Source organism: Natranaerofaba carboxydovora (assembly GCF_022539405.1).
In the GTDB taxonomy this organism is placed as follows: domain Bacteria; phylum Bacillota; class Natranaerobiia; order Natranaerobiales; family Natranaerofabaceae; genus Natranaerofaba; species Natranaerofaba carboxydovora.
On record NZ_CP054394.1, the window covers coordinates 2,605,243 to 2,835,928 of the forward strand.

At 36.6% G+C, this 230,686-nt stretch carries 221 protein-coding genes, 2 pseudogenes and 1 riboswitch (2 of these 224 running past the window's edge); of the genes and pseudogenes, 54 read left to right on the top strand and 169 right to left on the bottom strand.

Translation table 11 applies throughout. From position 1 onward, the window contains the following. From murC to tsaE, 5 genes are all read right to left on the bottom strand, one after another. Positions 1–349 carry the 5' end (the start) of a UDP-N-acetylmuramate--L-alanine ligase gene (gene murC, locus ACONDI_RS12305; RefSeq protein ID WP_241078846.1) on the bottom strand. The gene continues 1,085 nt to the left of window position 1, outside the view, so the window shows 349 of its 1,434 coding nt (coding positions 1–349); the start codon lies at positions 347–349; the stop codon falls past the left edge of the window. Between the two features lie 492 nt (positions 350–841). After that, a complete protein-coding gene (tsaD, locus tag ACONDI_RS12310) occupies positions 842–1,885 on the bottom strand; it encodes a tRNA (adenosine(37)-N6)-threonylcarbamoyltransferase complex transferase subunit TsaD (RefSeq protein ID WP_241078847.1) in 1,044 nt (347 codons plus the stop codon). Position 1,886: 1 nt separating this feature from the next. Beyond that, on the bottom strand, positions 1,887–2,366 hold the full coding sequence (rimI, locus tag ACONDI_RS12315) for a ribosomal protein S18-alanine N-acetyltransferase (protein ID WP_241078848.1): 480 nt from the start codon (positions 2,364–2,366) through the stop codon (positions 1,887–1,889). A gap of 4 nt (positions 2,367–2,370) precedes the next feature. Beyond that, positions 2,371–3,099: a tRNA (adenosine(37)-N6)-threonylcarbamoyltransferase complex dimerization subunit type 1 TsaB gene (gene tsaB / locus ACONDI_RS12320; RefSeq protein ID WP_241078849.1), complete on the bottom strand. Its 729-nt coding sequence runs from the start codon at positions 3,097–3,099 to the stop codon at positions 2,371–2,373. After that, positions 3,096–3,572 carry a tRNA (adenosine(37)-N6)-threonylcarbamoyltransferase complex ATPase subunit type 1 TsaE gene (gene tsaE / locus ACONDI_RS12325; RefSeq protein WP_241078850.1) on the bottom strand — a complete coding sequence of 159 codons (477 nt, stop codon included), beginning with the start codon at positions 3,570–3,572 and terminating at the stop codon, positions 3,096–3,098. Before tsaE ends, tsaB begins: the two co-directional genes overlap by 4 nt. A 261-nt stretch (positions 3,573–3,833) precedes the next feature. Between tsaE and ACONDI_RS12330 the strand changes: the two genes are divergently transcribed. The 4 genes from ACONDI_RS12330 (at position 3,834) to ACONDI_RS12345 (ending at position 8,231) form a co-directional block, all read left to right on the top strand. Further along, positions 3,834–5,075: a PRC-barrel domain-containing protein gene (locus ACONDI_RS12330; RefSeq protein ID WP_241078851.1), complete on the top strand. Its 1,242-nt coding sequence runs from the start codon at positions 3,834–3,836 to the stop codon at positions 5,073–5,075. An 87-nt stretch (positions 5,076–5,162) separates the two neighbouring features. Next, entirely contained in the window at positions 5,163–6,539 is a 1,377-nt protein-coding gene (locus ACONDI_RS12335) for a TldD/PmbA family protein (RefSeq protein ID WP_241078852.1), read from the top strand. Continuing rightward, positions 6,539–7,840 (top strand): TldD/PmbA family protein, encoded by a 1,302-nt coding sequence (locus tag ACONDI_RS12340; RefSeq protein ID WP_241078853.1) that lies wholly within the window; start codon positions 6,539–6,541, stop codon positions 7,838–7,840. Before ACONDI_RS12335 ends, ACONDI_RS12340 begins: the two co-directional genes overlap by 1 nt. A 172-nt stretch (positions 7,841–8,012) precedes the next feature. Then, a complete protein-coding gene (locus ACONDI_RS12345) occupies positions 8,013–8,231 on the top strand; it encodes a hypothetical protein (protein ID WP_241078854.1) in 219 nt (72 codons plus the stop codon). Between the two features lie 91 nt (positions 8,232–8,322). Here the strand turns inward: ACONDI_RS12345 and ACONDI_RS12350 are convergent, their stop codons facing one another. The 3 genes from ACONDI_RS12350 to ACONDI_RS12360 form a co-directional block, all read right to left on the bottom strand. Further along, the gene (locus ACONDI_RS12350) at positions 8,323–8,985 is read right to left on the bottom strand and encodes a class I SAM-dependent methyltransferase (RefSeq protein ID WP_241078855.1); all 663 of its coding nucleotides are present in this window, start codon (positions 8,983–8,985) and stop codon (positions 8,323–8,325) included. A 46-nt stretch (positions 8,986–9,031) separates the two neighbouring features. Next, a complete protein-coding gene (locus tag ACONDI_RS12355) occupies positions 9,032–9,700 on the bottom strand; it encodes a class E sortase (RefSeq protein ID WP_241078856.1) in 669 nt (222 codons plus the stop codon). Positions 9,701–9,761: 61 nt separating this feature from the next. Then, positions 9,762–10,079 (bottom strand): CC/Se motif family (seleno)protein, encoded by a 318-nt coding sequence (locus ACONDI_RS12360; RefSeq protein WP_241078857.1) that lies wholly within the window; start codon positions 10,077–10,079, stop codon positions 9,762–9,764. 421 nt (positions 10,080–10,500) lie between these two features. Here ACONDI_RS12360 and ACONDI_RS12365 point away from each other — a divergent pair, with 421 nt between their 5' ends. Continuing rightward, positions 10,501–11,352, top strand: a complete 852-nt coding sequence (locus ACONDI_RS12365) for a stalk domain-containing protein (protein ID WP_241078858.1) — start codon at positions 10,501–10,503, stop codon at positions 11,350–11,352. A 165-nt stretch (positions 11,353–11,517) separates the two neighbouring features. On the opposite strand, the gene ACONDI_RS12370 is transcribed toward ACONDI_RS12365, so the two are convergent. The 3 genes from ACONDI_RS12370 to ACONDI_RS12380 form a co-directional block, all read right to left on the bottom strand. After that, entirely contained in the window at positions 11,518–13,116 is a 1,599-nt protein-coding gene (locus ACONDI_RS12370) for a recombinase family protein (protein ID WP_241078859.1), read from the bottom strand. 389 nt (positions 13,117–13,505) lie between these two features. Further along, a complete protein-coding gene (locus tag ACONDI_RS12375) occupies positions 13,506–13,790 on the bottom strand; it encodes a hypothetical protein (protein ID WP_241078860.1) in 285 nt (94 codons plus the stop codon). 171 nt (positions 13,791–13,961) lie between these two features. Further along, the gene (locus ACONDI_RS12380) at positions 13,962–15,392 is read right to left on the bottom strand and encodes a CBS domain-containing protein (RefSeq protein ID WP_241078861.1); all 1,431 of its coding nucleotides are present in this window, start codon (positions 15,390–15,392) and stop codon (positions 13,962–13,964) included. Between the two features lie 143 nt (positions 15,393–15,535). Between ACONDI_RS12380 and ACONDI_RS12385 the strand changes: the two are divergent. Next, a pseudogene (locus ACONDI_RS12385) lies at positions 15,536–16,096 on the top strand (polysaccharide deacetylase family protein); the annotation flags it as partial. Positions 16,097–16,136: 40 nt separating this feature from the next. On the opposite strand, the gene ACONDI_RS12390 reads toward ACONDI_RS12385, so the two are convergent. The 3 genes from ACONDI_RS12390 to ACONDI_RS12400 all read right to left on the bottom strand — a co-directional run bounded on the left by ACONDI_RS12390 (position 16,137) and on the right by ACONDI_RS12400 (position 20,133). Further along, a complete protein-coding gene (locus ACONDI_RS12390) occupies positions 16,137–17,207 on the bottom strand; it encodes an HD-GYP domain-containing protein (protein ID WP_241078862.1) in 1,071 nt (356 codons plus the stop codon). Between the two features lie 160 nt (positions 17,208–17,367). Continuing rightward, positions 17,368–18,018 carry an FtsK/SpoIIIE domain-containing protein gene (locus ACONDI_RS12395; protein WP_241078863.1) on the bottom strand — a complete coding sequence of 217 codons (651 nt, stop codon included), beginning with the start codon at positions 18,016–18,018 and terminating at the stop codon, positions 17,368–17,370. Positions 18,019–18,192: 174 nt separating this feature from the next. Beyond that, positions 18,193–20,133 (bottom strand): bifunctional metallophosphatase/5'-nucleotidase, encoded by a 1,941-nt coding sequence (locus ACONDI_RS12400; protein WP_241080957.1) that lies wholly within the window; start codon positions 20,131–20,133, stop codon positions 18,193–18,195. Positions 20,134–20,296: 163 nt separating this feature from the next. Between ACONDI_RS12400 and ACONDI_RS12405 the strand changes: the two genes are divergently transcribed. Further along, complete coding sequence (locus ACONDI_RS12405) at positions 20,297–21,457, top strand: amidohydrolase family protein (protein ID WP_241078864.1); 1,161 nt, start codon at positions 20,297–20,299, stop codon at positions 21,455–21,457. A 158-nt stretch (positions 21,458–21,615) separates the two neighbouring features. Then, a complete protein-coding gene (locus ACONDI_RS12410) occupies positions 21,616–22,176 on the top strand; it encodes a DUF2284 domain-containing protein (RefSeq protein ID WP_241078865.1) in 561 nt (186 codons plus the stop codon). Between the two features lie 14 nt (positions 22,177–22,190). On the opposite strand, the gene ACONDI_RS12415 is transcribed toward ACONDI_RS12410, so the two are convergent. The 3 genes from ACONDI_RS12415 to serA form a co-directional block, all read right to left on the bottom strand. Continuing rightward, on the bottom strand, positions 22,191–22,892 hold the full coding sequence (locus ACONDI_RS12415; RefSeq protein ID WP_241078866.1) for a DUF421 domain-containing protein: 702 nt from the start codon (positions 22,890–22,892) through the stop codon (positions 22,191–22,193). A 63-nt stretch (positions 22,893–22,955) separates the two neighbouring features. Then, positions 22,956–23,720 (bottom strand): fumarylacetoacetate hydrolase family protein, encoded by a 765-nt coding sequence (locus ACONDI_RS12420; RefSeq protein WP_241078867.1) that lies wholly within the window; start codon positions 23,718–23,720, stop codon positions 22,956–22,958. 29 nt (positions 23,721–23,749) lie between these two features. Beyond that, the gene (gene serA / locus ACONDI_RS12425; protein ID WP_241078868.1) at positions 23,750–25,336 is read right to left on the bottom strand and encodes a phosphoglycerate dehydrogenase; all 1,587 of its coding nucleotides are present in this window, start codon (positions 25,334–25,336) and stop codon (positions 23,750–23,752) included. A gap of 323 nt (positions 25,337–25,659) precedes the next feature. Between serA and ACONDI_RS12430 the strand changes: the two genes are divergently transcribed. Next, positions 25,660–26,307, top strand: coding sequence for a DUF6391 domain-containing protein (locus ACONDI_RS12430; protein WP_241078869.1), 648 nt, complete (start codon positions 25,660–25,662; stop codon positions 26,305–26,307). 168 nt (positions 26,308–26,475) lie between these two features. Continuing rightward, positions 26,476–27,117, top strand: a complete 642-nt coding sequence (locus ACONDI_RS12435; protein ID WP_241078870.1) for a protein-L-isoaspartate(D-aspartate) O-methyltransferase — start codon at positions 26,476–26,478, stop codon at positions 27,115–27,117. A gap of 91 nt (positions 27,118–27,208) precedes the next feature. Here the strand turns inward: ACONDI_RS12435 and ACONDI_RS12440 are convergent, their stop codons facing one another. The 23 genes from ACONDI_RS12440 to ACONDI_RS12550 all read right to left on the bottom strand — a co-directional run bounded on the left by ACONDI_RS12440 (position 27,209) and on the right by ACONDI_RS12550 (position 52,007). Then, positions 27,209–28,258, bottom strand: coding sequence for a M42 family metallopeptidase (locus tag ACONDI_RS12440; RefSeq protein WP_241078871.1), 1,050 nt, complete (start codon positions 28,256–28,258; stop codon positions 27,209–27,211). A gap of 103 nt (positions 28,259–28,361) precedes the next feature. Then, the gene (locus ACONDI_RS12445) at positions 28,362–31,346 is read right to left on the bottom strand and encodes a UPF0182 family membrane protein (protein WP_241078872.1); all 2,985 of its coding nucleotides are present in this window, start codon (positions 31,344–31,346) and stop codon (positions 28,362–28,364) included. A 61-nt stretch (positions 31,347–31,407) separates the two neighbouring features. Next, on the bottom strand, positions 31,408–32,232 hold the full coding sequence (locus ACONDI_RS12450) for a M55 family metallopeptidase (RefSeq protein WP_241078873.1): 825 nt from the start codon (positions 32,230–32,232) through the stop codon (positions 31,408–31,410). 72 nt (positions 32,233–32,304) lie between these two features. After that, entirely contained in the window at positions 32,305–32,655 is a 351-nt protein-coding gene (locus tag ACONDI_RS12455; protein WP_241078874.1) for a type II toxin-antitoxin system PemK/MazF family toxin, read from the bottom strand. Positions 32,656–32,660: 5 nt separating this feature from the next. Next, positions 32,661–32,933 carry a CopG family ribbon-helix-helix protein gene (locus ACONDI_RS12460; RefSeq protein ID WP_241078875.1) on the bottom strand — a complete coding sequence of 91 codons (273 nt, stop codon included), beginning with the start codon at positions 32,931–32,933 and terminating at the stop codon, positions 32,661–32,663. 331 nt (positions 32,934–33,264) lie between these two features. Then, on the bottom strand, positions 33,265–34,440 hold the full coding sequence (alr, locus tag ACONDI_RS12465) for an alanine racemase (RefSeq protein WP_241078876.1): 1,176 nt from the start codon (positions 34,438–34,440) through the stop codon (positions 33,265–33,267). A 9-nt stretch (positions 34,441–34,449) separates the two neighbouring features. Then, entirely contained in the window at positions 34,450–35,709 is a 1,260-nt protein-coding gene (locus tag ACONDI_RS12470) for an aspartate kinase (protein ID WP_241078877.1), read from the bottom strand. Further along, complete coding sequence (gene thrB / locus ACONDI_RS12475) at positions 35,697–36,620, bottom strand: homoserine kinase (RefSeq protein ID WP_241078878.1); 924 nt, start codon at positions 36,618–36,620, stop codon at positions 35,697–35,699. The genes ACONDI_RS12470 and thrB overlap by 13 nt, the downstream gene beginning before the upstream one ends. Next, a complete protein-coding gene (gene thrC / locus ACONDI_RS12480; protein ID WP_241078879.1) occupies positions 36,613–37,689 on the bottom strand; it encodes a threonine synthase in 1,077 nt (358 codons plus the stop codon). The genes thrB and thrC overlap by 8 nt, the downstream gene beginning before the upstream one ends. A gap of 306 nt (positions 37,690–37,995) precedes the next feature. Further along, positions 37,996–39,285 (bottom strand): homoserine dehydrogenase, encoded by a 1,290-nt coding sequence (locus ACONDI_RS12485; RefSeq protein WP_241078880.1) that lies wholly within the window; start codon positions 39,283–39,285, stop codon positions 37,996–37,998. After that, the gene (locus ACONDI_RS12490; protein ID WP_241078881.1) at positions 39,272–39,772 is read right to left on the bottom strand and encodes an ACT domain-containing protein; all 501 of its coding nucleotides are present in this window, start codon (positions 39,770–39,772) and stop codon (positions 39,272–39,274) included. The genes ACONDI_RS12485 and ACONDI_RS12490 overlap by 14 nt, the downstream gene beginning before the upstream one ends. 147 nt (positions 39,773–39,919) lie before the next feature. Next, a complete protein-coding gene (locus ACONDI_RS12495; RefSeq protein ID WP_241078882.1) occupies positions 39,920–40,975 on the bottom strand; it encodes an outer membrane lipoprotein-sorting protein in 1,056 nt (351 codons plus the stop codon). A gap of 36 nt (positions 40,976–41,011) precedes the next feature. After that, positions 41,012–41,467, bottom strand: coding sequence for a CBS domain-containing protein (locus tag ACONDI_RS12500; protein ID WP_241078883.1), 456 nt, complete (start codon positions 41,465–41,467; stop codon positions 41,012–41,014). Continuing rightward, positions 41,446–43,110, bottom strand: a complete 1,665-nt coding sequence (locus tag ACONDI_RS12505; RefSeq protein WP_241078884.1) for an NAD(P)H-hydrate dehydratase — start codon at positions 43,108–43,110, stop codon at positions 41,446–41,448. The genes ACONDI_RS12500 and ACONDI_RS12505 overlap by 22 nt, the downstream gene beginning before the upstream one ends. Positions 43,111–43,619: 509 nt before the next feature. Then, the gene (nifU, locus tag ACONDI_RS12510; RefSeq protein ID WP_241078885.1) at positions 43,620–44,039 is read right to left on the bottom strand and encodes a Fe-S cluster assembly scaffold protein NifU; all 420 of its coding nucleotides are present in this window, start codon (positions 44,037–44,039) and stop codon (positions 43,620–43,622) included. A 27-nt stretch (positions 44,040–44,066) separates the two neighbouring features. Next, positions 44,067–45,248, bottom strand: coding sequence for a cysteine desulfurase NifS (gene nifS, locus ACONDI_RS12515; RefSeq protein WP_241078886.1), 1,182 nt, complete (start codon positions 45,246–45,248; stop codon positions 44,067–44,069). Positions 45,249–45,278: 30 nt separating this feature from the next. Continuing rightward, positions 45,279–45,692, bottom strand: a complete 414-nt coding sequence (locus ACONDI_RS12520) for an RrF2 family transcriptional regulator (RefSeq protein WP_241078887.1) — start codon at positions 45,690–45,692, stop codon at positions 45,279–45,281. 482 nt (positions 45,693–46,174) lie between these two features. Then, positions 46,175–46,546, bottom strand: a complete 372-nt coding sequence (acpS, locus tag ACONDI_RS12525) for a holo-ACP synthase (RefSeq protein ID WP_241078888.1) — start codon at positions 46,544–46,546, stop codon at positions 46,175–46,177. Positions 46,547–46,588: 42 nt separating this feature from the next. Beyond that, positions 46,589–47,851 (bottom strand): NAD(P)/FAD-dependent oxidoreductase, encoded by a 1,263-nt coding sequence (locus ACONDI_RS12530; protein WP_241078889.1) that lies wholly within the window; start codon positions 47,849–47,851, stop codon positions 46,589–46,591. Between the two features lie 110 nt (positions 47,852–47,961). Beyond that, the gene (locus ACONDI_RS12535) at positions 47,962–49,821 is read right to left on the bottom strand and encodes an FAD-dependent oxidoreductase (protein WP_241078890.1); all 1,860 of its coding nucleotides are present in this window, start codon (positions 49,819–49,821) and stop codon (positions 47,962–47,964) included. Next, on the bottom strand, positions 49,818–50,165 hold the full coding sequence (locus ACONDI_RS12540) for a (2Fe-2S)-binding protein (protein WP_241078891.1): 348 nt from the start codon (positions 50,163–50,165) through the stop codon (positions 49,818–49,820). Before ACONDI_RS12540 ends, ACONDI_RS12535 begins: the two co-directional genes overlap by 4 nt. A gap of 32 nt (positions 50,166–50,197) precedes the next feature. Continuing rightward, positions 50,198–50,536, bottom strand: a complete 339-nt coding sequence (yedF, locus tag ACONDI_RS12545) for a sulfurtransferase-like selenium metabolism protein YedF (protein WP_241078892.1) — start codon at positions 50,534–50,536, stop codon at positions 50,198–50,200. A 55-nt stretch (positions 50,537–50,591) separates the two neighbouring features. Further along, positions 50,592–52,007 (bottom strand): stalk domain-containing protein, encoded by a 1,416-nt coding sequence (locus ACONDI_RS12550; protein WP_241078893.1) that lies wholly within the window; start codon positions 52,005–52,007, stop codon positions 50,592–50,594. Between the two features lie 302 nt (positions 52,008–52,309). Between ACONDI_RS12550 and ACONDI_RS12555 the strand changes: the two genes are divergently transcribed. Continuing rightward, positions 52,310–53,920, top strand: a complete 1,611-nt coding sequence (locus tag ACONDI_RS12555) for a stalk domain-containing protein (RefSeq protein ID WP_241078894.1) — start codon at positions 52,310–52,312, stop codon at positions 53,918–53,920. A 46-nt stretch (positions 53,921–53,966) separates the two neighbouring features. After that, positions 53,967–54,800, top strand: coding sequence for a hypothetical protein (locus ACONDI_RS12560; protein WP_241078895.1), 834 nt, complete (start codon positions 53,967–53,969; stop codon positions 54,798–54,800). 2 nt (positions 54,801–54,802) lie between these two features. Here ACONDI_RS12560 and ACONDI_RS12565 read toward each other — a convergent pair whose 3' ends face one another. After that, positions 54,803–56,914 (bottom strand): CCHC-type zinc finger protein, encoded by a 2,112-nt coding sequence (locus ACONDI_RS12565; RefSeq protein WP_241078896.1) that lies wholly within the window; start codon positions 56,912–56,914, stop codon positions 54,803–54,805. Between the two features lie 184 nt (positions 56,915–57,098). Between ACONDI_RS12565 and ACONDI_RS12570 the strand changes: the two genes are divergently transcribed. Continuing rightward, the gene (locus ACONDI_RS12570; RefSeq protein WP_241078897.1) at positions 57,099–58,010 is read left to right on the top strand and encodes a BON domain-containing protein; all 912 of its coding nucleotides are present in this window, start codon (positions 57,099–57,101) and stop codon (positions 58,008–58,010) included. 71 nt (positions 58,011–58,081) lie between these two features. On the opposite strand, the gene ACONDI_RS12575 is transcribed toward ACONDI_RS12570, so the two are convergent. Beyond that, positions 58,082–58,831 carry a SurA N-terminal domain-containing protein gene (locus ACONDI_RS12575; protein WP_241078898.1) on the bottom strand — a complete coding sequence of 250 codons (750 nt, stop codon included), beginning with the start codon at positions 58,829–58,831 and terminating at the stop codon, positions 58,082–58,084. A 311-nt stretch (positions 58,832–59,142) separates the two neighbouring features. Between ACONDI_RS12575 and ACONDI_RS12580 the strand changes: the two genes are divergently transcribed. Next, a complete protein-coding gene (locus tag ACONDI_RS12580; RefSeq protein WP_241078899.1) occupies positions 59,143–61,140 on the top strand; it encodes a SpoIIE family protein phosphatase in 1,998 nt (665 codons plus the stop codon). 100 nt (positions 61,141–61,240) lie between these two features. On the opposite strand, the gene ACONDI_RS12585 is transcribed toward ACONDI_RS12580, so the two are convergent. The 9 genes from ACONDI_RS12585 to ACONDI_RS12625 all read right to left on the bottom strand — a co-directional run bounded on the left by ACONDI_RS12585 (position 61,241) and on the right by ACONDI_RS12625 (position 68,736). Then, a complete protein-coding gene (locus ACONDI_RS12585; protein WP_241078900.1) occupies positions 61,241–61,702 on the bottom strand; it encodes a chemotaxis protein CheX in 462 nt (153 codons plus the stop codon). Next, positions 61,702–62,118 carry a bacteriohemerythrin gene (locus ACONDI_RS12590; protein WP_420848205.1) on the bottom strand — a complete coding sequence of 139 codons (417 nt, stop codon included), beginning with the start codon at positions 62,116–62,118 and terminating at the stop codon, positions 61,702–61,704. The genes ACONDI_RS12585 and ACONDI_RS12590 overlap by 1 nt, the downstream gene beginning before the upstream one ends. 97 nt (positions 62,119–62,215) lie before the next feature. Next, positions 62,216–62,662 (bottom strand): PAS domain-containing protein, encoded by a 447-nt coding sequence (locus ACONDI_RS12595; protein ID WP_241078902.1) that lies wholly within the window; start codon positions 62,660–62,662, stop codon positions 62,216–62,218. After that, positions 62,662–64,248 carry a hypothetical protein gene (locus ACONDI_RS12600; protein ID WP_241078903.1) on the bottom strand — a complete coding sequence of 529 codons (1,587 nt, stop codon included), beginning with the start codon at positions 64,246–64,248 and terminating at the stop codon, positions 62,662–62,664. Before ACONDI_RS12600 ends, ACONDI_RS12595 begins: the two co-directional genes overlap by 1 nt. A gap of 2 nt (positions 64,249–64,250) precedes the next feature. Beyond that, positions 64,251–65,051 (bottom strand): ABC transporter ATP-binding protein, encoded by an 801-nt coding sequence (locus tag ACONDI_RS12605; RefSeq protein ID WP_241078904.1) that lies wholly within the window; start codon positions 65,049–65,051, stop codon positions 64,251–64,253. Positions 65,052–65,211: 160 nt separating this feature from the next. Continuing rightward, a complete protein-coding gene (locus ACONDI_RS12610; protein WP_241078905.1) occupies positions 65,212–65,436 on the bottom strand; it encodes a hypothetical protein in 225 nt (74 codons plus the stop codon). A gap of 19 nt (positions 65,437–65,455) precedes the next feature. Further along, complete coding sequence (locus ACONDI_RS12615; protein WP_241078906.1) at positions 65,456–66,841, bottom strand: dipeptidase; 1,386 nt, start codon at positions 66,839–66,841, stop codon at positions 65,456–65,458. 31 nt (positions 66,842–66,872) lie between these two features. Further along, the gene (locus ACONDI_RS12620) at positions 66,873–67,265 is read right to left on the bottom strand and encodes an ATP-binding protein (RefSeq protein ID WP_241078907.1); all 393 of its coding nucleotides are present in this window, start codon (positions 67,263–67,265) and stop codon (positions 66,873–66,875) included. Between the two features lie 238 nt (positions 67,266–67,503). Further along, entirely contained in the window at positions 67,504–68,736 is a 1,233-nt protein-coding gene (locus ACONDI_RS12625) for an aminotransferase-like domain-containing protein (protein WP_241078908.1), read from the bottom strand. A gap of 234 nt (positions 68,737–68,970) precedes the next feature. On the opposite strand from ACONDI_RS12625, the gene glnA reads away from it, so the two are divergent. Further along, complete coding sequence (gene glnA / locus ACONDI_RS12630; RefSeq protein WP_241078909.1) at positions 68,971–70,293, top strand: type I glutamate--ammonia ligase; 1,323 nt, start codon at positions 68,971–68,973, stop codon at positions 70,291–70,293. Between the two features lie 137 nt (positions 70,294–70,430). Here glnA and folK read toward each other — a convergent pair whose 3' ends face one another. The 8 genes from folK to ACONDI_RS12670 all read right to left on the bottom strand — a co-directional run bounded on the left by folK (position 70,431) and on the right by ACONDI_RS12670 (position 76,369). Next, on the bottom strand, positions 70,431–70,970 hold the full coding sequence (gene folK, locus ACONDI_RS12635; protein ID WP_241080958.1) for a 2-amino-4-hydroxy-6-hydroxymethyldihydropteridine diphosphokinase: 540 nt from the start codon (positions 70,968–70,970) through the stop codon (positions 70,431–70,433). Further along, entirely contained in the window at positions 70,954–71,388 is a 435-nt protein-coding gene (folB, locus tag ACONDI_RS12640; RefSeq protein ID WP_241078910.1) for a dihydroneopterin aldolase, read from the bottom strand. The genes folK and folB overlap by 17 nt, the downstream gene beginning before the upstream one ends. A 14-nt stretch (positions 71,389–71,402) precedes the next feature. Next, positions 71,403–72,164: a dihydropteroate synthase gene (folP, locus tag ACONDI_RS12645; protein WP_420848206.1), complete on the bottom strand. Its 762-nt coding sequence runs from the start codon at positions 72,162–72,164 to the stop codon at positions 71,403–71,405. A gap of 75 nt (positions 72,165–72,239) precedes the next feature. Further along, positions 72,240–72,854, bottom strand: coding sequence for a GTP cyclohydrolase I FolE (folE, locus tag ACONDI_RS12650; protein WP_241078912.1), 615 nt, complete (start codon positions 72,852–72,854; stop codon positions 72,240–72,242). A 16-nt stretch (positions 72,855–72,870) separates the two neighbouring features. Next, positions 72,871–73,674, bottom strand: coding sequence for a hypothetical protein (locus tag ACONDI_RS12655; RefSeq protein ID WP_241078913.1), 804 nt, complete (start codon positions 73,672–73,674; stop codon positions 72,871–72,873). Continuing rightward, positions 73,664–74,437, bottom strand: a complete 774-nt coding sequence (locus ACONDI_RS12660) for an aminotransferase class IV (RefSeq protein ID WP_241078914.1) — start codon at positions 74,435–74,437, stop codon at positions 73,664–73,666. The genes ACONDI_RS12655 and ACONDI_RS12660 overlap by 11 nt, the downstream gene beginning before the upstream one ends. Continuing rightward, a complete protein-coding gene (gene pabB, locus ACONDI_RS12665) occupies positions 74,406–75,785 on the bottom strand; it encodes an aminodeoxychorismate synthase component I (protein ID WP_241078915.1) in 1,380 nt (459 codons plus the stop codon). Before pabB ends, ACONDI_RS12660 begins: the two co-directional genes overlap by 32 nt. Next, complete coding sequence (locus tag ACONDI_RS12670) at positions 75,782–76,369, bottom strand: anthranilate synthase component II (RefSeq protein WP_420848146.1); 588 nt, start codon at positions 76,367–76,369, stop codon at positions 75,782–75,784. Before ACONDI_RS12670 ends, pabB begins: the two co-directional genes overlap by 4 nt. Before the next feature lie 450 nt (positions 76,370–76,819). Between ACONDI_RS12670 and hisH the strand changes: the two genes are divergently transcribed. Together hisH and hisF are read left to right on the top strand one after the other, a co-directional pair. Further along, positions 76,820–77,512 carry an imidazole glycerol phosphate synthase subunit HisH gene (gene hisH, locus ACONDI_RS12675; RefSeq protein WP_241078916.1) on the top strand — a complete coding sequence of 231 codons (693 nt, stop codon included), beginning with the start codon at positions 76,820–76,822 and terminating at the stop codon, positions 77,510–77,512. 10 nt (positions 77,513–77,522) lie between these two features. Next, positions 77,523–78,284: an imidazole glycerol phosphate synthase subunit HisF gene (gene hisF / locus ACONDI_RS12680; protein ID WP_241078917.1), complete on the top strand. Its 762-nt coding sequence runs from the start codon at positions 77,523–77,525 to the stop codon at positions 78,282–78,284. 16 nt (positions 78,285–78,300) lie between these two features. On the opposite strand, the gene ACONDI_RS12685 is transcribed toward hisF, so the two are convergent. Continuing rightward, entirely contained in the window at positions 78,301–79,041 is a 741-nt protein-coding gene (locus tag ACONDI_RS12685) for an N-acetylmuramoyl-L-alanine amidase (protein WP_241078918.1), read from the bottom strand. 240 nt (positions 79,042–79,281) lie between these two features. On the opposite strand from ACONDI_RS12685, the gene ACONDI_RS12690 reads away from it, so the two are divergent. Beyond that, the gene (locus ACONDI_RS12690; protein WP_241078919.1) at positions 79,282–79,980 is read left to right on the top strand and encodes a GNAT family N-acetyltransferase; all 699 of its coding nucleotides are present in this window, start codon (positions 79,282–79,284) and stop codon (positions 79,978–79,980) included. A 146-nt stretch (positions 79,981–80,126) separates the two neighbouring features. Here the strand turns inward: ACONDI_RS12690 and ACONDI_RS12695 are convergent. From ACONDI_RS12695 to ACONDI_RS12750, 12 genes and pseudogenes are all read right to left on the bottom strand, one after another. Next, positions 80,127–80,480: pseudogene (locus ACONDI_RS12695) on the bottom strand (prepilin-type N-terminal cleavage/methylation domain-containing protein); the annotation flags it as partial. Positions 80,481–80,624: 144 nt separating this feature from the next. Then, positions 80,625–81,326, bottom strand: coding sequence for an FAD-binding protein (locus ACONDI_RS12700; RefSeq protein WP_420848147.1), 702 nt, complete (start codon positions 81,324–81,326; stop codon positions 80,625–80,627). Further along, positions 81,220–82,278, bottom strand: a complete 1,059-nt coding sequence (locus ACONDI_RS12705; protein ID WP_277397775.1) for an FAD-dependent oxidoreductase — start codon at positions 82,276–82,278, stop codon at positions 81,220–81,222. Before ACONDI_RS12705 ends, ACONDI_RS12700 begins: the two co-directional genes overlap by 107 nt. A gap of 24 nt (positions 82,279–82,302) precedes the next feature. After that, positions 82,303–83,691: a hypothetical protein gene (locus tag ACONDI_RS12710; RefSeq protein WP_241078921.1), complete on the bottom strand. Its 1,389-nt coding sequence runs from the start codon at positions 83,689–83,691 to the stop codon at positions 82,303–82,305. 5 nt (positions 83,692–83,696) lie between these two features. Beyond that, entirely contained in the window at positions 83,697–84,596 is a 900-nt protein-coding gene (locus tag ACONDI_RS12715; protein ID WP_241078922.1) for an MBL fold metallo-hydrolase, read from the bottom strand. A gap of 16 nt (positions 84,597–84,612) precedes the next feature. Next, on the bottom strand, positions 84,613–85,932 hold the full coding sequence (locus tag ACONDI_RS12720; protein ID WP_241078923.1) for a PDZ domain-containing protein: 1,320 nt from the start codon (positions 85,930–85,932) through the stop codon (positions 84,613–84,615). Further along, positions 85,933–87,363: a S41 family peptidase gene (locus ACONDI_RS12725; RefSeq protein WP_241078924.1), complete on the bottom strand. Its 1,431-nt coding sequence runs from the start codon at positions 87,361–87,363 to the stop codon at positions 85,933–85,935. A gap of 113 nt (positions 87,364–87,476) precedes the next feature. Next, on the bottom strand, positions 87,477–88,643 hold the full coding sequence (locus tag ACONDI_RS12730) for a murein hydrolase activator EnvC family protein (RefSeq protein WP_241080961.1): 1,167 nt from the start codon (positions 88,641–88,643) through the stop codon (positions 87,477–87,479). A gap of 56 nt (positions 88,644–88,699) precedes the next feature. Further along, positions 88,700–89,590: a permease-like cell division protein FtsX gene (gene ftsX / locus ACONDI_RS12735; protein WP_241078925.1), complete on the bottom strand. Its 891-nt coding sequence runs from the start codon at positions 89,588–89,590 to the stop codon at positions 88,700–88,702. Continuing rightward, positions 89,580–90,266 carry a cell division ATP-binding protein FtsE gene (ftsE, locus tag ACONDI_RS12740; protein ID WP_420848148.1) on the bottom strand — a complete coding sequence of 229 codons (687 nt, stop codon included), beginning with the start codon at positions 90,264–90,266 and terminating at the stop codon, positions 89,580–89,582. The genes ftsX and ftsE overlap by 11 nt, the downstream gene beginning before the upstream one ends. A 616-nt stretch (positions 90,267–90,882) precedes the next feature. Then, positions 90,883–92,025: an N-acetylglucosamine-6-phosphate deacetylase gene (nagA, locus tag ACONDI_RS12745; RefSeq protein WP_241078926.1), complete on the bottom strand. Its 1,143-nt coding sequence runs from the start codon at positions 92,023–92,025 to the stop codon at positions 90,883–90,885. A 25-nt stretch (positions 92,026–92,050) separates the two neighbouring features. Next, positions 92,051–92,995, bottom strand: coding sequence for an ROK family protein (locus ACONDI_RS12750; RefSeq protein ID WP_241078927.1), 945 nt, complete (start codon positions 92,993–92,995; stop codon positions 92,051–92,053). A 314-nt stretch (positions 92,996–93,309) separates the two neighbouring features. Between ACONDI_RS12750 and ACONDI_RS12755 the strand changes: the two genes are divergently transcribed. Both ACONDI_RS12755 and ACONDI_RS12760 read left to right on the top strand, forming a co-directional pair. Continuing rightward, positions 93,310–93,669 (top strand): DUF2512 family protein, encoded by a 360-nt coding sequence (locus ACONDI_RS12755; protein ID WP_241078928.1) that lies wholly within the window; start codon positions 93,310–93,312, stop codon positions 93,667–93,669. Between the two features lie 71 nt (positions 93,670–93,740). Beyond that, positions 93,741–94,802 (top strand): NAD(P)-binding protein, encoded by a 1,062-nt coding sequence (locus ACONDI_RS12760; RefSeq protein ID WP_241078929.1) that lies wholly within the window; start codon positions 93,741–93,743, stop codon positions 94,800–94,802. Positions 94,803–94,865: 63 nt separating this feature from the next. Here ACONDI_RS12760 and ACONDI_RS15695 read toward each other — a convergent pair whose 3' ends face one another. From ACONDI_RS15695 to secA, 6 genes are all read right to left on the bottom strand, one after another. Further along, complete coding sequence (locus tag ACONDI_RS15695; RefSeq protein ID WP_277397776.1) at positions 94,866–94,997, bottom strand: hypothetical protein; 132 nt, start codon at positions 94,995–94,997, stop codon at positions 94,866–94,868. 160 nt (positions 94,998–95,157) lie between these two features. Then, complete coding sequence (locus ACONDI_RS12765) at positions 95,158–96,102, bottom strand: transketolase family protein (RefSeq protein WP_241078930.1); 945 nt, start codon at positions 96,100–96,102, stop codon at positions 95,158–95,160. A gap of 3 nt (positions 96,103–96,105) precedes the next feature. Further along, a complete protein-coding gene (locus ACONDI_RS12770; RefSeq protein WP_241078931.1) occupies positions 96,106–96,960 on the bottom strand; it encodes a transketolase in 855 nt (284 codons plus the stop codon). Between the two features lie 72 nt (positions 96,961–97,032). After that, positions 97,033–97,902 carry a YitT family protein gene (locus ACONDI_RS12775; protein ID WP_241078932.1) on the bottom strand — a complete coding sequence of 290 codons (870 nt, stop codon included), beginning with the start codon at positions 97,900–97,902 and terminating at the stop codon, positions 97,033–97,035. 90 nt (positions 97,903–97,992) lie between these two features. Next, a protein-coding gene (prfB, locus tag ACONDI_RS12780; RefSeq protein WP_420848207.1) for a peptide chain release factor 2 occupies positions 97,993–99,100 on the bottom strand; the annotation gives its coding sequence in 2 pieces (ribosomal slippage) (positions 97,993–99,018 and positions 99,020–99,100; 1,107 coding nt in all). Between the two features lie 19 nt (positions 99,101–99,119). Next, positions 99,120–101,753, bottom strand: coding sequence for a preprotein translocase subunit SecA (gene secA / locus ACONDI_RS12785; protein ID WP_241078933.1), 2,634 nt, complete (start codon positions 101,751–101,753; stop codon positions 99,120–99,122). A 309-nt stretch (positions 101,754–102,062) separates the two neighbouring features. Between secA and ACONDI_RS12790 the strand changes: the two genes are divergently transcribed. After that, on the top strand, positions 102,063–102,911 hold the full coding sequence (locus ACONDI_RS12790; RefSeq protein ID WP_241078934.1) for an MBL fold metallo-hydrolase: 849 nt from the start codon (positions 102,063–102,065) through the stop codon (positions 102,909–102,911). A gap of 144 nt (positions 102,912–103,055) precedes the next feature. On the opposite strand, the gene ACONDI_RS12795 is transcribed toward ACONDI_RS12790, so the two are convergent. The 5 genes from ACONDI_RS12795 to ACONDI_RS12815 all read right to left on the bottom strand — a co-directional run bounded on the left by ACONDI_RS12795 (position 103,056) and on the right by ACONDI_RS12815 (position 106,556). Beyond that, a complete protein-coding gene (locus tag ACONDI_RS12795) occupies positions 103,056–103,874 on the bottom strand; it encodes a hypothetical protein (RefSeq protein WP_241078935.1) in 819 nt (272 codons plus the stop codon). A gap of 31 nt (positions 103,875–103,905) precedes the next feature. Continuing rightward, complete coding sequence (locus tag ACONDI_RS12800; RefSeq protein ID WP_241078936.1) at positions 103,906–105,117, bottom strand: hypothetical protein; 1,212 nt, start codon at positions 105,115–105,117, stop codon at positions 103,906–103,908. Between the two features lie 79 nt (positions 105,118–105,196). After that, complete coding sequence (hpf, locus tag ACONDI_RS12805) at positions 105,197–105,730, bottom strand: ribosome hibernation-promoting factor, HPF/YfiA family (protein WP_241078937.1); 534 nt, start codon at positions 105,728–105,730, stop codon at positions 105,197–105,199. A 184-nt stretch (positions 105,731–105,914) separates the two neighbouring features. Next, the gene (locus tag ACONDI_RS12810) at positions 105,915–106,112 is read right to left on the bottom strand and encodes a cold shock domain-containing protein (RefSeq protein WP_241078938.1); all 198 of its coding nucleotides are present in this window, start codon (positions 106,110–106,112) and stop codon (positions 105,915–105,917) included. A 243-nt stretch (positions 106,113–106,355) separates the two neighbouring features. Continuing rightward, positions 106,356–106,556, bottom strand: coding sequence for a cold-shock protein (locus tag ACONDI_RS12815; protein ID WP_241078939.1), 201 nt, complete (start codon positions 106,554–106,556; stop codon positions 106,356–106,358). Positions 106,557–106,893: 337 nt separating this feature from the next. Further along, positions 106,894–107,078: riboswitch (M-box (ykoK) riboswitch) on the top strand. 240 nt (positions 107,079–107,318) lie between these two features. On the opposite strand from ACONDI_RS12815, the gene mgtE reads away from it, so the two are divergent. Continuing rightward, a complete protein-coding gene (gene mgtE / locus ACONDI_RS12820; RefSeq protein ID WP_241078940.1) occupies positions 107,319–108,683 on the top strand; it encodes a magnesium transporter in 1,365 nt (454 codons plus the stop codon). A 59-nt stretch (positions 108,684–108,742) separates the two neighbouring features. On the opposite strand, the gene fliD (ACONDI_RS12825) is transcribed toward mgtE, so the two are convergent. Both fliD (ACONDI_RS12825) and ACONDI_RS12830 read right to left on the bottom strand, forming a co-directional pair. Continuing rightward, positions 108,743–110,173, bottom strand: a complete 1,431-nt coding sequence (fliD, locus tag ACONDI_RS12825) for a flagellar filament capping protein FliD (RefSeq protein WP_241078941.1) — start codon at positions 110,171–110,173, stop codon at positions 108,743–108,745. Positions 110,174–110,290: 117 nt separating this feature from the next. Next, positions 110,291–111,022, bottom strand: coding sequence for a copper amine oxidase N-terminal domain-containing protein (locus ACONDI_RS12830; protein WP_241078942.1), 732 nt, complete (start codon positions 111,020–111,022; stop codon positions 110,291–110,293). A 207-nt stretch (positions 111,023–111,229) separates the two neighbouring features. Between ACONDI_RS12830 and ACONDI_RS12835 the strand changes: the two genes are divergently transcribed. Next, positions 111,230–111,382, top strand: a complete 153-nt coding sequence (locus ACONDI_RS12835; RefSeq protein WP_241078943.1) for a hypothetical protein — start codon at positions 111,230–111,232, stop codon at positions 111,380–111,382. 17 nt (positions 111,383–111,399) lie between these two features. Here ACONDI_RS12835 and ACONDI_RS12840 read toward each other — a convergent pair whose 3' ends face one another. The 4 genes from ACONDI_RS12840 to ACONDI_RS12855 all read right to left on the bottom strand — a co-directional run bounded on the left by ACONDI_RS12840 (position 111,400) and on the right by ACONDI_RS12855 (position 119,622). Then, positions 111,400–111,561, bottom strand: coding sequence for an aspartyl-phosphate phosphatase Spo0E family protein (locus tag ACONDI_RS12840; RefSeq protein ID WP_241078944.1), 162 nt, complete (start codon positions 111,559–111,561; stop codon positions 111,400–111,402). A gap of 621 nt (positions 111,562–112,182) precedes the next feature. Then, complete coding sequence (locus tag ACONDI_RS12845; RefSeq protein WP_241080964.1) at positions 112,183–116,199, bottom strand: X2-like carbohydrate binding domain-containing protein; 4,017 nt, start codon at positions 116,197–116,199, stop codon at positions 112,183–112,185. A 25-nt stretch (positions 116,200–116,224) separates the two neighbouring features. Then, positions 116,225–118,000, bottom strand: coding sequence for a CHASE2 domain-containing protein (locus ACONDI_RS12850; protein WP_241078945.1), 1,776 nt, complete (start codon positions 117,998–118,000; stop codon positions 116,225–116,227). Positions 118,001–118,068: 68 nt separating this feature from the next. Beyond that, entirely contained in the window at positions 118,069–119,622 is a 1,554-nt protein-coding gene (locus tag ACONDI_RS12855) for an NHL repeat-containing protein (RefSeq protein ID WP_241078946.1), read from the bottom strand. Positions 119,623–119,830: 208 nt separating this feature from the next. Here ACONDI_RS12855 and ACONDI_RS12860 point away from each other — a divergent pair, with 208 nt between their 5' ends. The 6 genes from ACONDI_RS12860 to ACONDI_RS12885 all read left to right on the top strand — a co-directional run bounded on the left by ACONDI_RS12860 (position 119,831) and on the right by ACONDI_RS12885 (position 129,559). Beyond that, a complete protein-coding gene (locus tag ACONDI_RS12860) occupies positions 119,831–120,163 on the top strand; it encodes a DUF3307 domain-containing protein (RefSeq protein ID WP_241078947.1) in 333 nt (110 codons plus the stop codon). Positions 120,164–120,260: 97 nt separating this feature from the next. Beyond that, the gene (locus ACONDI_RS12865; protein WP_241078948.1) at positions 120,261–121,799 is read left to right on the top strand and encodes an HD family phosphohydrolase; all 1,539 of its coding nucleotides are present in this window, start codon (positions 120,261–120,263) and stop codon (positions 121,797–121,799) included. Positions 121,800–121,969: 170 nt separating this feature from the next. Then, positions 121,970–123,514, top strand: coding sequence for a Wadjet anti-phage system protein JetA family protein (locus tag ACONDI_RS12870; RefSeq protein WP_241078949.1), 1,545 nt, complete (start codon positions 121,970–121,972; stop codon positions 123,512–123,514). 58 nt (positions 123,515–123,572) lie between these two features. After that, positions 123,573–124,241 (top strand): DUF4194 domain-containing protein, encoded by a 669-nt coding sequence (locus ACONDI_RS12875; protein ID WP_241078950.1) that lies wholly within the window; start codon positions 123,573–123,575, stop codon positions 124,239–124,241. A gap of 88 nt (positions 124,242–124,329) precedes the next feature. Then, complete coding sequence (locus tag ACONDI_RS12880) at positions 124,330–128,013, top strand: ATP-binding protein (protein ID WP_241078951.1); 3,684 nt, start codon at positions 124,330–124,332, stop codon at positions 128,011–128,013. Continuing rightward, on the top strand, positions 127,973–129,559 hold the full coding sequence (locus ACONDI_RS12885) for a Wadjet anti-phage system protein JetD domain-containing protein (RefSeq protein WP_241078952.1): 1,587 nt from the start codon (positions 127,973–127,975) through the stop codon (positions 129,557–129,559). Before ACONDI_RS12880 ends, ACONDI_RS12885 begins: the two co-directional genes overlap by 41 nt. On the opposite strand, the gene ACONDI_RS15870 is transcribed toward ACONDI_RS12885, so the two are convergent. The 4 genes from ACONDI_RS15870 to ACONDI_RS12900 form a co-directional block, all read right to left on the bottom strand. Further along, positions 129,546–129,731, bottom strand: a complete 186-nt coding sequence (locus ACONDI_RS15870; protein WP_420848208.1) for a DUF86 domain-containing protein — start codon at positions 129,729–129,731, stop codon at positions 129,546–129,548. The genes ACONDI_RS12885 and ACONDI_RS15870 overlap by 14 nt on opposite strands. A 30-nt stretch (positions 129,732–129,761) precedes the next feature. Then, positions 129,762–131,273, bottom strand: a complete 1,512-nt coding sequence (locus tag ACONDI_RS12890) for a stalk domain-containing protein (protein ID WP_241078953.1) — start codon at positions 131,271–131,273, stop codon at positions 129,762–129,764. Positions 131,274–131,468: 195 nt separating this feature from the next. Further along, complete coding sequence (locus ACONDI_RS12895) at positions 131,469–133,094, bottom strand: stalk domain-containing protein (RefSeq protein WP_241078954.1); 1,626 nt, start codon at positions 133,092–133,094, stop codon at positions 131,469–131,471. A 32-nt stretch (positions 133,095–133,126) separates the two neighbouring features. After that, positions 133,127–134,533: a flagellar filament capping protein FliD gene (locus ACONDI_RS12900; RefSeq protein WP_241078955.1), complete on the bottom strand. Its 1,407-nt coding sequence runs from the start codon at positions 134,531–134,533 to the stop codon at positions 133,127–133,129. 448 nt (positions 134,534–134,981) lie between these two features. Between ACONDI_RS12900 and ACONDI_RS12905 the strand changes: the two genes are divergently transcribed. Then, positions 134,982–135,959 (top strand): YbgA family protein, encoded by a 978-nt coding sequence (locus tag ACONDI_RS12905; protein ID WP_241078956.1) that lies wholly within the window; start codon positions 134,982–134,984, stop codon positions 135,957–135,959. Between the two features lie 24 nt (positions 135,960–135,983). Here the strand turns inward: ACONDI_RS12905 and hepT (ACONDI_RS12910) are convergent, their stop codons facing one another. Together hepT (ACONDI_RS12910) and mntA (ACONDI_RS12915) are read right to left on the bottom strand one after the other, a co-directional pair. Next, positions 135,984–136,262, bottom strand: a complete 279-nt coding sequence (hepT, locus tag ACONDI_RS12910; protein ID WP_241078957.1) for a type VII toxin-antitoxin system HepT family RNase toxin — start codon at positions 136,260–136,262, stop codon at positions 135,984–135,986. A 14-nt stretch (positions 136,263–136,276) separates the two neighbouring features. After that, positions 136,277–136,774 carry a type VII toxin-antitoxin system MntA family adenylyltransferase antitoxin gene (gene mntA, locus ACONDI_RS12915; protein WP_241078958.1) on the bottom strand — a complete coding sequence of 166 codons (498 nt, stop codon included), beginning with the start codon at positions 136,772–136,774 and terminating at the stop codon, positions 136,277–136,279. A gap of 244 nt (positions 136,775–137,018) precedes the next feature. On the opposite strand from mntA (ACONDI_RS12915), the gene mntA (ACONDI_RS12920) reads away from it, so the two are divergent. The 3 genes from mntA (ACONDI_RS12920) to ACONDI_RS12930 all read left to right on the top strand — a co-directional run bounded on the left by mntA (ACONDI_RS12920) (position 137,019) and on the right by ACONDI_RS12930 (position 138,621). After that, positions 137,019–137,462, top strand: coding sequence for a type VII toxin-antitoxin system MntA family adenylyltransferase antitoxin (mntA, locus tag ACONDI_RS12920; protein ID WP_241078959.1), 444 nt, complete (start codon positions 137,019–137,021; stop codon positions 137,460–137,462). After that, positions 137,452–137,877 carry a type VII toxin-antitoxin system HepT family RNase toxin gene (hepT, locus tag ACONDI_RS12925; protein WP_241078960.1) on the top strand — a complete coding sequence of 142 codons (426 nt, stop codon included), beginning with the start codon at positions 137,452–137,454 and terminating at the stop codon, positions 137,875–137,877. Before mntA (ACONDI_RS12920) ends, hepT (ACONDI_RS12925) begins: the two co-directional genes overlap by 11 nt. Positions 137,878–138,348: 471 nt before the next feature. Continuing rightward, positions 138,349–138,621, top strand: a complete 273-nt coding sequence (locus tag ACONDI_RS12930; protein WP_241078961.1) for a hypothetical protein — start codon at positions 138,349–138,351, stop codon at positions 138,619–138,621. Positions 138,622–138,972: 351 nt separating this feature from the next. Here the strand turns inward: ACONDI_RS12930 and ACONDI_RS12935 are convergent, their stop codons facing one another. From ACONDI_RS12935 to ACONDI_RS12945, 3 genes are all read right to left on the bottom strand, one after another. Next, positions 138,973–140,424, bottom strand: coding sequence for a class I SAM-dependent methyltransferase (locus ACONDI_RS12935; RefSeq protein WP_241078962.1), 1,452 nt, complete (start codon positions 140,422–140,424; stop codon positions 138,973–138,975). A gap of 140 nt (positions 140,425–140,564) precedes the next feature. Then, positions 140,565–141,944, bottom strand: a complete 1,380-nt coding sequence (locus ACONDI_RS12940; RefSeq protein WP_241078963.1) for a hypothetical protein — start codon at positions 141,942–141,944, stop codon at positions 140,565–140,567. A gap of 4 nt (positions 141,945–141,948) precedes the next feature. Next, positions 141,949–142,539, bottom strand: coding sequence for a DUF8042 domain-containing protein (locus ACONDI_RS12945; protein ID WP_241078964.1), 591 nt, complete (start codon positions 142,537–142,539; stop codon positions 141,949–141,951). Between the two features lie 554 nt (positions 142,540–143,093). Between ACONDI_RS12945 and ACONDI_RS12950 the strand changes: the two genes are divergently transcribed. From ACONDI_RS12950 to ACONDI_RS12970, 4 genes are all read left to right on the top strand, one after another. Continuing rightward, positions 143,094–143,291 (top strand): carbon storage regulator, encoded by a 198-nt coding sequence (locus ACONDI_RS12950; RefSeq protein WP_241078965.1) that lies wholly within the window; start codon positions 143,094–143,096, stop codon positions 143,289–143,291. 327 nt (positions 143,292–143,618) lie between these two features. After that, a complete protein-coding gene (locus ACONDI_RS15700; RefSeq protein WP_420848209.1) occupies positions 143,619–145,175 on the top strand; it encodes a flagellin N-terminal helical domain-containing protein in 1,557 nt (518 codons plus the stop codon). A gap of 109 nt (positions 145,176–145,284) precedes the next feature. Continuing rightward, positions 145,285–146,700 (top strand): flagellar filament capping protein FliD, encoded by a 1,416-nt coding sequence (gene fliD / locus ACONDI_RS12965; RefSeq protein ID WP_241078966.1) that lies wholly within the window; start codon positions 145,285–145,287, stop codon positions 146,698–146,700. Between the two features lie 26 nt (positions 146,701–146,726). Then, positions 146,727–147,107, top strand: a complete 381-nt coding sequence (locus ACONDI_RS12970) for a flagellar protein FlaG (protein WP_241078967.1) — start codon at positions 146,727–146,729, stop codon at positions 147,105–147,107. A gap of 202 nt (positions 147,108–147,309) precedes the next feature. On the opposite strand, the gene ACONDI_RS12975 is transcribed toward ACONDI_RS12970, so the two are convergent. After that, positions 147,310–147,552 (bottom strand): hypothetical protein, encoded by a 243-nt coding sequence (locus ACONDI_RS12975; protein WP_241078968.1) that lies wholly within the window; start codon positions 147,550–147,552, stop codon positions 147,310–147,312. A 271-nt stretch (positions 147,553–147,823) separates the two neighbouring features. On the opposite strand from ACONDI_RS12975, the gene ACONDI_RS12980 reads away from it, so the two are divergent. Next, positions 147,824–148,099, top strand: coding sequence for a hypothetical protein (locus ACONDI_RS12980; RefSeq protein ID WP_241078969.1), 276 nt, complete (start codon positions 147,824–147,826; stop codon positions 148,097–148,099). Between the two features lie 145 nt (positions 148,100–148,244). Here ACONDI_RS12980 and ACONDI_RS12985 read toward each other — a convergent pair whose 3' ends face one another. The 16 genes from ACONDI_RS12985 to ACONDI_RS13060 all read right to left on the bottom strand — a co-directional run bounded on the left by ACONDI_RS12985 (position 148,245) and on the right by ACONDI_RS13060 (position 161,082). Beyond that, positions 148,245–148,709, bottom strand: a complete 465-nt coding sequence (locus ACONDI_RS12985) for a hypothetical protein (RefSeq protein WP_241078970.1) — start codon at positions 148,707–148,709, stop codon at positions 148,245–148,247. Then, the gene (gene fliS, locus ACONDI_RS12990) at positions 148,696–149,121 is read right to left on the bottom strand and encodes a flagellar export chaperone FliS (protein WP_241078971.1); all 426 of its coding nucleotides are present in this window, start codon (positions 149,119–149,121) and stop codon (positions 148,696–148,698) included. The genes ACONDI_RS12985 and fliS overlap by 14 nt, the downstream gene beginning before the upstream one ends. Before the next feature lie 148 nt (positions 149,122–149,269). Then, positions 149,270–149,665: a flagellar protein FlaG gene (locus ACONDI_RS12995; RefSeq protein WP_241078972.1), complete on the bottom strand. Its 396-nt coding sequence runs from the start codon at positions 149,663–149,665 to the stop codon at positions 149,270–149,272. 22 nt (positions 149,666–149,687) lie between these two features. Next, positions 149,688–150,134 carry a flagellar export chaperone FlgN gene (locus tag ACONDI_RS13000; protein ID WP_241078973.1) on the bottom strand — a complete coding sequence of 149 codons (447 nt, stop codon included), beginning with the start codon at positions 150,132–150,134 and terminating at the stop codon, positions 149,688–149,690. Positions 150,135–150,177: 43 nt separating this feature from the next. After that, the gene (fliD, locus tag ACONDI_RS13005; RefSeq protein ID WP_241078974.1) at positions 150,178–151,734 is read right to left on the bottom strand and encodes a flagellar filament capping protein FliD; all 1,557 of its coding nucleotides are present in this window, start codon (positions 151,732–151,734) and stop codon (positions 150,178–150,180) included. Positions 151,735–151,761: 27 nt separating this feature from the next. After that, on the bottom strand, positions 151,762–152,127 hold the full coding sequence (locus tag ACONDI_RS13010; protein WP_241078975.1) for a flagellar protein FlaG: 366 nt from the start codon (positions 152,125–152,127) through the stop codon (positions 151,762–151,764). Between the two features lie 72 nt (positions 152,128–152,199). Next, a complete protein-coding gene (locus tag ACONDI_RS13015) occupies positions 152,200–153,666 on the bottom strand; it encodes a flagellin N-terminal helical domain-containing protein (RefSeq protein WP_241078976.1) in 1,467 nt (488 codons plus the stop codon). Between the two features lie 239 nt (positions 153,667–153,905). Then, positions 153,906–154,151 (bottom strand): carbon storage regulator CsrA, encoded by a 246-nt coding sequence (gene csrA / locus ACONDI_RS13020; protein ID WP_241078977.1) that lies wholly within the window; start codon positions 154,149–154,151, stop codon positions 153,906–153,908. After that, a complete protein-coding gene (gene fliW / locus ACONDI_RS13025) occupies positions 154,152–154,607 on the bottom strand; it encodes a flagellar assembly protein FliW (protein WP_241078978.1) in 456 nt (151 codons plus the stop codon). A gap of 25 nt (positions 154,608–154,632) precedes the next feature. Then, entirely contained in the window at positions 154,633–155,187 is a 555-nt protein-coding gene (locus tag ACONDI_RS13030; protein WP_241078979.1) for a DUF6470 family protein, read from the bottom strand. Positions 155,188–155,204: 17 nt separating this feature from the next. Then, a complete protein-coding gene (gene flgL / locus ACONDI_RS13035) occupies positions 155,205–156,884 on the bottom strand; it encodes a flagellar hook-associated protein FlgL (protein WP_241078980.1) in 1,680 nt (559 codons plus the stop codon). Positions 156,885–156,971: 87 nt separating this feature from the next. Then, entirely contained in the window at positions 156,972–158,507 is a 1,536-nt protein-coding gene (flgK, locus tag ACONDI_RS13040) for a flagellar hook-associated protein FlgK (protein ID WP_241078981.1), read from the bottom strand. A gap of 87 nt (positions 158,508–158,594) precedes the next feature. Next, positions 158,595–159,119, bottom strand: coding sequence for a flagellar export chaperone FlgN (flgN, locus tag ACONDI_RS13045; protein WP_241080965.1), 525 nt, complete (start codon positions 159,117–159,119; stop codon positions 158,595–158,597). 131 nt (positions 159,120–159,250) lie between these two features. Beyond that, on the bottom strand, positions 159,251–159,559 hold the full coding sequence (gene flgM, locus ACONDI_RS13050; RefSeq protein ID WP_241078982.1) for a flagellar biosynthesis anti-sigma factor FlgM: 309 nt from the start codon (positions 159,557–159,559) through the stop codon (positions 159,251–159,253). 259 nt (positions 159,560–159,818) lie between these two features. Next, on the bottom strand, positions 159,819–160,238 hold the full coding sequence (locus ACONDI_RS13055; protein WP_241078983.1) for a TIGR03826 family flagellar region protein: 420 nt from the start codon (positions 160,236–160,238) through the stop codon (positions 159,819–159,821). Between the two features lie 145 nt (positions 160,239–160,383). Then, a complete protein-coding gene (locus ACONDI_RS13060; RefSeq protein ID WP_241078984.1) occupies positions 160,384–161,082 on the bottom strand; it encodes a ComF family protein in 699 nt (232 codons plus the stop codon). A 510-nt stretch (positions 161,083–161,592) separates the two neighbouring features. Between ACONDI_RS13060 and ACONDI_RS13065 the strand changes: the two genes are divergently transcribed. Continuing rightward, a complete protein-coding gene (locus ACONDI_RS13065) occupies positions 161,593–163,158 on the top strand; it encodes a methyl-accepting chemotaxis protein (protein ID WP_241078985.1) in 1,566 nt (521 codons plus the stop codon). A 92-nt stretch (positions 163,159–163,250) separates the two neighbouring features. Here ACONDI_RS13065 and ACONDI_RS13070 read toward each other — a convergent pair whose 3' ends face one another. Together ACONDI_RS13070 and ACONDI_RS13075 are read right to left on the bottom strand one after the other, a co-directional pair. Beyond that, a complete protein-coding gene (locus ACONDI_RS13070) occupies positions 163,251–163,538 on the bottom strand; it encodes a hypothetical protein (protein ID WP_241078986.1) in 288 nt (95 codons plus the stop codon). Positions 163,539–163,625: 87 nt separating this feature from the next. Beyond that, a complete protein-coding gene (locus tag ACONDI_RS13075; RefSeq protein ID WP_241078987.1) occupies positions 163,626–165,437 on the bottom strand; it encodes a DEAD/DEAH box helicase family protein in 1,812 nt (603 codons plus the stop codon). A 363-nt stretch (positions 165,438–165,800) separates the two neighbouring features. On the opposite strand from ACONDI_RS13075, the gene ACONDI_RS13080 reads away from it, so the two are divergent. After that, positions 165,801–166,934 carry a GGDEF domain-containing protein gene (locus tag ACONDI_RS13080; RefSeq protein ID WP_241078988.1) on the top strand — a complete coding sequence of 378 codons (1,134 nt, stop codon included), beginning with the start codon at positions 165,801–165,803 and terminating at the stop codon, positions 166,932–166,934. A gap of 79 nt (positions 166,935–167,013) precedes the next feature. On the opposite strand, the gene ACONDI_RS13085 is transcribed toward ACONDI_RS13080, so the two are convergent. The 3 genes from ACONDI_RS13085 to ACONDI_RS13095 all read right to left on the bottom strand — a co-directional run bounded on the left by ACONDI_RS13085 (position 167,014) and on the right by ACONDI_RS13095 (position 169,616). Further along, positions 167,014–167,730 carry a gamma-glutamyl-gamma-aminobutyrate hydrolase family protein gene (locus ACONDI_RS13085; protein ID WP_241078989.1) on the bottom strand — a complete coding sequence of 239 codons (717 nt, stop codon included), beginning with the start codon at positions 167,728–167,730 and terminating at the stop codon, positions 167,014–167,016. Between the two features lie 209 nt (positions 167,731–167,939). Continuing rightward, on the bottom strand, positions 167,940–169,196 hold the full coding sequence (gene hflX, locus ACONDI_RS13090; RefSeq protein WP_241078990.1) for a GTPase HflX: 1,257 nt from the start codon (positions 169,194–169,196) through the stop codon (positions 167,940–167,942). A 168-nt stretch (positions 169,197–169,364) separates the two neighbouring features. Then, on the bottom strand, positions 169,365–169,616 hold the full coding sequence (locus ACONDI_RS13095; RefSeq protein ID WP_241078991.1) for a hypothetical protein: 252 nt from the start codon (positions 169,614–169,616) through the stop codon (positions 169,365–169,367). 440 nt (positions 169,617–170,056) lie between these two features. On the opposite strand from ACONDI_RS13095, the gene ACONDI_RS13100 reads away from it, so the two are divergent. After that, entirely contained in the window at positions 170,057–170,482 is a 426-nt protein-coding gene (locus ACONDI_RS13100) for an Asp23/Gls24 family envelope stress response protein (RefSeq protein WP_241078992.1), read from the top strand. A gap of 116 nt (positions 170,483–170,598) precedes the next feature. On the opposite strand, the gene ACONDI_RS13105 is transcribed toward ACONDI_RS13100, so the two are convergent. After that, positions 170,599–171,261, bottom strand: coding sequence for a 4Fe-4S binding protein (locus tag ACONDI_RS13105; RefSeq protein ID WP_241078993.1), 663 nt, complete (start codon positions 171,259–171,261; stop codon positions 170,599–170,601). 424 nt (positions 171,262–171,685) lie between these two features. On the opposite strand from ACONDI_RS13105, the gene ACONDI_RS13110 reads away from it, so the two are divergent. Beyond that, positions 171,686–172,345, top strand: coding sequence for a coenzyme F420-0:L-glutamate ligase (locus tag ACONDI_RS13110; RefSeq protein WP_241078994.1), 660 nt, complete (start codon positions 171,686–171,688; stop codon positions 172,343–172,345). Positions 172,346–172,395: 50 nt separating this feature from the next. Further along, positions 172,396–172,554 carry a DUF1540 domain-containing protein gene (locus ACONDI_RS13115; protein ID WP_241078995.1) on the top strand — a complete coding sequence of 53 codons (159 nt, stop codon included), beginning with the start codon at positions 172,396–172,398 and terminating at the stop codon, positions 172,552–172,554. A gap of 122 nt (positions 172,555–172,676) precedes the next feature. On the opposite strand, the gene ACONDI_RS13120 is transcribed toward ACONDI_RS13115, so the two are convergent. After that, on the bottom strand, positions 172,677–172,907 hold the full coding sequence (locus ACONDI_RS13120; RefSeq protein WP_241078996.1) for an NYN domain-containing protein: 231 nt from the start codon (positions 172,905–172,907) through the stop codon (positions 172,677–172,679). Between the two features lie 8 nt (positions 172,908–172,915). Then, on the bottom strand, positions 172,916–173,248 hold the full coding sequence (locus tag ACONDI_RS13125) for a hypothetical protein (RefSeq protein ID WP_241078997.1): 333 nt from the start codon (positions 173,246–173,248) through the stop codon (positions 172,916–172,918). A 347-nt stretch (positions 173,249–173,595) separates the two neighbouring features. On the opposite strand from ACONDI_RS13125, the gene ACONDI_RS13130 reads away from it, so the two are divergent. Next, positions 173,596–174,792 carry an amidohydrolase gene (locus tag ACONDI_RS13130; protein WP_241078998.1) on the top strand — a complete coding sequence of 399 codons (1,197 nt, stop codon included), beginning with the start codon at positions 173,596–173,598 and terminating at the stop codon, positions 174,790–174,792. Between the two features lie 5 nt (positions 174,793–174,797). Here the strand turns inward: ACONDI_RS13130 and ACONDI_RS13135 are convergent, their stop codons facing one another. Further along, positions 174,798–175,565 carry a class I SAM-dependent methyltransferase gene (locus tag ACONDI_RS13135; RefSeq protein WP_241078999.1) on the bottom strand — a complete coding sequence of 256 codons (768 nt, stop codon included), beginning with the start codon at positions 175,563–175,565 and terminating at the stop codon, positions 174,798–174,800. Positions 175,566–175,745: 180 nt separating this feature from the next. Between ACONDI_RS13135 and ACONDI_RS13140 the strand changes: the two genes are divergently transcribed. Then, the gene (locus ACONDI_RS13140) at positions 175,746–176,366 is read left to right on the top strand and encodes a phosphatase PAP2 family protein (RefSeq protein ID WP_241079000.1); all 621 of its coding nucleotides are present in this window, start codon (positions 175,746–175,748) and stop codon (positions 176,364–176,366) included. Between the two features lie 120 nt (positions 176,367–176,486). Here ACONDI_RS13140 and ACONDI_RS13145 read toward each other — a convergent pair whose 3' ends face one another. The 4 genes from ACONDI_RS13145 to ACONDI_RS13160 all read right to left on the bottom strand — a co-directional run bounded on the left by ACONDI_RS13145 (position 176,487) and on the right by ACONDI_RS13160 (position 180,160). After that, positions 176,487–177,635, bottom strand: coding sequence for a hypothetical protein (locus ACONDI_RS13145; RefSeq protein WP_241079001.1), 1,149 nt, complete (start codon positions 177,633–177,635; stop codon positions 176,487–176,489). A gap of 29 nt (positions 177,636–177,664) precedes the next feature. Beyond that, on the bottom strand, positions 177,665–178,909 hold the full coding sequence (locus tag ACONDI_RS13150; protein ID WP_241079002.1) for a type IV secretory system conjugative DNA transfer family protein: 1,245 nt from the start codon (positions 178,907–178,909) through the stop codon (positions 177,665–177,667). Between the two features lie 98 nt (positions 178,910–179,007). Then, complete coding sequence (locus ACONDI_RS13155; RefSeq protein WP_241079003.1) at positions 179,008–179,844, bottom strand: lytic transglycosylase domain-containing protein; 837 nt, start codon at positions 179,842–179,844, stop codon at positions 179,008–179,010. A 145-nt stretch (positions 179,845–179,989) separates the two neighbouring features. Further along, on the bottom strand, positions 179,990–180,160 hold the full coding sequence (locus tag ACONDI_RS13160; protein WP_241079004.1) for a hypothetical protein: 171 nt from the start codon (positions 180,158–180,160) through the stop codon (positions 179,990–179,992). Between the two features lie 287 nt (positions 180,161–180,447). Between ACONDI_RS13160 and thiL the strand changes: the two genes are divergently transcribed. Continuing rightward, positions 180,448–181,536 carry a thiamine-phosphate kinase gene (gene thiL / locus ACONDI_RS13165; protein WP_241079005.1) on the top strand — a complete coding sequence of 363 codons (1,089 nt, stop codon included), beginning with the start codon at positions 180,448–180,450 and terminating at the stop codon, positions 181,534–181,536. Here the strand turns inward: thiL and ACONDI_RS13170 are convergent. Further along, the gene (locus tag ACONDI_RS13170; protein WP_241079006.1) at positions 181,533–182,228 is read right to left on the bottom strand and encodes a hypothetical protein; all 696 of its coding nucleotides are present in this window, start codon (positions 182,226–182,228) and stop codon (positions 181,533–181,535) included. The two genes, thiL and ACONDI_RS13170, sit on opposite strands and share 4 nt — an antisense overlap. Positions 182,229–182,333: 105 nt before the next feature. Between ACONDI_RS13170 and ACONDI_RS13175 the strand changes: the two genes are divergently transcribed. The 6 genes from ACONDI_RS13175 (at position 182,334) to ACONDI_RS13195 (ending at position 185,251) form a co-directional block, all read left to right on the top strand. After that, positions 182,334–182,672 carry a hypothetical protein gene (locus ACONDI_RS13175; RefSeq protein ID WP_241079007.1) on the top strand — a complete coding sequence of 113 codons (339 nt, stop codon included), beginning with the start codon at positions 182,334–182,336 and terminating at the stop codon, positions 182,670–182,672. Between the two features lie 129 nt (positions 182,673–182,801). Further along, complete coding sequence (locus ACONDI_RS13180; RefSeq protein ID WP_241079008.1) at positions 182,802–183,179, top strand: hypothetical protein; 378 nt, start codon at positions 182,802–182,804, stop codon at positions 183,177–183,179. A gap of 26 nt (positions 183,180–183,205) precedes the next feature. After that, complete coding sequence (locus ACONDI_RS13185; protein WP_241079009.1) at positions 183,206–183,568, top strand: P-II family nitrogen regulator; 363 nt, start codon at positions 183,206–183,208, stop codon at positions 183,566–183,568. A gap of 64 nt (positions 183,569–183,632) precedes the next feature. After that, positions 183,633–184,085, top strand: coding sequence for a cation:proton antiporter (locus ACONDI_RS15705; protein WP_277397778.1), 453 nt, complete (start codon positions 183,633–183,635; stop codon positions 184,083–184,085). 98 nt (positions 184,086–184,183) lie between these two features. Then, positions 184,184–184,837 carry a cation:proton antiporter gene (locus ACONDI_RS15710; RefSeq protein WP_338086453.1) on the top strand — a complete coding sequence of 218 codons (654 nt, stop codon included), beginning with the start codon at positions 184,184–184,186 and terminating at the stop codon, positions 184,835–184,837. 48 nt (positions 184,838–184,885) lie between these two features. Next, positions 184,886–185,251, top strand: a complete 366-nt coding sequence (locus ACONDI_RS13195; protein ID WP_241079010.1) for a hypothetical protein — start codon at positions 184,886–184,888, stop codon at positions 185,249–185,251. 156 nt (positions 185,252–185,407) lie between these two features. Here the strand turns inward: ACONDI_RS13195 and ACONDI_RS13200 are convergent, their stop codons facing one another. Next, positions 185,408–187,849: a Lon protease family protein gene (locus tag ACONDI_RS13200; RefSeq protein WP_241079011.1), complete on the bottom strand. Its 2,442-nt coding sequence runs from the start codon at positions 187,847–187,849 to the stop codon at positions 185,408–185,410. 357 nt (positions 187,850–188,206) lie between these two features. Here ACONDI_RS13200 and ACONDI_RS13205 point away from each other — a divergent pair, with 357 nt between their 5' ends. Beyond that, positions 188,207–189,139 carry a DUF4438 domain-containing protein gene (locus ACONDI_RS13205; RefSeq protein ID WP_241079012.1) on the top strand — a complete coding sequence of 311 codons (933 nt, stop codon included), beginning with the start codon at positions 188,207–188,209 and terminating at the stop codon, positions 189,137–189,139. Positions 189,140–189,178: 39 nt separating this feature from the next. On the opposite strand, the gene ACONDI_RS13210 is transcribed toward ACONDI_RS13205, so the two are convergent. The 18 genes from ACONDI_RS13210 to ACONDI_RS13295 all read right to left on the bottom strand — a co-directional run bounded on the left by ACONDI_RS13210 (position 189,179) and on the right by ACONDI_RS13295 (position 207,101). Beyond that, complete coding sequence (locus ACONDI_RS13210) at positions 189,179–190,771, bottom strand: M28 family peptidase (RefSeq protein ID WP_241079013.1); 1,593 nt, start codon at positions 190,769–190,771, stop codon at positions 189,179–189,181. Positions 190,772–190,848: 77 nt separating this feature from the next. After that, positions 190,849–193,134 (bottom strand): SF1B family DNA helicase RecD2, encoded by a 2,286-nt coding sequence (gene recD2 / locus ACONDI_RS13215; protein WP_241079014.1) that lies wholly within the window; start codon positions 193,132–193,134, stop codon positions 190,849–190,851. Between the two features lie 384 nt (positions 193,135–193,518). Beyond that, on the bottom strand, positions 193,519–193,908 hold the full coding sequence (locus ACONDI_RS13220; RefSeq protein WP_241079015.1) for a DUF192 domain-containing protein: 390 nt from the start codon (positions 193,906–193,908) through the stop codon (positions 193,519–193,521). A 57-nt stretch (positions 193,909–193,965) separates the two neighbouring features. Beyond that, positions 193,966–194,907, bottom strand: coding sequence for a type II secretion system F family protein (locus ACONDI_RS13225; RefSeq protein ID WP_241079016.1), 942 nt, complete (start codon positions 194,905–194,907; stop codon positions 193,966–193,968). A 16-nt stretch (positions 194,908–194,923) separates the two neighbouring features. Next, positions 194,924–195,895: a type II secretion system F family protein gene (locus ACONDI_RS13230; protein WP_241079017.1), complete on the bottom strand. Its 972-nt coding sequence runs from the start codon at positions 195,893–195,895 to the stop codon at positions 194,924–194,926. A 20-nt stretch (positions 195,896–195,915) separates the two neighbouring features. After that, positions 195,916–197,259, bottom strand: a complete 1,344-nt coding sequence (locus ACONDI_RS13235) for a TadA family conjugal transfer-associated ATPase (protein WP_420848210.1) — start codon at positions 197,257–197,259, stop codon at positions 195,916–195,918. Between the two features lie 650 nt (positions 197,260–197,909). Beyond that, positions 197,910–199,091 carry a CpaE/TadZ family protein gene (locus ACONDI_RS13240; RefSeq protein WP_241079019.1) on the bottom strand — a complete coding sequence of 394 codons (1,182 nt, stop codon included), beginning with the start codon at positions 199,089–199,091 and terminating at the stop codon, positions 197,910–197,912. A 24-nt stretch (positions 199,092–199,115) separates the two neighbouring features. Continuing rightward, positions 199,116–199,808, bottom strand: a complete 693-nt coding sequence (cpaB, locus tag ACONDI_RS13245; RefSeq protein WP_241079020.1) for a Flp pilus assembly protein CpaB — start codon at positions 199,806–199,808, stop codon at positions 199,116–199,118. Positions 199,809–199,838: 30 nt separating this feature from the next. Beyond that, positions 199,839–200,756 carry a TadE/TadG family type IV pilus assembly protein gene (locus ACONDI_RS13250; RefSeq protein ID WP_241079021.1) on the bottom strand — a complete coding sequence of 306 codons (918 nt, stop codon included), beginning with the start codon at positions 200,754–200,756 and terminating at the stop codon, positions 199,839–199,841. 42 nt (positions 200,757–200,798) lie between these two features. Next, positions 200,799–201,233, bottom strand: a complete 435-nt coding sequence (locus ACONDI_RS13255) for a TadE/TadG family type IV pilus assembly protein (RefSeq protein WP_241079022.1) — start codon at positions 201,231–201,233, stop codon at positions 200,799–200,801. A 79-nt stretch (positions 201,234–201,312) separates the two neighbouring features. Then, complete coding sequence (locus ACONDI_RS13260) at positions 201,313–201,747, bottom strand: A24 family peptidase (protein WP_241079023.1); 435 nt, start codon at positions 201,745–201,747, stop codon at positions 201,313–201,315. A gap of 63 nt (positions 201,748–201,810) precedes the next feature. Continuing rightward, positions 201,811–202,017, bottom strand: coding sequence for a Flp family type IVb pilin (locus ACONDI_RS13265; RefSeq protein ID WP_241079024.1), 207 nt, complete (start codon positions 202,015–202,017; stop codon positions 201,811–201,813). Between the two features lie 73 nt (positions 202,018–202,090). Next, positions 202,091–202,264, bottom strand: a complete 174-nt coding sequence (locus ACONDI_RS13270) for a Flp family type IVb pilin (RefSeq protein ID WP_241079025.1) — start codon at positions 202,262–202,264, stop codon at positions 202,091–202,093. Positions 202,265–202,611: 347 nt separating this feature from the next. Continuing rightward, a complete protein-coding gene (locus tag ACONDI_RS13275) occupies positions 202,612–203,301 on the bottom strand; it encodes a response regulator (RefSeq protein WP_241079026.1) in 690 nt (229 codons plus the stop codon). Further along, complete coding sequence (locus tag ACONDI_RS13280; RefSeq protein WP_241079027.1) at positions 203,294–204,505, bottom strand: sensor histidine kinase; 1,212 nt, start codon at positions 204,503–204,505, stop codon at positions 203,294–203,296. Before ACONDI_RS13280 ends, ACONDI_RS13275 begins: the two co-directional genes overlap by 8 nt. Positions 204,506–204,756: 251 nt before the next feature. Then, a complete protein-coding gene (locus ACONDI_RS13285; RefSeq protein WP_241079028.1) occupies positions 204,757–205,110 on the bottom strand; it encodes a hypothetical protein in 354 nt (117 codons plus the stop codon). 85 nt (positions 205,111–205,195) lie between these two features. After that, entirely contained in the window at positions 205,196–205,873 is a 678-nt protein-coding gene (locus ACONDI_RS13290) for a response regulator (protein ID WP_241079029.1), read from the bottom strand. Between the two features lie 16 nt (positions 205,874–205,889). Beyond that, the gene (locus ACONDI_RS13295) at positions 205,890–207,101 is read right to left on the bottom strand and encodes a sensor histidine kinase (protein WP_241079030.1); all 1,212 of its coding nucleotides are present in this window, start codon (positions 207,099–207,101) and stop codon (positions 205,890–205,892) included. Between the two features lie 278 nt (positions 207,102–207,379). Here ACONDI_RS13295 and ACONDI_RS13300 point away from each other — a divergent pair, with 278 nt between their 5' ends. Then, a complete protein-coding gene (locus ACONDI_RS13300) occupies positions 207,380–208,315 on the top strand; it encodes an N-acetylmuramoyl-L-alanine amidase family protein (RefSeq protein ID WP_241079031.1) in 936 nt (311 codons plus the stop codon). Here ACONDI_RS13300 and ACONDI_RS13305 read toward each other — a convergent pair. The 21 genes from ACONDI_RS13305 to ACONDI_RS13405 form a co-directional block, all read right to left on the bottom strand. Beyond that, entirely contained in the window at positions 208,301–209,905 is a 1,605-nt protein-coding gene (locus tag ACONDI_RS13305; RefSeq protein ID WP_241079032.1) for a putative polysaccharide biosynthesis protein, read from the bottom strand. The genes ACONDI_RS13300 and ACONDI_RS13305 overlap by 15 nt on opposite strands. A gap of 8 nt (positions 209,906–209,913) precedes the next feature. Next, positions 209,914–210,507, bottom strand: coding sequence for a cyclodeaminase/cyclohydrolase family protein (locus tag ACONDI_RS13310; RefSeq protein ID WP_241079033.1), 594 nt, complete (start codon positions 210,505–210,507; stop codon positions 209,914–209,916). 225 nt (positions 210,508–210,732) lie between these two features. After that, positions 210,733–211,917 (bottom strand): methionine adenosyltransferase, encoded by a 1,185-nt coding sequence (metK, locus tag ACONDI_RS13315; RefSeq protein ID WP_241079034.1) that lies wholly within the window; start codon positions 211,915–211,917, stop codon positions 210,733–210,735. A 58-nt stretch (positions 211,918–211,975) separates the two neighbouring features. Next, positions 211,976–212,401, bottom strand: coding sequence for a 3-hydroxyacyl-ACP dehydratase FabZ (gene fabZ, locus ACONDI_RS13320; protein ID WP_241079035.1), 426 nt, complete (start codon positions 212,399–212,401; stop codon positions 211,976–211,978). A 158-nt stretch (positions 212,402–212,559) separates the two neighbouring features. After that, a complete protein-coding gene (locus ACONDI_RS15715) occupies positions 212,560–212,853 on the bottom strand; it encodes a CC/Se motif family (seleno)protein (RefSeq protein ID WP_264175393.1) in 294 nt (97 codons plus the stop codon). A 186-nt stretch (positions 212,854–213,039) separates the two neighbouring features. Continuing rightward, the gene (gene sfsA, locus ACONDI_RS13330; protein WP_241079037.1) at positions 213,040–213,780 is read right to left on the bottom strand and encodes a DNA/RNA nuclease SfsA; all 741 of its coding nucleotides are present in this window, start codon (positions 213,778–213,780) and stop codon (positions 213,040–213,042) included. A 42-nt stretch (positions 213,781–213,822) separates the two neighbouring features. Further along, positions 213,823–215,190, bottom strand: a complete 1,368-nt coding sequence (locus ACONDI_RS13335; RefSeq protein ID WP_241079038.1) for a vWA domain-containing protein — start codon at positions 215,188–215,190, stop codon at positions 213,823–213,825. 20 nt (positions 215,191–215,210) lie between these two features. Next, positions 215,211–216,092 (bottom strand): AAA family ATPase, encoded by an 882-nt coding sequence (locus ACONDI_RS13340; RefSeq protein ID WP_241079039.1) that lies wholly within the window; start codon positions 216,090–216,092, stop codon positions 215,211–215,213. Between the two features lie 251 nt (positions 216,093–216,343). Continuing rightward, on the bottom strand, positions 216,344–216,550 hold the full coding sequence (locus tag ACONDI_RS13345; RefSeq protein ID WP_241079040.1) for a hypothetical protein: 207 nt from the start codon (positions 216,548–216,550) through the stop codon (positions 216,344–216,346). 308 nt (positions 216,551–216,858) lie between these two features. After that, positions 216,859–217,413, bottom strand: coding sequence for a chemotaxis protein CheW (locus tag ACONDI_RS13350; protein WP_241079041.1), 555 nt, complete (start codon positions 217,411–217,413; stop codon positions 216,859–216,861). A gap of 18 nt (positions 217,414–217,431) precedes the next feature. Further along, entirely contained in the window at positions 217,432–219,189 is a 1,758-nt protein-coding gene (locus tag ACONDI_RS13355; RefSeq protein ID WP_241079042.1) for a methyl-accepting chemotaxis protein, read from the bottom strand. 38 nt (positions 219,190–219,227) lie between these two features. Next, positions 219,228–220,292, bottom strand: coding sequence for a protein-glutamate methylesterase/protein-glutamine glutaminase (locus ACONDI_RS13360; RefSeq protein WP_241079043.1), 1,065 nt, complete (start codon positions 220,290–220,292; stop codon positions 219,228–219,230). Positions 220,293–220,348: 56 nt separating this feature from the next. Beyond that, complete coding sequence (locus tag ACONDI_RS13365; RefSeq protein ID WP_241079044.1) at positions 220,349–220,945, bottom strand: chemotaxis protein CheD; 597 nt, start codon at positions 220,943–220,945, stop codon at positions 220,349–220,351. 26 nt (positions 220,946–220,971) lie between these two features. Further along, positions 220,972–221,853: a CheR family methyltransferase gene (locus tag ACONDI_RS13370; protein ID WP_241079045.1), complete on the bottom strand. Its 882-nt coding sequence runs from the start codon at positions 221,851–221,853 to the stop codon at positions 220,972–220,974. 45 nt (positions 221,854–221,898) lie between these two features. Continuing rightward, positions 221,899–224,154: a chemotaxis protein CheA gene (locus ACONDI_RS13375; protein ID WP_241079046.1), complete on the bottom strand. Its 2,256-nt coding sequence runs from the start codon at positions 224,152–224,154 to the stop codon at positions 221,899–221,901. A gap of 42 nt (positions 224,155–224,196) precedes the next feature. Beyond that, positions 224,197–224,580: a response regulator gene (locus ACONDI_RS13380; protein ID WP_241079047.1), complete on the bottom strand. Its 384-nt coding sequence runs from the start codon at positions 224,578–224,580 to the stop codon at positions 224,197–224,199. 4 nt (positions 224,581–224,584) lie between these two features. After that, positions 224,585–224,866 (bottom strand): STAS domain-containing protein, encoded by a 282-nt coding sequence (locus ACONDI_RS13385; protein ID WP_241079048.1) that lies wholly within the window; start codon positions 224,864–224,866, stop codon positions 224,585–224,587. Between the two features lie 53 nt (positions 224,867–224,919). After that, a complete protein-coding gene (locus tag ACONDI_RS13390; RefSeq protein ID WP_241079049.1) occupies positions 224,920–226,770 on the bottom strand; it encodes a coiled-coil domain-containing protein in 1,851 nt (616 codons plus the stop codon). Positions 226,771–227,205: 435 nt separating this feature from the next. Then, positions 227,206–228,219 (bottom strand): spore photoproduct lyase, encoded by a 1,014-nt coding sequence (splB, locus tag ACONDI_RS13395; RefSeq protein ID WP_241079050.1) that lies wholly within the window; start codon positions 228,217–228,219, stop codon positions 227,206–227,208. A gap of 34 nt (positions 228,220–228,253) precedes the next feature. Next, entirely contained in the window at positions 228,254–229,312 is a 1,059-nt protein-coding gene (gap, locus tag ACONDI_RS13400) for a type I glyceraldehyde-3-phosphate dehydrogenase (RefSeq protein ID WP_241079051.1), read from the bottom strand. 170 nt (positions 229,313–229,482) lie between these two features. Further along, positions 229,483–230,686, bottom strand: partial view of a HEAT repeat domain-containing protein gene (locus ACONDI_RS13405; protein WP_241079052.1) — the 3' portion only. The gene runs 401 nt beyond the window's last position; the window shows 1,204 of its 1,605 coding nt (coding positions 402–1,605); its start codon lies beyond the right edge, outside the window; the stop codon is at positions 229,483–229,485.

Here is a 230,686-nt window from a genome sequence, read left to right on the forward strand (position 1 = left end):
TTTTACCATGAGCTCCCGCAACACCTATGCCATCCTTTTCGTTAAATAAATGTGCAAGAAGCTCAGAGCGATGCCATAAAGGTATATTTTTTTCTTTGGCAGCTTTTATTTCTTCGTTATCTGCATATATTGCAGTAGAATACACTACCAGGTCAGTGTTATCCACATTGTCTTTTGAGTGAAATAAATTTATTTTTGCTCCCATATTTTCAAGAGAAGAAATAAGTGAAGAAGGAGTAATATCTGAACCTGTTATTTCATATCCATTTTGTAAGAACACTTTAGCAAGAGCACTCATCCCATATCCACCTATACCTATGAAGTGAATTTTATTTACATTATTAAACATAATTATTCCTCTCTTTCGATGAAGAATGGTTATAAATAATATGATAAAAAGAAACTAGTCGTGATATATTATAACACATATAAAAAAAGGTTAAACGCATAATAATATAATATCTTAATCTAATTATTAATCCGATATCAAAATTTTATACACAAAGATAATTCTGGTACAAAAAGTCATATGCAAAAATAAAAGATTAATATAATTTTTATGTTTATTATATTATGTATCCTAAAAACTATTTTAGATTTTAGAGATTATACGTGTTTATACCCCTTTTTAGTAATTGCTAAAAAAAGTAATCCACAAATTCCACAGGTTTATCCACACAACCACCCCGGATTTTAAGCAATCCACAAAGTTATCCACTTTATCCACAGGTTATTTACATAAAAATGTGGACATACTTCTCACAAAGTTATTCACATTTCTCTGTGGATAACCCGCTATTTATCCACACAAAAAAACTACCCTATTCTTAAATAAGGTAGTTCACATCTCAAGGTTTGGAACAGCATTTAGATCAAGGGCTGTCGATATTTTGTTTTCTTTGTATGAATGATATGCAGAGGCTCCAACCATAGCCGCGTTATCAGTACACAGTATCAAGGGTGGAGAATGGACTTTTATCCCGAGATCTTTTGCTTTTTCTTTGAATTCATCTCTCAAAGCAGAGTTTGCTGATACACCCCCGGCTAGCACTACATCATTCACATTCTTATCCCTGGCTGCTTCTAAGGTATTACTAACAAGCACATCAATAACTGACTTTTGAAAACCAGCGGCTACGTCTTTTTTATCCACAGTCTCTGATTTCATCTCACAGCGGTTCAAATAATTTAACACAGCACTTTTTAATCCACTAAAGCTAAAATCATATGGTGATGTTGGATCTTTTAATTTGGCCTTTGGAAATTCAATTCTTCCTTCCAGGCCTTTTTTTGCTAATTTGTCTATCTTTGGGCCTCCTGGATAACCAAGATCAAGGGCTCTAGCTATCTTGTCAAAAGCTTCTCCTGCTGCATCATCCACAGTCCTTCCAATTATCTCAAATTCATTGTGGTTCTTCATATATATTATATCAGTATGCCCTCCAGAGACCACCAGGGCTATCAAAGGAAATTCAGGCGGCACTCCATAATTTTCATCTATACTCTTGTCCAAAAAATTTGCGTATATATGGCTTTTGATATGATGTTGTGGGACGAGGGGGATGTTTTTGGCATAAGAAAGAGATTTGGCATAAGATAGCCCCACAAGCAGAGGACCAACAAGTCCCGGTCCGTGGGTAACTCCGATAGCATTTAATTCTTCTAAACTAACATTTGCTTCTTCTAGTGATTTTTTTACAACTGGTATCAAAAGCTTCAAGTGTTCTCTTGAAGCAATCTCCGGGACAACTCCTCCATAAAGGCTGTGAGTTTCTCTTTGGGAGCTTATTACATTACTTAATATTTTGTGGCCATCCTTTATTACCGCTGCTGTTGTATCATCACAAGAAGTCTCTATAGCAAGTATTTTTATCCCTTCCTGCATATCAATACACTCCTCTAGATATCTTCTTTTGCATTAATATAGCATCTTCACCATTATCCTGATAATAGGAGGGCCTGACACCTATTGTACTAAATCCCATACTCTCATAAAGCCTTCTTGCTGTATCATTTGACCTTCTTACTTCAAGGGTAATATACTTAAAACCTTTAGTCTTAGCAAATAGGGTGATAAAACGAAGCAGCTTGGTGCCAAATCCTTTTTTTCTGTAATCAGGAGCTACGGCAAAGTTGGTAATATGAATTTCATTGTGGATAAACCACATCCCCATATAGGCTACAATATCATCTTCATGCTCTAGTACAATATATCTTGCAAGACTATTTTGAAATAGCTCATAGATAAAAGAATCCTTTGACCAGGGGCTATTAAAAGAATTAATCTCAATCTCTCTAATTTTATCTAAATCTTTTTCTTTCATTTCTCTTATTTCTATTTTTTCTTCTAATATTTTATCTTTCACTTTTCTAATCGACCCTTTCTTCACGTTTTTTCTCAGCTTCAGATTTTCTAATATATATAGGTGTTAATTCATGAGGTGAAAGGATATTACCTTTTTTTATTTCGTTTAGTCCAAGTCTTGCTGTAACAGAAGCTCTATTTATCTCTATTTCTTTATAAGTATGCACAGACAAAAAAGGAGTATTCTCTATCAATTCTTCCCTAAAAACATCCACTCCATCACCTGTAAATAAAATTTCAGTTTTATATTTGTCACGTTCCTTACTTACCTTTTCCTTATTTAGATCCAAAAAAAGCTGTTCCAAAGAAATCACCCTGTATTCCCATAACCTCTCTACTCCGTTTTCTGTACCTTCATATAAGCAGGTATAAACCTCATTTTTCCTAGCATCCAACACAGGACAGATCAACCCAATAATTGGCCTCTGGTTAGCAAGTACATCAAGGCTTGAAACACCGACAAGAGGGATATCATAACCTGTACTTAGCCCAAATGCAGTGGCTATACCTATTCTAAGTCCAGTAAAAGAACCAGGGCCATTAACAACACTGATCCCAGAAAGCTCTTCTAGTACTGTTTTGCTATCAGTCAAAACTTTATCAACAAGGGGCATTAATTTTTCAGAATGAGTCCTTTTATCCCTTAAAGTATATTCTGCTATTAGCCCGTCATATTCACATATAACAGATACAGAAGTCGCTTTTGTAGAAGTATCTAAACCAAGAACTTTCATAGCGTTAAGTTTGCCCCCTCTTCTTTTATTATCTTTAAAAGATTATCATACCTCTCACCCTGAGAAGAAAGAACAAGGCGGCGTCTACTGTTATCTTCGACAAAGATTTTTATTTTCAAATACTCCTCTAGAGATTCAAAGTCTTCCATCTTTTCAAACCATTCAATCACCGTCACACCATCATCATACATATAATCAAATAACCCAACCTCTATCAACTCTTCAGGATCTTCAATTCTATATAGATCAAAATGATACAACGTTAATCTACCATGATACTCCTGCATCAAAGTAAATGTTGGGCTCGTTATGGGGTTATCTATATCTAGACCACTGCCAAGACCTTTAGTAAACAAAGTCTTACCTGCACCAAGATCTCCTGACAAAAGTATTATATCACCTTTATCTAAGTATTTTGCAAGATTACGGGCAATATTTTTAGTTTCCTCCGGAGAATTTGTATATATTTCCATCTTTAAAACCCCTCATCATTGTAATAATTAAATCTTGATTCTGGTGCAAAAGTCATATGAAATAAAAACATTATATTTTTTATGTGAACAAACTTTTCTCAGTAGAATATAATTTTGCTAAATATATATACATTATATCATTCCCTTTACACAAACTAAAATAGGCTGAGACATATTTAGCTTTGTTTGCGCCAGAATTAGATTAATAATAAAAGTAATAATTAGGAAAAATATTAAAAAACAGTAAGGAGGCGATCAAATTTGAATAGAAGCGAACTAATCAATTTGCCGGTAATCACTTTGGATGATGGAAGTTTTGTAGGTCAAATAAAGGATTTGATAATCGAACCTAACGAAAAGATGATTATAGGTTTTGAGATTGGAAGTAAAAGACTCTTTCAGGCAAAACATAAGTATATATACTTAGGAGATATTGAGACTATCGGCAGCTATGCAGTTACGATAGCTACAAAGAATGTAATATTCACAGAGGAACAAAAGGCTACGCGGCAGTTTAAAAATTATAATTCCCCTTTGGGCAAAAGAATTATTACAAGGTCTGGAAGCTTTGCCGGAAGAGTAGTAGATTTTTCATTTGATCTACATTCTGGAATATTAGACAAACTCTATATCAAAAACGAAGAATACGATATTGAAAGCCTATCCCTATCTTCAAACAGCATATTAACCCTGGGCAAAGATGTAATAGTTACAGATATCGAGCCACCACTTAAAAGCACAACAAATGAAACAAATGATAAATATTCAGATGAGACACATGATAGTCACTCAGATAACACAAAAACAGGACAGGGGCAATTTTCAAAGAAATTTGGCAGTTCAAAGTTTAGCAGCACCCTTGAGGAAAAAGCCGTTGATTTTGCCATTGGAAGGCAAGTCTTTAGGACAGTTAAAGATAGTCATGGTGGAGTAATTATTAACCGGGGAGAAATAATAAAGCCCGAAGTAATTGACCTTGCCAGAGAAAAAAATAGGCTTGCACACCTTCTAGTAGCAGCAGGAGTAAGCGAAATAATTGAAGGTTTAGATTACACCTGGGAAAAAATTGATGAAGGAAGTAGAAAACTAATTGAAAATTTGAATCAAATTAAAAAGGAGTTAAAGACTCAGGATAAGCCACAAGACTTCTTTACCCATATAATAGACCTTGATGATACTTTGTATAAACTTTGGAACGAAAGACTAAAGAGAACCTTTGCTAATATGGATTTTGATTACAATACTGCAGCTAGTATCAAGCAATTTCTGTTAAATAAGACTCCAGCTTTTAGAGTTACAAATGAAAAAGGAGAGGTTTTAAAAGAAAAAAATGATGCCATCACTAAGGATAATTTAGAGGTGTTATATAGACCCGAAGATCTTATCGCACTTCTTGCAGCCGTTAGCGCCAAAGAGGTTACAGACTTTATCCAGAATATAGAATCAAATATTATGGACCAAATCAAAAGAGAAAAGCCGGAAAAAAATGAGATCATGAATTAAATTTAGGTTAAGCTTTTAGAGGAAAAATATACCGGAGTCAAGAATAAATAAGACTAGCAACAGATGTTTGAAAGGAGGACAACTTTTTTGGAAGATACATTAAAGAGCGTCTTATCAGGTAAAAAAGCTGATTATATCGAAATAAGGGTAGAAGAGTCAAAAACAGATTCAATCGAATTTCAAGGACCAGAACTAGAACAGGCGGGGGGATCAATTAAGTTTGGTGGAAGTGTTCGCGCTTTTGTCAAAGGTGGAGTAGGTTTTGTTTCCTTTAACCGGCTTAAGGATTTGGAGGAAAAAGTAGACCTTGCCATCAAACAGGCTGAACTTATAGGTAGTAGGAGCAGTGAATCTACAAACCTAAGTCCTGTTAAAGTTATTAATGACAAAGTGACCATAGAAACAATCGAAGACCCCAGGGAGATCCCGCTAGACAAAAAGATCAACCTGTTTAAAAACTATAACGATATAATTCTATCTTATGGTGAGCCCATCTCTAGCTCAAGAATAAACTATTTTGATAAGTACACCAAGCTATATTTCGCTAATTCTGAGGGAAGCTACATAGAACAGGAAAAACTAGACCTTGGAGGTAACATCACAGCAGTGGCTAGTAAAGGCGAAAACACCCAAATGTCCCGTGTAGGATTTGGAAGTTCTAAAGATTTCGGCGAGGCTAGAAATCTTGAAGACAATATCAAAACTTCGTGCAAAAGAGCTTCTGATATGCTTGAAGCACCACCGATAAAAGGTGGTGAATACACTGTAGTTCTAGATCCTACTTTGGCAGGAATATTTGTGCATGAGGCATTTGGCCATTTGAGTGAAAGTGATTTTGTTTTTGAAAATCCTGAACTACAAAAACTGATGAAGCTTGGAACCCAATTTGGACCAAAAGAGCTAAATATATATGATACTGGAGATAGTGTTGGAAGTAGAGGGTATTTGAAGTACGATGATGAAGGTGTACAAACAGAAAAGACCGACCTGATCAAAGAAGGCCAACTGGTTGGTAGACTCCATACCAGAGAAACAGCCGATAAAATGGATGAAAAACCCACAGGTAGTGCAAGAGCTATCAACTATAATCATCCTCCAATCTGCAGAATGAGAACTACCTGCATTGCCCCTGGTGATGCAAGTTTTGACGATATGATCAAGGATATCAAAGAAGGTGTCTATGCAGTTGATGCATACGGAGGGCAAACTAATGGTGAGATGTTTACCTTTAAAGCCGGCGAAGCTTATATGATTAGAAACGGTGAAATTGCTGAAATGGTCAGAGATGTTAATTTGACCGGAAATGTATTTACTACTCTCTCTAACATCGAAGCTATAGGGAATGATTTTATGATTAGAGATTCTGGAGGCGGCTGTGGCAAGGGCGGACAGGGACCTCTTCCTACAAGCCAGGGAGCTCCTTCCCTTAAAATTCAAAAGGTAGTCATAGGGGGGAAAAGTTAATGGACGATATCATAAAAAAAGCAAAAGAAAAAGGCGAAGAGGCTGAGCTTTTTCAGGTAACCCATAAAACCACACCGGTCGAATTTGAAAACAATCGTCTAAAAAATATAAAGACTCAGGAACTAAACAGTTATGCCCTTAGATTAATTAAAGATGGACGTCTTGGATTTTCTACTTCAACAAAAGAAGATAACCCGGAAGAACTTCTAGAAAAAGCAAGACAATCAAGTACCTTTGGCAGAAATTTTGAACCTAATCTACCGGAAAACGATCCTGTAGAGCTAAAGGACATGTATGATCCTAAAGTACAGGAAGTACCTTTAGAGAAATTAATAGAGCTTGGCACAGAGCTAGTAGATACAATGAAAAACAAAAACAGCGACGTTCTTGCCCAGGCCGAGGTAGAAAAAGCAGAAACAAAGATTACAATAAAAAATACCAGAGGATTTGATAACAGTTATACGAAGAGTTCTTTTACCATTATGGGTGGAGCTATGCTGATGGTAGGAAAAAGTTTTTTAACCTTTGGAAGCTTTAAAAGCTTACCAAATTATGATCCTGATACAGCGGAGATAAAAGAAGAGCTTTTGCAGGACCTTGAGTTTGGCCCCAAAGAAGTAGACATAACAAGCGGAAATTACGATGTTATCATTTCTCCATCAGCCATGGGAGATGTCTTTAGACCTATCATTGCAAGTATAGACGGGCAGGCTGTCGAAAAGAAAATGTCGCCTTTTAGAGACAAACTAGAACAAAAACTCTTTGATGATAGAGTTAGCTTAATTGATATGCCCCATAAGCCATGGACGCCGGGTATGTGTCCTTTTGATGATGAAGGGACCTTGACTAAAGAAACACCTTTCATAAAAGAAGGGACTTTGTTAAACTTTCCCCTTGATCTTTTGACTGCTAACTCTCTTAAAATGGAGCCAACAGGGCATGCCGTACGCTCTGCCTTAAGTCTTCCGTCTCCTGGTCTTCATAATGCCGTCTTAGAACCTGGCGAAACTGAACTAAAAGATATGATAAAAAGCATAGATAAAGGTGTCTATGTCAAAGACCTGATGGGAGCATGGGCCGGAAACCCTTACGGCGGTGAAGTAAACGGAAACATTTCTCTTGGTTATCTGATTGAAAACGGGGAAATTGTCGGACGGATAAAAGACTGCATGTTTAGCTGTAATACCTTTGAAGTATTAAAGGACCAGTTGGTTGACTTTAGCAAGGAGTCAAAATGGATGGGAAGTATATCTTATCCATATGCGCAATTGGAAGGGGTAAGTATAACGGCAAAAGGATAACCACCCTTAGTTATTGCATACCAACGCTCGCTCGGAATTTGCAGGCACAGTCCAAATTAAAGGCTCGCTTATGGTATGCAATAACTAACACTTACTGATTTTCTTTTAATCAGTATTTTTTTTGCTGCAAATGAATAAATTTTTAAAAAGAATTAATTCAGGGGGGATTTTATTGTTTCATTCTTTAAATGTTAGGAATAAGAAGAAAAAAGCACTTGTACTTTCGCTAATTGTGTTTTTGGCAGCAGGAGTCTATTTAACTCTTCCCGGAAGAGATACGGGAGCTGTGATACCTGTATTTCAGGAGGAAGAGAAAAAGACACCGATCTATTATGTGGATACCGAAGAGAACAAAGTTGCAATTTCATTTGATGCAGCCTGGGGAGCGTAATTTTTATTACAGTATTTTTATTGAAGAAAACTATTCCCTAGAAAATACTTGCCAATTTCAAGGTGGAAATAAGAGTTATAAAATTGTATTATTAAGTTTCATTTCTTAAGACTACATTATAAATTCTCCTGGGCAAATCACCCTCTTCAAGTTCTTCTACCTGAAGAATTTGAAAACTTTCAGAAAATCTTTCTATAGTTTTTCTATCAAAAAAATGAATAATAAAATCGCTTATATTATATATGTTTCCTTCAAGATGAGTTCCGGTACCAAAATGGGGATCTTTTTTGTTCCTTACGGTATAGATGTTTATACCCCCGTTTTTAAGTATTCTTTTAATCTCCTTGAACAAAAAATCAAGTTCTTCTGTTTTAAAATTCATACAGCATAATAAATGAGAAAAACATCCATCAAATGAATCATCAGCAAAAGTCAAAGGTTCTTTTACGTTATGTTGAATTGCCGTAACTCTATTAGACAAATTATGATCCACTGCTTTTTGTTTGATATCTTTAATTCCCTTAGCAGCATAGTCCAAAACATAAACTTGAAATCCTTCCCGGGCAAAATATAGAGTGTCTCTCCCCTGTCCTCCACCTAATTCTAAAATACTTGTCACCTGGTTATCTTTGAACACTTTAGCAGCCTTAACTGCAGCTTCGCTTGGTGATTTACCAAAAAAATCTTCAACTGTATTATAACTGTTTTCCCATTTTAATTGATTATCTATATATTTTTCATTGTTCGATGCCATAACTATTCCTCCATAATATTATTTTAGCCGCTACTGTAACCTGAAATTAATCTTCAAGATAAGCACGTACTATTAATCTTTTTTCCGATGATCCAGGGGGCTCACAGGTAGTTAAAGTTAAAGCAGGGTCAGAAGTATCTTCAATTACACTCCAATCATATTTATCCGTTGCAAATACATCATCTACTTTGTAAATGTATACATTATCTTCAAAATATAATTTTATATTGTCCTCTTCTTCAAGTTTATTTAGCTCACCAAAAGGTGCTCCATAAGTGGTTCTATGGCCAGCTACCGATACATTACCATGTTCTGGCAGATTACTATGTGGATAAAATCCAGGGCCACTTTCAAGCTCGGGTAATTCTACGCCATAGCCAACCTTAAATTGCAAATTAAGAGCAGGTATTTCCAGAACCCCTTCAGTTTCTTCTAATTTGTAAGCATAGTTTCCCTCTCTTTCATCAGTGTCATTTTCCTCTTTTGGAGGAGGTTTTTCAGATGTAAAGTATTCTACTTGAGGAGAAGTGGTTTCACTTTCTTCTTTTTCCTGTACATCCTGTCGTTGTAGCTGCTCAAGTGTTTCTTCTACCTGCCTTGCCTGTATTCTTTGGTAATACAAATTATGAAAATAAGGGAAAGCGGTAATAAGGATCCCTGCCAACAATAGTATTATTCCACATAAAGTGCTTATTGCAATCTTGTTCTTTTTCATTACTCTCACCTCTATTTAATTCCCGCTCCAGAGGGGCAGGATGCAATTCCCCTGTTAAATTTTAAACTTTTTGATTATCATTATTTGGGGGGTAATAGTCAATAGCAATATCTTTCAAGAATAAAAACTTTGATAATTCAATTTTAGCTACACCCACCATTTTTTTTGGATAAAATACTTTTACACCATCAATATCTTGTTTTGTATATTGATCTTCTTCAGGTAAGAAATTCGCTATATTAATGCTGATATTGGAAATTTTAGTACTCCCGCCACAACAGCCACCACTCGATGTTTCATTAATAACTGCTGCATTTTTCTTAGATTTGCTTAAAATATAATCCCTAGCTTCGCTGCTAATCTCCAATTCAAGTGACATAAGCAAGTACACCCCCTTGGTTTTCTATTTTAACCGCTGCTTTTAAAGTGAGTTGATGATTGGCCAACACTAACCCTCCAAGGGTCTGAGTTCTATTATTATCCCCGCCCTGTTGGGTAGGGTGGTTTTTATTATTTGAATAGTAACACATCTCTATATTTCTGTCAAACTACTATTGCTCATCTACTATTGCTCATCCTTTATGTAATTTCTAAGGATTTTAATTGATTATTCTAATCGTTCTATCAATATAATTATATTTGACTAAGTATTCCTGATGTGATAACTTAGCAACAAGCCCCCCTTGCGGGGGGTGTAGCAAAATTAATATTTCTATTAATAAACATGTTTTTTATATGGTAATTAAAGACAACCTTTTAAATCTAAAAGTGCAGATACATACCAAGGGAGGAATCATTTTATGTTCAATCAAAATAAACTACTGCATTATCTTTATGTACCCTTAATTTTTGTCTTATTGATTTTTGTTTTTACAAATGGTTTAGCTGCAAGTTCAAAGTCAATTGAAATGGAGAGAACTACAGAAATAAGTACACGCCAGCAGATTATTGAAACTGCATTAGAAAATCAAGGAGTTCCATATGTTTGGGGTGGTGCATCACCTTCAGGCTTTGATTCATCCGGAATTATCTACTATGTGTTTAACAATAACAGTATTGAGATTCCACGTGTTCATTTTGATATTTATGATAAAGGACAAGCTATCTCTAAAAATGAGCTTTTACCTGGCGATATTATATTTTTTGAAACCACTAGACAAGGACCTTCCCATGGTGGAATATACATAGGTAGTGGTGAATTTGTCCATTCTTCTTCACCAGGGAACGTAGTATCTACAAGTCAGCTTGATGATCCATATTACAATGAGAGATTCTATGGTGCAGTACGCTATCTTAATGCAGTCAACGTGACAGTTTTTGTTAACGGAAAAAATGTTGAATTTAACGAACGAAATCCTTTTATTGATGACGTTAATAGAACTATTGTTCCGCTTAGATTTGTTTCTGAGGAACTAGGTGCCAAAGTAGAATGGGTAAGTGAAGAAGAACTTGTGAAGATAAAAAACGATGAGGTTTTTATGGAACTATCCATAGGTAGTCAAACTTACAAACTTAATGGAGAAACAAAGGAAATGGACACAATTGCAAATAATTTTAATGGGCGAACAATGGTACCATTAAGGGTTATATCAGAAGGATTAGGATCAGAAGTTAATTGGAACAGTAGCGAAGGAGCTGTGTTTATAAATTAAATTAGATAATAACCTCATTCGATAATGAAATATTTTTATGAGATACAATGTAATATTTTATTTAATGGTTTAACGGTCAGAGTCTCTCGATTTTCTCGAGACTTTCTGACGTTTTCATTGTGTTCTGATAAAGCTTCAGAAAATTAATGCAAGTTAATAGCAGTTTCAATAGAAGGGTGAACTGGTGTTGAATTTTATCTCTATTAAAGTTTCATTTTCCCCTATAATGATTTGATCCACAAGCTTTATCACAAGTTCTCTATCCAGGCTAGTTATCATAAAATAATCTCTATAGATTTTTTCGTAGTTTTCGCTCTTTTGTTCTAAGTTAATAAGAGACTTACCCTTTTCCTGGGAAATATCTGCTCGTGTTTGTAGTAGTTTCTCATCTAAGTCTTCTTTTTCCTTCTGATAATCCTGACGGGTACTTCTATAATCTTCAGCTGATATTTCACCTGCTGCATATTCTTCTCTAATTACTTTTAAGGTCTTATTAATATTATTAAGCCTATCTTCTAATTGTTTTCTTTTAGTAGATTGATGATTTTGTTGATTACAATTTCTTTTTGCAATATTACTTATTAGTCTTTCAATATTTATTGTGAGTTTATTAAGTATATTTAGCTGCGTCAAAATTACTTCATTAATCTTCTTAGTCTTAATATTATGATTTGTGCAGTATTTTTTGCCATACTTCGCGTAAGTTCCACACATATAAAGATCCCTATCGCTTCTATAGACCATTTTGGAACTGCAATCATTACAATACAAAAGACCCGAATATATATTAGTACAATTCTTCTCATTAATTCCCTTTGGTTTATTACTGTTGTCTACTGTTTTACTCCGAGATTTTATTCTTTTTTGAATTAGTTTCCACGTTTCATCATCTATAATTTTTTCTACAGCATTGTCAATTCTAATAACTTTTTCTTCATTGGTTCTTTTTTTATTTTTTAATTTGAAGTTAATTTTTTGGTACTTTTTTTGAACCAGAGTACCGTTATATATTGGGTCTGTTAGAATATTCCTTATTGTGGAAGGACTCCATAGATTTTTACTTGCTTTATTATTTTTATAGTTAATCCCCCGGATTTTTTTGTACTCTGTGGGAGTAAAAGGAGGGTTTTTGTCATTATTAAGGATCTTAGCCACACTAGAAAAGCCGTTTCCCTGCAAATAAAGTTTTGCAATCCTCAAAATAACTGGCTTAACTTTTTCGTCTACTAGTAGTTTATGCTTATCTTCAGGAGCTCTTACAAATCCATAAGGTTCACTTGAGCCAATAAACTTACCTTCTGCCATCAAAGCATAAAAAGAACTCTTTACTTTATTAGATATATCCCTGCAGTAGTTCTCATTCATAACACTTCTTATCTGTCTCTCTAAGATATTTCCATCATCACCACTATTTATACCGTCTGTAACACCAATAAACTTTGTCCCGTATTTGGGAAATATTTCTGAAAAGTATACTTCAGTTGCTATATTTCTGCCAAATCTTGAAATATCTTTTGATAATACAACATCTATCTCCCCGGCCTGTATATCTTCTTTCATCTTCAAAAAACCGGGCCTGTTAAAATTTGCTCCAGAGCAATCTATATCGATATAAACTTCATACAGGATCCAATCTTCTCCCTCTTTTATTTTTTGGCTTACAAACTCATCTATAATCTTTTCTTGATTATTTATACTGTCAGGTTCTGTATCCCCGTGTGCCCTTGAGTACCTAAGGTATTTAACATATTTTATGGTACTCACTAAATACCTGCCTCCCCCCATTCAGTTTTACAAGGAGCCAATATAACAAATATTCATATAATGCTGTTTTTCAACTGGTTGATACATTTAAAATTAATCATCTGTATACTTCTCCAATAAATAATCATACAAAATTGAGTTTATAGGGATAGAACCATTAAAACTTATCTTTATCTCTTCTTCATTTAATTTGATTTTGTTAGGGTCATTTATCTCCTTTAAGTACTCGTTTATCCTTTCAACTGTAGGTAAGTTTAAATTAATTTTGTCAGGTCTAATAGCAATACCCCCTTTTTATCTAATTATTAATGAGGGGAGTTGTCTTATTACATAAAAAAACGCGCTTTATTACACAAAAAAACGCCCTATCAGGGCGCAAAACCATGAAACTAACCATATAACATAATGCCATCTTTAAGTATTTGCTTAACAAAAGAACAAGAATTTTCTTTTTTTGCTTCCCATTCCAGCGGGGTGAAAAAAATAAAATCTATCTCGGGGAGATCAAAATATTTACTTATATTATTTTTTTCTAAATCTGCTACAACACATATTTTTATGTTCGCTTCATTAGGTTTTTCATTTTTATCTCTTTTAAACAAAAATATTTTCTCGGGTTTTAACATTTCTTTTAAATCTTTTACTAAACTCTCTAAATTAATCTTCACAGTCATCTAATTCCCCCTGTTGCCTGAAATCACTCTATCCTATAGTATTTTATTTTTAATTTTTTAAAATATGACATCTTCTATGTTATTTGTGGTTGGTTTTTTAATTTGGGTTAAGGCAAAATAAAATAACTCCCGGGTCCTAAAATATCTCCGGGAGTCATTCACTCATTCAATTTAATCTTTATTTTTTAGGGCCTGGCTCCACCAGCTTCCAGAAAACAGATCTATGGTTTTTGTTAAGTTAAACATTGGATGAGTATTTTGTTCGTGAATAGTTACCTTGGTTCCTTGTACATCAAACGATACTACTGCATCTCTCCTAGTAATTCCAGCAGAACAACCATCAATTATCTTAAATAACCGAAATGAAGGAAGCAAATGCCCGGGGAAAGACGCGGGGAGTTCTTCTTCTTTATGGTGGTGATAATATATTAAACTAACGAGGTCTTCTTCTTGATCATAGAAGTTCTTAGCAAATTCGGCACTTCTTGCTGCATGATTTTTGCCATCTTCAAATATCTTACAAGGGTTAACCACAGTCCCTTTTTCTAAATTAGGCTGGGTTTTTCCAATATCATGAAATATTATTGCTCTAACCAAAACATCTTTATCAATCCCCACAAGATTCATCACACCTTTTTCGTGCAAATCTGCAGCGACTTTTAAGGCATTAATCACATGCCTATAACCACCATCAGCAATCTTATCTGTTATAGTTATATTACCTGTCTTTGAGTCAAAAACATCTTTATATTCAGGGGTACTTCTTAGCTTATTTTCTACTTTATAGTTAGGTAGAGTAAGGGCAAAAGCTTTATCTAGCTCATTATTCGCTTTAGTTAATTCGATCTGAAGCTTTTTAAGCTGGGTAACATCAGAAAAAGTCTGCAGCACACCTTGAATTTCGCCATCATCTTCTTTTAATGGCACACAGTTACTCACATAGTTTTTCCCGTTTATCTCAGGGACTTCAATCATTTTCTTAGTTTCCCCTAATGCTAAAACCTCTTCTACAATCGGTTTTAGTCTTGGTACACTATCTAGCAAATTATTAATATTTCCAAGCTTGTCATCATCTTTTAAGTTTAATTCTCTAGCAGCTTTATTTACCATACGTAAATTCTTATCTTTATCGAAAACTATCAAAGCTTCATGAAGGTTATCTATTATATCGGCGAATTCTTCTAGCTCTTCTACTCTTAACCTTGCTTTTTTTTCTTTTTTTTGATAATAATCAAGGGTAGGACGTATGTTCAAAAGCCCTACAGGATATTCGTCTTTAACCACAGGGATCTGATTAATTCTATTTTCCGAAAAAAGTTCAACAGCTTCTGTTATATAACTTTCCGGATTTAAGGTTAAGAGTTTTTCACGAGGAGTCATAATATCAGCAGCTGTTGTTTCCTGGTCTTTTTCTGTTTCTTCTTTTGCTATTTCTTTTCTTAAGTCATAACCCGAAATAATTCCTGTTAGTTTATTTTTTTCGTCTATTATTAAAACAGAAGAAAATCCTGTCCTTAGCATCTCTTCTGCAACCTCGTTCATACCTGCCTTATATATAATAGTACCAAAATTTTCATCGTCCATTATATCCTTAACCTGCAATGTTATCTCCCCTTTTTAGTAGTTAATATATATTCATAATCATTCCTATATATTTATAGTTCGGTGCAAAAATAAAAAAGATTTGAAATTTTGACCAGGCAAGTAGTAATAAAGTTTTTGCAGCCTGGGGTGCCAAAAACACTGATGAGCTTTTAGAAATCCTAGACGAATTTGAGATTAAAACCACATTCTTCTTAACAGGGTTTTGGATCGAAAATTATCCTGAAAAAGTTGAAGAAATTGCTGATAAAGGACACGAAGTTGAAAATCACAGTTATAATCACTCCCACATGAGTAAACTAAATGAAAATCAAATTAAAGATGATGTTGAAAAGGTACACCACCAAATTCATGATTTAACGGATAGAGAACCAATACTATTTCGCCCACCCTTTGGTGATTACAATAATAGACTGGTAGAAACTTTAGAAGAAATTGATTACTATCCTGTACAGTGGAGCATTGACTCCCTTGACTGGCAGGCTCCAGATCATAACTACATCGTCGACAAAGTTACAGACGAAATCCATCCAGGTGCTATAGTCCTTTTTCACAACAACGGTACCCACACACCTGAAGCCTTAAGAGATATTCTAGCCTGGTTAGAAGAAAATGAATATGAAGTTGTTCCAGTGTCAGAGCTAATCTACAAAGATAATTACTCAGTAGATCCAAATACAGGTGCCCAGATCAAAGAAAATTAAATGCACCAGTATATTAAGTCAGGGTGATTTATAACATGTACTATAGCATGCTGTCAGTAATAGTTATAGTATTATATTCTTCTTCACGAAGATCTATATCATATGGCTCTACTTCTTCGCCATTTTCCTCAATAACTCTTATTTTGGGGCGAAGACTAAACTTTTCAAAATTCTTAATTACAAAAGCAATCCTTCCATCACTTAACTTTACTTTTGTCCCTACAGGATAAGTAGCAACTTTTCTAAAGAAATGACCTACAACCTGCCTGTCAAATAATGATCCTGCCCCACCTAGTATGTATTCCATCGCTTCTGAGGGGGAATAGGACTTTCTATACGGCCTATCCGATATTAATGCATCAAAAACATCTGCTACTGCAGTAATCCTGCTAAACAAATGTATCCCATCATGAGTTTTACCCTCAGGGTAGCCTTCGCCGTTGCACCTTTCATGATGATGAAGAGCTACAGTTGTAGAAGTAGAAGAAAGTTCATTATTCTCCCTTAATATTTCATACCCTTTTCTGCTGTGCTGCTTAACTTTTTCGTATTCTTCTTCTGTCAGATCCCCTTCTTTTTCTAAAATAGAATTTGGCACAGCAGTTTTACCTATATCGTGCAAAAGAGCACCTAAACCAAGCTTGTACAACTGCATCTGATCAAGTTCCATCGATATCCCAACAATAACAGAAATTATTGCTACATTAACACTGTGTTGAAAGGTATAATTGTTGTACATCTTTAGGTCTACCATGTTTACCATTAAGTCTTTATTTTTAATTATCTCTTCAATTAAATTGCTTGTAGTAACTTTAATATACTTTGTATCGTTAGGTGATATGGTTGTTTTTTTCTCAACTTCAGAGAATGTTTCTTTGATATTGTTCACTGATTCTCTTCTAAGTTCTTCATTAACTATATCATTAACTTCTAAGTCCTTTAACGTCTCATCCTGTATATAAACATTACTATATCCTAGCTCTTCTATTTTAGGTATGTATTGTTGTTTTAAAGTAGCTCCTTCTTGTAAAAGTATTGTGCCTTTTTCACTGTATACTGGTTTGGCAAGCATCATTCCTTCTTCAATTTCTTCTATATTTACAAGCCTCATAACGGTCCTCCCTCTACGGGTATTAGACAATGTTCAACAATATAATAATTTCAATATTTTTCTTCAATTTCCTCTAAAATTCGACATAAAAAGATTATTAATTTGCTTAATTGGCAAATTAATAATCCCATACACCTACACTACCTACTATTAAGTTGATTTAAACTTCTACAACAGGATTTTCTACTTCTATATACCTGCTTTTGTCAGTTATTACTAATCTCTCTAGAGTATAAAGTTCTTTTACATCATTAGCATCAATCGAGAATCTGGTTAAATCTCCTTTACTAAGTTTAGTTAAAACAAAAGTCGTTGCCTCGTCAAATAACTTATCGGTGATATAAGCAGGAGTCGGTCTTTGTGCTGTCAAAACAGGTATCATTTTGTAATTACTAAGGTCAGGTAATAGTTCATCTAGTTCCTCTCTAACTTCTTCATTAACCTTCGAGACTACCAGGTCATCAATCAATACAACAATCCAAGGAAGATCTTCATATTCCTTTTGTTCTTTAATTGCTTTTCTCTCTTCTTTTTTTTCTTTTAAATAATCAATTAAACCTAAATCCTGATAAAATATTTTGTCTAAATGCTCTGCTTTTTCAAGTCTCATAAAATCTAGGTTGTTTTTAAACGCACTCCCAATTATCTGAAGTTCTTCAGGGGTATTTTCGATCATCAGCTGCGAGATTAATTCAAGCAAGTAAGTAGTCTTTCCGCTGCCGGCAACTCCACAAACCGTTAATATCTTATCTTTAGTAAGATCTTTTATAATTGGCTTTTCACCTTTGTACCCCAAAACAACGTTTAACATACTCCTCCCCCCTTAAAACTTTAAAATTATATAGATATTATTGAAGAATATTAATTAAAAATAAAAGTACTATAATACGTTTATATCTTTTTTAGCTGAATTTGTCAACACTACAGGGTTAAATTTTTTTAATTTTTAGAATATTGTGAAATGCCTCTCTTTTTCAGCATTCTTTTACTTGGAAAACTTTCGTTTGACATATACTCCAAGGCCTACAATAATTCCAATTATAGCTCCAGCAACCGCCCAAATTAGTATCATCAGGTTAAAAGAAGAAGCAGTACTAATCCTCTCTGTTGTTGTATCGTACTCACTAATATCACCTCTAGCCCTAGAATAGTCTAAAAGCCCTTCCCAGACAGTATAAGCTTTATCACCTGACATAACTTTAGCATCTTCAATATTTTGAATCTTTTCACCTCTAGCATTTTTGGGCTCTATAGAAAGATGGGATAACCTTTCCCCTAGTTCAGGCAAGAATTGCATCACATAAGTATCAGCCGCCACACTATAAAGTCTTGAATCATCTCGTTTTATTTGTTCATAAGCATCTTTATTATACCCACCAATTTGGGGTCCACTTCCAGTATACTTCTCAGCAGTCTGAACCGCTCTAAAAGTGGGCACAGGTATATCCAAAAATGGTATATAAAATAGAACTGCTCTGTCAGGATCATAGCTATATCTAAGCCCAGATGTCTGCATAAACAATGCCTCTCCCATGTATTCATTCAAAAATGGAGTAAGCTCTAACAGAGTATGAATCTCTTTGCCTGTAAGATGAATTAAAACCATCGGATATCCAGGGTTTCTTTCAGGCGTTTTCCCAAGACCAGCTAATCTTGCCATATCATAAATTGAAACCTTATTTTTTGCTTCGCCTGTGTCTCCCGGAATTACATCTCCTCTAATTTGACCATTAGCCTGAAATGCAAAATCCACATCTTCACCAGTCATATCCTTAACAGAAAATCTCATAGCATCGGTAATCAAGTTCCCCATAGGAGTTTCTCTATCTCTTGGTCTACTTCTTATTATATTTTCGCTTCTTGCAACATGCTCAAGGATATCAGTGAATCTTCCATCGGTAATTTCCTCAATCATCTCATTTAATTTTTCTGTATATCTATTAACTTCATTTTTAATCTCTTCATCTTCTTCAACTTCATGATTAACCCGTGTCAGATGACTAACCTCGTATTCTTCATTTCTAATCGTTACTTCATCATTTTCTTTGTTATATCCAAGCATTAACTTCCCTAAAAATTCTCCATGACTGCCTGGTTCAAAAATATAGGTATCATTAACTTTGTCTGGTTGGTGCATAGGTATATGAGTATGACCACCAATGATAATATCTATCCCATCGACTTCTTCGGCAAGCCTATTGTTATATTCACGGCCTGAATGATTAACAGCTACAATAACATCTGCCCCTTCTTTCTTAAGCTTATCTATGTTATCTCTTGCAGCATCATTTACGGGGGTAAATTCTACTGGTTCTGAATCCAAAATAAAGTACTGACCGTCATCACCTAATAAACCTATAAAACCAACTTTGAGCCCATTTGGGAGTTCTTTTAGATAATTCTTTTTTATACCTCTCTCAGACAACGAATGATCTGATGGAATATATGAATTTGTAGCAAGCAATTTGGTCTCATCTTTTTTTTCAGGGTAGCCAGCATTTTTCAGATATTCTGAGATAAACTCCGCTCCAAAATCATATTCATGGTTTCCAAGGGTCACAATATCATAGCCCATCTTCTGCATTAAGTCTAATTCAGGGGCCATATCGCTAAAAGCAAGCCAGCTATATAGGTTTCCGCTGTGAAAATCTCCCGACGAAACCAATAGGACAGGTTCATCTTCGTTTTCTCTTTCTTCTCTAAATTCAGAAATAAGTGTTTTCAGCCTCGCAAAACCTCCTCTGGTGAAATCGTCAATGTCCGGATCATAATTCACAGCAGGAGAGTGTGGTATTAAGGCCGAGTGCTCATCACCAGTATAAAGTATTGAAAAAGTATAATCTTCTTTAGCATAAGATGGCTGCTCTAAAGATAATCCGAATAATAAAGATACTATAAGTGCCAATACTACAGCGGTACTTTTCATAGTCAAATTTTATCCCTCCAATTTAATTACTGTGCATAATGATCAAAGGATTATTATCATCAAAAAATACAATATAAGCTGATAATACGCTATTATTAGACAGGCTGTAGTCGATATTATACAATATATTATGCAATAGATTAAAGGAGGAACCTAAAAACAAATGAAAATAATCAATGCCGGCTTTTATATTGATTTATACAAAGAAAAACTTATAGAAAATGCTGAAATACTCATCGATAAATCAAGTTACAAAGTATTAACTAACAATACACAAAATAATACAAATACAAACTGTTATGAAGCTATTAATCTTTCAAAACTTTACGTTCTCCCGGCCCTAATAGATAGTCATGTTCATTTTGCTTTAAATGGATTACATTTTGAAAATTCCATCTCTCTATGGGACCATCCTGACGAATTAGAAAAAGCTTTGTCAAACCGTTTATATAACACTTTTTCTAGTGGAATAGGTGCAGTAAGAGACGGCGGAGATCTTAAAAATATAGGGCTAAAAGCAAAAAAGTTATCCTCATCATTTAATAGTTCTCCTTATGTTATTGCCTGTGGTGAAGGGTTAAGGCGCAGCGGTTGTTATGGCTCTTTTTTGGGTAGTGGTTTATCAGAAGAATTAGATGACGAAAAATTTCATCTAGACAAAAAATTAAAAGCAATGAAAAAAAGTGGTATAGATCAATTAAAAATTATTCTAAGTGGAGTCGTTAGCTTCAAAGAATATGGCAAAGTTGGAAAAAAACAATTTAATAAAACAGAGCTAACTAAGATAATAAATTCAGCAAATACGTTTGATCTGCCTGTCATGGCTCATGTTAACTCAAAAGAACATATAAATACTGCATTATCAGTTGGAGTCCATACTATAGAACATGGATACTTCATCTGTGAAAAACTCTTAGATAAAATGGCTGAAAACAAAGTTTATTGGGTACCTACTGTTGTCCCTGTCGCAAACCAGCTAATCAAAAGAAAAGATAATTATACAAAGGAGCAAAGAGATATAATAACTAAAACCTATAAGAACCAATTAAAAATGTTAAAAAAAGCAGTAGAGCTTGGGGTAAAGGTTGGAGTTGGCACTGATGCAGGAGCTGTTGGCGTTGAACACGGCAAAGATTATTTCGGGGAAATTATGCTGTACAAAGAAGCTGGACTTGATAATATGACAATTTTGAAGGCCGCCTGCAAGTGGAACCGTGAAATACTTAATATAAACTATGACAAAAATATTGGGTTCATTGGAGTAAAAGAAAATCCGTTAGAGAACCTGGAAGTATTGAGAAATCCTGAAATTATTATAAAGTAATTATTTTCTATCCACCTTTCATATGAATATTCATATGAAAATGTTTTGTTGTTGACTGCAAGACACTATGTTTTATGTGAATAGACTTTTTGCAGTAGAATCAATTCTGTTTTAACCATATAGTCATGTTTTTATAAAAAAGAAGGGAGTAGGTAGTAATGGATTTTTGGGAGCAAATCAAAAAAAGTGGAGAGATTATGAGTATATTCGAAGAGGGGGGAGTATACAGGCAAAAATTAATTAAAACTAGAAAAATCACTGTGGATGAAAGAGTAAGATTTCAATGTTCTCATCTTGGGTGTGGCTCCTATGGCAAACCAATGTGTCCTCCAAACCTACCCTCAATCGATGAGTTTAAGCGGTTTTTGGCAGGCTATAGTTTTGGCATAATTGTACAGTTAGCCAAAGATATCCCTGATACAACACCAGCTGATGAAGCTAAAGAGATTTATAATGATTTAGCAGTTGACCTACACAGGCTTATCCTAAAAGGGGAAAGAAAAGCCTTTTCTGAAGGGTTCCCTTTTGCAGGTGGCTTCATCGGGGGAGCTTGCAAACTCTGCAAAGCATGCAAAACCCCCTGTATTAACAAAGATGATGCCAGGCCATCTATGGAAGGAATGGGTATAGATGTACTTGAAACATGTCGTCAGTTTGGCCTTGATGTGACTTTTGACAAAAGCCGAATTATTTGGACAGGGCTACTACTTTTAGATTAAAGTTTTTTGTAAATCTAACTATGTTGGTAATCATAAAGATAAGATTCTTTTGGACTAATGTACAAACTCCCATCAGAATCTAAACTAGCATAAAAAATCTCTCTTGGAGAGCTGTAGCCCTTTTTTTGCAACTCACTTTGGAGCCATTTTTCTGTTAGGTTAAACTTATCAAGATGTTCATATTCTATTTTGCCATCCATTATGATGGGCACCGGCAGTGCATCCCGAGGAGGCGTTATATTCATATCTTCTTTGGTGACTGTTCTTTTATCTGCTTTTTTTATCACACTTAACTGACCTGAGGGTTCTAATACTGCATACTCTACTTCACTAATGTTTTGAACATTTTTCTGTCTTAACTGGGATGTTAAGTCATTCAAATTAATTCTCACTGACTTTAATTCATATTCTTTTATTCTCCCTCTATCAATAAGTATAGTTGGCTTTCCCTCAACGATAGCTCTTATTTTTCTGTTTTTAATCGTTATTCTAGAGACCAAGATTTCAAGGGCAAAGAGTGTTACAAGAGGGATAGCTCCTACGTATATAGGCATTGTGTCATCTTCAATAGTCAATACAGAAACTTCTGCCATCATAATGGCTACAACAAGATCAAAAGATGATAACTGGGCAACTTCTCTTTTCCCCATAATCCTTAAGAGGGTAAATATAATAATATATACTATAACAGTCCTATAAAGCATGGTTAAAGCCATAAAAAAACTCCCTCCAAATACTTTTCACTAAAAGTATTCCTTGTTTGGAGAGAGTTATACAGATCATAATACATCGTTCTTTAAGACACCTATGTTCTGAATTTTTACCTCAACTTGGTCCCCCCTGCTAAGGGGACCAACCCCAGGTGGAGTACCAGTTATTATTACATCACCTGGCTCAAGGGTCATAATGCTTGAAATAAAACTCACAAGCTCATAAACATTAAAAACCATTTCCGAAGTATTAGAGTTTTGTTTCTCTTCACCATTAACGTAGGTTTGTACCTGCAAATTAGCCGGGTCAACTTCTGTCTCAATACATGGTCCAACGGGTAAAAATGTATCAAAACTTTTTGCCCTAGACCATTGACCATCTTTTTTTTGTAAATCTCTAGCAGTTATATCATTAGCACATGTATAACCAAAAATATATTTCGACGCCTCATCTACATCACAGCCTTTTACCTGGCTTCCAATTATTATTGCAAGCTCTCCCTCAAAATCCACTCTCTTAGAGCCCTCCGGGTATATAATAGAGGATCCCGGATCAATAACAGTAGTAGAAGGCTTCAAAAATAACATTGGTTCATCAGGCAGGCTAAGCCCAAATTCCTTGGCATGGTCTCTATAGTTAAGACCTACTCCTACAATCTTACCCGGGTGAACAGGAGACAGAAGGTTAACTTCTTCTAAAGCTAGTGTATTACCTGTCCTGGCAAAACTATCAAAGTAGCTTCCTTCTAATTCGTGTATCATCCCCGATTTATCATCTAACGTACCGTAATTTATATTATCCTTTATATTATTACAATATCTTATTAATTTCATTGTACTGGCCCCTTAAACATTTTTATCTCTTAATCCTTTAAAAAGCATGCTTTAGCATCTATTATCTGGGGTATATCTTTTATCTCATCTAAAGTTTCTTTGTCAATCCGTGAGTCAACCTGCATTACCATTAGAGCATCTCCGCCTACGGACTGTCTTCCTACCTGCATTCCTGCTATATTAATACTATTTGCACCAAGTATTTTACTAACAGCTGCTATCATACCAGGTGTATCAATGTAGTCAATAAGTAGAAGATGCTTAGAAGGCAGAACATCTACCTTGTATTCACCAATCCTTACAAACCTTGGGTCGTGCTTTCCAAATAATGTGCCTGATATTACCCTTTCACCTTCATCAGTTTTTACTCTAGCCTGAATTAAGTTTTGGAAATCTTTTTTCTTACTAGATTTTTTCTCAACAACATTAACACCACGTTCTTCAGCTATAATAGGCGCATTTACATAGTTAATCTGATCCTTGACTATTTCACTAAAAATTCCTTTTAAGAAAGTATTAGTTAAAGGCCTTAAAGGATAAGTGGTGATATCACCATAATATTCCATTTGTATTTCCTGAATCTTACCACCAAAATATTGAGCAAAGAAACTTCCCATGTTTCTAGCCAGTGGAATATACGGTTTGACATCTGTAGCTACATTTTCTGGCACTGAAGGAACGTTAACAGCAGTATTAACAGGTTCTCCTTTTAGGGCTTGAATCACCTGTTCTACGATGTCTTCTGCAACCATAGCCTGAGCTTCCCTTGTTGAAGCTCCAAGATGTGGCGTGGCCACTACATTGTCTAACTCTACAAGTCTGTAATCAGTTATCGGTTCTTCATCAAACACATCTAGAGCTGCTCCTGCAAGTTTTCCTTCCTTCAGAGCATTATATAATGCATCTTCATCAATAAGTCCACCACGAGCACAGTTAATAATGAAAGCTCCATCTTTCATTGTCTCAATAGAATCTTTGTTGATTAAATTTGCAGTTTCTTCAGTCTTAGGCAAATGTAAACTTATAAAATCCGCTTGTTCTAAGACTTCTTCTAACTCACGAATGTCAATTTGTAACTTTGATGTCTTCATTTCTGTAATATACGGGTCGTATGCTATAACATCCATTTCAAGCCCTTTAGCTCTTTTGGCAACTTCACTTCCTATTCTACCAAGACCTAAGATTCCAAGCTTCTTTTGATAAAGCTCAACGCCCATGAAGGGCTTCTTCTCCCACTTACCATCTTTAAGACGCATATTTGCCTGTGGAATCTTTCTTGCTGTAGCAAACATCATGGCAATAGCATGTTCTGCGGCAGCTATAGTATTACCACCGGGCGCATTAAGAACAAGAATCCCTTCTTTAGTAGCAGCATCAACAGCAATATTATCGGTACCTACTCCAGCTCTTCCTACTACTTTCAGATTTTTTCCTGCTTTTAGAACTTCCTCCGTCACTTGAGTACCACTTCTTACAAGTAAAGCCTCATACTCCCCAATAACCTCCACTAATTCTTCTTGAGACAAATTCGTCTTGTAATCCACCTGATACTCATCGGTGAATTTTTTAAGACCTTCTTCATTAAGTGAATCGCTTACAAGAATTTTGTACGTCATCTTGTCACCTCCAGGATTTGCTAGCAAAAGACTCGTCCCTCAGCCATTTTTTAAAAATTTAAAAGGGACGAGTCCATATTAATCACATTTACTAATTCTTGCATAATTATCGAAAATGCCAGTCAAAAACGCTTTAAAAAAATAATAACACAATTATAATAAGGTGGTCAACTCTTCTTAGATACCCTCACATAGCGCCTTTTTCTCTCTGTATCCCAAATATTAAAAAATTCCAAGCAAGATAATATATATCCACTCATAGTACTACCTAAGACAGGTTTAGATATGCTAAAATAGAGATAAATAAAGGAGATGTTTTATCTGTGTGGTTAATATTCCTGCTGATTTTATCGCCTATACTTTTCTTTTTACTATTAAGTTTAATACTTCTGCCTTTTCATTTTACCTTTTATTCACTTATAAATATCATCACAACCCCCTTTCAGTTAGCCAAAATCGCCTTAAACAAGAGGCTTAGAAATAATCATGCTCTTGAACATGCCACCATTAATATTTTAGAAAAAAGATACGGTTACAATAGGCTTTCTGGTTTTGCCAGGGAAAATGGTTTTGTAATCCAGGGCAGAATTAACCCTGAACACTTACAGGAAGCTGCAATGTTAGGGCTTTACCAGCTTCAAGGTGGTAACAAAGAGCTAGCTATTCATCAAAATTGCGGCACAAGTATTTTAGCAGCTAACTTTTCTAGTGCTGTAATTTTTCTTTTATTGCTATGGTTTACAGGCACTTTTAACATTTTGAATGTACTACTTGCTATCATTTTATCACAATTTGTTGGCCCCAGAGCGGGTAAAATCTTTCAAAAATATATCACCACTTCTACAGATGTCAAAGATATTGCTATTACCGGTGTACTTTACAATCAGCCGCGCGGGGCGGGGGTTATGAATTTTCCTTTTTTGGGGGGTAACGAGCCTGGTCAGTATTTTGTCAAAACTCAAAGATATTAAAGTTATTGATGAACCCTTATTTCTCCTGCTTTCTCATCAAGATGTATTGCAATTAAAAACAAAACTTTGTTCATATAACTTTTTGCACCAGAATCAATTATAGATTTATAATTACTGTCTGGTTATTTAAAACTAATAATGATTCTAGTACAAAAAGAGGTGATAATAATGTCAGTCTTTGAAAAAGAAAGAAAATCAATGGTTAAAAAACAAATCTATAAAAGAGGCATTAGAGAAGAGAAAGTATTAAAAGCCTTTGAAAGTGTTCCAAGGGAAAAGTTTGTGCCAGAAGATCAAAAGCATATGGCTTACGGAGATCATCCTCTGCCAATAGGCGATAATCAAACAATATCACAACCTTATATCGTGGCACTAATGACCGATGCTTTAGAACTTCAAAAGGAAGACAAAGTGCTTGAACTTGGAACCGGCTCTGGATATCAAGCTGCAATTTTGGGGGAAATAGCAAGTGAAATATTTAGTATAGAAAGGATCGAAAACCTGGCTAGTAACGCGAAAAAAATTTTACGGGAACTTGGATACAATAATATACATATTAAAGTTGATGATGGGACCCTTGGATGGGAAGACAAATCTCCTTTTGATGCAATTATGGTCACTGCTGCAAGTCCAAATATACCCGACAGCTTAACAGAGCAGTTAAAAACCGGAGGTAGGATGGTTATACCCGTAGGTGATCTACATTCACAGGATCTATTAAAAGTCACAAAAACCAAATCCGGGATAGAAAAAGTAAATCTTGGTGGTTGTAGATTTGTTCCTCTAAAAGGAGAAAAAGGATGGAGTTAAGTTGGTGCAAAAAGTCTATTCACATAAGGATAGTGTTCATATGACTTTTTGCACCAGAATCAAACTTGGATTTTGGTTCTGGCAGACTACTCTATAGGCTGAAGTCTTTTTCGTGACAGGTTTTTAGAAATTCGCTTAATAGTTTTACAGCAGAATTAACATCATCTTTATCTACCATTTCATTAACCGTATGGACATATCTCGTAGGAATAGATATCCCTGCCGTTGGTATGCCGGCTCTTGACTGCTGCATTGCTCCTGCATCTGTCCCACCTTTTGCCATAAGTTCCATCTGATACGATAATTCTTTGTCTTCGGCAATTTCTTTTAATGTATCTATTACTTTGTAATTTGATATAGACGCGGCATCCATAATTTTGATAGCAGCACCTTCGCCTAGAGATGCTACCATTTCATCTTCTTTACTTCCCGGTATGTCATTAGCAATTGTAACATCAAGGGCAATCCCCACATCAGGGTCAATCCCGAATGCAGAAGTTTTGCCACCCCTTAAGCCAACTTCTTCCTGAACAGTAGCTACCAAATAAATATCCGCTTCATGGTAATCTAACTCTTTGGCAGCCTCAAGCATTACATACACACCTATCCTATCGTCCATTGCCTTTGCGCTGTAAGAATTACCTAACTCCACAAAATCCTGCTTCAGTGTTACAGGGTCACCAATGTTAACTAGTTCTTTAACTTTGTCACCATCAAGCCCTAGATCAACAAAAAAATCTTTTACCTCTAACTTTTTCTTGGCTTCCTCAGCTGACAGCATGTGAGGTGGTTTCGTGGATGGTGCTAGATTACCTAAAAGCTCTTCTTTACCATGAACTATGACTCTTTGTGATACAAGGGCTCTAGCATCAAATCCCCCTAGAGGCTCTAGCCTCAAAAATCCTTTTTTATCAATATGCTTAACCAAAAAGCCTATCTCATCCATATGTGCAGCAACCATAACTTTCTTTGCTTCATTCTTAGAGGAACTTTTTCCCTTTTTGATCCCTATTACATTTCCCATACCATCTACTTTTACTTCATCTGCTATTTTGTTTAATTCATCTTTTATTAATTCACGAATTTTTTCTTCTCTCCCGGGGATACCGGGGGTAGTAACTAGTTTTTCAAGCAGCTGCATATTATACCTCCTTCATAATGTGAATATACTTTTTACAGCCTAAATTAAACTTGATACTGGTGCTAAAAGTCATATAAGAAAGTTTTTGCACCAGTATCAATGTTTAGTTTTCTTCTAGATCAGTTTCTGCTACATCCTCTGATTTTTCATTTAACTTCTCAAGCACCTCTTTTAGTTCTTCTTGAATACTTCCATATTCATTCCAATCACCATCTCTAAGGGCATCCTCAGCATCAATATAGAGTTCGAGAGCTCTTCTAGATAGCTCGTAGACATCTTCTAATTCATCCTCTGGTATCATCTCATCAGGTATCTCTAGCTCTTCTTCTAAGTCGGGATCTTCTGGATCTTCTATATCTGGATCTTCAATATCAATCTGATCAATGTCTTTTCCAAAGTGCTCTAAAGCTTCTTCTAAGCTTGGAGCCATAATCAAATCATCTTCCCAGGCAACTATAACCCTGCGCATTTCAGGAAAACTAGCGCCTTCTGCTTCAAGATAAACAGGCTCCACATATAGTATTCCATTCTCAAGAGGTATTACCAGCAAATTTCCTCTAATAACACTTGAACCACCTCTATCCCACAGCGAAAATAGTCTCGAAATCTCCGGGTCCTGGTCAATTCTTGAGTCAATCTGTCTTGGACCATAGGCCAACGTTCCCCTGGGAAAACGATAAAGGACTAATTCGCCATAATTTTCTCCATCATTCCTAGCTCCTAGCCAGGATATCATATTATTTCTCTGTACTGGAGTAAAAGGAAGCATCAAAACAAATTCAGAGTCATCCTCTCCTGGTAAGTTAAGAGTTGCATAATATGGTTCCATCCTTATAGTATCGCCATAATATTTTTCAGTAGCTATATCCCAGGCATCTTCACGGTTATAAAAAACTACCGGTGTTGTCATGTGATAATTCCTTAACATATCAGCTTGAATGTCAAAGAGATCAACAGGATAACGAATCTGGTCTTGTAGTTCTTCTGGCATTTCATCTAAATCCCTAAATAGATCTGGAAAAGCATTTGACAGGGCAGTAGTTACAGGCTCATCTTCTACCAGGTAATAAGAAACCTCCCCACTATAGGCATCAACTATAACTTTTACAGGATTTCTAATATAATTCTTTCCTCTATAGTCATAAGGATTACTGTAAGGGTAATTATCACTATCTACATAAGCATCAATTATCCAAAATAATCTTCCGTCAGCGACAGCCATGTAAGGATCATCATCATAAGTTAAAAAAGGAGCAATTGTATTAATCCTTTCCTGGATATTTCTGTTTATCAAAATTTCACTGTCATCAGTAAATTGTCTTGATAAAAATATAAAAGAATTTCTCTCTCTTAATGCATATAATGCTCTGTTGATTATATTATCAATTGGTATACCTGTTTCTCCTTGGTAGTCTATATCGACTTCTTCTCCTCCACCAGGATAGTTAAACTCTTTTTCCTCAGTATTTACTATTACAAAATCATTTTTTAGCTCTCCAAAGTAAATTTCCGGCCGTTCTAACCCAATCCCTATATTATCTACAACAGGCATATCCTGTAGGAAAAAGCGAGGATGTCCTCTAGCAGTAAACTCACCTACAGGACTCATGGCAAGACCATATCCATGAGTATATTTCAAGTGCCTATTAATATTAGTCTGCGCTTCATCAGGCAGTCTATTAACATCCAACTCCCTCGCTGATAACATAACCTGATGGTATTGGTCATCTATAGTATAACGAGCAATATCAACATCATCAAATTGATAATACTGCCTGAATTCTTGTGATTCACGATAAACTTCTCGAAGCGGCCTATAATCAAGTAGCCTTACATTTCTCAGTAACTCGTCATCAATTTCCGGTACTTCGCTTACTTCTCCTACTTCTCCCACTATATCCTCTTCTTCTAACATCTCTTCATCAATGCCTTCATCTATATCATTTATATTAATATCCTCATCAATATCCTCATCAATATCCTCATTAAAATCTTCTGGGTTTTCCTCCACATTTTCTACATTTTCATCAATTTCTTGTTCTAGTTCATCTTCATCCACATCCGGCAAAGCGTCTGTTCCTTCCCACATCTTTTCATCTATATCATGTAAGTTATAAGCTTTCCTGGTCATTTCAAGATGATTCTCTAGATAAGGTCGCTCCATTGAAAGTTCATTAGGCGAAACTATAAAGTTTTGTAAAATAGAAGCGTAAATATTTCCAGCTATAAAGATAAATACAAATATACCAGCAACCAAAGCCGTATATTTAAATTTTCCAATTTTGAAATTAATCATAGTAATTATAAATCCAATAATCCCAATAATGGTTAATATCAAATAAAGAGGAGCACTTGCATTTAGATCCGTATAACCAGCACCAAACATTGCTCCACGGTCTGAAAATAAAAGATTAAACCTGGCCAAATAAGACTGAAGGGCAAAGATTAACAACAACATACCAACGAACAAATTAATATGTTTTAAAGCACTATAACCCTTAGTTAGACCACCTTTTTTAATTAACCCCCAGGTGACAATGCCTCTGAAAACATACACCACCATAACAAACAAAAAAGTAAAGATAACTAGTGATAAAACATTGCCAAGTATAGTTCTATATAAAGGTAACTCAAAAAAGTAAAAAGATATATCCCTGCCAAAAACAGGATCAACATCTCCAATAGGTTCGTTATAGATAAAATAAATTAGATTAAGCCAAAAATCTCTAAAAAACCCTGCCCAAAGCACCCCTATGACAGCGCTAATAGCAATTTTAGCAACTTTTCCTATCTGCTTTAGTTTATTTATGTAAGGTGCCAAAGGACTTTCGACAAAATAAACCTGAGCCTGAGGTGTCAATAATATACCAGTTAGATAATTTAGGTTTAAATAAAAAAACACAGTACCAAACAAAAATGCAATAATATATGTTAGCCACTGAAACAAGAAAGGCCTTACAAAAAGGGCCTGATAATCTACAGCTCTAAACCACTGCCAATTTGTTATTGTGTTAGCAATAGTGTCAAGAGATAAAACCAAAAAAATTAAAATACCTAAAGCGATTATTTGTTTATGCTTTCTATGCATTTACGAGTGCCTCCTTCAAGTGCCTCCTTAGAGGTCACTATCATCTTCTAAAATTATATCTTTAACCGGTATTTGCAAGAACCAGCATGGTTCTAAATGCCTTATAAAACTCTATTACATCATGGGCTTCATAAGTCACAATAGGTGAAGATAAATTAGGCCGAAAAGTTCGGGGGAGCATTAAAGCCTGGTCTGCATAACTTATGTCAGCAAATCTAACCTCTAGCTTAATAGGCGACGATACTTTAAACGGCTTAAATCTATCTATATGTTCTATTACCTCTTTAGATTTGCTTCTTAATTGATCATAAACATTATTTAACGGGTGATGCCAGGCTGAGTATTTTGTTAGGGCTTTTTTTGTTTCGACAAACTTTACTTCTTCACCGAGAATCTCTCTAGTTTCATTATGAAGGATATCGTCTCCACTTACAAGTCCTACCGGGACATCGTAATAACCAGCTATCATGGCATTAATCCCCGTCTCACCAAGAGAGACTTCATTTATCTTAACATCTAGGACAAGTGAGCTACTATAAGTATGAGATATTACACCTCTTTTGGACCTCATCGAATGATACCCCAAAAAAAAGCAAACATCGAAACCAGACCATATCCCTTCCATCATACTAAATTTTTTGGGGTTTCCTGATATAAGCTCAATATTATCTTGTAGGTTTTCAATTAATATATTATCCATTTTGTCATGGGCATCATTAACCACAACAACAGATGCACCAGCTTCAAAGGCACCTCCTGCTGCAGCATTAACTTCTTTGGTCATTATCTTTCTTGCTCTTTCATAACCTTCCCCGCCAGCCTGAAGTTGACTTTCTTTAACTACTCCCGTTATTCCTTCTAGGTCACAAGATATGTATACCCTCATGGGCCTTCTCTCCTCCCATAACTCTTTTGCCTATAAAAAATTAAAAACGTAGCTTCAAGCACTACGTTTAGTTCAAAATTCTATTAATCCAAAACTTATCCTTAACGCCTCATCCACTTTTTCCATCATGGAAGTTGAAAAAGAGGTAACTTTTTCTTTAAGGCGTTGTTTATCTATAGTTCTTATCTGTTCTAATAATACGACAGAGTCTCTATTTAGGTTATATTCTTTAGCATTCACCTCTACATGAGTAGGCAGTTTTCCTTTTTGAATTTGGGAAGTTATAGCTGCAACTATAACAGTAGGACTGTATCTATTACCAATATCATTTTGGACTATCAGAACGGGGCGTACTCCTCCCTGTTCGGAGCCTACTACAGGACTAAGGTCTGCGTAATATACATCTCCGCGCTTTATCTGCACTTTTTTCACGCTCCACTAACCATTTCTTCTGCTAACCTGCTTGCTTCATTTTCTGCTTCTATGGCTTCATTTGCAAGGTCTAAATTAATCTTTCCCATTTCCTTGTATCCTTTTTGCATCATTTGTCTTATTTCGTCCTTTTTTCTTTCTCTAATATACAAGCGCATAGCTTCTCTTATAAGTTCACTTCTATTTCTTTTTTCAGATGAAACTATCCCATCAACTTCCTGTAAAAGGTTATTTGGTACACTAATCATTACTCTCTTTGTTTTTGGCATTTTATTAGCACCCCCATATAGCTTATTGACTTATGTATATAATACTTATAGTGTTTCAAAAAACTAAGTACTTATGTAAATGCCTCTTACAATATGGATGCTAATACGTCACATTATACATGTTTCATTATCATTATGCAACAAAATCATTATAATTATACTAATGTTAAAGCCATAAATATATACAATATTAATGATAAAACTTATAAGCTTATTACACCTAATCTTATATGTCTAAATATGTCTAAAAATAAATATTTATTTAGCATTTAAAGTTCCACAATAAGCTAATAAAATCCTTCTATTAAATCAATTTCTACAATTTTCTAATTTAAACTTGATTCAATAACGTATTTGTTTTTTTCAGTTGTCCATTTCTATAATATAACCTGGGTACTCTTTTATCAACCATACAATATACTTCATAGCTTATAGTACCAATTTTTTCAGCTATTTCATCCGCTGTAATCATTTCATCCCCTTCATTACCCATCAATGTAACTTCGTCACCTATTTTGACATCAGGTACATCATCTGCCAAAAACATGCTCTGGTCCATGCACACAGAGCCAACTACAGGTAACTTTTTCCCATGAGCTAGCACTTCACCTTTATTTGAAAGAAGTCTACTGTAACCATCTGCATATCCGACAGGAATCGTAGCAATTATTGAATCTTTTTCGGTTATAAACTTTCTGCCATAGCTAATAGAAGTACCCGGAGGTACTTTTTTTACATATGATACTTTGGTTTTTAGCGACATCAAAGGCTTAATCTTAACACTTCTATCAACATAGGAAGATGTATAAGACCCGTACATACTTATGCCGATTCTAACAAGATCCAAATGCATCTCTTTGATATCGATTGCAGCGGCACTGTTACAGGCATGTTTATATGGGATTTTGATGCCCTCATTCTCTATTTCGCGGATAATATTTTTGTATGTTTTATATTGCTGCCATGTATATGATTTGTCCTTTTCGTCAGCTACCGAAAAGTGAGTATAAATTCCCTCTATCTCCAAGTTTGGCATATTATTAACATATTTTGCAAAATTCGCACTATCTTCTGGCCTAACACCAACTCTACCCATTCCAGTGTCTAGTTTTATATGAACATTTACCTTTTTACCTTTTATCTCTGCAGCTTTTTGACAGGCCTCTGCAGTTTCTTTTGTAAAAATCGTAGGGGTCAAGTCATAAGATAAACAGGTCTCAATATGCCCTGGGGGAATATAGCCAAGGATTAATATTGGAGCTTTTAACCCCTGATAACGAAGCAAAATTCCTTCTTCCAAGAGAGCAACACCAAGCCAGCTAGCACCGCTTTCTAATGCAGTTTCTGCTATTTCAAAAGCCCCATGACCATATCCATCTGCCTTTACTACTGCCATTAGTTCGGTGTTATCCTTAGTATGCCGCCTGAACTCTTTAATATTATGGGTTAGATTGTCCAAGTTGATTTCTGCCCAGGTATTTCTTACAGGAAAACTTGGATACGTCATTTATCAAAATCATCCTCCCAGAGAAACAGAAGTATCTTCACCTCTATCTTCGTTTCCTAGTTCAAATTTGTCATGTATCGCTTCTATAGCTTTTTCTAATCTTTTTTCATCAATAAGACACGAGATTCTTGTTTCGCTTGTACTTATTATCTCTATATTTATATCTTCTTTGCCAAGAGCACCAAACATAGCAGGATAAACTTCAGGATTTTGGGAAATCCCTGCACCAACTATAGATACCTTGGCAACATCTTCTTTTATCATAATATCTTCAACTTCAAATTCGTCAATACTTTCAAGAACTTCTTTTGCTTTTGTAACATCTTCTAACTTTACAGTAAATAAAATATCGTTAATCCCTTTTTCTTTTTGGATACTTTGTACTATCATGTCCACGTGGATATTAACCCTGGCTAACTCTGAAAAGATTTTATAAGATACCCCTGGTTTATCGGGTACACCTTTTACTGCAACTTTAGCAATATCTTTGTCAGAGCAAACCCCACGTATCAAAGGATTTTTGATCTCCATATTTTCTCGCCCCTCCTGCACGTAGGTCCCTTCTTTATCATTAAAGCTTGACCTTACATGTATAGTAATATTATGAAGCCTTGCACACTCCACACTTCTTGCCTGAAGTACCTTAGAACCAAGACTAGACAGCTCTAACATTTCATCATAAGTTATACTAGTTAATTTCCTGGCATCTTTTACTATCCTTGGATCTGCCGTGTACACACCATCAACATCAGTATATATTTCACAAAGATCCGCTTCCAAAGCTTTTGCAAGGGCAACAGCGCTTGTATCAGAACCACCCCTGCCAAGGGTAGTTATGTCAAATCCGCCATTAACACCTTGAAACCCGGTTACTATAACAACATTCCCTTCCTTAAGCTCTTTATTCAATCTCTTGTCATCAATGGACAAAATTCTTGCTTTTTTGTGAACATCGTCTGTTTTGATGCCTACCTGAGCTGCGTTAAGGGAAATGGCAGGTACACCATAAGTGTTAATCGCCATTGTCAAAAGGGCACTAGAAACCTGTTCGCCCGTGGAAAGGAGCATATCCCACTCTCTATCAGGTGGGTTTGGGTTAATATCTTGTGCAAGTTCTATCAGTTCATCTGTAGAATCTCCCATTGCAGAAACAACAACAACTACATCATCACCGGATTTTTTCCTCTTGACGATTTTCTCTGCAACATTCATGATTCTATCTTTATCTTTTACACTAGAACCTCCAAATTTCATCACTACCACTGACATAACTCCACTCCCTCCTCATTTGTCAGGAGAGCACCTCTTTTTGAAAGCTGAAGCTCCAAAACTCGAGATTTGATCTCCTTTTCATCATAGCTTTCTTTTAGGACTTTTTTGATCCTTGGCATGGGCTTGTCTGTCAGGGCAAGGATACTAGGGCCGGCACCGCTCAAGAAAACCCCAAGGGCACCGTTATCTTTTGCTTTTTTGACACATTCTACAAACCCTGGCAGTTGTTCTTGCCTGTATATTTGATGTATCTTGTCCTCGGTTGCCCATTCCAAAAGTTCGTACTTTTCTGCCATAATAGCAGCTACCAGTAGTGAAGAGCGCCCGATATTAAAAGTCGCATCTTTAAAATCAACATTTTCCGGCAAAAGCCCTCTTGAACGCCCTGTTGCAAAACGGTACTCAGGTACAACCAGATAAAAATACAAATCTTTCTTTGGGAGATGACGCACGTATTTGATCCCTTTTTCTGTGGTACTTGTTACAATAAAGCCGCCTAAAAGGGCAGGAACTACATTGTCAGGATGTCCTTCCATCTCTTTGGCTAACTCAAGAATCATATCCGTTGATAGAAGCTCCCCGGAAAAAAAGTTTCCTACCAAAAGACCTCCCACTGTCGAGGCAGCACTTGAACCAAGTCCACTACACAAAGGGACTTTGTTGATTAGCTTTATCCTTAAACCCGGCACAGACTTTCCTACCTGGTCATATACCCTCTTTATGGCTCTGTACACAAGATTTTGTTCGTCTAGTTCTATATCTTCTTTTCCCTCGCCATATACTTCTATCTCAAGGCCTTCGTCAATTATCTCCGCTGTTATCTCGTTATATAAGGTCAGGGCAATGCCAAGGCAGTCAAATCCAGGACCAAGATTGGCCGAAGTAGCCGGAACACTTACCTTAATCAAATAAGTCACCCCCAAGCACTGCCTTTTCAATCTCATTTATATCAGGAGATATCCGTATAGGAGCATCTGCATAGTTTATAGCTGTTTCAGGGTCTTTTAGGCCATGTCCTGTCAATATACAGACGAGTTTTTTGCCTTTGCCATCTTCTATTTTATTATTTTCAATGGCTTTTAATAGACCTGCAACGGAAGCTGCAGAAGCAGGTTCAAGGAAAATACCTTCTAACTTTCCAACTTTTTTGTATGCTTTTATTATTTCATCATCAGTAACTATTTCAAAATGTCCCCCTGAACTAGATACAGCTTCAAGGGCTTTATCTTTGCTAGCCGGATTACCGATCCTAATTGCAGTAGCAATAGTTTCAGGGTTTTCGACAGTCTTTCCTGTCGCCAAAGGAGCAGCACCTTCTGCCTGACAGCCAATCATCACAGGAAGATCATGGGTGACTCCATCATCCTTGTAATCGTTAAAACCCATCCAATATGCTGATATATTACCTGCGTTGCCTACAGGAATAAAAAAGTAATCTGGAGAGGTCTCAAGGCTGTCACATATTTCAAAAGCACCTGTCTTTTGCCCTTCTAGTCTATATGGGTTAACTGAGTTAACAAGGGAGATGGGATGTTTTTCAGTCATCTCCCTTACCAATTCTAAACATCTATCAAAATTCCCCTCTACACTCAAAACTTTGGCACCGTAGAAAAGAGCCTGGGACAGTTTGCCCTGGGCTATCTTACCCTCAGGGACAAGGACAACACTTTTTAGCCCAGCCCTTGCTGCATAAGCACTGGCACTTGCAGAAGTATTGCCAGTAGAAGCACAGATTACAGCTTTGCTACCCTCTTCCACCGCCTTGGTAAGAGCCATAGTCATTCCTCTATCTTTAAAAGAACCCGTTGGGTTATCTCCCTCAACCTTTAAATAAATTTCCATATCAATACCCAGGTCAGCCTGTAATCTTTTTGCCGGCAAAAGAGCCGTATTTCCCTCATACAAAGTAACCGCCATCTCTGCATCATCTACGGGCAAGTATTTGTTGTATCTATCAATAATCCCCTTATAATACATTTTGCCTGCTCCTTTCAAGTTTATCTACGCATCCAAAAACTCACCTTTGGTTAGTATAAAATCGATTCAATTGCAAAAAGTCTATTCACAAAGCTATAGTGTTTTTAATTGATACATCTAATATTCGTCAGCAGTCGAAATAAGGTTTCCAAATCAATGAACTCATCCTGAGTTCGATTAGCTAATGACATCCTGTCATTAGACCTTATTCCTCCTGCTTTCTCATCAAGATGTATTGCAATTAAACACAAAACTTTGTTCATATAACTTTTTGCAAAAGATTCAGCATTTAATTTTAAGCTTAACTTAGCTTTTTTCTACCTGGATAACATTGGATAGTTCATAGACATTTTCTCGTTTTTCTAAGTCGGCTATTGCATCATCTAGGTTTTTGATCTTTGTTTTGTGTGTTAACAATACAATCTCAGCGTATTCGTCTTCTTTTTTCTCCTGGATAATAGATTCTAAGCTTACACCGTAACTGCCGAAAACTCCGGCTATCTCTGAGAATACACCGGGTTTATCCTTTACTACAAGTCTTAAATAAAATGAAGCTTCAAATTCTTCTCTTGGAGCAATTTTATATTTATTGTTTTCAGATCCTGCAGAAAGTTCTTTGACAGGTTCTTTGAACATTTCTTTTCCGGCTTTAATTATATCTGAGAGCACAGCACTTCCTGTGGGTAGTGACCCCGCTCCCGGACCATAAAACATTACTTCATCTACAAGATTTCCTTTAACAAAAAGTGCATTATTTTCACCTTTTACCGAAGCTATTGGATGTTCTTTTGAGATCATACAGGGAACTACTGCCAAAAATATCCCATCCCCTTCTTTTTCTCCAACAGCAAGTAGCTTTATTTCCATGCCTAATTTTTTGGCGTACTGAATATCTCTCTGACTTACATTCTCAATCCCACTGCAATAAACCTCTTTCATATCTGGCAAAGTTTCAAAACCAAGATAGGATAATATTGCAAGCTTATATGCAGCGTCCAAACCAGAGATATCATTGGTTGGGTCTGCTTCGCAAAAGCCATAGGTCTGTGCTTCTTCTAGGGCCCTATCAAAGCTATATCCAACATCAGACATCTTTGTCAGTATATAGTTGGTAGTTCCATTCAAAATCCCTATAACCTTTTCTATTTTATCTGCTGCAAGGGACTCTTGTAAAGGCTTAATTAATGGAATCCCTCCAGCAACAGAGCCTTCAAAGTATATATTCCTTTTATTTTCTTTAGCTTTTTCAAATATTTCCTTACCATGAGTTGCAATTAAGTCTTTATTTGCAGTTACAACGTCTTTACCAGAATCAAGAGCTTTTAGGACAGAGTCCTTTGCCAAATCGCACCCACCAATAAGTTCTACCACCAGGTTTATATCAGGATCATTTATTATCTCTTCTGGCTCTGTCACAAGCTTTTTCTCATCTATCTCTACCATACGTTTTTTTTGTTTATCTTTTACCATAACCTTCGAAACGTCAAACTCAATACCTGATCTCTCACTGATTTCTTTTTGATTTTTCTTAAGTCCTTCAATTACACCACTTCCTACAGTTCCAAGTCCCATTAGTCCTATTTTAATTGTTTCCATTTATATCCTTCCCCCTTTGAAGATTATCTGTTTCTCCTAAAATCTCTACTTTTTGTACTCCTTCAGTTTCTCTCAAATTGTCTAATAAATTCTCTACTCCGTCAACCATATCTCCCGTTTCAAAAGTAACTGATGCATTCGCTATGCCCTGAAGCGGCAAACCCTGGTTGATGGTGAGGACATTCCCTTTTGCCCTTGCAAGTTTATTTAGGACCTCTGACAAAACCCCTGCCCGGTGGACCAAAGATAGAGAAATTGTAAGTATTTTTTCACTTTCAGCCTTGTAAAATGGAAAAATATGATCCTTGTACTTGTAGTATGCACTCCTGCTCATACCTACCTTTTCTACCGCATCATTAATTGTATCGCTGTCACCACGCTTTAGTATTTCTTTTACCTTTACAGTTTTCTTTAAAACCTCAGGAAGAACCTTATTTCTTACTAAAAAAAATTCTTCGTTCTTCTGGATGTTATTTTCTTTTTCCATAAACCAGGCCCCTTTTTGTTTTCTGCACACGAACATAATTCTACATACGGTGAACATTATAGCATAGTTATAACCCTTGACAAAGCAAAAATCGAGCTTTTAAGCCCGATTAATACAAAATAACTTTTATTTTTTCCATTTTATTTTCTATATCTCTAAATCGCTAGTTTTTTCAGCTAGCTTAACCAGTTCTTTCTCGCTGTAATCTCCAACAAGGGTGTATTTAACCCCATCACTCTCCCAGATAAGTATATTCTCGTAATCAGAGTTTATATATATAGGATCATCAGTTATATTTTCATTTGCCAGATCATTTTCATTAATGTCTTCTTGACTTTCTTGACTTTTTTGGCTTTTTTGGGTAAAAGACAAATTCCCATTTGGACTTGTGTACTTAATACTTATCTGACCTCTTTTTTCACACATTCCAAGGTGAAATATATCATACGAAGGGTCTTCTATAGAAACTGGATCAAAGGAAAGTTCTTCAATCTTACTTTCTTCAATATTACAGGAAATCTCATCACCCACTTCTTCTATTTCATCTGCTTCTTCGACCTCAAAAGCTTCTTCATCTACTTCAGGGTTCCAGGTAATGTTATCAACGTGATATGTCATATAAGGTTCTGAGGTATTATTATCCCTATACATATTAATCTTTTCTATGGATATTTCACTCCCGAGAATCCCATCTCTGTCTTTATAGACAATCATTTCATGAGTTAAAGGCTTTTTGTAAGTAGTTATTATATATTTATCTCCTTCTTTTTCAAACTCAAATTCACCTGCGGCCATGAGATTTAATTTATCATACAATATAAAGGAAAACTTATTACCCATATCCCTGTCAAAAGACATGGGATACGAAACCCTTTCTTCAATAAGTGGATTATAAATCTGCAGTCTATCATCTTTTGATACAAAAACCTGCCCCAGATCCTGTTCTTTATCTGTAAATACTTCAAGCTTGATGTTATCAGGTGCAAGATACCATTCCTCAATGTTATAGCTTCTAGATGGCTCATCCTTTAGGTCATTAATAACTATACTTCCCTGGACTTTGTAAGAATCTAGCTTATCTAACTTTTTTTCCATTCTGGCTTTTATCTCATCAGAATCCAGGCTGCCACAGCTATTAAATACTAATACCAGTAACAACAAAAAGATTAATAAGCCAAGTCTCAAAACCCTCTTTGAAATCAAAAAGGAAAAGCCCCCATTCTAAAAGCTTCCACATTTTTAGTAATCGTTCGCCATACCTTTTAGGATATCTGATCTACTAACTATACCTATAAGTTCATTTTTGCTATTTAATACCGGAAGCCTTTTAATGTTATTTTCACTCATAATGGTAGCAATCTCATCTATTGTGGTTTCTTCTCCTATGGTCTTAACATCTTTAGACATTAGATCCACAACTTCAGTAGAAACATACTTTTGTATTTCAGACAAAAATCTTTTTGTACTTTCTAATAAAATTATACCGCCTAAGATCTCAAAATATGCCGGAGGATTTATTTTTTTGTGCTTTCCTAGAAGATCTCCTTCGGTTACAATTCCAACCAAATTTCCCTTATCATCAACTACAGGAAGACCACTTATATTGTTTTTCGTCATAAGTTCTGCAGCTTTTTCTACTTTTTCCTCCACATTTATGGTAATTGGACTTACTGTCATAATATCTTTGGCCTGCAACTTTTTTCTCTCCTTTCATTTGCTTTAATATTTTTTAAATCTTTTATACCTATTGGCAAATACTTACACAAATCTCCTGCTATTAACCCTTCCATCCCCATATCCTTCGCTGCAAGATCACCTGCTAACCCGTGTAGATAAACACTTAATAACACCCCTTCTAGCGTATTATTTTTTTGGGCTATCAGGGAGGCAATAATCCCCGTGAGTACATCTCCGCTTCCACCACTAGCCATACCCGGGTTTCCTGTAATATTAATATAAACTTCATTATCAGGTGTTGCTATATATGTTGGTGATCCTTTTAATACTATATACACCTTCCATTTTACCGCATAATCACTTAAGATAGCTACAGGATTTGCCAAAATTTCTTCTTTTGACTTACCAGTTAATCTTTCGAATTCACCAACATGGGGAGTTAATACCGCCGGGACTTTTCGCTGAGGGAGGATGACCTCAAGAATCTCTCTGTCCCTAGCCAGTACATTCAGCCCATCTGCGTCTATAACAACAGAACCTCCAAAGTTGCCAACCACTCTTTTTACAAGCTGATATGTATATGATGTGTCTCTTATGCCAGGACCAAGGGCCACACTATCAAAGTCAGATAAGAGCTCACTAGCCCTTTTGACAGCTTTTTCTCCGAAAACTCCTTCTTCAGAAGGCAAGGGAATAGTCATGGCTTCAGTTAATTTTGTTTGCAAAGATCTTTGTTCACTCTCCGGGACCGCTGCGCTGACAAGGCCTCCTCCACTTCTAAGGGCTCCTTCAGTTGTTAGATAACTTGCTCCAAGCATGCCTCTAGAGCCTGCTATTATAAGTATACGACCATAGTGCCCTTTGTGAGCATCACCCTTTCTTTTGGGGACAAAAGAAGAAACATCTTCTTTTTCGATATACTTTACCCTTGGCTTATTGCCATAAGAAAAATATCTTTCGATTATATCATCTGAGATACCGATATGGGCAAGATTTAATTCACCTGTATACTCCCTGCCCGGATAGATAAAATGCCCATACTTTGGCATTGCAAAAGTTACTGTCTTATCAGCTCTAACAGCTTCACCGGCAATTTTCCCGTTTTCACCAATTATGCCTGATGGAATATCTACCCCTATCACAGGTTTATTTTTTTTATCTTTTTCGCTGTTTATCTCCTTTATCACAGATAAAATAGGTTCTCTTACCTCACCTTTGATTCCGGTTCCAAGCAGTGCATCAACTATTATTGAAGATTTTTGTAGATCCTCCTCTATGGCTGTAAGGTTTTCTTCTAACATAGGACTTTCTTTTGCATCTATTATTTTTATTTTTATATCATTTCTCTCTTTTATAATTTGCCAGTTTGTAAGGGCATCTCCTTTTAGTTTTTCTTCTTTTCCTATTAAATAAACCAAAGATTTGACACCCTGCATAGCAAGCTGTTTTGCCACACAAAAACCATCCCCACCGTTATTTCCTATTCCAGCCAAAATAAGTACCAGGGGTGAGTCATCTTTTAACTCTTCAAGAATTTCAAAAACAACCTGGCTAACACCGAAAGCTGCATTCTCCATTAAAATAATCCCAGGTACTTTGCCTTTATTTATCGCAAGGCTGTCTAGCTCTGCCATTTCCTCTGGAGTTACAATATGCTTCATATCTTCACTCCTTCCATAAAGCTATCTATCTTTACACTCAAAGGTATTTCATACAAATAAAAAATTATGCTCATATACTTTGAGCGTAAAGTAACAGTAAATTTTCTTACTAACTTTTGCAGCTGCCTGTGACACTTTTAGTTTTTATTATGATTTCGAAGCAAAAAGTAATATGAAATATAGCTTTGATTCAACTGCAAAAAGTCTATGAACAAAGTTTTGTTTTTAATTGCAATACACCTTGATGAGAAAGCAGGAGAAATAAGGTCTAATGACAGGAGGTCATTAGCTAATTGGACTCAGGATGAGTTCTTGAATTAGGAAACCTTATTTCGACTGCTGCCGAATCCTAGATGTATCAATTAAAAACACTATACTTATGTGAATAGACTTTTCGCAGTAGAATCATGTTTATTTTCTTACTAGTATTATACAGTATTTTGGCTATGTAACAAAACTAAAAAGCCCCTATCATTACAATATTGATAAGGGCTTATGGCTTCTAGCTTCTAGTGTTCGTGGTCGTGTTCATGTTCGTGATCATTCTCATCTGGTTTTCCATCATCTAGACCTCTATAATTATTTATCGCCTTGTGTATTGCATCTGCTGCAAGGTTTGAACAGTGAAGCTTTTCTTTTGGAAGGCCTCCAAGTTCATCTGCCACGTCCTTATTTGATACTTGAAGAGCTTCATCAATGGTTTTACCTTTAACAAGCTCAGTAACCATGCTAGTAGTAGCTATTGCAGCAGCACAACCAAAGGTCTTAAATTTTATATCTTCAATTACTTCGTTCTCATCAATCTTAAGAGTAATTCTCATAATGTCACCACAAGACATATTTCCAACTTCTCCTATCCCATCTGGCTCTTCTATTTCTCCTACATTTCTAGGGTTTTGAAAATGCTCCATCACTTTTTCGTTATACATACCTAGTATCCCCTCCGTTCAAAAATATTAATTTTTCTTTTCTGCAGCCTCTTTACCCTTCCAAACAGAAGACATTTCTCTTAACCTTGATACAATCTCAGGTAATACTTCTAAGACATAATCTATATCTTCTTCATTATTTCCTCTACCAATTGTAAATCTTAATGAACCATGTGCCGATTGATGATCAAGTCCCATAGCTTTTAGAACATGTGATGGTTCAAGCGACCCTGAAGTACAGGCAGAACCGCTAGAACCAGCTATACCTTTCATATCCAGGTTAAGTAGTAAAGACTCTCCCTCTACATAATCTATACTGACATTAACATTACCAGGAAGCCTTTTGGTAGGATGTCCATTTAATTTTACATCTTCTATTTTGAGAATACCATCAATGAGTTTGTCTCTTAAACAAGCATATTTTTCTACTTTTTCATTTACTTCTTTAACAGCTAGTTCTATAGCAACTCCAAGACCTATTATTGCAGGCACATTTTCTGTACCGGGGCGAAGTTTTTTCTCCTGTGAACCACCATGAGTTATTCTCTTAACCTTGGTTCCTTTCTTTACATATAAAGCACCTATCCCTTTAGGGCCATTTAACTTGTGCCCTGACAGGCTTAATAGATCTACACCCAAATCATTCACATCTAATGGATAGTTTCCAACGGTTTGTACAGCATCAGTATGAAAGGTGATATCTTTTTCTTTTGCTATTTCACTTAACTCTTTAATCGGTTGAATTGTGCCTACTTCGTTATTAGCATGCATTATAGTAACAAGTATTGTCTGATCAGTTATAGCATCTTTTAGGTCAGATGGACTTACCATACCGTTTTCGTCTACTGGCAGATAAGTGACTTCAAAACCTTCATCTTCAAGGGCCTTACAGGCATCAAGAGCTGCGTGGTGCTCTATTTGGGAAGTAATTATATGATTTCCTTTGTTTTTTAGCCTACGGGCGACACCCTGTATTGCAATATTATCTGATTCAGTTCCTCCAGAGGTAAATACAATTTCCTCAGGCTTTGCTCCAAGGGCTACTGCCACTTTTTCCCTTGCGTCATCAACATGTTTTTTCATCTCCCTGCCAAATGAATGCAAACTAGATGGATTGCCAAAATTGTCTTTCAAAAAAGGCTTCATAGCCTCAAAAACTTCATCTCTCATTGGGGTTGTCGCACCGTGATCTAAATATACCTTTCTCATTTTATAACCTCCAATCATATTGGAAATATCTCACTCGTAAGTTTCAGTCAGATCTTTCAGAGTAAATTCGTCCAAGACTTCTGTCATCCTATCCCTTAGTTTTTTCCAAACATTTCGAGATACACATATAGATGATCTCTCACAACTTTTACTGTCTTCTTCTTTGACACAATCGACAGGTCCGATAGGACCTTCTAATGATCTAATAATATCTCCTACAGTTATCTCCTTTGGGTCTTTCGCTAAACTATATCCCCCCCTGGCTCCTCTAACGCTTCTTACCAGTTCATCTTTTTTTAAATCCAAAAATATCTGTTCTAGATATTGATACGATATATTTTCATTCTTGCTAATTTCTCTTAGCGGCATAGGGCCTTTATCATAGTTTGCAGCAAGCTGAACGAGTGCTCTTACTCCGTATTGTCCTCTGGTGGAAAGTCGCAAAATTACCAACTCCTAGACATAAATACATGAGCAAATTAGTAGGGTTTTTCTTCAAAAATAAATCGGGATAAATTAAATCCCTACCATTTGACTAATGTTTTCTTTTATTATTGTATTTTTCATAATTAAATATGTCAAGAAAAATATAATATTTGTATCTCATACCAACGCCTCGCCGGGAATTTGCAGGGACAGTCCAAATTAAAGGCTTGCTTTTGATAATTCTGGTGCAAAAAGTCTATTCACATAAGTAAAGTGTTTTTAATTGATACATCTAAAACTCGTCAGCGGTCGAAATAAGGTTTCCAAATCAATGAACTCATCCTGAGTTCGATTAGCTAATGACATCCTGTCATTAGACCTTATTTCTCCGTTCCTCGTCAAGATGTATTATAATTAAAAACAAAACTTTGCTCATATGACTTTTTGCACCAGAATCAAAGTTTTGTTTATAAATTTCCTTAAAAGCTTAACTGGGTTGTTTAGGTTATTATAACGTAGGCTATAGCAAGTTCTTTTGTATGAGACAGAGAAATGTGGACACTATTTCCACCTAGCTCCTGCAAAATTTCATTTGCTTTGCCTGTTATTATTGCTTCAGGTTTGCCCTTCGAATCGTTAACAACCTGAAACTCTGGCAGTGACATCTTGCCAATCCCTGTACCAAGGGCTTTTGAAAAAGCTTCTTTGGCACAAAACCTTGCTGCCATATGAGGATAGGGATTTTTTTTAGATAAAATATACTCTTTTTCTAATTCACCAAATATTTTTTCCAATGTTCTCCCGGGCCTTTTTTCATACATTTTTTTGATCCTAGTAATCTCTAGCATGTCTACACCCGTTCCTATAATCAATTAAATCCACCTCACCAACCAATATAAAGCCATAATAGAAAGCTAGTCTATAGAAAAATCATCAAGGCTAAATTCTGGCTTTTCTCCACTTATTAGTTCAGACATAATTTTGCCTGTAATAGGAGCCATAGAGATACCATCACCTTCATGACCTGCAGCAATATAAAAACCGCTGATACTAGTAGGGCCAAGATAGGGCGTTCCCTTTTCACTATAGGGTCTTAGTCCACTAAACATCCTTATAATATTTACATCCTTCAAAAAAGGAAAAATATTACAGGCATTTTGCAAAATATTTTTGGCACCTTTTCTTGACACTGAGGTGTCAAGGTCGCCAAACTCTCTAGTTGCGCCAATCAAGATGTTACCCTTTGCTGTTTGGCTTAAAGATAGTCCTACACCTAAATCATCACTAGCTTCTACATTGCCATTCTTATTGTCACTTTTATTATCATTGTCATTCTCATTACCATCTAAATCCGTTATCTTTTGTCTATGTTTTGAAGCAATATACTTAGTTGACAGCATTCCACCCTGAACCAAAGGCGGCAGTTCTTCGGTAACTATTATCTGTCCTTTTCTAGGCTTTATCGAAATATTTTTAGAGAAACTAGTATCTAACATCTTTGAAATCTCAGGGGCATCGACACCAGATGCATTAACCAAATTTGGAGCATAAAATTCCCCGCATGGTGTGATAACACCTTTTATCCGGCCATTTTCTTGTATTATATCCATAACCGGTGTATATAAATATACACCTCCGCCATTATTTTTTATCTCATCAGTTAAACCTTTAAGAAGTTTAAAGGAGTTCACATGAGCATCGTCAGAGCAGTAAGCCGCACCTATTACATGAGAAGAAACGGAAGGAAGTTTAGAAAATGTTTTTAGAATTTCTTCTCTGCCAATAATCTTCACATCAAGGCCTGATTCTTGTTGCCTTTCTACTCTTTCTTTCATATATTTAAGCTCTGCTTCGTTTTCAATTAAGATCATACCACCGTTACTTTCAAGTTCAATATCTTGATTTAGCTCATCAGAAAGCTCTTCATATAACTGTCTGCTTTTTTTGGCCATTTGAAGGTAAAGACCTTCTATCTTTGACTGAAGGAAAATATTTTGATCGCATGCTCCTGATGCACCAAATCCTAAGTCATATTTTTCTAAAAGGATCACTTTTTTGTTTTTTTTAGAAAGATAATAACCAATTGAGGCCCCAATCACCCCTGCCCCAATTATTATCACATCAGCTTCATCCAAAGGTTTGTGAAATGATTTTTGTAACGTACTAATTTTAGTCATATTACCTAATCACCTACTTATATCCATATATCCATGATATCCATATATCTATATATTCATATCTATTTATGATCCTATGCAAAAAGTCTATTCCTCATCCACTGCTATCATCATTCATTTAGGAAGTTATTTATTTTCACAGGTCTAATGGGCATTCTTTTTTTGTCTGGCAAGATTTCTTTTGAATCTTTTAAGTCTAAATATTTATTTAGTTTTTTGGTAATCAGATTACTGCATGTCCTTCCCTGGCATAAACCCATCCCGGCACTTGTCCTGTTCTTTATTCCTTTGATCGACCTTGCACCATCTAAGATTGCATCTTCTACTTCTTTCTCTGTAATCTCTTCACAGCGACATAAAAACACATCGTCTTCTAAAACAACTTCTTTACTGCATGAATTTTCACTTTCACTACATGACTTATCCATATATGAATCGTTTTCCCAGCCATCATATTTGCTAGCAATATTTCTTACCTCATATACATATTTTTTTGGAATTATCACGGTTATCACAGCAGTCTTATTGTACTCGGGTTTTAATTGGACTTTTTTGACCTGGCCATCAGTAATACAATTGCCTTCTCTATCAAGACATGCTACCTGCTGTCCTTTTCTTGGGAGGGGCAGATATTCATACGGCATAGTCACAAGAGCCCCGTCATCACTGTAGTTCTCATCAACCACAAATATTGCAAGCCCAGGACAGGCGTGAACACAGCTTGCACATCCTGTACATTTTTCTACTTTTAGCTCTGGTAGATCTATTATAGAAGGTTCTATGCTTATAGCTCCAAAAGGACATGCACTAACACAGGGGTTACAAGGTATCTTCTCATAGCATTCGATGCAGGCCCTTGGCCCTTCTCGCTTAAATTTATCTTGGAAGTGGTTAGTATGTTGCTCATCAATAATTATCATATTATCAGTTTTACTATCAGAAGGCACTTTTCTCAATTCATCAAGACTCATTTGAATATTCTTTTTGCTTTTTTGGTAATCCTCATTTGAAATCATCTTTAAGCTTTTTAGTATATTAATCCCTGCAAGCCTTCCCTCTTCCATGGCAGTGCTTGCCTCTTCTACACCAGAACCGTCCCCGGCTACGAATATCCCCTGCTTTGTTGTTTCCAAATTTTCATTACCAAATTCACACCCCACAAGGCGACATAAATCCACTTGAGGAGATAATCCAACAGCAAGACACAGAGTATCAGCTTTAATTCTTTTAGTCTTATTAGAATTAGCTACTGGTTCTATACATACTTCTTCTACTCTGTCTCTGCCCGTTGCTTTTACAACAGTATGAGAGGTATAGATAGGCACACCCGCTCTTTTTAACTTATCAAGGTGCACCCTGTATCCACCTATGTCACTTGATGCTTCTACAACGGCTTCTATATTCGCACCAGCCTGCATTAGTTGGTATGAAACAATCAAACCTACATTTCCAGAACCCACCATTACTATTCTTTTTCCTGGCAAAACACGATCAATATTTGCCATTGTCTGAGCCGCTCCAGCACTCATAACTCCAGGCAGAGTACTTCCCGGGAAATAAAGACTATTTTCTGATGCTCCAGTAGCGATAAGGATTTTCTTAGCTTCTAATATTTTCTCGCTGCCTTCTTTGTTATCTATATATCCTATTTGATACCCCACACCCTCATCTTCTGGGTTTAGCGAAGCTAAAGAATCAAAAATCCCATATACAGGGCAGTCAAGCTTTATTTCGCCGCCATATCTATTAACCTCATCCAAAAGCCTTTCACCTATCTCAAAACCTCTTACACCTGCCTGATGTTTGGTACTACCAAAAAATTTGTGAATCTGTTTGAACAGTTGACCTCCGGGTCTAGGGTTTTCGTCAAGTATTACTACATCCAGGCCTCTTTTCAAAATTTCAGCCGCACAGGAAAGCCCTGCAGGGCCAGCACCTATAACTGCCACCGAAGTCTTTTTAATTTTCATCTCTCTTCATCTCCCCATCTGCCAGAGCCCACCTGGGTAAAAATCTTCATACCTTCCTTTACAGCTGTCACACATGTCCTAACACCCGGAATTCCATCAACTATCATCACACAGTCCGTGCACCTACCTATACCACAAAAAATACCTCTTGGCTTTTTGAACCTAGAAGTAGTCCTAAACTTATATATTCCATTAGCACTTAATGAAGCGGCTATAGTTTCGCCTTTTTTGGCCTTTAGCTTTATACCATCAAAAAAAATATTCACCCAAGTTTCTCTATCATCTTTACCGAGAATAGGGTGATCATCAATTCTTAGATTTTGAGGTTGATTTTTTAGCGACATAAAAGATATTCACCTTCTTTAAATTAATTAGTTTAGATAGTTATGACTTTATTTGCCTCTGCTAGAAGATCTCTTGTCTTGTACATATTTCCTACTTCTCCTACAGCAACTTTATCTTTTAGCTCATAATAGTCCAAGCATGTACCACAGGCTGATATTTTCACTCCTCTTTCTTCAAGCTGGCGCAAATTATCTAAAACGTCGGAGCCACCTATGACAAGCTTTACCCCGGCATTTATAAAAATAATATTAGAAGGGAGGCTATCACCTTCTGTGAGAGTATAAAAATAACTTTCCATAAGTTTTCTTCCTAGATTTTCATCTCCTCTACCAAAAGAATCAGAAGTAATTAATAGTATATAGCTATCCATAGGCAGTCTCATCCCTTTCTAGCAGCATAAAATATAAATACGTGTTTTATTAGTTTTAATTCACATTTGGATTCAAAGCAAAGGGTTGAGTGTAAGTTCTTCCCCATCTATTTACCACAACTCCTCTTACAAATACGGTGTCTAGATCAGATACATTGATACTTTTTCCTTCACCGAATTTACTTGTTCCCTCACCTATCCATTTTATTTTATCATAATCTTCTGCTTTTATTTTTATCTCTTTCTCATCAACTTTTACTTTATTAATCTGAGGCACTTTCTCATTCCCACTACCATGTTTCTCATAACTAAAGAAAAAGGCCCCATTCTTCATACTTTCTCGTAAATTTTCTTCAGTTAATTCAGGCATCAGCATGTATTGGTAATTGTTAGAAAGCTGATACTCTTTGTGCATATCATCATTGCTGTAACCAAAGACTGTCCTTTTTGGCATCATTACGCTGTTAATATTATCCCAGATTTCTCTTTCTTCAGGATGTCTATCAAGCATATTATAAACTTCAATTCCTACTAAAGGCTCCATATAAAAATCATTAAATAGCTCTACATACCACTTGGCTTTTTTGTCATATCTACCCGGATGAAACATAATTGCTAACCCATCTTTATTATTAATTTCCTTCAAAGCATTTTTCTCGCTAGTTTCTGTAGCATCGCCATAGCTGTTGAAAAAACTTCCAATATGATTGGGCTTACTTATTTCGTTACCTTCTACTGCTAACATCCCTAACTCATCAGGGTCTTTGCCGTAATCCGTCCAGGGCCAGGTTGTCTCTTCTGTCTGCAGGGTATCATGACTTGTTATAGATAGGATATCATATCCTGCCTTGTGATATCTAGAAATAGTCTCAACAAAGGATAGCTTTCCATGGCATTCTTCAGTATGGGTATGAAAATTAGCCTTATACTGATTGATGGTTTCCCAATTAATATTCTTGTATGGGTTATTAATAATAAATTTGTCTTCAGGGTACTGTGAATGTGAATTAGAGGTGAGTGGATTTTCATTTTGAGGCTCTGCTAAAATTTTTGTTTTTATAACTTTTTCTTCGCCGTTAATTTTGCCAAATTCCTCTTCATCATTCCAAAAAACTTCACTGCCAAGAGATTCTCCGATAAATCTAAAGGGCACAAAAACCCTCCCTTCATGTATAGCTGGCGTAACATCAAGTTCAGATTTGTTGCCGTTAATGTAGGCTTTGTTTGAATCCACCTCAAGCTTTACAGTTACATCGCTATTTTTACCCTTTACAGTTCTTTTGCTATCATTCCAGGAAACTTCCGTGTCTAGCTTTTCAAATATTTTTCTCATAGGAACTAAGAATCTGCCGTTGGTTAGTTTTCCTTCAACAATTGTTTCAGCTTTCACAATGGTGCCGGAGAAGCCAAATAACAAATAAAAGATTAAAACAATACTAAAAAACCATACAAATCTTTTAGTGTTAGTCATTTATTAATCACCTTTTTCTAGAAACCAAAAAACTTTGTTTTGCTAAGCTTGAACATAATTTATCAAAGATAACTTCTACAAATTACTCTTATACCCTCCAAACTCATGAATTTTAATTATTTAAAATTATGTTTGAGAACCAACTAAAAATACTATAACTTATGTGAATAGCTGTTTGCCCCAATTTATTTTAACAAAAATCATGTTATGTTAATAAAGGGCAGATTCAAGTGGTGGGAGATTAAATAAAAATATGTTAAAATCTAAGTTAAGCTAGTAAAAAAGAGCGGGGTGTTCTCCTTATGGCAAAAAGTACCAAAATATATTTGCTATTTTTACCTTTTTTGATATTTATGTTAACCGCTAGTATTAGCGCTTCACATGCAAGTAGTCCATCAGCGGATATTGATAATGATCAAATTCTATCAAATGTATCGAGTAGGCTTCAAGATAAAAAAACCCTACAAGACAACCCCCATCTTGCTGATGCAAGAAAACAAGAACCTTTAGAAGATAGAATTTTTGTAAGAGGTCAGAGCTTAACTTACGATGTTCCACCTTTTATAGAAAATGGCAGAACTTTGATACCTGTTAGAACTATTTCTGAAGAATTAGGAGCCGAGATATATTTTAGTGAAGAAGACAGTAAAGTAACAATTGAAAGAAATGACAAGGAGATAGAGCTAGAATTAGATAGTCAGGTAGCAAGTGTAAACGACGAAAGTGTAGTTCTAGATAGCTCACCAAGAGTTGAAGATGGCAGAATTTTTGTTCCTTTGAGGTTTATCGGCAAAACTTTGGGTGACAGTGTAACTTATTTAGAAGAAACAGGTGAAATAGATATAGGGTTAAACGAATATAAAGATAAAGCAGAAAATAATATTTCAAACGATCAAAACAAAGACATAACCAGCGTTCGTGAAGATATCGGCAGAAAGTTAACTTCTGAAGTTCTGACTGATGAAGATATAAGTGAATTTTATCGTCAAGCAGTTGATATAGGAGATGATATAAGTAAGGCAAGGCAAACAAGAGATGAATTAGGTGAATTAATTGATAAGAGAAGAGCACAGCTAGGACTTGGAGATTTAGATGATGTAGATGACATAGACGACTTAGATGAACTAGATGATGAAGGTTTAGATGACGAACTAAATGACGAAGATGACATAGATGACACAGATGAAGATACTGATGACAGTGATGTCGAAGAAGAAGAGGAAACTGAAGATGATGCACCATTTTATGAGGTAGAATCCTGGGAAGAAGAAGATTATGAAGATCACAATATAGATAATTTTAAAGAAAATGATTTGTTCCAAGAAAGAATTGATTTAGAAAATATTGATTATCCAAGACTTAATGCAGCTATCTTTTATCATACTAATTTTGCAAGAGACAACGAAGGCTTAGAATCTTTGGATTATAACAAAAATCTTGAAGTGGCCTCTTTTAATCATTCAGTCAAAATGGAGGAAAATAACTTTGTAGATCATACAAATATGTACGATGGCACGCGCCGAAATCCTAATGACAGGGCAGAGTTAGCAGGGATCCAAAACCCAATGATAGCAGAAAATATCGCTAAAACCCCGGTACAAAAAATACTAGATGATGATGAAATCGAAAGCGGCGGAGGCACAATGGAAATTGAAGTCGAGATAACTGAATTAGAAGAAGCAGATAAACATACCTATAATTCTTTTGCAAAAGAAGTGGTAAGGGGCTGGATGCACTCAGAAGGACATAGGGCAAACATTTTGCATGAAGAGGCCCTAGAACTTGGCGCAGGAACATATCTTTCTGACGGGGATATACCTAGCATACTATCTACTCAGAAGTTTCAGCTACACGATGAAGTAACAGAAGATGATGAAGGTTATGAAGATGAGCTTGATCCGTACGAAAAGTAAACTGTCTAATTAAATGTTAAGCTGATCACCAAGGAGAATCAATATCATGTTTAGCTTTATATACAGAAAACTTGAAGGAGTGTACGTTGTCTACTTTTCAGTTTGTATATTGGTCTTGTCATTTTTGATGGTATATTTTTTTGACCTTCAAAATGCATTTGGGGTCAGGGATTTTTTTGTAGAACAATACGATACCTGGCCTTTCTTTTGGTATCACTGGTTCAAAAACGGCGGACCGATTGAAATTATTCAGTATTTGTTTCTTGGGTTAGCATCGCTTGTATCTATAAGAAATGCTAGTATTGATGCTAGCATTAACAATAATAACACCCGGCACCTGAAAAACTTTTGGTATTTGATGGGGTTTGCCCTTTTACTGATGCTAATAGAAGACGCTGGTGACCCTAGACATACAATAAGAATTTATGTTCAAGCTATTGTAGGAGAAGAGGAACAGGGCTTCTTTGGTACTATGACAGAATTAATATACTTTTGTGCCCTTGCTTTCTTTCCGATATATGCCTTTTTAAGATACGGGGGTAGAACTCTTTATCAATCAACAAAGACAAAAATTTATTTTCTTATAGGTTTTCTTTTTTATGCTATGGCCACCGGAGCTTCTTTTGCGGGAAGTGCTTTTCACAGCCTTATCGACAAAAACTTTTATATGATAACCGGAAGGTATTTGTTAGATATTTTGGTAACTCTCGGGGACCAAAAAACAGCCGAACTCTATTCAGTTAATAAAGACTGGATTAGTTTTTATCTTATGGATTCACCTGTAGAAGAAAGCCTAGAACTTTTGGGCGCTTCATTACTCCTTGCAGCATGTATTTCATACGGAAAAGGCTTTATACTTTACAATTATAAGAAAGAGTAGACTTAAAATTTTTCTTTTAAGTCTCTCTCATTAAATACAACAATCCTATCACCATCAGTTAATTCGATAATGTCATATTTTACGGGTAATATATCAATAACCTCCATTACTACACCAGGTTCATCCGTTTTATTTTTTTCGACAAAACTGTTCAACTCCAAAAAACTGCAATTAAGGTCATTTAGTCCCTCCGAAAAGACCACCCTAATAAGATCTGTGCTTCCTCGGTACTTTCCATCAATATGCCGAGGAGATATTCCTGCCATTTCATCAAAAATTTCAGAATTATCATCTAAAAAGATAAAATCAAATTGCCCTGATGTCTTTTCACTTAGCAGATATTCAAAATTTGCACAGTTTGTCTCATACATTTTGCCAGTACCTTCACAGTATGAACAGCTAACCCTGCCAAAACCTCCGCAGGTTTTGCAATTTTCCTTTTTAGTACCTTTACAGATAACACATCTAGTAACTCCTGATCCAGAACAAATTTCACACTGTTTGTTTTCTATTCCTGCACCATTACAGTTATCACATCTAATCTCACCGTTTTGACATCGACATGTCCCAATCTTACCTGTTTCATCACATTTATTGCAAGACATTTCTGTAGTTTTTTCTCCAGGCCTTTGACCTCTATTATGACATTCGTTGCATATTGCACCATCCCCGCTGCATAGCGGGCATATATAACCTTTCTGCCTACCCTCACCTTCGCATTCAGGACATTTTGTCATCCATTCTGTTTTGCAGGGGCATTTTTCCATTATTTCAACCACTATACTGCCTCTGCCTTCACAGTTATCACACCCCAAAAATCCTTTGCCATCACATAGGCCACACTTTTTGTAGCCCCCACTGCAGTAAAGACAGCTACGCTGGATCCTACCTATACCATTACATTCAAAACATTTCATATACCCATCTTCACATTCTAAGTTACTACAATCGACTTTGCCCACATCACAACCAGAGGGACAGTTTTTTAACCCTCTACCATCACACTTGTTACACAATAACTCTTCTATTTCAAAAGGAAAGGTATAACTGCCATTTTTGACCGGGAAAAAACTATTTTGAAGGGTATCTTCAAGCTCGTCCTTAACTCTCAAAAGTCCTACCGGCATTGAGACAAGTTCTTCTTTTTCTCTAGATATTTTTTTCTCTTTAGTTATATTTCTTATATACTGATGTTTTGATACTACAAATAGATAACCAGCTTTTTTTGAAGATATTTTGATATTTTGATTAAAAAGCTTATGCAGCTTGTCTAGCCAAAAGTCTAAATCTTTTTGTAGTAATAACATATAATCTTCAAAAGGATCCAATGGGGAGACTATATTATTAAAATTCTCTAGTCCTGAAACTTTTTCAAAACTTTCTCTTTCTTTTTTTAGTTCATCATAAAAAACAACTTTTAACATGGGGGCAGAAGATTCTTTTCTTTTACTATCACGGGACAATTCAAAGTCTCCACTGATAATTTTCTCTAAAAGATCTCTGTCTTTTTTGATAATAGCTTTTTTTACCAAGTTTTCGTTATCAAACTCTTCTAGAGGATCTGCTCCCATTTTCAAGAAAATCTCTATTAATTCATTATCTTCTTTTTGTACTGCTTGACCTAAAAAATTATTAATATCAACAAACCCTGATGCAATAACTCTCGTTATTAACTCTATATCTCTTTTTTTCACCATATTATTTATATCAAATATTTCTTTCGAATCAACCTGTCTATTAAAAAGCTCAAATCGGGACAAACTGGTAGATAGTGGTGTTTTGTCTTTGGGTATATACCACAAAAGAAAAAGCCTGAATATAACAAGCAATGAGATAAATAAAATTAATATATTTTCATACTGAAAAAAGCTAAGTATTATAATCCCGGCAAATAAACCCTTGCCTATAATAGAAGCGCACAATATAGCCCAAGTTATTCCAAGCAGCACAAATATTAACAGCAAAACATAATGAAGCATCAAAGGCTTTGAAAGACCAGTTAAGTATAGGCTGTAAAAACCAAATAACAAACCAAAAAAAACAAAGCTAAGGCTTTCTGTTAATATATATTTTCTGTTGTAAAAATCCTTTAGCTTAACAAAAATCGAAAACAACAAAGATAGCCCCCAATCCTCTTAATCACTATTATAACAAAAATAGTATTTTGCACCATTAACATAGAGTAAGTTAACTCTTAAATTTCTAAAAATTTTTCAACCATCTTAAATTTTTTTGCAAATTTCTAGCCTCCTTGCAAAATACTAAGTAATAGAAGCATTGCGCAAGGAGGTAATTTTTATGTCAAAAAACAGCAATAATCAAAAGCAAAAAGACGAAAAACTTAAAGCTAAAATAGAGAAAGCCATAAATAACGAGAAAGATTTCTCCGGCTATGATATTAATGTCAGGGTAGTTGATGGACGTGTAACTATTTATGGTGTAGTTGATGTCTTAGCAGAAAAAAATCATGCCAAAAACGTAGTAGAATCTATCGATGGTGTTAAGGAAGTGGAAAATAACCTTACAATCTCTACAGATGGCCAGATTTATGATGGACATATAAATATGGAGGTCCGTCAGGAAATAGACGGTGATCCCAGGATAGATGATGCCTCAATAAAAATTTCCTTAAGAAAAGGCAAGGCCATCCTAGAAGGAGAAGCAAAAACCTTGGCAGAGAAGCAAGCCGCTGAAAAAGCTGCAAGTAAAGCAAAAGGAGTAACAAGTGTTATTAATAAAATATCTGTAAACAATGAAGAAGACTTGGATGATGCTTCTATAGTTAATGAAATCAGGCGATATTTCTCCAAAGAAGGTATTGGAGATAGATTAGAAGTTACCTGTCATGATGGAAAGGTAAAAATTACAGGCATAGCAGACAAAGAGGAAAAAAAGAAGTCTAAGGAACTTGCTTCACAAGTCCCTGGAGTAAAAAATGTTAGTGTAAGTAAAATTAACACCAGACTTGGTGAGCTAGATCACGGCGCAGCAGCTGCAGAAAAAGTAAAAAATGCTTTTTTGGAGGATGAAACTTTAGAAAAACTTCCTATACAAATATATGAAGAAGAAGGTCATCTTATTTTAGACGGTATTGTTGATGATACCTCACAAAAAAGAAAAATCGACCAAACTCTTCATTCTTTAATGGAAGAATATGGCCAAGACCTGATCGCAGTTGAAAATAAAATCCGCCTCAGACAAGACAACTAGCTAAAAAAGTTTTCGGGGAGCTTTTTGCCATCCACGGCAGAAAGCTCCCCGTTATTTGTTTAAATATTGTTTTAAATATGCTTTTCTATTTCAGCATCCTCTTTTAGCTCTTCTATAATAGGACCAATATTTTCCTGAATAATCTGGTCCCCTGCCATGTCTTCTAAATCACCTTTCATATCTTCATAGTCATCTAATTCTTTCTCTGACGGCATTCCTTTTTCTTCTGCCATTTCCATCTGCGCCTCTTGTTGTTCGTACATTTCTTTTAGTTCTTCTTCGGAAAATTCAAATTCTTCTTCTCCAATTTCTTCTCTTACAAGTTCTTCTATTAAAAGATACCTTTCAATATCTTCTTCTACTTCACCCATAGTTGCACCCTGCTTCTCTAACTGCTGTTCTAGCATTTCTTCATCCATACCTTCCGCAGCCATTATCTGTTCAAGTTCCTCTTCAATATCTCCTTCATCTACGGTAAGTCCTTTTTCTTCAGCCTTTTGTAAAAGTAAAGTATCTTCAATGAGCTGATCTAAAGCGTCAGGTTCTATCTCCTCTCTCATTTCTTCTTTTTCTGCTTCGTCTATTTCTTTGTCCGGCATTTGTCCTCCCATCATCTCGATGTTTTGCTCAACAACTTCATCTAGTTCTGCTCTTGTAACTTCTTCATCATTTACAACTGCTACTACATCATTTTGGGCTTCTTCTTCACCATTTTCTTCTCCTTTTTGGCCTTCCATCTCTTCGCCACAACCGGCAAAGAATATTATAGAAATTACAAGCATTGTTGTAATAGCCAAAAATGTTGACTTTTTGAAAAACAATACAATACCTCCTAACAAGTTTTTATTCTGTGCCTGTCTGGCTAATTTAGTATATAATATAAATCTACATATAAATTAAAATTAAACATTTTGTAAACTAGATAATATGTTAAGCTTTTACAAATACATTGTCCATAATGTGCCAAAATATACTACATATGAACATCTAATTTCACAAACTCAGCCTTTAAACGCTAATTTTCAAGCTTCAACCCAATTAAGAAGGAAAATTATATAGCTTACTAGAAATATTATTTAAGTAATACTTTTAGCAAACAAAATTATTACATTTGCAGGGGAGTATACCCAACATGGAACATATTATTAACGAAAATAGTAAAAACTTCAGTCAGGCCGTTTTGGATTCTATACCTGCTAATATTGCCGTGCTTGATTGTGATGCAAATATAATTGCAGTTAATAAAGCCTGGCATAAATTTTCTGCGAATGCTGACTCTAAAAATCAAAATAGGTCTGTAGGAGTAAATTATATAGAAGTTTGTCAAAAAGCAAAAGAAGCTGGCGAAGATGTATCAGAAGTCATCTCAGGCATTAAAGGCATATTGAATGGGAAGAAAAGCCTTTTTGTCCATGAATATCCATGCCCGGCTCCAGGCGGCAAAGAATATTGGTTTTTGCTTAGAGCTGCACCACTTGTTTATGAAAATAGCCTAAATGGAGCTGTTGTTTTTCACTTTGACATCACAGACAAAAAGAAATCAGAAAGGTCTCTCAAAAAAAGCGAAGAAAAATTTAGAAGTTTCGTTGAAAATGCACATGACATCATATTTACAGTTACAAGCAATGGAATTTTCACATATATGTCCCCTAACTGTAAGAACATTCTAGGATATAAAGCCGAAGAAGTGATTGGCAAGAGTTTTATGCGTTTTGTACACCATGACGATATTATCAAATTAACCAGAAAATTAAATGAAAAAGCTAAAGAACATTCAGGAGCAAAAACAAAATTATTAGGTACAGAAAGTATTGAGTACAGAGCCTGGGACAAGTTTGGCAATTATAGGTGGTTATCTGTAAAGACTTCTCTATTAAGCTATGATAATAACAAATTTGAAATCATGGGGATAGCAAGAGACATCACAGACCAAAAACAAATGGAAGAAGAGCTCGATAAACACTATGAAGAACTTGAACACCTATATGAAGAACTAGACAAAGAAATAAATAAAGCAAAAGAAATACACGAAAAAACCCTGCCATCAAAATTTCCTGAACTAACCAAAGCTTCTATATCTGCATTTTATCAACCAGCAGAATTCATTGGCGGGGATTTTTATAATGTAATCAAAAATAACAACCAGTTAATCATTTACCTCTCGGATGTCACAGGTCACGGGTTAGATAGCGCCATGATGAGTGCCTTCATTAAGAATACTATTAATACTTATATTTCACTTACTGAGGAAAATATCTATCCAGAAAAATTAATGGAATTCTTGGCTAAGCAGTTCATTAAAGAAGGATATCCAGAAGATTTATTTATATGTATCAGCATAGCAGTGCTTGACCTTGACAAAAACACTCTTCAATTCAGTAATGCCGGCATCCATGAACTACCGCTTATTAGTTATCCAAAGAGGGATAACACCGAAATAAAAATCTGTGGACTTCCAATAAGTTCTGCCATTGCGTGGAAACACTATAATTTTGAAAATAAAGAAATTAATCTAGAACCGGGTACTACGATTTTATTTGCCACCGACGGACTAGCCGAACAGATTTCTAGCAACAAACCTTACAAAGAAAAACTAGCCAAAACTTTCTATGAACACAGCCACTTACCTCCAGAAGTCATAGCGGAAGTAATAAAGAACGATTTTGCCAATTTTAACAATGGGTTTTTGCAGGGTGATGACGATATCACTTTTCTCATCCTGCAGCTAGATAAAGAAGATAAAATAACATATAGATTTGAAATTGATAGTGATTTTGATGACGTTGACTGGGTTATCCAAAAAATAACCCCAAAACTACCTAATATAGAAAAAAGCCAGCAGATGTTAATTGCTATTCATGAATTAGCAGCTAATGCTATTGAACATGGCAACAATTATGACCGTAACAAACAAGTTACCATAGAATTTAATCTTGTTGAAAATGAATACATGATGGTATCAATCGAGGATGAAGGCGAAGGCTTTCACTGGGAGCAAAAACTTAAAACCTCTCTGGAGCTAGAAGGAGAAGAAGAGAGAGGAAGAGGAATCTCAATCTCAAGGGTAGTAAGCGATGAAATATGCTACAACCATAAAGGAAACAAAGTCTACCTAATTATTAATCTCTAAAATGATTCTGGTGCAAAAAGTCAGCTATATTATGTAAATAGACTTTTGCACCAGAATCAAAATTATATATAATGGAGCTTAGTTCTTACTTTTTTTATATTTACTTTTCTTTTATGGAAATATTTATATCAAAATCTCCTATACTAGTTTTAAGGGGGAGTACAAGAGCTTTTTCTGCAGCCATTGATATTGACTTATTCTCTCCTATAATTATCTGAGGAGGTACAATATCACAGTTATAATTTTCCTGGTTTAGATAGGTAATAGCGTTACCGCTAATAATATTTGCAACTTCTCCAAGGGCCGAGGTAACAAAACTATCTAGCTTGTCCATCTCCATTCCTGACATTATTTTTACAATCTCTAATGTCATATCTTCCGGAAAGCTATACATAATAGTTCCAGATAGACTTCCTGTCACCCCTATCATTACATTTGCCATCCCGCCGGAGACTATATCTTCAACAACCCCTAAATCTCCCCTCTCAGTTTCTATGTCTAACATGTTCCCAAAAACATCATTGGTCGCTTTATAAAACGGGTTTACAAATTCAGCTTTCATTATTCTTCACCCCCCTGGCTTTCTACAAACTCTCCAAGTTTTTGATCATCTCCGGCTACATGGTATATCAACCAGGTCATAAGCTTGCCGCTAAACTCCTGCAGTAACTCCTCATCATAACCCTCTTTTTCAAACTTATCAGCGAATTTTCCAATTTCACCTTTAAACCTTTCATGAACCTGTTTGTGTTCTTCTTGATAAGGGTAATTAATCTTCTTTTGGAATTCTTCTTCTGAGTCAAAATGTGTAACTACATAATCTTTCATGAAATCCAAAGTTTCTTTAACCTTTTCAAGCTTGTCCTCCCATTCCCCTTCGCTTCTCACTGTCTTGATAAAATCTGACACTCTGTTAAAGAGCTCTTGATGCTGATTGTCAATCTCCTCAACACCAATTCTATACTTTTCTTTCCACATGGTCATTTTGCTCCCCTCCTATACATTAATAACCTTTCTTAAATGCCATTAACTAATAAAAGTTTTTATTATTCTTTTCATTTAGTCTTTTAATTCTTTAAATCTTCTTTTTTTCCTTCTCTAACAGCAATATTTTATCTTTTTTGTCTCTTTCCTCGTTAGTTCCATGAAAAGTAAATACGCGAACTTTAAATTTGTTTACTGCCCCATCAATAACCGCTTCAAAGTTTAATTCCTCTTCTAAGTCATTGTTAAAAATTAAATCTTTAAGCTTAGAAACAATAGCCTCCGATTTTTCTTCATCATCTATATCCTGCTCCATGAAAATTTCGCCAAAGAGGATCGTTACGTCCTCACCATAAAAATCAGATTTAGTAAGTCCAGTATATTTTTCAAAAAACTCTTTCCATGCCTCATTGACAAAGTACACCTTCCCTTTACTATCTATCGTTGCAAGAGGCATTGGCAGGGAATCAATAATATCTTTATAGAAAAAGGTATCATGAACAAAAAACATTATATTTTTTTCAAATTGCTCATCCATCAAAAAGCCCTCCTCTCCTTATCAATCTCTAAGTCATCCCACTTTGTTTCACTAAAATGCATTGATAGTACAAATACAACCATACTAGTTATATTCAACGCCCACACTGACACTTCATATCCATATTGACTCAGAAAAAAACCTAGAGTAATTACAATAATATAATATGAATAATAAACCATGGATGAAAACTTGTTGCTATACTCCATTATATTTAAGAGAAAAAGCAAAGATTCTATAGATGCAAATAATAAAGTCATAAAAACAAATAAATTAACAAATATCATAGGCCCTAGATCTAGGTTAACCCACAGTAAAAATACTACAATTCCTCCTATTAAAAATTGTAATATAAATCTTGAAATCCACAAGTTCCAAATTATAAACGAGTTTTTCAGGGGCGATAATATAAAATATCCAAAGTAATTAACAGCAGGTTTAAAAAAAGCCCTTACCCCAAGGTTAACTAATAGCACTAAGAAAATCACACTAAATATCAGATAACTCTTTTCTCTTATCTCCAAAACTAACAAAACAAGTAAAAAAAGCAGAACAAGACTAAAGTAAACCATTGAATGTAAAATATTAATTTGGTTTCTCATAACAAGCTTGTATTGAGTAATCATTAGGAGCAAAAACCTTCTAAATGGCGATATTTTTCTTTTAAAGAGCCTAAGCCAGCTTATTTTAACAGTTGGCAGGGCTTTCTTTTTGGCTGATAATCTGACCTTTTCATAGCTAACCTGGTAAGCAGATTTTACTATCAAAGATCCTGTAAGAAGGGTTACAAGAAGCATAGGGAAAAACAAAACTGTAAGCCTGAAGGTATCTATAGGATCTTGAAGCACCAAATCTCTTATAATATCACCAGTTATAGCCAAAAAGAAAATCAAATCTATATAACCCTCGTAATTAGCAATCCAATGCACAAGCTCGGAAAGAATAACTTCCTGTCCCATTGACATGAAAAAAAGCCATAATACTATCAATAGAAAATTAAGTAACATAGCAGCATGAAAAATCCATTTTATTGATACTATTCTTACAATCAGCATTACAGTAACTATACCAATAGCCACTGGAACAATCATATAAAGATAGCTAACTATTATAATAGCTAAATAATTATACCAGGGTGTAGAGTACAAAATACCAAGCCCAATTAAAGGACCTATACCAAAAAAAAGCAAAAGAAAATTGTTAGCCATCGATAAGTACGACGATTTCAACAGCCTAAGCAAAAATAAAAACCAGGGTCTAATTGGGGTGGATAACAAAAAATTAAACTCTTCATTAAAAAACTTATCCTTGCTATCTTGAACGCTAGAAAAAAAGATAATTATCGTTACCCAAATTAATAATATCCTGGTCACTAAATGAGCCGATTCATTTTCATCCACCGGGGAAATCTCTGTCAAGTATATATTAAACAAACTATAAAAAGTAAGTATAAGGCCAGCCATTCCAAGAGCCATCAAGAGAAACAACCCTAAAGCATATTTGTAATTGCTGGTCAGCGAAGGAAATTTCCCCTTAAACATTTTTATTTCTTTTCTGAAGAGGTTCTTATAAAAATTATAATTCATTTTCAGTCAACCTCTTTATTTGAAAGTTTTTCAAGTAATTTTTTAATCCTGTTGGTCTTTTCTGTGCCTGACTCTTTGCCTGTAAGCTCTATAAATAAATCTTCTAGGTTTCTAGCTTTTCTTGATAACCTAAGCAAATTATCCGGACTTCCAAAAGCTAATAGTTTCCCGTTATGAATGATAGCTATCCTATCACAAAAACTCTGGGCACTTTCTACCATGTGAGTTGACATAAACACTGCCTTGCCTCTTTTTTTATAACCCTCAAATATTTCCTTAACAACTTTTGTACTGTGAGGATCTAAGTTTGAGGTCGGCTCATCACAAAGAAGCAAATTAGGATTATGTATAAAAGCAGATATAAGCGCAGTCTTTTGTTTCATTCCTTTTGAATACCCTTTAATAAACTCGTCCATTATATGTTCCATATCAAACAAATAAAAAAATTCTTCTATCCTGCTTTCAATATTTTCGGGAAGTTTAGTATATAAGCCGGCTATAAAGCGGACAAATTCTCTTCCTGTCAGATTATCATATAAAAAGGGATCGTCTGGTACATACCCAAGCTGTGACTTAGCATCAGAAGGACGACTTATCAAATCATAACCATCAATGTAGACTCTCCCTGATGTAGGCTTTAAAACTCCTGCAGATATCTTCAAAGTAGTTGTCTTACCCGCTCCATTAAGCCCCAAAAAACCTACTACTTCTCCCCTACCCACATCCAGGCTAAGATTTTTCACCGCTTCATTTTTGCCATATCTTTTAGTCAAACCTTTGATGGACAAAATACTATCAGTCACCTTTGTGTACACTCCATTCTATAACATCAAATATTCCTTTTTACCGGGCTTTATTTAATATTATTCTTTTCTCACTAATAATTTTCCTTTTTGTAAATCAGCAAAAACTTTGCAAATTAAAAACTAATAAAAAAGCCATCGGAAACCGACAGCTTTTTTATTAGAAAATAAAGTTAGTCACAATATTAATTAGTACATAAAAGAAACCGAAAAGCAGAGCGGTCTTAACGCTATCTGCTAACACACGATATTTAACCCTTGATCTCTCAAAGATACTTGCCCTTTTCTTAGCGGGAAAATAGTTAAACAAAAACCACAAAACAGCAAACACTGCCATCCCAGCAGCTAACCCTATCACATCACCAACCTCAACCGATATATCCAAAAATAATCTACTCCTTTAATCAGCGTGTAATATAAAAGATCCCTGTTTTTCTTAATTCTTTCCCTCCTGTAGTTTTTCCTGCAAAAGTTATTATATGAAAACCTCCCGTTTGAATTTGAGGAGTAAGATAGACTACCTTTGATGTCTTTTTTGAAACCGGATGTGACCAGGAATCAATATTATCTGGCTCATATACACAGCCATCTAATATAGCTTTTATACTGCTTTCATTTATCTTTTGATCATATTGGTTTATAGTCACCCCAAGAAGTGGGGTTTTATCTTCAAATACTGTACCCATTTCAAAATGAGGCACCATTTCTATACCCACATGCTCACTGTTGTTACTATCATTGTTACTATCTTTATTCACATTTGATTTTTCTTCAACCTCTCTAATTATTCTTAAAGTATTTTTGCCAAGGATTTTTTCTATTTCATCTTCTTTAAAACCTCTATTTATCATTTCCTGTGTTATTTTAGGATATTTCGATGCATCATCTATATCAAGAGGCATACAAGCACCATCAAAATCAGAACCAAGTCCCACATGTTCTGCTCCGATAAGTTTAACAGCATATTCTATATGATCAACAACCTTACAAGCAGTGGCATTAGATTTGTTTTCACAGAGAAAATCCCGGGCAAAATTAATCTGAATAACCCCACCATTATCAGCAAGACCGTACAGTTCATCATCAGAAAAATTTCGCCTGTGTTTGTAAACTCCACAGGCACCTGAATGACTTGCAAGCACAGGGGCATTACTAACCTTCAATACATCCCAGTAAGAGTTTTTGTGTAAATGGCTGACATCAATCACAATCCCTAGCTTATTCATCTCCTGAATGATTTTTTTACCCAAAGAGGTAAGGCCAGGCTCTACTTCTCTACCATCCAAAAGCACAGAGTTCAACCCTTCTGCAACTTGATTTGAATCATTCCAAGTAAGGCTCATCACCTTTATCGAAAGATCATTAAACTGTCTTAGAAGTTCTATCCCCTTAGTTTCATCAAGCATATCAAGGCCTTCAAAAGTAGGAACAATAGCAATCTTATCTTCTTTCGGTTTAATCTCTTCTAGCTCCTTTGCTCCATCCACTACAAGTTTTAATTTGTCAGGATTGGTTGTTACATTAAAATATATTGCATTTATCAAAGCAAGAACCCTATCTAGAACTCTACCCTGTTGATACCTTTCAGGAGCACATATTGAAAAAAAAGCAACATTAATGCCGCCTTTTGTGATTTTATCTATATCAACATGGCCATATTTTGTTTTGTTCCCCAAACCTTCACCCAGGTTAAGGTTACAAAGCCATGTATCTTGGTCTACCAGGTGAGTTATTGCATCATTATGAGTATCAACTACCAACACATTATGATGAAACTCCAAATAATCCATCCAAAAAACTCCTCCAAAAATCTTTACATAATTACCTCAATTTTATTAAAACAGCTCTTTTGCCACCTTTTACATAATACACAAAGTCAAAACATTTTTTCGCTATTAAAACTCCTTTACCTCTATCATTCAAATTTTCTATATTAAGATCTCTTTCTAAAATACTTTCCCAGTCAAAACCTTCACCTTCATCTTCAACGGTAAACTTAACAAACTTTTTGGTGATGGCAGTCGTTATAATAACATTTTTGTTCGGGTCAAATTTGTTCCCGTGTTCTCCGGCATTTACCATAACTTCATAAAGCCCAATCAATATTAACTGTATGAATTCCTCTTCTTCATATAGATGGGTTATAAGAAAACTCTCAATCTCGTCTCTTACTTCGCTTAATTCTTCTCTTATACTCTTAATCTCAAACTTCAACTTAGGCGCCCCCTCAAACATTTAACAAAATAAAACATAATCCGAGTATATCTCATCCAAAAAACAAACTATTAAGATCAATATACCAGAATTACCAAAGATTATCAATTAAAAAGTCGAAAAATTAAAAAGAAGACAATCTCCAATTAAGAATTCAAGTTGGAAACTGCCTTCTAATTTTACTTCTTTAAACACTATACTTATGTTAATAGACTTTTTGCAGTCTGAGTTAATATTACTATGAAGTTATCTTAACCTTTCCTTCCATTACATCAACCAAGAATTCTTTAAGTTTTGGCATCCCTTCTCTAATCTCACTAAGAAGAGGTTCAGAAAAACACAGCCGCAAGTTATTCTTGCCCTCTCCCCCCAAAAAGAATGTTGAACCTGCTACGTATGCCACTTTAGCCTGATCAACGCAAAGGGGTAGAGCCTTCTCACTGTCAAATTCCTCTGGTAGTATCAACCAGGTAAAAAAGCCCCCTTCAGGTTTTGTCCAAGTCGCTATATCTTTGAAGTTTTCTTCTAATAGCTCCATCGTGAGACTTGACTTGTCTTTAAGTATATCAACTGTTCTTTCAATTTGTCTTTCTATGAGGCCTCTCTTACCAAACTCCAGGATCAGATACTGACCAGGTGAGTTAGAGCACTGATCAAGAGACTGCTTAATCAAAATGATTTTATCTACTACCTTCTCATCTGCCTGAATAAACCCAATCCTAGCCCCCGGAGACAAAATCTTAGAAAAAGACCCTAGAAATATTACCCTACCTTCCTGGTCTAGCTCTTTCAGGGTTGGAAGGGTCTCACCTTTGAAACGAAGTTCCCCGTATGCATAATCTTCAAAAATAATAAAGTTATATTTAGATGCAAGATTTAAAAGAGTTTTTCGCCTCTCGAGACTTAATGTTCTGCCTGATGGGTTTTGAAAAGTTGGGATAGTATATAAAGCTTTTGGTAGATTATTTTCTTTTTCCCACTGCTTTAGTTTTTCTTCAAGCTCATCTGTGTTAAGTCCTTCTTCATCCATAGATATTGGTTCTATCTTTGCTTCATGATTTGAAAGTGTTGATATAGTCCCAAGAAATGTTGGAGCTTCTACCATAACTCTTTCGCCTCTATCAATAAACGCCTGACATACTAGATCCACTCCCTGGGACGAACCACTTGTAACAACGATATTATTCATACTAGCTTTCATATTTAGCCCTGTCTGTCGCCCTGCTATATATTCTCTAAGCTCTGAAAAACCTGGAGTAGGACTATACCCCAGGGCATCTGTCTGTTTTCTTGCCATAATATCTTCCATTATTTCTCTAGCCTCGTCAACTAAGTACATATCTTCTGCTGGAAAACCACCTGCAAAAGAAATTATATCCGGTCTTTCTGTAAGTTTAAATATCTCTGCCAGAGCCCCGCTGCTCTTTCTACCTGCAAGACTAGAATAAAAATCTTCCCAATTAACACTCACTTTAGGTCCCCCTCAATTTAATCATTTATCATGTCACTAACAACTGTATCATCAAAAGTATCATCTTTTTAAACAGAATTAATTTTTGTTATAATTTGAGCATATCGTCATTTGTAATTATTTTATACTATAATACAATAGCATTATTTTATTTTCTTGACAATAGGTATCCTTGACACCTGTTAATTTAAGTGCTATATTTTTTTAAGCTTGGTAATGTGAGGAGTGGTATTTTTGGATGCAGAAGAAATTAAAAAATTAGTAAAAGAAAAAGGGGTAGAGTTCATAAGGCTGCAGTTCACAGACATTACAGGAGTACTTAAAAACGTAGCAATAACCGCCAACCAGTTAGACAAAGCATTAGAGGGAGAGTTAATGTTTGATGGTTCTTCTATAGAAGGATTTGCCAGGATAGAAGAATCAGATATGTACCTTCGACCTGACACCAGTACTTTTATAACTTTCCCGTGGAGATCAAACGGTGTTGCTGTAGCTAGAATGATCTGTGACATTTATGGCCCTGACGAAAAACCTTTCATTGGATGTCCTAGGCACGCACTCCAAAGGGTAATAAATGAAGCAAAAGAAATGGGATATACGATGAATGTGGGACCTGAAGCAGAATTTTTCTTATTTCACACTACAGAAGACGGTGAACCTACACTGCAGACTCATGACAAGGCAGGTTATTTTGACCTGGCCCCTGTGGACCACGGCGAGGATGCAAGAAGAGACATGATTTTGAACCTGCAGCAAATGGGTTTTGAAATCGAAGCAAGTCACCATGAAGTAGCCCCGGGACAGCATGAGATCGACTTCAAATACGACACGGCTCTTTATACAGCAGATAAGATTGCAACATTCAGGTACGCTGTTAGGACTATTGCCAAAAAACACGGTCTTCATGCTACTTTTATGCCAAAACCTATATACGGAATCAATGGTTCAGGCATGCACGCAAATATGAGCCTGTTCAAAAATGGAGAAAATGCTTTTTATGATCCAAATGGTGAAGATGAGCTTAGCAATGAATGTTATTACTTCATTGGTGGACTTATCAAGCACGCCAGGGGAATGGCTGCTATCACAAACCCAACGATCAATTCTTACAAAAGGCTTGTCCCTGGCTATGAGGCTCCTGTTTATATTGCCTGGAGCGGCAAAAACAGAAGTCCGCTTATTAGAATCCCTGCCAAACGAGAAACATCAACCAGGGTAGAGCTAAGAAATCCTGATCCTGCTTGCAACCCATATCTAGCTACGGCAGTTATGTTAAAGGCAGGGCTTGATGGTATCAAAAATAAAATTGAACCTCCACCACCAACAAATTCAAATATATACGATATGACACTTGAAGAAAGAGAGAAAAATCAAATTGAAAAACTACCGGGAGATTTAAACGAAGCGCTTTTCTGTCTATCTCAGGATGAAGTTATTAAAGAAGCTCTTGGACCTCATATTTATGAGAGGTTCATACACGCGAAATCAATGGAATGGTATGACTATTCTACTAAAGTCCACCCCTGGGAAACAGATAATTACCTGACAAAGTTTTAAAAACAGTTCATTGTTGTCCTTCTTAAAACACCTGTCTGCTACCAACGTGTCGGGGGAACTTATTTGCTAAAAATCACGCAAATTAAAAGCTTATGGTAGTAGACAGGTGTTTTTAATTGCTTGGTTATGTATTTATATCATGCATTTAATTTTTCACTAAAAAGGGTTATACTTTCCTTTTCTTCATCATCAAGAAGCTCACACCATTCTTCTATCGTCTTATCTTTAACAATCAAATCTTTATCTATATCCATTAATGGGTAAAGGACAAAAGCCCTTTCGTGCATATGCTTGTGGGGTATTGTCAAAGTTTCATCTTCATTTGTGAGGTCCCCGTATAATAATATATCCACATCCATCGTCCTTGGTCCCCATTTAAAATCTCTTTTGCGATCTAGCTCTTTTTCTACCTGCTGACATTTATTTAGTAGCTCATACGGAGGAAGTTCTGTCTGCATACATATGCACAAATTATAAAAATCATCCTGCTCAGTATATCCCCATGGCTTTGTTTCATAAACACCTGATACTTTTATTATTTCACAGCTCTCAAACTCAGATATTAATGACACAGCCTGTCTCAAGTTATCCAGCCTATCTCCAACATTAGTTCCAAGGGAGAGATAAACTTCTACTAATTCTATAATATTCTTAGTATTCTTATCCTTTTTGGTCATCACCCCTAAACCTCCTTATCCTCACCCCAACGTTTGCAAACTGTGCTGGTAGAGGAGCTTCTGGCTTTTTGACATATACCATAACCCCTTTTATTTTATCGTATTTATCCAAGATATCCCCCGCTATCTTTTCAGCAAGAGCTTCTATCAAATCGTATTTTTCTTTTTCCACTATATCTCTCACGAGAAAATACACATCAGCATAGTCAATAGATTCTGTTAGTTCGTCTTCTTTTCCAGCCTTTTGTAATGAACAATAAAGCTCAAGATCTATGTAGAATTTTTGTCCTAGAGCTTTTTCCTCATCCATAACCCCGTGATAGCCATAAAAGAAAAGACCTTCAAGGACAATTTTATCCACATCTAACAAATCTACATCCGTATAACTAAATTCTTTGTTTGATCTATTATCCTCCATGTTTATATATCACCCTACTCTCTGTAAATACAATCTATTACCCTTGCCGCTCTATAATTCTCTTTCACGTCATGTACCCTGACTATATCCACCCCTTTAAATATGCCTGCCACGGTAGTTGCTACAGTTCCTTCGACCCGCTCTTTTGGCGGTAGATCAAGAATATTACCTATCATCCTTTTTCTAGAAGTCCCAAGAAGCATAGGATAGCCAAGCTCTTTTAACTCATCCAGTCTTTTCATAACTTCTACGCTGTGCTCATACTCCTTACCAAAACCTATACCCGGATCTACTATTATCTTGTCCTCACTTACTCCGCCTTCTTTTGCAATATTAATACTTTTCTTCAAAAAATCCTTGATCTCTTCCATTATATCCCCTTCATAGTAAGCCTTTTTCTTATTATGCATTAATACAACAGGAACATCATATTCTGCAGCGACACCTGCCATATCAGGATCTTTTTGCATACCCCAGACATCATTTATTATACTTGCACCCATGTCCAAAACCTCTTTGGCAACGCTTGCCTTATATGTATCCACAGAAACTGGCGTTTTTATCTCCTTAACAAGCATCTTCAAAGGTGCTTCAATCCTTCTCATCTCTTCTTTAGCATCTATTTCCACAGAACCAGGCCTGGTGGATTCACCGCCAATATCTATTATATCTGCCCCTTCTTTTTCCATTTCCTTTGCATGTCTAAGAGCTTTTTTAGAATCTATAAAATCACCCCCGTCAGAAAAACTGTCAGGAGTGACGTTTAATACGCCCATTATATATGTCTTTTTACCTAGATCAGAAAATATACCCACACTATCTCCCCCTCATCTAGCGTCTTCTAACATCTTCTAACGTCTTTTGCCGTTTATAATTAGATCCATAACCTCTTCTCTTGCTGCAACATCTTTTCTAAAGGCTCCTCTAATAGCTGAAGTTACAGTCTTTGAGCCTGCCTTTTTGACACCTCTCATAGTCATGCACATGTGCTCAGCTTCTACTATCACAACCACTCCAAAAGGGCTTAAAACCTCCATAATGGTATCTGCCACATCGGTAGTAAGCCTCTCTTGAAGCTGAGGCCTTCTAGATACTGTTTCTACAACCCTTGCAAGCTTAGATAGCCCTGTCAGCTTTCCGCCCTTTGGCAGATATGCGATATGCGCCTCACCAAAAAAAGGGACCAGGTGATGCTCACACATCGAATAAAAAGGAATATCTTTAACAAGTACCAGCTCTTCATGCTGTTCATCCTGAAAATATATCTCTAGATGTTTTTTGGCGTTTTGATTAATCCCTCTAAATATCTCCTCATACATATTGGCAATTCGTTTCGGGGTATCTCTAAGCCCTTCTCTAGTTGGATCTTCACCTATAGCCTCCAAAATATCCGTTACTGCACGGGTTATCTTTTCTTTGTCAATGCTATACTCCCCGTTATACTCTCCGTTACTATTTTTCTCCATAAAAAGTTCCCCTTTGTTAAAATTTGAATTTAAATCTCATCTCATCTCCAAGCTTCACACCATCTTCATAAAAGACATAACGAGCAATGTCTTTTAAAGTTTCCGTATCTTTTTTCTCATAAAAGTCTTTAACCTTGTCGCATAATACCTGATCCTGTTCTCTTAAAACTTTTAATATCTCTTTATCTTTTGGAATCCATACTCCTTTGGTTTTAAAATAATAGACCAGTAAATTTTTCAGCCACTGTCCTGCTAAAAATAAAAATTCAAATTCTAAGTCATCATCTTCTACCTTGCGACTGACAATACTGTCTAATTTGGATTTCAAATTATATTTAAGATAAGTCAAATTTCCCTTGCTTGCTTCCGGTGGGCCTTGATCATATATTTGACGCCCATGCTCAATATAATCTCTTGCTTTTCCTTCCGGGTCATATACCACCCTACCAGCTGAGACTTCTTCCAAAAAAAACTGTACCTTTTTCTCCAGCATAGCTTTGGCCACTTTTTCAGGAAAATAGTTTAAGTCAAATTCAATCCCTTCAGTATTTTTTACCTGCCTTAACTGTTTTCTCTCATCTTCATTAGTTACGATAAAAAGGTCTACATCCCTTATATCTTTATCTTTTTCCCTACTAGCAAAATCTATAACATTCTCCTTTTCTTTTTGCTGCCTCTTTTCCTCTTCATCTTCAATTTTTAGTCCCTGTGCTTTTAATATTATTTCCTTAGATGAACCAACAGCTATAATTGCAATAACATCCACTTCTTTTTTTATCCTTGAAACTTCCCTATTTATCACATGCAGTTTATCCTTCATACAAAAGCTCCTTTATCTTTCGATTTAATGCAGCAAAAACTTCATTTTCATCTTCAAATCTAAAATCCTGAATCATATTAACCTTCATTAATTCCATCAGGCTATTTGTAATAAATGAAAAATTATAATTACAAATTTCACTATACTTAATCTCTTTATATTTCACTTCTATTCCAAGGTCTTTAGAGGAATCTATAACCTTTTGTCGCATAATTCCAGGCAAAATTCCAAGGCTTAAAGGCGGGGTGAAAATTTTATCTTCTCCAACAAAAAAAATATTGCTTATGGTGCCCTCAAGAACCATATCCTCAAAATTCAAAAATAAAGCTTCATCAAAGCCTCTTTTTTTTGCTTTTTGAAGGGAATATATGTTTTCTAAATAATTAGATGTTTTGTGAGAGTACAATGGACTAAAACCTCTTTTAACAGGCGATACACAAAGATTAAACCCCCGTTCATAATCTTTTGGCCCATAGGTTATATCTCTAAAAGATAGATTATATCCTTCATCACAAACAGTAAGCCGCAAAGCTTTGTCCTTCTTATCGTTCAAGGCTTCACACTGACTTACTATATCTTCCTTAATCTTCTTTTTTGTGATGTCAAAGGGGAAGTCAAGCTCATTCAAAGAGTTAAAAATCCTGTCGAGATGTTCATCTATGAGCATGGCTTTTCCTTTATGAACTTTGATGGTTTCAAAAAGCCCTTTACCAAATTTGCTAAGCGTGCTATCAAAGGTTAGATTTTCTATTCTCTTTTTCATATTCGTAGTGTCCCCTTAGAGCTTTTTTAATAGAAGCTGCTTTTTTGAATGTTTCTTCATACTCTTCTTTTACATCACTATCCCAGACAATTCCTCCACCTACTTGAAAATATACTTTGTCACCTTTTTTTACCATGGTTCTAATGGCAATATTAAGATCAAGGGAACCGTCAAAACCAAGATATCCTATAGAACCAGTATAAACATTCCTCTGAGTTGGCTCAACCTCGTCAATTATCTCCATGGCCCTGATTTTGGGGGCTCCTGTTATAGATCCTCCGGGAAAAGTAGCTTTGATAAGATCTATGACGTCCTTATCTTCACGAAGCCTTCCTACCACAGTAGCTACTAAGTGATGCACATTGGAATACTCTTCTAGCTTAAATAGCTCTGGCACTCTCACAGTGCCTGTCTCAGAAACTCTGCCAATGTCGTTTCTCTCTAAGTCCACAATCATCAAAAGCTCTGCTTTATCTTTTTCGCTTCTTACAAGCTCTTCTCTATACATCCTATCTTCCTCAGGTGTTCTCCCTCTAGGTCTTGTCCCCTTTATTGGCCTGGTTTCAATCTGGTCACCTCTTAGCTGTATAAACCTTTCTGGTGAATTTGATAGAATATCAACCTCTCCAAAATTCAAAAAGGCCCCAAAAGGTGCTGGACTAACACGCCTCAGATCCCTATAAAGTTCATAGCTTGACATGGGAACATTTCCTTCAAAACGCTGTGTCAAATTAGCCTGATATATGTCACCTGCTTCAATATAATCCTTAATCTTCTGAAGTGTAGAATAATATTCTTCCTTTTTGAAATTTGATTTTAACTCCACCGGCGGGAAATCTTTTTCTTCATAATATATAGGGTCAATTCCTTCTCTTTCTGCTCTTTCAATTCTTTCGCATAATCTATCTATTTTTTCTTCTTCTTTAGAAGGGTTTAGACCGGGTGAAGCAACATAGGTCTTTTGTTCAAGGTTATCTACAATAATAACCGCATCATACAACCCAAAATATAAATCCGGAACATTAATATCATCTATAGCCGTTCTTGGAAGCTTTTTTTCGATATAGTGACAGGCATCATAAGAAATATACCCAACAGCACCCCCCACAAAAGGAAGATCTGAATCATTTTCAACATTATACTCTTTAATTTTTTGTCTTAAAACCTCAAACAAGTCTTCATCTGAATCTTTTCCCTTTATTATCTCGAAGGGCTCTGTACCTATGAAGCTGTACCGTCCAAGCCTCTCAGGATTAAGATAGCTATCCAAAATAAAACTGTGATCTTCATCTCTAAATATTGTAAAAATTTGAAATGGATCCAAACTTGTCTTAATTTCTCGTATCATTTGTTAATTCTCCTTACTCCCTTATATTTTAGGAAATTTTCCAAAAGTTCATGACCTTCATCAGTCAGTACCGCTTCAGGATGAAACTGCACACCTTCTAGGGGGTACTCTTGATGCTTTATTCCCATTATTTCACCTGATTCAGTTTCGGCTGTAATCAAAAATTCCTCGGGCAAGCTCTCTTTTTCTACAACAAGGGAGTGATAACGAGTAACGTTAAGTGGATTTTTTAGCCCTTCAAAAACTCCCTTTTGGTCATGCCAGACGGGATGAACTTTGCCGTGCACAGGTTCTAAGCCTTTTATCACGCTGCCACCAAAAACATGAGCAATTGTCTGATGGCCAAGACATATCCCCAGTATCGGCTTTTTGTCCTTGAAGTGTGAAACCACCTCCGTAGAAACCCCAGACTCAAGGGGAGTACAGGGGCCTGGAGAAATTACGATAATCTCCGGGTCTAATCTTTCAATTTCGTCAATTATTATCTCATCGTTTCTTTTTACCAGGACATTTTCACCTAGCTCTTCCAAGTACTGAACTAGATTATAGGTAAAAGAATCGTAATTATCTATCATTAAAAGCAATTTATTCACCCTCTATCATTTTCATTCTATATTGTCTATTGTTTGTATTTATTGTTCTCCTAATGTTAATATACTTTATTAAATCTAAATTTACCTTCCATCATTATAAATTAATAAAAAATTATTGACAACATAAGAAAATTTAAAGGAAAGAGTAAAAAAATATAGAACGTAACATAGGCGTACTAGTTTGGCACAAAAAGTCTATTCACATAAGTATAAAGTTTTTAATTGATACATCTAAGATTCGACAATAGTCGAGATAAGGCTTCCAAATCAATGAACTCATCCTGAGTTCGATTAGCTAATGACATCCTGTCATTAGGCCTTATCTCTCCTACTTCTCATCAAGATGTATTTCAATTAAAAACAAAACTTTGTTCATACGACTTTTTGCACCAGAATCAACATCTAATTCTTCCTATTAATAGTAATTTCGGAGGTTTCAAAATGAAAGCAAATAAAAAAGAAACCAGGGATATAAATATAGGTATAATTGATTACGGTATGGGTAATCTGAGAAATGTACAAAATGCTTTAAAATATATTGGTGTTAATTCTTTTATCTCAAATAATAAAAATGAGCTAGATCAAGCCTGTGGGCTTATTCTCCCCGGTGTAGGAGCCTTCTATGATGCCATGTTAAACCTAAAAAAACTAAAAATGGACGAATTCATTAAGAAAAAAGCAGAAGAAAAAAAGCCTCTTCTTGGAATTTGTCTTGGAATGCAGGTTCTTTTTAGTGATGGCTATGAAGTTCAACACTGTCCGGGTCTAAACATCATTAATGGCAAAGTCATTAAATTTCCCCCAGGCCTAAAAGTTCCTCACATGGGTTGGAATCAATTAGACATTGTAGACTTTGGGAACGTTTCCTCTAATATTAGCAGTTCTGATATTGAGTTGGGGTCTAAACTTTTAAAAAATATCCCTCAAAAGACTTACGTTTATTTCGTACACTCATATTACGTAAAAGATACTGATTCAAGTGTAATCAAAGCATCAGCAAATTATGGGGAATACTTCCCTGCACTTGTAGAAACAGAAAATAACGTTTTTGGGGCACAGTTTCACCCTGAAAAAAGCGGTGAATACGGCCTTAAAATTCTAGATAATTTTATAGAAGTAGTAAATGAAAAATGAGGTGCTAAATATGCTTACTAAAAGAATTATACCCTGCTTAGATGTTAAAGACGGCAGGGTAGTCAAAGGTGTTAATTTTGTAAACTTAACTGATGCAGGTGACCCCGTTGATATTGCAAAAGCATATAACAAAATAGGTGCAGATGAGCTTTGTTTTTTGGATATAACCGCATCTTATGAAAAAAGGGATTTAATTCTTGATATTGTCGAAAAAACAGCAGAACAGGTTTTTATCCCTTTGACAGTTGGTGGAGGAATTAGAGATATAGAGGATTTTAGAAATGCTCTCTTGGCAGGTGCAGACAAAGTCTCTATTAACTCTGCCGCTCTTACCAATCCTTCGTTAATAACAGAATGCGCCCGCCTTTTTGGGTCTCAGGCAGTGGTAGTAGCAATAGATGCAAAAAAAACCAGCAGTTCTAAATATGAAGTATTTGTAAAAGGCGGTAGAGAAAATACAGGTATTGAAGCAGTTAGCTGGGCAAAAAAGGCCGAAAGTCTTGGTGCCGGCGAAATTCTTCTTACCAGCATGGACAAGGATGGCACCAAAGACGGTTATGATCTAGATATCACCAGAAAAATTAGTGGAGAGTTAAGCATCCCTGTAATTGCTTCTGGAGGCGCTGGTTCTATGAAAGATTTTTTTGATGCATTTTATTACGGTAAGGCTGACGCAGCTCTTGCAGCCTCCCTCTTTCATTACCAGGAAGTCGATTTAAAGGATCTAAAAAGATATCTCTATGATAATAATATTGCTGTAAGATTAGAATAAACCTTTTGCACCAGAATCAAGTTTTAACATGAAACTTACCTTCTTCTTCGTCCCACTCAACCTGAACACCCGGGAACCATTTTTCTAGTAGTCTTACAGGAATATAAGTGCGGTCATTTATCAAGAAAGCTTGTTCTTCTATTTTCTCTCCATCAAAAGTACCTTCAACCACTCTATGAATTTTATTATTGCCGTCATTATCTTTATTATCATTGTTGTCATCGTTATCTTCGTTACCGTTGTTATCGTTGTTATTACCCTCATTGTTATCATTGTTACTATTTATAGTTATATCATCTAAGAGTCTGTCTTTTGGAAAGTTATTTCCCGGGCAGCTGGTGCTGGCAAAATCATCATGAAATTTTACACTAGCATCAGGATATTTATTTTTTAGCCATTTCAGCAGCTCTACAAGAGCTTCGTACTGCTCTTTTCTGTTTTCTATTAAACTTTCCTTACTAAAGTCTCCAGCAAGAGCAACACCTATAGAACGATCATTGTAGCCTTTTGTATGAGCTCCTCTTTTTGTTATCGGTCTTCCTTTATATATATCTCCATTAAACCTTATATAAAAATGATAACCTATTCCAGCCCATCCTCTATCTTTTTTGTGGTAATTGTGAATTGTTTCTACAGCTTGATCTATATTCACACCAGTATGATGAACTATAATTAGTACAGTTTGATCTTTTTTAAGTTCTTTAAGCCTTCCAGAATCGATATCCAGGCTTTTGTTAATAATTTTTGGTTTTTCCATTTCATCCACCTCACCTTTTTTAATTATATTAAATTTTTTTTAAGTTTTTTAACCATATTTTTTATATCTATATTCATTTGAAACCCCATAAGTTAACGATTCTTTAAATTGTTTGAAAATTTTTTATAGTGATAATTTTATTTCTTTTTTGTGAAAGGTTGAACAATATATAATTTCCTAGTATAATAGTAATTGAAAGTGAGAAGATAATATTAAGCCATACTAAAGAAGGTGATTGTTATGACTAGGAAAGACTTTGTGGATATGATTGGTCAGGAACTTCCTGAAAAATTTAATACAAAGGTATACGATGCAGTAGATACTCTGCAAACTTCCAAAGGTACAGTTCACTTTTATGGCCCTTTAGAAAGAGAAGACTTAGAAAATTTAACCATAGATGATGGCATGAATAATTTTAGATCAGCGAAGGCTCAGTATGAGGCTTTGCTAGATATTGCAAATTTGCCCCATGCATTAATCTTTACTGCCTGCCATGAAGACACTATCATTGGTTATATTGCTTTTCATAAACCAGAGTTCCCTAGATGGTGTAAGGCAGCCGAAGGTGAACTGCCAGAGCTAATTGAGCTAGGTGGCATTGAAGTTTCTGACAACTGGTGGGGACATGGTGTAGCAAAGAAAATGCTAGAGTGGACATTTAGTAATTATGATTTCGAAAACAAAATTGTAATAAGTATGGAAACATGCTACAACTGGAGAAGTAGAGATCCAAGCGTTTCCGTTTGGGAGTACAGGGAAATGCTAAAAAATGTTCTTGGTCACGTAGGGTTAGTGCCAAAAGCTACTGATGATCCAGAGATTCTAGAACATCCTGCCAATATGCTTACAGCAAGAATAGGCAGCGAGGTTTCTGAAGATGCTAAAGATAAGTTCGAGAAGCTACTAAAGCTTAGCAAGTATCAAAAGAATTATCACTAAAAGATTCATTAACAAGCTAAACCCAACAAGTTAACCCCTTGTTATATAATAACAACCCCTTTCTCCCCTTAGGGAATACTAAGAGCAGCTGTATAGCTGCTCTTAGTATATTTTTAGACTATTTTATTCTACTTACCTATAGTTATTTACTTACGACCAAAAGATTCTAGAATATAATCCATACCTTCATCTGTCAAAATATCATCTAAACTTCTATCATCACCAAAGCCATCCAAATAAGGCTGCAATTCTGGAAAAAGTCCCTTTCTGAATTCATTATTGATAGTAAATACATTATCATCTAAAAAATCTTCGAGTGAGGTTGCACCGCTTTGATCAAGATAATAACTAAGGATGGCGTTTTTAACACTTTCTGCTTGTACTTTAACTACTTCATCTTCTGCCCTTGTAATAACACTAACTACATTTGGTACAATAATAGCAATTAAGATCCCTATAATCGCAATTACAGCAAGCATTTCCAGGAGGGTAAAACCGCCCCTGCTGCTTCTAAACCTTTCTCTTCATTCGAAATTGTTCACCGCCAGGTTCTCCAGCTCCTTCCACAAGCCATATTGTACAAACAAAAGTAAGAAAATTATACCAGTTATCTACAAAAGGGTCAAACCTGTACTTTGATTAAATCAGCTAGAATCTCTGAAAAAAACCTTCCCCTGCTGCCAGAATATATTCTTATTATAATTATCATCCTTTTTCACGAAATCCTTCCTAAAGTGCCCTCCTCTTGTTTCTTTTCTTAAATCTGCAGATTTAAGACACAGTTCTAATAGGCTAGAGGACATTTCAAGAGTTATAATTTCCTTGATTTCATCAATTTTACCATCATTAAATGTAAATTCTTCATTGTCTGATTCAGGGGGAAGAATTTTCTTTCTAAATTGCTCTAACTCATTTAGCGCATTAGCAAGACTTTTTTCGCTCCTAATAGGATTTAATCCGTTCCAGTATAGATTTCTTAACTCATCCCTTAGTTCATAAATATCCTTTTCCTTCAAAGTAGGAGGTAGATAAAATTTATCGTTTTTGAACATGGATAATACCGGGTTTTTAAAAGTAATCTCTGCATCTTCAGATACTGCACACTCCTTACCAGTAGCAAAATCTGCCATTTGTCTCCCCGCTTCAATACCAAAAAGCGCAGCTTCAGTCAGGGCATTACCACCCATTCTGTCAGCACCGTGCAGTCCTCCTGTCACTTCCCCCGCAGCAAACAACCCTTCAATTCCGGTATTTAGGCAAACGTCCGTTGATATACCACCCGGCGTAAAATGAGCTGTAGGGCCATCTAAATGGGTTCTCAGAAAAGTCAAAGTTATATCTATCATAAAGTGGTTTCGAGTTAACCCCTTTCCAGTCCGTGTCTACACACTTAGTTAAGTCCATCCATACCTGCTCTTTTTGCCATTCAGTCTCAAGGGCAATAGATAGTGCTCCTCTTTTTCCTATAGTCGCACTATTTATATCCCAGTCTTCACCTAAATACTTCTTGATAATATCTTCACCAGAGTCATTATAAAGTAAAGCAGTAGGAGGATATCTTGGTGGTGCAATAAAACTGGGTAGTTTTTCTTCTTTAAAACCAAGAGGATAAAACTGAACAAATTCCAGATCTCTTAAAGCGCATCCAGCCCTATATCCAAGAATCAATCCCTCACCCATCATTGTAGGCGGGTTATCTGTATTTGCAAAAGCTCCTGCATATCCGCCGCTAGAGATTAATAACGCTTCACTTCTAAATGCAGTAAGTTTTCCTTCGCTGTCCACAGCAAGCACTCCACCGCATATACCATCTTTTTCGATAAGCTCTAAAGGCAAACAATTTGAATAAAAGTCAATGTTTTCTTGTTCCATAGCCTTATAAACTAATTTTTCCATCAAGTTAGCGCCAGGTAAAGGTTTTTCACCATCGGCCACTATATAACCCATATCGTGGCTAGAAAAAGTCAGGTTCAACTCTTCACGTAAGCATTCAAAAGTTTGTGGCGCCTCTTCTGTCATTTTCTCCAGTAGCTCTTTGTCATTAAGGTACTCACCTATCATTAAACTTTTTTCTAAGTGTTCTTCTTTTGTCATCTTAGTTCCGGCTACAGAGAACCTTCCCATAGAGTAAGCGGTACTAGATGCCTTCCCTGGTTTCTTTTTGGTGATCACTGCTACATTCCGGCCTTCTCGTGCAGCTATTATCGAAGCCAATATCCCAGCAAGTCCACCTCCAATTACAACAATCGCATAGGAAAAAGTTTCGATACCTTTCAAATTAATAGTTGTACTTTTCATTTCGTTACCTCCTTAAAAAAAGGATTAGATTAGTAAATCCCAAACATACAACAGTAAAAACCCTGCCAGCATAATATATAATCCAAAAAGCCCATTCCATAAAACCCCAACCCTAAATGGAGTTTTGTGAACAAGCTCTGCTGTAACAAGGGTAGCTGCAGAAAAAGGCGAAACAAGCAAAGCTACTGCTCCTCCAAGCAAAAAGGAAAATGCAACCCAGTTATCAGGCATCCCATGGGAAACTGCAGCCAAACTCTCTCCAAAAACAGCTATAGAAATTATAGGGTGAACTCCAATTATAGCAAATATCACTACAAAAGAAGATAATATCATTAAGAAAAGTAATTCTCCAGTAAAGTTGATTATACCTCCTAAATAAGAAGCAACTTCATCACCGGCGTATCCGGTAGCACTTGCAAAATAACCTGCACTTATAAATAAAGTAAACTGCTGCTTAAATCCAGGGATTGTATTTTTTATATAGCCCATAACAGCTTCTGTATAAAATTTCCCCCTGCCTATCACAAAGCTCCAAAGCGGAGCAAAAAATATCGAGGTTAATATAACAATGTATATCATTGTATAATCTTCTAAAATACTATCCACGGTAACTAATAATACGATCAAAAAAATCAAAATTATTACAAGATTTCTTATCGAGCTGAAGTCTTTTTTTCTTTCTTCTTTTGTTTCTTCTCCTGGACTCATAAGCTTAACTTCTTCTTTATCCCAGTAAGTCGGAAGATCAATTAACAAGTCAAGCCCAAAACCAAAAAAGCTAAGTAAAATCGCTACAGGAAACACACTAAACCAGCTAGCCTGACTCACTTCAAGGCTCATTGCCATCAAAGGAGAACTAGGTGTCCACAAAAGAGCCAAAAAAAGCCCTCTCTTTATAGAAATAGATAAAAATTTCTCAGGATTATCTGTCAGCTTTTCAACAGCTTTCTCTATAGTGTAATAGACTACAGGTACACAGGCTACAACAATTGACATACCAATCAAATACGCAATAAGGGTTGTAGTTATATAAAGAATCCCCTCACCTTTTACTTCCCGGTGCACGACTCTTTTTACCGCTTCTGAATAGCCTCCAAGTTCCATCGGAAATCCAAGAAACCTTATAACAGATACCAGTGTAAAAATGTATACCATCCCTCGGATAGATTCCAGATACTCTACCGATGCTACTCCCTGGTTATAAAGTATTAATGACCCAAACACAAGGAAAAAAATCGAGAGTCCAAGGGAAACCCCTCTGACATAAAAAATAGACAACAAAAGCGAAATAACAACTAGCCAGGAAGTGAAGATAAGTATGTCTTCTATTAAGAATATACCCACAAGGTAGCTAACCATGACTCCTACGTATAAAATCATAAATAGCCAGTTTTTCATTTTTACTAGATCCATAAGCTTTAACCCTTTCTATTGGTGTTTCTTTGCCAGTAAAGTTTCCTATCATAGGCGTTAGTAGTTATGTCACCTTTTCTTTCTAAATGACTTAAGTAAGATAGTATAGTATTTTGCAGTAAAAAATACAAACTTCCATTTGGTGGATGCATATTTCTTTTTTCAAAGATATAATCATATATCTGAAATAACTCTCTAGGCCTGTCCAAGAACTCCAAAATTTCCACTTCTATTTCCTGAATAATTTTTCGGTTAAGATCAATCATCTTATCAAGTTCGTATTTTGTCATTGGATCACCATGAGAGGGAACATAAAGGCGATAGTTTGTCTTCTCCAAAAAATCTAATGTATCAAGTTCTCTTTCAATGCATTTGTGAAAAGGTACTTTGTGACTTGCCATTCTCTTCGGACAAAAGAGGCTATCTGCAATAAAAAAAGCATCCTTAAACAGGACCCCTATCTGACCCAGGGTATGACCCGGCAAGTCAAATAACTCAAACCTAATCCCAAATAACTCATGCTCACCCTGCTCTAAGACTCTATCAACAGGAACCGGCTTGTCTGCCAAAAAATGTTCATTCTGTAAAAAGCTTAAAGGGTAAACCCCATGGGACATCCCCATTGTGCCCAATATTGGATATTTAACTACAGCCTCCTCAATCGGGGAGGAAATTATCTCTACACCTTTTTCAAATAGAAAGTCATGTCCACCAAAGTGATCTACATGTGCGTGGGTAGTAATTACACCTTTTATTTCAATTCCATTATTAAAAGCAAACTTAATAACATCTCTTGCAGATTTTTCTCTGTAACTGTCGATCATAAGACCATATCCATCTTTTGTTATCAGTCCTATATTTGTATCTCCCGGTAGAATAAATACACCCTTCATCAGTTCCTTCATGTTTACCACCTACCAATTATCTCCACTTTAACAGTCTTTTAATAGGCCTTATTTTCCCAAGAAAAGAAGATAAACCCTTTTCTTTTACTAGTTCCATATAACGCTGTCTGCTTCTATTAATCCCGGGAGCAAGAATCAAACCTAATCTTTTATCTTTTTTATATAAAGGGGCTTTTAGCGCCACTCTTTCACCATCTTGTCTAATTATATCAAAACGAAGATGAGGACTACTAGCATAAATCATAGTGCGAAAATCTTCTTCACTAGACACTGGAAAATGATTAACAAGTTTGATTGTATCTCCAGGTTTTACACCCATTTTGTAAGCTAAGCCATCAGAATAAACATCTAACACTTTAACCCCTTCACCTTGGTTAAAATAAATTGGCTCTTTTTCAAACTCTTCATTTTTCCCTTTTATAATCAAAAGCTCATGACCAATAGGAGAAAACAAAACCCCAAGAAGGGTAATTGGTGAAAAAAATACTGAAGCTATACCTAAACCTAATAAGATCAAGCTGTACAATGCCAGATACTTCCCTGCCCATCTGGTTTTCTCTTTAGGTGTTGTCGATACAGATAAATCACCGTATCCAAGTATTGCAGCCACAGGAAGTAAAAAAAACATCCCCGATGCCTCTTCTACTCCGGTACCAAATAAAGGCCACCATTCTGGCATATTTATCACTGCTTCAGATGCTCTTGCCACATCATCAGGTGCACGAGATATAAGCCCCACAAAAGGCAAAGGCCAAAATTTTTGTAGACTAAAACCTCCTACAACACCTTTTTGTTCATGTTTAACATAAAGAGGGCTAGGTCCTATAGAGCCGCTCAATAAAATAAGAACTGCTTCCGTAAGGTGCAGCAGCGCTATCAATGAAATTAAACCTGGAATATCAATCGATATAAGTGCATTAATAATATTTACTTCTGCCAAAACAGGCCAAAACTCGGTAAGTAAAGAAAAGAAAAGACTCAAAATGCCAACCACACCCCCGCCATAGGCAAAACACATATAGCGGGGATGAATTAACATCATTAAAATCACAATAGGCAGTACAAAAACTATTCCTATAGACATCAAATTAATGCCAAGGCTAACCATAATTAGACTGACTAGCAGTCCTGCTCCTATACCAAAAAAAGCAGAAATTAAAGTTTGTCGCAGCGGACTATTTTTTGAAGTACCAAATAGTTCCCTCTCTCTGCCAGCCATCTTTTTATACTGGCTAAATACCAGGATCATAATGACCCAAAATAAAATATGAATAAGATAAAAGGGATAAGTTTGTAATATCGTTCTAGCGATTAATGCCAGCGGAAAATCTGCCATTTAATCAACCTTTCCTGTTAAAATCTCCATAGCTTTTTCCATGAATTCGTCATCTTCATCTCTCAAATCATCTAACTTGTTTTGTAGCTCTATCATAACCCGGTTATTAGCTACTCCATCCTCAATTATACCCGAATCCCTTTGGAAGCTCTTTAGAGCATCTTCAGTCTCTGTATCAAAGTTCCCGTCTACTTCACCCTCATAATAATCCAAAAACTCCAATATACTCTGAAGCGTCTTAACCATTTCTCCTTCATCACCATAGGACAAGTCTTCTGTTATAGGTTCTTCTCCTAGTTGAAAAGATTTTGGACTGTCCATTTTCACGTCGGGTGTAAGTCCTTTTTCGTGAATATCTGTACCATCAGGGGTTTGATATCTCCCCATAGTATATCTTAATCCTCCACCATGTTTCAGATGCATTACATTTTGCACAGACGCTTTACCAAAGGTTTCTGTTCCCACAATAGTTGCAGCTCCAGTATCCTGAAGGGCTCCTGCCAAAATCTCCGAGGCACTAGCACTTACCTCATTAACCAAAACGACAATTGGCTTATCAAAAATGCCACCATCTGATTCATAAGATTTAAGTTTTTCATCACGTCCCATAACATGGACTATTGGGCCCTCGGGAACTAACAATTCGCCCACTTCAATAGCGGCATCTAATAGACCTCCAGGGTTATTTCTTAAATCTAAGACCATTCCTTCTACTTCATTATCTAATAGCTCATCTAGAGTAGTTTCAAGCTCACCAGCAGTAGTGCCAGTAAAGTTTTTAATCTGTACATAACCATACCTATCTTCAAGGTAATCATGTTCCACAGAACTCATCTCTATCTCTTTTCTTTCAATGACAAAGGAATGCTCTTCTACTTCATCATAGGCCACCTGTCTTTCTGCTTTCACTTCTACTTCTGATCCTTCGGGACCCCTGATCATATTCACTACTTCATCAAGATCTTTACCCACGACGTCTTCATCATCAACTTTTACTATTCTATCACCTGATTCTAACCCTACATCATCTCCAGGTGTTCCGGCTATTGGAGCAAGGACCTTGACATAATCCCCATCTTGATATACTTCAATTCCAATACCGCTGTAACTTCCCTCTGTTTGTATCATCATACTTTCTAAGTCAGAGGGAGTCATGTATCCTGTTTGTGGATCATCTAGCTTTTCAAATAATCCATCAAGAGCACCTTCTATTAGTTCTTCCCTATTGACCTCTTCATAATAATCACTTTCCAATACTCCCAATATTTCTTTGAACAACTCCACATCATCAGCAGAATTATCAGGTGCACTCATAAAACCAGACATTCCACCGGCTGCTATATTGCCAAAGATGAGTTTTGTCGCACCAAAGGTGAACAGATTAGTAACTATTAGGAGCACTAAGACTAGAATAATCTTTTTTGCTCTCATAAATTTTCACCACCTATAATAATATATATGAAATACTGCTGAAATAAAACCGGCTTTTTTTAAAAGCCGGTTTTTTCTCTAAATATAACTATATTGTAACATATTATTTTGATTTATTGTAAATATTCCATCGGATTAGTGTGTTCTCCATTAACCAAAACTTCAAAATGAAGATGCGGACCAGTCGCAGTTCCAGTAGCCCCTATTCTGGCTATTGTCTCCCCCCTGGAAACTTCTTCACCTTCTGAAACCAGGTTTTCACTGTTGTGTGCATACAAAGTAGAATACCCATCACCGTGGTCAATTATCACTATTCTACCATATCCACTTTGTAAAGAACCGCTGATCCCTGATTGTACCACAGTACCACTTTCTGCAGCAAGTACAGACGTCCCTTCCGGAGCACCTATATCCACACCGGTATGAAATCTCTCCACATTATATACCGGATGAGTTCTATTACCATAAGGTGAAGTTATATTACTTGTGTTAGTATTAGCCACAGGCCATTCAACCGGGGGTGATAATCCATCTCCATCCGTTTGTAGGCTTGCAAGCATCTCTTCTATCTCTTTTGCTTCTTGTTCTTTTTGGGCAAGCCTTTGTTCGTATTCCCTGACCTCATCTTCTAGCTCACTTAACAACCTTCTTTGTTCTATTTCTCTTGCTTCTATTGTTTCCTTTTGCGACTCTGCATCAGCGAGGAGGGTTTGAAGTTCATTTTCTTGCTCTTCAAGCTCATCTTTTTGTGCCTGAACTATATCTCTTTGTTCTTCAACTTCTTCAATTAGCTCTACATCTTTATCGACAATCTTGTTTATGTAATTAAGTCTTGACAGCAAATCGATAAAACTGTCGGCTTCAAAAAGTACTTCTAGATAACTGACATTCCCGTTTTGGTAGCTAGCCTTTAATCTTTCTGCCAAAAACGTTTCTTTTTCGTCTAATTCTTCTTCTGTTTCCTTTAGTTTTTCAGTTATTATCTCTATCTCTTCTTCAGTTGCGTCTATATCATTTTCAATGGATCTAAGCTCTGCTTCTGCAGTTTCTAGCTCCTGCTGGGTCTGCATAAGCCTGTCCCTGGTAGTATTCTTTTCCTGTTCTGCTTCATCAAGTTCGTGCTCAAGGCCACCTTTTCGATCTTCTAAACTATCAAGTTCTTCTCTTATCTTCTCGATTTCGTCATTGTTATTTTCAGCGCTTATTGGCAATGCCAAAAGAAAAGTCAAAGACAATATAAGAATCCAAAAAACCAAATTCCTGTCATAGCGTATCCGCACCCTCAATGTTTACTCCTCCTCTTAAATCAAAGTTTTATAATATTAGACTTTTATAATCAGACTTTAAGGTATTTCCTGATAGAAATGATGCTTCCTACCGCTCCCAAAAAAGTACCTAGCAAAATCAAGAATAGATCAACTTGTCCAAGCGCTGCTTCAGGGCTTGCCAGGGCAAAAAATCCTGACTGCGAAAATGTTAGACCAGTCAGATATGAATATCCATAACGAAGTAAAATAACAGGTATAACAGAACCTAAAAAACCAAGTATCAAACCTTCTAATAAAAACGGCCAGCGAATAAACCAGTTCTTCGCCCCTACCATTTTCATGATACCAATTTCCTCTCTACGGGCATAAACAGTTAGCTTAATAGTGTTTCCTATCAAAAAAGTAGCAGTCAAAGCCAAAGCTCCCATAAAAGCATAGACTCCAACACGGATCAATCCAGTTACTTCAAATAAAGTATCCACAACTTCTTGACCATAATCAACCATCTCAACTCCTGAGAGAGATTTAATCTCCTCGGCAACTTCTGGTACATCCTCAGGTTCGTGTGTACTCACTTCAAAAAGGTGAGGCAGAGGATTCATCTCAGGATCTTCTCTGTAGCCTGCTACAGCGCTTTCGCCAAGCTGTGCTTCCATCCGCTCTAGTCCTTCTTCTTTAGACACAAATCTTACTTCTTCAACCTGGGGTTGTCTAATAATTCCCCTTCTTAATTCATCTACATCGTTTTCTGATGCATCTTCTTCAACCCATACTGCTATTTCGACCTGGGATCTAATCTCTTCTGTAATATGGTTAACATTATAATTAACGAGCATGAATGCTCCAAGTATAAATAAAGTTATTGTAACAACACTTACAGAAGCTATACTCATCCAACCGTTTCTATAGATACTTTTAAAAGCTTCACTAAAATAGTAACTCCAGTTCCTAAGCTTCATTGCTATAACCACCTTTTGCATCATCTCTAATAATTGCTCCGTCTTTTAGTTCAACAACACGCCTTCTTGCAAAGTTAACCAATTCTTTATCGTGGGTGGCCATTATCATGGTTGTCCCTTGAATATTGACCTCAATAAGTATGTCCATAATCTCTCTAGATGTTCTTGGGTCTAAGTTACCCGTAGGCTCGTCCGCAATAACTATTGATGGCTGGTTTATAATTGCCCTTGCAATTCCGACCCTTTGCTTTTCACCACCTGAGAGTTCAGAGACAAGACGATTTTTTTTCCCTTCTAGCTCTACCATTTTAAGTATTCTTGGAACCCTTTCTCTTATTGTTTTCTTTGGAGATTCAACAGCTCTCATTGCAAAGGCTATATTTTCAAATACAGTCCTATTATCTAGAAGGCGATAATCCTGGAATACAATCCCAAGATTTCTCCTCAGACTAGGGATATGCCTTCTTTTCATTTTTTTTAGATTTTTGCCATTCACAATTAATTTGCCGCTGGTGGGAAGTTCTTCCCTATATACGAGTTTCATAAAAGTGGACTTGCCTGCACCGCTCTCTCCCACCAAAAAAGTAAACTCCCCCTTGCCGATAAATAAATTTATGTTATCGAGTGCTTTGACCCGGTTTTTATACACTTTACTCACTGCCTGCATCTCAATCAATCATGCCACTCTCCTTAACAATAATTTAATCAGATAAATCTAATGGTAGCTAAAATTAAATTGAAAAACAAAACTTTGTTCATATTACTTTTTGCACTAGAATCAAGTTTTATATAGCCCCTGGCAATATTTGGATCCCCCAGGGGGCTCGTCTTCTACCTTCTCTTAACATATCCACAGAAGGATTTCGACAAGCTTTTCAAAAATCCTCTTCTAATTAACAAAAAATATAAAATAAAAACCCCCCGAACAGACTTTACTCTGCCCGGGGGCTATCCGGTAAAGTATGACGGACAGGAATTGAACCTGTACGGTGTTGTTTCGAGTGACCTGCCGGGCTCCAACACATTGTAGTTTGAGATACCGATATCAGTGACTACCAACCGCTACACCCGGTCCTAAGGCCAACACCTCACGCGTAGCGTCTTACCTTTCCGCCACCGCCATACTTTAAATTTTCAATATAATTATAACATATAAAAATCTGTCTTCCAATAGTAAATTGTCCAATTTTCCGGCCAATATTCAATAATTGGACCTGCCTCCTAGTTGAACCACAACTTGCGACCTATATAGCAATCTGAAAATAACAACCAATTATCCCATACTAATCGGGTTAAAAGCTTATATATTCACCGTTGTTTATAACTCCTCGTACATCTAATGAATTATTAAAAATCACTAAATCTGCCAGATACCCATCTTTCACCCTTCCCAAATCTTTGTCTTTGCCAATTATTTTAGCAGGATATGTCGAAGCCATCCTTAGCGCTTCTTCTAGTGAGATGCCTATATTGTTCACACAGTTTTTAACAGCCCCTGACATATCCAAAGCTGAACCAGCCAATCTTCCATTTTTGTCAGTGCATCTATAACCTTCACAGTTTATTTTTTGGTCTTCAAGGTAAAATTCATTAATATCACTGCCTACAGGAGGCATCGAGTCTGTGACTATTATAATTTTGTCCTTTTTCATTTGATAAGCAATTTTTAACGAGTTAAAATCTACATGGTATCCGTCAGGTATTATACTGCTCCATACTTTGTTATCAAGCAAAGAAGCACCAACCAAACCCGGCTCTCTAGAATGTAATTGCGACATAGCATTGAACAAATGACTCACCTTAGAAACTCCCATTTCAAAAGCTCTTTTTGCCTCTTTGAATGAACAGTTACTGTGACCTGCAGAAACTATTATGTCACTTTTCACCATCTCTTTTAATTGCTCTTCTTCAAAGATTTCAGGAGCTAAAGTGATTATTTTGATAACGTCTTGATTAAATTTAATAAGCTCTAACAGTTCTTCTGTCTTCGCCTTTTTAATATGACTGGCCAAATGAATACCCTTTTTTTCTTCATTTATATACGGTCCTTCAAGGTGCAGTCCAACTACACCAAGTTCTCCTGTCTTCATAGCCTCTCTTACAGTCTCTATCCCTCTTAGAATGTTATCTTTAGATGTACTTATAATGGTGGGAAGAAAGCTGGTCGTCCCATATCTCATATGAGCATCAAAAATCACTTTAAGGGATTTAACACTCAGATAATCATTAAATAATAATCCTCCTCCCCCATTTACCTGTAGATCAATAAAACCAGGCGAGACATTACAATGATTCAAATCAATCACTTTTAGGTCTTCTGGAATATTAGACTCATCAACTATAGAATGTATTATCTCGCCTGATATAATAATAGCTTTATTTTTTAAGACCTCATCACCAGTATATATCACTGCATTAACCAAAGCATAATCCATTTAGATCACTCAATTCTAATTCTATTTAGGAGCTTGCAAGAACAAGCGCTCCTCTAAGTCCCGTTTCTTCATAATAAGGAGATGGCTTTATTTGTATAGAACTATCGATATCAAAAGAAACATTCTCCCTAATTATATGCCGATATAATTCAAACATTTTATCCCCAGCTCTTGATAACCCGCCGCCTATAAATACTGTATTTATCCCGGTGCTAATAATCAGGTTATAGATAGCAGTGGCTATATAAGTACACGCTTCAGTCATAATCATATTTGCTAGACCATCGTCCATATACCATGCTTTTATGACTTCTTTAGCAGTAATTCTATAGGTCTCGTTATTTGCTAACTCCATAATAACTGATTTACTTCCCTTTTTAATATGGTATATGGCCTTATTTTTGATAGCTCCCCCAGAGGCAACGGCTTCTAGACATCCTCTAGCACCACAAGAGCATTTTGGCCCATTATGTATCACCTTCGTATGCCCTATCTCCCCTGAAAAATAATTGTCACCATAAAAAATATCATGGTTAATAACTATTCCCGCACCTATGCCGGTTCCAAGACTTATATACAAAAAATTTGGATATTTCTCCTCCGTATATTTTTTAATTGCCAAAGCTGCAGCATTTACATCATTGTCCATTATAACGCTACAGTCTAGATTTCTTTCTATATTGTTGACAAAATCCATTTTGGGGATATTAATATTTGGTGCTGTTACAGACCCTTTATTTTTAGGATTATAAATTCCAGGCAACCCTATCCCAACAGTAGCCAGGTCGTTTTTAGAGATATTACACTCTTTGGCAAACCAAACTAATTTATCAGGCAGATTATCGATAAAAGCTTCTAGCCGTGAATCAAACTTTGCCTGCCTTAGAATTTCTCCTTTATTATCTGCTATACACACTGCAGTTTTTGTTGCACCTATATCAACACCCATTACATATTCATTTCTGGTCATATTTAACCCTCTATTCTAATTCTATTCTAAAAATTGCAATTTTCTCTATACCATATATTATTCTTTCCAATCCCTAATTAACTAATTGGAATAAGATTTTTCATATATTTCAACCGCTGTAAAATTTACTTAACCACAGTTAATAGCTTCTAAATTATGTCATCAATTTCTCTCTTCTTAGTTTAGCAATGAAAATCCTCCGTTAAAGTGGCAAAAGCACCCTGCAGTAATCGGGAGTGATAAAATTTCAAATTCTCGGGAAAGATAATTCTAAGGAGTCCAAAAAATTCTAATTTAAACAGGAGGTGTTAATCATGGAAGCCACATTCAAATCGGTAGTAATCAAATTTATTATGACCCTTGCCATCTCCGGAATAGCCTTCGTTCTTTTGGAGGGCAACACCTGGGGATGGGTTTTCCTTCTAGGTGTAATAGCTACCATCGTTAACTACGTTGTTGGCGACTTAACAGTCCTGCCAAAGTACGGCAAGTTACCGTCAGCAATAGGTGACGGTATTTTGGCACTCATAGTTGCAGCTATCATTGGTGTTTTGACGCCAGAGTTTGCAATAAGTGCCGTATCCCTTATTCTTTATGCCATACTTATAGCAGCAGGTGAATACTTCTATCACCAGCACTTAATGGTTTCTGACAAAGTAGCACCCGGAGAATAACAATCAGTTAAGATCATCACAATTAAGATCATTAAATGTATCTATCTAATTAAGACGGGGAGGAATACATTATGAAAGTTGCAATTTTAGGGGCAGGCCTTTCAGGGCTTTCAGCAGCATTTATTTTAGAAAAGTACGGCATTAACCCAATTATTTTCGAAAAAAGAAACCAGGTTGGCGACAAAACTCCCAATGCTGAAATTCATTTATCGATTTTGACAAAGCCTATCAATGATTGCTTTGAATATTTTTACTACAAATTTGGCATAGAACTAAAACCGTTAAATAAGATAAAAAAACACACCTTTGTTTCAGAAAACAATCAAACAACAATCAAAGGAAACCTGGGCTGTACATTTCTTAAAGGAGACGAACCAGTTTCATTAGAAAATCAGCTAAAAAGAAAACTAAAAAGCCAAATAATTTATAATTCCTCCCCGTCATATAATGAGCTTTTAGATAATTTTAGCCATATAGTTTTAGCAACAGGCGAATCAGGTGTACCTGCCAAAATGTTTGGCTACTATGATAGTTTGTTCAGTTTAAATATGATAGGAGCAAATGTCCGGGGTAATTTCACAAAAGATAATATAATCGCCTGGCGTGACAAAAATATTTTCTCTAAAGGTTATGGCTTATTAACTCCTATCTCTAATACAAAAGCTTCATTAATGGCTTTTGTACCAGATTATTTAGAAAATGATCCAAGAACAATCCTTGAAATGTTTTATTATAAAGTTTGTAACACTTTGGGCCAGAGCATAGAAATAGAAGAAAAGTTTGATGAAATAAGAGAGCTAACCAACTTAAGCCCTTTTTCAAAAGTAGATAATACTTACCTGGTAGGTAACTGCCTTGGAACTACCCTACCTATACCTGGTTTTGACATATTCAAAGCAATACTTACAGGTGCATTTTCGGCTTATGACATAGCTAATAAAGCAGATTATGAAAAATCATTACAGCCCCTTAGAAAAAAAGTAATCAATCTAAATAACATGAAAAAAACTATGGAAAATATTAGAGACGACCAATTTGATATGCTAGTTAGCGCACTAAAGCTAGCTCCTGTAAGGTCAATATTTCACACAAAAAAAGATATTCTAAGCATTGCAGGCCAATTAATGGACTAATTTATTAATTAACGTTAATGGACCAAAGGCCAAAAAGCCAAAAGCCTATTGGCCGGCTTTTGGCTACTTATCTCCCTCATCTGCCTCATTTTCTTCTAACTCTTTTTTGTATGTTTTGTCCTTAATATAATCAAAAACAAAAAATAGGGCAAAAAGTATTACTGCGAGCCAAATCCAGGCTCGGTCAATTGGCATCGGTCATACCCCCGAAGGTGTCCTCATAAAATCCAAAAAATACCTTGCAAAGTTTCCAATAAAAATCGCAAATGCTAGAACTAAGCTGATATTGCTCAGATATTTCCATATTTTCGAATTCATCTAACACCACTCTCCAAAATTGCACCAGAATCTTAATTTAATCTGCTTTTAAGCCAATGGCTTCTTTAACCTTTTTTTCAATGTCCTGTGAAGTAAGGCCATACTTTTTAAGCAGTTCTTCTCCTGTGCCAGATTCCCCAAAGGTATCGTTAACTCCTACTTTTTTGATAGGCACAGGGTGATTTTCGCTAAGACATTCTGCAACAGCACCACCAAGACCTCCAATTATACTGTGTTCTTCACAGGTAACAACAGCCCCCGTCTTTTTAGCTGATTCTAATATTAGTTTTTCATCAACAGGTTTAATTGTATGTAGATCTATAACATCACAGGATACTCCTTCACCAGATAATTTTTCTGAAGCTTCTAAAGCTGGAGCTACCTGATGTCCACAGGCAATTATGGTTATATCATTTCCTTCTTTAAGAAGTTTAGCTTTTCCGATCTGAATATCGTCATTGTCATCATATATTACAGGCACCCCTGGTCTTCCAAGCCTTATATAATATGGGCCGTGTTCTTTTGCAGCCAATTTGATAAGCTTTTTCGTGGATATGGCATCTGATGGACAAATAACTGTCATATTAGGAAGAGCTCTCATTAGAGCTATGTCTTCAAGCATTTGGTGGGATGCTCCGTCTTCTCCTACTGTAATACCTGAATGGGTCGCTGCTATCTTGACGTTTTGACGGGGATAGCATATCGAATTTCGTATCTGATCATACGCTCTTCCTGCTGCAAAAACAGCAAAAGTACTTGCAAAGGCGGTTTTGCCGCTGGCTGCAAGCCCCGCAGCAGTACCCATCATATCAGCTTCACTTACACCCATATTAAAAAATCTACCCGGATATGTCTTAGCAAAGTCTGCTGTTTTGGTTGATTTTGAAAGATCTGCATCCAACACCACTATATCTTCATGTTTTTCACCTAGCTCTAATAATACCTCACCGTATGCTTTTCTAGTAGCGATTTTTTCTGTCATCTTTTATCTTCCCTCCTTCAAAACATCAAAAGCAGCATCTATTTCCTTTAATGCTTTTTCTAACTCTTCATCAGAAGGTCCTTTGCCGTGCCAGTCAGCGTTATTCTCCATGAAAGAGACACCTTTACCTTTAACAGTCCTTGCTACGATCATAGTTGGTCTCTTTTCTTCTCTATCCGCCATATTTAGAGCTGAATCAATTTCAGAGACATCATGCCCGTCTATTTCCATAGCATGCCAGCCAAAGGCCCGCCATTTTTCAGCCAAAGGAGCAGGATCTTTTACATCTTCGACTTTGCCATCAATTTGAAGCCCATTATAATCAACAATACCAACAAGATTATCTAACTTGTAATGCGAAGCAGTCATAGCCGCTTCCCATATCTGTCCTTCCTGAACTTCACCGTCACCAAGGATTGCTACAACCTTTAGATCCCTGTCATCTAGCTTCGCCGATATAGCCATACCATTTGCAGCAGATAGGCCCTGACCAAGTGACCCTGTTGTCATCTCAACACCAGGAGTCTTTGTCATATCAGGATGACCCTGAAGGATTGAATCAATTTTTCTCAAGGTATCTAGCTCTTTTTTGTCAAAAAAACCTTTTAGGCCAAGGGCTGCATAAATTGCTGGCGCTGCATGGCCTTTACTTAAGACCAGCCTATCTCTGTCAGGATTTTCTGGATTACTAGGGTTTACTCGCAGATATTTAAAATACAGCACAGCCATTAACTCAGCAAGGGAAAGAGACCCCCCAGTATGGCCTGACCCCGCTTTATTCAGCATTTTAAGTATCTCTTTTCTGATTTCAAGCGCTTTTTCTTTAAGCATAGGGACTTTCTCTTCAATGCCTTCCATTTAGTTAGCACCTCCTGATTTTTAGCGAAAATTTTCATTTTTTAAGATTGTGTTTTTCTCAGGTTGTGTTTTCTAGATATCTTCGTAAGAGAACTTCCTAAATCCTTCTCCGAGTACCTCATTAGCTTCGGAAACTATCACAAAAGCATCAGGATCGATATTATGAACCAGGTATTTAAGCTTTGATAGCTCCAATTTGTTAAAGACTACCAGGATAACTTCCCTTGTCTCTCCGGTGTAGGCTCCTCTGCCGTCAAGGGCAGTTACACCTCTAGACATTTGTCGCATTATTTCCCGGGAAATTTGTTTAGATTTATCGGAAATAATAAAAGCAGCTTTTGCCTGTGAAATACCCTGTTGCACAAGGTCTATAAACCATGATATCACAAAAAGGCCTATAAGAGCATACAGGGCTGTCTCAAAATCAAATAAATACGCTGCTGCTGCAATTATAAAAAAGTCAACTCCCATCATGCCCTGACCGGTTGTAAGACCTGTAAATTTGTTTAATAGCTGGGCAGCTATTGCAGTCCCTCCTGAAGTACCTCTAAAGCGAAATACTATTCCTAGCCCTGTACCAACTATTATACCACCATACAGCGCTGCCAAAAAATTGTCTCCAGTTGGCTGAGGTGCAATAGAAGTTATTTCGACAAAAAAAGAAAGGGACAGAGTCCCCACAAGCGTCCTAAGCCCAAATTTTGCACCTAAAAACTTCACTCCGGCAATAAAAAGCGGTACATTCACCAGTATTATTCCCAAACTAACAGGTATCGAAAACAAGTACAACAAAATTATTGCCACTCCGGTTGCTCCTCCGGCAGCAAGCTGATTGGGGATCAAAAACATGTTTAACCCGAAGGAGACAATTAAACTGCCTGTTATTACTCCTATTAAATCTATTATAAGTCTTTTTAATTCTTTGACATCTGTCCTTATCATTTCCCTTTTTCCTCTCCCTTATATCTCTTTCTTACTTGTATTAACTATTGATTTTGGTGCAAAAAGTCATATGAACAAAGTTTTGTTCGATCACGTTTTCATTTCCTGTTTAAGGTATGACTCGATGAAAGGCTCTAGATCACCATCCATAACCTTGTCTACATTTGGTTCTTCATATCCTGTTCTATGGTCTTTTATCAGCTTAAAAGGATGAAAAGTGTAAGATCTTATCTGACTTCCCCAGGCGATTTCCTTTTTTTCGCCCCTTAGCTGTTCTCTTTCTTTTTCTTTCTCTTCAAGCTGCTTTGCCGCGAGCTTACTTCTTAGGATTTTAAATGCCTGCTCTTTATTTTTGTGCTGAGACCTTTGATTTTGACACTGAACCACAGTCCCTGTAGGAAGGTGAGTAAGCCTCACAGCAGAGTCTGTAGTGTTAACATGCTGTCCACCTGCACCACTTGCCCTGTAGGTATCCATCTTAACTTCATCTGGTTTTACCTCTACTTCGATATCATCATCTATTTCGGGAACCACATCCACAGAAGCAAAAGAAGTATGCCTTCTCCCTGAAGAATCAAAAGGCGATACCCTAACAAGCCTGTGAACACCTCTCTCAGCCTTTAGATAACCATATGCGTACTGCCCTTTTAGTAGGATTGTCGCACTCTTAATCCCTGCATCATCCCCCGGCAAAATATCCATTGTTTCAATTTCATAACCTTTATGCTCTGCAAAGCGGGTATACATACGAAGAAGCATCTCCACCCAGTCCTGACTCTCCGTACCACCCGCTCCTGCATGAAGTGTCAAGAAAGCATTTTTTGTATCATGCTTTTCTGAGAGCATATTTTTAATGGTTAGTTTTTCTAGATCTTTTTCAAAACTTTTTAGAGAGTTAATAACTTCATCAAAATCTGCTTCACCTTCGTCTATCAGTTCTAATAAAACTAGAATTTCATCCTTTTGTTCATCTAGATTTTCTAACTCTTTAACTTTTTCCTTAAGCCTGTTTCTTTCTTCCATTGCGTTTTTGGCCCTTTGCTGATCATCCCAAAATCCCTCTTCAGTCATCTCTTTTTCAAGTTCTTCTATTCTTTTGTTCATACTGTCAGGGTCAAAGATAGACCCTCATTTCATCAAGTTCCTCACACAGTCCGTTTAGCTTAGTTTTCACTTCGCCAATATTTTCAACATCCATTAATTTTCCCCGCCTTTCTTTAAGCCGGTTTTCCACAGCATTTTTTGTATTTTTTGTTGCTGCCACATGGGCAGGGCTCATTTCGCCCAACTTTTTTGCCCCTTCTTATTGGTTGTGTTTTCGTCTGCTGCTGATTCTGTGCTTGTGCTGTGCCAGATCCTCCCGTGGCTCCAGAAGCACCTGAAGCCGCTGCGCCACTTGCAGACACACCGTGCTGGGCTTCTCCCGCTGAAGATGTTCCTTCAACGCTTGCAACTTTTCTACGTTCTGGTTTTTCTTTAAGCTGTACTCTTTGCAGCAGTCGTACAACTTCTTCTCGAATAGAAGCGACCATATTTTGAAAGGCTTCATAACCTTCATATTTGTATTCCATAAGAGGATCTTTTTGGCCATATGCTCTAAGGCCTATACCTTCACGAAGATCATCCATAGCATCTAGGTGATCCATCCACTTGGAGTCAACTGTACGAAGAATTACAAGCTTCTCAAGGTCTCTCATGGTATCTTCGCCAAGTTCCTCTTCTCTTTGACTATAGTGCTCTAAGGCTAGCTTCATAAAATAATCTTTTAGAGCTTTTTGGGCTTCTCCTGGCTCTAACTCTTCTGTTATTTCTTTTATCTCGTCAAAGCTTCCCTGCTCTTTGACCAAAAAGCTCTGTCTTGCAAAATTAAGAAGAGACTCAAGATCCCACTCTTCGGGATAAACTTCTTCTGAAGCATAGCGCTCTATTACATCATCAATTACATCACTAAACATGTCTGTTACTATTTCTTTAAGACCCTCTCCTCTAAGCACCTTGCGGCGCTGTTCGTAGATTACTTTTCTTTGCTTATCCATAACGTCATCGAATTGAAGGAGCTGTTTTCTAATATTGAAGTTTCTACCTTCGACTTTTTTCTGAGCATTTTCTATAGCTCTAGAGATCATAGGATGATCTATTACATAATCATCGTCCATCCCAACTTTTTCCATTATGTCTCCGATATTTTCTGAACCAAATAATCTCATTAGATCGTCTTCAAAGGAAACATAAAATCTGCTAGAACCCGGATCTCCCTGACGGCCTGAACGACCTCTAAGCTGATTATCAACCCTTCTGCTTTCATGGCGCTCAGTACCGATAACATGAAGGCCACCAAGATCTGCCACGCCTTCTTCTAAGACGATATCAGTACCCCTGCCTGCCATATTAGTAGCTATGGTTACTGCACCTTTCTCACCAGCTTTTTTGATAATGTCCGCTTCTTTGTCGTGGTGCTTAGCATTAAGAACCTGATGAGGCACCCCTCGTTTATTTAGCATCTTAGATAGGCGCTCAGATTTTTCGATAGATACAGTACCGACAAGAACAGGCTGACCTACTTCGTAGCACTCTACTATATCCTCAACAACTTCAGTAAATTTAGCTTCTTCAGTTTTGAACACCTTATCCGGCAACGCTTCCCTAACCAGGGGCTTATTTGTTGGTACAACCACTACATCCATACTATAAATTTCTCTAAATTCATCTTCTTCAGTAGCTGCAGTGCCTGTCATACCGGATATTTTATTATACATCCTAAAAAAGTTCTGGAAAGTTATACTGGCAAGGGTTTGGCTTTCTTTATCTATAGGAACGTTTTCCTTCGCCTCAATAGCCTGATGAAGACCATCGCTATAACGCCTACCATGCATCATCCTACCGGTGAACTGATCAACTATTACAACCTGTCCGTCCTGCACTACATAATCCTCATCTTTTTTCATCAGGACTTGGGCTTTTAGGGCCTGGTTCAGATGATGAGATAGCTCCATGTTTGAGTTATCAAATAGGTTTTCCACTCCAAGGAATTTTTCCGCCTTTTCTACTCCCTGCTCTGTTAACATAACACTGTGGGCTTTTTCATCAACTGTATAGTCTTCTTCGTTTTTTAACGAAGGTACAAAGCGCGCCATCTTGGTGTAGAGTTCTTTTGGTTTTTCTGATGAACCAGAAATGATAAGGGGTGTTCTTGCTTCATCAATTAGGATACTGTCGACCTCATCGATTATTGCAAAGTTTAGATCTCTTTGGACTAAATTTTTCTCATATAGAGCCATGTTATCTCTTAAATAATCAAATCCAAATTCGTTGTTTGTTCCATAAGTTATATCACAGTTGTAAGCTTCTTTTCTCTCGGCTGAACTCAACTCATTGGTTATAACACCAACTTCAAGACCAAGATACTCGTATACTTCTCCCATCCAATCAGCGTCCCTAGAAGCAAGGTAATCATTAACTGTAATGACATGGACACCTTTTTCTTCTAGAGCATTTAGGTAAGCTGGCAAAGTTGCAACAAGGGTTTTACCTTCACCTGTTTTCATCTCTGCAATTCTACCCTGGTGAAGGACAACTCCACCCATAAGCTGTACGTCAAAATGACGCATACCAAGGGTACGTCTACTTGCTTCTCTTACCACTGCAAAAGCTTCGCACAAAATATCATCCAGGGTTTCTCCATTTTTAAGCCTGTTTTTAAATTCTGGTGTTTTAGCTTTTAATTTATCATCTGAAAGTTTTTCTATTTCTGGCTCTAGTGAATTTATTTGATCAACGTATTTGCTAAGCTTTTTTACCTCTTTTTCGTTAGGGTCACCAATAATTTTATAAATAAAATCTTTTAGGGCCATTTGACCACATTCCTCCTTATATAAAAAACTTGTATATCTAGCCCTTTATAACTGTCTTTAACTCAATAATTATACATCCAATCAACTGTATAATCAATGCTAATTGTAACACTTTGATGAAAGCAAAACAAGGTTCATTACAAACGCTTCGCTTGTTGATGTAACAAGTAAAAATTTGCGCTAATTCGACTGATTGTTTGCAATTGTCTAAATTTTTAAAATTATTTTGCCCTGTTAGGCAGGAAAGATACTGATAATTAAAGAATAGATCAACAGATACATTAATCCAGGGAGGAGGACATTTTAATTATGGAAGAGCTTCATGTAGGCAATATTAGGTTTTATTGGTTAAAAGAAGGCCTAACCCGTATAGATGGCGGTGCTATGTTTGGAGTAGTACCAAAGGCTATCTGGAGTTCAAGATATCCATTCGATGGCAAAAACCGCATCCCCCTTCGCTGCGATCCCATCCTGGTCCAAAACCGGGGCAAAAACATACTTATCGAAGCTGGGGTAGGCACGGGTAATTTTAACGAAAAACAACAAAAAATATTTGGCCTCATAGAAGACGACCGCATTGATAATTCTTTATATGCCCTTGGCCTAGATAGAGAAGATATAGATATGGTCGCAGTAACCCACATGCATTTTGATCATATATCAGGTATAAGCCGCTATGACGGTGAAGAAATTATACCTTCTTTCCCTAATGCCGAGGTTTATGTGTCAGAACTAGAATGGGAAGAGGTAAAAAATCCAGGCAAACGCTCAAGAAATATTTACTGGAAAAAGACCTGGGAACCAATTCAAGATCAGGTAAAAACTTTTAAAGATGAAATAGAGCTCACTCCAGATATGAAGATGATTCACACAGGAGGTCACTGTCAGGGCCATTCGATAATAACTTTTGAAAGCCAGGGAGAAAAAGCAATACATTTTGGCGACTTAATGCCAACCCATGCTCACAAAAACCCACTATGGGTGCTTGCTTTTGATGATTATCCGATGGATTCTATCACAGCAAAAGAAAAGTGGGGAAAACTAGCCATGGAAGAAAACTGGTGGGTGATATTCTATCATGACACCATCTTGAGAGCTGCAAGATTTGACACTGATGGAGAGTTGATGGAAAAGATTGAAATGATAGAAGAAGAGTAACTAAGGTTAAAAACATAAGTATGGTTATAAGCGGATGCCTGCTACCATAAGCGAGCTTTTAATTTGCAAGATTTTTAGCAAATTCTTGCGAGACGTTGGTAACAGGCATCCGCTTTCCAATGAACTATAACATAAGCCTAAATTCTATAAATCTTTAATCAAGTAACATGGACTATCACAATCAGAACATGAAATCTTTTTTACTTCTAAAGAAGGTTCTTTTTTAATTTCTTTAATCAAAGATATGCTTTTTTCTACCTGATTTCTTTCACCTTCAAGTAAGAAGCCACAAGCACCTTCACTTCCTTCAACCCCACCAGAAGAAACATGATAAGCATTAACACCTGTTAGCACGCCAAAAGCTTCTATCTCTGATACAACAGTGCTAGATGGTATACAAATCATACCGCATTTTTTCCCAATATTATAGTCTAGTTCTCTTGTACCAACTTTGTCTGCAACCAAGGGGACTGATGGGATAAGTTTTTCCATACCTACTGGGTTTATCATATTAATTCCCCTGGCAGCAAGAAAAGGATAGACACTTATAGTTCCTCCTGTATCTTCATTTGCCATGTAAATGCCTATGTTATTTTCATTATCAACAGCATTTGCACCCTTAATAAACACATCGTCTTTGCCAAACTCTTTTATCGTTTCAAACATATCCATAACATGAGCAGCCTGTCCATTTTTGTCGATTAACACCGGAGTTAGTCTATTTTCTTTTGCATTAATGCACTGAACTCCTTCAGTAATCATACCTGCTATAAACTTTTCTCTCTCTTTTAGGGGGGCTCCTGTAATCTCTTCTAATACATAGATATTAGTTGTTCCAAGGGAAATTAATACTTTATTGTTTTCAAGAACATTTCTATCTTCCAAGATCTTTTTTACACCTTTTGCAATAAGCCTTTTTGATTCATGAGGTAAAAGGGTTAATAACGCCTTTTTGTAATCCATGTTCTACCATCTCCTTTCCTTTCTTTCCTTATTACTGTTTTAAATTTGAATTGGTGCAAAAAGTTAATTCTTCAACAAGGCAGTATATCCCCCCTGATATCAAAGAATGTCCTCCCAATATAACAGGGACTTTTGCCTCTATTGCCCTTTTGGTAAATTCCCTGACAAAATCGTTTTTAATTTTGTCCGGCATAAATAAATCAGAGTAAAACCTATCAGATGTTCTCTCCCCTGCGTCAAAATGATGGAAAATCACCCTAGAATCAATAATCGCTGCCTTGCCAAGAGATTCCAAGTAAGAAAAAAACCTATCAATCCCTACATCTTTTATAAAATATCCAAGAAGAGAGCTAACTTCTTTTCTACCCACTCGTCCCATGGCCTTCATACCTCTTTCTTCAGAGAAAACCCTAAGCCTAACCTTGATGTTTTCGTTAATATTATTGACAGTAACACCCGATATGCGACCTATCAGCACCACATCTTCATAGTAGCCAGCAAGTACTTCTTTTATCTTTTTGAACCGCTCCATACCTTCGTTTATCATCTCTTTTTCATATGGTTCGAGATTAGCAATTATATTTTTTATTTTATCACCAGTTCTAGGATTATCCAAAAGAAAAAATAACTCAGTAGGAGTATCTATATCAAATAAAATCCCAGCAGAAAAAGGCATCAGTTCAAAGTTTAAGCCTACATCATATCGAAGCCCCATAACCAGGGCGTTATCTGAATCTGGGGGTTCTAACTCATTAATCGAAGATGCGGGGGTAAATCCTACTATATCTCCCGATTGTGGGTTATTTGAATACAGCAGGGAGCTTTCTTTATTTTTTGCAGACACCAACTTTTTTGCAATATTAGAGATCTCATATTTACCTAAAAAAGGGGTTGAGCCTCCACCTAATATCAAAACATTTTCTAGTTCTTTTTCATTAATAATATGTTTTAAAGTTTCTCCATAGTGAAATGAACTCTTTAGCGAGCCGCTTGAAGAACCTTCTGGTGAAATTTTTGTATTAACTAAAAAAAGGCCCTTATTGTACTCTTCTTTTTTATGTACAAAATCAATTAATTCATCATAATCTGTTATCAGGGTAACACTATTAATCTCTTTTATATCCAAAAGTAGCTGAACCTGGCTTTTTGCTGTTTCAAGTCTTATCTTTAGCATTAACTCTTCAGGCCAAGAGCCCGGTCTTTCTCCACCCTCAAAAACAAGTGCATCTACAGGACAGTTCAATCAAAGTCACCCCCACCATCTTTTTCATTATCTTATTTAATCTTATTTAAAAAGCAGGCCCAAAACAGGCCTGCTTTTGTTAAAATTCCGGTTCTATTTGACCGTAATTTCCGTCTTTTCTTTTGTAAACTACATTAACTTCTTCAGTCTCAGCATTCATAAAAACAAAAAAGTCATGACCCAACAGATCCATCTGCATCACAGCTTCCTCAGCATCCATAGGTTTCATAGCAAAGCGCTTTGTCCTAACAATCTTTGGATATTCGTCTTCTTCTAGTTCCTCAGGAATACCTTCAGCTAATGCTTTGTGCCCACCCTGACGAAGCTTTCTATTTATCCTGGTCTTATACTTTTTCACTTGACGCTCAAGTTTATCTAATACACTGTCTATCGAGGCGTACATATCTCCTGTACCGTCTTCTGCCCTAAGTATTATCCCGCCGTTAAGAAAAACTGTCACTTCAACAATGTGGGTGTCTTTCACCACACTCATAGTTACCTGTGCTTCCACAGACTTGTTAAAATACCTGTCTAACTTACTAAGTCTTTTGTCAGCGTGCTCTTTCAAAGCATTTGTTACGTCAATGTTTTTGCCAACAATATTTAGTTCCATGTAATCACTCCTCTCTGGAGTCTTCTTTATACTGTATTATATTCACTATTAAGAAAAAAAATCCTGCAATACCAAACAAGATTAGATAAAATAAAATAAGATAAGATAAAAACATAAAAAACCCCCAAAACCGTTCGCCGTTTTGGGGGAGGTTTCGTTGTTAATATTATCTTAGAAAAAAGTTTTAAGCTTTAACAACGTTAGCCGCTTGAGGACCTTTTTCGCCCTCTACAATCTCAAACTCAACTTCCTGACCTTCCTCAAGAGTCTTAAACCCATCTTCCTGAATAGCACTGAAATGTACAAAAACATCGTCGCCGTCTTCTCTCTCAATAAAACCGTAGCCTTTTTCGGGGCTAAACCACTTAACCTTTCCTTTCATCTTACACATTACCTCCTAAAATTATGTTCCAAGCTCTCTATATATAGCTTGCCTTATTATTATACCTCATTATAGAAATATTATCAAATTAATTTTACACTAACTTACACTAACCTACACTAACTTACACTAACTTAATTTAAATATATAAAAACCCCAGAACTTCTCAAAAGTCCTGGGGTAAATTTCATACTTTGATTTTCATGTTGTGCTATATAAAACCGTTGTCGGTTTATGACCGGCTTATAGCTTTACAACATTAGAAGCCTGTGGGCCACGCTCAGCCTCTACAACTTCAAACTCTACCTTTTGACCATCTTCTAATGTCTTGAATCCTTCTTCCTCGATGGCACTAAAATGTACGAATACATCTCCTCCTGCTTCTCTTTCGATAAAACCGTAACCTTTTTGTGGGCTGAACCACTTAACTGTACCTTGTTCCATTTAACTTAATACCTCCTAAATTCATATGTTCTTTTGCATGATTTTTAACATGCTATGATTATGTTATCAGGGAAAAATAACCCTGTCAAGAATTACAAACGTTATTTTACCCCAATTTCAGGGTAAATATTCATTTAGAGAGCTTATCCTCTTTTTTTTTATCATATATAGCTTGTTATTATCAAAACATGATAATAGCTAAGATAATTAATGATTAAAAAGCAGATATATTGCAATTATAAAACCAAAACTTTGTTTATATAATACTGATGCATTTTACCGATCATTATTGACACTTAATTTGTTTTAGTGATAGAATTAAACTCAGTGAAAAGATAATAATACTCGTTAGGTGAGGCTCCTAGATGAACATAGGCTGCTGCCCAAAAACGTCGAGAGACGCCAATGGGTAAAACAGGCACGGCCGGCTTAAGGCCTGTCTAAAGCAGCTGACCCTTAACTACTCTTACTGTCAATTGGTCTACGTCATCTAGTGCCAAAGCTTATACGAGGGGTATAACTGCTTTAATTAATGTCAAATTGATAGTTAAATTAGTTAATTAATTGATATGATTATCAATTAATTGTTAGCGCTTTGATTAGCGTTTTGATGTTTTTTAAAAAGTAGCAGCTCCTCGTGAGCTGTTTTTTTGTTGTCTTTTTTAAAGGAGGTGGTTTATATATGGATGTTCCCTGGCACCCCCAGATTAATTACAAATATATATCAAGCAAGAATAAAACTATAGTACAGGAGGGGTTATTATGCCGCTTTACCAAAATGTTCAAGATTATATTGAAAACAAGCAAATGGATGATCTAAAAAAACTTGTTAACGAAAGTGATCTCCAGGATCTACTTAGCTTAATAAAGGATCTACCAAAAGAACAAAGGGTTATGGTCTTTAGGTTATTAAATAAAGACCTTGCTATAGAAATTTTTGAGCTTTTAGATATCAGTTTTCAGCAGGATCTTCTTTCATCTTTCAAAGAACAAAGAGCACAGGAAATCTTTGGCGAACTTGATCCTGATGACAAAGCAAGGTTGATGGATGAACTTCCTGCCAAAGTAGCCAAAAGACTTATTCAAAATCTGCCCAAGGAAGAAAGAGAAGACGTCTCAGAACTACTAGGATATGACAGAGAAACTGCCGGCAGGATAATGACACCTGAATATATAAGCATTAAAAAAGAAATGACTGCAAGTGAAGCTCTAAAAAGAATTAAAGAAAGAGGCGGAGAAAAAGAAACTGTATACATTCTCTATGTAACAGATAACAAAAGAAAGCTAGAAGGAGTCGTCTCCTTAAGAGAACTAGTAATGGCTGAAGATGAACAAAAAGTTGAAGGCATCATGAGCACTGATATAACTCATGTGGTAACAGACACTCACCAGGAAAGAGCAGCAAGGGTACTTAAAGAACACGACCTTCTTGCTGTACCTGTTGTAGACCATGAAGATCGCCTTGTTGGAATTATAACTATTGATGATGCCATGGATATCTTAGAAGAAGAGACCACCGAAGAGATCTTTGACAAAGCAGGACTAAGTATTTTTGCGGATACAGAAACAAGCAGAAGTTATAAGTTGATTGAGGGAAGTATATTCGAAAGGTGGAAAGTACGCCTCCCTTTTCTTGTTATTACTCTAATCGGCGGTATGCTTGCAGGCTTGGTGATTGAAGGATTCGAAGAATCTTTGGAAGCCATCGCAGCTCTGGCGGTATTCATCCCTGTTGTCATGGATACAGGAGGAAACGTAGGCACTCAGTCATCCACTATTTTTACAAGGGCACTGGTATTAGGTCATATTAATATGAAAAGGTTTTATAAGCACTGGTTCAAAGAAATTGCTACAGGTTTTACCATGGGGGTAATCCTTGGTACAGCGGCGGGAATAATAGCACATCTATGGCAGGGGATCAACGGCCTTGGTCTTGCAATCGGAGTATCTATGACCCTCACAATGACCATAGCTACAAGCCTAGGATTTTTGATACCATTCATCCTTGTAAAACTAAATTTTGATGCGGCAGCAGGGGCTGATCCTTTTATCACCACTATAAAGGACATTACAGGACTTTTCATATATTTCACATCAGTAAGCATATTTTTAGGTCATTTGCTTTAATAGACAGGGCGTTTTTTGCCGGTAAAAATACTACCGTCAAAAAACGCCCTGTTTTGTAATTAAAAGTAGAAGTCAAACAATAACCCAGACCCAGCTGATGTAGGAAACTGATTTCTACCAAAAACATCATACATAGCATAATTATCAAGCTCCATTAGTTCTTCTATACCTTCTGTATCATCATTTTCTTCAAATATATCTTCAACATATCTTGACGGTGGTGTCCGTAACGTCTCTTCAGCCACCCTTTCAAGCCTTGAAGCAACTCCTCTGTTGCCACCAATTGTATCCTCTACAGTTTCTATCCTATCCTCTATACTCTGTTCAAGAGCTTCGTCATCTATTTCCATCCTACCATCAGTATAAACATCAACTCCGATAGCACTAAGCTCACTACCAGCAGACACAGCTATATTTACAAGTCTATCTCTTAAAGTCCCAAGCTCGCCTCCCTGTTCTCTCTCCTCAAGGAAATCAAGAGCCCTGTCATAAACACCTACTAGATTCTCTATTCTATCCCTTATTTCTTGTGTATCGCCTGTTACTTCTACACTAGTTTCCCCTACTTCTCTTAGTTCTAACTGGATTCTTCCATCATCAAGATAAAGATTATCTCCTCTAGTATGAACATCCTCTTCAGAAACACCATCCGCCACAACCTCAGCGTCCTGTGCTTCTGTTACGGTTTCTAACCCTAACTGCTCCATCAATCCTTCTTCGTCTTCGCTTTCTGTGATGTCATATACTTCAAATTCTTCTCTAGCCCCGGTTTCTCTTGAAGCTATTTCAAGCCTTATTTCACCTTCATTCAATTCTTCATCCTCTACATTACTAATAACATCAGCTTCTACACCCAAACCTCTAGAGTTAATCTCTTCGGCCACCCTGTCTAATAAGTCCCTTACTGTTCCTTCTTCATCTATTTCAATTTCGAATAATTCTTCTACTGTGTTCTCATCAACATCATCTGTTAATTCGATAGCAAAGGTATAATCTTCATCTGTGGAAACATCGATTGCTTCATCTACGGGAGCGTCCCCTTCTAGAACTTCAGTTCTATCAAGCTGTCCTTCTGCTAGCTCTCTAACCTCAATTTGATATTCTCCACGTTCTGCTCTGGATTCAATATATTCTTCCACCAAAACTTCGGCATCTGATATCTGAACACTTCTTCTATCAAAGGCAGATTCACCAATAGGTCTATCTCTCATATTTAGCTCGCCGGCCGCGTCATCTAATCCCTGGAAAGTTTGTCTTAATTCTGAAGCAAATTCAGCAATCTCACTAGCCCTTTCTCTCCCCGGCGATTCAAAAGATTCTAAATTTAGTCTAGTATTATCATCTATACTATCATCTAATTGTATATCACCTGTACTGCTATTGCTTATTTGGTCTATAATATCTCTATGATCCATTTGGCCATATATTTGCTGATGTGACTGAAGGGTGGAAGGTAGGATATTTCCCTGATAGCCGGTTCTTTCAATCATAGGCCTTCCCTCCCATTATTTTACATTTAACTGTTAAGGGCTGACTGTTATGAAATAACTTTTAATTCTTTTCAAGCTATTTCAGCCTATAGCCTATATCGTACTGTAAATACTTCTTTAGTCGATATTGATTTCTCCTGTTTCTTCATCGTAATCAACTTTGTCACCAAGAATTTCACTTACAAACCTTAAGGGCACAAGGGTTCTTCCATTCTCAATAGAAGCAGGTACGTCAATTTCTCTTTCTTCACCATTTACAATAACTACATTATTACCTATCTCCAATTCGATTAATATATCATCTCGTTCTACAGTAACAACCCTATTTTCCCCGTCCCAATCTACCTTAGCACCTAGTGCTTCAGAAGTAGCTCTTAGAGGCAAAAGCACCCTACCATCTCTAATAACAGGTAGTACGTCACCAAACTCTAATTGCTCTCCTCTTACAAAAATCCTCTCTTCTAAACCTTTATCTTTTAGCTCTCCTAGGTCAATGTCACTCTCATCTAAAATATCTTCGATAAGCTTAAATATTTCATCTAAATTTTCTTCTTTTAGTAATTCTTCTAGTTCTGCTAATCCTTCCAATTCTTCAAACTTTTCAAGCTCAATATTTTCAAATTTTGAAAAATCAATTTTATCAAGGTCAATATCATTTATATCAAAGTCTAATTCCCCTAAATCAACATCCTCTAGCAGCTTATCTAATTGAGTTTTCATTAATGTTTCTTTTAGCTCTTGATTGTTTTGTTCTAATAAGCTTTCATAGAAATTCCCGGCAAAAACAGCCCCGCTATTAAAAATCATTAAACTAACCACAATTAAACCTATCAGAATTTTTTTCTTCAATTTTCCATCATCTCCTTTGTTTACATTATACTAAAATTATATCGATAAAAGCAATTTTTAGACAAAAAATTTTATTTTTCGATAAAGGAGATTTAATTATCAAAATAGAATAAATTGTCTGAAAGTTTATGTTGTGCGAAATTGTATGAGGAAATCATATGAACAATAAGTGAATTTATGCAACGAATATGAAGGAGGTTTTTAATAATGAAAACTTTAAGTCTGGTTTCAGTCAACAACTTTTTAAGCAAAGAAAAAGATAGGTTAGAAAAAGGTGAGCATAATTTGGACGAAGTTAAACTTGAATTAAAAAAAGCACAGCAGGAGCTAAGAAATTTAATAGAAGGTTCTAATCAGTAAGTTCTAATTAGTAAATTCTAGTTAGTAATTAGTCTGTTATATTCATTTAGTTTTTCATCAAGCTCCTGGCTTTTCTTGATAATCTCTGGATCTGTAAAATCTCTAGTTTCGTATAAAGTTTCTATCTCATCTCTCAACCCTTCGATTTCTTGTAATAAATCTTTTAAAGAATTACTCATAAATAATCCCCTTTCATTAAAATTTAATACCTTTATTGATCTTAGCTTTACTAAGTTATAGGATTTTTTATGAATGTTGGTTGTCAATATAGTTTCCCGTTAGTCCATTACAAATTTTATCACAATTAGTTATTTTTATAAATAATTCTACAACATTCGAGAAAACCCTTCTAAACTTGTAAATCTTTACAAAATTTTTAAATTGATCCACTGAAATTAATAGCAGTTCGATCAATATACATAGCTTAGTATGGCTTCATATTGGAAATACATAATCCTTGGAGAGGGTTTTGCTTTCTCTTACCAAGATTATGTTTTTCCCAAAAAATTAGCCCATCCTCTTTATATTTTGTCCTCGGCATATATATAAATTTATCAGGGCCCATTTTAGGAACCCTGTTAGTTAGGTTACTACTAATCTAATTTTACAAAAAAACAGGAAGGTAAATTTTCATTTTTATAATATCTATTTCAAATTGGAATTGATTCGCTAAGGTCAAAAAGCACATAAAAAATAGAGAGCAAACCCTAAGTTCGGGCTCGCCCTCTGCTTTAAACTTCCCTTGGTTCACTGGCTAGATGTAGGTTAGCTTATGAATGTGCGGTTTAGTTCTTAGCAAATTAATCATTATCTACTTCAGTGCTGTCGCTATCTAGTTCTTCACCATTTTTCTCTTTAAACAGTGTAGCTGTTACATCTTCGTCCTCTTCAAGGGAAAGATTGCTTACTTCATCATCTAGGTCTACTATGATCTCTTCCTCTTCTTCAACTTTGGTGTACTCAACATCGTTACCATCATGGTCTTCTAATACTACAAAGCCTTCACTAAGCCCCGTGTAGTCACTGGTTTTAAATGTGAACTCCATATCATCATCTTCTATTTCATCATCAAGATTTATATTACCATCGACATCAACCGTAAGTCTTGCAGTATCACTGTCATCCTCACTTTCTACTTTTACATCTTCATCATCATGGTCTGCTTCTGCTTCAAAATTAAGGTTTATAGTTTCGGTAGTATCAACATCAAGGGCCTCTACTTTTTGGGAAGCTACTTCGTCTCCGTCAATCTCTGCTTTGATTGTCTGAGTGCCTTCTGCATCTCCTGTGTTCTCTACATCTACCTGGACGTCAAAGTCAGAACCTTGCTCTTGCTCAAAAGTACTTTCACCTTCATCTATCTCCACTTCAAAGTTCTCTATTCCGGGAACTACATCTATTTCAATCTCATTATCATCTTCTGTAATATTTCTTTCTTCACTAATATCAATTTGAGCAAGTTTATCGCCTTCTTGTTCTACGGTAATTTCTTCTCCTTCCTCATTAATGTCAATGTCGTCATTATTAATATCCTTAAAGATAATTTTGCTATCCCCTTTAAATTCTACATTGTGCATTTCAAATATGCCTTCGATATCCTCCACCAAATTATATATAATTATTTTGCTACCTTCATATAAAGAAACATTAGTAATATCAAAGTTTCTGCTTACTTTAGCGTTATAAACTAGTTCCCCCTCTATTTCCATGTTAACTAATTTTAAACTGTCCGCTTTATCATCACTAGTAATTTCCATTTCCTCATTCTTTTCTATTCTCATATTAGAAAAAGTAACATTCTCATTTTCTTCTAGCTCTTTCTGCTCTCTATAAAGAGTTATTTCCTTATCCTCGTCTTCTTCTAGTTCAATCTCAAACTCACTATTTTTATCTTCATCTTCAAATTTTAATTCAACAGTATACTCATTCGGTGGCAATGGAAAACTAACTTTACTGCTTTCATCATCGATATTTTTTGCCTTATCATTTACGATGATTTTATCTAATACCAGTTCACTTTCCCCATTAGAGAATTTTTCAATATTTATAGTTAATTTGACCTTCTCATCTTTCGTTTCTGTTGTAAAGCTAAACTCTTCAGCTTCATCAAGCTTAATATCGTTATTATCCGCATGGCCTATTGCATCTATGCCAACCTCTACCGTGTAATCTTCTTCATAGGCCAAGCCATCATCTGGCGAAATGGTTAGTGCCTCGTCTGTTTCTGAAGCATTGAAATCTATAGCATCTTCAGCTTCATCTTCTAATGTAATCTCATCTTCATCTAGCAACTCGATACTCTCGTCAAAGGTAACTTCTAAATCTGTGTCTACTTCTACATCTGTAGCGTTATCCTCTGGGCTGGTTTCAGTTACCTCGATATTTTCGTCTGCTTCTGGTGTCATTTCAAAGCCTACCGTCTTATCCTGATTAATTACTTCAAAGTCACCATCATAATCCTCATGGTCTTCCTCAGTAGCGGTAAACCAATAATCTCCATCTTCTAAGTCTTTCTCTACATTGCCGTTATCTATGGTTACAGGATCGCCTACCTGCTCTGTGCGGTCTTTATCTTCATATACAATAATCTCAGCATTTACATCGTTTTCTTCTTCAAAGGTTACTGTGTAAGTTTCGGGAACTACTTCAGCAAATTCAGCTCCGATATCATAGTCTTCTTCTATGGTTACATCAAAAGAGCCTTCTGTCTTTTCGCTTGCATTCTCACTCCATTTGTTAAATTCATAGCCATCGTCTGCTACTGCTTCGATTGTTACCTCGGTACCTTCTTCTATCTCTATACTGTCGGTTTCACTATCTAATGTGTCCCCGTCTACTGTTACTTCCCCTTCACCCTCTAAACTGGTCAAGGATATGTCATAATTTTCTACGATATATAAAACTTCTATCTCCAGAGTAGCGTCTTCGCCTTTGTCAAACTCGAAATTAAATTCTAGTTCTTCGCCTTGGCCAAAGGTTTCCAAGAAGCCGAATTTGATGCTTAAGGTATCAGCATCTACATCCCAGTCACCATCTTCTATACCTTCACCAGTTACTTCTTCCACTTCGCTGGCTTCGTTATAGGTAATTGTAGTCTCTACATCCTCTGGATCGTTAAGATCAAAGTCTGCTTCTGTCGGATCGATTGTGGCGTCTACTACCTCGGTATCTATTACATTGATTACAAAGCTGTCTTCGCCTACATCAAAAGTTACGTCTACATCTAGTTCATCGTCTTCTTCAAGACCATTGGTTATAGTATCCTCGTGGATTGTAAGCTCATCATCTTGCTCATCCACTACATAGTCTTCCTGGTCGCCTTCACTCAGAACATCTCCTTTCAACTCTACTTCAGTTACCTCGGTAGCATCGTTCCACTCTATACTTACTTCTACATCAGCTGGAGCGTCTAAGTCGTATTTTACATTTTCTTCTGTGATTTCTCCTAGAGTTTCGGGAACTACTTCTTCTATAGTAACTTCTTCAGTTGCTTCTTCATCGTTACTGGCTACAGTTATATCATCAGTACCAACATCGTCTTCTTCAGTGTTCCATTCTAGAGCAAACGACTCATCCTGTCCGCCTTCAAGTTCTAGACCTTCGTTCTCATCAACTACATCTCCATCAAAGTCTAAAAGTTCTATCGTCTGTGTATCAGTTTCTTCACCTTCATTTTCAACCTCTACCTCAATTTCCATCGTCTCATTGGCTTCTACTTCTTCTGTTTCTATAATTTCTACCGCAAAATAAGCAGGCTCCGGGTCTGGATCTGGCGATGGGCTTGGCGAAGGCGAGGGATCTGTGTCTTCCTCATCTTCGTCCTCGTCAGGATCATCTTCTGGGTCTTCATCCGGGTCATCTTCAGGCTCTGGCTCTTCCTCTTCATCAGCCACTTCCTCTGAGGGTTCTACCTGAGGCTCTTCTTCGACTGCTTCTTCTGCTTCTTCTTGCCTTGCTTCTCTTTGTTGCCTTCTTTCTTCAATAGCATCATCTAGCCCTTCCTGAAGTTCTTCTGGCACCCTGTCGGGATCTTCTTCACCCATTTCCTGAAGTCTCTCAAGGGCTTCTAAATCTAAATCCTCATGAGTTGTTTCAGTTGTTTCAGTGTCTACCCTTCCATCGGGAGTTTCTTCCAAACTTGCTGTCTCACCGGCTTCAAGCTCGAATTCTTCTCCTGGATCCAGAGTTTCTTCTGGAGTTTCTGGATCTGCTGGATCTTCTGCAGGATCGAGATCTTCAGCGACTTCTTCCCTTGGCTCTACGCTTATGGAACCTGAGATAACGCTTACACTTGTTTCGTCGTTATCCTTGCTTACATAATAATCAGTTCCTCGTACACCCATAACTGCAGTATCAGTTTCCACTTCAAATCTTGAACCCGTGGTCAATGTATCTTTAACATCTCCGAAAAATCCACCGGAAAACAAACTAAAAGATGACTCTTCTGCTTCTTCTTCTGCGTACTCTATAAGCTCATTTATATAAACCTTGGAGTTTTCACTAAGTCTAACCTCTGCAGTATCATCTACTTCGATCTCTGCCCAGGAATCTCTTCCAGTAATGATCTGATCTCCTTTGGTAAAGGTCATACCCTCAAATGCCGAGATCTCTTTCTCTCCACCATCCCTTTTAAAAACCACATCGCCGCTGAATTCAAGTAGGGTAGCCTCTCTATCCAAGCCTTCCTGTGCTGTGGCCACATTCCCGCTGATACCAGAATAAGCCCCGGCCAGAAGGATTACCATGAGCCCTACTGCAAAAAATCCAAAGCCAAATTTTCTCTGCCAAAAACCTTTCCGACTACAACTCGTACCCATCACCTTCAATCCTCCTTAAAAACACTTACTCTTCCTCCAAAATCCTTGTAACTTCATAGACAGACACTTCTTGTGATTTTCCCTTAACCTTTATTGAACCCAGGTTGCGGGTTTCTACCTTGTCCTTTACCTGCTGGTAGGTAAAATCGCTTATCAAGATCTGGCTTGGGGCTGCATCACTCTCTAAGCGGGCAGCAGTGTTTACCGTATCCCCTATGGCTGTATAATCCATCCGAAAATCAGCCCCGATGTTTCCCACTACTGCAAAACCTGTGTTGATACCAACTCCTAGTTCCACACTTTTTCCATGCTTTTTTTCCAGCTCCTTCTGCAGCTCCTTGCTGCCTTGCACCATCTCCCTGGCTGCTTTCACAGCCTTTAAGGCATGATCTTCTACCTCTAGAGGAGCACTAAAAATAGCCATAACAGCATCTCCCATAAATTTGTCCAAGGTTCCCCCATGATTAAAGACAGCTTCAGCGCAAAGGCCTAAATAATCATTCAAAATATCCACTACTTCCTCGGGTTCTGCGCTCTCCGATAAGGGAGTAAATCCTCTTATATCCACAAACAAAAGGGTCACTTCCCTGCGCACTCCACCTAACTTTAGACCTTCTTCACCTTCTGCAAGAATCTCATCCACCACCTCAGGGGAGACATAACGACCAAATGCTCCTGTAACTCTTCTTCTCTCCAAAATCTCATCTAAATAACCGTGGGCAAGGGTTCCCACATACATCACAACCAAAAACAATACAGGATAAAACAAAAAGACTATCAGGCCGCTATCATAAACATACCTGGCCCCGGCTATATATCCACCGACAAGGACCACCAGAGCCCCCAAAGCTTTGTAGGGCGAGAGCTTACTAAAAGCCACATATCCCAAAGCCCCCACAAGAGCAAGGGCAACAAGCTCCACTCCATAGGACGCTTCCTCTTTGAAGTCCTGCCTTAACATCTGCTGAAGTATATTCGCATGGACCTCCACTCCAAACATGGGAGAATTCCTGGCCATGGGGGTGAAATAATAATCATCTATCCCCACGGTATAAGGTCCTATAAGAACTATTTTGTCCTCGAAGTACTCAGGGGGTATCTCCCCTTCAAGGACTCTGTTGTAAGAGAGCATCTCAAAGGAACCTGGCGGACCGGCATAATCTATGTACATCCTTCCCCATCCATCCAAAGGAAGCTCCTCTGGCAGAGAAGGCTCTTCGTTCTCTAAAAACTTCTCATAAATCCTCCAGGCGAAACTATATACTTTATCCCTGTCTTCTCCAACAGCTTCAAAATTTATCAAAGCCCTTCTAACAATTCCATCATCATCTGGAAAAGTATTTATGTGACCAAGCAAAGCATTTTCCGAAAGCCCGGGGACAGGATCTATAACTTCCTCCGCCCTAACTTCACCTTCTGCAGCAGCCCCTTCAAATATTCCGTAATTTGGAAGAATCACATTGTCAGTTTCAGAAAGAACTTCTTCTAGGATCTCATCCTCTTCTTCATCCCTAGAAGGCTCAGCAAAAAGAATATCCACTCCTATTGCAGCGGGCTCTCCTTCATCAAGCCTCTCTAAAAGCTCTGCATGATAGTCCCTGGGCCAGGGCCACTGCCCTAGCTCTTCTAAGCTTGGATCATCTATCCCAACTATAACGATTCGTGCATCTATCCCATCTTCACCTTGATAAAAAACATCCTGAAAAAATCCCTCTACAGATCCAAACACCCTAAAATAGGAAACAAACCCTACCAAAAGGAAGAGAACTAAAACCCCTATGAGGCGAGCCTTATTACTCACTTATATAACCCCCAGGCCGAATATCTTTTTAAGAAACCCGAATATCTTTTTCAAAAGTTAAACTCTAACTAATCTATTTCAAACTCAAATTGCTCAAAAGCCTCCTGCCAAATTCCTTTATCAGTAATCCATCTTTTGAGCCAGGTCCTACTCTTATATGGATCTGTTATCTGAAAATGCTCTATAATTTCCGGTTCATCCTTATCAAAAGTTTCAAAGTCATGATCCAGCTTCTCTTCTAATAATTTTTCATCTACCTTAAAGGCAAAGACTTGATTATTCCACATATCGGATACATACAAAAGCTTTTCCTCATTATCAAAAGTAAGATCCATAGGCCCTTGAAGCTCACCTTCATAGATAGTTCTTACCATTTCATCCTCCCTGGAAATAGCTCTGACCTTTTGATTTGAGGAATCTGCCACCAAAAGTACTCCTGCTTCACTAACAGTAAGTCCCTTGGGGAAGTTAAATCTCGCAGTTTCAAAGGACCCCTCCGTATCTCCCCCAACAATGTAGTCCGTATCCGAAAGCTTATTAGCACCTCTTCCTGCAAGGACTCTGACCCCATGATCTTCAAAGTGCTCCCTGTAAATTTCATTTATTGCATCAGCTTCATTGGTTTCAGCCTCCTCTTCCAGTCCTTCCTGCACCTTCACCTTTCCTTCTCCTAATCCTTCTTTTGCTTCCTCTAATTCTTCTTTTGCATCTTTTTCTTCCATGAGTTCCTCTATCTCTTGTCTGGCTTTTTTGGCTGTGTCCTCTAGCTCATCAAGCTCCGAAGCATCATGAAACACATCGATATCTATCTCCCATATCCTCTGATTTCCACTATCCGATACATATAAAAATCCTGAATCTCCAGCTCTTTCAGATTCAAACTCTTCATCCACAACTACATCGTAGGGTTCATTGAAGTTAACCTTAAGGCTTTTGGCTTCACCTTCCGGGGTAACCATCCTGATGGCATCATTCATGGTATCAGCAACAAAAATATTGTCATCCGCATCAACATCCATGCCAGAAGGGTTATCAAACTTTGCATCAAGTCCCATCTTGTCCTTGAATCCGGCTTCACCCGATCCAGCAAAGGTTGTTACTTTTCCCTCTGACAAACGCCTTATAACATGATTTTCTGAATCTGATATGTATAGACGACCTTCAGAGTCAGCCACAATATCCCGGGGTTCATCAAACTGTGCCTGCTGTCTTTCTTCGTCCACGTACCCCCCCGTGGGGAAACCATAATCATCAAAACCAGGAGGATCTCCTGCCAAAGTGCTCACTGCATCATCTGTTTCATCATCTGTTTCAACATCTGTTTCAGCGCTTCTAAGGCGCTGATTCTGAGTATCTGCGATTATCAACTCTTTACTTCCTTCATTTTCGAAGTCATTTTCTGTTTCAATAAGTTCTAAACCGCGAGGAAAGAAGAACCTTGCCCAGTCATAGTTTCCATCTCTATGGCCCGTCTCTCCATCACCTATTACAGCTTTCAGCTCAAGGGCTTTTTCTTCTTCAGCCATGACAAAGTTACTCCCACCGGCAAAACTAAAAACGATTATAATCATAATAAGGGTTGTACAAAAAAAGATAACATATTTGTCATTTTTGGCATTCATAATAATCACCTTCTACTTTTATATTGAATTTTAAACACATACCACAAGGTCATATAATCCCAATAAATCCATTTTAATTGGTTTTGTTTCCAATTTTAATTATGTTTCCAATTTTATTAGAGATCTGATAAAATTGCAATTAACTAGGGTAATTATATTACAAACAATTTGCAAATATTGTACAAAATTGGGATTGGAGGAAATGTAATTGAGCCCTTTTAGCTGGCTTATCATGGGCCATCTGGTAGGAGATTTTCTGTTTCAAAACAGGTGGATGGCCGAAAGAAAAAGATATGATCTCCTGGCACTTGCACTACACTCTCTTATATATACTGTAGCAGTTGGGCTTTTTTCCTTAGGATTTGGGGGATTATCTATCAGCGCAGTTCTAATATTATTTCTCTCTCACTTTTTTTTGGACAAACGCTTTTTTGTTGAGTGGTGGACAAAAAACATCACGGATAGCAGCGAAACCTGGATTTCGATAGTTATCGACCAAACCTTTCATCTCCTGGTATTGGTTTTGATTATCCATATTTGATTTCTATATGTCTCCATATATACATATCTAATCGACAGGTGATGGTGATCAAATGAAAGGAAGTTAACTGGAGATTCTAATTTGGAGGGGGTCATCAATGTCAAACCCGGGCAAAATTCACAGTGAAGTAGAAAAACAACTGAAAAACTTTTTAAGCATAGGCATAGCCCTTTCAGCCGAAAAAGATCATAATAAACTCATGGAAATGATATTAAACGAAGCCAGAAGAATCACTGGTGCCGATGCGGGGACTCTTTATCTGGCAAAAGAAAACGAACTTTCCATTGAGATAATCCACAATGATACCATGAACACCTACAAAGGAGGTACTTCTAATGAAGAAGCAGACCTCCCACCTGTGCCTTTAGAGAAGGAATATGTCTCAGGATATGTGGCTCTAACGGGCAAAAGCGTCAACATAGCTGATGTATATGAAGACAAAAACTTTGATTTCACAGGGCCACAAAAGTACGACCGCATGACAGGCTACAGAACAAAGTCAATGCTTGTTATTCCTCTAAAAAATCACCTTGACGAAGTAATAGGAGTTCTTCAGCTAATAAACGCTCTAGACCAGGGAAGAGATATGACAAGCTTTAGCCAAAAACACGAAACTATAGTGAAATCCCTTGCCTCCCTGGCAGCGATCTCCCTTACCAACCAGCAGCTTATCGAAGAGATAGAAAATCTTTTTGAATCTTTTGTCCAGGTGATGGTAACAGCTATAGAAAATAAAACCCCATACAACGCTAGCCATACCGAAAAAGTAAGTAAATTAGCAGTAAAGCTGGCCAAAGCAGTTCATAACTCAAACAAAGAACCTTTTGGGGATGAGTTTTTTGAAGAGGACAGACTAAAGCAGCTTGAGATGTCAGGCTGGCTACATGATATAGGTAAAGTCTCTATACCTTTATCAGTGATGAATAAAAAAACCCGTTTGGACGAAAGCTTGACCCTTGTCTTAACAAGGATCAATCTAGCAAAAGAACAGGCCCAAAAAGAAAAGATAGAAGAACTAATAACTAAAAATAGGGACGCAGATGACGCAAATTTAGACGCAAAAAAAATTCAAAAAGAATGTCAGGCTGTCATTGAAAAATATGATAAAATCCTAGAAACCATAAAAGCTGCAGATAACCCTGATAATTTCATAGATGAAGACAAAAAAAATGAGCTTATAGAAATAGCTAATATCAAATACAAAGACGAAACAGGAGAAAAAAAGCCTTTGCTAACAGAAGAAGACTTAGAGTGTCTAACAGTATCTAAAGGAACCCTTACAGAAGATGAAAAAAATATAATGCAGCAGCACGTCGATATCACTGAAAAGATTTTAAGTAAAATTCCCTTCACCAAAAAGCTATCCAAAGTACAAGAGTTCTCCTGCATGCACCACGAATCCCTCGATGGGAAAGGATACCCAAAGGGCCTAGAAGAAGAAGACATCCCTTTAGAAGCAAGAATTCTTGCTATAGCAGATATATACGATGCACTCACAGCAAGTGATAGACCCTACAAAAAAGGCATCCCCGTAGAAAAAGCCCTAAATATTATGAAGTCTATGGTTGAAGAGAAAAAGCTAGACAAAGACCTTTATGAACTATTTGTCGAGGAAAAAATATACGAAAGCTATTGATTTACAGAACAAAATTAAAATAACTTTTAGCAGTTCTTTAGAGAGCGCACCATAAAAGAGTTTGTGAAAATCTAGAACCGTCCCCAAATAGAACGCGCCAAAAAGAATTTGTATAAAAAGGACAAGTCAGTTAGAATAAAGATAATAATTTGACTACGGGTGGTAAATTAATGAGCATATTTGAACATATTCCAGAAAATTTGTTTTCTCCCCTGGCAACTTCTAGAAAAGAAATATATGTAGATTTGTTATTTATTGTGTATGAACAACACAAGAGAACTATCCACACTCTAGACAGGGAAGGTGTGGTGGATCTATTCACTGAATATATGGAAGAAAGAAAAGATGTATTAAAAGATATCTTAATCGACGATAATTCCTTTGAAAACAATTCTCAGAATAATTCTACAAATAATTCTCAAAAGAAGTCTCAAGAACAAATAGGTGAAATAGGTAAAATAGGTGCAATAGATAAAGTAGGTGTAATAGATAAAGTAGATGAAGAAGATGAAATAAAAGAAAAAAATGCCCGAGAAAAAGCTCAGATTTTTCTTCGAAGGCTTATAGATTTTGGCTGGTTTATCCAGGAGCAAAATCACGATTATACTTTCCGTATTTCCCTTCCTGATTATTCTTTTTTCCTTCTAGAAAGTTTAGAAAAAATAAAAAGTGGATACAGGATGGAATTTCAGGGTAAAGTCCTTACAGTATATCAAAACCTAACAGGCGAAGATGGAAACTCCTACACGGCAATACACCAGGCAAAAGAAATCACAGAGGGGCTTATGAACGGACTAAAGAGCCTAAACCACAGCATTAAACTTTACACAGAAAAACTTTTAAAAACCCAAAAGCCCCGGGAAATCATCGAACAGATATTAGTGGATTACTATGAAGAGATCCTTGGAGACCAGTACTACAGGCTAAAGACCTCAGAACACATCTCCAAATATCGAGCCGGCATATTAAAGAAAGTAAGAGATCTAAAGCACAACAGAGCAGAAATCATAAATCAGGCAGAGCTTATGGTCCGGGGAAAATATGCAAACGACCGGGTAGAAGGAGAAAACATGCTCTATGATTGGCTAGAGTTTATCGAAGAAAATTTTCAGGATATGGACGATATCCTTGGCGAAATAGATAATCGAAACAGACGCTATGTCACCTCAGCCCTACAAAGACTTGAATTTCAGATGGCCGGGAAAAATAAAAGTCAGGAAAAGATTAAAGAAGCCTTAAAACACCTGGCCTCTCTTGCCAAAGACGAAGGGGAAAAACAAGAAACACCTGAAGAGATAAATAACTTAATCCATCTCTATCCCCAACAAACTGTAAACGATAACAGCCCAAAGAACCCTCCAAAAGAAAGAAAAGAACATAAGCCCACACCAGTCATGGCAAAAAAGATAAACAAAAAGTCAAGGGACAAAAATCTAGCCAAATTCAAAAAACGAGTAAAAGAAGAAATAACAGTAAAAGACATCAACCAGTATGTCAAAGACTATATCGGTGCCAAAAAATCCATCTACCTGCATGAATTCCCAAGGCGCACAAAAAACGACTGGATCAGGTTGATCTATATTATACTCTACCAAAACTCAAAACACGCCAATTACAAAATCACAGGAAAGCGAAGGGAAATGATAAGCCTAGACGACAACACCGTCCATATCCCTTACCAAGTAGTAACCTTAAAGAATGGTAAGAAGAGATGAAAAATAAAACAAGAGAAAAGAAAAACAAAGGAAACGGAAAAGGAGCGGGAATCTAAAGATGATGAAATGGGCCGAAGATTACGAAAACCTCTCTGAAAAAGAAAAGGAAAGATTTCAAAAAACAATAAATATCCTGTTAAATAAAACCTTCTTAGTCTACAACAGAGAACAGGACAGGCCTTATTATAGATTTGTTGAAAAGCACTTTGATATTTTTCAGGGGTATCTTAACATGGCGAGATGGGAGATTTTATACAATAGAAGGCTCTCTGTACTTCAAGCCTATAATATAGAAGAAAAAAACAGACGCAGGTTTAATCTTCAGGAGACAATCTTTCTATTGATCTTAAGGCTTTTGTACGATGAGAAGAAGAAGGACCTCCAGCTAACAAAAGACGTGGTTGCAGCAGGTTTTGAAATCCAGGAAAAATACATGGCCCTTCAAATAAAAGAAAGACTGCCCTCAAGGGAAGAGATGACCAGGATTCTTAGGCTCTTTTCTAGCTTTTCCCTTTTGGATTTAAAAAAAGGCCACTACAAGGATCCAGAAGCAACTTACATCCTCTACCCCTCTCTTCAGATGGTAATAGATGATGCAAAACTTGAAACAAGTAAAGAACTTTTGAACAAAGAATTATTAGATGATGAAGAAATCATTGAAAACTTAGAAGAGGAAGAAGAGGATGATAACGAAGAAGAAAATATCCTAGAAGAAAAAGAAGAATAATAAGACATATCATAGAAGCTGAAATTGATAGTGATATCGATAATAACAAAATAAGATAAAAGCTGCTTAAGGAGGAACTTTTAGACTTATGAGATTACTTACTGGAATAAAGCTTATTAATTGGCATTTTTTCTCAGATGAAGATATAGATATAGAAAACAGCGCTCTTATCACCGGGGATAACGGAGCAGGAAAATCCACCTTGATAGATGCTCTTCAGGTTGTTCTTGTAGGTAACCTTGCCAAAGTAAGGTTTAACTCTTCTGCCTTCGATGAAAAGACAAACCGGGACTTAAAAGGTTACTTAAAAGGAAAGACCGGAACAGAGGGAGAGACTGTTTTCTTGAGAAACGATAAAGATTTTACCAGTTATATTGTCCTTGAGATCACCCACACCAAGACAAACACCCCTTATTTAATAGGCGTTCTTTTTGATTATTATCAGGACAGAGACGAATTTGAGCATGTGTTTTTTAAAATAGACGGCGAAAATATAAACGATGAACTATTTTATCAAGATATAAACTCATTAGGATTTGACAAAAAAGAAGATGTAAAAGTCATAGATAATAAAAATAATGATTTTAATGATAATAGCAATAATGAAAACTATGTTGAAAACAAAGACGGAGATGTAGATATAGAAGAAAAAGTTTTCGCCAGAAACAAAAAAGATTTCTTTCGCCAACTAAAGGCTAAAGAAATCACCCATAAACAGTACAAAAATGACCTCTCAACTTATCTAAATGACTTGCGTCAGCTTTTTGGCGGAGCCAAAGAGTCGTTTTTCTCACTGATCCAAAAAGGAATAAGCTTCACCCCCATCACAAACCTGCGGGGCTTTATCTATGATTATATCTTAGAGGAAAGACAGATCGATGTTAACACCATGCGAGAATACTTTGAGAGGTTTCAGCAGTTAGAAAAATACATTGAAGAGACCAAAACAGAAATTACAAGGCTATCTGAAATAAATGAAACTTACGAAACCCTAAAAGAAAAAGAACAAAACATCACAACAGCCGACTACATGATAAAAAGAGCAGGCCTAGAAGAAAAAAACGTAAAGAACTCACTTTTAGAGAAAGAACTGCAAGATAATCAGGAGGCTCTCTCTAACCTCCTGCAAGATATAGATGATAAGCAAACCAAAAAAACTGAACTAAATAAAAGAAAAAATGAAATCAGTGAAGAGATAGCAAACAATAACACCACATTAAAGATAAACAAACTAAAACAAGAGATAAAAACCACTGAAGAAAAATTAGGTGAATTAAAGTCACTTAAGAAAAATCTATATCACCGGATAAAGTCTGAAGCTGGAGAGTTTGAAAAGTTAAAAGAAATCTTACAGACTTTTGATGACAAAACTGACATTAAAGATGATAACACTATAAATAATAATAAAACAAAAGATGAAAATATTGTGGGAGATCAAAATACAAATTACCAAGAAATAAATACTTTCGAGAAGATAAGAAAATTAAAAGAAATAACAGCTGACTTTCACTATCTTGCAGATGAAAAAGTGAACAACTTAAGCAAACTAAACTTCAAAAACTCAAATTTAAAAAACTCTAATTCAAATAAATCTGATTCAAACAAAAATTCAAATAAACCCCAGTTATGTAAATTTGCTGAAAGCTTAAGCCTTAGCCTTGAGGAAATAACTTCTCTATGGAAACAAGTGTATAGAGAGCTAACAGAAGAGCTTTTCGAGCTAAAAAAGAAACAAAATGACTTAGAAAATAAAAGAAAAGAACTACAGGCTGAAATAAAAGAGCTAAAAGAAAACAAAATACTGCCGGCACATTCTCCCACAATGAAGCTAAAAAAGATCTTAGAAGAAAATCTAGTTAAAGAAAATGGCGAGCCGGTAGAAGTAGATATCCTCTGCGAAGCTACCTGGATAAATGACCAGGAGTGGCAAAATGCAATAGAGGGATATCTTAACACCCAAAAATTCGACATCCTAGTAGAGCCAGGTTATTTTGACGAGGCGCTTGGCTTGTATGAAAGACATAAATTCACAGACAAAATTGAAAACGTAGGCCTTGTAAACACTGAAAAGCTCATGAAAACCAAAATTAAAACTAAAGAAAACTCCCTGGCAGAAGAAATAAAAGCTGATAAAAAGCATATACGCCTTTATACTGATTTTCTGTTGGGACAGATAATTAAATGTAATGATGAAAAAGAGCTAAAAAATCACCTCCGGGCTATAACCAAAAGCTGTATGCTCTATCAAAACTATACTGCAAGACAGATCCCAGAAAGAAGATACAAGCCACCATATATTGGGGCTGAGGCAGTAAAAACTCAGCTAAAACTCAAAGAAGAAGAGCTAAGCCATGTAGAAAATGAGCTGGCCGAACTAGAGGACAAAATTTCAAACCTTAAAGGATTAGAAGCTCTATCAGGAGATTCTAAAGAAGACCGGATAAAGGGGCTTGAAAATGACTATGAAAAAATAATCACCATCCCCGAACTAGAAAAAAATCTAGAAGACTTAAACCACCAGCTTCTAAGCATTGATACCTCAGAGCTTGACAGGCTAAAAGAAGAGGATAAAAAGATCGAAAAGCAGGTGCAAAAACTCGAAGAGGAAGTCAATGAGCTTTTGTCAAAGCAGGGTGAGATAAAACAAACTATAAAGACCCTTGAAGAAAGGCTAGAAAATATAAAAAAAGAAAAAGAAGAGCTAGAAAAAGAGCTAAGTGCTTTTGTAGAAGGTAAAGACGAAACAAAGATAAGTGAATGGGAGAAAAAATGGGAAAAAGAAGCAAGTCAAAAATCACCAGACGTTTTGAAATCAAATTATGAGCAAACCAAAAAGAAGTTAAATACAGAACTAGAGAAGAAATGGAGAAGTCTTATCCAGCTTAGAAGTAATTTTAACCATGAGTTTGACTTTTCTGCTAACCCTCAATCAGACACAGGCGAAGAGTACCAAAACCGCTATCAAGTGCTAATAGAAAGCCACCTGGCTGATTATGAAGAACAGGCCAAAGAAGTAAGAGAAAAAGCAGAACAGAGCTTTAGAGAACATTTTGTCGCTAAACTTAGAGAAAACATCGAGATAGCAAAGGAAGAAGTCGAAGAATTAAATAGAGCCCTAAAAGATATGAAGTTTGGCAGTGACTCCTATAGATTCAAAGTATCTGCAAAACCTGAACTAAAAAATTATCACGAGATGATAATGGACCCACAGCTTCACGAAGGACATAATTTGTTTTCAGAGAGCTTTCGCCATAAGCACGGGGAGACCATAAACGAGCTGTTTAGGGACATCTCTGCCGATGAAGATGCCTTTCAGGAGAGGATGCAGGAACTGACAGATTACAGGTCTTATCTAGAATTTGAAATTGAGATCACAGATATTAATGGGAACAAAAGCAATTTTTCCAAAGTTGCAAGGGAAAAAAGCGGCGGGGAAACCCAGGTCCCCTTCTATGTAGCTATATTGGCTTCATTCTATCAAAGTTATGGCATGTATAGAAAGACAGATACCTTAAGGCTTGTAGTATTTGATGAAGCCTTTAACAGGATGGATGCTGACAGGGTAGAAGAAGCTATTCGCTTTATTAAGACCCTTGGCTTTCAACCTTTGATCGCAGCACCTACGGGCAGGATACAACTTATAGCACCTCATATTAATACAAACTTGATAGTGATGAAAGAAGGGTTTACAAGCTTTGTAGAACAGGTCTCAAGAAAGGAGCTTCTAGAAGATGAAACACCAGAACCATCAGGACAACCAGAACCGTCATAATAACCTGAACCATCAAGGCCACTTGAGTTGTGGCAAAGAATCAAAAGACTTGCCTGCCAACTTACCTGTCTTATCTAAGCTGCAAAAAAAAGAGCTTACAAAGCTTATCGACAAGTACGAAAACAGAAAAGATTACGGACAAAGACAAAACCAAGAACAAGGTCAAGAAAACCAAGACCAAAATCAAGAACAAAAAACACCTAGAAAGACCTACGTTCATATCAAGGAAAAAAACTACCCCAACTACTATCATATAAGCGACAGCAGCTTCAGGCTAGAATACAATGCTGATATGGAAGAACTAGAAAGAATGGGGCTTATTCAGCTTGTGTGGAAAAAATTCGAAAAGGGAGAGTTTTTGGAAAAGATAGCTCTAGAGGAAAAAAGACTTGAAAATATCTATAGGCTATTAAACAGACAACCCAAATCGGACTATTATAATGAGCTAGAAAAAGTCTATAATAAGTACAGAGAAGCCGCTCCTAAAGCGCTTATGGTTTTTTATGATAAAATGTTAGAAAAGATAAAAAGACTAGAAAATCTGCCCCACAGGGTCCGCTTCGATTCCCTAAGAGACACCGAAGATTTTCTTCTTGGCCTTAATAATATTGTCGAAAACGGACTTAGAAGTGACCCGGTGGAAATACCCAAAAGGCAGTTCTCCATTGAGCTATACGGGGAATCTAAAAGGCTTGAAAATTTTGAGAAGAAAATCCTCTATGTCCTGCAAAATTACATCCAGGTTTATAATCAAGCTTATAATCAGGGTTATAATCAGAATTATAATATTAGTAATGAACAAGATTGTAGCCCAAATTATAGGCAAGAATATAATCTTGAAACAAAAAGTCTTGAGACTCTTGAGGAAAATAATAGTCATATTAAATATGCCAATATTGAAGATATTCATACAGAAGACGAAATCAGTCTAGCAGAATTTGGTATAATAGATAACCCCCGCCCTATAAATATACGAGGTCAGCTTGAGTTTGAAACAGATAAGGGCATGGTGGATTTGAATAAATTTTACCCTGATGTAGGGCTTTCTCCAAAGATGATACAGGATATGAAGATCACCGGGATAAATGCAAAAGCAGTAGTTACTATCGAAAACCTGACTTCTTATTATATCTATATCAAAAACGCACCAAAAGACCATCTTGTGATATATCTTGGAGGATATCATAACAAAATGAGAAGAAGCATTCTCACTAAAATATGGCAGTTTCAAAAAAGCTGTCAAGATAGTTATCAAGGCTCAATCACTCAGTTCTATCACTGGGGTGATATTGACTACGGCGGTTTTAGGATATTTAATCATCTAAAGGCTAAGACCGGCATACCTTTTAAGCCCTTAATGATGGATGAAAAGACCTATGAAACACACTTAGACAAAGGCCATAAATTCGAATCAAACTACGAGAGAAAATTAGAAAAACTTCTTAATAATGAAGATTATATTGAGTTTCATCCCGTGATAAGGCTAATGCTTGATAAAAAAATCCGCCTTGAGCAGGAGGGAATAACAGAGATCATTTACTCTTAGTTTGGGACGTTCTTCTGCTGCTTCCACAAACCATTTTTTTAAGCTGCTCACCTAGCTCCTTGTCTAGTATCTTTTCTTCAATAAGTACTTGAAATATATCCTGATTGTCACCAGGTGCTCTATAACCTTGATAAGAAACTATATGACTTGCTATATCTAAACAGCTTTCTATAGCAAATCGTCCCCAACTTTCACTACTTTCTTACTCATAAGCAATAACAACTTCCCTGGTCGAACTTAACCAGTCAATGTTTGCATCAAGGTTTTCTGCCGCAAAACGAAGGGGCACGTATGTTCTTTCGTTTTGGATTACTGGTGCAACATCCATGTTTTGACTAGAACCATTGACATTTATTTCAGTACTGCCAATCCACATTTCTACAGTATTTCCCCTGGCATCAAGGGTTATTTTCTGAGTATCTCCTTCCCAACCCAAAGAACCATCCATTGCTTCTACTATAGCCCTTATAGGAACCATAGTTCTTCCGGCCATAATTACCGGAGTTGTCCCTCTTCCGGGATCGACCTCTCTTTCGACACCTCCAACGCTCATTACAGAGTTATCTAGCTGGAGGATTATAAAACTTTTTTGCACACCTGGCTTATAAATTTCACTTCCGGTGGTTACAGTAAAAGTTGCAATTGCATCTCCTAGTTCTTCCTCTATACCATGTAGTGGATCGGCTTCTCTAAGAACAGGTTTTACGGTATAGTAATAAGTAGTATTAGGCTCAACATTCACATCTACATAGTTAGTGCTAGTGATGTAAAAATCTGTTACAGATATACCCCTTTCACCGGCAGAAGTCGAACGATACAGGCGATAACCAATTGCCTCTACAGGGTCCCATGACATTCTGGCTCCTGAATCAAATACTTCAGCCTCTTTTTCTACATCAGTTGGTTTTTGAGTTGGCTCTTCAGCTGGTTCCTGACTTGGCTCCCTAATTGGGTCCTCAGCTGCCTCCTGTTCTGTTGAGCTTACTTCTTTCCACTCATAAATATAATTTTCATAGACAGCAAATTGACTTCCTCCCCCTTTTACACGAATCTCGATATTCCTTTGATCCCCGGGGCTTCCTTCTCTTCCTAGCCCCAGGAACTGGTTGCAGGCAAAAACGACACTTCCAGATTCTTGAAGAAGATACGTGGAATCAGATATGCGAGATGTTGGCGGAGCCGACAGATCGCCTGTTGGAAGCCCGGTTTCTAGTATACTAGCACCTTTCGCTTCTTCCGGTTCAGTCATCTTAAAACCCCAGCGATACCCTCCTTCAGGTCCGATCCAGCCATGCCTGGTAAACAATCCACCAGGCTCATTACTAAGTACCTCCAGGTCCACTGTGAAGGAAATGTTCCCTCCGGCACGGACTACCTCTGGTGGGGAATTCCAGCTATATATGGTGTGCATGTCCATATAAGAAAAGCTATCGTTTCTTCTTGTGCCCCATTCTTTTAGTTCTACCTGCTGTTCACTGTGGGAATAATAATAATCTCTGTTATTGTCAGACCATTCTCTTTCACCTAGCGCAGAGTTGGAATACTCAAATTCATAATCTCCATGATCCCAACTCATTTCAACATCGTAATATTGTTTTTCCACTAGCACCCAGGCATAGTCATCATTAGATGTATCCGCAACTACGGCAGAAGACATCCCAAGGAGCAGGGTCATAACCATTACCATAGCCGTCAACAACGTTTTATTTTTCATTATATTTACCATTCCTTCCTATTTTGTTGAATATTGTTTCCAAAGTAGTGCTTTTTGCCGACTATATCTCTACCCTGGTTACTATTTTCACCTCCATTCATGGTAGCAAGCTAAACTCATTTTACCCTTATTCTGCCTAAAAAAATATCACCCTTAAGGGTGATATTTATATATATTCTAATCTATATGGCTACATCAATATCCTTGAATAACAATCTCGTTATTTTCTTCTATCCATTCCACACTATATCCAAGCTTTTCTGATACAAACCTCAAAGGCAGCATAGCCCTGCCTTCTATAACATCAGGGGAGGTATCCATTTTGATCTCCACATCATCTACCAAGGCTATATTGTCATCTAATGTCATCTTAATCAGAGTATTACTATCATCAATAACAATTTCCCTGGTCTCTTCCAAATAATCCACTTCTGCATCAATAGCTTCAAAAAATCCTCTAAGTGGAACAAGAGTCCTTCCTTCTTTTATTACAGGAGATACATCAAGATCTTTTGTTTCTTCTACGTCATCTTTTTTTAAAGTCAATTCTTTCTCACCGATGATCATCGAAATTACATTTGCAGATTCAGCCACATCCGCATCAAAATCTTCACTGGCTTCATCTTCGATAGCTTCACCAGTATCTACTCCATCCATTTCGCTCTCATCATTGGAGTTTTCACTTGATGGACTTTTAGTTACCACCAGGGCGTTACTGATCTTTCGCCCCGGACTGGTCAGATAGTCCCCATCATGATACAGTCCTGAACTTGCTCCACCATCAAGGGACATAGCTTCATGTAGGCCAAGCTTATTTGCTATCTCTGCTGACTCATACTGAGTTGCTAGATTAACAGTCCCCATGATAATATGAGTTTTGTCCTGATCATATCCGATGAAACTTCTTGATGATCTCTCGGTATGGGTATCATAATTTCCTGCCATATCTCCTTCTATATCAACATCAACTTGCCCATTTGTTACAAGTTTTGGACCTGCGCCAACCATATTTGTCAAACCTTTTTCTTTACTACAATATTTTTCACCTTGATCTTTGTCGTGAACCTCATACCTAATATCAAAACCCATCCCAGAAAAAAGGTCTTCAGCACCATAGTAACCTGTACCAAGATACAAAAGATTACCACCATCAGGAATAGAGGTATCTTCTCCCGTATAACTACGATCTATTATGTCTGTGACTGTATCATCTTTTATTTGAAGCTTGAGGCCCGGCCTTTCTATAATATTTCTCGTAAAATGGTGAGTATATAAAACTAAAGTAGATTCTTGTTTGGTAGGGTGATTCACTAACACTCTTCTCTCTCTGTCATCTTCTAGCTCTATATATGGAGTAACATCAGCCCTGGTAATAACAGGTTCTAAATTATCAACAAAACCTGCTGTAGCACCCTCGCCTGTTGTAAATATAGCTTCACCATCAATCATTAGATTGCCATAAGGAAACCTTTCATCATCCTTTTCGGTATAAGCATCAAAATATGTACCATTAATTGCCGCTACACTATTATCCTTTGTCTCTGCAAGAGAAGATAGGTCATCTGCCCTTCCAATAGTATCTCCTGCTAAAGAAGTCTCAAAATTATAACTCCCATCAAGTGGAACCTTCAAGTAATTAACGGTAAAATCTTCTCCTTCTATATTTATGACTTCTTCACCGTTAACTTCTAACAAAGAATCTGACTCAGAAGCCAAAGTTAAAGAACTATAGCAATAAAAACTAAAAAAAATAATTAATAAACTTATAATAATAGTTCTTGTAAGTCCAATTCTAATAAATCCATATGTTGTTTTTGCCAATAGAAACTGTACCCCCTTTGGCGTATTCGCACCTAAAACACCATATCAAATAACATACCCCTCTGCATCATGGATGTAGGATAAGCACTTCTTCCCATCCTATCATACATCCTTAGATCAAAAGCATCATCAAAAAACTCATGGAATTCTTTTTCCCTAGGCTCATACATGAACCTTAAAGGACTCATGTCAAGAGTCCTATCAGTCAAGTCTGCTGCCCGATCCGCAATTCTTCCTTCATCACCCAATATAACCTCTACAAATTCCACTCTATCATCTATATTTTGCTGCAAGACTTCCCTGTCAACTCTTATCCTTTCATTCTCTTCATCAACATCTATACCAATATCTTTTAGAGCATCTTCATCCTCTTTTGCTATATTGAATAAGCTCTCCTGTAATCTATCTAAATCACCATTTGTCTCCTGTCTTTTAACAAAAGTAATTAAATCATCATAAGCATCTATGAACTCTTCTATGCCCTCTCTTATAGCATCTCTATCTTTTAGAACTTGTAGACCTGTCTCGCCGATATCCCTTAGCTCTAACTGCAGGCCATAATCATTCAGTAGAAAAACATCATCGCCCCTGCTAAAATGCCTAAACCTATCAACATCGTCTATGTCAACTATCCCATCAGTTGCACCTACGTCAGTCTTGAGGCCAAGCTCGTTAAGAAGGCCTGTGCCGGTATCACTATCTTCAGTGATATCAAAAGCCCATACCCTGCCAGCTCTACCTGCTTCTATCTGAAGGCTGACAAAAGTATCGTCCTCATCAATATCACTGTCACTTCTTTCAACAACTCTTGCTTCAAGCTCCATATCAAGCTCATCAATTTCATCGGCAAGTTTCTCTAAGACCTCCTGTACTGTATCATCCTCTTCAACCTGCAGGCTGATTGTATCTTCATAGACTAACTGCCTTATAGTAAACTCATATTCTCCTGGGGAAATATCAAGCTCGTCACTCTCACCAATGGTTTCATCTGCAACTAATTCACCTGTTTTATCAAGCTGAGCACTACCAAGTTCGTGGGCAAGAACATCGTATGTTCTCTTTAGAGCATTTGCTTCTGCCCTTCCACTCAAAACAGACGGGGATATAACATCAACTTCACGCTCATCAAATACAGAATCTCCTTCTACTGTAATTGCCTCTGCGGCATCTTTTAGCCGGTTAAGTTTAGAGCGAAAATCAGAAGCAAAAGAAATTATCTTATCAATATCAGACACTAACTGCTTATCAGGCAGCCTAAAAGACCTGCCCCTTAGATCCTGGCCTCTTAGAGCTGATCTTTCTCTTCTAAAAAACGCGTTCCTATCTATCCTATCTATGTCGGTATCTTCTCTAGAAGTGTCCGTAGTATTCTCTGCACCTGTAGGAAATATAGAAGATCTATAAAGCGTGGAGTTTTCTGGACTGCTAATCCTGATCATAAAAATCCCCACTTTCAAAATCTAATCCATAATTAAATCATCCCTTAATTTCAATTTTATCAAAAAATTGTCACAATTCAACCTTTATTGATAACTACAGGCAACGCTAACCTGTAACCTGGGCCGGTTCTCCTGCTTCCTAAATGTCAAAGCTCACTGTAGAAGGAACGCCTAGCATTTTTATAGAAAACAATTCATACTTCAAATATATCAAATGCCAGATAGTGATATGATGTGAAGCATCCTCACGCATTCATGGTGACTTTATTCTAATATACTGAACAAGCTGTTATCTATATTATGCCAAACTTATGTTCTGCTTGCAACTAGGCACAATGAAAAAATGGCAAAAGTGTTAAATAATCAAAGCAGTTACATATGGGGAGATTAACTAATGAGCAGAAGAACCCACTTATAAAAACGAATAAAAAAATGGAGATGATAAATAATGGATAATAATACAGCTATAAAACCGAGAATTTTAATCAGTAAATGCCTTGGTTTTTCACATTGTAGATTTGATGGGAGTATTTTTAACGAAGATTTTGTAAATATGTTAGACGGGTTTGTCGACTTTATCCCGGTATGCCCTGAGGTGGAGATAGGTTTAGGGGTTCCAAGAGATGTTTTACGGTTATATCGCGCCGATGATTCGATCCAAATATATCAAAAAGAAACAGATAAAAATCTGACCTCTGAATTCGTCAATTATAGCGAGAACTACCTCTCTTCACTTGACAAAATCGAAGGAGCTATTTTTAAAACAAGATCCCCATCCTGTGCATTAAAAGATGCAAAAGTATATCCGGATAAAGAAAGTAATATAGCTGCTGATCGTTCACCCGGCTTGTTTGCAAAATCATTCCAAGAAAAATATCCTAAACTTCCTGCAGAAGATGAGGGCCGGTTGAAAAACCAGAACATAAGAGAAAGTTTTCTCACTAGAATATTCACCCTCAAAAGGTTTAATTATTTAGCCAATTCAAGTGATGTTGGTGTAAAGGATTTGATAGATTATCATGCCAATCATAAGTATCTTTTTATGTCGCTAAATCAGGAGGTAATGAAGGAGTTAGGAAGAACTCTTGCCAGGCAAAAAGAAATGTCCATAGAAGAGTTATTCAACTCCTACGAGAAAGGGCTCTATGAGATAATCAATACCCAGGATAACGCGGGGAAAAAAATCAATGTTCTCTTACACGTTATGGGGCACTTCAAGGATCTCATAAGCAGTGAAGAGAAGGAGTTTCTTCTCGATAATATCGATAAATACAAGGAAAATAAACTTCCTATTTCAGTGCCTTTGAGCATACTTAAGTCCTGGGCGATAAAATATGAAGAAACATATATTCTTTCTCAGTACTTTTTTGAGCCTTTTCCAGAAGAACTAATCAGCTTAGAAGACTCAGGGAAAAATAAAAGCTGATCAGTTCTAGCGACAGCTTTGCCCTTAATTAATATATTCATCTTTAATAACATTAAAAAATTTCTTTATATCTTTTATTTCGCTAGTTAAAATGCCAAAAACTATTTCCGGATCCAATTTCACATAATCATGCACTATTATATTTCGAAATTTAGCCCTTTTTTTTAGCTGATTACCTAGCTCACTATCTAATATTTTTTCTTCAATAAGTACTTGAAATATATCCTGATTGTCACTAGGTTGTCTATAACCCTGGTAAGAAACTATGTGACCTGCTATGTCTAAACAGCTTTCTATAGCCATATGTAGAGTTCTTTCTATGTATCGCCTGATAAACTGAACCTATTAAAATCTAATCCTTTTTTAGCTTCTTCCAAGTCGTTGTAATATTCTTCTAAGCTTGACAAGCGCCTTTCAAGCATTTTGCTGTTATAAGTATTATAGAAGTGCTTCATATCAAAATATTTTTTTCTATTAATAACTTCAAAGGTCACTCGACGATTTATATTTTTTTCGTGTACTATTTTTTTCTGAGACAAAACTTGATATATAAAATACAAGTCACAAGACTCCAAGTCTACTACATCTACTTCTACTCCATCAAATAATTCCTGCAATCTATAAGCATATTCTAGCCTTTTATCAAAACGTTTCATCAGTGGAATGCCTTCTTCAAACAAGATAGCCACATCAATATCACTATTATCTCTTGCTTTTTCTTTAATTCTTGAACCAAAAAGGTAACTACAGGCAACTGATTCTTCTTTCTGAAAAAACTCGTCCAGCTTTTTTTCAATCTCTTCTTTAGTAATCATTTTTATCATCCCTTAAAACACTTGTAGTTCGTACCATATTTTTACTAAAATCAAATTGTTTAATATTTAACAAGGATAACTGACCGAAAATAGCAGATTCGGTTTGAGCTTAAGGAAGCGGGAGAGAAGCAGGAGAACCGGTCCCGATTAGTATGATTAGTAGTCCCTAAAGTAGTATGGTTATTTTATATATGGTATAATATGTATATCTAAAAAATCAGGTATCACAGGGTAGGTGAAAGTTATGGATGTCCAAAAGATAAAATACAAAATTAAAGAACATATTAACGATGACATAAAAAATCATGTAGTCACCATTTATATTTTTGGTTCAAGAGCAAATAAAAAAAATAATCCAAATAGTGACTATGATATAGCTGTATTGTTAAAGGATTCTGTCCCAAAAAACATATATTTTGATAAAAAACTTGATTTTATAAACTTTTTTACAGGAATTTTGGAAACAGACCATGTAGATTTGGTCATTTTAAACGAAGCCCCTTTAGAAATTGCTTATAGAATATTTGCACAAGGAACAATCCTTTATGAAAATCAAAATTACAAGAAAGAGAGAGTAAGGTTTCAATCTAAAACTTACAGCATGTATTTTGACTTTTTGCCTGTCAAAAAAACACTTAGCAATGGGTTAAAAAAGAGAATCAAAGGGGGACGCTACGGTGGTGGATAAAGAACTTGTAGAAAACCGACTTCACAGGTTAGAGCATATTTTGAGAAAGTTAAACAAAATCTCTAAAACAGAAAAAAATGAATTTACAAATAACGAAGGACTGCAAGATCAGGCAGAAAGAAACTTACAATTAGCTGCACAGATATGCATTGACATTGGAAACCATATTATTTCAGACGAAGGTTTTAGGTCACCTGCAGGTTATGGAGAGATTTTTCAGGTACTAAAAGAAGAAGGAATAATAGATGAAGATCTTGCAGAGACCATGAGAAAAATTGCTGGATTTAGAAATATACTTGTACATGATTATCTGAAAGTAGACATTAATATAGTATACTCTACACTACAAAGACTTGAAGATTTTAAAACATTCGCCAAAGAGATAGGCGAATTCATATATGAAGATAATATTTGATAATAGTTAAAAAAATTTTCTAAAGATAATCATCTAGGCTGTACTGGTGCTGGGTACAACTTTTGACAATGTAATCAGTTAGTTCTGGATAATCTATCCACAAGTCAGCAGTTAAATTATAAAACCACTCAGCATCCACTTTTGCTTTATTTTTACTTGCCTTTGGAAGTAGACCCGGTGTATTTGGCTGCCTTGGGTTTAACTAAAACATTAAAGTCAAGAGGTCCAAAAGCTAGACTTACTAAAAATGACTGATTCTTATATACCGCTCCACTAAGTTAGCCCTAAAAAGAAAGGTGATTTTGCACGAAAACAAAGGTTTTGTGGTCGGTATATATTTAGGTTTAGGAACCTTACATAATTTCGGTTAACACTTTTATAAATACTTAAAGGAGTTTTCAATAAAATATATAACTATCTATAATTAGGCTTAGCTATTAGACAAAATTTATAAAGGTGGTAACTCCTGTAATGATATATTTAGTGTTTGATGAGTCTGGTGATTGGGGTAATTCTACAGAAAGATATTACATAATTGGCGGTTATATAACTAAAGATTTGTCTAAAGTCAAGGCTATAACTAGACGCGCTATCTACAAATCTAAATCAAAATTCCCTAGTTTTTTAAGTCATTTAAATGAATTAAAATCTTCCGATTGTTCTCCAGTAGTTAAAGATTATCTTCTTAGAAAAATATCATGTGACACTTTGTTCTTTTTTGAATATAATGTAATTACAAAGTAAACAATAGTCTTGTGGGTAAGACCTCTAGTATCCGTGCGACAATATTACACGCATAAGCTGCCTGTGTGGTAGCCGGCCTAGAGGCACCACAAGTGAGGGCCTGGGGTTTAAATCCAGGCCCTTCGTTTTTTTATGAATAAAAAAATTATTCCTAGACCCATGAACTAATTCTTTATTTATTAAAATCTAAATATAGACGAAATTTAATTAAAGTTATTGATACTAAAACAATCCCTACCAAAAAAGGAACTGGCATTGGGTTGTTTTTCTTCTTACAAAACCTAATGGAAGCAGGAGAACCGTCCCCGGTTAGCCGCGATTAGGCGAGTCCCGATTATCCTCTATTAGCCTTTAGATAAACCCAAAATACTTAGCTTTGTCAAGACTGTTTGTGTAGAAGTAATGCTCGAATACTTTGGTAGCAACTTCCCTACTGTATAGCCCGTTCTTAACATTTGGCCATTCTTCTATTTCGTCTATATCTATTACCGGTTTACGACCGGGGGCGAACTTTGCTCTGAAGGTTTCATAGTTTAGTACGGCTATACTTCCTGCTCTGTGTTGGCCTCCTGTGACCATGAAGGTGTACTCGTCACCTTTTTTGAGAAAGAACCCTAGTATATACCCATCTGGATGGATCTCTGGTTGATAGCCTTCCCTTTCTATACTATGAAAAGCCTTAATAGTCCTATCAAATTCCTTTCGCCCGTAAGCTTCTGTCACAGGTCCAAAGTGCTGCCATACGTTTAGGTCCGGATTAAAGATCTCCAGCTTTCTGTATCTATAACCTGGCCCTTCCCAGGGTAGTTCTGGCCACCCTTTGTCTAGGGGAGGCATTTTTTCATTCATATCAGGGAAGTAAACCTCCTGCAGACAGCTTGGGTGAAAGGTGTCGTAGTATTTTTTTAGCATGGAATTTTTGTATTCAAGTTGTTGTTCTTGGTCTTTTTCCCTCTCTTTCGTATACTGCCATAACAGCGCTGATAGATAGTGCCATCCTTTTGGAGAATAAGAAAAAGCTATCCTATCACAGCATTTATCAAGCTCTACTTCTACTATCATGCTGTTTGTGTCAAGGGATTCTAGCCCTTTTGGTACTACGTTTATATCTTTATCGATGCCTTTTTCAGTATCTTTATTAACATCTTTGGTTTCCATTCCAACTTTTTGTTCTTCTACTATAGAGCTATACACAAGCATCTCCATCTCTTTTGGCTCACCTTTAAGGCTCTGGTTTAGTTTTAGCTCTCCTTTGAAGTTGATAGATGTCTTGATATTGTTAAATAGCTTGTCATATTTTTCTTTCTTTTTACTGCCTTTAGGCATATTAGTGCTAAGTTTCTTTGGCATCTGAAAGATGAACTGTTTTTTTGCCTTACTTGAAAGGCCTGTAATTATATTTTGAATTGTTTCAGGAGTCTTTTTCATAAACCAGGAGCTATCCTCTGGTAAGAATAATATCACATCAAAGTCAGGTAAGTTCTCTATATTCTCCTCACTCAAATCCTCTTCCATAAAGCCTGTCCTTGGTCCAAGTCTTGTGGCTTTTTTTAGCTTTTCTCTATCCTTGTCCATCCCCATGCTAAAGAAACCAAGATCTCCTATATTTCTTGATATTATCCCCTCACCGCACTTAACCTCTAGTACATTCTTCGAAGAACCATCCAGAACTTCAAGGACTTTATCGTAGAGTCTTTTTCTTGCAAGGCGCTCTTCTGCTTTATGGGGTGCTTCCTCGGCAGGTAAGCTTTTTAGCTGACTCTTAAGGGGCATGAAGACCTCTTTTTTTATCTTCTCTGCCATAGAGAGCCACCTGTCAAGGCTTTTCTCCCCTGTTTCTTCTGTCTTATCTTTACCAGCCTCGTAGGGCAAAAGAAAGTATTTATAAAAATCAGTGCCTTTGATCTTAGCAAACCAGTGCTCTGCTTTTTCTTTTTCTCTATTTATATTCTCATAGCACTCGGCGATGAACTTACAGTCCTGAAGGATCTTATTGATTGATTTTGTAAGATTAGCTTTTTCAGCGTAGGAGAGCTTATAGTTGTCTTTTTCTTTTTAAGCTTATTAATGATGCTTTTTAGCTTTTCTTTGTCAAGGGAGTTTAGCTGTCCTTTGGAGTCTAGATTAAGTAGTCTATCGAATTCTTCACTTCCTGGCTTTATCAAGTCTATCCCAAGGACATGGGAGAAGTACTTCTCCAGAGGTATATTAGCCGGAATCTTTCCTTTAAGGCTATCTTTATTATCTTCTTTTTCGCTGTTTTGGTCATTTGGGCTTTGGTTATCCTCAAACCACCTGCTAAAAGGATCAATAGGCAAAGTAAACTTAGCCCCACCAAAGCTTTTCACCCCTTCATAGGGTGATATAAGCCCAAATAATAGGGAGAGTTCTTTTTTATCTACCTTTTCTTTTAGTTTTTTGCCAAAGGTCTCTTCAAAATCTGCACCTATCCCGTCTTTTACCCTTAGGTAAACAAATTCAGGTGTGATATCATTATCTGCTAGTAGGTTAAAAGCTCCGTAGTCAGAGATAAGGATAATTTTGTCCTGAAGGTTTTGCAGGTTTTTTAACCTCTCAAGTGTTTCTTCTTTGACCTCTCCCTGAAGGTCACTTTCGCTAACAAAGACATAGGAGGCATGTTTGAAGCCCGTCTTTAGCTCATCAACTAGAGAAGATACTCCAGGGGAATATATGTACTCCTTGTAATTAGACCTGAAGTTTTTGTAGAGATCAGGTGCTTTTGGTTTCGGTTTTGATTTGGTCTTCTGGGCCTGTTTTTCTTTTAGTGCTTTTATGAAGCCTCTCCAGTAATCAGTGTATAGATTCTCATAGGAGGGTATGGCATTTAGATCAAGACCATCTGCCCTAAGCTCACTTAGCTTATCTAAAACCATCTCACCTGCTTCTTCTGGCTCACTTGATACTACAAAATATACTCTATCATCTATATATTCGCTTAAGTCCCTTGTCTCAAAAGCTTGTCTAATATTTTCTTTACTTAGTTCTACTATTATCACATTCTTGTCAGGATGATTTTTCTTAATTGCTTCAAGGTGATAGCCAAGGCCAAGGCCAAATAAGACAATATAATTATATTTATGATTAAGCCCTTCTACAAAGCGCTCTGCTTCTTTCTCCGGATTATAGCCGCTGTGTATCAGGACTTCTTTTCCTTCTTTTTTTTCTTTTAGAGAAGGGCTTTCATTCTTTGCATCGATTACTTCTCTATTCTCAGGTAGGGAAGTATCTTTTATCTCATTTGATAGCTCTGGAGAATTAATGGACATGGATTCAAGGTTTTTGTCTTTAATATTATCAGTCATCTTTTTACCCCCTTCTCTCAGATAATATCTTGTCAAATTGATTCTTAAGGGCTTCTAGCTTTTCTATTAGTTCATATTCAAGGATATCTCCAAGGGATGTGTAGTCCTCTTTTTTTAGTGAATTAACTATCTGGCCAAAAACGTCCTGTAGGTCATCGACAAGTCCTTTTAGTTCAGCATCCTGAAGGGTTATCATAAGGCCGTTAGATGCCTGATAGACCCACTCAAGGCTGTCTGTTAGTTGGATTATAGAGTCTTTGTCCGGGATGGTTCCTGTTTGAATGCTGTGGGCTATTTCTCTTGTGTATGAGATAAGTTTGTCTAGATAGTTAAGGATGGTATCTAAGGTCTCATTAACCAGGTCTTCCTGGGTGACTGATACCACTTCGACTGTCTCTACCCCTCCATCTGCAATACTATCGTGAATTGAGTCAGGGTCTTTTATGATGTCAGGGTTATTCTCCCCGTCAAGGTATATATGTTTAACAAGTCTACCCTCCTGGTTCATCTCTGTTATGTACTCCTTAATCTTCTCGGCTATGTTATTTTCACTTATCCCTTCGGTGTAGGTGTTACCGTCTAATATAAGTTCCATTAAAAATATTTCCTCCCTTCAAAGTCTCGTTTATTTTGGCTTATCATGTTTTGCTTATTTGCTTAAAGCTTGCAAATCAAAGGCTCACCTATAGTATGTAGATAAATATTATAGTTAGCCTCATCAGCAAAATACCAAAAAACATTTTGTCTATTTATGTCTATTATACAGGTTAAGTAAGTCCTTTCCAAGTGGCGAAGTAACTCACCAATTATAGATAACATGAATCTTGTCATTTTCCTTAGTTTAGCATAATTTAGAAAGATTATCACCAAATAGCTTTAGTTATCTCACTATCTTAAACTTTTTCAATATTTTTTAATTATTTTGTAAAAATAGTGTAAAGTTTTTATTTTTCCTGCCGAAATATAAAGTAGGAAGAGAAAACCGAAAATAGATCCGTTATTTAATGGATAAGTATGTCAGGGACGGTTTTTCTTTTCCGTACTAGTATCCTGCAGGAGGCAGGGACTGTTCGGTTAGTTTTAACCCGTCCATTTTTTATTTTGGTAGTATCTAGCGTTAAAAATAAATTATATGAGGAGATGAAGACTATGCTGGTCATAGGCAGAAAACCAGGTGAGTATGTAATGATCGGTGACAACGTGAAGGTGAAGGTAATTAGAAGCGAACAGGGAGATCTAAGACTTGCTATAGAAGCACCAAAAGAAGTTAAGATCACCCGGGGCGAAATTTATGAGAAAGAACTAGCCCAAAAGAAAGTAGCACCGCTTACAAAAGAGATATCATAAATCAAGGTAAACTTATTAAGTCTAGTACGATAACAAATTAAAAAGATAGTTTTTCATCAGGGACGAGTCGATTATTAACTAATGCCGGTAAGGAGTACCGGTGGTTAATAATCCACTCGTCTATTTTTGTTTTTAATGAATTTATTTATGATGCCAACGCTCGTAAGAATTTGCAAAACAATCCAAATTAAAACTCGCTTATGGCATCATAAATAAAATCTTAGATGTACTCTGGATAATAAGCCGCTAAGGCTTGTTATATAAAGAATCACCGTGGGAATGGATGCTCACGGACAAAAATTTCAAGGAGGATGATGAATAATGAGTATGAGGATCAACACAAATGTAGAGTCGCTTAATGCGCACAGGAATTTACAAGGAACAAATAACAACATGAGGACCGCCCTTGAGAGACTATCAAGCGGCCTTAGAATCAACCGCGCTGCAGATGATGCGGCAGGATTAACCATCTCTGAGAAGATGAGAGGGCAGATAAGCGGTCTTAATCAAGCCGTAAGAAACGCCCAGGACGGTATCAGCCTTATACAGACTGCAGAAGGTGCACTAGAGGAAACTCACAATATTCTGCAGAGAGTGAGAGAGCTTGCTGTTCAATCGTCTAACGACACTAACACCAATGAAGACCGCCAGGCAATCCAAGAAGAGGTAGACCAGTTAGCTGCTGAAATCACAAGGATTGCAGAGACAACAGAATTTAACACCCAGGAGCTACTAGATGGAACTTTTGATGGCATTTTCCATATAGGTGCTAATGCAGGACAGAATGTTGATCTAAGTGTGGATAACATGAGTGCCAATGACTTAGGGGTTGCTGATCGAGGTAACGCACAGTTTCAGCTAGAGATTGCGGATCATGATAATTTTGATGCAGGTGATACTCCTCTTGATGATACAGATGGTTACTATGAATTAGAAGTAGTAGATCACGGAGAGAGCATTAAAGTAGGCGATTATACTGACGATTTTTCTGGATATGCTCAGTATTCATTACAAGATGCTGATGGTACTGTATATGCTGTTAGCTCAGACGGCGAAGATTATTATTTCGTAGAATCTGATACCAGTTATACAATTGACCAACTAGCAGAAAAAGCAAAAACTGACAGTGCTGACGTAGATTTCTTTACTGGTACTGGTGAAGCAGTAGAATTTGATGAGCCTGTAACAAGTGGCGTAGTTAGTTTTGACGTAGTTGAAGCAGGCGATGATCATCAGTTGGAAAATATTAGAGCAACAGGAACGATTGAGTTTGAAGAAGGCATGAGCATGTCAAGTGGAGAGTATACTTATATAACTTCTGATGGGGATATCGAAGATGCAGCAGAAGAGGCAGGGTTACTTCCTGACGGGGAGGGTATGTCTTCTGATTGGAAACATGGAGCATTAGTTAATGCAGATGGTGAACTTGTAGCTGTACAAAATAGCGAAAACGAATTTTTCTTAGCAGAAGAACTGAGTTTAACACAGGGTACTAGTGACGGGGGTAATGACCGCGTAGATCATGTATTTGAAACAGAACATTTTTCAGATGGAGACACAATAACTATAGCCGCTGAGGGTGGAATTGACGTATCAAACCAAGCCGCAGCAGACAGCGCTATCTCTGTAATTGACAACGCCATCGATGCAGTGTCCTCTCAGCGTTCTGAATTAGGAGCCCTTCAAAATAGACTAGAACACACTATCTCTAACCTTGGAGTAGCCTCTGAAAACCTGACAGCTGCAGAGTCTAGAATTAGGGATGCTGATATGGCTAATGAGATGATGAACTTTACAAGGCTACAGATACTACAGGAAGCTGGTACTGCTATGATGGCTCAGGCCAACATGAATCCACAGTCAGTACTTCAACTTCTAGGATAATAATAATCACACAGTTAGACAATAATAAGCCGGTCGGCGTTGCCGGCTGGCTTATTTTTTCATTAATTTATCATCAACTGCCCCAAGGATAACAATGGAGGGGATGACATTGAGAATAGATGGTATTGTCTCTGGTCTTGATACCAGGGAAGTGGTAGAGCAGTTAATGGATATCGAGAGAAGACAACCTCAGAGAATTGAGAGAGAGATAGAGACTGTAGAGAGTCAAAAAGACGCCTGGCGCGAAGTAAACAGTGCACTTTTGAGCTTTTCTAATACATTATCTTCTCTTGGAGACAAGGATACTTTTGTCTCAAAAGATGCATCTAGCAGTGCAGATAATATTTCAGTCTCTGCCTCTAATAATGCTTCTGAGGGTAGCTACAATATAGGAGTAGAGCAGGTAGCCACTGCCCACAGATTGTCTTCTGGAGATGAAGTAGAAGGAGAATTTGGCGAGGAATATGGCAGTGGAACAGGCAGGCTAATGATAGAGATAGACGGTAAAAAGTATGTCTTTTTGATAGAAGAGGAAAGTTCTCTTGAAGATGTAATGGATATGATTAATTCTAGTGATCTATTATCAGAAGAAAGCGATGATGACTCAGTACCAGTAAGCGCAAGGATAATTGAAAATAGATTAGTTATCGAAGCTGATAAAACTGGTTTAAAGAACCAAGTCACTTTATCTGATGATGATACAGGTGTATTAGACTGGTTAAGGCTAGATGAAGATACTAGATTTGAAAGTGAAGCAGAAGATGCAAGAATCTACATCGAGGATATAGGTCAGACAATTACCCGAAGCGAAAACATCATAGATGATCTATTTGATGGTGTAAGTATTGATATAAGCGGGGTTAGTCTAGGAGAAGGTGAAAGCCTATCATCAAGGATAACGGTATCACAAGATACAGATAGAGCACTAGAAGCTGTAAGAGGTTTTGTTGAAGGTTATAACAAAGCTGTAGATCTTTTGAATAAGAAGGGATTTGTCGAAGCAGGTAGTAATGGTGATGTTCAATCTGGGACTCTTCAGGGAGAATCCCTTTTAAACAGTATTACAAGGAACATTAGGACTAATGTTACAAATCCTGTATCTTTGGGAGATAACAATAATCTCTCTATAGGTAATATTGGTATACAGGTAGATAGGCACGGAGAGATGTCTTTGGATGAAGATAAATTTCTAGAAGCCTTAAACGATAATGAAAAGCAGGTTAAAGAACTCCTTAGCGAAGACAAAGGTATCTCTGGTAGGGTTAAAAATTACTTGGACAATGTTACTTTTAGTGATAATGAGATAAGACATAGAAGTACTTTTCTAGATAACTCCTTTATAGGTAATAGAATAATTAACCTCAGAGGTAGCATTGATAGAAAAAACGATCAGATAGAACGCTTAGAAACAAGGATTGACAGGCGCGAGGAAAATCTTCTAAGGCAGTTTCAAAGGATGGAAGAAGCCTTTCAAAGAGTACAATCCGAAAGTCAGTGGCTTTGGATGAGTTTTAATGACTTTTAATTAAAGTTAAAAATGGGGTGGATATATTGCTTAACAATATATCAAGTAATAATTTAATAGCTTCAAAAGATCTAGGTAGTACAAAAATTTTTGATGATACTAACAAAGCAGATACTAATAAAAGTGATATCAAAACAGAAAACCCTTCTAACTCACAACAAACAAAAATAGCTCACGATGTACAAGATATAATAGACACTGAAGAAATTATCAGTGAACTTCAGTCAAATAAATTTATTAATAAGGGATTTGCCTATGAGATCCACGAGGGTACTAATAGAATAAGGGTAGAGATCATAAACCGAAGTAACAATGAAGTGATAAAAGAAATCCCTCCGGAAAAACTTCTTGATATTTTCGCTGGGATAAAAGAAAATATCGGTGCTTTTGTTGATAAAAAGTTATGACATACTTAAATACTCTTTCTATACTCTAAATAAAAAACTAACACAATTCTATCTATTCTTTCCACGTAAATTTTTTCCATCAAAATATATTAGAGAAGAAACTCTTATCCTCCGCGAAATTTGGAGGATATTTGTTTGTTGAAGTTTATTATAATTATAACCTTTGCCGGTGGAAAAAAAGGATACGTCTCAATTTTTGCTCTTATATTTTCTCTATATCTTCAAAGATATCTTTCATTTCTTCATCACCAGTTCCTTCATACTCTTTTGCCTTTCTCTCAGCTTCCTCAATTATATTGTTAACTGCAGGTCTTACTTTTGCCTTCATTTTTTTAAATTCATCTATCAGCTGTTTCCCTGAATATCCTTTTTCAACAAGCTCTTTTAGAATTTCCTCAGAAAAATCAACATCTCCTTGTATTCGCTTTGAATTTAACTTATTCATAAACTTACTACTCCTTTTTCTTTAAGTCGCTTCATTAGTATTTATAACTTCTATTTAAGTTCATTACTTCTTACTATTTACTTTTTGTTTTTTTGATTATACCATGAATCACAAGATTATCTAAATAATCAAAATACACGTCTTTCGAATTTACGCTAATAGGTTTATTCGTTTCGCTATAATATAACTTGATGTATGGTATAATATATTTATAAAAGTAAAAAATACTGGAAAACTTAAGTTAGTACCATAAAGAAAGTGGGTGATGTAGATGTCTAACTTAGAAATTTCAAAAGATGAAATTAAAGATTTTAAAAAGCTGTCAATTATCGAAAAACTAACTCCTTTAAAAGAGTATGTAAAGCTTCTTGAAAAGAAATATCAATGCAATTTTGAGGAATTAGAGGATAAAGTCAACAATGATCCTGAAAATTTTGAGTTATGGGATTCATATATTGAATGGAAAGCGTATCAAGAAAAAACAAATGAATTAACAAAAAAATATGAGGAAATTGAACATGCAGACAGTATTAGATTTGTTGAATAACTAAAAAGTAATCTATAGCTATGAGGTCTTGGACTTTAAGCAAAGTGAAAATTTTTCTTATATGTAAAAGCTTATCCCCCATAAACTTAATTTGGGGGACTTATTTTGACATACTAGAGAGTATTCAACTAGAGAATATTTACTTTTAATTTTTCTTATCAAAATGAGCCCCCTTCTTTTTGCCTTCATTATTTTGAGCTTTCTTTTTGGAGTATAATTTAGTTCCCATGCTTTTCTTTAGCTTTTTTAGGTCATTATGACCGGTTAATTTTAGAAGCTGTTCTTCATGTTCTTTACTCCTGTTAAACACATCTTCCATTAGTATATTTATCTCATCTTGAAGTTTTCTTATTTTTGAAAGGTATGAGCTGTTTAATCTATCATTATCTTCTGTTATCAAATCTTTATATTCTTCTTTTAAAGCAGTTATCTTTTCTTCAAGTTTATTTTGTTTGTCAAGGATTTTACTCTTCTCATTGGTGATCTCTACATAATCATCGAACCTGCCGTCTTTCAGGCAGGTGTCCTGCTTATCTGTTATCTCCTGGAGTCTAGCTAAGTTTAGTTTATATTTTTCTAGGTATTTAATCCAGTCATCAAGCTTTTCCACTTACTCCACCTGCCTGCTTTGCTTCACCCTTTTGATTTTTAAGGGTTTTTTGTGCTTGTTGGAAGGTTTCTTTCATCTCTGTTAGCATGTTTCTTACCCGTGCTATTCTATCTTTATCTTTTTTGATATTTGCCTGGATTAGCTCATTTAGCATGTATTCATACAGGCTAAAGAGGTTTTTGGCTATCTCTCCACCTTTGTCAAAGTCTAGAGATACCATAAGTTCGTTAACTATTTCCTGTCCTCTTTTTATCTTTTCGTTTGCTGTTTTTAGGTCATTATCTTCAATGTGTTTTTCTGCCTGCTTTAAGAACTTGATCCCACCATCAAAAAGCATGAACATCAATCTTTCAGGTGTAGCAGTCTGCACAGAGGTCTCCTTATATTGGTTGTATGGGTTTTGATTCATCATGCTAAATACGCCCCCTTTGGTCTTATCAAAACTTCAATCAAACATATAACATAATACTTATTTGATACTGTTCTTTTATTTTTTAATTTTACTTTCCATTTCATTTTAATTTTAAATTAAAGCCTAAGGATTAATTTTAGCTTTAACACTAAATGGTCTCATCAATGATTAGGCCGACCATCTCTTTTATACCTGCCACAATATCAAGAATCTTCTCCGGAGGTATTTCTCTTATTACTTCTTCATTCTCTCTATCTACTACCTCAACCCAAATTCTATCCGTCTGTTCATGGATATTGTAGTCAAATTCTTTGTCAACAAATTTAGTAGCTTCTCTTAACTCATCAACAAGTTTTTCTACGTCTTCTCTTTCTAGAAGCTGGCTTCTACGGCTTTCTGCAGAGAGTTCATCTCTTTCTACTTCTTCCCTGGTTCTTTCCCTTGCGCTTTCACCGCTTCTTTCTAAGTTCTTTCTCTTTGATTCAGCAGGGTTATTTTCAACACCTCTAGTTCTTGGTATAGGGTCAGTACCATCTACTCTCAAGGTGTTTCACCTCTTTTCCTTGTCAACTTTTCTTATCAAAAAACACCCCTTCTTCTTTTATATGTCTTGGTTCTGGATGATAGGAATTAACCACTTTTCTATCACGTTTCGTTTTTGATAGTTCTTTTTCGATTTCTTTTTTGTTATGTCCTATTAGCTTTTCAAGCTCTTTTACTTTTCCTTCGGCTGTTCTTAGGATATCTTTGTTTTCTTCTCTTAGGTTATTTATTTTATCTTTATATGGCTCTGGGATGGCATGTTCCTGCCATTTTTCCTTGTACTCTTTAAGCTGGGGGGTTATATCACTCATCTTATTCATAGTACGCTTTTTTTTGTTAAATAAGCTCATAAAGCTTTCAATATCTTCTTCTTTAAGGTATTGAAGCTGTTTATCCAGTACTTTTAGGTATTTATTTGCTGTTTTATTATATTTTTCTAAAAGCTCCTGCCAGTTTTGAAGCTCTTTCAAAATTTATCCCCCCGGTCACATCACTAATATTTATCTGAATATGTTACATATTCTGTAGTTCCTGCTGAAGGAAATCTCCTTCTGCAAATGTTTCCTGTAATGATTCTTCCATTCTGCCAAACTGCTGCCACATGGTCTCTTCTCTCATGTCAATTCTTCTTTCCATACTATCGATTCTGTCTTCTTTTCTGTCTATATTACCTCTAAGGCTTAATATCCTCTCGCCGATCATGGTTCCCTGTTTGTCTCTATCCTGGTCTCCCTCATAGGCAAATCCTTCGTCTACAATATTTTCTTCTAGTCTAGTGGCAACACCATCTTCACTTGCAAAAAACTCTTCAACAAGCTCTGGCTTATCTTCTAATACTTCTCTAAATCTCTCCTCATCAAAGTCAATCTGACCAAGTTCACCAGGGTTAAAGCTATCTCCAACAGAAGCTTCTCCGCCTACATCAAGACCAAAGTATGCAGCACTTAGCTTTGTATCTTCATTTATATCTTCATACTGGTCAACATCAACATTAAGATCTCCTGCGTTAATTGGATCAGTTAACTGCCTTCTTAAGGAGTTTTGAAGGTTTCTTAACATGGAATCTCCTTGAAGGGCTCCTGTCTGTATATCTTCCTCATCTTCAACTTCTTCACCATATTCCTGAACTTCACCTTTTTCCCTAAGAAAAGATTCTATTTCGTTGTAATTATCTACAAATTCCTGCATTGATTCTACAGGGGTGTCCATATCACGGGAAATATCTATAGTGCCAGATGTTTCTTCATCAGCACCACTAATATCTATAGTTACATCTTCTTGATCAGGTCTAAATTCACTTAATTCTATCTCATTAGACTGAAGGTCATCACGTCTGGTAAATCCTATAGTGACATCAGCATTTTGAGCAGCCTGCTCTTCAAATCTATCTTCATAATCTTCAGCTTCTAGATCATAATCTTCAAACCCTATCTGCTCTAAGATATTCTCATTCTCACTTTCAATGTTTGTAATCCTATTATCTTCTCCGGTCTCGGTAGATTCAATTATCAGTCTGCCGTCTTCTGCGCTTTCTCTTTCCACATGAGACTCCAGATCACCCTCTGATTGCTGTGTTATTGCTTCAGCTATATCAAAGATGTCATCCCCGTCATAAAGCTCAATATTAAGTTCTTCTCCTCCAACTTCTATAATTAGGTCTTCGCTTTCTTCCCCGTTTAAGTCAAGTTCAAAGTCTTCTATGTCGCTTATAGGTTCTGAAGAAGATATTGCATGAGCTTTAGCAGTTTGATGCACTTCTATATCATAGTTTCCCTCTTCAGCATCGCTACCTGCTGTTACTGATATTCCCTCCGGAGCTTCTGTATTCATATTTGTAAAGGTGTCTCTATCTCTAATGGGGGATACAGTATCTGCTAAGCCCTTAATGGTCTTATTAACATCACGCCAGACGTCTTTTTTTCCTTCTACTTCACTTATTTCTCCTTCCATCCTTTGAATAGGTTGGCGCTCTATCTGCATCATAGTATTAATAAATTCCTGGGTGTCAAAACCGCTTGCTAGTCCACCTACTCTCATATGATCCATTCCACTTCCGCCCATACCTTCCATAACTTACACCTCCTAAAAAAACCTGCTTTAAACCTTCTCGTCTATTATAAGCCCGGCTTTTTCTTTAATCCCTGCGATAACGTCTAGTATATCCTCAGGTGGGACCTCTTTTATAACTTCATCTGCTCCCCTGTCTATTATTTCAACCCATACCCTGTCTAGCTTTTCATGAATATTGAAGTTAAATCCCTTGTCATAGAAGCGCTCTACTTCCTCTGATTCTTCTAAGGCCTTTTCTATTTCATCCCTGTTTATTTCTTCTCTTCTTTTCTCCGGGGCCAGTTCATCTTTTTGAAACTTGTCACTTATCTTATAATCATGATTATTGGTCTTACCTGCAACACTCTCAGGCCTATCAATTTTTGCCGCCGGGCTAGCTTCAGCAATATTCAATTTTGGTCACCTCCTAAGTTTAAAAAAGGCCAGCCGACTTGGTCGGCCGGCCTTTTGATATCAAAGGGTCTATTACTGAAGAAGCTGAAGTACGCCCTGCGGCTGCATGTTGGCCTGAGCCATCATAGCAGTTCCTGCTTCTTCTAGTACCTGATGCCTTGAGAAGTCCATCATTTCTTCTGCCATATCAGCATCTCTAATTCTTGATTCAGCAGCTTCTAGGTTTTCAGATGCCACACTTAAGTTAGCGATAGTGTGCTCTAGTCTGTTTTGAAGTGCTCCTAGTTCGGAGCGCTGGGATGAAACAGTGTCGATTGCGTCATCAATAGTTGATATTGCACTATCGGCAGAGTCCTGATTTTGTATATCAAGACCACCTTCAGCTGTTACGTCTATTGTATCTAATTCATGCAAGTCAACATCAGTACTTGAAGCAATAGGATCTGCATCGTCCCAATCTTCGTTATCAGCAAGGTCTATATCATCTGCTGAATAAATATTATTTCCATCAGAATCTATCACAGCTACAACATTATCAGTTTCTACATCGTCTCCTTCTCTTATTAATGCATAGCCATCATCATCAACGCCATCTATGTCGCCACCTTCAATTACTTCATATGTTCCGCTTTCTAAGTCATTTTCAAGATCTACAGTAGCAGTAGCTGATGCACTAGCAATTGAGTCAGTTTCAGTTATCTCTAAGTAAACTTCACCAGAGGTTACAGGAGCATCGAAATCTAGCCCCGCATCATCATCTACATCTGCTTCTCCTTCTCGAAGTTCTTCAACAGTAGCTGTATCTTCCAGTGCATCATATACTTCTCCGTCGTTGCTAACCGCACGAGCATTACCATCCTCATCAACAAGAGCGTATTGTGCAAATTCATCTGTATCTACTTCATAAATTTCTCCTAGATCTACAACCTCAAGTTCATAAGTTTCTTCTCCCTCAAGTGCTGTATCGTCTAAATCGTCTAAATCGTCAATATTGTCAGTAGTTAATTCAAAACTTACATTACCACCTTCTCCAACACCTAGGGCACTTGCTCCCATATTATCAATAGCTAAATCAACATTTTGTCCTTCATTAGCTCCAATATGGAAAGTTCCTTCAAAAGTATCATCTAGTAGTTCTTGGGTGTTAAATTCAGTTGTTTCTGCAATTCTTGACAGCTCCTCTGCAAGCTGGTCCATCTCGTCCTGCATAGCACCACGATCATCATCAATGTTCGTGTCGTTAGCTGACTGTACTGCAAGTTCTCTCATTCTCTGCAGGATACCATGAGTCTCTTCAAGAGCACCTTCTGCAGTCTGGATAAGGCTGATAGCGTCCTGAGCATTACTTACAGCCTGGTTAAGACCATTAACCTGTCCTCTCATCTTCTCTGAGATTGACAGACCTGCTGCGTCGTCTGCTGCACGGTTAATTCTCTGACCGCTTGATAGCCTTTCCATAGAAGTCTGCATGTTCTCGTTGGTTCTTTGAAGCTGCCTGTGGGCATTCATCGCTTCAATGTTCGTGTTAATTCTTGCCATTTGAATCATCCTCCCTGATTTTTATTTGGGCGTCCCTGCCCGTTTTTTTGCTCCCATTTGAAGAGATGGCCATCTCTTTTGTTTAAGGGAATATATGAATTAACCCCATCTTGGGGATAATCCCTAGTATTAGTTCCTACTATAATATATCGGCTTTAAGATGTATTGTTGTTAGCATGGTGAGTAGTTTGTAGGTTCTTTTAGAGCTTCTCACAGGGTTTTGGCTTTTTTTTGCTCTCTTATTCACCCTGATTTTTCTTGTTTTTTAGGGCATCTGATAATTTTCCAAGGGTATCCTTTGATAGTTTGGTAGCCTGGATGTTTTGTCCCTGGATTTTTTCGTAGACTTCTTTTCTGTGAATCTCTACATCCTTTGGTGCCTTGATGCCAACCTTGACCCTGTCTCCTTCTAGCTTTACTAAGGTTATCTCTATGTCATCTCCTATGATTATTGATTCTTTTTCTTTGCGGGATAGTACTAGCATTTAGACTGCTCCCTTCGCCCTGTCTTCGTTAAACAAAGGGTGTTTGGTACCATAAGGAGATGGGTGTAGGATTACTTGTTTCCCAAGGCGTTTGTCAGGGTTTATTATTAAGGGGCCTTGAAGGTTTACTGTGGCTTTTTTGATATCTTGTTCTGGTACGGTTACTATAGCGAGGATAACACCCTTGGTTGGGTCATCTAGCTCTGTTATAGATATCTCTTCTTCTGCTATCTCTACTTTGTAATCTGTGAAGAACTGTGATGGGTCTATTAAGAGAAAGAAGAGCTCAATATCATCTATTGATTGAAGATACCAAAAAGGAGTATCCTTCTCCCCCTGCAGTAACAGGTATCTGGTATAATCAGAGAAACCTACTAATCCACTTGGAAAGGTTATTATCTTATCTTCATCTATCTTAATCTCCCCTAAGAAGGGGCTATTTATCTTCTTAGTCATTAATAACACCTCTTAAAAACAATAATTATCTTACCCTTATATCTATCTGAGGTTCTGGGTCTACTTGTATATTTAGGCTTCCTGCCTCTATGTATGCACGCCTTGCTATATCTTCTAGGTTAATTCTTAGCTCTTCTGGGGAATAGTCAAGGTCAATCTCCCCTTCTTGTACTTCAATTCTTGGAGGGTTCTGTGGTACTAGAGCTATATTGAATTCATCTTCTGCAAAGACGTGCTGGATAACCTGATCTATTAATGGATTGCCCCCGTCTTCTATTCTCTGAAGCTGATCACCCCAGGCGGATATCCTTCCTATTGCTTCATAAGCTTCCTGCATCCCTTTGTCTGCTCTTTCGCTGGCAAGGCTTACTACTTTTTTGCGGTTTAGGTCTTCATAGACTTCGGTAGAGTCCACCTGGACCTGGGGGAAGTTAGTCGTTAGTGAGAACTGACGATCTTCTTTGTCTAGTTGGAAGTCTCTACGACTCATATCAAGCTCAGATTCCATGGGGGTACTCTGGAGATCTAAGCTTCCAAATGTAATATTTATCTCAAGGGATCTATCTATACCTACTCCCATAGGTTATCCACCCCTAACTACTGAAGGAAGTCAAGCAGGGTAGGCTGTATTACCCTTGCTCCTGCACTAAGAGCCATACGGTGCACGTTCTCCTGCATCTTAAGGTCCATGATAGTCTCTGCCATGTCTGCTTCTTCTACTTTTGATAAGCGGTCCTTTGACATGTGCTCTACATCTTCAAGGCGGTTCTTGGTAAGCTCCATCCTGTTTGTTCTAGCTCCTACTGTTGAGCGGTTATCTAAGGTATGATCTATCCATTTATCTAGATTAGATATATTTTCGTTTGATAGCCTGTCGTGATTACCCTCTTTTAGATCATGATATACCTGATCTAGGGTATGGAACATACTGCTCTCAGGGGTTGGCTCTGTCTTGAAGTCAAGGCCGTGATAGGAGGTTGCAGTTACTTCGTCATCGCCGCCTTCAACTTCTACCCAACCGGTAGTAACAGGTCTGTCAAAGTCTAGGGTTATTGGTTCATCGTCATCATCCTGGGCTAAGTCTTCCTCGTTTATATTCTCTAGATCATCAGTTTCGACACCGTCTTCTAAGGCATACCATGTTCTACCGTCCTGGCTAACTGCGGTATATTCTTCATTGTTATCTTTCATAGCGTAATTAACCTGCATATCATTTATCTCTATGCCTTCATCTCTGACATCTTCAACCAGGTATTTGCCTTCATCTTCTAGGGCTATATTATCTATGTCTTCTTCTACGGTAGAGCTATTACCTTCAGGAAGGCCTGCTGACACTTCACCACTTGTAACGGAATAGTCAAAGCTAATGGTAGCAGGATTATCTTCCCCGTCAGTGATTATGTGGGTTGTTTCAAGATCATCTTCTTCTACAGATGATTCTAATATATGATAATCATATCCATCTTCACTTACTGCATATATGTCACCGTCTTCATCTCTTAGGGCGTAGCTTGCATCTATCTGTTCTTCGTTATCATCTCCGATATCTACAGCCACTGGCTCATCTAGCTCATAAGCTTCTAGATCCATATCCTCAAATTCTGAATCTACCTCACCAAAGGCTCCTATATCTATATCACCGTTATCAAAGTCAAATCCTTCCGCTGCTATTCCATCAGGAAGTTCTTTGTTTTCTAAGGCTGTAGGGTCACCAAAGACATCTCTACCGGGTACATTCTTGGTAGATTCTACACCTACGTTGATCTCGGTAGATAGGACCCCGTCATTACCTGTGTATTCAATTTTACTCATACCGAATTCATTTTCCTCGTCTAGTTCCTGAAAAGGCTCTTCTGTGGTCTGATGACCTCCGAACAGATACTTACCACCTTGATCGGAGTTAGCCACCTGAAGAAGGTGGTCTCTTAATTCTTTCACCTCTTCTGCTATGGCGTTTCTTGACTCTTCTGGAAGGTCACTATTAGAGCCTCTAACTGTTAGCTCTCTTGCTCTCTGCATAACGTCTCCTACTTCACCAAGGGCAGAGTCGGTGGATTTTAGCCAGTCGGAGTTTTTCTCCACGTTGTCTATGAACTTCGATAGCTCGGTGTTTTGTGATCTTAGTTTTAGGGCCTCTGAGAGGCCAGAAGGATCATCTGATGGGCGGTGGATTCTTTTGCCCGATGATAGCTTTTCCTGGGTATTATTAAGTCTTGTTAAATTTTTGTGGAGATTGGTATTCAGAGTATCTACGAGCATATTGTTTGTTACCCGCATAATTTTTGCCTCCTTAAGCTCTATATAATCGATAGTCTATCGATAGTCTAAAGTAAATTCAAGAACTTACCTGTTTTGCTTAGCGTTTTAGCGGCCTACAACACCCATTCTATTGATGATGGTATCAAGCTGTTCATCTACTGCTGTTACCATCCTTGAGGCTGCGTTATAGGCCTGTTGGTATTTGATCATATCTGTCATCTCTTCATCTAGGGATACGCCGCTTACTGCTTCGCGGCGGTTTTTTAGCTGGTTTAGAAGAAGGTCCTGGTTCTCTACCATCTTCTCTGCTTCCTGGGCTTCGACCCCTAGACTTGAGACTGTAGCATCTATGAAGTCATTGAAGGTAGAAGTACCGTCAACGTCTTCTTTTCCTTCATAATAGTCCTCATCTATTATCCTCTCATGCTTTAGCTGGGCCAGGCGTTTGGCGTTTTCGCCGTTACCAGGGTATTTGCCTTCGCCTTCTGTCTCATATCCAGCCCTTATATTAAAGACATCATCTCTAATGTCATCATCTACTTCCATCAGGTCATCCCCGTTATTTAGCCAGTTAAAGAACTCTTCCACATCTCCAGAGTCGCCTTCTTCTCCCTGGGCTTCGTGATAATCAAACCCTTCACTGTGAACGTCGTTAAACTTGTCCTGGAATTGATACATTACACTTCTAAGCTCATTTATCTGATCTTGGACTATCTCGTCTCTAGAATCAAATAGCCCTTTCATTTCACCGTCTCTGAAGTTAATCTCCTGGCCTGTGTGTTCCCACTTGACAACACTACCCTCTGGCTCTACCTCTTCTAGATCGCCTATATCTTCTTCCTCGCCGGGGTCAGCAAGGTCAAAATCCTCTTCTTCAAAGACCATTTGATTTGCCTTCTCTCCACGTACAAGGGCTGTGCCGCCAATGTTTACCTGAAGGTGACCTCTGCTGTCTTCTGATAGTTCATAGTCTGTTAGTTCTGATAGCTCGTCTAGAAGGACGTCTCTTTTGTCCCTTAGATCGTTAGCATTTTTGTCCTGGGAGAGCTCTACGTTATGGATCTGTTTGTTAAGATCTGCTATCTGACGACCGATAGAGTTTATCTCGCTTACCTTTGTACCAATTCTCTGATCTATGTCTTCCTTTAGGTCTACCATCTGGGTGTACATGTGGTTAACGGTATCTGCTAGAGAAACTCCCCGCTCCATTACCTGAGACCTTGCCGTTCTGTCTTCAGGCTCGTCTGCAAGGGTCTGAAGGGATTCCCAGAACTGGTCAAATACGTCTCTAAGACCTGATTCTGAAGGTTCGTTGTAGATTACTTCTAGCTTTTCTAAGGTGTCGTGCTTTGCACTCCAGTCTCCTGCGAAGCGGCTTTCGTTACGGATCTGCTGATCTATGAAGTCATCCCTCATCCGCTCTATATCAGTCACCTCTACCCCTGTGCCTATCTGTCCGGGGCCTGTGGGTGAGTTCATAGCGGGTTTGGTGTAGGGGTTGGTTGCGCTCATCCTCACCTTCTGGCGGGTATAGCCTTCGGTGTTGGCATTAGCTATGTTATGGGAGGTTGTCTCAAGGGCCTTCTTCTGAGAATAAAGGCTTCTTCTAGCCGTCTCAAGGCCAAAAAAACTAGATCTCATTATGTATTACCTCCTTACGGATCGATTAGACCCAAATCTATAATTCAATTCAATTGATTAATACTGTAAATGTAATTAGTCCTTTTATCAAATTCTCTTGTCAAATATGTTTCGTCTGTTCTTTTGTTCTTTTATATTCTGTCCTTCATTCTTGTTAAGGTCTTTGGAGTAGGTACCTGGATCATTCTCTGATGCAGTATATAAGTCAAGGGCAGTATTCACATACTGAAGGGACTGCTGGATAAGCTGGTTGTTTTGCTGGTTTAGCTCTTTTAGCTCTGCTAGGATTTTGGTCAGTTCTTCAAAGAGTTGGTCTAGTTTTTCTCTTTCTTTGCCTTCGCTTGCTTCTATGAAATCAGTCAAGACAGGATCTTCTTTAGTCGGGTCCTCTCCTGTCAGGTTAAGCTTTTCATTAAGTTCTTTTTGGGTGCTTTCTCTGTGTTTTTCTAATTTGCCTGATTTGACTACGATTTTTTCTTCTTTTTTTAGAAGTTCTTCAAGCTCGTTAATCCTTCCATCGACAAGAAGGTCTTTTTTCTCGTGGGCATATTCCAAGAGAAGTTTCTGTGTTGCTAGCTGTTCTTCTAAGTTTTTTATCAGATCGTTAAACATACCCAATTATATCACCCCAAAAATACTAAGCTATGTCAATGCTACGCCATCTAAATCAAAAGCCATAGATCCTAATACTAATAATTAAATAATTAGAACCTAAATAATCATAAGCTAGATCATAACATCAGCTAGATCTTAACATCAAAGCCTGCTTCTTCAATCATCTTCTCTGCTATCTTACCGCTGTCTATAGTGTAGTTACCCTGGTTAATCTGCTCTTTAATCTGGTTTACTTTTTCTGTTCTTACTTCTGTGGTGTTACCTGTCTTTAGCTTCTTAGCCACTCCAGATAGCTCTAAGCTGTCCGGGTTTTGGGTTTTTGAAGTTTTATCAGTTTTGGCTGCTTCTTTATTTTTGTTGTTGTCTGGTTTGTTAGTCTGCTGGCTCTTGTAGGCCTTAAGGTATTCACTTATCTGTCCTGTAATCTTGTTATTCATCAATATTCACCTCGCTAGATAGAGCTATAATAAAGCTATAATAAAGCTATGACCTGCTTTATGCAGATACTTTGATTTCAGAATAAAAATAAACATAAAAACCGATCCACCTAGTATATAAAATCGGCCGGCAAAGGAAAACAGTTTAGAGTAGTTAAACTATCTCCTGCCGGCTCTATGGCCTATATTTTAAAATATATTATACTTACTTCTAGTTGCTTTCTCTTTTAGTCTTTTAATGCGTCATTTGTTTTCTGTGCTATTTGTCTTTAAAGCGATCTCTTATGTGAATCTTGCCGCCTTCTTTTGGTCTGTCATCATCTTCTTTTTTCTCTTCCTTTTTCTCTCCCATGGCCTTTTCTAGGTCTGATTGGAGTTTTCCTGTACAGTCACTGCAGTATTTGCCCCTTTTGGTTGGAGCACCACAGCTCATGCAGGAAACACTAATATTTTCAAAAGACGAAGCCTCTAGTCTTCCTTCCCTGATGAAGTTATTAATCCGCTTCTCACTAACTTCTGTTTCTTCAGCGACTACTGGTACTGTTGCCCCAGGGTTATCGTCAAGGTATTGTTTTACTTTTAAGAAATCCTCTTCTTCTTTCTGGATACATTCAGGGCAGATCTTTTTGCCTACCTTTTTAAATAGCTTACCGCATTCGGGGCAGTTTGTAATATCCATTATTGACCCCTCCCTTCTAAGATAAAAAATAAAGCACAATATGATTAACAATATTAATTAATCATATCATAGTTTTTAAGCTTAAATTAATTGCACCAAAATCAATTATTATATTTGATACCTGGTAATTTCATTATCTCACGAATTATCTGCAGAGCACAAGGGATGTTATCTCACTGGCTCCATTTTGTAATAGCACCCGTCTTCCTTCTTCAAGGCTTGCTCCTGTGGTAGAGATGTCATCTATGAGAAGTATTCGCTTCTTAAGATAACATTCCTTCTCTATGTGTAGATTTATGTCGAATTTACCCTTAATATTTAAAAGTCTTTCTTTTCTACCAAGCTGTCCCTGGGGGATGGTATCTTCACTTCTTACAAGGAGCTCATAGGCAGGTATCTTGAGGCTATCTGATACCACTTCTGCTAAGAGTTCTGCCTGGTTAAACCCTCTCTCTATTAGTCTGTTATAGTGAAGGGGAATGAAGGTAATGGTGTCTATTTTGTCACAGAGAGAGCTCTTGTCAAAGAGTATAAATTTTAATATGTCTTTAAAGATATCAACAAAGATATATTTGAAGATGTGAGCTAAGCCTTTGTCGTGAAGTTTTTTCTCTTCTTCTAGAAGAACCCTTAAGGCTAGTAGACGTCCTAAAGGAAGTTTTAGCTCTGTGTTTTTGCCTAGTTTTAGTTCATGGATTAGGTCTTTTAGGTAGCCTCCGTAAGGTGCTACATATAAGAGTGTTGGGTCATTGTTATCATCCAAGTTGTTATTTTGGTTATGACTGTTTCTTTTGTGATTATCTTGTTTATGACTGTTTAGTTTATTTATCTGTCTATGAGACAAAAGCCTATTTGGTTCAAGAAAGTCTAGTCTATTTACACATCTTTTGCAGATTATTTCGCTATTGTTTTCTAAGTAAAAATTTCCTTTAGAAAAACTAAAGGAAGGTGTTAGAATTTGAGGACCGTCCCCGATTTGGTCACTGCAGAGTAGGCAGGATCCTGTTTTTAGATATTTATTAAATTTGGTATTTGTGATAAACTTATCTATAGTGACCAGAACCTTCCTATTTAGTTTTTTCCTCTGGGTTATTTAAAGGCATGTTATCTGAACATTATGTTATTTGAACAGTATCTATCTAGATTGTTTATTTAAATATTTAGGATTATTTGTTTATAAAACGTTTAAAACTCCTTTGAAGGATCTTCCATAAAATATGGAGAATATAAAATGTCGTGGAGATGATTTTTTATGTTATGATGGCAAGTTATAGTTTGCTAGTAATTAACTGACAAAGAATAATCCTATCATGAGTTTTAAAAACTTTTTAACTTAAACAAGGGGTGATCTTAGTTGAATGAGAGATTAGAAGTTTTCAAAAATGCCAATCTAAAAAACTTAATATTTAACGGGTGTATGTTCTTAGCGCTTTTAGTTTTTTTGTTTGAAAGGTCTGTCACTATGGCTTCATACTGGCCGCTTTTTTATATTTGCCTTGGGGTATCTGTAATATCTGCGGGGACCAGTATTTATCTTTATCAAAGAAAAAGAAGCGACAGCAGGATCAGGTATGTGTTATTTATTGGATTCTTAATTAATTATACCATTGTTTTGTTTGCCCTGCCAAATCCTTTTACCTATGCCATTATTTTCCCGGTGCTTCTTGTCAGTCTATCCTATCTTGATCAGAAGTTCATTGCAACTTGTGCCGGGCTTTCTTTAATAGTTAATATCTTCTCTGTGAGTGAGGTTTTGGCCTTTGGAGGTATCGCAGGGAATATTGCAAACAGCGGTGATGGGATACTTGTTTATCAAATCTTTGCCCCGGCAGCCTTTCTTGTAGGGACCTTTTTCCTTGGTAATCTATTCGGGGGCAAACAGTCAGCAGAAAATACTTCAACAAAAGAAGCTGCAGAAAATGCTGGAAAAACAACAAATACAAACAATTCGGGCACTAATCAAAGTGCTAATCAAAATAACCAAAGTACAAACACCTCAAACAACAATAGCGGCGAAGAAGAACTAGCAAAGAAACTATCCGATACCTTAAATAGAATTAGAAAGTCTATCGAAGAAGCATCAAGCGGAATAGATCAGCTAACTTCTAGTGTAGAGCAGGTTAGCGAAGGTATTAACCAAAACACCAAGTCCCTTCAGGATACTACTGCTGCTGTGGAAGAGGTATCTAGGTCTTCACAAACTATGGCCGAATCAGCAGAAAAGATCTCTGAAAGCAGTAGCAACACTAAGGAAAATGCAGATGAAGCAAACAAGCTAACAGAGGAAGCAGTAAACCATATCAAAACAGTCCATGATGGAAGCAACAAAACACAAGAAGTAGCAAAGCAAGCTCAGGAATCTACCCAGAAGATAACCAAGTTCACAGAGACCATTACAGAGATCTCAGAACAGACTAACCTTCTTGCTCTAAATGCTTCTATTGAAGCTGCAAGGGCTGGCGAGGAAGGAAAAGGCTTTGCCGTTGTTGCAGATGAGATCAGAAAACTCGCAGAACAGTCTAGAGAAGCTGCCGATGAGGTTATGGGTGTTGTAAAAGAGATTACAGATAGAACCGAAAAGGTAACAAAGGCCGTAATGGCAGCAGAAGAACCTCTTGCTAACGCAGTAAATAGTGTGGAGGATGCAAAATCAAAGGTAGTTAACATAGTTGATCAGATTAAGGAAGTTGATGATCAGATCCAAAACATTGCAGCAGGTGCTGAAGAACAGTCTGCTTCAAGTGAAGAGATGGAAGCTTCGGTTAATGAGGTCCTAGAGACCATGAAGAAAAATGACACTAATACATCTGAGATAACAGCCAATATCCAGGAGCTAAACAGCTTCCTAGATGAGATAGAGGATAGCATTCAGGAGCTTGATTCTTTAAGCAGTAGCTTGGAGAATAAAGTCGTGGACTAAATCTAAATAAATAGCAGCCTGTCTATACTTTAGTTAATAATAATAAAGATAGATGGGCTGCTTTATTAAGCTTTTTAAATGGCGTTCTTCTCTCATACACATTGACCCTTAACAAAAATTTTAGCATCTACTGGAACATTATTAATCTCATTATGATTTTTACTTAATACTCTTAGACTGGCTTTATACCCACTCTCATATAGTGGATCTACGTTACGATTAAATATATAATGTAATTTTCTTCTTTTGTCCAAGTCAAAATCAGCTATTATAACCCAGATACTTAAGTATCTTTCAAGTTGATATACAAAAACTTTCTCTGTAAATTCAAATTCAAGTAAAGGATCCACTGTTTTTTTAATTAAATCTTCATTTTTCATAAATAAACACCCTTTCATTTAATACTTGCCTTTATTAACAACCGTTTGATTAATTATACTACAAATCTAAACTCAATATCAAAAGTTCTACTCCTCAATAAACCCCTTCTTTAATGCTTCTTTGTTCAATCTATCTATTAGTTTTCTAGCCCTTTTCATAGCTTTTGTAATATATTCTCCTGCGAAGATCACTTCACCGTAAGGATCGGCTCCGGTTCTCCCGCTTCTTCCTGCCATCTGTACAAGAGCTCTATCATCAAAGACGTCATGATTGCTAAATAATACCAGGACTCTAACTCCTTCAAGGGTTATACCTCTCTCTAGAATAGTTGTGCTTACAAGGATTTTTATTTTGCCATTTGTGAATTCGATTAGTTTTTCATCCCTTTTTGGGTCTTTTGAGTGGCTAAAAGAAACTATAGAGGCTATACTATTGTCTGCATCATTACTCAAGTGTTCTTGTTTTTTTAAGTAGTTCTGTTTTCTTAAATACTTTTCTAATCTCCTAGAAGTCTCTTCTGCAAGGTTGATAGTCGGTACAAATACAAGCATAGGTTTATTCAAGTCAAGGTTTTTGTCTATGAATGAAGTTATCTTTTTAGAGAATTTTCCGTTATTTCCTTCCATGCCTTTTTTTGATACTTTTATCAGCTTTGGTAAGGGCGCTGGTTTTTTGTGAAATCTAGCCGGTATGGTTATTAGGTATGCTGTTTTTTTCTTTGTTTCTTTTAACAAAGACTTTTCCGGAGTTGCTGATATGTATATGAGTTTTGCGTCTTTTTTTAGTGATCTACCTAGAAGAAGGGGAAGGTTGTTGCTCCCTCTATAGGGAAAGGCATCTGCTTCATCTAGTATTACAAGATCAAAAGCCCTATAAAACCTGTAGAGCTGATGGGTGGTAGATACGACAAATTCTCCATCTGATAGTTTGTTTTTAAACCCGCCGTAGAAGGTGTTTATCCTGATTCCCGGAAAGGCTTTCTCTAGCCTATGACTTAGCTCTCTTGTAAGGTCTCTTCTAGGTGTTGCAAAGAGGACTTTCCCGCCTTTTTTAATTATTTTTTTCACCGCTCCATAGACAGCTTCTGTCTTACCCCCACCGCAGAGGGCAAAGATAAGGGCCTTTTTCTCTTCTCTATCCAAAAATTCACTTGCCATATCATAAGCTTCTTTTTGGGCCGGGGTTAGGTCAAAGTCCAGGTGGGGTAGGTTCTCTAGCAGATCATCTGATTTATAGTCATAATCAAGCTTACCCTTAGGCATACTTTCAAGCTTATTTTGTCCAAAACTTGCTTCAGGGCTTATCTTAATCTTTAATTGCAAATTTTGTTCTTTAGAAAATAAAAAAAGCGGGGTACATGATCTTGCTTCCCCCATCTTCAAGCATTCTCTACAGACAAAGCACCTTCTCTTACATCTAGGACAATCTGTCTCTAATAGATCTTTTGACCCGCACCTAAAGCATCCATTTTTAAATTGATTAGAAAGGTCCTGATCAAAAATCTCCTCCATTATTTTAGCCATAAACTTATCTTTTTTGCTAATTACAGACGGGATTATTAAGGCGTTTGTAAAAATCAAAAACTTCTGCAAAAGCGCCATATCAGTAGTAAGCCCATTAGCTTCAACAGAGCTGCTGGTACCTTCAGGAGTTTGCCCATGCTGGGTATCTTCACCGATCATTTTCAAAAGATTATAAAGCTCATCAGCCAGTAAGGCCCTGCCTTCGACATAGGGATATATATTGCTAAATAACATTGTCTCGTTATGGTCAAACAAACCAGTAAAATTATTAGTGTCATAATCCCTCACGCAGGATTGTATATTGAAGTCTTGTCTATTATCAGAAAAATTAATTTTTGATTTACTAATTCTTTCATACGCTTCAGTAATGCTCATGTATTCTGGGGTATCATCTAGCCAGGTGAATTTATTGTCTATAGATAAATTTTCAGGCGGGTATGTGGCGGCTAGTAGTTTTTCGATTATATTGTGTACAGCAGTACCTGTGTAATAGTCCTTGCCATTTGTTAGTATTCATGGAGCTACTTGATAAGGTTTAGTAAAAATATTTTTCAACTTAAGCTTCATCTCCTTATCTTTTGGTAATACTTAATTAACAGCCTTTAATTAATTATACTATATTTTTCAAAAGATTATCAAAAAGGCTGTGTTTATTTTTGTCAATCAAGTTTTTAAATTATATAAACTTTCTGATATAATTTGAATGTAAAAGTATTAACACTTAAAGGCGTGCTAACTATGAGTTCTGATTTTTTATTTGAGATTTCTAGAGAAAGTATACGCACATTCAGCGTAATAATAGCATTTATATACATAACATCTCGCTTTACCATATTTCAGAAGATAATAGACAATGAACTGGTTACAACTAGGAAGAAGCTTTTTTATTTAATTTACTTCTCTTTCTTTTCAATTTTTACCATAATATTCCCTTTTGAATATAAAGGGACAAGCCTCTGCAGTTTTAGGGCAGCTTCTCCTATTCTGGGTGGTATTTTTGGAGGGAAGGGAGTAGGTTTTGGTGTTGCCCTTATTGGCGGGGGCTTTCGGCTTATATATCTAGATAGCCCTGAAGAGTGGCCTCTTATAATACCTATGTTTGTTGCTGCAGGTATAGCAGAACTCTGGCAAGAGGATGAGTACAGGCCAAAGGAAATTTTACAAAAATCAATATACATACTTTTGCTATATCAGGCTATGCATCTATTTTTAGTGTATCTAGGGTTAGACAGGGATATCGATATATGGTTTGGTGTTTTTCCCCTTCACAGCCTAGTTTTCTTTGTTAATCTTTTTGGAATATTAATTTTCCTTGGTATTACAGAGGAGCTTAAGAGAAGAGAGGAACACATGGGGGTTTTGCAGGATCTTGCTCTGACAGATGAGATGACAAAGACATTTAATTATCGCTACTTCAAAAGTTTTCTTAACGAACAGTTAAAGCAGTGCGATATAAACAAAAAAGATAACGTGAGCCTTTTATTTTTGGATTTGGATAACTTTAAAGATTATAATGACACATACGGCCATCAGGATGGAGATGAGCTCCTAAAAGAGATTGCTAATCTTTTTAGGAGAAGTATCCGCCCAAAGGACGTGATGTGTCGCTATGGGGGAGATGAATTTGCCATAGTGCTGCCTGATACAAGCGGCAAGATAGCATTTAATGTAGCAGAAAGGCTTCGCCAAAGGCTAAAGCAAAAAAATTACTCTATCCGGGGTACAAATAAACTTGTAACAATATCAATAGGCATTGCTTCCTACCAGGAGGGGATGACAGCAGATGAGCTGTTAGAGGCTGCTGATGAGGCTCTTTATCAGGCAAAAGAAAAGGGCAAAGACACTATTTGTTTACATAAAACCTGTTATTAAATACGATAAACTATCTAGTTATCCTGTTGTTATCTCTTAGTTTTAGCCATAGCTTTAGCCATAGCTTTAGCCGATTATTTTAGCCATTTAGTTTGACCGCTTCTACAAAGGCGTTAAACACATTGTTGCTTTCAACTTGTACTTCCCACAGTAGCTCTGGATGCCACTGTACAGCAAGGGCAAAGCTGTGCATGGTGCTTTCCATGCCTTCTACTATGCCATCAGGAGATTTGGCCGATTCTACAAATCCAGGGGCAATGTTTCTAATCGCCTGGTGATGAAAGCTATTTACCCGGATGTTTTTCTTACCTGTAATTTGATAGAGTTTTGTATCTTCTTGGATGTCTATGCCATGGGTGGGATGTCTGCCGGGGGCTATTTGTTCGTGCTTTAGTGTGTTATCAAGCTGGGAGTAGATATCCTGGTATATATCCCCGCCTGCTGCTATATTTAAAACCTGCATTCCCCTGCAGATACCAAGAAGAGGCAGGTTTTTGTCTAGAGCTTTTCTTGTCAGAAAGATCTCCAACTTGTCCCTTAGTGGTTCTATCTCTCCCTGTCCTAGAAGAGGCTCTTCACCAAAGTATACAGGATCTACATCTACTCCTCCAGTTAAGATTAGACCGGATAGATGTTTTAGCAGTCCCTTTTTGGCGTCCATACTTGACAGGGAAGGTATAAGGATAGGAACAAGGCCTAATTTTTCTATTACCTTTGTATAATTAAGACTTATCCTGTTTTTGTCATTTTCTTCTCTACATGTAAGTCCCACGAGTAAATGAGAATTAGAACTCAAAAACCATTACCTCCAGACGAGACATTAAACAAAGTACTTTTGTCTATTGTATAATTCTTATTGTATGAATATTATATGCGATACAATATTATATGATATTTGCTTTAAAATATATGGTCTAAAACATTTGATTATACATAACATGATTATACTCACTATTACAGTTAGTCTGACTTTCTATCTATAGGCAAGGCACTGCTACTTAATATTTAGGTTATCTGATTTGACTCCAATAATTTTGTAAATCGCCCATACTCTTCTTCTGGCAGTTTGGCTTGAAGGGTTAGACCCTCTTCGGTGTATTCTTCTTTTAGGATTTCTCCTTTTTCATGGATCATTGCAGCTATATTCTCCTGGCCATAAGGGATGAAAAATTCATCCTCTATCCAAGACTTTTGCACGTGATCTGAAATACCTTCTTTTAACTCAGTAAGTCCTTCTTCTTTTAGGGCAGATACCAAATAAGAATCAACTCCCCGGTTATACAGGGTGTTGTCAGGTTTTGTTACAAGATCCATTTTGTTATAAACCATAATCGTCGGCTTGTCATTAGCGTCTAATGATTTTAGGACCTCTTCTACAGAGTTAATCTCTTTTGACATATCTTCACTTGTAATATCAACCACGTGAAGCAGTAGGTCTGCTTCTACCACCTCTTCCAGGGTAGCTTTAAAAGCTGCTACCAGGTGGTGGGGCAGTTTGTTGATAAATCCTACAGTATCTGACATGATACATGTCACTCCACCAGGAAGTTCAATAGAGGAGAGTTTTGGGTCAAGGGTACTAAAGAGCTGGTTTTTGGCAATAACATCGGTCTTTGTCAACTTTTTTAGAAGAGTTGACTTACCCGAGTTGGTATATCCCACCAGAGAAACAAGAGGAAGTTTTTCTTTTTTTCTTTTTTTTCTTTTCTCATCTCTTACCTTTTCTACTTCTTTTAGCTTTTTCTTATTTCTTTGGATCTGCTGTTCTATATGGCGTCTCTCTATCTCTAGCTTTGTCTCACCGCTACCTCTGGTTCCTATACCTCCGGCAAGACGGGAAAGCTGTTCACCTTTACCTCGAAGACGGGGTAGTAGATACTCAAGGCGGGCAAGCTCTACCTGGAGCTTAGCTTCTTTGGTGCTAGCTCTGTTACTAAATATCTGTAGGATAAGTCCTGTTCTATCCATAACGGTAAGTTCTAGGTCTGTCTCCAGGTTTCTAACCTGAGCAGGCGATAGTTCATCATCGCTTATAATTGTATCTGCTTCAAGCTCTTCACAGGCAAGTTTTAGTTCTTCAACTTTTCCTTTACCAAGATAATATCCGGGGTGAGGTGTTTTTCTTCTTTGCATAAGTGTGCCTGCGGTTTCATATCCTGCGGTATCAGCAAGACGCGAAAGCTCATGCAAAGATTCTTCCATATCGGTATGATAATCATCAGGTAATTCCACCCCAAACAATATGGCGCGGTTTAATTTCAAAAAAGAATTCCTCCTTCTTTACTTACTACTATTTAGTTTTACTGCTTATTAATTTAATTTTATCATAGTGTCTATATCATAGTGTATCATAGTGTCTATTACTTTTGTTCTGTTCATTTTCAGTAGCCATTTTATTTACATTTTATATCTGTTTTTTAAATATTTGATTCAGTTGCCAGCAGCATATTCTGTGGCATATTCTAATTTGTTTTTTTCTTGTTCTTGTCTATCTGCAGGGCCTTCTAGGTGCTGATAAAGCGGCCACACAAAGATCGACAAAAAGACAACCATAAAAACTCCAAGAGCTATTAGACTTAATTTAAACTTTTTATTATCATACCCAAAGTACAGTTTTAATAAGTATGCCACCAGGGCAAAACCAAATACAGCAGTAACCAAAATTACCCCTATAACAGCCAATATTCTCCCCTCCAAAATTTTAAAAAAATACTAGACACAATTATCTATTATTAGTCTATTTATATTTTATTATAATATTTGTCTTTGCTATCATGTATTCATTAGCTATCATATATTCATTATTATTTAATTTTAGTTCCAATGGTGAAATTCCTGCTAATTTTAAAAATAAAAATTAATAAAATTAACCATTGATTAAGGTCGAGATAGATTTTTAACTAAATTACGATTAGCAGTAATATCAAACAAAAAACGTAGCCTTCAAGATTTATTTAAATATAATTTAAAAAATAACAGGAATTTGCAGTATTTAGCAGAAATTTATGTTATAATAGATTTATGCGAAAGTTTATTTAATTTTCATCTAGCTTTTGGGGAAACTAAGCTTATAGGGTTTAGTCTATTTTAAGAAAAGTAATTCTAAGAAAGGAGTGATTAAAGTGGCTAATAATAACGAAAAAGAAATTGCTTTGGAAGTATCCAACCAGCAGGGTGATACTGTTAAGATTGTTGACGATGTTATAGCAATCATAGCTGGTATCGCGGCCACAAAGATCGAGGGAGTATCAAGCATGAGCGGAGGCTTTGTAGGAAACATAGCCGAGAGAATAGGAAGAAAAGATTTAGCTAAAGGCGTTAAAGTGGAAACTACTGAAAATCAAGCCAGTGTAGACGTTTACCTGATTGTAAAATATGGGGTTAAAATACACGAGGTAGCCGAAAACGTTCAAAAGCAGGTCCGTGATGCTGTGTCTTCAATGACTGGTATGGAAGTTCCTTCTGTGACAGTTAATGTGCAGGGCGTAGAGTTAGAAGAGTACTTAAAAGAAATTAAAGAATTAGAAGAACCTGCTGAAGAGGAATAGTAAAACTTTAATTTAAATTGTAAATAAAAGCTTTTCAAAAAGGTGGCCCAGGAATTATTCCCGGGTCACCTTTTTTGTATTTGAAAATAAATTTTAAATTTGTATAGTTTATAATTTTAATTATACTTTTCCTCTGTTTTTGTAATAATATCAATGGCATCTTTAGGGCATGCTTCAGAACATTTTAGACAGCGAATACAGCGGGTAGAAAAAGGCTTCAATATTTTATTTTCTTTTCTCTCGTCTACTGAATCAGACGGTACTCTGTCTATCGGACAAGCTTTAGCACATTTTTTGCAGCCTACACAGTCCTCACCTATGCCAAGCTGAACTTTGCTAGGTTTGGCAAGAACTGCTCCTATATTTCCCCAGGGACAAAGATAACCGCACCAGGACCTGCCAAAAAACAATAGCCCAAATATAGTGGCAAAGACAAACATAGTTCCCATTAACAAAAAGGGAAAGTAAACTCTATCAATAATTCCAATAGATCTTACAGTTATAAATCCCAAGATAAATAAAATTGTAAAGATGACCCTAAATACACTTCCTGTCAATATCATTGGCATATCTGTCTTATCTTTAATCTTCTCTAATACCCTCTCACTCCAAAATCCAAGAGGACAAAGCCAACCACAAAAGACCCTGCCAAAGAATAAAGCAAGAACAAAAGAACTCAAAATAAATAAAATATTAAATCCATAAATCCCGGTTACTAAAAGAGCAGCTGCCAAAAAGACCATAAACAGCTGAGTTGCAAGTCTAATTTTTTGTGTCATAACAACCCTCCCATACCCCATGGGGTATATCTATATAATATAAGGGTATATCATTTAGCTTATTTTGTCAATGATTGAAGGTCATCATTGAAGGTCATCATGATTGAAAGTGATCATTGAAAGTCAACATTCTCCTTGATATGTGATTCAATTGTTAAGTGATATTATCACCTAAAATTGTTCATAGAAAATGTCACTATTAGAATAATTTTAAAAATCAATGAAAACAATATAAATGACTAATTTTGGTTCTATTAAATTTGTACTATACTTATAAATCTGTTCTATCTTAGATAAACTATTTCCTTTTAATTTATTTCTTTTCTCAATTTGATTATCACAAGTTGTTTTAGATGTCCTTATAGTTAGCGCCTAATCTCTTCAATGAGAATATAATACAAGGTAAGAGGAGGAGGCGCTAATAATGGTAATGACAGAGATAAAGGTTAAGGGCATTGTTCCTATAAGGACGCACATTATCACATATAAGGATGATATGGTTGATGTTGTGGAAAACTACACTAAAGACATTGTAGAAAAAGGTGACATTATTTGTGTAGCAGAAAGTGTACTTGCCATCTCACAGGGACGTTATTACACTCCAGCAAATGTTAGACCCAGGTTTATGGCGAGGGTGCTAAGCCGTTTCACAGACAGAAGCGGCAGTCTAACAAACCCTGCTTCTATGGAAATAGTTTTTAGAGATTCAGGAAATATTAGGGTTATATTGGGTGCCCTTGCCGGTGGAGTTGGAAGATTTGTAAATAGAGAAGGGCTATTTTTCCAAATTGCGGGACCGATGGCGGCCAGAATAGATGATAAGGCAAGGACTATGTCGCCTTTTGATTCATATATTGTTGCAGGACCTTTAAGAACCAATGAAGTAGCGACAGAAATCGAAAAAAGATTAAATGTTAATGCCTGCATCGCAGATGTAAATGATTTGGGCAGAGTTGACATTATCGGAGTATCAAGAAGCCTTGATGTAAATAAATTGAAAGAACTGCTAAAGCATAACCCTTTTGGAAACGATGCTCAGCAAACACCCATAGTTATTATTAAAGCAGAAAATTCCCAGCAATAATTTTTGCTAAAAAAGTAAAAAATAATAGTGTAGAAAGGGGGGACTTAGAGATGACTGATGAAATAAACAGAGTGAAATGTGTGGTTGATAGCTGCACTTATTACCAAAATGGTAACAAGTGTACTGCTAATATGATCGAGATTCAGCCTCCAGGAGCATCTGACACACAGGAAACTGACTGTGCTACCTTTCAGCCAAGGTCAAGTTAAAAGTTAAGTTAAAAGTCAAGTTAAAAGAGAAAATCCCCCGCCGGGGATTTGATCATAAAAAAGCTCCTCTCATTAAAAGTATCTCTTAAAATGGGAGGAGCTTATTATATTTTTATTTATATTTAACTTTTTAGTTCCATCTCCTGTAAATTATTTGGAGTTATATATATGACCTCATCACAGGCCTCGATTAAATCGTTATGAGGTTTTATCTCTTCGCTATATAATAAAAAAGATATAATCCCTTTGTCCTTAGCCATTTGGATAGCAGGCACAAAGTCACTGTCGCTAGATATCAGAGCTATGTGGGTTACCCTTTGTTCAAAGGCTGACCTTGCAATATCAAGGGCCATTAGGACGTCTACTTTTTTTGCTCAAAGATTGGTGTTTTGTCTTCACTTCTGCCCCTGTAGGCTAAACTCCCCAGTCTTACTTCAGATCTTGGTAAGCTTGATATTTTGTTAAAAAACCTTTGTTTTTTGGCAAATCTAGCTTTTTCTTCTGTTGTTGGTGGATCAGCCTGATACGGCAGACAGTGATAGTAATATGTTCTAAGTCTTGGCACACCAACTTTTTTGCTGATCCAATTATACAGGCTTAAATAGTCAATCCTTGGCTCTCCAAGTCTATTAAAGACCTTCTCCAAAAAGCCCCCATCTATAAAAATACTTAACGATTCTTTTGAGTTCATCATTTAACCTGGTTTCACCTCTTTTTTGTCAAATTTCAGAAAATGCTGGATAAACAAAGTCAAGCTATACTTTAAATTTTCAAGATATAATGGGTTTGAAATTTAATATTCACAATAATATAGGGCCGCCCACCACGGCGGCCCCGCTTCGGATGATTAGCCTGTCATCCTTATTAGAACGACAGGGATTATTTTGGTACGGATAATATACCATCACCCAAAATAATTGTCAATACTTTTAGCCACCGTTATGATTTCCAATTTTATTTTAATTTACACTTTTAAACCAATTCAATTTGTAATATATTAATACCCGAAAGAAAAATAAAACATACAGGAGGAACTTAAATATGATACTAATCCAAAATGGCCACCTGATCACCATGGATGAAAATAAACCTTTTATGTTCAAAGGGAATCTTTTGATCGATAACCATGGTAAAATTAAAGCAGTGGGCGAAAATATCGATCCACCAAAAGAAACAGAAGTTAAGATAATTGACGCGACAGACAAAATTGTTATGCCTGGAATGATAGATATACATACTCATCTTGGTCTTTATGAAGAGGGCCTATCTTTTGAAGGTGATGATATAAACGAAGAAACAGACCCTATAACAGCCGAGCTAAGGGCAATTGACGGGATAAATCCCCGGGACAAAGGTTTGGAAGAGGCGAGAACTAATGGTATTACCTCAACTGTAGTAAGCCCCGGTAGTGCTAATCCCATAGCAGGCCAGGCTGTAGCTATAAAGACGTGGGGCAGAATAATTGACCAAATGGTCATAAAAGAACCAGCTAGTTTAAAGGTTGCTTTTGGAGAAAATCCCAAGTCTCTCTATCACGGCAAAGACAAATCTCCTATGACCAGGATGGCAACTGCAGCCCTTATCAGAAAGTCTTTTGTCGAAGCAGAAAACTACCTTAAAGAAATGACAAAAGATGATGACAAAGATAAAAAAGATGATAAAGACGACGATGATAAAGATGATGGCAAAGAAAGGGATCTACAAAAGGAAATCATAGCCATGGCAATAAATAGAGATGTTCCGGTAAAAGCCCATGCTCACAGGAGCGATGATATTCTTACAGCTATTAGAATAGCAAAAGAGTTCAAACTTGACTTAATCCTTAATCACTGTACAGAAGGACATATAATAGCAGACATTCTAAAAGAGTATCAATATCCAATAATCCTTGGTCCAACTCTAACGTCACGTTCCAAAGTCGAGCTTAAAGAACTGTCTTTTGAGACTCCTAAAGTTCTAGCTTCTCATGATATTAGTTTTGCAATAACCACAGATCACCCCGTCATCCCTATCTATGCTCTACCAATCTGTGCCGGCCTTGCCGTTAGAGAAGGACTTGACAGAGAAAAGGCTTTTGGGGCAATTACTATAGATGCTGCCAAGATCGCCCGTATAGACGATAGGGTTGGAAGCCTTGAAGAAGACAAAGACGGTGATATTGTTATCTTCTCCGGTGATCCGCTAAGCCTTGATACAAAACCAGAGCACGTATTTATCTCCGGCGAAAAAATATTATAAGACGTTCACTCATTTGTACAAATTACTATCATCCTGGGGGAATCCACACTGTATTGTTCTCTTGTATAGCTTCCATAGACTTTTTGAAAGTTAAAACCCACCTCTTCAAGAATATTCAAAAATTCCCTCAGGGTAAACGTCCTAAGCCACTGGAAAAATTCTTTTTCATTACCATCAGGGTCATTTACGTACTTATGATTTTCACAACGGCTCATCTCTAGGTTAAAGCTTGTAAATCTCAGACATCTGTATCCAGTTTCGGTTTTTATCCAGTTTTTATTCCTAAATGTTTTTATTAATTTTTCTCTGTTTATCAAGTCGATTAACAACCATCCACCTGGGGTCATTGTTTCTTTAATTTTTTGAAGAGAGGTTTTTACATCTTCGTCTGTCATGTAATACCCAAGAGATGCCATGCAAATAACTCCCTGATATTTTTTCTCTAGTCCAAGCTCGTCTAAATTTAAAATATCTCCCTCATAAAACTCTACACTTCCGGGCATGCTTTTTTCATTTTTTGTAGCCTCTGCATGTTCTAACAGACTTTTACTTAGATCCACTCCTATAACGTCGTAGCCTCTTTTGGCAAGAGATATTGCATGTCTGCCACAGCCGCAGCAGGCATCCAAAATAGAAGCACCTCTATCTAGATCTATCACCTTTTCAATAAAGTTTACTTCACGTTCTGTCTGGTTTTCTGGGTAGCGTTCTTTCATCATATCAAGGTAATAGCCCAGATAATGAGGATCAGACCAGAGATTCTCCCCTTCCATAAATTTTACCCCCTCCTGTAGACAAAATTATTTTGCTTAATTGCAAATAACTTGGTAAACTGTTAATGGCAGTTTTATTTCACCTATAGTCTCTTAACCATAAAATAAAAAAATCCTGCTTTTATCATCATTTTAAGAAAAATTATTTGTGAACAGACTTTGTTTATGGAGTGAAAAGCTTTGGACTTTATCATTGAACTAGACAAGATTATATTCAAGTTTATCCATTCACTGTCAGGCCATAGTGGAATAATAGACTGGTTGTCAATATTTTTTGCCGAAGATTCCAGAATATTTATGGGCGGATTGTTCTTTCTGGGGTTAGTTCTCATTTACAGAAAATACCCCGATAAACCTCTTTATTATATATTGGTTGCTACAATGATTTTTTTATTACCCGTGATGACATCGGCAGTTTTGAGAGAAGCGATAATGAGAGCAAGGCCCTTTGTAACCCTTGATATCACACCATTAATCGAGCAGTCAATACGTTATTCTCTTCCTAGCAATCATACTGCTGCAAGCTTTGCCATCGCAGGCATGTACCTTGCTTTTCTAAAAAAGCATTTTAAGCCTGTTTTGATCTTAGCTTTCCTGGTAGCTATTGCTAGAGTTCATACAGGGGTTCACTATCCTCTAGATGTAACTGTTGGAGCAATAATCGGTATACTACCAGGGCTTGGACTTTACTACCAAGAGGTTACTACACCAGACCATAACGAAAAACATTCTAATAAACACTCAAATAATAAAAAGTTAAATAACAAAAAGTCAAATAACAGCAAAAAAACCCTTCCGTGAAGGTTAACAAAAGTTAAAGAAAGTTTACCTTAAGGAAGGGTTTATATTACAGTAGCCGCTATTCATAAGCTGCTATACATTTGTGGAATCTACTTTTTGCTGTAGAAAAGTCAGTATTTGCTACTCAAGTATCAATACACCATCATCTTCTTCTAGATAGTAGATACCTACATCTCTAAGATGAGAGTAGTATGCAAGTTTTTCCCCGGAGGGACACCACGATATATCCTGAGCTGGTGGGAGTTCTGTGGTTTCTTCTTCCTCTAAGTCTAGAAGATAAGTATAATAATCTCCCTTGTCAGATAAAACTACAGCCAGGTTGTCTTTCTCTGGGGACAGATACAGCTTTCCATCAAATCCATCAAACTCTTCTTCATAAAGTTCTTCGCCTTCTAAGTTATAGATAACAAGCTTTGTTCCACCACTTGCCTCTTTTGCAACAAATATAACTTCTTCTTCATAAGCAGGTACATAACCGCTTACTACAGATTCTGCGAAGTCATCAAATCTTGTAATCTCTTCTGTCTGAATGTCCTCTATATCACTCTCTAGATCCTCATTATCTGCATCATCATTATCTTCATCACCATCTACCTGGCTCCAGTCTAGATGTTTCAAGACATTAGAGTCGTCCATTTCTCTGTACATGATACCTTCATTTTCTTTCAGATAAGAAAAAATCAAATTTTCATCTGGCTCTCCCTCGTAAAGAATGAAATCATCGTTTGTTTCTAGGTTTATTACTCTAAAGCTGTCTCCTGCATCAAGGGAACCTTCAGGAAGCTTATATACTAGTTCATCTGCACCACTAAGATGAAAACCTCTATTAGCACCAAGCACCTCTACTTCATCAAGATTTTCTCTTTCAAGTATTTTTAGCTCATCGTTTTGTTCTGGATAAAATAGATAATCACCATCAACACTTAAGAAGGAAATTAGATAAGAATTAATCCCATAAGCAAGTTCCTCGGCACTTGCTATATTTGTTCCATCCATTTGAATCCTAAACAGGGCAAAATCTTCTTCTAGTTTTTCTTCTGTATCTTCTGGCACTCCGGTCACTATAATATCGTCTTCATTAAGGTACAAAGGGTTTCCGGCATCTTTTATCTCTATATGTTCTTCTACTTCTTCTTTGCCGTTACTTATCTTTTCTTTTTCTTTAGCATCTTCTCCGTTCTCTTCACCATTCCCACAGCCGGCCGTTATTAAACCTACAAACAAGGCAATCAAGGTAACATTAAGTACAAAAAGCAGATTTTTGTTCATCCCACTACCACACCCTTAACAAGAATTTTTCACCTGAAGGACCTGGCCAGTTCTATAAGTCCTCTAGATCTAGCCTGAATTGATCGTTCTAGTATGGATTGGTAGTTATGTAGTTCTTTGACCTGGGGTATAGGAGTGGTTGTTGCCTGTAATACTATTCTATCGTCATTCTCATTTAGGATATATAGTACAACCTGGGCTACATCAAGGGAAGTCAAATCCTCAGGTTCTACATGGGCTTCTTGAAAGTGATTGTTACAGATATAATTGGCATCGTCTTCTTGTAATCTAAACAGTGCAAGTACACGACAGTATTCTACAATATTGGGATAGCGATAAAAGATCCCTCTACTCTGCTGAGTCATATTGAGGGATATCATGTTTTCTTCTCCCTCTTTTAGCCACTCATTTATTATATTATCTTTGATATCTGATTCGTAAGATGGATATTCGTTAAGGTACAGATATAGTGGCAGTTTTTTGTATTCTGACCTGTTTCTTATCCGAACTGCAACTTTTAGCTTAAGTAAAACAATATCTAATAGAGTTCTTAGCGCTAACTCTCCCACTTCTTCTTCTGGTATATTGATAATTACTACCTTGCCTTTTTTGACCAGGTTAAATAGATTAAAAGTACTTACGCTCTCTTCAGTAATCTTTGAAACAAGCCCGCTCTCCAAGAAGGGCGCAAGTTTCTCTTTTACCTTATCTCTTGTCTCTTCAGGTATTTCTTCTTTTAACAATTCTACTTCTTTTTTCCAAAATCCTTTTAATTCTTCTGATAATTTTTCAATTCTCTTTTCTATGACAGGTGTCATTTCAAAAGAATGTAGGGCCGTTATTACATCCTTTGTATTAAGAGATATCATAAGGGCCGTCCTAGTCAGTTTTATTACATAATCTTTAAGATTTTGATTTTCCAAAAGTTCTTTTCCTAATAAACTCTCTAAAAAATCATAGAAATAATCTTCAATTAATTCTTTTTCTAGCTCTTTTTCTTCATCTGTTTGGCTTTGAAGCTCAAAAATATTAAAGCCCATAGGGTAAAATTTGTGTGTACAATCCAGATAAAATATGTCACGACGCCTTGTCTTAATTCTCTCTATTAAGACATTGGCAAGACCCCCCTGGGTGTCAATCAAAAGCACCCCGTCGCCGCGTTCAATATCATTGAGGGCCATATTCCCAAGCAAAGTGCTCTTTCCGGTTTGCTTCTCCCCTAAAGCACAAAAATGCTGAAAACGAGACTTTTCTCCATGAAATAATTTAAACATAGTTAACCCCCCAGGAACAATCCTTAGATTTTAACAACCATTAACCGTATAATTTTAGCAGCTATTAAAAAGCTACATAATTTAAAAGCTGTGTGGATCTAGAAGCTGTGTGAAATGTCTATCTTGTTCTCGTATTTATCAGCCTTTTCTAGAACTATTCTAGAAAAACCACTTTCGGCAGTACCTGACCTTCTCATAAAAGTTTGCAGACCACCTTCGCCGCGGTTGTAAGCAGTAAGGGCCTTATGAAGATCACCGTCATATTCTTCTATAAGCTTATTCAGATATTTAGTTCCAAGCTGAATATTATAATCCGGCTCAAATAATCTATCCTCACTGAATTCAACACCTTGACTGGCCGCCATATATCTTGCAGTAGTTGGCATAAGCTGCATTAAGCCTAAAGCTCCGGCACTACTCACATTTGTTGGATCAAAAACACTTTCTACTCGGATCAAGCCCAGTAATAGGTAAATGTCCAAATCATATTCTAGAGATTTTCGTACTAGTATGTCAGCCCATTCTTCTTCCATAGGGGTTTTTTCAGCTATCTCCTGAACCTTGATCTCTCGGATTTCTTCTTCAGTCTTAACACGGCTTACCCTGTTGTTCATAGATCCATCATTTGAAGCAGCTTTTCGGATGTTTTCTTCCAGATTATCTCTACTTTTTTCGCTGTTTATCGTTCTAAATATATCTAAGTTATCTATATTATCTATATTGTTATAAGTTCTATTTTTCTCGCTAGAGCCACTCGTTGTAGAGCCATTAGATGTAGAGTTATTAGATGTTCCTTCTATTATAACATCTCTATCCATAAAAGAGAAAGAAAACCTCTGATCTTGAAAAGGGATAAAATAATTAATAACCAATAATCCCATCACAAGAAATAGTAGAAGCTTTTTAACTTTTATTAGCTCTTTAATCTTATTCATAATTTATCACTCCTTTCTCTACCGTGGAGTTTTCACTTTAAAGTATCCAAAAGTAGATTTCACTTTGACCAACATAACTCTAATACTTATATAAAAAAAAATCAAGGAATAATTTAACAGTTTTTAATAATTCCTATCATTTTTCTTACTGTTTTTTCTTTTTAACATCATCAATTTTGATAAACCTGGACTCCATATCAAATATACATTCCATACAGTTGTCACATTTTTTCTTCCTGTTCACATCACAGATATCACATTCACCACATTCGTTACATTTTTTTGTATCCTCTAAAACACAAAAGCTGACAGCCATTTTTAAAACTCCTTTCATAAAAAGTTCAAATTCATTTCTATATTCATCTCTATTTTTGGCTAACTTAACATTTTAACATAAGATCAAATATTACGCACATTAAATATTTTTTTATCAACAAACCCTCCTTTAGCATTTACTATCTATTTTGCCCTCTAATAATGTACAATCCACTTCGGCTTTTTATTCCTCAAAAACTTGTCAAATCATTGTAAATTAATATTTTCCCCGTAAATTTAGCTTTTATACATATCAAAATTTGAGAGAAATTCTGATATAATTGGGGCATGACTAAAAATATGGATGAATTCAAATTAATCAACTGGATTAAACAATTTAATAATGAAGCAATTGGCGATGATACAGCCGTTTTAAGTGTCAGCGAAGGTAAAGACCTTCTTGCTACAGCAGATATGCTGGTGGAGGGTACTCATTTTTTGACAGGCAAAATCTCTCCATTTCAACTAGGTCATAAAACCCTCGCAGTAAATCTAAGTGACATAGCAGCTATGGGAGGCAGCCCAAAACATATAATCCTCTCCTGCTGCTGGTCTAAAAGCTATCAAGAAGAAGATGTAAAAGAGTTTTTTAGGGGGCTTTTTTCCCTTGCTGATAGATATAATGTAAAACTTGCAGGTGGAGATACCTGTGGTGGAGAGAAAATCACCCTTGATCTATGTCTTTTAGGCGAGGTAGAGAAGGGGAAGGAAGTAAAGAGAAGCACTGCAAAAGAAGGGGATTATATAGTAGTCACAGGCCCCCTTGGAACATCTGGGGCCGGCCTTGAGATTGTATTAAATGATAACAATAATTATAATCAAATCTGTATAAATGATGATATTAATGATGGTATAAATTGTGGTATAAACGATAATAAAGTTAATTCTTTAAATAAAGAAGAAAAAGACCTCCTTCTTAATGCCCATTTGGTGCCAGAACCCAGAGTTAATGAAGGAAAAAAACTTGGAGAGCTAGAGCTTGTTAATTCCATGATAGATGTTAGCGATGGGCTATCAAGTGAGGTCTATCATCTAGCCGGCTGTAGCGACAAAGGCGCTATTATATATGAAAGCAAAATACCTATCCTAGAGCCTGTGAAAAAACTTGGCGAAAATCTTGGCAAAGACCCTGTAGAATGGGCACTTACAGGCGGGGAAGATTATCAGCTTTTAATGACTGTTAACGAGAAAAACTTAGATAAAGTTTTGGAGACAGTAGAAAACCTTAAAAAAACCAGTCATAACTATAGTCAATACTTTAGTCAATTTGGTTCCCCAGAAGTTATAGGTAAAATAGTAGCCAAAAGAGACGGGGTAAAGATAGAAAAAAATAATATTAAATATGAATTAGACAGTAGGGGATATACCCATTTTTAATTAAGCTCATAATCGTCAATTACTATGTTTAACTGTTCATAGCCGTTTTCATGCACTTCTTGTTTTACAAGACCTATCTCAGGGACATAGTAGCGTACATCCTGCAGTTCTACTGTTTCACCATCCATCTCTAATGTCAGATTCTTCTCTACTTTTAGTGCATTGTAGCTTCCATCAGGAAGTTCTAACTCCATAAAACCTTTTTGGTCAATTTTGCCTTCTCCTTTGTAATGTAGGTCTCTTCCGCTAATTGTTTCAAGTTCCCCGTCCCACTCCCATGATTTGGCTTCACCTGGAGGGTCTTTTATCAAATATTCCGGCGGCACCCTGTTGTAGGTACCCCAGGGGTTTGACATCTGAAACCACAAAAGCCCTTCATCATCATACGAATAATGCTCATAAGTTTGATAACTGCCAAAGTCAAATTCTACTTGATAAGTTTTGCCAAATTCTTCATCTTCTTCTACAGAATAGACCGAAATGCTAAGCTCCTCCTCTTCCCCGCCATCTACCTGATAACCCCATTCGTTTCCCTCTTCTAAGGGCCACATCTTTTCAAGTTCTGCTTCTTTTTCACCTGTAAAACAACCAGGCATTAAAGATATTATTACGATGAAAATAAAAATAATAAAAATCCTGGTTAGATTCCAGCAAAAATTTAGTTCTGACCTGGCTTTATTTAAACATTTCACTTAAATCACCTCTCATATAATTTAAGAAAATTAACCAATCATAAAATTTAGGGTTCATATCTGGGCGACATTATTTTATAATATGTGGCAGGGGAGGTGAGAAATTTGGAGCAAGCTGTCAATTTTGTATCCGGAGTATTATTTGAAACAACTGTTGGTCCTTTTATCATTGCTCTCTCTGGAATATACGCTCTGTTTTTGTTGGTAGATCTGATCAAAGGCAAAAAACAAAATAAGTTGTCAAGTTATGCGACTCTAAAAGGTAGATATATATACAAAGGTGCTGGTATAAGTATTAGGCTAAAAAGTTCTGGTGGATGGAAAACTGGTGAATTTGTTGGTGCAGATCAAAATGGCTATCTTATAATAAAGACTGAGAGTGATGCTAAGCTAATTGTTGATCCACATTTCGTAAGCGATGTCAGAGTTTTTGACAACAATTAATAAATTTTTTAAACTCCAATACTCCCTTTTAACGGGAGTTTTTTATTTTGTGCTAAGTGTGCTAAATATTATATAATATTGTATAATGTAATGAGTTTGTTTTATATAAGTTTAGCCAGGAGGAAGTGTATGCTCCCTAGTAAAATATTAGTTTTAGTCCTTTTAATTTTTGCGTTTGTCATCGTAGGTGGTGTGGCTTTAGTAAGAATAATGGCCGGCCTTGCCGGAGGGTTATCTTTGCTTACGATTACCATATTACTTCCCTTGATAATAGGAATTATATATGGATATAATGAAAGAAGCCTTGATAATTTTAAGAGCTGGTTTTTTAACACGCCCAAAAAGAAAGTTATCTTAAGGTTTTCAGTTGTTTTTTGGTATATTGGATTAATGTTTATCCTCTCGTATTCACTTTATGATAATATTTCTGGAAATATAACTTTTGTTGCATCAGGAGGGTTTTTGCTAGGTTATGGTTCCTATATAGCTTTGTCAAAAGTTTTATAATTTTATTTGGTTAAGGAGGGGTTATTTTGCATCTATTAGTTATAATTATTAGAGATAAATCAAAGCTAACACCGGTCTTAGATAAACTTTTTGAGGTAGATGTTAGGGGAGCTACTGTAATCGAATCTCAAGGGATGGGCCATTTAATAGCTGATCATGTCCCTTTTTTTTCAAGATTTGCAGAAATAGTAAATAAAAACGAACAGGGAAGTAAGACTATATTTTCTGTAGTAAAGGATAAAGACATTCTTGATAATGCCATATTAGAAATTGAGAAAATTTGTGGGAATTTGGAAGATCCCAATACAGGCTTCTTGTTTACAATACCGGTAGATTATGCCAAAGGATTCCCGGCGCAACAACCGGACAAAAAATTCAATCGAAAATGATTTTTAAAATAATAAAGTTTTAGAAATCATATTATAGCAAAAATTGTTTGGAGGTTAACCGACATTGGATGGGTTAATAGCAGTAGGTATTATTCTATTAGTTGGTGGCATAGGGGGATATGTTTCCAACAAGATCAATCTCCCTGCCGTTACAGGGTACATTATTTTTGGACTTTTTATAGGACCTTCTTTTTTAAATATACTTACAGATGTACGTTTGGAAGAGTTCTCTCCTTTTAATTCTTTTGCCCTTGGAATAATAGCTATAACAATTGGTTATGAGCTAAAGTATGACAGGCTTCGCCAGCTAAAAAGCCAGGTTTTAAAAAGCTTTCTGGTGGAGAGTCTTTTTACAGTAATTATAACAACCCTTTTAGTTTATATACTTGGACTTGAGCTTAGGCTTGCGGTGCTTTTAGGTATTCTAGCTATGACTACATCACCAACAGGAGTAATGGCAGTATTAAAGGAGTATAATGCAACAGGACTTTTTCAAGAGTTACAATATCCCAGCTAGCCATGGATAATCTTTTATGCATTATTCTATTCGGTTTTGCAACATCAATCATACAATCGCTAGAAAATATCGAAACTTCCTTTGGCATAGTCCAGTTTATGCTAGTATTCGGAGAGTTGTTTTTAGCAATCTCTATAGGGATTGTAGCAGGTGTTATAATATCTTTCCTAGCACCAAGGACAAATAACAATGCCAAAATACTTGTAGCTTTAATTGGAATAATAGCTTTAAGCACAGGTATTGCCGAGACTTTTCAGTTGTCACCTATTTTATTAAACATGACTACAGGGGTTACAATAACAAATCTATCTACTATGCGAAATAAAATATTTAAGGTCCTTGAAGGAATAGAGCTCCCGGTTCTTGTAGCTTTTTTGACCCTTGCAGGAGCCAAGTTAAATATTAGCTTAATACCTGATGTAGGACTTATAGGCGTGGGTTATATTTTTGCAAGAAGTATTGGAAAGATTATTGGTGCCCGGGTTGGCTGCCGTCTTGCAGGTTTTGAAAAATGTTACAGAGAAAATCTAGGTTTTTCTCTTATTCCCCAGGCAGGGGTTGCCATTGGACTTAGTGTAATTGCAGAACAAAAACTTGATATGGATGTAGGTGTTGTGACAACTGTTATTCTAGCGGCGGTTATAGTGTTTGAAGTTATTGGGCCTTTGCTCGTAAAGTTTGCATTACAAAACACTGGAGAAGTAGAAGGCGAAACACAAGAGTCTGAAAACTCCGAAAAAATGGAGGATTAAATACTTTAGTCACCTCTTGGGAAGGCTACTGTGGGAGGTGACTATTTTTTGAGAAAAGATTTCGGTGTTTTTACTGAGGATTTGACAAAAGACAGAGATATATATGAAGTAAGTTATATGTGGGTCAGAAGACTTGAAGATACCATATCTTTTTTGGAACAAAAAGGGATGTTAGAAGATGCTACAAAGGATATCTTTAATGTATTAGATTTCTTAGAAGAAAAACTTTTTCCCGAGATAGAATTTGGAGGTAGAGAACATAAATCCAAGATTTTAGAATCCAAGGAGCATCTTAAAAGTGAACTAAACCGGGAAGTACCATCTAAAGCCATAGTTATAGAAAAGGGAACTGAATTAATAGAAAATTTGAAGCCTTATTTGAAGAGCAGGATAGACAAAAGAAATAAGTTATAAATATTTGTGTGAGGTATACCAACGCTCGCTAGGATTTGCTAAAAAGAACGCAAATCAAAAGCTCCTTATGGTATACCTACACACAAATTCAAACAGAAGAAAACCTTCAAAACCAGACCAAAAGCCTAAATCCTTATCAGTCTAATCGTCGTCACTTTACTCTGGTGTGTCGTTCGTTTTTTCTTCTTTTTCTTCATTTTTGTTGTCTTCTTTTTCTTTTGGTGTTTTTTGAAATTCTTTTATTTGGTTTTTGGCTCTCATATAGATACTGTCTTCAGAAGGATCTTCATCTTCTAGTCCTGACGGTAGTTCAGTCAAAATTTCGATCCCTTCAGAGATGCTTGTAATGGAATAAACGTTGAATTTGCCTTCTTTTACAGCATCTATTATTTCATCTGAGAGGTTAAGATTTTTTTCATTTTGTTTTGGAATAATTACTCCTTCATTTCCGGTAAAACCTTTATTTTTGCAGGTAGCAAAATACCCTTCGATCTTTTCTGTAATACCACCAACAGGTTGTATTTCACCTTTTTGGTTGACAGATCCTGTTACAGCTATGTTTTGTTTTATAGGGGCATCAGCTAAACTTGATAATATGGCATAGAGCTCGGTACTTGAAGCGCTATCTCCATCTATCATCCCGTAGGACTGCTCACAGCACAGGCTGCAGGAAAGGCTAAATGGCATCTCCTGAAAAAATACATCTCCAAGATAGCTAGATAAGATCATTACACCTTTGTCATGGATTTTGCCGCTTAACTTTGCTTCCCTTTCGATATTTATGATACCTTTTTTGCCAGAAAAGGTATTCGCTGTTATCCTAAATGGCTTACCAAATCGAAAGTCACCTAGATCATTTACCGCAAGACCGTTAACCTGGCCTATAACTTTTTCTCTGGTATCTATCATTAAAATGTTTTCGTCTATTAGCTCCTGAATTTTTTCTTCAGGCCTGTTACTTCTATATACTTTTTCATCTATGGCTCTTTCGACATGTTCTTTGTTTACAGTATTTTTATCATCTATTTTGGCCCAGGTGTCCGATTCGTAAGCTAACTCTACCATATCATTAAACCTTGTAGATAACTTTTGTTGGTGATCGGCAAGCCTTGAGCTGTGTTCTATCACCTTTGCCACTGCAGCAGCTGTAAAAGGTCTTAAGTTCTTTTCTTTGCAGTGAGAGTAGATAAAAGAAGCCATTTTGTGTACATTAACGTTTGATCTTTCCATTGTCTCATCAAAATCAGCTTTAATCTTAAACAGCTTGGAAAAATCTTCTTCATAGTTGTACAAGAGCTGATAAATTTGTCTTGTGCCAACTATTAAAACCTTAAGGTCTATCGGGATCGGTTCTGGCCTAAGAGAAGAGACTGCAATAACGCCCATCTGCTCACCCATATTTTCTATTCTTAGCTCCCTTGTATTAAGAACTCTTTTGAGAGCATTATATGATACAGGGTTTCTAAGCAGATCATTGGCTTGCAAAATCAAAAAGCCACCATTTGCCCTGTGAAGTGCACCCGGCTTTATCTGTGTAAAATCTGTCGTTGTCGTTCCCATTTTGTTAACATACTCCATCTTACCAAGAAGGTTATAGAAAGTTGGGTTTGTCTCCACTATTACCGGAGCACCAGATAGATCGCTGTTATCCACCAAGAGGTTTATCTCGTAGCGAAGGAAAAAGTCATCGGTTTGGGCATCTGTTTTAAGGAATGGAAACATTGCCCCCTGGGACTCATCCTGGCTTGCCGTAAATTTGTCAAGGTTATCTAGTATATCATTTTCTACCTGTTCTAAGTATTCTTTTACTGATTCATTTTTTTCGTATCTTTCTTTTAAAGGTTTCATCAAAGGAGCCAGGCTTGATAGGGCCATCTCCTCTCTAAGGTTATCTAATTTATCTTTTAGTTCTCTTTCTTCTTCTCTTATTTCCCTTATAATCTTCATTACATGGACCTGAATTTCTGAAGATTTTTCTTCTATCTCCCGTCTTTTATCTTCATCTAGTTTTTCATATTCTTCTTCATTTATCTCTTTTCCCTCTACCATAGGGATAGTAACTATCCCGGAAGAAGTGTGTTTGAAGCGAAATCCATACTCTTCGCCTATTTGGTTTAATTTGTCCATTAATTTGGACCTTTTATTTTGGAATTCTTTAACCAGCTGTGCTTTTCTTTCTTCAAAGGTCTGTTCTTTTAGTGCTTTTGGAAGTTCTGCTCTAGCATTTTCTATTAGCTCTCTCATGGTTTTACAAAAATGTTTTCCCTCGCCTGGTGGCAGTTCTAGGGCTTTAGGTTCTTCTGGTTTTTTGAAGTTAAAAACGTAGCACCAGTCTGACGGGGTCGGGGCCTTTTCTGCCCTGTCATTTGCCATAGCTTTGGCATAGCTAGTTTTGCCGGTACCTGGAGAACCAGCAAGATAAATGTTATAGCCTGGTTTGTCTACATTAAAGCCAAAATTAACAGATTTCATTGCCCGCTCCTGGCCGACAAGCCCTGTTAGGGAAGGGGCCTCATCTGTGGTTTCAAAGTCAAAAATCGAAGGATCACAGTAATTCTTTAGCTTTTCTGGGTTTAACATAAACTTATCAAATTCCATATAACTGACTCCTTTCCTGAGATCTCCTTTTTTATGCTATTAATTTATACAAAACCGACCATCATAAGCACGAAGGCCGATGTAATTAAATGAATAATTAAACCCAACATTTTTACATCACTCCTAAAATATTCTTGTACCCAAAGCCTCCCTCTCAGAGATACTTAACACTACCTTCTCTAAACATGGATGACTTTCCTGCCAGAAAATAGCATGCGACCACCACAAAAAGGATCTTGTAGTATATTTTTTCTGGTAAAGGAAAATTTAAATGAAAAAAGGAGATAAAGGAGTTTTAGAAGAATATGCAATATGTGCTAAGAAACATATTCATCCTACAGATTGGAGGTTTTTGGATTGCTTAAGACAAACAAAGATAAACTTGTAAAGATGGCAGTACAGGGGAGTATAGCACCTCCAGCAACCGGGCCATACAGGATAACCACCGAAGGAAAAGCTCTAACCCTTCCAGGCACGGGAGGCATAACTTATAATGTCAGGTTAGGAAGTTCTGCCATGGGTTGGGTAGCTGATCATGTTGAACCCGGGGTTAGTATTAAAGAAAAGGACGAAAGGGATAATAGCGGTCTTCAGACTTTTGCTTGTATAGGTAATACTGCAAGAGTAATTAGCGGTGACGCCAAGAAGAAAAAAGGTGTGGTTATAGGAAAACACGGTGGTATAGAACACGTTCTGGTAGATTTCAAGGATGAAGCAATGTACAAAATGGCCATGGGAGACAAAATTCTGGTGGACTCCTTTGGAACAGGTCTAAGCCTTGAAGATTATCCTAATATTAAGATTAGAAATATCGATCCAGACCTTTTTGAAAAGCTTGATATCAAAGAAAAAGACGAAGGCATTGAAGTTCCTGTAACTACAACAATACCACCTTATCTCATGGGCTCTGGCATTGGGGCAAACACATCCCATCGCGGGGATTATGATATAATGACCCATGATCCTGAAGCTTACAAAAAACACAATCTGGATGAACTAAAGATTGGTGATTTGGTTCTACTAGAGGACTGCGATAATGAATATGGTCGAGGCTACCTAAAAGGAGCAGTAACAATAGGTGTGATAATACACAGTGACTGTGTTGTAACGGGCCATGGACCAGGGGTTACTACAATAATGACCAGTAAAAAACCCGTCATTAAAGGTAGAATCGACAAAAACGCAAACATATCAAATTATATAGAATTTGAAGAGGATGATGAAAATGAAGATAATGACAATGACAAGAATAATTCAAAAGAAAATAATAAAGAGAATAAAGACGATTAGAACAACAGTGAAAATAGCGTCAAAATGAAGCTAAGTAAGTTAGTTTTGATTGGTGGCTAGTTCGTCAAGTAATTCCATAATTGTTTCGACGCTGTCATCTAAATATTCTTCACTTATAATATCTGGCCTATCCCCAGGGGTATGATAATATACGTCCTCACCATCTGTGTCACCATCATTTGTGTTGTCATAATTTGTGTCTTCATCATCCGTATCAAATGGCCTATAAAGATGAACAGCCGGGTAATCATTAATCACAAATGACCAGTGATCACTTCGGGGGGTAGGTCTTTTTCTCTCATATTCTAAAGTTTCTCTTCTATCAGAGAGTGAGTCTAAAGCAGAATGATAGCTTTTTGTCTCTGCTTTTAACACATCCTGACCGGCTCCTACCATGTCAATATTAATCACTTCCTTGATCTTATCAGATTTGACAGGCAGGTTACTGGCAAAATGTCTTGAACCCTTTAGTCCATCTTCTTCCCCACCAAATATTGCAACCATAATATTAAAAGGATATTCTTTATTTTCCCTATTTATCTTACTTATTGTCTCAAGGATGACACCAACTCCAGAAGCGTTGTCGTTAGCTCCGGGGATTGGTTCTCCTGTAATGGATATCCCTGGTGTATCAAGATGAGCTGTTAGTAATATATATGGATATTCTTTGGAGAAGGTTTTTTCGCCAATTAGGTTTGTACCTTCTGCATTTTCTTTTCTCGCAGCGTTTATCTCAATATTTGCTGTATGCTCTAGCGGAAATGATCTAGGGCTTTTTCTGGTTTCATAGTCTTCTATCCATTCTGATACACTAAATGAACCAAGTCTTAGAAGGCTATCTCCTATATCTTCATCTACCCACAGTACCGGTATAGGACTTAGCTCTCCGCTTCCTCTCCAGGAGGAGAATATCACTTCTCTTAGTTCTTCGTCATCATCTTCAACTATATAGATGAGGGAGTTAGCCCCTTTGTCAGCAATATTATCTGCCCTGTCATGATACGCACTATTAGGGAAGTCTCCAGGCAGGTTAAATAAAGAAACAGCAGTTTTGCCTTCCAAATCGACCCCTTCAAAATCGTTGTAGCCTGTGTTTTCGTCTTTTATCCCGTAACCAACAAACACCATATCATCATCTTGTATGTTTGCCCCTGCAGATGAGGGGTCAAAAATATATTGTTCCCCAAGAGCCGGTGTTAGCTCTCGTTCTTCATGGTCCTTTAGGCTAAAGTCAAGAGGCTCTTTTATCTGATTATAGGGTTGTTCGTATCTTTGGCGGTATGTTTTTTTGCCATCTTCTTCAATCACAGGATCAAGATCTAGTTCTTTGTAGATTCCTTCAACAAATCCTGTGGCCATCCTAAAACCTTCTCCGCCCGTTTTTCGACCCATAAATTCAGGATCGGCTATAATCTCAACTATATCCATGGCTCTAATGTCTTCACCGTTTTTGACCATATCGACGATTTCGTCAATTTCTTCATCTAGGTCATCATCAGTTCTTCTATCTAGTCCTACTGGTCCAGGGCCAAATATCAGATATAGACCTACCAAGATCACAATGATAATCACTGCAATCTTAATTATTCTTTTTACAATCCTGGTACCACTTCTCATAAAAGTTATCCTCAAAAAAAATCACCCTCCTCGCCCTTTATTAGCCAAAATATGCGAAGAGGGGAAATCTTAGACCTATTTTAGTTGTTTAACTATTTAAATTGTTTTAGGCGATAATCAAGAAGAGAATTTCTACTTTCAACTTTGTTATTTGAGATAGCCATCCCGATAGCTTTTTTGGTTCCTACAAGAACCACAAGCTTCTTGGCCCTTGTTATAGCTGTATAGATCAGGTTTCGCTGCAGCATGATAAAGTGCTGGGTCGTCACGGGCATAACAACTACCGGATACTCACTTCCCTGGCTTTTGTGAACGCTTACAGCATAGGCAGGGATTAAGGAATCAAGCTCATTTCTTTCATATTCTATAATCCTGTCTTCAGTGTTTTCTTCGAATCTTACCTTGATAGAACCTTCCTCTGCATCGACATGATGAATTATACCCATATCACCGTTAAAAACTTCTTTTTGGTAGTCATTTTTTAGCTGCATCAGCTTATCGCCAAGCCTGTAAGAAAATGTACCAAAAGATATTTCAGGTTTCTGCCCCGACGGGGGGTTAAGGGCTCCTTGAAGAGATGTGTTTAGATTATCTACCCCTGTATCTGTCCTTCTCATTGGAGCAAGGACCTGGATATCATCCCTTGGATGTAAGTTCTCGTACTTTGGTAGACGATGCTTGCATAAGGATATTATGGTGTTTACCACCTCTTCAGGCTCTTCTCTATTAATAAAGAAAAAATCTTTGTCTTTGACATTAAGCATTGGGAATTTGCCCTGGTTAATCCTGTGGGCATTAACTACTACCATACTCTCCTTGGCCTGGCGAAAGATAGTTTTTAGTCTAACGACAGGGATTTTGTGTGAGTCAATAATATCTCTTAATACATTACCCGCTCCAACTGAAGGTAGCTGGTCTATATCGCCAACAAGGACTAGCTTACATCCAGGCGGGACAGCTTTTACAAGCCGATTCATCAGCAAGAGATCTAGCATGGAAGCCTCATCTATGATTAAGAGGTCACATTCTAGGGGATTCTCAGTGTTTTTATTAAATTTCATTCCTTCTCCAGATTCATAAGAAAACTCCAAAAGTCTATGAATGGTTTTTGCCTCTTTCCCTGTGGCTTCACTCATCCTTTTGGCGGCTCTCCCAGTAGGTGCTCCAAGATATATATTAAGACCAAATTTTTCAGCAAGGTAAATAATACTTTTTATAACGGTGGTCTTTCCTGTTCCAGGACCACCCGTAATAACCATAGCTCCTGAGTGGGGCAGTTTGTTTAGGACTTCAAGCTGTTCAGTAGATAATTCAACTGTATTAGCTCCTTTAGTAGCTTCATTATTAACTTCTTTATTAGCTTCATTAGCTTCCTCATTACCCAATTTTTCCTTAGAAGCATCATCAGGGGTGCTAATGCTGCCCGCAAGGTTTTCGACCATTTTATTCCAGTTATTAAGGTGCTCTTTTAGGACTCCTCCCCCCATGGTTTCAAGCTCTGTTAATCTTTTTGCGATTCCTATCTCTGCATGGTAGTACGGGGGAAGATAGATGATTTGACCTTCTTCTTTGTTATCTTCTAGGATTATTTCTTTTGCTTTAGATAGTTCATCTATTATTGCTGGCATATCCTCTGTAGTTACTTCAAATTCAATTAGAGCCTCCTCAAGTTCTTTTTTGGTGAGATAAGTGTCTCCCTTGTTGGATGCTTCTTCTAGTATGTAGAGTATGGCTGCTTTTTTTCTTTCTTTTGAGTTTTCACCAATACCCATATTCCTTGCTATTTTGTCGGCTATCTTAAAACCTATACCAAAGACTTCTCTAGCAAGACAGTAGGGGTTTTCTGAGACTAGCTCCATAGTCTTGTCACCAAAACGCTTATATATCTTAAGGGCATAGGCAGGACTTACCCCAAAACCCTGCAAAAATACCATGATGTCTTTAACTTTTTTGTGCTCCAAAAATCCTTTAGAGATTTTTTTAGCTTTTTCTGCGCCTATTCCGTCCACTTCAGTAAGTCTTTCAGGATCGTTTTCGATAATTTGCAGGATGTTTTTGCCAAAATGGCTTACAAGGCTCTCGGCAGTTTTGGGGCCAATGCCTTTTATCATCCCAGAACCAAGAAACCTGACAAGTCCTTCTGTTGTTACAGGAAGTTTTATTTCATAGCTTTCTACATGGAACTGGCGGCCAAATTTTTTGTGGCTTTCAAATTTGCCGTTTACAACAAGCCGCTCTCCAGGTGTTAGCTCTGGCAGCTGGCCTACGACTGTTATTACTTCATTATCCGGCCTTGTAAGAAGTTTTGCCACGGTAAATAGATTATCAGAATTATGAAAAGTAATGTTTTTTAGAATACCTTCTAAGCTTGTGGTCAAAATATCTCCACTCCTATTCTATAGGACATAATGTGTAAAAAATACAATTAAAAATAAAACTTTGTTAAATACTTCAAAAATCAGTTTTATCTATACGAGTTAAATAAAAGGATCAAGTTTTAATAAAGCAAATATATGTTTCCAATAAAGATATTCAAGCTAAAGAAAAAAATTCCTTCTTAGTTTACATAAAGCAATGAAAAGAGCAAAAAAAAGACACAATCTGGCATATAATCAATGATGATATTATTTGATTTTCCACGCTAAAGTATATAAGCATGGCTTTAGTTTTTATTGCTAATACCTCTTCTATATATGAATCTTAGATGTATCAATAAAAATTTTGGACAAGGGAATATACTTTAGCTTGGAAAATGTAGACTTTCAATAAATAACTAACTTCTCACCTTCCATAAGGTTATATTGTTTAATTGTCCCTGCTTTAAGTTCTAATACTTTTTCGCTTTCTTTTATATAGGGGGAGATTCTAAAAGGGGGGATATCTTCTATCATGTGAACTATGGTATTGTATTCGTCCAAAAAAATCAGATCAAGGTTATAACGCATAAAAAAAGTATGAACCTGCTTACAGGGGATGATTAAGAGTCCCTTCCCCGAAGGCAGGTCTTTGGTTCCAAGAAGACCTTTTAATCTTTTGAAAAAAGTGTCGGCAACTTTTATATGCGAGCTAATCAGGACTTTATTATTTTTATTGTCATTATCATTTTCATAATTATCTTTATAAATAGAAGCCATAGTATAATCAGTCATCATACACCTCGGTATTTATAATTTATCACCCATCAGATATCACTCATCCGATATTTGACATTACATTGTCATCAACGTGTCTAATATCCTCAAGACCGCTGGTCCAAGCAAGATCACAAAAATTGCTGGGAATATAAAGAATACAAGGGGAAGAAGCATTTTGATTGGTGCTTTCATAGCCTGCTCTTCAGCTCTTTGGCGGCGTTTTCTGCGAAACTCTTTTGCTTCAACTTTCAAAACTTTGCTGATTCCAACCCCTAACTGTTCAGCCTGGATAACAGCATTTATAAATGCTGTAAGGTCTGATATGTCCACCCTGTTTTTCAGGTCAGTAAGTGCTTCTTTTCTGCTTTTTCCCATGCTTATTTCTGATATTACTTTGTTTATCTCCACAGCCAAGGGACCTTCTCCTTCATCGGCAACTTTTTTTAGAGAAGATTCAAAGCCAAGCCCGGCCTCAACACTAACGGTTAATAGATCTAGAAATTCTGGCAGGTCTCTTTGTATTGTATCTTTTCTTTTGGTTACTTTTCTAGTTAGCCATAACCTGGGTGCTAATATTCCAAATAGCAAGATGGCAGCTACTAACCACATTGAAAGTTGAAATAATACATATAAGGCTGTAGATAAAGCTAAGCTTAAACATATTATTAAAAAATATATCACCATAAATTCTCTAAAAGTTATAGTATGTGATAAGCCTGCTGCAATAACTTCTTTTTCAAGAGCTATTAATAACTTATTTGGCAATCGTCTTTCTAGTGAATTAGTAAGTCTACTATATACAGGTAAGACTACCCGTTTGTGTATAGGAAGTTCTAGAGCTTTTTGGATAGGTGTCTTAAGTGTGTTATCACCTGTTCCCTCTCCTGTAGTAGGTAGCTCTGCTATCTCAGATAAGCGTTCTTTTGTCTCAAGGTGTTTTCTAAATATTAATTTGTACAAGCTTAGAAAAATACCCGTAAAGCTAACAATCAAAAGTAAATACATGAAATATAACATAATCCTTCAACCCCTCTCAGACCTCTATACTTACAATCTTTTTTATTACAAAAGCCCCAATAACTTGACCAACAACTGCTAGCGTAATCATAAACAATCCTCGTGGGTCAGTAAAAAGATCAAGCACATATTCGGGGTTAACTACATAGAAAAATGCCCCAATTGCAACAGGAATAAACGAGATAATAATACCTGATAGCCTTCCTTGAGCTGTCAAGGTTTTTATCTCACCTTGAATTCGAAGTCTATCTCTAATGGTATCTGCTATACTATCTAGAACCTCAGCTAAGTTTCCACCCACCTGTCGTTGAATCAAGATAGCCGTGATCATTAACTCTAAGTCTTCAGAGGCAATTCTTTTACTCATATTTTTTAGTGCTTCTTCGGTTGAGATGCCAAGCTGCATTTCTTTTACAGTATAAGAGAATTCCTGCTTTGCAGGTTCTGGACTATCAAAGGAAACAACTTCTAAGGCTTTCATAAGGCTGTGACCTGATCTAAGTGCATTTGACATAGTTGTAAGTACTTCTCCAAGCTGTTCATTAAATAGCTTCCTTCTTTTATTAATTTTCATCTTCAAAAAGATTATCGGTAAATATAGTCCGATTACTACGCCTAGTAACAATCCGATAATTGATTGGGAAACCATGCTTCCAAAGCTACCAAACAACAGTGCAAAAACTATCAAGATGACTATAAATTCTTCCCCGCGAAGTAGTATCCCACTTTTCATCAGTTCTGCATCAAAATGCTGTCTTATCCCCTTAAGCCTATCTATTCTGGTAAAAATTTTGGCTATATCTTTTAGGCTTAGACGCAAGTTTCTTGCATCAGCTTTTAGAGGTGATTGATCTCTTACATCGTGTTCTTCATCTTTGGTATAGGTCTCAAGTCTTTTTAATAGATCTCTTTTTGGCTTTGTAAGCACCAAATATATGTTGTAGTATATCAAAAAGACCAATAAAAATATAATAAATATATAAGTCATAGAGGAAATCCTCCTTGAAATTACTTATCTTTTAAAGAATCCAAAAACACCTGTGCAAAACCGGTGGACTCGAAGCTTCCAATGATTTTGTTTTTAGAATCTCTACCTTCCCGCTTGAATGTAAACAGGTCCTGCATAGTAATAACATCACCTTCCATACCCTGGACTTCGCTTACCTTAACAATTTTTCTTGAGCCATCTTCGAGGCGGTCTTGCTGAACTATTAGGTCTATGGCTGAGGCAATCTGTTCCCTGATTGCTCTTATAGGCAGATCCATACCTGCCATCAAAACCATGGTTTCTAGCCTTGATAGCATATCCCTTGGAGAGTTGGCGTGTCCAGTGGTTATAGATCCATCATGCCCTGTATTCATAGCCTGAAGCATATCTAAGGCTTCGCCGCCTCTTACCTCACCTACTACAATTCTGTCAGGGCGCATTCTTAAGGAATTGCTCACAAGATCTCTCATGGTTATAGCGCCTTTGCCCTCCATATTTGGGGGCCTTGTCTCAAGGGTTACAACGTGATCCTGGTGCAGTGAAAGTTCTGCAGCGTCCTCTATAGTTACAATTCGCTCGTCTTTGGGAATAAATGAAGACAGTACATTCAAAGTTGTAGTTTTTCCACTTCCAGTACCACCACTAACCACAATGTTAAGTCTTTTCTTTACACAGGTTTTAAGGAAATCAGCCATTTCTGTAGACATAGAACCAAAACTTATCAAATCCTTGGCCTGTAGTGGATCTTCAGAGAATTTCCTGATTGTCAAAGTTGGCCCCGTCAACGCTAGCGGTGGAATTATAGCATTAACCCTTGACCCATCTGGCAGTCTTGCATCCACTAGAGGTGAGCTTTCATCAATTCGACGACCTAAAGGAGAAACAATTTTTTCTATCACATGTAGAACGTGCTGATCATCCCTAAACTTTATATCTGTTAATTTTATCTTTCCATCTTCTTCCACATAAACCTGGTTTGGGCCATTAACCATTATTTCGGAAATATCGCTGTTTTCAATGAGGGGCGTTATAGGCCCAAATCCAAGGGCTTCATTTAATATTTCTGCCTGTATTTTTTCTCTATCTTTCATGGAGATTGAAAACCTTTTACTTTCCTCTTCTAAAAGGTTTTCAATTGTTTCTTTAACTTCTTTCTCTAAGTCTTTGTTGCTTTCAGTGTCTTTTAGGGCATCTTTGTCGATCTCGTCTATCAAGGTACGATGAAGCCTGCTCTTCAGATCCCTATGGGGGTCCTCATTAGAACCAGTTCCGTTACTGCCTCCGGATTTGTCTTTTTTATTTGATTTTGCTAATCCATTTCCATTTGTAGTTTTTGTTCCTTCTTCTTCGGTTTCAAGGCTCATTTCTTGTTTTTGTCTATTTAGCCTTGATAGTAATGAATAAGGTCCACGACTATTTCCCGGATGACTGTTACCATTTAATATTAGTTCTTGACTTTCTTCTTGCTTTTGGTCAGTATTATTATCCTCATCTAATTCTTCTGATTGTTTTTGTTTTGTTTTTTCTTCTATCCCAATCTCATTTTGGCGCTTTTTAGTTTCATTATTATCACTATCATCCTCATTATCATTATCACCTTTTTTCTTGTCATCTTTAGTTTCATCTATCCCCATAATCCAAGCCCTATGGTTTTGGTTATCAGTTTTGCTTGATTTCTTGCTGCTTTTCTTTTTTTCTTTTTCTTCATTATTTTCTTCGTTTTTATTATCACTCATTTCTTTTGCATAGGAATCAGCGGAGTTAGACTTATCTTCTTCTAGCTCGTTTTCTAGGCTATCAAGCTTTTCTTCTTCATTTATCTTTTCTTCTAATTTAAATATTTGATCCATGAGTTCTTTGTACTCTGAATATTCTTCTTTAGTTAGTTCTCTATTTTCTTTATATTGTTTGTCCCATATTTTTCTGGCATTTTGGACCAAATTGGCTTTTTCTTCTTTAATTTCTTTTAGCTTACTCATATCATCCACCCCTTAAAAGATAGAATTGGGTGTATTTATTTAATCCTCTGTTCACTCTCTATTACTCTATCTGAGAATTTTCTAAATTCACTTACTATACCGTTAACAGATGGTTCTAAGATTACAGGCACACCTCTATTTACTGCTTCCACTACGCTTTTTTCTTTATTTGGTACCCTGTAAAAAACTTTTCTATCTAGTGCATCTTGTAGATCGTCTTTTCCTACTTTGTAATACTTAGCTTCTTTGTTTACGACTAAGTTAACCTTGTCATCGGGGTAACCTAGATCATTCATTATCTTCAATGAGTTTTTGGCATTTTTGATCGATGGTAGGTCAAGGGTGGTAACCAAAAAAACCTTGTATGACTGGTCTAGAGCTGCAAGCACATGCCCTGAAAAAGCCGGTGGTGTATCTACAAGGATATATTCATAAGTTTCTGTAAGAACCCTTAGAATTTCTTCTACATGGCTTTCTGTTACATACTCTGCTTCTTCAGGGTTCTTTGGCGGACATAATATCTTTACCCCAGATTCTTCATGATGGACAAGAAAGCTTTCTAAGGTGTTTTTGTCTAACTCTCCAGAATAAGACAATACATCTGTAATCGTGTAAGTTGGATTTATATTAAACATTACAGGGATATTCCCAAATTGAAGATCAAGGTCTACTATCACTGTCTTTTTGTCATGAAATTTGGATAGGCTAGCTGCTAAGTTAGTTGCAAGGGTAGTTTTGCCTGTTCCTCCCTTGGCGCTAAATATAGAAAGAATCCTTGGTTTATGTTTAATGCCTGATTTTAATAGTGCTTGGTTCATCTGCTGTTCTCTTGTCTCTTCTTCTTTTTTGACAACGTCTTTTATTGTGGAGATCAACTCATCTCCAGAAAAAGGCTTAACAAGATAATCTTTAGCTCCTGCTCTCATAGCTTTTTTCAGGTACTCAGGTTCACCTTGAACAGATATTATTATAGGAGCTACATTTGGTGCTTTTAGCGACAAACTTTCTATTGCCGTTATACCATCAACAAGAGGCATATTAATATCCATAAGAACAACATCAGGCTTTAGCTTTTCGGCGAGGGTAATGGCCTGTTCACCATTTGAGGCTTCGCCTACTACATTGATGTTTCTTTCATATTCAAAGAATCTTTTTATATTTTCTCGTGTTTCCACAATATCATCAGCTATCAATACATCTATTTTTAAATTAGCCATTTTCACTACCTCCTTAAGACTTTTCTAATCTTCTTCTACTAACGGGTTTAAAAGCAACCTGATAACTCCGTTCTCTTCAGCATCTGTAAGAGATTCTGCTTCACTTGGACTTACTGCCAGGGTTACTGTAGATACTTCTTGGACAAGTTCTTGATCTTGATAAAGCACCCGGTCACCAGCAGCCAGAACTTTTAGATCCTGTAAGATTGTTCTTGTCTCTGTGTCTTCTTGTCCCTCTTCTTGCTCTTCAAAATCTGTAGCCACTACATCTAACATGTCTCCTGCCTGGATAAAACCTGCTACCCCCGAGACTTCATCTACTGATACTGATATTGCACGCTTACCTTCTGGTATAGCATGAGAGAGCCTATTTACTTCTTCTTCTGGCAGGATCTTTTGTGCTAACAACACTTCTTCTCTTACCATATCTTGAATAACTGCCTCACCTAAGACTTCTTCCTTATCTGTTATGGCATCTGGGTGAATCTCTTCTTTATGGACTGATTTTGTTTCTAGATCATCTACTGTCAAGACCGTTCCGCTTGTAAGATCTCTTCTTGCTACTACTATTTCTACTACATCTTCATGTTCTACCGAAGGGCCTTCGGTTTGGTTTTGCTTCTCAATGGCCAAAATGTACTGGTGGATAGCCAGTACAGTAACAATTGCAAGTATAAGTGATACTATTAGTCCACGGTATTTTTTTATTTTTTTCATCTTTTATACAACTCCTTTTTCAAAACAAGTTTACCTTACAAGCCTTGTACCTCTAAGGCCAAAGTCTTTGCCATCTTCAAGTAATTCCCCATCTGAGACTTTTTCTTGGAATATACCTTCTACGACAGTGTGACCTGTGCCACCCTCTTCTTTAATCTCTTTAAGTGTAAACGCTCCAAAACCTAATATTTCAACCTCACTTCTACCACCATCGTGGTAGGAAACAATAGGAATAGTAATCTCTATGTTTCCTGTTTCATACCGATCTTCTAGGCCCTGCTTAGTTGGGTTAGCCATATTTCCTGGTTCTGTATCTATAATTTCACCTACTCTAAGCATCTCATCAAATCCATTCTCAAGGTTATCACGATAATTACTAGTCCCTGTACCGCCCAAAGCAAGCGGCTGGTAATTACCTTCATCACCATCAGCTATCTTTAACTCATAAACACCATAGCCTTCAAAATCATCATCTGGTATGCCAAAAGGAACAACACCAAGAAAACCAGATATCGGGACAGCCTCGGCAGCAGCTAGCCCGGTAACTTCCTGTTCATTAAACCCTATTACTCTGGCAAAAGAATAGCTTACATCTCTTTTCGCTGTAACTTCTATTTCTTTTTTTTGATTTTCATCTTCAGGCAGCAATTGGATTTCGTAATCTTCAAGTCCGTTTTGTTCTGCTATCCTTTTGGCTTCACTAATCGCAAAATCATAGTGTTCTTCTTCATACTCACCGTCGTCTCTATATGGAAAGCTTGATGCTCCTGCAAGTGCACTTGCTTCAGCAGCAGAGACTAACCTTGCCCTTTCAATATATACAAGACCCAGATCAACTACTAAAGCTGTAAAAGCAAAGAGAACTACTATAGTTATAGCAACTAACACCGCTGAACTTCCTTTTTCTTCTTTAAATATTTTTTTGATAAGATTTTTAATTTCAGTCATAGTTTAATCCCACCCGTTTTTTTTGAGTAAGTTCTTCTAAGCTCATTCAATTCGCATAGTAGTTTCTGTCCTTAACTGGTAATATCCAGCGCCGTCATCAAGAATCATCCCAAAGAGCGGCGTTAAAAGCCTTCTGTTGTACTCTAGTTCTACTTTTAGATCATTACCCCTTATTAGCTCTTCTTCAGAATTAGGCCATACAAAAACACTCAAATTATCAGAGTCTAAAGATGGGATCCTATTTTGGATTACTTCGTTTACTTCTGCTTCTAAGTCAACACCGTGCTGGGTTGCCCTAAGTGCCCCTGCTCTAGCTCCTTCTCTAGACGCGTTATTTAGCGTCAGATGGGCAAAATATATATTGCCAAATTCAATTATCCCAAAGACCAGTAAGAGTAGGATAGGCAGGACAAAAGCTAATTCAACTAGTGCCTGCCCGTCATCTTTTCTTAAAGTTCTTGACATTTTTTTTAGCATCTCTCCTGCCCCTCCTCTCTGGTTACTTAATAAGGTTACTCAGACAAAGTTACTTTTTCATGTCTTCAGTGGCTAGAGCTTATAGCGCAAGGGCGATAACTGCTCCTATGGATATGGCAAGCCCATATGGGAAATATGCTCCTCTAAGTTTCACAAAGAAATAATAATAAACTGCGATTATACCACCTATCACACCCATAGCAAGAGCTGTATAAAATACAAACTCCACTCCCTTTAATACGCCTATAGCAGTAAGAAGCTTAACATCTCCACCGCCAATGCCTCGTAGCAAAAATGGCACAAGCAAAATTACAAATCCTACTAGTCCTCCAAGCAAAGCATCATAAACACCTGGTAAACCTCCAGTCACTGCTCTGTAGCTAAGACCCAGAACTACTGCAGTAATTGTAATTTTGTTTGGTATCCGTTTTTCTTTAAGATCAAAATATAAAGCTAAAGATAGTACCAACAGCAAAAATATATCTATAATCCCTAGATCGGGAAGTAAGTTCATTTTGGTTTCCTCCTTTATGGAGTTAATTATAATTATCATCAAAGAAGAAAAACTTACCCTACCCTAAAACTTTGAAACAGGCAGGGTAGCATTAAAAATTTCCTTATCTGCTACATATTCGAATAGATTAAGTACACTTTGACCAAGTAAGGTTACTCCACCAACAGCTGCTAAAACTATTAAGCCTAGGATTAGTGCATATTCTGTTAAACCCTGTCCTCCATCATCTATCCATAATCTTCTTAGCTCTCTTTCTACCAAGTTAAGCATATAAATTGTCTCCTTCCCTGGTAGAGAAATTGGCCCCACCCCTTTTATGGGTAGGGCCTGTATTTTGATTAAATTATTCAGGTACCTCTAAACTCTCTTCCACCTCTCCAAATATTCCTTCTAATCCTTCACCAAGCAATAGCAAAGCTCCAATAGCTACTACTGATACAAGAGCAAGAATTAATCCGTATTCAACCATTCCCTGTCCGTCTTCTTCACTCCATAATCTTTTTAGCTGGTTAAGCATCTCCTTGCACCCCCTTCCAAAAATTTAGAATTAATTGCTTGTCCTACCCCGAAAACTCAGGAGACAATTATGTACCTGATTTTACAGGGGTTCTCTTTCAGGACGTCCTAGACATTTTTCGATCCTGAAAAAAGATAAAATTAACCTCTTGAAAATAATTTTGTGCTTTTATGTCTTTTGTTGTCTCTAATTGTAGAATATTTTGATAGCCTGGTCATCTAGCTAAAGCCTTAAATTAGCCCACTTAATTAGGCTCATTATTTGCTAGTCAGATCATCGTTTAATTTACCCAGCTTGATTATATATACCTATAAGGCACTTGGGACTACTGGACTAAGTAATATTTGTCAAAGCTCTACCAAACCGTTTTTGAAAGCTGTAACAACTGCTTGAGTCCTATCTGAGACATCTAGTTTCCTTAATATACTAGATACATGGTTTTTGACGGTTTTTTCGGATATCCCTAACTCTTCTGACAAATCATTGTTGCTGTAACCTTTGGCAAGTAAACCAAGTATTTCTCTCTCTCTAATAGTAAGATCACAATCTTCTTCAGACAAATTATTACCTTTAATTAAACCGGGGGAGTTTTTGGCCAAGCGATTGAAACCACCCAGTAATTTGTGAGTAACATTAGGATGTATAAAGCAATTTCCGTTAGCTACTTCTTCAATTGCCCTAGCTAATGTTGGTGTATCCACATCTTTTAGTAAATACCCAGAAGCGCCCTCTTTAACAATCTCAAACAGGTATTCTTCATCATCATGGATCGTTAGAGCTATTATTTTGACATCTGGATATGATTCTTTGACCTCTCTAGTTGCTTCTACCCCATTTATGTAAGGCATGTTAATATCCATGAGTACCACATCAGGTTTAAGCAATTTTACTTTTTCTAGAACTTCCTCCCCATTTTGTGCCTCACCACAAACTTCTAAATTATTTTCCATGTCAATTATTTTTTTGAGGCCTGATCTAAATAAAATATGATCATCTGCTAACAAAACCCTAATATTATTTGTCTGATTATCATTCATAATAAACTTCCTCCCCTTCCTCTACTCCGGGAATTGGAACCTTAATGGAAATCCTTGTCCCTTTCTGGTGCTTTGAATTTATGTTAATATCTCCTCCAAGACTCATAACCCTTTCTCTCATATTAGTAAGGCCAAATTTTTCTGACTTGATATTTTCTAATTCCCAATTAGAGTCGAAACCCTTGCCATCGTCTCTAATATTAATCTGAACCTTATCTTCTCCAAATTCAGCCTTGATCCAAAATGTTTTGGCTTCAGAATGTTTTTTGATGTTATTTAGTGCCTCCTGAACAGTTCTAAAGAGGGCAATCTCTAAGTCTCTATTAAAGCGTTGTTCTTCACCAAAAACTTTTAGCTCACCTTTTATGTTAGTATCCTCTTCAACCCCCTGTATTAATCTTCTTATAGCAGGTACAAGGCCTAAGTCATCTAAGGTCATAGGACGCAGGTCAAATATAATCTTTCTTACGTCTTTTAGGTTTTCTCTTACCTGTGCTTTTAGTTCTGCTAGTTCTTCTTTAATGGTTTTTGGCTTCTCACCAGCGTCAATCAACTTTTCACAGTATTCGGCCCTAAAGACCATGTTAGCTAGGCTTTGGGCCGGGCCGTCATGTATCTCACGAGCGACTCTTCTTCTCTCTTCTTCCTGAGCTCTGATTATTTTAGTACCTATATCTTTTCTTTTCTCTAGATCTTGAAGGGTCTCTTGAAGTCCGCCAAGTCCCTGGGATAAGTAAGATTCAATGACTCCAAGTTGATTCATTATTTTTTCCGCTTTTTCTATTGTTTTCTTTAGATTTCTTAAACGCATCTCTGTTTCATTTCTTTTATGACGTATTTGGTACTCCCTTTCTTTCATAACATTAAGTTTAGCCCTTAGGTCATTTGCCTGTTCATAGGCTTCCTTTATGTTTTTTTCTAAATATGTATCAAAGTTTTTGCTCACTTCAGCAAGTTTAAGCCTTGAGCGATAGTATTTTTTCTCTAGCTTATCTACTTCTTTTATGACCTCTGTTGTTTGATTTTTTAGCTTTATCAAATCTCTTTTTAGCTGTTCATGTTCATTCCTAGCAGATTCAGTTATTTCAAATATCTGAACCTTTCCGTCCTGGATACTTGAGATGGTTTTTTTTAGAACCTCATCTATAGAATTAAAGTCCAGCCCTTCAATTTTATTTTTGCTGTACGCAATTTTTTCAGGCATTATTAATTCCTCCGCATTTGAGACATAAATGACATAAGGCTTGATCTAATGTCATTTTTCAATCTAAGTCGACTTTCTTCTCGCTTTTTCTTAAATACTAAACTAAAAAAAGACCCCAGCCAACTGTCCGGGGTCTTAAGATTGCTTGGCATTTAGACTATTTTGATGTCTTCAAAACAAGTGACTTTTGGTCCTATAGACAAACCTTAGTGCTACGCCAAGTAATTAATAGTCCTATAGTTTTACTAGGTCTAGCTGTCTAGAGATCCGTTAATACACACCGTTCTATGTGGACTTTCATTTTGAATAATTTCTTTTAAAGATACATCTTCTACTCTCTCAACCACTTCTATACCAGGGAATTCTTCTTTTAGCTTTTGGGCCAAGTTATAATGATTATTTTGCCAAATTAGTATTAATCTTGCTGGATAAAATTTTTTTGCCGGAAGATCCAACAGTAGGCTTCTAAGTTCACCTTCTGCTTTATCAGGATCCTTAACGTAAATTACAAAAGTCCATTTTCTTTTTCTTTTGAGCTCTTCCCAAATAGTATAAAAAAGGGCGACAAACCCGTAAATTGCAAAGAACCATATTATTATTTCCACCAGTAAACACCACCTTTTTTGGGATTTGATATAATATATGAAATCCCAAAAAAAAGTGATATTAATAATTGATTATAAATTATATTTACTCTATGTCCACAAGTCCAAGCTTTACAGCAGTTACAACTGCCTGGGTCCTATCTGATACATCTAATTTTCTAAGTACATTTGATACATGGTTTTTAACGGTTTTTTCTGATATATATAGGTTTTTTGATATTTTTTTATTGGTGTAGCCTTTCGCCATAAGCTCTAGTATTTCTTTTTCTCTTGTTGTCAATTCGTAATCTGTAACTTCAGTTCCTGTATCTTTTGATTTTGTTGCAAGCCTGTTGAACTCTCCTAAAAGCTTAGGAGTGATGCTTGGATGTATGAAGCTTTTCCCTTCAGACACCTCTCTAATTGCCTGAAGTAGAGTGGGGGTCTCAACGTCTTTAAGCAAAAAACCGGAAGCTCCACCTTTTACCGTTTCAAATAAGTATTCTTCATCTGCATGGATAGTTAATATGACTATTTTGACCTCATCATATTTTTGCTTTATTTCCTTTGTCGCATCTACTCCACTTAGAAGTGGCATATTTATATCCAAAAGAACTACATCCGGCTTCAAAAGATTTACTTTCTCCACCACTTCCTTGCCGTTTTTCGCTTCCCCACAAACAGCTATATCATTTTCTAATTCCAAAATTTTTCTTAGTCCATTTCTAAATAGTGAGTGGTCATCAGCTATTAAAACCCGTATTTTTGCATTCTGTTCAGCCATCTACTACTCCCCTTTCTCAAGCTTCATGAGCTAACAATGGTACCTTAACAGATATAGTCGTTCCTTCATTATGTTTTGATTTTATTGTTAATTCGCCCCCCAAGTTCTCAACCCTATCTTTTATGTTTTGAAGACCAAAACTATCTTTGTTTTCATTATTTTCTTTGTCAGAAGAGTTTGCTTCGTTATTATTTTCAAAACTGCTATATTTTCTATAAAGCACCTTGTCTGGATCAAAACCTTTTCCATCATCTCTAACATTGACAAGAACTTTTTCATCCTGAAACTGGACCTTTGTCCAAATTCCAGAGGCACAGGCATGTTTTTTGACGTTGTTAAGTGCTTCCTGCACTATCCTAAAAAGAGCTACCTCAAGGTTTCTTGACATTCTTTTCTCTTCACCAAATACCACTAACTCAATTTCAATCTGTTCTTCTTCTTTGATATCACTGATTAACCTTCTTAAGGCAGGAACAAGACCAAGGTCATCTAACGTCATAGGCCTTAAATCAAAAATTATCTTTCTTACGTCCTGAAGGCTTCTTCTAACCATTTGTTTAAGTTCTGCTAATTCTTGTTTTACCTTGGTAACATCACTATCTAGTAGCCTTTCACAGTACTCGGCCCTAAGGACCACATTTGCTAACCCTTGCGCAGGTCCATCATGAATATCTCTTGCAACCCGCCTTCTTTCTTCTTCCTGAGCTTTTACTATCTTTAGGCCAAGCTCTTGTTTTTGCTGTAGGTTTTCTAGTGTTTCTCCTAAGTCCTGAAATCCCTCTGCAAGGAAGTTTTTTATTACTCCTAGCTGACTTACCACATTCTCCGCTTTTTCTACTGTCTTTTCTAGTCCTTTAAGCCTTCTTTCTAAATCATCCCTTTTCTTTCTCATTTCATTTTCTCTGTCTCTAAGCACCAATAGTTTTGCGTTTATTTTGCTTGCATTTTCGTAAGCTTCTTTAATCGCTTCTTCAGAGTATTTATAAAAGTTCTTACTAACCATGGCAAGCTTTTGCCTTGCTTTTTTGCTCTCGGTTTCAAGTTTATCCACTTCGTCTATTACTTCACTGGTTTTTTCTTTAATCTCTTCTAATTCATTTTTAACGTTATCGTATTCTTTTCTTGCTGTTTCAGCAATGTCAAATATGTTATCTCTACCCTCATCTATACTTTTCAGGGTTTTGGTCAAAATTTCGTCTATTTTATTGGGATCAAAGCCCTCTTTCATTTTTTAGATCCCCCCACTACAAGAAATAAGCAAAATCTACTACTTAATCCCCTTGTTTAATGATTTTTTGGATCTATCTCAAAATTTAGCAGTTTCAAAATGTTGTAATAAAATTGTAATTCTCTTCTAAATTCGTCATTATTCTTTAAATTTCCTTCATTTTCGAAAGGAGAATTAGCTTATATGTAAATTTGATTAACTGACAAAGGACAATAGGCATATCTTAAATATAAAAGCACGATAAAATTCAAATCAAAAGTAAAACTGGAGTGTTACAGATGAGAACTCCCCTTTTAACAAATATCTGGCATCAAGCCCTTGATTTAGAACAAAAAAAGCCTGTCTCAAGGATAAACATGGACTTTTATAACCCGAATCACGCAGAAATCAATTTAGCTGATAACATGGAAATGCCAAATCCTAACTTGATATCTTTTGCCATCCCAAAAGCTCGTTTGAACATGCCGCCTCTCTCTTTGGAACCTATAGACGGTATAATAAGGGATGTAAAAATCGAGGAAGATTCTAATGATCCTAATCATTTAAAAGGTACAATAAACACTGAACATTCTATACTATGTCATATAAAAGAAGAAAAAGGCATGCCCCATAGGGTTACCCTTGAATTTGATAGAAAAGTATTTTCAAAGTACCTAAAAGAAAAAGTTATACTAATTGACCCTGGACATGGAGGTAAAGACACCGGAGGTATTAGCCCGGTAGGCTTAATGGAAAAAGACGTGGTTCTTGACTTTTCGAAGAGATTAAAGAAGTATCTAGATTACTGGCAGGCAGAAGGGATTTATACCAGGGAAAGGGACGTAAATGTCCCTCAAAAAGATCGAACCAGAATCATAAAAGAAAATAATCCTGATCTTATTATCTCTCTTCACACTGGCACAGGAACAGTTGGGGAAGTGTTAGGACCAAGGGCAAAGTTTTTTGTGGACGGTGAAAAAAAAGGAAAAGAAACTGCTAATAATATCTATATGCCATATGCAAATAGGCTACCATTCCCAGAAAGAGAAGTAGTAAAGAGCAGTTCAAAGTTGTTGTCAGTTTTTCCAGAGAGAAGCATTATCATGGAAGTATCAAATATTTCGAGCAGATTAGAGGAAGGCTGGCTAAGAGACTACGGCTTTGTGGAAGATATGGTTAGAGGACTTGTTGTAGGAATTAAAAATCATTTTTCTAAAAGTTCACAGAAGCTTTAGGGTTTTTAGTATGCGTACCAACATGTCCCCTACCTTTGGAATTACTAGCAGATCTTCTTCCTCTATCCCTCTAAATATGAGAAGGGTTAAAAAATAGACAATACCAGCAATTGATACTTTTAAGATGAAATTTAAGGCATCTACAGCAAAGAAAGTATCTATTACCATGTCAAACCTTATTAAAAAAACAGCCATAACAGCTGAAGCTATTAGAGGTTTAAAACCAGTTTTGAAAAAATTAATTGACAATTTTTTTAACTTTATTAGGTCCTTAATATTTAAAATAGAAGCTAAAAAAAATCCAGACCCAGTTCCTATGGCCGCTCCAAGGATACCGAGGGGCGGGTAAGCTGTAAGGTTGTAGTTAAGGATAAAGTTCAAAATCGCCCCAATAAACAGGTTAATAACAGGTTTAGGATAATACCCGAGGCCTTGAAGCATAAAGGAAGTAACCTGGTGCAAACACAAAAACAGTGACGCAAATGCCATAACCCTAAGGGGACCTCCCGCTTCATAGTAGCCAAACATAAGCTCGGTCATCTCATAAGCCAGTAAGAAAATTCCAACAGAGGTAGGTATGCCTATTATCAGGGTTAGTCTAAGGGCTTTTTCTATATTGTTTTTGATTTTTTGGTGGTATCCTTTGACCTGATAAGTCGATAGTACAGGTATAAGACTTGTGCCAAGGGCAAGGGTGACAATTGTCGGAAGGCTTATAAGCCTTAAGGCCATCCCTGAGAGATGGCCATACAAGCTTGTAGCTTCAGAGACACTATAACCAATTAATTGTAGCCTTTTGGGGACTACTGCCGCATCAACTGTCTGCATAAGAGGCATTACAAGAGCACCTAGAGAAAAAGGCACTGCAATTTTTAACAGGCGAAATAAAGTGCTTCCACTTTTTATGACACTTTTTATAAAAATCCTAGACAAAAATAAAATAAGTACAAAGCTGATGCCTTTTTCTCTGACAAAAAGAAAAATTAACAATACAAGGCCAAAAAAAGCACCAGTAACAGCTCCCAAAGTTGCCCCTGCAGCACCATACATTGGCCCGGCCTGGCTATATAAATAACCAAAAAAAAGCATGGTAAACACTCTTATAAACTGCTCTGTCACCTGAGAAATTGCTGTAGGGGTCATTAAATGTAGCCCCTGAAAATACCCTCTAAAACCTGACATTATAGAGACAAAGAAAATAGCAGGTGATATTATCTTTAGCGAATACATCACCCTGTAATCACCAAGAATATTAACAGATATGAATTCGGCGCCTACATATAAAATAATACTAAATATTATTCCGGTAACACTTAAAGCAGATAGAGCCGTACAAAAAACTATTTTTTCTTCTTCAAAGTTTTTTGAGGCTCTTTTTTCGGATACAAGTTTACTTATCGCTACGGGAAATCCGGCTACAGCTAGTATTAACAAAAGACTATAAATAGGATAGGCCATTTCATAAAGTCCTATACCCTCTTCTCCTATAATTCTAGCAAGAGGCATGCGATAAAAGGCACCTAAGAGCTTACTTATAGTTCCTGCAAGCATCAAAACAAGTGCTCCTCTAGCAAAGCTTTCTCTTTTCATTGGCATCACTACTCTTCTAATATTTTTTCTTCAATGCTCTCAAGTATCTTCTCAAAATTTTTTTCCCCTACTTTTATAAGCTTTTGTCTTTCTTCCAAAGCAAAAGAATACAGTTCTCCTCTTTCTAGATCTTCCAGGTTGATCTTCACACAGGCTAGACTTCCCATCAGTGAAGCTTTTGTTTTATGCACCCCAGCATACAATGCTGTAGTAAATTGGCTGTTTAATATATTTAGTCCAATATTGTCATCAACTTTAGTAATAATTTCTAAAATATTATTGCACTTTTGAGCTATTAGGATGGGTATGACCACTGTTTCTTTTGTAACAGTTTCCTTGGGTTTTGACTTTGCCCTAATTATCCTGTACGCTTCATCTACAACATCCATTAATTCTTCTTTAATATTAAAAATTCTTTCAATGTTTTTTTTAAGTTCTAATTTATCTTCGTCTTTTTTTTCTTTATAAAGGTTTTTCAAGTATGCAAGTAATAAAGAAGCGGCCAGGGCACCTGTCAATGCTAAAGAACTTTCACTGCTCGGATAGGTGGACTCATCTGACAGTATTTCATTATATTCTTTGAGGGACTTATCCAAATACATTCATTAACCCCCTTGGCATATAAATATAGAATAGACTAACCAGTTGTCTAAAAATATCCGTTTCTTTACATTGATATGAAATAAAATATTGTTAATTACTACAAATAAAAAAACCGCCAATTTTAGGGCGGTTAATTAAATCATTTAAAAACACTGTACTTTTTGATACTTTTGTAAATAAACTTTTGATAGAAGCACAAATTTAGGTTAAAAATGGCCTATTTTTTAGGCATCACTTTTTAATATATCTTTTTTGTCAGTTCTCTCCCAGGGAACATCCAAATCAACTCTTCCCATATGTCCATAACTTGCAAGCTGTCTATATATAGGTCTTCTTAAACCTAAGTTTTCTATTATGGCAGCAGGTCTCAAATCAAAATGTTTTCTTACAAGCTCTTCGATTTTTTCTTCAGCAATCTTATTTGTGTTAAAAGTTTCAACAAATACGCTTACCGGGTTGGCGACACCAATAGCATACGAAACCTGAAGTTCACACTTGTCGGCAAGACCTGCAGCGACTATATTCTTTGCCACATATCTTGCAGCATAAGCAGCTGATCTATCTACTTTAGTAGGGTCTTTGCCGGAGAAAGCACCTCCACCATGCCTTGAAAATCCTCCATAAGTATCCACTATTATCTTTCTACCTGTCAGGCCTGCATCTCCCTGAGGCCCCCCTGTCACAAATCTCCCTGTAGGGTTGATAAGAATCTTGGTCTTATCATCAATCAATTCCTCTGGAAGAACCGGGGTAATAACCTGTTCTCTAACTCCTTTGTGAAGCTCGTCTTCGGTTACGCTAGAGCTGTGCTGGGTAGAAACAACGATAGCATCAATTCTCTTAGGGTTTCCATTATCATATTCTATCGTAACCTGGCTTTTGCCATCTGGTCTAAGATAATCTAAGATGTTTTCTTTTCTAACTTTGGCCAAACGTTTGGTCAGCCTGTGAGCAAAATCTATGGGCATTGGAAGCATGCTATCAGTTTCGTTGGTTGCAAAACCAAACATCATTCCCTGATCACCCGCTCCAATTGCTTCGATCTCTTCTTCTGAAAGTTCTCCTTCTCTTGCTTCTAATGCCTTGTCTACACCCATAGCAATATCAGGTGATTGCTCATCAATTGATGTAAGTACTCCGCATGTTTCCCCATCGAAGCCATATTTGGCCCTGGTATAACCTATGTCCAAAATCGTCTGTCTTACAATCTTTGGTATATCTACATAGCAGCTAGTTGTTATTTCCCCTGCAACAAGAACAAGACCAGTAGTTACACTTGTTTCTGCAGCCACCCTCGCTCCTGGATCCTCTTTTAAAATTTCATCGAGGATAGAATCAGAAATTTGATCTGCCAATTTGTCCGGATGTCCTTCAGTTACCGATTCTGAAGTAAAAAATTTATTACTCAAATTTCCTTACCTCCAGTCTATTGTTTTATTAACTAATATTATACAGCTATTTGCCCTGCTATTGCAAAGCGAATGTAAGTTCACTACTCACAGCTTTTTCGCCGTTAACTGTACAAACACCCTCTCCCTTGCCTACAGGCCCCTTTAGCCTGGTTAGTTCTACTTCCAAAGTTAACACATCTCCTGGCACCACCTGGCGCCTAAATTTCACCTTATCCATACCTCCAAACAACACAAGTTTTCCTTTGTTGTCCGGAACAGTAAGTATTGTTACTGCTCCTACCTGGGCTAGTGCTTCCACAATTAACACCCCGGGCATCACAGGTTTCTCCGGGAAATGTCCCTGGAAAAAAGGCTCATTCACAGTGACATTTTTTACCCCTTTGGCCCATTTGCCGGGCTCATATTCTTCTATCCTGTCGATTAATAAAAAAGGATAGCGGTGAGGAATTATACTTTTTATCTCATCAATGTTTAGTCCCAACTATAAAACCTCCTCTTATTCTTTTAATTTATTTCGGCAAAACACGTTGTTTAACACGCTAAAGTATATAAACATAGCTTTTGTTTTATATTGTTAATACATCTTGATGAATAAGCAGATAGATTAGGCTATGGGAATATACTTTAGCTGTTAAACATTTAGATTCCTCTAGCTATAAGTTGTTTAAAAATCCAAAAACCTTTGATATCAATTATTATGCCGCGTTCTTCACTGTGTGGTTTTATGTTTTCTGAGATAAATACATCTGTCCCTTCGATATTTTTCTTAAGGTATTCAGTTTCTTTCTCCAAGTCTGGCGCACCGACCTGAACCTCAGGTCCATAGGCAGTACCGCATCATCCCCCACCAAGTTTAACTATGCCAACGGTTAAGGAATCAATAGACTTTCTGTTTATATATTCTAATGCTCCTGGCTCTATATCAACTTTAATATCTCTTGTATCTCCCACAAGTATAACCCCCCTTCTTCATTTGTACAATATATACAGTATATAATGCTGATTTAACTGCAAAAGTCATGCGAACAAAGTTTGGTTTTAATTGCAAAACATCTTGATGAGAAAATAGGAAAACTGAGTTTTATGTAAATGGACTTTTTGCTCTAGAATCAAGTATTCTTACAGTTTGACCGGCAAGCTATCTCCCCACTTAATTCCCTCGGGAGTAACTTTGACAAAATACGCCAAAATTTCCGCTCCTTTTTCATCAAGCTTTACAAGGCTTTTACTAAATTCAGGGTCCATCTCCCAGTTAGGCGAAAACTCTTTGGCATCATCCCTTTGCACCAAAAACACTACAAAAGACATATATCCTTCGTCTACAGCTTCTGCTAATTCATCTAAGTGTCTTTTGCCTCGAGAAGTGGGCGCATCGGGAAAAAGAGCTGTATTTTCTTTTACCAGGGTTACTGACTTACATTCAACAAGGGCTTTATAATCTCCTTTTTGACCTTCTTTTCTAAGGCCAAACTCTAAGTCAAATTTCCCACTCTTGTATTTAGGTTCTCTTCTTAATAATTTTGCTTCCTCTAGAGGTGGGATATAATTATTTAACACAGCTTTTTCAAAAATTTTGTTTGGCAGTCTACTATCTAAGGATACCCATTTACCCTTATATTTAACTAAATAAAGATCAAAAGCTGTTTTTCTTGAAGAATTAAGAGGGGCAGGTTGTACCATAACCTCTGCCCCTTCTGTTAAAAGCTCTTTCATTCTGCCTGAATTAGGCACATGACATAGCGTCTTATTATTAGAATTGTCATTTGAAGAATAATCTTTTATTGCAACCTCACAGACAAATCTATTCACTCGTCTAACAAACCTACCTTTAATTAATTTAACATCAAATGGATAAAACATTCGAAATTGTCTCCTGTCAAAAGGTTTCTATACTATAGATTTCTATACTGAAAAGATTTCTTTTTTTAGTACTTTTTCTAAATCTTCTAGTGTATTACACTCAAACATGTTTACGTATTCCTGAAAAGCACTTATCTGAGGGACATCCTCCCATTTATCTGCTGGAACCGGGTTTAGCCAGACGATATTTTTAACTTTCCTGTCTAGCTCTTTTAGTTTTGATTTGGCACGATCAAGGCCTGAACTCATACCATCGCTTAATATTATCACAGTGGTATCTGGCCTTAATATATATTCCCACTTTTCTTCTAAAGTTGCCAAGGATACACCAAGATCGGTAGCTCCTCCCCATTCAGCACTGCTATTTACAAGATCTGTGATTGATTTTTCAAAATTGTCTTTTTGCTTTAGCCAGTCTGTAATTCTTTCTATGTCTTCGCTGAATATAAAACCCTCAATCTTTCTGACAGCACTTCCAAGCCCGTAAATGAACTGAAGCAAAAAGGACGTATATCTTGCCATAGAACCTGAGACATCACAGATAACAAGCAAAGAAGGTTTACTTTTTCTTTTTTCTTTGTAGCTTATATTAAACATCGTACCGCCGTAGGAGATATTTTGCCTGATAGTTTTTCTCATATCAAGACGGGCCGCTTTCTTTGTTCTCTTGTATCTTCTAGAGATCCTGTTCATCATTTTCTTAATTAAAGAATACATAACCCTTCTAGCTTTGGGCAGGTCTTTGTCTGTTAAATCTTTTAAGTCCTTTTGACTTATCTTAGCGGATGAAGAAGAACCACTTCCATTATCCTTACTTTTTATCTCATCTCTAATTGTATCAAGCTCTTCGTCCCCTGTATCCTGAATCATATCAGTTGGTAGGTTATCTCTAAGGTTTTCTTCCCATCTATTAAGAGAACTCCTTACCATATTTTCAATTATAGGTCTAAAGTTTTCGTCTACATTTTGTCCATGTTCAGTTTGCTCGAGAACATTTCTAATCTGCTCTTTATACTTTTCTTCCATATTTGCATAGGTTAGTTTTTGGTCCTCGTCTAATTCTAATGGATCTCCCATAAATTGAAGGTCTTCAGTGGCCTCTTCTATCTGGGCATTTTTCTCTTCAATTTTGGCATTTCTCTCCTCTTGCATTTGAGATTTTTGCTCTGGTAGTTGAAAAAAGTACTCAAAAGCATCTTCAAAGATACCTTCCTTATCTTTTTCTTTTAGAAGGGTACATTTAAGGGAATATTTAAATTCCTCTTTGTCCGTTATATCAGCTTCGTTTAATGCATTAAAGACATCTATAACTTCACTTGTACTTACCCTTACACCAAGGGATCTGAGTAAGCTTGCAAATTTTATTAAAGATGTTTGTAGACTTCTCTCTTCAACAGTATTATCGCTCATAAAATCATCCCCCAAAGCCCTTATTCACGTACATTGGCACACAGCGCATCGGCACCAATATTCTCATTAAAATGATCAATATCTTCTTTTGTTTTTAATAGCAGGTTAATTGTACTCTTTACGAGTTCAGGATCAAGCTTACTTGCATCTAAAGCTACAAGAGCCCTGGTCCAGTCGAGGGTTTCTGCAATAGATGGTTTCTTTCTAATTTCATTGTCATCTCTGATAATTTTAAGGGCTTTTGCAACCTGCTCTGTAAGTTTTTCTTCAATTCCAGGAACTTTTGAAGATATAATCTCTTTTTCTTTTTCTACTGTAGGATAATTCAAGTAAAGATAGATACAGCGTCTTTTTAACCCATCTGATAGTTCTCTTTCGTTATTGCTTGTCAAAACAACTATTGGAATCTCACCAGCCTGAATTGTGCCAAGTTCAGGTACTGATACGGTGAAGTCGCTAAGAACTTCAAGCAAAAATGCTTCAAATTCTTCATCAGTCTTATCTATCTCATCGATCAATAATACTGGAGCTTTATTTGATCTGATTGCTTTTAACAGAGGCCTTTCTAATAAATATTCTTCGCTGAAAAGATCATCTTCTAATACATCTTCACTTACATTATCCTGTTTTAACTGAATTTTCAGAAGTTGTTTTTGATAGTTCCACTCATATAATGCTTTATTTTCGTCTAGTCCTTCATAACACTGAAGCCTTATTAACTCAGTATCAAAAATATTTGCAAGTACTTTGCTGATCTCTGTCTTACCAACCCCTGCATCACCTTCTAATAAAAGAGGTTTGTTTAACTTTAGCGCTAGATATACTGTCGTCAAAATCTCTTTATCTGCAACATATTTTTCCTTTCTAAATCCTTTCGCCAATTCATCAACTGAAATTTTCACTATGAATCTCCCCTTAGTTAAAATTTTTCTAAGTTAATTTTAATTACATTTTACACTATGAAAAAATTTAACACAGTGACTTAACTCACACTTTATTATAAATCACCAGATCAGTAAAGGCTTGTTAGATAACTTCAATAAAAGTTTAACAACAAAAAACGACCAGTTCAAAGTACATACCTTGAGCCGGTCGTTTGTTATGTTCCGCCTTTCACTTTCCTGTGCATATGAAAAAGTTTCATATGTCACCCCTAGTTGTAGAATTCTTTCTTTTCTTCACCTTTGCCGTTCTTTGCTAGTATCGGTTCTTTTTGATACTTTTTAACAGCTTCCATGTCCTCGTCGATCTCCATTATTCTTACCAAAAGATCCATTCTATTACTTCCCTTTGAGTTCAAAAACTCTTCATACAAGCTTTCTTTCGCTGTCTTAAGCGCTTTTAGGTGTGTGCGTCTCATATTTGCCCCTCCTTTGTATAACTATTGTGTAGGTAACTCCTCATATTCGCAGCTAAATAGCCGAGTATTATTAGTGAAGAATTTCACTTTGATAATCTAATACTATTATAACTCTAGCCATTCTACTTGTAAACCCCTTTTTAAAACTTTTTAAAAATTTTTTACTATACCTAAATATTATTCTTAAGCAAAATTCCGTGATTATGCGTAATTTAAGCAATTTTCTAAATTTAAAAATTTTTATAAGAAGTTTCAAAGCGACCTGTATGTGAAAATACATAAATATCAGATCGCTTTGAAGCTTTGTTTTAATTAACCTCTTCACTGTCCATTTTGTTAATTTCCTGGACCTTTGCTAATTCTTCAAATGAAATCACTCTGTATGGATCTAGAAGCAGTATAATTTTGTCATCGGTTTTAGCCATCCCTTTTAGGTGTTCTGTTTTAATATCTTCTGCAAATTCTTTGTCAACTACCTGGATATCTTCTGTATCAAAACTTACAATATCCGATACTCTATCTACAATCAAGCCCATGGTTTTGTTTTCTACTTCAACAACTATAACCACGGTGAAATTATCATATTCTACCTCGGGCAGGTTAAATTTTTTCCTTAAATCAATCTGTGGAATAACCTTGCCTCGAAAATTTATAACACCGTTTATTACAGGATTAGTATTAAATACCCTGGTTGGCTTGTGGTAACGAATGATTTCTTGTACCAGTAATATGTCTATACCGTATTCCTCTTCTCCTACTGTAAAAGTCACAAACTGGTTTTCCCTAGATACATTTAAAAGCTGTTGGTTTAGGATATTAAGTGTATTGTCGCCCCATTTACTACCTTTATCACCATTTGCCATATAAATCCCCTCTCCTAATTAAAACTTGTCAAAGTCATCTTCATCAAAATCATCAAAATCATCTTCGCTAAAAAGATCCGAATCTTCTCCGGAGGCTGCTTCTTTTTGGCCATCACCTGTTCTGTTTTTATCCTTATTATGCTTTGGCTGTGTCTTCTTGTCTTTATCTCCTGAGTCTTTTAAGTTATTTTTCTTTTGATTTGATTTTTGAAGGCCGCCTTTTTCTTCAAGTTTAAAATAGTCTACAAGTTTCTTAAGTTCTTCTGCTTCACTGTTCATGGACTCGCTTGAACTTGCAATTTCTTCAACCAAGGATGAGTTCTGCTGTGTCACCTGGTTTAACTCTTCTATTGCATTTTGGACATCCCTTGCAGAAGTAGATTGTTCATTCATAGAAGCTGCTATTTCACCAACTATATCGTTTACTTTTTGAGTATTGTTTACAATCTCACCAAGAACATTTTTAGTCTCATCCATCAGCTTGTTACCACGGTCAACCCTTTCTATACTTCCGCCTATAAGCTTTTCTATCTCCTGGGCAGAGTCCGCTGTTCTTCTTGCAAGATTTCTTACTTCTGCTGCAACCACGGCAAAGCCTCTGCCCTGTTCCCCTGCTCTTGCAGCTTCAACTGCGGCATTTAGGGCTAAGAGGTTAGTCTGAAATGCTATGTCATTTACTTTCTCAATTATCTCTGATATTTCCTGGCTGCTATTTGTTATCTCCTGCATTGCTTCGCCCATTTCTTCAACAACTTTTTCGCTGTTTTTCACTGAACTCATAGTTTCTTCAGATATTTTGTCAGCCTCTTTGGTATTACTTGAAGTGTTTTGTAAATATGAGGTCATCTCCTGGATAGTTGAAGATATCTCCTCAAGAGAAGACGCCTGCTCTTCAGTCCTCTGGGATAGGTCCTGGTTTCCTTCGGATATCTCCTCGGTTGCGTTGGTTACTGTTTCTGTAGAGTTTCTAACATTTGATATAATATCGTGAAGCTGTGCAATAAATGCATTAAACCAGTAAGCAAGATCACCTAGTTCATCTCTAGATTTAACTTCGATTCTGGTAGTAAGGTCTCCACCTTCTTCTGCAGTTGTCTTTAAGAAATCTACAACTTGTCCAAGAGGTCTACTGATAACTCTGTTGATTACAAATACAGCTACCATACCAAATATTACAGCTGTAATAAGGCCTCCAACGATCCAGCGATCCGCTGTTTGTTCCTGCTCCTGTGCTAAGGCTAGCGATTCTTCCTGCTGTTCTTCGAGTTGTAATGATAATTCGTCCAATAGTTCTCTAATTTCGTTAAGATGAGCCTGGGTCTCCTCTTGATATATCTCTAATCCTTCTTCTTGAACCTCTTCACTGTCAATACCATATTCATCAATCATGTCATTGATTTCGACGGCTGTGTTATGTAGCCCTTCATGAGGTTCTTCTATTTCTCTAAAAGTCTGTTGAAATTCGGACGGTGTTTCTTGAAACCCTTCTGAATCAAGGGTCTGGTAATACCACCTACCAAAACTACACTGGTTATGATCTAACTCTCCGTCAAATTCTTCTTCAGCAATAAAAACGTCTGCAAGCTCATTAACCCATTGCAAGTGATCCACTTCACCCTGAGTAGCAGTTATTATAGTTTCCATTTGGCCGATTGCATCCTGGTTTGCATCCTGGACATTATCAAGCATTGTCATGCTGATATAACCTACTACAAGCATCATTATCAAAATTACTCCAAATCCAGCTAAAAGCTTATTTCTTACACTAAAACGCATAATAATTTCCTCCCATCCATTATGTCTAGATAAACAAATTAGTTTTCCTTAACATAATTCATAATTGCTCCTGAAATTTTTTCTAAAGGTAAAACTTTTTTAACACCTCCTAATTTGATAGCCTGTTTTGGCATCCCAAAAACCACAGATGTCTCTTCATCCTGAGCTATAGTATGACATCCATTATCATACATCTCTTTAATGCCCTTTGCCCCGTCATCTACCATACCAGTTAGAATAATTCCCATGCTATTTGGGGATGCATTTTCCGCTAGCGAATAAAAAGCTTTGTCTATCGAAGGTCTATGGCTTCTTACCGGAGGTTCTTGATTTAATTCAATATAGTAATTGGAACCTCTTTTTTTGACCAGCAGATGGTAATTCCCTGGCGCAATATAGCATACACCATTTACTATTTGCTCCCTATCTTCTGCTTCTTTTACTTTCATAGAGCAGATAGTATCTAAAGATTTGGCAAAAGATGCTGTAAATCCTGATGGCATATGAACAACTGCAATTATTCCCGGGAGATTTGCGGGCAGAGGTTGTAAGATATTTTTTATAGCAACTGTTCCACCTGTTGAGGCACCCATACAAATTATTTTGTCGGTACTTGTCAGCATAGTATCTGAGGTTTCTTTCTTTGGTTTATCTTCCATTTGGCTTTTTCTTGTTATTTTACTTAACTCTTTTATATTTGCTTTAGCAGCACTTTTTACCTTGTGTATTATTTGTTCTGATAACTCATTAATCCCGGTTTCTATGCCAACTTCAGGCTTTGTAACAAAGTCAAAAGCTCCAAGCTCTAAAGCTTTTAAGGTTACCTCTGAGCTTTTTTTAGCTTTTGCACTTACTACAACTACAGGTAATGGATATGCTTTCATAAGTTTTTTTAAAAATGTAAGCCCGTCCATCCTAGGCATCTGTAAATCCAGGGTTATTACATCAGGCCTTTGTTTTTTAATTTCTTTGATTGCATATATCGGGTCGATGACTGCGCCTATAACCTCTATACCTGGCTCCTTATCAAATATTCTTTTCAAGACATTTCTTACTAAAGCCGAGTCATCAATAATTAAAACCTTAATATTTTTATCCCCCACTTGAATCTAAGGCCTCCTTCGCTTTACATTTAACTTGTAATTAACTTACAATAAAACTAATCAAACAAGGTAACATCTCCACTTTCTGCCCTGTCTTTTTTCATCCTTTGGAAAAATCTCTTATCCCTTTTTACAGCTTCTTCAACACTTGTTCCATATGTTATTTTCTTAACATAGATTGTAAAAGTTTCTGGATAAAAAAATAGCTTTCTACCAACATTTTTACCAACATCGCTAGATACCACGGGTATATTTTCCATCTTTAAAAATGTCCTGGTAAATTCAATATTTGATTTTGATACATTACCCATAGAAGTCGTGTTATTTAATACTTTCCCACCACCAAAAACTTTGGCTTTAATCCTGGTCTTCTCTGCTCCACGCTTTAACATTTCATTTATTAAAATTTCCATTGAGTACATGCCATAACGGGCATCTTCACTAACAAGTAGCTCTTCAGTAGATATTTTACCTGGGAGCATAAAATGATTCATCCCAGAAACCTTTGCCTTTGGATCATGAAGGCATACAGAAACACAAGATCCAAGAAGTGTAGATATAACAGCATTTTCTTTTCTGTTTACTGCCACGTATTCACCAGCAAATATTTCATAAACCATCCTACCAAGTCTGTTATTAAACTGTTTTCTCATTACCACACCTTCCTAACGTCCATCTTCTAATGACCTTTTTGGTAAATTGTATGTTCAAGCAATCTCCAGTTTTCATTTCCCGGTTCCCTTACGTTAATAGATTCAGAATGCCCAAGACACAAGATCCCACCGGGTATAAGATGATTATCAAAGTTTTTTAAGATTCTATTTTGAGTTTTTTTGTCAAAATATATAAACACATTTCTACAAAAGATTATATGAAAAGGATCTCCTATTGGATATTCTTCTTTACCTGCAAGGTTTATACGTTTAAAAGATACTAAGCTTTTTATCTCATCTTTAACCTTGAACTTTCCTTCATTAGGTCCCGTCCCCAGGTGAAAGTAGCGTTTTAGAAGTTTGTAGGGCACTCCCATAACTTCATCCTTTGAGTATATCCCATTCCTTGCTTTCTTTAGAACTTCAAGGTTAATATCCGAGGCAAGGATTTTTATATTCCAATCTTTGCGATTTTGTTTGAAATAATAATGCAAAAACATAGCAAGTGTATAAGGTTCTTCCCCGGTAGAACATCCTGCCGACCAAACCCTTATTGTATTATCTATACTTCCTTCTTCTCTTAGATCTTCCAAATATTTAAAGTAGTTAAAATAAAGAAATTTGAAATGGCGAGGTTCTCGAAAAAATTTTGTCACGTTTGTAGTTATCAGGTTAAAAACTATATCAAGTTCGCCCTCTGCAGTTTCTAGATAATTAAGATAATCTTTAAATGATGTAAAGCTAAGTTCCCTTAATCTTTTTTTTAACCTTGAAACTACAAGGGCTTTTTTTGACTGGGTAAGGTTAACACCTATATTGTCATACACCATTTTACGTATGAATTCAAATTCTTCCTGACTAAGCTCTGATTTGTCAGCATTTTCATAAGAATTTTCCTTAGAAGTCATTATATTCCACTCTTTCCTATGATAACTATTTTACAAAACTTATAATCAAAGTGTTGAGTATTCACTAAACTGGTCATAATTTAGTTTCTTTCTTAACATCCTAAATATAGAAGGCACATCAAGAATAATCGCCACATTCCCATCTCCAAGGATGGTAACACCAGCGATGCCCTCTACCTGCCCAAGGTTTTCTTTCAGACTCTTAATCACAATTTGTTCCTGTCCCAAAATTTCATCTACCATCAAAGCGAGTTTTTTATTGCCATCTTTTAATATAATACATATTGCATCTTCTATATTTCTGTAGTCAGGTTCAATATCTATTAGTTGATATAATTTAGCAAAAGGTATATACTCATTTCTCATATGAAGTATCCAGCCTTTGTTTTCTGCTCTGTTAAAATCTTTTTGGCCAGGGTTTATGAACTCTCCAATTGCAGTCATAGGTAATATATAACGTTCACTTCCAATCCTAATCATCATTCCATCTATAATCGCAAGGGTAAGGGGGAGTTTTAGGGAAAATTTGGTTCCTTTCCCTTCTGTTGAAAAAACATCTATGCTTCCTCTTAAGTTTTTGATATTCGTATTAACTACATCCAAGCCTACACCTCTTCCGGAGAGGTCTGTGACTTCGTCCGTAGTGGAAAATCCTGGCATGAAAATCAAATCAAAAATCTCCGCCTCGCTTAGCTCCTGCTCTTCAGTAATAAGCCCTTTATTTAGAGCTTTTTGATAGATTTTATTTTTGTTAATCCCTTTGCCATCGTCCTCAATCTCTATCACAATATTTCCTTCCTGGTGATAAGCGTTTAATGTTACAGTTGCTCTTCTGTCTTTGCCTTCTTTTTCTCTTTCCTCGGGAAGTTCAATTCCATGGTCTATACTGTTTCTTATAAGATGTTTTAGAGGATCTGTGATCTGTTCTATTACTTTTTTGTCAAGTTCAGTATCCCGACCTTCTACTTTTATGTCTACTTCTTTGCCGCCTTTATGAGCTATATCCCTGGCCATCTTCTGCATCCTCAAAAAAGTTCCCCCGATAGGTATCATACTTGCCTCTAAGACTTCTTCCTGAACCTGTCTTATAAGTTTGTCAACCTCCTGGAATGAGTTATTTATTTCTTCATGAATAGAATTATCTTCGTCGGCAAGCCTGTTGACAAGTTCTTTCACCCTTGACTGAGCTATTAGAAGTTCAGCTATGTGATTTAGTATCCCTTCTAGTTTTGAAGTGCTTACTCTTATTGTATCTGTCACCTGAGATTTAGGCTCTTCTGCTTTTGATGATGAGCCAGCAGCTTCTTTTGAGGCAGTTTCTTCTTCTTTTGAAGCACCAACTTCTTTCTTTGCGTCATCCTGTTTGGGCTTTTCTGGTTGTTTCTCCGGTTTTTTGGCTTGAATATCATCTCGAGAAGTTAAACCTTTTTCTTCGCCGATTTTCTTTTGTTTTGCTAGGATCTGATCTATGTTTTCATTAGTAGCTATCCCACGTTCTAAGAATACTTCCTTTGTTTCCTCTGAGTTATCAAACCAAAATCCAATTTCATCAGTAATCTCCTCAACTTGTATGTCATTTTCATCTATTACAAATATAAATATATCTTCTATCTCTTGTTTTTGTTTGTCTGATTCTAAGAAAACCCACCAAAATATATCCAGTTTTTCAGGCTCTAAGTTTTGAAGGGTAGGTAAGCTTGACTTGTTTGCATGAGAAGCTATTACTTTCCCATATTCTTCAAACTCAACAAAAAACATTAAAGGGTCTGTACCTGTTTCAAATATATCTCTTTCAAATTTCATCTTTATAAGATAATAGTGTATGTCATCATTAGATTGGCTCTTAATCTCTTCTTTTTCACTACTTACACTTAGTATTTCGTCACTTTCTCCACTACCATTACCACTAGTATTTTGAGATGATTTGTCATAGTCTTCCAGGGCTTTTATCAGGTCGTCAATCTCTTGTTTGTAGTTCTCGCCATGTACGTCTCCCGTTGAAAGCATTTTGTTCATCAGCTCAGTCCCAGCAAATATCAAATTAAAAGCTTCCTCAGGCAATGTTTCACCTGAGCTTCTTACCTCTTCTAATATGCTTTCAAGATAGTGAGATATATTTTGAAATACATCTGCTTCTACAAGGCCCGCACCACCTTTTATGGTATGCATGGCACGAAACACCTGATCAATTATTTCTGCGTTTCCCGGATCTTTTTCTAGTTCTAAAAGACCTTCTTCTGCCATTTCAAGATTTTCACTAGTTTCTTCGATAAAGGTTTGTAAAAGTTCACCTTCAGACATACCATCCACCGCTCCTTCCAGTTCAAGCTTATATGCTGGCAGCTATTTGACAAATTTTTTAACTACTCCAATCAGTTGATCTGGTTGGAAAGGCTTAACAAGCCAGCCAGCAGCTCCAGCCTTCTTCCCTTCCATTTTCATATTTTCCTGGGACTCGGTTGTCAAAACCAGAATAGGGATAAATTTAAAGTCCGGGTTTTTCTTAACTTCTTTGATAAATCCAATTCCATCTAATCTAGGCATATTTATATCAGCTATTATCATTGCAGGACGTTTCCCTTTTGATTTTAGGTCTTCTAGCTTGTCAAGCCCGTCCTGACCATCATTGGCAGCCACAACCTCATAGCCCTGTTTTTCCAAAGTATACTTCAGTGAGGCTCTTATAGTATTAGAATCATCTACAACAAAGACTAACTTATTACTCATAAAATTATTGTCCTCCTTCACATAAATAGTAGGCAGCACCCGATAATTCTAGCATTCGCTGTAATGTATCAGAGGGATTTTGTAATATAAACTCTTTTCCTTCTTTTTTTAATGTCAGATAAAATGATAATAAAAGCTGCAATCCAGCTGCATCTATATCGCTAGTTTCAGAGGCATCAACATAAACTTTCATCTCTTCTGGACCCATATTATCCAAAGAACTTATCATTTTCTCCTTTTCATCTGCCACAACATGAACAGATAGATACTCAGGTAATTTGTACAATATTAATGCTCCTTTCTACAAAAACTAATCATGATTCTACTGCAAAAAGCTTATTAAAACAAAGTTAAATCTCCACCCTCACTTCCTGCTTCTACTTCTACACCGCTTTCTTCATAGACATCCTGGGCTTTAATTCTTTCTCCCCTGGTTGTAAGGTAGTTAATTATTTCATTTAAGTTTTCTTTTGATATTTCCCATTCTTCTAAACCACATTCTAAAAGCAGTTCATCCCTTAGCTCCTGTATATCTTCTTTTAAAGAGTAGATCTCTTTTTTTGTTTCATTTAGTTTGTTCGAAAAATCCTCTCCTCTTTCAAGGACCTGTAAGGCCTTGTCCACTTCTTGCAGCAAAAGATCACTGGAGTTTCCAAGGGTTCTAACAGTGTTTGATATTAAATTCTCCAAAGTATCTACTCTTTCCTTATCCTCTCGTAAAGAATTATTAATATTTCCAATAGTTGTTTTATTATAATTTAACAAATACTCGAACTTGTTGAGTGATTCTTCTAATTGTTTGTTTAAGCTAGTTATTTGATCGCAGCTTTCATTGACCACTCTGCTGGTATCCTCAGTCACACCTGTCACTTCTTTATTGAAGTGACTTTTCTCTAAGTCTAACCTTGCTAGTTCAATCCTTGTATAAACAGCAAACTTCTTTAAAAAGTTCACTTCAAACTTTATTTCATCTGTTTTAGAGTTAAGTATTTTCATGTTTTCATAAAATTCGCTGTCTACACCCTGAAAGTTGTTAATCTCCTTTTCAAACCCTACGAGCTCCTTTTCGAACTGATCTATAAATAAATGAATGTCATTAAATATATCCTTAATGACATTTTGCTCTCTCAGGTATCCAGATCCACCTAAGAAGTCTGTAATTATGCTTCCTTCTTCTTTTATCTCAAGTATCTTCTCCCTTATTTTTTCAACCGGGGCATTCAACTCTTTATAGGCCTTAATAAAATTTTCTTCTATGTTTGTTATCAGTTCCTCAGATAGCTGTAGGATCTGAAATGCAAAGGTAATTTTGTCAAGTTCATAATTTTTTTTGTCATTTGGATTATTATCATCATTTTCGATTAATTCTTCCAGGTTTTTGTGGCCATCACCTAAACACTTAACCAAGTTCTCTAACCCCTGTCTAAGTATATCCTGGTGCTGAATTGAGCTCATCATTTTTGCTATAGGTTCTATTGCTTCTTCTATGCTCTCCTTTTGGTCTTTTAGCAAAAAAATCACCTGTTCTAAAGAATCATAGAGGTCTGAAAATAATTTATTTATCTTATCTTTACTTTTAGATTGAATCTCTTCAGTTAATTCAACTATATTACTCACATTATCTTTAAAGCTCTCTTCCCATTTTCTTAGCTGATCAATAACTTTTATAATCTCTTTGTATTTTTGATCCATTTTCTTAGAAAGTTCTATTATTTCATCAGTGATTGTAACAAAGCTTTTACCTTTATCTCCAAGTTTAGCACCATAAATAATTGCATTTAATGAGGTAATCTCAACATCGTCAACCTTTGTTTCTATTTTCTTGATATTTTTGTACAGCTGATCAATTCCATCTTCAGTCTGTTCATTATAAAATTTGTCTAAAGTCTCTTTTATACTACCTTCTTGCAAAAATACATCCTCTAATTTATGTAGACTCTTTTTGATATATTCCAATATCTCCCCCACAGTTGCCCCATCTTCATTAAAATCACTAGAATCATCTTCAAAGAAGTAATTAATCAAAATATCCATTTCACTTAATGTTATCTCTATCTCCTCTTCAACTTTTGGGAGCTTATCATAAACAGAAGTATACAAATCTTCTAATTCATCTATGTAGTTTTCAATATCTTTTTCTATCTTTATAAAATTATCTTTGTACTTATCTAACTCATAATTTATTTGCATGCACAGACACCGCCCCAAAAATTATAATCAATGCCACAACGTGATAATTAAGCACTATAAACCATTATGGAATTAGTGGTAATGATAATCATTAATGCAGTATAGGCAGAAAAAGAACCCCTTAAAAGAGGGCTGACCTCATCCATCACACGCTAACTCATTTTTAAGCTTAGTAGCATTATGATCAAAATCAAATCTATTTTGAAGTGTTCTCACATTCACTAAAAACATTCATCACAAGACCTTTAAACAAGTCCTAGTAAAATATACCCATAAAAACTGGATATTTTATTACATTATACCATGTGTTGTCACAATTTTATATAATTTTTTTATATAATTTTCAGTATAAATAAATCATGCTAATTAAGAAAAAGGTCCTAATGACAGGACGTCTTTAGTTTTGTTCCAAAATCAGCATTTTACGTGTCAAAGTCAAACAAAGTATAATATTTTTTCGTTAGAAAAGATTTTATCTATCCTATCATAAAAAAATTTTTTAATCTCTGACATAGTTTCTGGTGGATAAATGTATTTGCCATAGCCAAATTGTCCGTATTTAAATCTACGATCCTTTTCTTCCATTGGAAGGTCATTTTCAGGGAAGGTTTCGTTTATAAGGTTCTTTGCTTTAGTTGTGTAACGGTGGGTGATTAATTCGAAAGAAATCTCAGCATCATCTCCTATTTTGTCTCTTAACTGTAGAAGTAGTTCTTCATAATCTTTTTTCCAACCGGGGTAAGTTATTATAGGGGCAATGAGAAAGCCTACAGGATATCCCACATTAGCTAATTTAGAAGAAGCCTCTACTCTTTTGTTTAGTAAGGGAGTATTCTCTTCATATTTGTTGATAACATATTCTGTGTTTAGACTATACCTGATTTCAGTGCTTTTGTTGTGATCTATTCCAAGTAAAGAATCCACATCGGTAAATTTAGTAGCAAATCTAAATTTGCCAAGAGGCTCTTTTCCAAAATATTTTATACTTTCTTTTAAGTTTCCGGTAAGGTCCTCTACTGGCAGTGGATCAGATGTAGCCGCTCCTTCAAAGATGGTTTCTTCGGGTGAGCGCTCGTCTATATACTTTTGAGCTTTGGCAAGAATCTCATCTATATTAACATAAGTTCTGATATATGGTCTTTTTCCAAGGTTAGTGTTTAGATAACAGTATCTACACATACCAGGACAGCTTGTTGCTATAGGAAGCTGATAATGAGCTGAAGGTTTACAGGTTTGAAATTTTGTAGATCTTCTTATTCCAACTACCAGGGTCTTTTTTGATTCTCTATAGATTTCTTCTTTGTCATCTCCCGGGATACCTCTAACTCCCTGGGGGCTACTTATAATGTTTACAGGTACATCCCTATCTTCAAATATTTTTTTGATCTTTTTTGCATTATCGTATTTCAAAGCTGCTTCTTCGATGAAAACTCTTTTAAAATTATACATAATAACACCTGCAGCTCTCCTTTGTTTGTTTTTGTTATTTCCACGTACTCATTAGTTTTCCGGTTTTCTTATTTATGTAGGATGTCAGGTCAAGTAACCTCTTTGAATACGCCCACTCATTATCATACCACCCACAAACCTTTATTAGATTTTCTCCAGAAACGTCTGTCAAAAGACCGTCGACGATACAGGAAGCTTCAGATCCTTTGTAATCACTAGATACCAGGGGGGTATAATTTATGTCAAGTATACCTTCAAAACCTTCTGCCCTCTCCTCTAGAATTCTGTTGACCTCTTCTCTATCCGTTTCTTTTCTTACAAAACAGGTCAAGTCAATCATACTAACTGTAGGAGTTGGAACCCTTATTGCAAAGCCTTCCACTTTTCCTTTAAGAAGAGGAAGGACTTTTGAAACAGCTTTTGCAGCACCTGTAGTTGTAGGTATAATTGATTCGGCTGCTGCCCTTGCCCTTCTTAAATCCTCATGAGTTAGATCTAAAAGCCTCTGGTCATTTGTATACGAATGTATAGTTGTCATATAAGAACTTACTACACCGAACTCTTCATTAATCACTTTCAATAGAGGGGAGATAGCATTTGTAGTACAACTAGAGTTAGAAATAATAAAATCACTAAAAGGATCAAACTCTTCCTCATTAACACCCATCACAATTGTTACATCTTCATCCTTTGCAGGAGCTGAGATAAGAACCCTTTTGGCTCCGGCTTTGAGGTGAGCTTTAGCACCTTCTCTGTCTCTAAATTTACCGGTTGCTTCCAAAACTAAATCTATATTTAGGTTATCCCAGGGCAGGTTCTCTGGCTTTTCTTCATTAAAAATTTTAATTTCTTTGTAATCATCATCTATTAGCAAACTATCGTACTCTTTTTCATCATTCTCTAATGCTTTTACTTTTCCCGGGTAAGTTCCATACATGGAATCATATTTAAATAAATGAGATATGGTCTTTGTTTTTGCCAGATCATTTATTGCTTTTACTTTAATTTCTTTTTTGTTTTTATCTAAAAGGCAATTTCGCAAAAACAACCTGCCAATACGTCCAAAACCATTAATAGCTACATTGTATGACAACGCAAAATACCTCCGTTTAATTTTTTATTATTTTTCTACACCAAAAAAACATTTATCCCCCTTTTAGCACATACAAAAAAAGGCATAAAAAAATTGGCCCTCTATAAAGGCCTATTGCAAATAATGATTCTGATGCAAAAAGTCATATGAACAATGTTTTTTTTAAAAAATCAATAATCAAATTCTTCCGGGTTAATCCTAAGGTCATAACCATGTTTTAAGTTTTGCGCTGCCATTTGCAGACTTTTATTTACTATCCCTTGAATAAAGGGATGATTTTCTACTTCTTTCTTTTCCTCAAGATAGTAAAGAGCTAGCATTATCACCCTATACATCTTAGTTCGCCCTTTTCTTAACTCAAAGTCTGCCATCAAACGAAGTGCTTTGATATAGAAGTCTAGTCTTGGTTTAATAAGATTGTCAACAAACTTTTGATAAATTTCCTCTTGATCAGCAGAAGTTGATAGTACTATCAGTTTTTTTGATTTTTTTGACTTATATAACATATCTGATGCAAGATCATAAACGTAGGGATGATGTACAAACCAATCCCAAAAATCTTTGTATTCATGAAGTTTTTTAAGTTCTTTCCATAATTTATTATTTGATTCTCCACTCTCAAAAATTTTAGAATATTTATCAAATTCGGGGTTATAAGGCTCTGGACTAGTCCAATCTTCTGAAAGAAAGTTTCGCCAGAAAGAAAACTCCATAGGCTTATTTGACCCAGTTTCAGTAGTCTTACTTATAGCGTTCTTTAGTAATGCCTTTGCATATTCGGGATCATTACTGATCAGGGAATTGTCCCTTCTAAAATCAGCCATGATTTTTTTAAATTCGCTTATTGTTATCCGGTATATCCCCCAGCAATCATTTAACCCTTCATTAATATTACTAAGAAAATTTATTAGACAAATCCCACCTTTGTCCTCACCCCAGCGAAGAGCTAACCAAATAGCTCTATTCCCACGTCCATCTAATTTTGATACGGCAGCCTGATAAATTTCACCGGTTTTAAATCCTTCAATTTCCTTTTCATTGGAAGCTTTAACGCCTTTTGATTTTAATTTTTTTATCTCTTCATTGATAAGTGGGTAAAATTCTTCTCTATCTTCTTTATCTAAAAGCTCTTCTAAGGCAGAGTATGCCAATGGGGTAGCGTTATCTCCTAGTCCTTTAATAGCTTCATTTGCAATCTCGTACTCATCTAACTGTGCTAATACTTTTAGCAAGGTTACAGCCTTCTCATCCCCGGTTTTGGCCATTTCCTGAACAAGAGTGCTTTGAACCTCCGGAGAAAAATCGGATATCTCCATCAAAAACTGCGGTATCGCCTCGAGGTTTTGAGTAATTTCAGTAAAAAGGGATTCCCTG

Excerpts from the sequence above, each read along its gene's own strand:
- tsaD (WP_241078847.1), bottom strand. The coding sequence starts at position 1,885 with ATGCAGGAAGGGATAAAAATACTTGCTATAGAGACTTCTTGTGATGAT.
- tsaB (WP_241078849.1), bottom strand. The coding sequence starts at position 3,099 with ATGAAAGTTCTTGGTTTAGATACTTCTACAAAAGCGACTTCTGTATCT.
- tsaE (WP_241078850.1), bottom strand. The coding sequence starts at position 3,572 with ATGGAAATATATACAAATTCTCCGGAGGAAACTAAAAATATTGCCCGT.
- ACONDI_RS12340 (WP_241078853.1), top strand. The coding sequence starts at position 6,539 with ATGGACGATATCATAAAAAAAGCAAAAGAAAAAGGCGAAGAGGCTGAG.
- ACONDI_RS12350 (WP_241078855.1), bottom strand. The coding sequence starts at position 8,985 with ATGGCATCGAACAATGAAAAATATATAGATAATCAATTAAAATGGGAA.
- ACONDI_RS12355 (WP_241078856.1), bottom strand. The coding sequence starts at position 9,700 with ATGAAAAAGAACAAGATTGCAATAAGCACTTTATGTGGAATAATACTA.
- ACONDI_RS12360 (WP_241078857.1), bottom strand. The coding sequence starts at position 10,079 with ATGTCACTTGAATTGGAGATTAGCAGCGAAGCTAGGGATTATATTTTA.
- ACONDI_RS12365 (WP_241078858.1), top strand. The coding sequence starts at position 10,501 with ATGTTCAATCAAAATAAACTACTGCATTATCTTTATGTACCCTTAATT.
- ACONDI_RS12375 (WP_241078860.1), bottom strand. The coding sequence starts at position 13,790 with ATGACTGTGAAGATTAATTTAGAGAGTTTAGTAAAAGATTTAAAAGAA.
- ACONDI_RS12390 (WP_241078862.1), bottom strand. The coding sequence starts at position 17,207 with ATGAGGCTTGTAAATATAGAAGAAATTGAAGAAGGAATGATGCTTGCC.
- ACONDI_RS12395 (WP_241078863.1), bottom strand. The coding sequence starts at position 18,018 with ATGTTAAACGTTGTTTTGGGGTACAAAGGTGAAAAGCCAATTATAAAA.
- ACONDI_RS12400 (WP_241080957.1), bottom strand. The coding sequence starts at position 20,133 with ATGAAAAGTACCGCTGTAGTATTGGCACTTATAGTATCTTTATTATTC.
- ACONDI_RS12405 (WP_241078864.1), top strand. The coding sequence starts at position 20,297 with ATGAAAATAATCAATGCCGGCTTTTATATTGATTTATACAAAGAAAAA.
- ACONDI_RS12410 (WP_241078865.1), top strand. The coding sequence starts at position 21,616 with ATGGATTTTTGGGAGCAAATCAAAAAAAGTGGAGAGATTATGAGTATA.
- ACONDI_RS12415 (WP_241078866.1), bottom strand. The coding sequence starts at position 22,892 with ATGGCTTTAACCATGCTTTATAGGACTGTTATAGTATATATTATTATA.
- ACONDI_RS12420 (WP_241078867.1), bottom strand. The coding sequence starts at position 23,720 with ATGAAATTAATAAGATATTGTAATAATATAAAGGATAATATAAATTAC.
- serA (WP_241078868.1), bottom strand. The coding sequence starts at position 25,336 with ATGACGTACAAAATTCTTGTAAGCGATTCACTTAATGAAGAAGGTCTT.
- ACONDI_RS12435 (WP_241078870.1), top strand. The coding sequence starts at position 26,476 with ATGTCAGTCTTTGAAAAAGAAAGAAAATCAATGGTTAAAAAACAAATC.
- ACONDI_RS12440 (WP_241078871.1), bottom strand. The coding sequence starts at position 28,258 with ATGCAGCTGCTTGAAAAACTAGTTACTACCCCCGGTATCCCCGGGAGA.
- ACONDI_RS12445 (WP_241078872.1), bottom strand. The coding sequence starts at position 31,346 with ATGCATAGAAAGCATAAACAAATAATCGCTTTAGGTATTTTAATTTTT.
- ACONDI_RS12450 (WP_241078873.1), bottom strand. The coding sequence starts at position 32,232 with ATGAGGGTATACATATCTTGTGACCTAGAAGGAATAACGGGAGTAGTT.
- ACONDI_RS12460 (WP_241078875.1), bottom strand. The coding sequence starts at position 32,933 with ATGCCAAAAACAAAGAGAGTAATGATTAGTGTACCAAATAACCTTTTA.
- alr (WP_241078876.1), bottom strand. The coding sequence starts at position 34,440 with ATGACGTATCCAAGTTTTCCTGTAAGAAATACCTGGGCAGAAATCAAC.
- ACONDI_RS12470 (WP_241078877.1), bottom strand. The coding sequence starts at position 35,709 with ATGTCAGTGGTAGTGATGAAATTTGGAGGTTCTAGTGTAAAAGATAAA.
- thrC (WP_241078879.1), bottom strand. The coding sequence starts at position 37,689 with ATGTATTATAAGGGGATTATTGATAGATACAACAAATACTTGCCCGTA.
- ACONDI_RS12485 (WP_241078880.1), bottom strand. The coding sequence starts at position 39,285 with ATGGAAACAATTAAAATAGGACTAATGGGACTTGGAACTGTAGGAAGT.
- ACONDI_RS12490 (WP_241078881.1), bottom strand. The coding sequence starts at position 39,772 with ATGGAAAAAGAAAATAACATCCAGAAGAACGAAGAATTTTTTTTAGTA.
- ACONDI_RS12505 (WP_241078884.1), bottom strand. The coding sequence starts at position 43,110 with ATGAAGCATATTGTAACTCCAGAGGAAATGGCAGAGCTAGACAGCCTT.
- nifU (WP_241078885.1), bottom strand. The coding sequence starts at position 44,039 with ATGTATAACGAAAAAGTGATGGAGCATTTTCAAAACCCTAGAAATGTA.
- nifS (WP_241078886.1), bottom strand. The coding sequence starts at position 45,248 with ATGAGAAAGGTATATTTAGATCACGGTGCGACAACCCCAATGAGAGAT.
- ACONDI_RS12530 (WP_241078889.1), bottom strand. The coding sequence starts at position 47,851 with ATGACTAAAATTAGTACGTTACAAAAATCATTTCACAAACCTTTGGAT.
- ACONDI_RS12535 (WP_241078890.1), bottom strand. The coding sequence starts at position 49,821 with ATGAAAATTAAAAAGACTTCGGTGGCAGTTATAGGTGCTGGCCCTGCA.
- ACONDI_RS12540 (WP_241078891.1), bottom strand. The coding sequence starts at position 50,165 with ATGTCGCTAAAAAATCAACCTCAAAATCTAAGAATTGATGATCACCCT.
- yedF (WP_241078892.1), bottom strand. The coding sequence starts at position 50,536 with ATGGATAGCTATATACTATTAATTACTTCTGATTCTTTTGGTAGAGGA.
- ACONDI_RS12550 (WP_241078893.1), bottom strand. The coding sequence starts at position 52,007 with ATGACTAACACTAAAAGATTTGTATGGTTTTTTAGTATTGTTTTAATC.
- ACONDI_RS12555 (WP_241078894.1), top strand. The coding sequence starts at position 52,310 with ATGGCAAAAAGTACCAAAATATATTTGCTATTTTTACCTTTTTTGATA.
- ACONDI_RS12560 (WP_241078895.1), top strand. The coding sequence starts at position 53,967 with ATGTTTAGCTTTATATACAGAAAACTTGAAGGAGTGTACGTTGTCTAC.
- ACONDI_RS12570 (WP_241078897.1), top strand. The coding sequence starts at position 57,099 with ATGTCAAAAAACAGCAATAATCAAAAGCAAAAAGACGAAAAACTTAAA.
- ACONDI_RS12580 (WP_241078899.1), top strand. The coding sequence starts at position 59,143 with ATGGAACATATTATTAACGAAAATAGTAAAAACTTCAGTCAGGCCGTT.
- ACONDI_RS12585 (WP_241078900.1), bottom strand. The coding sequence starts at position 61,702 with ATGAAAGCTGAATTTGTAAACCCGTTTTATAAAGCGACCAATGATGTT.
- ACONDI_RS12590 (WP_420848205.1), bottom strand. The coding sequence starts at position 62,118 with ATGTGGAAAGAAAAGTATAGAATTGGTGTTGAGGAGATTGACAATCAG.
- ACONDI_RS12595 (WP_241078902.1), bottom strand. The coding sequence starts at position 62,662 with ATGGATGAGCAATTTGAAAAAAATATAATGTTTTTTGTTCATGATACC.
- ACONDI_RS12600 (WP_241078903.1), bottom strand. The coding sequence starts at position 64,248 with ATGAATTATAATTTTTATAAGAACCTCTTCAGAAAAGAAATAAAAATG.
- ACONDI_RS12615 (WP_241078906.1), bottom strand. The coding sequence starts at position 66,841 with ATGGATTATTTGGAGTTTCATCATAATGTGTTGGTAGTTGATACTCAT.
- folK (WP_241080958.1), bottom strand. The coding sequence starts at position 70,970 with ATGACCAAAAAGGATAAGAATACTAAGAATATTATAGAATTAGTAGAA.
- folB (WP_241078910.1), bottom strand. The coding sequence starts at position 71,388 with ATGGAGGATAATAGATCAAACAAAGAATTTAGTTATACGGATGTAGAT.
- folP (WP_420848206.1), bottom strand. The coding sequence starts at position 72,164 with ATGGGCGTATTAAACGTCACTCCTGACAGTTTTTCTGACGGGGGTGAT.
- folE (WP_241078912.1), bottom strand. The coding sequence starts at position 72,854 with ATGGAGAAAAATAGTAACGGAGAGTATAACGGGGAGTATAGCATTGAC.
- ACONDI_RS12655 (WP_241078913.1), bottom strand. The coding sequence starts at position 73,674 with ATGAAGGATAAACTGCATGTGATAAATAGGGAAGTTTCAAGGATAAAA.
- ACONDI_RS12660 (WP_241078914.1), bottom strand. The coding sequence starts at position 74,437 with ATGAAAAAGAGAATAGAAAATCTAACCTTTGATAGCACGCTTAGCAAA.
- pabB (WP_241078915.1), bottom strand. The coding sequence starts at position 75,785 with ATGATACGAGAAATTAAGACAAGTTTGGATCCATTTCAAATTTTTACA.
- hisH (WP_241078916.1), top strand. The coding sequence starts at position 76,820 with ATGAAAGCAAATAAAAAAGAAACCAGGGATATAAATATAGGTATAATT.
- hisF (WP_241078917.1), top strand. The coding sequence starts at position 77,523 with ATGCTTACTAAAAGAATTATACCCTGCTTAGATGTTAAAGACGGCAGG.
- ACONDI_RS12685 (WP_241078918.1), bottom strand. The coding sequence starts at position 79,041 with ATGGAAAAACCAAAAATTATTAACAAAAGCCTGGATATCGATTCTGGA.
- ACONDI_RS12690 (WP_241078919.1), top strand. The coding sequence starts at position 79,282 with ATGACTAGGAAAGACTTTGTGGATATGATTGGTCAGGAACTTCCTGAA.
- ACONDI_RS12700 (WP_420848147.1), bottom strand. The coding sequence starts at position 81,326 with ATGATAGATATAACTTTGACTTTTCTGAGAACCCATTTAGATGGCCCT.
- ACONDI_RS12705 (WP_277397775.1), bottom strand. The coding sequence starts at position 82,278 with ATGAAAAGTACAACTATTAATTTGAAAGGTATCGAAACTTTTTCCTAT.
- ACONDI_RS12710 (WP_241078921.1), bottom strand. The coding sequence starts at position 83,691 with ATGGATCTAGTAAAAATGAAAAACTGGCTATTTATGATTTTATACGTA.
- ACONDI_RS12715 (WP_241078922.1), bottom strand. The coding sequence starts at position 84,596 with ATGAAGGAACTGATGAAGGGTGTATTTATTCTACCGGGAGATACAAAT.
- ACONDI_RS12720 (WP_241078923.1), bottom strand. The coding sequence starts at position 85,932 with ATGGCAGATTTTCCGCTGGCATTAATCGCTAGAACGATATTACAAACT.
- ACONDI_RS12725 (WP_241078924.1), bottom strand. The coding sequence starts at position 87,363 with ATGAGAGCAAAAAAGATTATTCTAGTCTTAGTGCTCCTAATAGTTACT.
- ftsX (WP_241078925.1), bottom strand. The coding sequence starts at position 89,590 with ATGAAGCTTAGGAACTGGAGTTACTATTTTAGTGAAGCTTTTAAAAGT.
- nagA (WP_241078926.1), bottom strand. The coding sequence starts at position 92,025 with ATGGATTATGCTTTGGTTAATGCAGTGATATATACTGGTGATGAGGTC.
- ACONDI_RS12750 (WP_241078927.1), bottom strand. The coding sequence starts at position 92,995 with ATGACCAGAAATGAATATGTAATGGGTGTTGATATAGGTGCAACAAAA.
- ACONDI_RS12755 (WP_241078928.1), top strand. The coding sequence starts at position 93,310 with ATGGAAGCCACATTCAAATCGGTAGTAATCAAATTTATTATGACCCTT.
- ACONDI_RS12760 (WP_241078929.1), top strand. The coding sequence starts at position 93,741 with ATGAAAGTTGCAATTTTAGGGGCAGGCCTTTCAGGGCTTTCAGCAGCA.
- ACONDI_RS15695 (WP_277397776.1), bottom strand. The coding sequence starts at position 94,997 with ATGCCAATTGACCGAGCCTGGATTTGGCTCGCAGTAATACTTTTTGCC.
- ACONDI_RS12765 (WP_241078930.1), bottom strand. The coding sequence starts at position 96,102 with ATGACAGAAAAAATCGCTACTAGAAAAGCATACGGTGAGGTATTATTA.
- ACONDI_RS12770 (WP_241078931.1), bottom strand. The coding sequence starts at position 96,960 with ATGGAAGGCATTGAAGAGAAAGTCCCTATGCTTAAAGAAAAAGCGCTT.
- ACONDI_RS12775 (WP_241078932.1), bottom strand. The coding sequence starts at position 97,902 with ATGATAAGGACAGATGTCAAAGAATTAAAAAGACTTATAATAGATTTA.
- secA (WP_241078933.1), bottom strand. The coding sequence starts at position 101,753 with ATGGCCCTAAAAGATTTTATTTATAAAATTATTGGTGACCCTAACGAA.
- ACONDI_RS12790 (WP_241078934.1), top strand. The coding sequence starts at position 102,063 with ATGGAAGAGCTTCATGTAGGCAATATTAGGTTTTATTGGTTAAAAGAA.
- ACONDI_RS12795 (WP_241078935.1), bottom strand. The coding sequence starts at position 103,874 with ATGGATTACAAAAAGGCGTTATTAACCCTTTTACCTCATGAATCAAAA.
- hpf (WP_241078937.1), bottom strand. The coding sequence starts at position 105,730 with ATGGAACTAAATATTGTTGGCAAAAACATTGACGTAACAAATGCTTTG.
- ACONDI_RS12810 (WP_241078938.1), bottom strand. The coding sequence starts at position 106,112 with ATGAAAGGAAAGGTTAAGTGGTTTAGCCCCGAAAAAGGCTACGGTTTT.
- ACONDI_RS12815 (WP_241078939.1), bottom strand. The coding sequence starts at position 106,556 with ATGGAACAAGGTACAGTTAAGTGGTTCAGCCCACAAAAAGGTTACGGT.
- mgtE (WP_241078940.1), top strand. The coding sequence starts at position 107,319 with ATGCCGCTTTACCAAAATGTTCAAGATTATATTGAAAACAAGCAAATG.
- fliD (WP_241078941.1), bottom strand. The coding sequence starts at position 110,173 with ATGATTGAAAGAACCGGCTATCAGGGAAATATCCTACCTTCCACCCTT.
- ACONDI_RS12835 (WP_241078943.1), top strand. The coding sequence starts at position 111,230 with ATGAAAACTTTAAGTCTGGTTTCAGTCAACAACTTTTTAAGCAAAGAA.
- ACONDI_RS12840 (WP_241078944.1), bottom strand. The coding sequence starts at position 111,561 with ATGAGTAATTCTTTAAAAGATTTATTACAAGAAATCGAAGGGTTGAGA.
- ACONDI_RS12845 (WP_241080964.1), bottom strand. The coding sequence starts at position 116,199 with ATGGGTACGAGTTGTAGTCGGAAAGGTTTTTGGCAGAGAAAATTTGGC.
- ACONDI_RS12855 (WP_241078946.1), bottom strand. The coding sequence starts at position 119,622 with ATGAATGCCAAAAATGACAAATATGTTATCTTTTTTTGTACAACCCTT.
- ACONDI_RS12865 (WP_241078948.1), top strand. The coding sequence starts at position 120,261 with ATGTCAAACCCGGGCAAAATTCACAGTGAAGTAGAAAAACAACTGAAA.
- ACONDI_RS12870 (WP_241078949.1), top strand. The coding sequence starts at position 121,970 with ATGAGCATATTTGAACATATTCCAGAAAATTTGTTTTCTCCCCTGGCA.
- ACONDI_RS12875 (WP_241078950.1), top strand. The coding sequence starts at position 123,573 with ATGATGAAATGGGCCGAAGATTACGAAAACCTCTCTGAAAAAGAAAAG.
- ACONDI_RS12880 (WP_241078951.1), top strand. The coding sequence starts at position 124,330 with ATGAGATTACTTACTGGAATAAAGCTTATTAATTGGCATTTTTTCTCA.
- ACONDI_RS12885 (WP_241078952.1), top strand. The coding sequence starts at position 127,973 with ATGAAACACCAGAACCATCAGGACAACCAGAACCGTCATAATAACCTG.
- ACONDI_RS12890 (WP_241078953.1), bottom strand. The coding sequence starts at position 131,273 with ATGAAAAATAAAACGTTGTTGACGGCTATGGTAATGGTTATGACCCTG.
- ACONDI_RS12900 (WP_241078955.1), bottom strand. The coding sequence starts at position 134,533 with ATGATCAGGATTAGCAGTCCAGAAAACTCCACGCTTTATAGATCTTCT.
- ACONDI_RS12905 (WP_241078956.1), top strand. The coding sequence starts at position 134,982 with ATGGATAATAATACAGCTATAAAACCGAGAATTTTAATCAGTAAATGC.
- hepT (WP_241078957.1), bottom strand. The coding sequence starts at position 136,262 with ATGGCTATAGAAAGCTGTTTAGACATAGCAGGTCACATAGTTTCTTAC.
- mntA (WP_241078958.1), bottom strand. The coding sequence starts at position 136,774 with ATGATTACTAAAGAAGAGATTGAAAAAAAGCTGGACGAGTTTTTTCAG.
- mntA (WP_241078959.1), top strand. The coding sequence starts at position 137,019 with ATGGATGTCCAAAAGATAAAATACAAAATTAAAGAACATATTAACGAT.
- ACONDI_RS12930 (WP_241078961.1), top strand. The coding sequence starts at position 138,349 with ATGATATATTTAGTGTTTGATGAGTCTGGTGATTGGGGTAATTCTACA.
- ACONDI_RS12935 (WP_241078962.1), bottom strand. The coding sequence starts at position 140,424 with ATGGCAGAGAAGATAAAAAAAGAGGTCTTCATGCCCCTTAAGAGTCAG.
- ACONDI_RS12940 (WP_241078963.1), bottom strand. The coding sequence starts at position 141,944 with ATGACTGATAATATTAAAGACAAAAACCTTGAATCCATGTCCATTAAT.
- ACONDI_RS12945 (WP_241078964.1), bottom strand. The coding sequence starts at position 142,539 with ATGGAACTTATATTAGACGGTAACACCTACACCGAAGGGATAAGTGAA.
- ACONDI_RS12950 (WP_241078965.1), top strand. The coding sequence starts at position 143,094 with ATGCTGGTCATAGGCAGAAAACCAGGTGAGTATGTAATGATCGGTGAC.
- ACONDI_RS15700 (WP_420848209.1), top strand. The coding sequence starts at position 143,619 with ATGAGGATCAACACAAATGTAGAGTCGCTTAATGCGCACAGGAATTTA.
- ACONDI_RS12975 (WP_241078968.1), bottom strand. The coding sequence starts at position 147,552 with ATGAATAAGTTAAATTCAAAGCGAATACAAGGAGATGTTGATTTTTCT.
- ACONDI_RS12980 (WP_241078969.1), top strand. The coding sequence starts at position 147,824 with ATGTCTAACTTAGAAATTTCAAAAGATGAAATTAAAGATTTTAAAAAG.
- fliS (WP_241078971.1), bottom strand. The coding sequence starts at position 149,121 with ATGATGAATCAAAACCCATACAACCAATATAAGGAGACCTCTGTGCAG.
- fliD (WP_241078974.1), bottom strand. The coding sequence starts at position 151,734 with ATGGAAGGTATGGGCGGAAGTGGAATGGATCATATGAGAGTAGGTGGA.
- ACONDI_RS13015 (WP_241078976.1), bottom strand. The coding sequence starts at position 153,666 with ATGGCAAGAATTAACACGAACATTGAAGCGATGAATGCCCACAGGCAG.
- csrA (WP_241078977.1), bottom strand. The coding sequence starts at position 154,151 with ATGCTAGTACTATCCCGCAAAGAAAAAGAATCAATAATCATAGGAGAT.
- fliW (WP_241078978.1), bottom strand. The coding sequence starts at position 154,607 with ATGACTAAGAAGATAAATAGCCCCTTCTTAGGGGAGATTAAGATAGAT.
- ACONDI_RS13030 (WP_241078979.1), bottom strand. The coding sequence starts at position 155,187 with ATGGGAGTAGGTATAGATAGATCCCTTGAGATAAATATTACATTTGGA.
- flgL (WP_241078980.1), bottom strand. The coding sequence starts at position 156,884 with ATGCGGGTAACAAACAATATGCTCGTAGATACTCTGAATACCAATCTC.
- flgK (WP_241078981.1), bottom strand. The coding sequence starts at position 158,507 with ATGAGATCTAGTTTTTTTGGCCTTGAGACGGCTAGAAGAAGCCTTTAT.
- flgN (WP_241080965.1), bottom strand. The coding sequence starts at position 159,119 with ATGTTTAACGATCTGATAAAAAACTTAGAAGAACAGCTAGCAACACAG.
- flgM (WP_241078982.1), bottom strand. The coding sequence starts at position 159,559 with ATGAATAACAAGATTACAGGACAGATAAGTGAATACCTTAAGGCCTAC.
- ACONDI_RS13055 (WP_241078983.1), bottom strand. The coding sequence starts at position 160,238 with ATGGATATTACAAACTGCCCCGAATGCGGTAAGCTATTTAAAAAGGTA.
- ACONDI_RS13070 (WP_241078986.1), bottom strand. The coding sequence starts at position 163,538 with ATGAAAAATGAAGATTTAATTAAAAAAACAGTGGATCCTTTACTTGAA.
- ACONDI_RS13075 (WP_241078987.1), bottom strand. The coding sequence starts at position 165,437 with ATGAGCATTACTGAAGCGTATGAAAGAATTAGTAAATCAAAAATTAAT.
- ACONDI_RS13080 (WP_241078988.1), top strand. The coding sequence starts at position 165,801 with ATGAGTTCTGATTTTTTATTTGAGATTTCTAGAGAAAGTATACGCACA.
- ACONDI_RS13105 (WP_241078993.1), bottom strand. The coding sequence starts at position 171,261 with ATGACACAAAAAATTAGACTTGCAACTCAGCTGTTTATGGTCTTTTTG.
- ACONDI_RS13110 (WP_241078994.1), top strand. The coding sequence starts at position 171,686 with ATGGTAATGACAGAGATAAAGGTTAAGGGCATTGTTCCTATAAGGACG.
- ACONDI_RS13115 (WP_241078995.1), top strand. The coding sequence starts at position 172,396 with ATGACTGATGAAATAAACAGAGTGAAATGTGTGGTTGATAGCTGCACT.
- ACONDI_RS13120 (WP_241078996.1), bottom strand. The coding sequence starts at position 172,907 with ATGGCCCTTGATATTGCAAGGTCAGCCTTTGAACAAAGGGTAACCCAC.
- ACONDI_RS13125 (WP_241078997.1), bottom strand. The coding sequence starts at position 173,248 with ATGATGAACTCAAAAGAATCGTTAAGTATTTTTATAGATGGGGGCTTT.
- ACONDI_RS13130 (WP_241078998.1), top strand. The coding sequence starts at position 173,596 with ATGATACTAATCCAAAATGGCCACCTGATCACCATGGATGAAAATAAA.
- ACONDI_RS13135 (WP_241078999.1), bottom strand. The coding sequence starts at position 175,565 with ATGGAAGGGGAGAATCTCTGGTCTGATCCTCATTATCTGGGCTATTAC.
- ACONDI_RS13145 (WP_241079001.1), bottom strand. The coding sequence starts at position 177,635 with ATGAACAAAAATCTGCTTTTTGTACTTAATGTTACCTTGATTGCCTTG.
- ACONDI_RS13150 (WP_241079002.1), bottom strand. The coding sequence starts at position 178,909 with ATGTTTAAATTATTTCATGGAGAAAAGTCTCGTTTTCAGCATTTTTGT.
- ACONDI_RS13155 (WP_241079003.1), bottom strand. The coding sequence starts at position 179,844 with ATGAATAAGATTAAAGAGCTAATAAAAGTTAAAAAGCTTCTACTATTT.
- ACONDI_RS13160 (WP_241079004.1), bottom strand. The coding sequence starts at position 180,160 with ATGGCTGTCAGCTTTTGTGTTTTAGAGGATACAAAAAAATGTAACGAA.
- thiL (WP_241079005.1), top strand. The coding sequence starts at position 180,448 with ATGACTAAAAATATGGATGAATTCAAATTAATCAACTGGATTAAACAA.
- ACONDI_RS13180 (WP_241079008.1), top strand. The coding sequence starts at position 182,802 with ATGCTCCCTAGTAAAATATTAGTTTTAGTCCTTTTAATTTTTGCGTTT.
- ACONDI_RS15710 (WP_338086453.1), top strand. The coding sequence starts at position 184,184 with ATGCTAGTATTCGGAGAGTTGTTTTTAGCAATCTCTATAGGGATTGTA.
- ACONDI_RS13200 (WP_241079011.1), bottom strand. The coding sequence starts at position 187,849 with ATGGAATTTGATAAGTTTATGTTAAACCCAGAAAAGCTAAAGAATTAC.
- ACONDI_RS13220 (WP_241079015.1), bottom strand. The coding sequence starts at position 193,908 with ATGATGACTGATTATACTATGGCTTCTATTTATAAAGATAATTATGAA.
- ACONDI_RS13225 (WP_241079016.1), bottom strand. The coding sequence starts at position 194,907 with ATGTTATATTTCATGTATTTACTTTTGATTGTTAGCTTTACGGGTATT.
- ACONDI_RS13230 (WP_241079017.1), bottom strand. The coding sequence starts at position 195,895 with ATGACTTATATATTTATTATATTTTTATTGGTCTTTTTGATATACTAC.
- ACONDI_RS13235 (WP_420848210.1), bottom strand. The coding sequence starts at position 197,259 with ATGAGCCTTGAAACCGAAGAAGAAGGAACAAAAACTACAAATGGAAAT.
- ACONDI_RS13240 (WP_241079019.1), bottom strand. The coding sequence starts at position 199,091 with ATGGCTAATTTAAAAATAGATGTATTGATAGCTGATGATATTGTGGAA.
- cpaB (WP_241079020.1), bottom strand. The coding sequence starts at position 199,808 with ATGAAAAAAATAAAAAAATACCGTGGACTAATAGTATCACTTATACTT.
- ACONDI_RS13250 (WP_241079021.1), bottom strand. The coding sequence starts at position 200,756 with ATGACTGAAATTAAAAATCTTATCAAAAAAATATTTAAAGAAGAAAAA.
- ACONDI_RS13255 (WP_241079022.1), bottom strand. The coding sequence starts at position 201,233 with ATGCTAAAAAAAATGTCAAGAACTTTAAGAAAAGATGACGGGCAGGCA.
- ACONDI_RS13260 (WP_241079023.1), bottom strand. The coding sequence starts at position 201,747 with ATGAACTTACTTCCCGATCTAGGGATTATAGATATATTTTTGCTGTTG.
- ACONDI_RS13265 (WP_241079024.1), bottom strand. The coding sequence starts at position 202,017 with ATGCTTAACTTGGTAGAAAGAGAGCTAAGAAGATTATGGATAGATGAT.
- ACONDI_RS13270 (WP_241079025.1), bottom strand. The coding sequence starts at position 202,264 with ATGCTTAACCAGCTAAAAAGATTATGGAGTGAAGAAGACGGACAGGGA.
- ACONDI_RS13275 (WP_241079026.1), bottom strand. The coding sequence starts at position 203,301 with ATGAATGATAATCAGACAAATAATATTAGGGTTTTGTTAGCAGATGAT.
- ACONDI_RS13280 (WP_241079027.1), bottom strand. The coding sequence starts at position 204,505 with ATGCCTGAAAAAATTGCGTACAGCAAAAATAAAATTGAAGGGCTGGAC.
- ACONDI_RS13290 (WP_241079029.1), bottom strand. The coding sequence starts at position 205,873 with ATGGCTGAACAGAATGCAAAAATACGGGTTTTAATAGCTGATGACCAC.
- ACONDI_RS13295 (WP_241079030.1), bottom strand. The coding sequence starts at position 207,101 with ATGAAAGAGGGCTTTGATCCCAATAAAATAGACGAAATTTTGACCAAA.
- ACONDI_RS13300 (WP_241079031.1), top strand. The coding sequence starts at position 207,380 with ATGAGAACTCCCCTTTTAACAAATATCTGGCATCAAGCCCTTGATTTA.
- ACONDI_RS13305 (WP_241079032.1), bottom strand. The coding sequence starts at position 209,905 with ATGAAAAGAGAAAGCTTTGCTAGAGGAGCACTTGTTTTGATGCTTGCA.
- ACONDI_RS13310 (WP_241079033.1), bottom strand. The coding sequence starts at position 210,507 with ATGTATTTGGATAAGTCCCTCAAAGAATATAATGAAATACTGTCAGAT.
- sfsA (WP_241079037.1), bottom strand. The coding sequence starts at position 213,780 with ATGTTTTATCCATTTGATGTTAAATTAATTAAAGGTAGGTTTGTTAGA.
- ACONDI_RS13335 (WP_241079038.1), bottom strand. The coding sequence starts at position 215,190 with ATGAGCGATAATACTGTTGAAGAGAGAAGTCTACAAACATCTTTAATA.
- ACONDI_RS13345 (WP_241079040.1), bottom strand. The coding sequence starts at position 216,550 with ATGAGACGCACACACCTAAAAGCGCTTAAGACAGCGAAAGAAAGCTTG.
- ACONDI_RS13350 (WP_241079041.1), bottom strand. The coding sequence starts at position 217,413 with ATGGCAAATGGTGATAAAGGTAGTAAATGGGGCGACAATACACTTAAT.
- ACONDI_RS13355 (WP_241079042.1), bottom strand. The coding sequence starts at position 219,189 with ATGCGTTTTAGTGTAAGAAATAAGCTTTTAGCTGGATTTGGAGTAATT.
- ACONDI_RS13365 (WP_241079044.1), bottom strand. The coding sequence starts at position 220,945 with ATGAGAAAACAGTTTAATAACAGACTTGGTAGGATGGTTTATGAAATA.
- ACONDI_RS13370 (WP_241079045.1), bottom strand. The coding sequence starts at position 221,853 with ATGACTTCTAAGGAAAATTCTTATGAAAATGCTGACAAATCAGAGCTT.
- ACONDI_RS13375 (WP_241079046.1), bottom strand. The coding sequence starts at position 224,154 with ATGTCTGAAGGTGAACTTTTACAAACCTTTATCGAAGAAACTAGTGAA.
- ACONDI_RS13380 (WP_241079047.1), bottom strand. The coding sequence starts at position 224,580 with ATGAGTAATAAGTTAGTCTTTGTTGTAGATGATTCTAATACTATAAGA.
- ACONDI_RS13390 (WP_241079049.1), bottom strand. The coding sequence starts at position 226,770 with ATGCAAATAAATTATGAGTTAGATAAGTACAAAGATAATTTTATAAAG.
- splB (WP_241079050.1), bottom strand. The coding sequence starts at position 228,219 with ATGTATAATTTTAAAAGAGTTTTCATCGAAGAAGCAGCTTTGAAATAC.